Genomic DNA, 220285 nt, shown 5'->3' with positions numbered 1-220285 from the left:
GGACCGGTGGGTCCTTCGAATCCTGTTTCCCGACCGCGACTCGCTCTCTCGGTCCTACGACTTCTGTGAGGACGCCGGCCTCTCTATCGACGTGACGAGTATCTACGAACTGGACGACCGACGACGCGGTCAGTTCGGACTCACCGCAGACCAACTGGAGTCGCTCATCACTGCCTCGGAGCACGGCTACTACGAAGTTCCTCGTGGCGCGACGCTCCAGGAAGTCGCCGCAGAACTCGATATCTCTCATCAGGCACTCTCTGAGCGCCTCCGCCGTGGCCACGGAAGACTCGTCCAGAACGCACTCGTCATCGGAACCGAAGGTCGCGACGTCTTGCGATAGGACGTAGGCTGTCCGCATCCACAAGAGCTATACTATGGTATGTCATACCACAGTCCACACATGTCCGACCACGCTAACGACGAGCAGTGGGACAGTCCGGGTGCCTCGGCCCCCGAAGCAGAGACTGACGGGGTCGAGACAATCGAGACGTACGACACCGACAACGGGGTCGTCTTCTACGACTCGGAGAACCCACTCGCGTGGCTCCAAGCATCTGCGACAGTCCTCCTGAAAGAAGTCGCCTGACGGAGGCGGCCGCCCCCGTCAATCACCGCGCTGGCGCTATCGACGCCAGTGACACCAGTGACGCCATCTCGACGAGAACAGTAGACGGCGAGCGGTCGCTCCGCTAGTCGTGTCGAAGCCGAATTCTTTTGCTCGCCTGCCGCTTTCGGTTAGCCGTGCCTTCCGACCCGTGGCCCGACGAACCCGACGAGTTCGACCCCGAGGCTCGGTGGGGAGACCCCGAACAGGACCCCGAAGCCCGGTGGGGCGACCCGGAGCGAGAACTCGTCGAGAACATCACCATCCCCGAGCCACCCGAACCGGACCTCTCAGACGGTGTCGACAGCGCCATCTCCAAGCCGTTCTGGGCGAGCGTCATCCTCGTCAACTTCGCCGTCTTCGCGTTGAGCCTCGGGCCGATGCTCATCTACTTCCGCGGCCAGTGGTTGGTCGGTCTCGGACTCGTCGCCGTGGGGACGTTCGCACTCGGCCGAACGTATCACCTATACCGGCAGTTCAAGCGTGCCTCGGCCGACTCTCGGCGAGACGACGGAGACGAAACGACGGCCGACGTCGACGGCGAGAACGGAAACGACGAGAGCGGAGACGACGGTGAGGGAGTCGATGGAGACGGTGTCTCCGAACACAACCCCTAACTCTCCGACAGCCCTCCGAACGAGTATGCGCACCGTCCGCGACGACGCCGGTAATCGGTTCGTACTCGTCAAGCAGTCGAGCGAGTCCAGCCGTGTTCGCGACCCGGAGACTGGCGAAGAACGCTACGTCGACAACAGTGAACTCAGCCTCGTCGAGGGCGAATCGCCGCTCGTCACCGCGGCCGCAGGCGTCCCGGCGTCCGTTCGTCGCGTGCTCACCGCCGTCCCGAACGAGCGGGCACTCGGACTGCTGTTCGAACTCGCCGACCGTGGCCCCGTCCCCGTCGTCGACCTCCTCGGTGCGTACGACCTCTGTGAGTCCGACCTTCACGGCCTGCTCACCGAGTTCCGCGCCGCAGGACTGGTCGAAGAGACCACGGTGTTCGGCGAGCGTGGCTACGGCGCGACCGACCTCGCCAGAGACGCCGTCGACGAACTCAGAGCCTGAGTCCGTTCTCAGTCGTTGGTACCCGCGAGCGATTCGACCGCCGCCAGCGACGCAGCGTCCGCTCGACCGACAGTCGACCGATTGGTCGTACTGTTCTTCTCGACGGTCACTAAGTCGTCTGCCGCGCCGACGAGTTCGTCGTCGTGACTGACGATGATTATCTGCCGGACCCCGAGCGCCCGCATCTCCTCGACGAGGTCGACGAGACGCGAGACGTGCCCCGAATCGAGGAACACGGTCGGTTCGTCGAGGATGAGCGGCGGCAGCGGTGCCGTCCCCTCGATACCCTCTGCCAACAAGCGGTAGATGGCACACCGGAGACTGAGGTTGAACAGCGCGCGCTCGCCACCCGATAGCTGTTCGGGGTCGAGCGCCTGCCCGTCCTTCTGGAAGACAGTGAGTTCGTACTCGCCGTCGAGTCGAATCGTCGAGTAGGCGTCGTTGCCGTAGACGAGGTCGAACGTCTCGTTGAGCATCCGTTCGAGGCTCTCGACGTTCCGCTGTCTGAGGTCGGCCCGCAAGTCACCGTACAACCCCTCTAACTCCTCGGTCTCCTCGTGGAGCGATTCGAGGGCGGCGACGCGTGTTGCCACCGACTCGCGCTGCTCGCGGAGGGTCTCTAACTGCTCGATGGCGTTGTTCACGCTACCGATGGCGTTCTGGAGTTCGTCTCGCCGCTCGGCGAGACGGTCGAGTTCGGCTTCGACCTTCTCGAGATAGTCGACTGCGTTCTGTTTCTGCGAGCGCGCCTGTTCGACCTGTTCCTCGTCGACCTCGCCACGTAAGTCGTCTCGCTGGTCGCGTTTCCCCGCGAGATATTCGCGGCGCTCGTCGTTCCGTTCGTCGAGGTCCGTTCGTTTCTCCCGCAGGCGTTCAGCTCGCTCCTCGGCCTCCTCGATTCGCTCGCGGAGGTCGGCGAGACGTTCCAGTTGCGCCTGTTTCGCGTCGATGGCGTCGAGTTCGGTCTCTATCTCTTCGACCGTCTCGCGTGCCTCGGCTGCTTCCTCCGCCTTCCCCTCGGCGACTTCGCGGGTGTTCTCTGCCTGCGTCGCGAGTTCGTCGGCCTCCTCACGGAGCGTCTCGGCCTCTGTGCGCTTCTCGTCGACCGTCTCGGCCTTCTGTTCGACGAGTTGCTCGACGTTCTCGCGGTTCGACCGCAGCGACTCGATCTCTGCCTCCGTCTCGACGAGGTCCTTCGCCCGGTCGATGGCGGCGTCCAGCGACTCGCGGTCGGCCTGCAACTCGTCGAGTTCTGTCTCCAGTTCGGACACGCGGGCGCGGTCCTCGTCGAGCGTGTCGACGTGCGGCGAGTCCTCGACAGGTTGGCCACACTCGGGGCACTTGCCCTCGTCGAGCAGTCGCTCGGCCTCTGTGACGCTGTTTCGGACGGTCTTCAACTCTGTCCGCACGTTCTCGATTTCGTCACGGAGTGATTCGCGCTCCTCACGCAAGTCAGCGAGGTGTGTCGACGCCTCGCCGAGTTCGATGTCCGCCTCCGCCGTGTCGAATGCGGTCTTCAGTTTGGCAATCTCGTCGGCCATCTCGTCGAGCGTCTCCCGCCGACTGTCGAGTTCCTCGGTCGCCGTCTCGACTTCCGTGTCGAGTCGGTCTGCTCGGGCGCGTTTGTCGTCCGCTCGCGACCGGCGGTCGTCGGCCTTCTCACTGAGGTTGCCAGACTGGTTGTCGAGCGCCTGTGCGTGCATTCGGGCCTCGTTGAGTGTCTCCGACTGCTCCGTCTCCTGCTCGTCGAGGGTGTCGAGACGTGACTCGATGGCTGACTCGCTTGCGGTCTCCAGCGTCGTCTCGGCGAGCACGTCTGCGGTCGTCGATTCGAGTTCCGTCTTTTGCGCTTGTGTCTCACGAATCTCGTCGCGGAGGTCGTCTCGCTCGCGCTCGGTCTCGGCGATTTTCGACTCCAACTCCTCGATTTCGTCGGCCAACTCGTCGAGTCGTTCACGCTTCTCCTCGTAGCTTTCGAGCGTCGCCTGCGCCTCGTCTCTGCTCGACTCTGCTCGTTCTCTGTTCTCGCGGTGACGCTCGAGGTCGTCGTCGATGCTCTTCAGTTTGCTCTCCAACTCGTTGAGTCGTCCGTGGAGGTCCTGTTCCTCTCGCTCCTGAATCTGGGTGTCCAGTTCGTCGAGCGCGCCGCGTTTGTTGGCGAGGATGTCGTCGACGCCGAGTCGCGCCTGTCCGGCGCGCTCGCGATACTCCTCTAGCTTTCCTAGCTGGAGGAGGTCGTCTATCATGTCCTGTCGCTGGCGGGGTGTCGCGTTGATGAGTTTGTTCACCTCGCCCTGCCGGACGTACGCGCAGTTGACGAACGCCTCGGCGTCCATCCGCAGGAGTTCGGTGACGAACCGACGGACGTCGCGCGACCCGTCGACGGTCGTGTCGGGGCCTTCGAGCACGCACTTCGCCGTCAGCGTTCGCTCACCCGACCGGCGGAGTCGACGCTCGATGTGGTAGGACTCGCCGTCGTGCGTGAACCACAGCTCGATTTCGGCGTCCTCTTCGCCGTTCGTGATGACGTCGTCGAGCGTCCCGTCGAGTGCTTTCGAGCCGTAGAGTGCGAAGAAACAGGCGTCTAGGAGCGACGACTTCCCGCTGCCGTTCAACCCGTGGATGACTGTGACGCCGTCGTCGAGGCCGAGGTCGGCGTCGGCGTACGGTTTGAAGTTCTCCAGTCGGAGGCGGTCGAATCTCACAGGTAGTCCTCCATGGAGATTTGGCCGTCACTCGGTGGTGTCTCGGCTTCCTCGCGCACTGTCTCTTCGTCGGGGTCGCTATCGTCGCTGTCGTTGGACGTGTCGCTGTCGTCGACAGTGCCGACAGCGTCGGAGTCTGGTTCAGGTTTGGCGTCGGTCCCTTCGGCTTCCTCGGCTTCCGCAGGGTCTCCGGGTTCGTCGTCGGCCCCCGGTGCGCGCGCAAACGCACTCTCGTCTTCGACGAGCGATTCGACGCGGGCTTTCACCTCCTCTCGGACCTTGCTGTCGGGTGTCTTGCTCGCGCGAACCGTCTCGTCGATGTCGAGTGCGGCCTTCGACAGGCCGAGGTCGGAGATACGTTCGCGGACGGCGTCGTCCGGGTCGGCGAAACTCACCGAGAGGTCGGTCTCTGTTCCCTCTATCTCTCGTCGGTCTTTCACGCGAGCGATGAGTGCGCCGCGGTCTGCGGCGAACTCTTCGATGCTCGCGGGCGTCACCGGGTCGCCCTCGCCGGTGATGTCGACGATGGCGACGGCCTCCGAGAGGTCGTGTTGCCGGACCTGCTCGCGCACGCGTTCGATACCTTCTCCCTCGGCGAGGTCGACGTCGACGAAGGCGAAGGGACGCGTCTCGAGCGCTTTTCGGCGGATGTCGACGTCGGGACCGAACTCGACGACGTTGTAGCCGCGTCCGGGTTCTTCGCTCGCGCTCGCGCGCTCGGTGGACCCGCAGTACGTGACCCACGTGCCGTCGACCTGCGCCTCGTCGGCTTTGTGGTTGTCGCCGAGGAGGACGGCGTCGAAGTCGACGTTCGACTCGGTCAGGACGGTTTCCGTATCCCAGTTCGCGTGTGCGAACGGGGTGAAGAGGCCGTGGCTGACGAGCGCCGCGAAGTCGGCGTCGTGCGGCGTGAACTGGTACTCCAACTCGTCTCGACGCGACTCTGGGACGTGGTCGAGACCGTAGAACGCCGTGTTACCGAGGACGTGTGGCTCGGAGCCGAGTCGAACGGCGAGTCCGAGGTTCTCGAAGAGGTCGAGCCACTGCCCACCACGGGTCGACTCGTGGTTGCCGACGACGGCGAGGAAGGGAATCTCGGCGTCGGAGAGTGTCCGGAGCGCAGAGAGCGTCCCGAGGAGGTCCTGCAGGTCGGGGCGTCGGTCGTGAAAGAGGTCGCCCGCGTGAACGACGGCGTCGACGTCGGCCGCGATGGCGTCGTCGACGACCTGTTCGAACGCAGCGAGGAAGTCGTGGCGGCGTTCCGGCGAGTGGTACTGCTGATACCCGATGTGGGTGTCGCCGGTGTGTATCACCCGTGTCATCTGTCACCTCTTTGGCCAGCCCTCATTAAAGGCGTTCCGCGAGCGGAGTGAATGTGGTCGTCGTGCGTGTCGTCCTCGTCGTCCTCGTTACCGTCGGCCGCTCGCCGGTACCGCCGTAGCGTGTCGAGCGCCTGTTGACCGCGACGAGCGAGTCGCTCTTCGCCTCTGTCGTCGGCCGTCCGGACGGCTTCGCAGAGTCGGTCGACACCCACTTTCTCACAGAACTCTGCTGCGTCGCCGACGAACCTCAGCGAGTCCGTCGCATATTCGATATACCGCCGGTGGGTTGCCGCCGCTGGTCTCTGATGTGTCTCGTACGCGAGCGCTCGGAGTGCTCGCTTGACAGTAGTCGGGTCGCCCATCCGTAGAGAGAGGTGGCTGCGGCTTCGCGTATAACGATTCGCGTAATCAGCGTCGCGCGTCGGCGTTAGAGCGACAGTGTGTAGAGGCGCTTGCGCGCGTCGGAGAAGGAGAACCGCGACTCGACGACACCCTCTTCCTCCAGTCGGGTGAGTGCGTATCGAACCGTCCGAGCAGGGAGCAGCGTCTCCTCGCTCAGTTGACTCTGCGTCAGCGTCTCGTTGTAGTCGAGCACTTTGGCGACCAGTTTCGCGCTCGGGGGGAGGTCACGCACCGGGTCCCAGCGGTCCGACACGTCGTCTGCAGCAACTGCCTCTGAACGACTCATTCTTACACTCTCCTGGTGCATACAGCGTAATAATAATTTCTATCGCATTCTATTACTCTCAGGAATCACCTAACGGCCGTGGCCGGCGAAGCAATCCCCGACCCGAAGCCTCTTATTCGGGAGCGCCTTAGTTGACCCGATGAGCGATACTGTGGACGACGTCGATATGCCATACGACGAAGAGTCGGCGTCGCAGCAGGAGAAGATCGAGGGCCTCCAGGAGCGACTGGAGATCTTGGAATCACAGAACGAGGAGATGCGGGACAAACTCCTCGACGCTAATGCGGAGAACAACAAGTACCAACAGAAGCTTGAGCGACTTACGCACGAGAACAAGAAGCTCAAGCAGTCTCCGTTGTTCGTCGCGACTGTCCAAGAGATATCCGACCAGGGGGTCATCATCAAACAGCACGGGAACAACCAAGAGGCACTTACGGAGGTCACAGACGAGATGCGAGAGCAACTCGAACCTGACTCCCGAGTGGCCGTCAACAACTCTCTCTCTATCGTCAAGAAGCTCGACAACGAGACCGACGTCCGCGCTCGCGTGATGCAGGTAGACCACAGCCCGAACGTCACCTACGAGGATATCGGTGGGCTGGAAGAGCAGATGCAGGAGATCCGCGAGACCGTCGAGATGCCGCTCGACCGTCCGGAGATGTTCGCCGAAGTCGGTATCGACCCGCCGTCTGGCGTGCTTCTCTACGGACCACCGGGCACCGGGAAGACGATGCTCGCGAAGGCCGTCGCCAACCAGACCGACGCCACCTTCATCAAGATGGCCGGATCGGAACTGGTCCACAAGTTCATCGGTGAGGGAGCGAAACTCGTTCGTGACCTCTTCGAGGTCGCTCGCGAGAACGAGCCAGCAGTGCTCTTCATCGACGAAATCGACGCCATCGCGTCGAAACGGACGGACTCGAAGACCTCCGGCGACGCCGAGGTCCAGCGGACGATGATGCAACTACTCGCCGAGATGGACGGCTTCGACGAGCGCGGTGAGATTCGTATCATCGCAGCGACGAACCGCTTCGACATGCTCGACCCCGCCATCCTTCGGCCGGGTCGGTTCGACCGTCTCATCGAAGTGCCCAAGCCGAACGAGGAAGGTCGAGAGATCATCTTCCAGATCCACACACGCAACATGAACGTCGACGACGACGTCGACTTCGCGGAACTGGCAGCACTCGCCGACGAAGCCTCCGGTGCGGAGATCAAAGCGATCTGTACGGAAGCCGGGATGTTCGCCATCCGCGACGACCGGACGGAGATCTACATGCAGGACTTCGTCAACGCGTGGGACAAGATTCAAGCCGAGTCCGACGAGGACCCGGACACCTCTCGCGCGTTCGCGTAGTCGGTCTGACTACTCTCGATTCTCTCCGTTCTCACGATTCGCTTAGCGGTCGCGCGGTCTCTCAGAGGAGAGAGAACACGAGAAAGGGGAGGGCGAACAGCGCGACGAACAGGACGAGGAGAACGATGCCGTAGCCGAGACCGGTACCGGCGACGGTGCGCCACGAGTCGTGGTCGATAGTTTCGCGAAGGCTCATACTCGATGGGTTCACCGGAGGCGCGTTAACTGTTTTCACCGTAAGCGGCGACTTCGAACCACTCAACACACCCTCGTTCTAACCTCTCGATATGGGAACTCCGCTCGACTCGCGCGACGAACAGGTCGTCGAAGTGCTCGACAGACTCTACGACGCCTACCCAGACACCACCATCTCGCTGAACTTCTCGACGCGACTCGAACTGCTCGTCGCGGTGATGCTCTCCGCGCAGTGTACCGACGAGCGAGTGAACAAGGTGACCGCGGACCTCTTCGAGAAGTACCACGGTGCCGAGGACTTCGTGAGTGTCCCACGAGAGGAACTCGCCGAAGACATCTCTTCGATTACCTACTACAACAACAAGTCGAAGTGGATTCAATCGGCGTGTCAGACCATCATCGACGAACACGACGGCGAGGTGCCGGATACGATGAAAGAACTGACCGACCTGACGGGCGTCGGCCGGAAGACGGCGAACGTCGTCTTGCAGCACGCCCACGACGTCGTCGAGGGCATCGTCGTCGACACGCACGTCCAGCGCATCTCCCGCCGTCTCGGTATCACCGAGGAGGAGTACCCCGAGAACATCGAACAGGACCTCATGACCGTCGTCCCCGAAGACGACTGGCAGGAGTTCACCCACCTCTTCATCAGCCACGGGCGGGCGACCTGTACCGCCATCAACCCCGAGTGTTCCGACTGCGTCCTCGAAGACCTCTGTCCGTCCTCGAAAGAAGACCACGACGTCGACCTCGCTAGCGGCGAGTCGTGGGAGTGACGCTATCGGTCGTCTCACGAACCAGAGACGAACGGCCAGAATCACTTTTTGCTTGAACGACGAACAGGGAGATATGACCAAAGACGAACACGGCATCGACCTCGAAGAGGATACCGACCTCGACGTTCAGGGCGACGAGGCTGAGGAGACAGAGCAGGCGGAAGAAGAGCGTGAGGAGGCCGTCGAAGAGGCCGAAGCGGAGCGGAAAGAAGAGGAGATAGAGGAAGACTCCGAAGAACGCGAGTGGGAGGCAGAAGAGCAGGAGAACCCGGACAACCACCGCGACGGCGAACCGTTCCAGAGTTAATCGGTAATCGCAGTCGACAGCCAGCGTCTTTTCAGAGGATGTACCCGCCGAGGTAGCGATAGATGCCGAGCAGGTACGCACCGATCCAGAACAGCACGTAGCCGAAGACGCCGATACGGAGACGGCCGCGCCACGCGCCCATGTTCTCGTGGAGGTCGTTCAAGTCGACGTTCTGGTCGGGGTCGTGATAGAGGTTCGCCGCGCGTTTGGCCTGAAAGATACGGACGATGCCCGTGAGCGCGAAGATGAGCATCGCATAGGCTTGAAGCCCGAGAACCGCGTGGAGTGCCGACAGACCACCGAACTGTTCGAACAGTCGCGGACCCATCCACGTCACGACGGGAACCGTGTTGAGCGTGAGGCCGACGACGATGAACTTCAGGTGGTAGACGAGTACGTCCCACGTCACCGTCTCGGCGTCGATCATGACCCACGCCCCGTACAGGTAGAAGGGGAAACTCGCCGTCACCATCAGCGCCGCCACCGTCGCGATGGCCGTGTCGCTTACCATCAGTCGCTCTAAGGTGGGGGCCGGGGTAAAGGGCCCGACTCCGGTCGCATCCAGTCGGAAAGCGTTTACTGTCGTCGCTACCAAGGTGAGCCAATGGCAGACCCGTCATCCGCACCGACCGGGACGGACGACGACGACGAGTCCTCGTCGCCGACCGGTGCGAGCGAAGATGCCGACTTGGCAGATGCTGCTGGAGCAGATGCCGATTTGGCGGCGCTCCGCGAGCAGGTCGAAGCGAAGTACGACTTCGACAACTTCGGCCCCGAAGATATGGCGAAGATGTCTCTCGACGAGTGGGAGGCCGTCTTCGACGCCGACTCGTGGGTCGTCGGCGAGGAGTTACTCGACCGGGTCGAGAAAGATTTGCAGAACCAAATCGCCCGCCGCGACGTCTTCGCCGTCGTCGAGCGACACACCCGCGACGGGGAGAACGTCGTCGTCGCATACTCCGACGAGGGGTACGCCGTCGTCTACCCGGACGGAAGCGTCGAAGGGCAAGGGACCGTCCTCCGCGACGTGAAACCGACGGTGGCGCTCTGTTCGATGGAGGACTACGAGGTCCAAGAGCCACCGGAGAACGCCTCGTTACCGCACCCAGACGAAGTTCCCGAAGGGACGGGCCAGTTGGGGAACAACATGCTGCAGGCCGTCGCAGGGATGCAGATCCTCGGGGGACTCGGATTGATCGGTGCGTGGCTCTTTCAACTCACCACCACTCTCGTCGCACCCGTCGTCGGCGGCGTGTTCCTTCTCGTCGGCGTGTTCCTGTTCGCGACAGTCGCGAACGCCCGCTTGTCGGACCGGTTCCGCGCAGAGGAGTACCGAAACCGGTTGCGCGCAGTTCGGTTGGAAGAAGGTGACAGACCGGATTTTCTCCCGCTCGACGACGAGACAGAACCGACCCCGCGAGACGACCGAGAACCGGACGTAGAAGGGTCCTGAACCGGGTCCCGGACGGCACGTAGTCGGTGGGTTTAAGCGCACTCCATCCTGAGAACGAACCGTATGAATAGGCGGGAATTTCTGAGAGCGGCAGGTGGTTCTGCCGCAGCCGTGGCCGCTACGGCTCAGTCCGCCGCTGCACAGGAAGGCGGAGGAAACGAAAGTAGCGGCGGCGGCGGCGGTGGCGGCACACAGACCGTTGCGGTCGGCCCGGGTAACTCGCTCGTGTTCGAACCGGCGGAGCTGGCAATAGCTCCCGGAACGACGGTCGAGTTCGTCTGGGAGTCCGACGGCCACAACGTCGTTCCGGAGTCGGTTCCGGAAGGAGCCTCGTGGGAGGGGACGGGCCCCGAGTCCGAACTCTTCGACACTGGCTACACCTACACACACACGTTCAGTACGTTGGGTGACTACGAGTACGTCTGTTCGCCTCACGCGACTGCAGGGATGGTCGGCACCATCACGGTGACCGAGAACCCCGGCAGCGGAGGTGGCGGCGAGAAGGAACTGCACGAACTCGGCGTCCCGATTCAGGCTCACTGGGTCGGCGCTTCGACGATTCTCGGAATCATCGTCACCATCGTGTACACCTTCTACATCCTCAAGTACGGCGAATCGGCCAACACCGGCAACACCGGAGGAGGCGAATAGATGAGTTCCACAGGCAGCACCTACGGGGACATTCACCGATACGAACCGGCACGCGAGAGTACGGCGGCGGCCATCGCCATCGTCCTCCTGACGATTATCGAAGTCGTCTTCGTGTTCCTGTTCACGTACGGTCTCGTCACTGGATGGGCGCTGACCGACACCGGGAACATGTTCCTCGGCGCCATCCTCGCGGTGATCTTCATCGACCTGGCGTTCATCCTCGCACTGTACCGCAAGGAGTTCCTCCCCGACGTGATGATCGTGAAGAAACGTCGGCGCAAGTGGGAGGACCTCTACGTCAAGAGTGAGGACGTCGACGGCGTGCAACTCGGTGGCTCCGACGCGTGGGACACCGTCAAGCGCGCGGTCTACCCCTACTACAAGAGGTAATCAATGAGTTTAGAGAAGAAAGACGACTACGACCACAAGGGCTGGATGAAGACGAAGGATCTGACCCCCGTCGAGACGACGTTCCTGACGGTCCTCATCTGGCTCGACAAGCGACTCCGAATCGTCGACTATCTGGAGCTTATGGAGACCCTCTACTACCGGGTCAACCTCCAGATGCCGAAGAGTCACACCGAACAGTACAACCTCGACAACAAGTTCTGGTACTGGTACCCGCTGTACACGCTCGGGTTGTTCTCGACGCTGTCCTACATCGTCGCCGCCGTGAGTGGCGCGTTGCTCGGGTTCTACTACTCCCCCGCACAGGGGAATCCCGAAGAGGCGACCGTCGCGTACAACAGTATCGCGTTCATCATGCAGGACCTCCAGTTCGGATTCATGCTCCGCAGCATCCACCGCTGGTCGGCCCAAGTGATGGTCGCCGCAGTGTTCTTACACATGCTCCGCGTGTACTTCACCGGGTCGTACAAGGAGCCACGTGAACTGAACTGGATTCTCGGCATCATCCTCATCAGCCTGACGATGGTGTTCGGGTACACCGGTTACCTGCTCCCGTGGGACCAACTGGCCTTCTGGGCCGGACAGATCGGTGTCGAGATGTCACTCTCGATTCCGCTCGCCGGCGAGTGGGCCGCACAGCTCCTGTTCGGGGGCTTCACGTTGAGTCAAGCAACACTACAACGGATGTACATCATCCACGTGTTCCTGCTACCCTTCGTGGTGACGACGCTCATCGCGATTCACATCGGTATCGTGTGGGTGCAGGGCATCGCCGAACCCCACTAAGACCATGACCGACGAACAACCAACCGAAGACGAAGAGATTCGCACCGACGGCACCGGACTCGTCGCACCGGACGACGAGACGCCGACGTGGCTCGAGCGCAAGGAACGAAAGACGGGCCTCTCACGGCTCACCTACGAGTACTTCGAACGTGCTCGCCGAGAAGACCAAGACCTCCGAATGGAGTCCGACTACGTCGAGCGTGACGTACTCGGCTTCCCGACGTGGCCGCACGAGACGGTTCGAAACCTCTCTATCGCCGCGTTCTTCGTGGGTATCATCTTCTTCCTGTCGGCGACGATGCCGCCGCACATCGGCGAACCCGCGAACCCGAGTAGTACGCCGGCTATCATCCTCCCCGACTGGTATCTCTACTGGTCGTTCGGCCTGCTGAAGCTGAACCCGCTGAACCCCGAACTCGCCATCCTCGGCGGGTCCAAGCTGATGGCCGACCGGACGTACGGTGTGCTCGCGAACGTCGTCGTCGTCGGCTTCATCGCCATCGTTCCCTTCCTCAACAAGGGGAGCGCACGCCGACCCGTCGAGCAGCCGTTCTGGGCGGCCGTCGGCGCTGGTGGTGTCGTCTTGGCGCTCACGCTCAGTCTGCTGGCAGTCAAGAACCTGATGCCGATGAACGTTGACCTGCTGTTCGACCTGACGTTCCTCTTACCGATCGTCATCGGTATCATCACCTACGCGGTGCTCAAGACGATGCGCGAAGGGTACATGTACGACCTCAACCGCCGCTACTACCGGCTTCGTCCGCCGCGGTAACGGCTCTCTTTCTCTCCCTATGTCTGATACCGACACAGCCGAGCGTACGGCAGACAGCGGTGCGAACAGCCGTGATGACGAGCAGCGCACGGACGGAACCGGCGATAGTGGCGATGGCGACGGTCGTAGCGGCGGCCGCGACATCGTCGTCCCGATGCGACTCTACAAGACGATCACCGTCTTCTCGACGCTCATCGCCGTCGTCTCTGTCGTCGTCGGGTTCGTGCTGCTCGACGCGGCGACGTTGTCGATCAGCTTCCTCCGACGGGCCATCACCGGCGTCCTCGCCGCCGTGGGCATCGGCATCGCCGACGGCGTGTTGACCGCGATACTCGCGTTTCTCGGACTGGCAGTCATCGGATTCGGTGCTGGCGTCTACATCGTCGGCACGCGCTTCCGTGCCCGCGGAATGGGAAAGTCTCAAGAGGACTCCAACGAAGAATCAGATAATGGCTGACGAGTTCATCAAGGGGCTCGGTATCTTCACGGGCGCCGGTCTCGCGTGGATGGTACTGGCCTCGTGGTACCAGACGGAATCCTTCGGGAGCACGAACCAACTCATCGCAGCACCCCCCGAACCGGCGAACCTATTCGACGCCCTCGCCATCGGTATGATCGACGTGTTGCTGTGGTTTGCCCTCCTGGGCGCACTCACCTTCTGGGTGCTCATCCCCGCTGGACGCGAGGCACGGACGGCGTACCGAAACCGCCGCTCGAACTGATTCGACGAACCGACCACTCTTCTCTCCTGTCTCCATCCGCGTGAGCGACGCTGCTACACTCGCACCCACAGCGTCGGTACGTCGAAGTCTGACGTCAGACCGTCGGCTTCGGAGGCGACTCAGAGGAGACGGTCGGCGAATGCAGTCTTCCCGCGTGGAGGACGCCGCGCGCGACGACACTCACTATCCACTTCGCAGGCGACTGTGCGAAGACGTGGAGACTGCTGTCCGTCGTGCCCGCGAGAGATGGGTTGCCAGCCGTCGCTTCTCGTATCGACTGCCGCCGAGTGCTGCTTCGCGAGCGCACGAGACGCCAGCGACTGCGTCGTCTGCGACGACGTGAGCTAGAGCGTGTGTGTCTGTGGGCCGACCAGAGCAGTAACTGCCGACGAGACGGCTTCAGCGTGGGTGGGCCACGCTAACATATGAAAATCGCTGTCCGCCGAACAGTCGTTTCTCGGACGCGGGCGTACCGCTAGGGAGATGCTGCGAGAAAGCGTGCTTCCGGTCGTCAGATGACGAGGTTCCAGTAGTCCTTCACGAGGAAGAAGAGACTCTGGAAGGCGGCGTAGAGCAGGACGATGACAGACGCCGTGATGGCGGCCTTCGGGCGCTCGAAGTCGAGGCCGTTGCGCGCTTCGACCTGTCGCGCTTCGAACTCGAAGAAGTCCGCGACGAACATCCCGAGGACGAGCACCGACATGACCATCCCACCGTGCGGTTCGACGATCATGAACGCGAACGAGGCGAGGAGGAGCAGAATCGACACCACCGAGTGCGGCAGCCACCGAGAGAGGTTGCTGTCGTCGTCGTCGACTTGCTTTCGTTGTTTGCTGTGCGCGAGGATTCGCGTGACCATGTTGACGAGCACCAGCCCCAGGATGGCGTACTTCAGCAGACCCTCGACCTCTGCGAGCGCGTCGATGGGGACGAGGAACTGTAGCGGTTGCATAGTAGAACCTTCGGACGAGGACTCATTAGAGTTTTTCCAATCACTCCCACTATCTCGACCCTATCGACGGCACTCGCCACAGGTCGACGTGGTCGACGACGGACAACCGAACCGATTGGTGGGGGTCGACCGACTGAACGGTCCGGCCGTCGACGACCAGTGCGACCGGTCCGTCGTCGCGTACGACGGTTAGCGTGACGTCCCCGGGGGCGACCCACGTCTCCGACTGCGTCGAGAACGGCGAGATGGGGACGACTGCGAGACCGGTTCCCGGTTCGAGGATGGGACCACCGGCCGCGTGCGCGTAGCCTCGTGTCCCGAGCGGCGTCGACGCGACGACGCCGTCCGCACGGAAGTTACCCGCCCGTTCCGCGCCGAAAGTCACCTCGTACTCGGAGATGCGCGCGGGTTCACTCGTCACGAGCATCACGTCGAGGACACCTCGGGCGACCGTCGTGCCGTCGATGGTAACCGAGAGAACGGGATGCGAGACGGCCGTCCCCTCTCCGTCGAGAATCGTCTCTACGGCGGCTTCGACGACGTCACGAGCGAGCGAGAACGGTCCAAACTCCGTCTCGACCGGGAGAATGGGGACCGCAGGTCCGCCACGAGCAACGTCGACGAACTGCTCTTCGCCGACGGTGACGACGAGTGACGCCGTCTCGACGTCGGTGAGCGTCGCCCCCGCGGCGTCGACCGTCTCGGCGAGTGCGTCGTCGCCGACTACGGCGACGTTCACGGTGACTCCTCCCCTCGGTCGTTCATCACCGGACGTAGCCCGCGTGGGGGTAAAAGACTGCGTGATTCGGCTGTTAGTACGGCCAGTCGCCCGTGACGCGCATCCCTTCTGCGAGGTCCTCGTCTTCGAGCGTCTCGGCCATCGTCTCCGCAGACTTGTGCGTCGTCTCGACGTCGTCGCCAGCGAGTTCGACGACCAGTTCGGTCAGCAGAATCGCCTGTTCGCGGAACGTCCGCTTCTCCAGTTTGTCGAGCGTGTCGGCGGCGGTGTGTGCCCACCCGCGACCCTTCGTGTCTTTCTCGGCCGAGACCATGTAACCAGGCACGCCCCACTGGACGAACGGCCAGTGGTCGCTGTGCGGGACGAGTTTTGGGTTCGTGCTGACCGGATGTCCAAAGCGGTCGGCGACGGTCTGGGCGACCGATTCGAGCGTGTTGAACCCGTGTGTGTCGAACTTCAGCGTTCGCCCGCGGACGGTACAGTCGACGTTGACGACTGCTTTGATGCGGTCTCTGTCGACCTGCTCGGACTCGTGTTCGGAGCCGACGAGGCCGACTTCTTCGGACCCGAAACAGACGAACCGAACTTTCGTCTCCAGTTCGTCTTCGCGTGCGGCGAGCGTTCGGGCGAGTTCGACTGCGGTTGCCGTCCCGGTGCCGTTGTCCGTCGCGCCCTCGCAGATGTCGTGGGCGTCTGCGTGGCCGGTGACGAGCAGTTCGGTCTCCGTGTCGGGACCGAGTTCGGCGTGGACGTTCCCGCTCGTCGCCGCTGGCGTCTCACAGTCGACGTCGAGTTCGACCGACTCGCCCTCGAAACGTCGTTTCAGACGGTCGCCGACCTCCTTGCTCACGCCGACGGCCGGAACGTCGCCGATGGGTGCCTCGGCCGTGCCGACGCTGCCCGTGATGGGTAGCCCACCTGCGGCGTTGTTGGCGAAGACGAATCCCACTGCACCGTTCTCGACGGCGTAGTAGTACTTCTCGCGACGGTGAACGCCGCGGTGGTAGTGGTCCGGGACGCTGGAGGAGACGAGCGCGACCTTTCCCGAGATGTCCGTCTCGTCGAACTCTTCCGGTAGACCGTGACCGACGTCGACGAGTTCCCCTTCGACGCTCTCGGCGGGACTGCGCGGCAGAGCGATACAGTCCTGTGTCGTCTCACCGGCGGTGAGCGTGCTGTCGCCGCGAATCCATCCCTGTACGTCGAACTCGTCGATGTAGGCGTCTCTCGCGCCTGCGGCGTCGAGTGCGTCGCGCGTCGCCTCCAGCGCCTCTTGTTCTCCCTCGGACCCGGCCATCCGGTCGCCGATGTCGACGAGGCGTTCGAGATGGTTCCAGCCGACGTCGCTCGTGAAGGTGTCGCCAATCCAGTCGGTCATGGCGCTGTCTGCGGGTGGTTGTAGGGTAACGATTTCGGTTACTTCACCGACGGAGACTCGACGGTCAGGGTGTGACGTCGTTCGGCGTCTCCGCCTCGTGTGACTCGCTCGACTCGTCTCTCTCGTCTGTTTCGTCCATCTCGTCGCTCGATGGCTCGATACCCTCGAGTCGGTCCAGCAGCGGCATTTCGAGGAACGTGACGAGCGTGTACAGGTCTTTCATCCGGTCTTCGCCACGCTGGTGTGCCTCGTAGCACTGCTGGACGCCCTCCCAACTGAGGAACGGAAGCGACCGGATACGCTCCTCGTTTGCGTCGATAGTCTCGCCGATGAACGGCTGTTGTCGGACGAGTTCGCCGTGGTCGGTCCACGGTCCGTCCGACCAGTGAGACTGTCCGTCTTCCCTACCGAAGTGTCGCCCGACGAAGTCTCGGAGTAGTTCCGTCCCCCACTGGAAGACGAACGGATACCGAATCGGGACGAGACTCCGACCGTGGGGAAGGTCGCCGAGTTCCGGACACAGGAGTGTCGTCGCTCGGTTGATGAGGTTTCCACGAACGAGGTCTTTCGGTGGTATCTGGAGGAAGAGGTCGATGAGACGGTTGTCGAGGAACGGTGTGCCCGACGGGAGCATCTGCGCCGTCGCGTGGTAGAAGAACCCGGAGGTGCTGTTGGAGATGGGGTATCGACTACAGACGGTCGCATCACGAAGCGAGGGGTACTCGACGCCGTGGTCGACGACGGCCCGCCCGCGTTGGGTGACGTTGTCGTAGTAGACGTCTTCGACGGACTTCGGCGACGAGAGATACTCTGGGGCGTCGCTCACACGGTGTGCGACGTACTCGTCGAGCCCTCGAATCGGTCGTTCGACCGGTAGTTCGAACGACCCGAGTCCGCCCAGGTCGATGTTCGGCGTCCGGAAGTGTGTGGCCTTGAACAGCGTGTCGCCGTAGTGGCCCGTGAACAGGTAATCGCACTCCGATCTGAGTTTCTCGGCGAACCCCCCGGCGTGGTGTTGATTGAAGTAGCCGTCGAAGTTCACCAGGCTCGGAGACGATTCGAGCGAGCGGGCCTGATACGTCTCGTCTCGTTCGAGGAATTCGTACTCCGCACCGACGACGTCGGCGGCACGCCGTGCGATGTCTGCCTCGCGGTTCTCCCACTCGTTGAGGTGGTAGGTCCGAACCGGAATGTCGAGTGCGTCGAACGCCGCCAACAGGAGTCGAGAGTCGCTGCCACCGCTGAGGAGGAGTCCGTTCGTCTCCTCGCGGTCCGTTCGGTCTTCGACGACGGTCTTCATCGTCTCGGCGAGTCGCGCTGCGAACTCCGAGCGGGAGGCGTCGACGGGGTCGTAGTGCGGCGTCCAGTAGCGGTCGATACTCGTCGTCCCGTCGTCGACGTCGATGGTCATCGAACTCCCCGGATGGAGCATCTCGACGTCCGACAACGGCGTCTTGAGCCCGAACGGTCGTTTGAGTGCGAAGTACTCGGTGAGATAGTCGACTTCGAAGTCGGTGTCGACGGCGGGATGCAGCGGGAGCGACTGGATGCTCGTCGAGAAGACGACTGCCTCGTCGCCGGTGTAGATGTAGATGGGGCGCGTGGCCAGTCTGTCGGTGAACAGTGTGACAGTCTCCTCGCTCTCGTCGTAGAGTGCTCCCGCGAAGTTCCCGTTCAGGCCGTCGAGGAAGTCGAGTCCGACTTCCCGATACCGCTCGGCGCAGTAGGTCGCCGCGTCGCCCTCGACAGTCCTGTAGCCCGATTCAGGTTCGTCTCCCCACAGGTCACCCCACACTCGGACAGCGACGCCGCCGTCTTCCGTCGCTGTCGTCGGCGTACTCACGGCCTTCGGGTGGCGAACGCTGGCAAATTCGACGCGCTCTCGGGTGACTGGGTCCACTCGCTCGTCGCCGTTGTGTACCAAGTCGTCTGCAAGCTCACGTAGGTGTGATGCGGTGGGTCCGACCGCACCACAGAGTCCGGTCATAGTTACTCACACGGACTCGTGGCTGATAGTAAAACGGGTACTAAGCTTGGTTGCACGCCGAAAACGGTTCTGAAAACGACACTTATGGGCGTCATACACGCCGTCTCGGACCCTTCGACGGTCGACTCACTGGGAGAGACGGTACCAGCTACCACTGCCTCGCGTCGATGGCTGGTCTCGGTCAGTCGTTCGCGAGTCGGCTGTCCGAGTTCGCGCCGAACGCCGAACCCTCTGAGACGTCGACGTCACGCTGCGACGTCCGGTCGCGCTCGACGGCGTCCAGTCGGTCCAATCGGTCGAGAAGCGGCATCTGGAGGAACGTGACGAGCGTGTACAACGACTTCATCCGGTTTTCACCTCGCTCGTGGGCTCGGTAACACGCTTGGACGCCTTCCCAACTGAGGAACGGAAGCGACCGGATGCGCTCCTCGTTTGCGTCGATAGTCTCGCGGACGAACGGATGGTCCCGGACGAGTTCGTTGTGGTCGGTCCACGGACCGTCCGACTGGTGGACGCGGTCGCCTGGTGAACGGAGATGTCGGCCGACGAAGTCGCGGGCGAGTTCGCTCGACCACTGCGCGGCGAACGGATACCGGATGGGGACGAGTCCGCGTCCGTGCGGAATCTCGGCTAACTCGGGAGAGAGCCGTCTCGTCGCGCGGTTGATGAGGTCTCCTCTGAGCAGATGTTTCGCCGGAATCCGGAGAAAGAGGTCGACGAGGCGGTTGTCCAAGAACGGCGTCCCCGACGGAAGCATCTGTGCGGTGGCGTAGTAGAAGAACTGCGAGGTCCCGTTCGTCAGCGGATAGCGACTACAGACGGTCGCCTCGCGCATCGAGGGATACTCGACGCCGTGGTCCACGACAGTCCGACCCCGCTGGACGACGTTGTCGTAGTAGATAGACTCGACGTCCGTCGACGTCGCCAGATACTCGGGTGCCGACGCGACTCGCTCGCTCACGAAGTCGTCGAGACCACGAATCGACCGTTCGACCGGCAACTCGAACGACCCGACCCCGCCGAAGTCGACCGTCGGTATCCGAAGGTGGTTCCCCTTGAACAGCATGTCGCCGTAGTGGCCCGTGAACAGGTACTCGCACTCGGCTCTGAGCGTCTCGGCGAACCCCCCGGCGTGGTGTTGGTTGAAGTAGCCGACGAAGTTCGAGAACCGGGGGGCAGTCTCGAGCGAGCGAGATTGGTAGCTCTCGTCGCGCTTCAGGAGTGTGTGGTCGGTGCCGACGACGTTAGCAGCACGCTCGGCGATTCGCGCCTCGCGGTTCTCCCACTCGTTGAGGTGGTAGGTCCGCACTGGCTGGTCGAGCGCATCGAACGCCGCGAGGACGAGTCGTGAGTCGCTGCCACCGCTGAGCAACAGTCCCTCGGTCGCCTCGTCGTGCGTGCGGTCGGCGACGACGGTCTTCATCGTCTCGGCGAGTTGCTCGGCGAGTTGCTCGCGTGAGCAGTCCCCAGGGTCGTAGTGTGGCGTCCAGTAGCGGTCGGTGCTCGTCGCTCCGGTGCCGACGTCGACGGTCATCACGGTTCCCGGATGGAGTTTCTCGACACCGTCGAGTGGTGTCTTGAGACCGAACGGCCGTTTGAGCGTGAAGTACTCTGCGAGGTAGTCCTCGTCGAACCCGGTGTCGACGGCGGGATGCAGCGGGAGCGACTGGAGACTCGTCGAGAAGACGAGAGCGGACTCGTTCGTCTCGGCAGATTCGTCCTGATAGTAGTGAATCGGCCGTGTCCCCATCCGGTCGGTGAAGAGTGAGAGGTCCCCCTCTTCGGGGTCGTAGAGCGCGCCGGCGAAGTTCCCGTTCAACTCGTCGAGGAAGTCGAGGCCGACGGCACGGTACCGCTCGGCACAGTACGTCGCCGCGTTTTCGTCGACTGTCACGTAACCGTCGCCGGTCTCGTCGCCCCAAATCGACCCCCAGAGTCGGACGACGACGTCGTCGCAGTCGGCTGTCGACTGCTCGCTCCGAGTCGGGTGACGGACGCTCGCGACGGCGACGTCGTCTGTGACGAACGGCGCAACTATCTCGTCTCCGTTGTACGCGATGTCGTCTGCGAGTTCGTCGAGATGTGGTGTCTCTGTCTGCACTGCACCACAGAGTCCGGTCATGTAGCCGTCTACGAGTGAGAGCTACATAGTAATCAGTAGGGTAAGTACTGAAAACGGTGTCACAGGATGGTTCAGCGGCCGCTTAGGCAGACCATATCGAGGGTGTCGATTACCCCAACGTCACGTCCAGATACAGCATCACGACGACGCCAACCATCGTTCCCAACGTCGCAACCCGTTCGTGGCCCCGGGCGTGCGTCTCCGGGACGATTTCGTCACTGATGACGAACAGCATCGCGCCCGCAGCGAACCCCATCGCGTAGGGAAGGATAGGCGTGGCGACGGACACCGCTATCGCGCCGAAGACTGCCAGCGGTATCTCGACCAGTCCGGCCCGGGTGCCGGCGAGCGCGGCGTAGAACAGCCGGTCGAACCCGGCGTTGATAGCGGCGATGGAGACGGCCAACCCCTCGGGGATATTCTGAATCCCGATGGCGAGCATCAACGCGAGGGCGTCACCCAAGTTCCCCGACCCGAACCCGATTCCCACCGCGAGGCCTTCGGGCATGTTGTGGATGGTGATGGCGACGATGAACAGCATCACCGACGCAGTCCGACCGTCCGTCGCGGGCGTGTCTGGACGTGTCCGACCGGTCACGAGAACGTGGACGTGCGGCACCCACCGGTCTGCCCGGTCGAGACGGGGGACGCCGAGAAGGATACCGACGATGACCGGGACGACGCCGCCCGCGTCGATGCCGGGGATGATGAGACTCGTGAAACTCGCTGCGAGCATGACCCCTGCTGCGAACCCGAGCATCGAGTCGAGTGCCCGGTCGGAGGGGTTGCGCCAGACGAGGACGACGAGCGCACCGAGGAGGTTGAAAGACGCGATGATGACTCCGCCAAGCAACCCCTGCATCACGGGGTTCGACCCGGCGATTCGCACAAAGAGGTCCGAGAGGAGACTCATACGTCTACTGGGACAGGTGGCAGGATGTATCTATCTGTCAGGCCCACAGTCCGAAAACACAGACGTCGCCACTCGGAAGCGAGTCCGCTCATCGAGAGACTCACGTCGTGCGCGATGGAACGCACACTGGTCAGGTGCCGCGGATTAGTCGTCGTCTACAAATCCGCGGCTGCTAAGCCGCGCACGACAAGCGTGCGCGTGGCAGATGCCGCCTCAGTCGTCGCTCGACGCGACTTCACCCTTCATCCGCGCGCTCGTGCTCGCGGTTGCGGCCTCCGGGAGCGTATCGCGGACGTCTTCGCGGTCCTCCTCGGCGATGACCTGCGCGTAGGCATCGGGCATCACCTTCACGAAGTTCCCGACCTGTCCCGTCCAGTCGTCGAGCAGGTCGCTCGCACGGTCGCTGTCGGTGTACTCCGCGTGGTTCTGGACGAGACGGTGGAGCATGGCCTCGTCTTTCTCGGACAACTCCTCGTGGAGCGTCACCATGCCGGTGTTCGCCCGCTCGTCGAAGTCGCCGTCGGGGTCGTAGACGTAGGCGACGCCGCCGGACATCCCGGCAGCGAAGTTCTTCCCCGTCTCTCCGAGGACGGCGACGACACCGCCGGTCATGTACTCACAGCCGTGGTCACCGACGCCCTCGACGACGGCCTTCACGCCGGAGTTGCGGACGGCGAAGCGCTCGCCCGCGATGCCGTTGATGTAGGCCTCACCCTGCGTCGCGCCGTAGAGGGCGACGTTGCCGATGAGGATGTTGTCGGCGGCGGCGTAGTTTGCGGTCTCGGGCGTCTTGACGACGACCTTCCCGCCGGAGAGCCCTTTCCCGACGTAGTCGTTCGAGGCGCCGGTGAGTTCCATCGTCACGCCACGTGCGAGGAACGCACCGAACGACTGGCCGGCGATGCCGTCGAACTCGCAGGTGATGGTGTCGTCTGCGAGTCCCTCGCCGCCGTACGCCTTCGAGATGCGGTTCGAGAGCAACGCGCCGACCGCGCGGTCAACGTTCGAGATGTCCTCGCTGATGTGGACCGGTTCACCGTGGTCGAGTGCCGGTTCGGCCGCCTCGATGAGGTCGTGGTCGAGTTGCGTCTCTAAGTCGCTGTGGGCCTGCTCTCGCGTCTTGGTACGCTGGTCGCCCGCTGGCTGTGCGATGACGTCCGAGAGGTCGAGATGCTTCGCCTTCGGGTGGTCCGTCTCGCGCTGGCGCAGATGTTTGGGCCGGCCGATCATCTCCTCGACGGAGGTGTAGCCGAGTTCGGCCATAATCTCGCGGAGTTCCTGCGCCATGAACGTCATGTAGTTGATGACGTGGTCTGGTTGACCGGGGAAGCGGTTGCGGAGGTTCTCGTCCTGCGTGGCGACGCCGACCGGACACGTGTTCTCGTGGCACTGACGGGCCATCACACAGCCTGCCGTGACGAGCGGTGCCGTCCCGAAGACGTACTCCTCGGCACCGAGGAGCGCCGCGACGGCGATGTCGCGGCCGGTCTTCATCCCGCCGTCGGCGGTGACACGGATGCGGTCGCGGAGGTTCGTCGCCCGGAGCATCTGGTTCGCCTCGGCGAGACCGAGTTCCCACGGAAGCCCCGCGTTCTTGATAGACGTCTTCGGCGACGCACCGGTCCCGCCGTCGTACCCCGAGATGTGGACCACGTCGGCGTTGGCCTTGGCGACACCGGCGGCGATGGTGCCGATGCCGGCCTCGGAGACGAGTTTGACGTTGATGTCCGCCTCGGGGTTCGCCGTCTTCAGGTCGTGGATGAGCTGTTTCAGGTCCTCGATGGAGTAGATGTCGTGCAGCGGCGGCGGCGAGATGAGACCGACGCCCGGCGTCGAGTACCGGACGTGCGCGATCATCTCGTTGACCTTCTTGCCGGGCAGGTGGCCACCCTCACCGGGTTTCGACCCCTGTGCCATCTTGATCTGAATCTCCTCGGCGGAGGTGAGGTAGTCGGAGGTGACGCCGAACCGGCCCGAAGCGACCTGCTTGACGGTACACTCTTTCTCCGTCCCGAACCGTTCTGGCGGTTCGCCACCTTCGCCGGAGTTGGACTTCCCGCCAATGCGGTTCATGGCGATGGAGTTGTTCTCGTGTGCTTCCGGCGAGAGACTCCCGAGGCTCATCGCCGCCGTCGAGAACCGTGTGACGATGTCGGAGACGGGTTCGACCTCGTCTATGTCGACGGGGTCACGGTCGCTCTGGAACTCCAAGAGACCGCGAAGCGACTGCAACTCTTCGGTCTGGTCGTTGATGAGGTCGGCGAACTCCTGATACTTCTCGTAGTCTCCGGAGCGAACCGCTTGTTGAAGCGTCCCGACCGTCTTCGGGTTCCACTGGTGGTGAATCCCGTCCGAGCGGTTCTCGTACTCGCCCTGGCGTTCGAGCGTCGGCGTGTCGTCGCTGCCGAAGCCGACCATGTGTCGCGTGCGCAGGTCGTCTTCTATCTGCGGAAGGCCGATACCTTCGGTCCGAATCTCGGTCCCTTCGAAGTACTCGCGAACGAGCCCCGAGTCGAGACCGACTGCTTCGAAGATTTGGGCACCCTGGTAGCTCTCGACCGTCGAGATGCCCATCTTGGCCATCGTCTTCAGCAGACCGTCTTCGAGCGCCTTGATGTAGGCCTCGATGGCCTCTTCCTCGTCGGCACCGTCGGGGCCGGCGACGATGTCCTCGATGGTCTGGTAGGCGAGGTAGGGGTTGACCGCGTCCGCACCGTAGCCGACGAGCGTCGCGACGTGGTGGACCTCGCGGGGGTCGCCGGATTCGAGGACGAGTCCAGCGTGGTTTCGCAGGCCGTTGCGGACCAGACTGTGGTGGACCGCACCCATCGCGAGCAGACTCGGAATCGCCACGCGCTCCGGGCCGACGTCGCGGTCCGAGAGCACGACGACCTCTGCGCCGTCTTCGATGGCGGCGCGAGCGTCTTCACGCAGGTTCTCGATGGCGTCTTCGAGCGTCGTCTCCGAGTCGTAGGTCAGGTCGACGACCGTCGACGTGACGTCGCCGTCCATCGCCTTGATGCTCTCCGTCTGTGCGTCGGTCAAGACGGGCGAGTCGAGGACGAGTTGTCGGGCGTGTTCGGCCGTCTCGTCGAGTAGGTTGCGCTGGTAGCCGAGTCGTGACTCCAGCGACGTGACCAGTTCCTCGCGGATGTAGTCGAGCGGCGGGTTCGTCACCTGCGCGAACAGTTGCTTGAAGTAGGTGAACAGCGGCCGATTGAAGTCCGAGAGGACGGAGAGCGGCGTGTCGTCGCCCATCGACCCGACGGGGTCTTTCCCCTGTTTGGCCATCGGTTCGATGAGGTGGTTGAGTTGGTCGTGGGTGTAGCCGAACGCCGCCTGGTTGGCGCGGAGCGTCTCGACGCGACCACGAGTGGCGTAGTCCTCGGAGTCGGCGATGTCGTCGAGTTGTTGCTGTTCCGTCTGAACCCACTCGCTGTACTTCGTGTCGACGAGGTCGTCGAACACCTCTTCGTCGGGGATGACGCGACCCTCCTCGGGGTCGGCCATGAAGATTTCACCGGGTTGGAGTCGACCGCGCTCTTCGATTTCGCTGGGGTCGGTGTCGAGCGCGCCGACCTCACTCGCCATGATGAGGCGGTTGTCGGTCGTCACGTCGTAGCGACACGGACGGAGTCCGTTACGGTCGAGGACGGCGGCGACGCGGTCACCGTCCGTCGCGGCGACGAGCGCGGGACCGTCCCACGGTTCGACGAGACTGGCGTGGTAGTCGTACCAGTCCTTTCGCTGGGCGTCCATCTGGTCGTCGTTCTCGAACGCTTCGGGAATGAGCATCCGAAGCACGTGGGGGAGTTTGCGTCCCGACTGGAGCAGGAGTTCGACCGCGTTGTCGACGGACGCCGTGTCCGACTGGTCGGCCAGCGTGACGGGTTTGATAGTCTCGATGTCCGCCTGCGTCAGCGGCGACTTATCGGTCGGTTCGAGGTCCGTCTCGCGGGCGCGCATCCAGTTGACGTTGCCGCGGATGGTGTTGATTTCGCCGTTGTGAACGACGTTGCGGTACGGGTGTGCGAGATGCCACGCACCGAGCGTGTTCGTCGAGAACCGTTCGTGGACGAGCGTCAGCGTCGACTTCAGTCGCTCGTCGGTCAGGTCCGGGTAGTACGTCGGAACTTGCTCACCTTTCAACAGGCCCTTGTAGACTAGCGTCTTGCGGTGGAGCGAACAGACGTAGAAGCGCCCGGAGCCTCGGATGTCTGCGTCACTGATAGCGTTCTCGGCGGCGCGGCGGCCGACGTAGAGACTCCGGTCGAACTCGTCGGTGGTTACCGAGTCGTCTCTCGGGGTGACGAAGACTTGGAAGACGTCGGGTTCGGAGTCGAGGGCGGTCTGGCCGAGGTCGGTGTTGTCCGTCGGCACGTCGCGCCAGTGGAACACGTCGAGGTCGTGGTCTGCGAGCGCCGCCTCGAACAGGTCGGTGACGGTCTCGCGCGCTTCGTCGTCCGTCGGCATGAAGATGCTCCCGACGGCGTACCGCTCGGGGAGGTCGACGTCGAGGACGCTCTCGAAGAACTCGTCGGGGCGTTGGATGAGTACTCCTGCGCCGTCGCCGGTGTTCTCTTCGGCACCTGTCGTCCCGCGGTGTTCGAGATTTTTCAGGAGCGAGAGCCCGTCTGCGATGGTTTCGTGGGTCGCGCCGCCGTCTAAGTCGATGACAGCGCCTACCCCACAGTTAGATCGCTCGTCGGTCGGGTTGGCTAACCCGACATGGGTGTCTCTGTGTGGCTTGGTCATAGAGGGATGCTAGAACTTCCCACTTATCAGCGTACCCCTGATAGGATAAGGGTGTACTAATGTCATATTAGGTTGTTTAATGAGTTTGTATGAAAATGAAAGACCATTACGGTCTGGGGTAGAATATACACAATAGCTGACAATACCTGACAGGCGTACCGCGGAGGGAACGCCGGTCTCGAACGGCGCTCCGATTCAGTAGGACTTCGCGAAGAAGGCCGTCTCGGTGGCCTCGTCGTCGCAGATGGCGCACGTACAGCCGTCGGCGACGTCGGGGTGATGTCGTTCCTCGTCGTCCTCGAACGGAACCATCACGATTTCGGCGGAGATGGTCTCCTTGATTTCGGTCTCACACTCCTCTTTCCCGCACCACGGCGCGCGGACGTAGCCGCCGTGCTGGCCGATGGTGCCGAGGATACTCGCTCTGTCTTCGGCGTCGCGGACGTTCTCCGTGAGGTTCTCCTCCGCGCGGGCGTACAACTTCGCGTACACCTCGTCGAAGTGGTCTTCGACGGCGTCGACGACGTCGCTCCGACTCTCGACGGCCTGTTCGCCGTCGGGTCGGTGGACGACGGTGACCTCGTCGTCGTCGACTTCGTGCGGACCGATTTCGAAGCGGACGGGGACGCCCTTCAACTCCCACTCGTTGAACTTGAAGCCGGGGTTGCGTTCGTCGCGGTCGTCGAGTTCGACGCGGACGCCCGCCTCGGCGAGTTCCTCGCGGAGGTCCTCGGCGTAGTCGAGGACCTTCTCCTCCGTGTCCTCTTGATAGATGGGCACGATGACGACCTGTTCGGGCGCGATGGTCGGGGGGACGACGAGGCCCTGGTCGTCGGAGTGCGTCATGATGAGCGCACCGAGTGAACGCCACGAGAGCCCCCACGAAGTCGTGTGCGCCGGCAGTTCCTCTTCGTCCTCGTCGGAGTACGTGAGGTCGAACGCCGCCGCGAACGAGGTGCCGAGGTAGTGGCTGGTGCCCGCCTGGACGGACTTGCCGTCGGGCATGAGCGCCTCGACGGTCGTCGTCGTGTCCGCGCCGGGGAACTTGTCGTGTTCGGGCTTCTTCCCGCGCATGACGGGCATCGCGAGGACGTCCTCGTACAGCGAGCGATACTGGCCGAGGCGCGTCATCGTCTCTTCGTACGCCTCTTCTTCGGTCTCGTGAGCCGTGTGCCCCTCCTGCCAGAGGAACTCTTTCGTCCGGAAGAACGGTTTCGTGTCCGTCGCTTCCCAGCGGACGACCGAACACCACTGATTCACGCGAAGCGGGAGGTCACGGTGGCTTCGGACCCACTGCGCCATGTACGGCGCGATGATGGACTCACTCGTCGGCCGGACGGCGAGACGCTCCTCTAACTCCTGATTACCGCCGTGGGTGACCCACGCGACTTCGGGGTCGAACCCCTCGACGATGTCCTTCTCTCGTTCGAGGTAGCTCTCGGGGATGAAGAGCGGGAAGTAGGCGTTCTGGACGTCCGTCGCCTTGAACTGGCCGTCGAGGTAGTTCTGAATCCCTTCCCAGAGGGCGTAGCCGCGGGGGCGGGTGATGATGAAGCCGCTCATCCCGTCGGGACCGTAGTTCGCGAGGCCGGCCTTCTGGACCACTTCGGCGTACCACTCGCCGGTGTTGTACTCCTTCGACTCGGTTATCCCGAGTGCCTGGTCGTCGCTCATTGCCGGAACCTTTCCCCACGGCGCTCTTAAAGACCCCGAAGGTGTGCGAACGCGTCCGCTGGAGCATCGTCGCGGCCGGACAGTCTCATCGCGTGAGAACTATCCGCTGGGTAGATGCGCTCGGCGTGCCTCTCTTCACTCGGTGGAGAGTAATGACACAGTCGATAGGCGGCGGAACACGGGCTGAACTGTGGGTGAACGCACCCGGCGAGACCGACTACGAACCGTTGGTCACGCACCTCGACCAGCTAGAAGCGACTGGCACCGTCGACGACTACGTCGTCTACCACTGGGGCCACGACCTCGACGTGTCGAGCGACCGTCTCCGGTGCGTCGAGGACCAACTCGCCCGAGAACGTATCTCGGCGTTCAAACAGTGGGCGCTAGAGCACGACTGTACCGTCACCGGTCTCGGCGACCGGGTCACCGCGGGCGTCGGCCGGATGGGCCCGGAGTACACGGCAGAGCATCTCCCACCCGTCTTACTCGCAGAGTACGCTGGTGACGACCTCGAACTGGTGACACCCTGCTCGACGGGACACGAGCACGTCGTCGAACGCCTCCAAGCACTCCGAGAGCGAGAGGAGACCGACGCTGGTGGAGAGACCGCGACTCCGTCGCCTGCCTCGTCTGTAACGACCGACGAGGCGATGATCGACGACGCGGCTACTCCGTCGCTGTGGGGTCGTCTCGTCCGTCGCCTACGCTGAAGGGGTTCGCCCCCTCTCGCCACGACCAGCCCGGCAGTCGGGTCTGAAAGCCCGCTGCGAGGGCCGCATCGAGGTCGTCGGCACCGGCCGCTTCGTCGTCGTCTCCGTGTGTGTGGGTATCCGCGAAGTGGAACGTCGCCTGCGCGAGAAGCGCGAGCGGCTGGCCACCGGCGATGGTTGCCGCGAGTTCGCGACCGAGCACCTCGTCGACGACGAATCCCGGATAGTCGCCCGTGACGTCGAGGTCACGGAGGAGACCGACGTAGCCGGCGACGTTGACGGCGACGTCACCGTCGGCGAAGACGCGGTCGACCTCGTCGCGGAACTGCATCTCCGTCACCGAATCGACGTCCGTGTCGAACAACTCGCCGAGTTGAGTACGCGTCTCGTTGATGAGTGGGACGACGGTCGATGCCCGTTCGCGAAGCCACTGACGCTCTGTTGCGACGGTGTCTGGTGTGACCTGCATACGTCCGAGACGGGGCGACGGTCCTTGCGTTTTGCGAAGGCTTTTATAATAATGGGGTTATACTGCCGATTAAGCGGGTTTTCACTGCCTCTTCCCGCAGTTGAGCACCTACCCAGCCGTATTGGATTCCAGTATGCACTCTCAGACGCCCGGTCACGACGTTGCGACCGTTCGAGGCCCGTCTGTCGGTCCGATTCGTTTTGAGAGCGTAGGATCCCGATCTATCACACCATGAACCGGACGGGAAGTTTCGACATATGAGTTCAGTAGACAAGCAACTCGAACAACTGCAAGCAGAGATCGAGAACGAACTACCGAGCGACATCACGGTGTCCGACGTCAAGTACGAAGGACCCGAACTCGTCGTCTACACGCGCCATCCGAAGGAGTTCGCCCAGAACGGCGACCTCATCCGGAAACTGGCGAGCAAGCTTCGGAAGCGTATCACGGTGCGGCCCGACCCCGACGTTCTCTCTGACCCTCACAAAGCCGAAGAGCGCATCATGGACGTCATCCCCGAAGAGGCCGGTGTCACCGACCTCGACTTCCACGTCGACACCGGCGAAGTCGTCATCGAGGCGGCCAAACCCGGAATGGTCATCGGCCGCCACGGGTCGACGCTCCGCGAGATAACCAAAGAGGTCGGCTGGACGCCCGAAGTCGTCCGCACGCCGCCCATCGAGTCCTCGACGGTCTCGAACGTCCGCAACTTCCTCAAACAGGAACGCGAAGAGCGCCGTGACATCCTCGAACGCGTCGGCAGACAGATTCACCGCGAGGAGATGTCGAAAGACGAGTGGGTCCGCATCACCACCCTCGGGTGCTGCCGCGAGGTCGGGCGGGCGAGTTTCGTTCTCTCGACACCCGAGACGCGCATCCTCATCGACTGCGGTGACAAACCCGGTGCCGAAGACGAAGTCCCCTACCTCCACGTCCCCGAAGCGCTCGGCGCAGGGGCGAACACCATCGACGCCGTCGTGCTGACGCACGCTCACCTCGACCACTCCGCACTGATTCCGCTGCTATTCAAGTACGGCTACGACGGCCCCATCTACTGCACGGAACCGACGCGCGACCTGATGGGCTTGCTCACGCTCGACTACCTCGACGTCGCGGCCAAGGAAGGCCGCACGCCGCCGTACGAGTCGGAGATGGTGCGCGAGGCCATCAAACACTGTATCCCGCTCGAATACGGCGACGTGACCGACATCGCGCCGGACGTGAAGCTCACGTTCCACAACGCCGGACACATCCTCGGCTCCGCCGTCTCACACTTCCACATCGGCGACGGCCTCTACAACGTCGCGTTCTCGGGCGACATCCACTACAAGGACACGCGCCTGTTCAACGGCGCAGTCAACGACTTCCCGCGCGTCGAGACGCTCGTGCTCGAATCGACCTACGGCGGCCGCAACGACTACCAGACCGACCAGGAAGATTCAGAGCAGAGTCTCGTCGACATCATCAACGAGACCCACGAGAAGGGCGGGAAGGTCGTCATTCCGGCGTTCGCCGTCGGTCGGTCACAGGAAATCATGTTGGTCCTCGAAGAGGCGATGCGCTCTGGCAAGATTCCCAGCATGCCGGTCCACCTCGACGGGATGATTTGGGAGGCGACGGCCATCCACACCACCTACCCCGAGTATCTCCGCGACGACCTGCGTGACCGCATCTTCCACGAGGACGAGAACCCCTTCCTCGCCGAGGAGTTCAACCACATCGACGGCGGCGAGGACGAACGCCAACAGGTCACCGACGACGGTCCGGCCATCATCCTCTCTACCTCCGGGATGGTCACTGGCGGGCCCATCATGTCGTGGCTTCGCCATCTCGGCTCCGACCCCGAGTCGACGCTCGTCTTCGTCGGGTACCAGGCACAGGGGACGCTCGGTCGCCGTATCCAGACCGGATGGGACGAGATTCCGGTCTCGGACCCCAACGACCCCGGCCGCTCTAGCACGCTCGCCCTGAAGATGGACGTCGAGACGGTCGACGGCTTCTCCGGGCACGCAGACCGCAGCGGACTGATGAACTTCGTGAAGACGATGAACCCGCGCCCCGAGAAGGTGCTCTGTGTCCACGGTGACGAGCGCTCGGTCCAAGACCTGAGTTCGTCGCTCTACCACGACTTCAACATGCGCACGTTCGCGCCGAAGAACCTCGAAACGTTCCGCTTCAAGTAAGCCGAAAAAACGCCCGCTGCTTCTCAGTCGTCCACTGTTCGACCACTCGACTACCCGCCGTTCGAGCGATTACTCGTCGACGTACGCCAGTTGCAAGTCCGAATCCGACAGTCGCTCCCGAAGCAGTTCTTCTCGGTCACCGAGTAGTCGAAACTCGAACACGTCGTTGGCGCGCGCCACCTGCATGTCGAGCGTCGTCACGTCCGCCGTGACCTCCCGTTCGACGACGTCGGGTTCCCAGTCTTCGCGGACTGCGGCCACGCCGTAGTCGGCGTACGCGACGTGAAGAGACTCCGTCACCAACCCGTCTTCGTCGTAGACGTCGGCGGAGATTCCCTCGTGACTCTCGGTCTCTGCGATTTCGACGGTGTACGTCTCCATCGACATACGCGAGTGTTCGTCTGCCAACCGTTTCAGTCTGCGGGCCGGAAGAGACGAGCAGTGCCGAACGGACGCTCAGCTCACGCCTTCGTCTCCTGTTCGAGAGTCGGGCCAAGAGAACTATGTACGCGACTGCCGAAGACTCCCGGAAGCGCGCAACGCCGACACCGGCATTCTCAACCCCATGAACCGACTTTCGACGCTCGTTGTCGCCGCAACTGTGGTCTTGCTGGCCCTCAGTGCAGGGCCGCTCTTCCTCATCGTCGACGACCCTGCACGAACCACAGCACCAGAGGTGGCATCCGACTCGAGTACCGTGTCGTCGAGCGCCCGGGCGACTCCGGCCGGTTGGGCGAACACGGTTGGCGTCTCGGACGCACACTCGGTCCAGTCAGACGTCCTCGCGGTGAGCCCCCTCTCTACGCTAGCGACAGACGGTGTCGTGGCCCCACCCCGACTCGTCACGACGCCACTCGTGGTGTCGGTTCAGCAAGGCGCAGTCCAGTCTGGAGAGGCGAACCTCCTCGACAACGACCGGCGACGACAGCTCTACGAGGCCATCGAACGCTCACCGGGTACGTACGTCGCACAACTCGTCGAGACGACGGGCATCCCTCGGTCGACGGTGCGCTATCACCTCCGGACGCTCGAAGAGGCAGGGTTCGTCGCGAGTAACGAAGTACGTGGGAAGCAACGGTACGTCACGTCGGTCGTCGACGACGCCGAGGCGACGTTGGCAGCGGCGTACGTGGACGAAGCGACGGCCACCGTCCTCGATGCACTCGACGGGACGGAACCAGCGACGGTGTCAGAACTCGCCGAGACACTCGACCGAACGCCGGGAACCGTGTCTCACCACCTCGACCGCTTGGCGTCGGAGGGACTCGTCGACCGCGAACGCTCCGGGAACGCGGTTCTCAACACGCTCGCCGGTCCGGCACGAGCGGCGACCGAAGAGAGGGCGAGTGGCGGTTCGGAACCGGCCGTCTCAGACGACTGAGATACGTCACCGCTGTTCTCGTGCATCGAGTGCCGAACGCAGCGTCGCTCGTCGCTCTCGACTGTTTTGACGAAGTGGTCAGAACCGATTTTGTACCTCCCACGAACCGTCGAGACGAGGGAGACGACATCCGTGCTAACCCGTGCTGTCAGGTCGCTCCCTCCCCCTCACGGGGTCAACCGCTGACGCAGAGGCTGGACGAACAACGTGTGGACACCCGACGGGAACCCAGACAGATGACAGAACTCACAACTCGACGAACGAGCGCGCGACGACCGTTCGACCGGTGTGTCGTCGACCCGACGCACACAGCGGTCGAAGAAGCGGAACACGTCTTCACCGCCTATCGTGAACAGGTGGACCGGAACCACGGACCGACGTGGTCGAAACATTCGATTCGGGTGAACCCGGACGAGGGAGGCGACGACGAAGTCGTCTTCACCGTCACGGAACGGTCCCACGACCCGAAGACGAACACGGTTCGGACGGGGTTCGAGTACGAGGTCTGTCGACCCGTGTGGGGCTACCGAAAGCCGCTCTCGTGTGACGAACTCGAAAGCATCCTCCGGCGGTGGTACAGGGAGGTCCACGCTCCGACCGACCGGGCAGGAAACGAGGTGAGTTCGCCGGTATGACCGCAGACGGACGGCGGGCGCGCTTCCGCCGAGAACGGGAGAGGGTCTGAGATGCGAACCTGCAAGAACTGTGGCTCGGAGGTGACGCCGGCGTACGTGCGGGTCTTTGCGCCCGAAGGACTCGAACAGCCGCGCGTCTGCCCGCACTGTCCCGACAAGGTACGCGATGGGGCGACGGTCCGCCAGAGTCGCTCACCTCGCGTCTGAGTATCCTGAACCGCGAACCTTCTTGTCGCTCGCTCACGCATCGGCGAGTATGTCGGTCGCACTCATCGCCCACGACGAGAAGAAGGCAGACCTCATCGAGTTCGCGACGGAGCACTCGGCGATTCTCGAACACTACGACCTCATCGCGACCGGAACGACCGGCAAGAAACTGATGGAGGCGACCGGTCTCGACATCGAACGGAAAGCGTCGGGACCGCTCGGCGGAGACATGCAGATTGGCGCGGAAGTCGCCTCCAACGAGTGTGAGGCCGTCATCTTCCTCCGCGACCCGCTGACCGCCCAGCCACACGAACCCGACATCTCCGCACTCCTCCGCATCTGCGACGTCCACGACATCCCGCTGGCGACGAACCTCGCGAGCGCCGACGCCGTACTGGACGGCCTGACGAAAGACGAGAACTGAGTTACGCCGCGTCGGACGGGTCGACGACCGTCTCGTCGAGTTCGTCGACACCGACACGGTCGCACAGGTCGTACAGCGGACAGGCTTCCGGCCCGTCGAGACAGGCTGGCTTTCTCGCCGTACAGTACTCTCTCCCGAACTGAATCATCGCCGTGTGGCCGAAGCCACACTTCTCCGCGGGAACGTCGCGTTCGAGATGTTCGCGCACTTCCTCGTGGTCGGCGTCTGCCGGCGCGAGCCCCATCCGTCGAGCGATACGGTGGACGTGTGTGTCGACGGGGAAGACGCCGCCGCGACCACCGGAGAAGAGCAACACGCAGTCGGCCGTCTTCGGCCCGACACCGTGAATCTCCAAGAGACGGGTACGAACCGTCTGGGGGTCCTCCTCTCTGACGAACTCGTCGAACTCGTCGGCACCGCCGAACTCGTCGACAATCTCCTCGGCCGCGCCGACGATCATCTCGGACTTCTGGTTGTACAACCCCGCAGACTGAATCGTTTCAGCTAACTCGGACTGCTCGGCGTCGGCGAGCGTCGTCGCGAGGTCACCGCCGCCGTAGCGGTTCATCAGACTGTCGTGGGCCGGTTGACTGGCTTTGTCGCTCGTATTCTGGCTGAGAATCGTCCGAACGAGACAGGTGAAGGCGTCTTGGCCACCGTATGCTTTCTGCCAGTACATCTCGCCGAGCGTCTCGACGACGGCCGCCGCGCGTGTCTCGGCGTCGTCGGGGGTGAACGCCGCGTCTGCGCCGCCGCCGTCGATGCCGCCGCTGATGTTCTCGGCGGGTTCTTCGGGCATAGAGGGGTATGCGGATGCAGACTGCAAAAGTGCGCTGGCAGGCGTGTTCGAGTTCTATTCGACAGAGAGCGTCACCGTGAGGGCTGCGCCGTCGGCGAGGGCGTCGACGAGTTCGCGGTCGAATCCCTCGGCGGCGAAGTCGGCGTGAATCATGAACGTCCGGTCGTCGGTGTGGTCGCTCGTGCGGCCGACCATGCTCCGGTCGTTCTCGAAGGTGAGTTCGGGATGGCCGCTCCCGACGACCGTCTCGGTCAGACCGTCGGCGTCGAAGGTGGCGGTGATCTCAGCGCCTTCGTCCCGACAAGCCTCGACGAAGGCGTCGTCGAAGTCTGCGGGAGTGCGGTCGGCGTCGATCGCGAGGATGCAGTCGCCGGCCGGCGTCAACCAGTCGTCGCTCGTCACCTCGAACGTACTCGCGTGCTCTGCGGAGACGTGTTCGTGCCCGCGTGCGTGGACGACTTCTTCCATAGAGAGAACACGGCCAGTCGGCACCAAAGGCGTGCCGTTCTCTCTCGTGTGGACTGGCTCTGGAGTGCTCGATAATTTATATACTACTGTCCACCAGTGTGAACGACCCACACAGCCGTATCGAGCGGCATGGTAGCCATTTTCACCCATCCAGACCACCGATGCATTTATATGTGGGACTGCTGTAGTAGCAGTTACCAGAGCGCCTCCGGCGTTCCGGCGGCATCGCACGCAGAATGATCGGGAATTCTTATAATCGGCCGGTCGCACTCCGACGAGTAGCCGCCGCCACCGGAGCGGTGATGGTATCGAGGTTTGATCAAGCATGGCAGTAGTAAAAGAATTCGACATCGAGGAACTCGATGAGTCGAAGAACGTCGAACTCACAGACGAACAACTCGAATCTGGTTCTAAAGGACAACTTATCAAGCTCGCCGGTCAGCTCCGTGACCGACGAAACGAGCTCAACCAGATGGCCTCCGAACGCGCATCCAAGCGCGACGACCTGAACGCCAAGACGCGCGAGAAGGTCGACGAGGCACAAGAGCACCGCGAACAGCGCGACGAGCTCAACGAGCAGGTCCAAGAGCACAAAGAGAGCCGAAACGAGCTCAACGCGAAAGCCAACGAACTCTTCGACAAAGTCGAGGAGATGAAGGGCGACCTTGAACTCGACGACGGGAAAGGTCTCGAAGAGCTCAAAGAAGAGATCGAGCAACTCGAGTTCCGTCAGCAGACCGAGGTCCTCTCGACCGAAGACGAGCGCGAACTGATCGAGAAGATCGAGAACAAGCGCGAACAGTACCAGCAGAAGAAGGACAAGGTCGACGACAGCGGCGAACTCGAAGAACTCGTCGAAGAGGCCGAAGAGGTCCGTTCCGAGGCGTCCCAGCACCACCAGAAGGTGACGGAACTCGCCGACAAAGCCCAGGAACACCACAACCAGATGATCGAGGCCTACCGCGAGGCCGACGACATCCGTGACAAGGCCGACGAGATGCACGAACTGTTCGTGCAGGCGCAGGAAGCCGCCGACCGCCACCACGAGGACTTCGTCCGCGTCCAGAAGCGCCTCCGCGAACTCGACAAGCAGGAAGAGGCCGAGCGGAAGGACGAGCGCGCCGAGAAGCGCGAAGAGGCCAAGGCCGAGGCCGAAGAGATCTACCAGAAGTTCAAGGAAGGCGAAACCCTCGACACCGAGGACCTGATGAAGCTCCAGAAGACGGGGCTGCTCTAAGTTCGACGTTTTCATCTCTCGCTTTTAGTTTTATACCGTCTGCGCCCCGAGCGGTAGCTATGCAGGTGTCACAGATGCAGCGCGGTGAACGCCCGTGAGTGACTGGACCACGCGTCTCGGGCAGCTAGGTATCGTTCTCTTCGCCGCCGCCGTCGCGACGATTCTCGGCTGGTTTCTCTTCTTCGAGATACCAGACTCGCTCGTCGAGTTGCTTGGCGTCTTGCTCGTCCTCGGAACCGTCGTCTTCGGGGTGCGCTACGGTGGCCGTCTCGCGGAGTATCGCTTCCCGAGCTACAACGTCGCCGAAGTCGCCGTCGAGGGACCGATCACTCGCGACGGTGGCCGCGGACCGCTCCCGACGAGTGGCGGCGGCGACGCCGCAGACGATATCGTCGACCGTATCGAGGCGGCCGACGACGACAGTAACGCGAAGGCGCTCCTCGTCAAACTGAACACGCCGGGCGGTGAAGTCGTCCCGAGCGACGACATCCGACTGGCGGCGGCGGCGTTCGACGGACCGACGATTGCCTACACGACAGACGTCTGTGCCAGCGGTGGCTACTGGATAGCTAGCGGGTGTGACGAACTCTGGGCGCGCGACGCCAGCATCGTCGGCAGTATCGGCGTCATCGGGTCGCGACCGAACGTCTCGGAACTCGCGGACCAACTCGGGGTTTCCTACGAGCGATTCGCCGCGGGGAAGTACAAGGACGCGGGCCAACCGTTGAAGGAGATTTCCGACGACGAACGCGCGTACCTCCAGGGACTCATCGACGACTACTACGAGAACTTCGTCGAGCGGGTCGCCGAAGGCAGAGGGATGGACCCGGCAGAGATCCGTGCGACAGAAGCCCGTGTCTTCCTCGGCGAGGAGGCGCTCGAACTCGGACTCGTCGACCACCTGGGGACACGTGAAGACGTCGAGGCGATGCTCGAAGACCGTCTCGACCAGACGGTGTCGGTGTCGACGTTCGAACCGCAGCGTGGACTCGCCTCCCGTCTCCGCGGTGGGGCACAGACCGTCGCCTTCGCCTTCGGCGCGGGTATCGCGAGTGCCGTGCGGCCGGACGACGGGTTCGACTTCCGGTTCTAAGCGACCGAGATTCGAACCCTGACCGGGAGGGTTTTTACGCGTCCGGTACTCGCCACAGATGTGTCCACGCTGGTCGTCTGTGTCGACCGCTCGAACGACATCAGCCGAAAGGCCGGTCTCGAACTCCCCGTCGCGGGGTGGGAGGCGGTCCACGCACTGGTGACGGACGTCGGACTCGCAGACCCCGAAGATTCGAGCGTCAACTGTCTCTTAGAGTCGCTTCGCGTCGCACGCGACCTGCGTGACGAACAGGAGGAAGCAGTCGTTGCCGTCGTCGGCGGCGTCGGTGACTCACTCGTCGGGACGGACCGTTCGGTCGCGGCCCAACTGGACGACCTCATCGAGAGGTACGACCTCGACTCGGCTATCGTCGTCATCGACAGCGCACAGGACGAGCGTATCGTCCCCATCGTCGAGAGTCGTCTCCCGATCCACTCGGTGGACCGTGTCGTCGTTCGCCAGGCCCACGACATCGAGTCGACGTACTACCTGTTGAAGCAGTTTCTCGGCGACGAGGAACTGCGTTCGACGGTCCTCGTCCCACTGGGTATCGGGCTATTACTACTGCCACTCCTCTTGACCCAGTTCGGCCCACAGGTCGCGCTCGCGGCACTCGCCTCGTTGCTCGGGGCCGTGCTCCTCTACAAGGGGTTGGCCATCGACGACAGACTCGCCACCGCCGTCGAGCGCGCTCGCGACGCGCTCTACTCGGGGCAGGTGTCTATCGTTACCTACGTCGTCGCGGCGGGTCTGGCCCTCGTCGGCGTGTTCCTCGGTGCGCTCGCCGTCCGCGATATCCAGACCGATGCAACGTACATCCGCGTCCTGTTGTTCTCCTATCGGAGCGTTCCGTGGTTAGCACTCGCCGCACTCACCGCGAGTACGGGCCGAGTCCTCGACGAGTTCATCCAATCGGACGGACTCAGCGCACCGTACCTCAACCTCCCGTTCGGAGTCCTCGCCGTCGGCCTCGTCGTCCGCGGGTTCACGGGCTACTTCCTCGAACAGGAGTCGATACTCGGCCACCTGCAACTACCGAACGGTGTCTTCCTCTCGCCGATAGAGCGGCTCGCTATCTTCGTCGTCTCGGGGCTCGTCGTCAGTCTCCTCGGGGTCAGCGTCACTGCTCGAATGCGGGATGAGACACTCGACGACGTCGCCGAGCAGTAACGTACCACGCCGGGTAGCGAGGCTGATACGTCTATGTGCCGCGCTGTTTTTCTCCGCTCACGTCGTATGTTAACACGTGAGTACCGAGGCAGTCTACCGGGAGGTACAGCGATTCCGTCGGCCCACGCTCTGGGTCGTCGTCGTCGCGACGGCACTGGTCTTTCTCGCCTTCGGGGTCAGTGAGGCGACGACACTCGCCGGACAACTACTCTGTCTCCTCACTGCTGTCGGTCTCGTCGCTGGCTTCGCGGCGATGCGGTTGACCACAGAGGTGACAAACGAGGGTGTCGTCGTCAGTTTCCCGCCGTTTCGCGTCACACAGCACATCCCGTTCGAGGAGATTCAACGAGTCGAACGGCACGTCTACCATCCGGCGACGCCGCTCGGCCACTGGGGTATCCACGTCGGGTTAGGCGACCAGCGGTCGTTCAACATCGGGGGAAACGAAGGGGTCGAACTCGTCTACGGCGAGAATCAGCGACTCGTCGTCGGGTCGACGCAGCCCAGCGAACTCGTCGACGTTATCCGCAGAATGCAGCGACAGGAACGGTCGTTCGAGTGAACGATGAGTCGGCGAGCGTAGCAGTTCACGCCCGACCGGCGCGAGGGCGAACGACGTCTGCGAGCGTGACGACGACGCCGAAGAGCCACCCGAGTGGAACGGCCAGGCCGAACCACATGGCGACGTAGGCGACGCCTCGGAGGTCGAACTGGTCGCGGAGGAGAACGTCGAGCCCACCGACCGAGAGGACGGTGTCGAGTAACCAGACGGCGAGCGACTGGCTACCGGGGAAGACCACGCTCGCAACCGAGGGCGAGTAGAGGGCGGCGACGACCGGCGGGAGAAACAGCGCCGTCATCCCCGTCGGATACGCGAGGAGGACTCTCGTCCCCCGGCCACCGACCCGGCCGAAGACGACGGCGAGGGCTGCGGCCAACGTCGCGACGACACTCGCTGCGAGCACCGCGAGAAAGCCACTCTGTGAGAATCGGAGATGTGCGACTGTGGTGAGTCCCCCCCAGACGAGAAGCGAGAGGCCGACGACACCGAGTACACCGAGTCGAGCCCCTGCGCTATCGAGTCGCTGGGCGTGGAAGCGCGCGAGCATCCCGACGAGCAAGAGCGGATAGCCGACGACGACGAGCGGCAGACCGACTGCGGCCCATCCGGTGTATCCGACTCGTTCGACCGTCGTCTCGGGATGCCACTTCCCGAGCACGCGACTCGGGTCGAGCTGTCGCGGGAAGAGCAGTTCCATCCACGTCGCGTGGAGACGCGCGAGGTCGATCCGAATCGCGCCGAAGATACCCGGCTGAGTCGATTCCATCGACCACGTGTGTCTGGTCGGACGACGTAAAGCTATGCTTTTCGAGAATGAAAAGAATCGAAGAATGACGACGACGGCCGCTTACCAGGGCGCGAAGTCGGGGTCGACGCGACGGTCGGTCTTCTCGATACCGTCTATCTTCTCGACGTCCTCGTCGTCGAGTTCGACGCCGAGCGACTCCCAGTTGTCTTCGATGTGGTCGGTGCTCGTCGCCTTCGGGATGGCCGTGACGCCCTTCTCGCGAAGCCACGCGAGACTGACCTGCGCCGCGCTGGCGTCGTGTTTCTCGGCGATCTCCTCGAGTTCGTCGACGTCGAAGACCTCACCGCGTGCGAGCGGTGAGTACGCGACGACTTCGATGTCGAGTTCGTCGGCCTTCGCACGAATCTCCTCTTGCGGGAGCAGCGGGTGGAGTTCGACTTGGTTGGCGAAGATGGGTTCGTCCGACACGTCGACGGCCTCTTCCATGTGCTCTGGCTGGAAGTTGCTGACGCCGATACGGTCGACGAGTCCCTCCTCGACGAGTTCGTTGAACGCGCCGAGCGTCTCCTCGGCGTCGTACGTCCGCGACGGCCAGTGGACGTAGAGGAGGTCGACCTTGTCGACGCCGAGTTTGTCGAGACTCTCTTTCGTCGTCTCGACGACGCCGTCGTGGTCGAGGTGGTCGATCCAGACCTTCGTCGCGAGGAAGATGTCCTCACGGTCGACGTCGGCCTCGGCGATACCCTCGCCGACCTGCTCTTCGTTGCCGTACACCTGCGCGGTGTCGATGTGGCGGTAGCCCATCTCCAGCGCCTCCTTCACGGAGGTCGCACACTGCCCGTCTTCGGTGTTCTCCCACGTTCCGAGACCGAGGACTGGCATTCCGTTCGCGCGTTCGACTTCGCCGGCCGAGAGGTCTTGTTGCGACATACACGACACGAGGGGCGTGACGTGAAAAGGGGTTCCGACCGGGTAGTATCCTGCCGCTTCCAGCGTGTTACCACGAACCATCTTCTCGACACTGATAAACTGTCATTTGCGATAGCAAATGGTCTGATGGTGCGCTCAGGCTGCAGTCCGAACGAGTTCAGAGAACGTCGTCGACGGTTTCGGCGGTAGACTGACTTTCCGTCTCCACCATACAGACGTATGCCAATCGAAGACGCAGACGGACTCCGTCGAATCCTGCAGTACACGCGAGTTGCCGTGGTTGGCGCGTCGACGTCGTACGAGAAAGCAGCCCACATCGTGCCAGCGTATCTCCAGCGCCACGGGTACGACCTGCGACCGGTCAACCCGAACGCGGACGAGATATTCGGCAAGCAGGCGTACGACTCACTCGCCGACGTTTCCGAATCGGTCGACATCGTCGAGATATTCCGGCCGAGCAAGGAAGTCCCGGAAATCGTCGACCAGGCGCTCGCCCGCGACGACGTGAAGGCGGTCTGGATGCAATCCGGTATCCGACACGACGAGGCGGCACGAAGGGCGGAAACGGCCGGTGTCGACGTCGTCCAGGACCGCTGTATGAAGGTCGAACACGGCCAACTGATCCGCAACCCGATGGACTGACTGTGTAGCGATTGCACTCTGAAAAAGAGGGGTCAGCGAGACCATCCGACGACTGGCGTCGGTATCACTCGTCGAGCAGTGTGTCAAAAAGGCGGTGCGGTCGTCGTTCTTCGGCCGCGAGTTCAGAATCGACGGTTACGCCGACTCGACGGCGTCGACGAGTTCGTCGTAGTCGGGTTCGTTCTCCGGCGAGTCGGCGACCCACTCGTAGGTCACCGTTCCCTCGCTATCGAGGACGTAGACGGCACGGTTGGCGACGCCGTACAGTCCGAGGTCCGCGATGTCGATTTCGAGACCGTAGTCCTGAATCGTCTCACGGTTCATGTCGCTGACGAGCGGGAACGACAGGTCGTGTTCGTCGCGGAACGCGTTGAGCGAGAACGGCGAGTCGGCGCTCACTCCGTAGACCGACGCACCGGCGTCTTCGAAGTCGCCGAGATGTTCTTCGAGCGCGACCATCTCGTTCGAACACGGCGGCGTGAACGCGCCGGGGAAGAACGCCAAGACGACCGGTCCGTCACCGGTGTGCTCCGAGAGCGTGAACTCCTCGACGTCTCCGTTTGCGACCTTGTTCGTGAAGTCGGGGGCTTCGTCACCGGTCGATGGCATACCTCCTCCTTGGGGTCGAGTACAGGTAAAGGGGTGTTTCGACCACGGCATCACCGCAGGCGTGAGCCTTTAGTCGGTGCACATCCGCGAGTGATTTCTTCTTCAAATACTCGCTCGTCGACGTCGCCGTGAACGTACCTCGTCTGTACCTGCTCAAATTGTATGTCGACATCCGTACGGTATGCCGAAGAAACGGTCGAATCGTCCAGTGTTTGTCGGTCTATGACGGATATGCAGAACTGCGACACGGACGGGAATCGACCTACCAGAGAGTCAACTTCCGAAAAAGTAGTTCGAACGCCTCGGAATCTGACGTCGAGGCAGTTCGCTCACGGGGAAAGCTCGACAAAAAGTTCGGTTGTACGGGTACGCGTTCGTACTTATGCTGCGGGGCGACCCATGGGCTCTTCTTCACCTCTAAACATCGCACCGACTGCCCCGCCGACGGCACCGGGAAGTCCTGATGCGACGATTAACAACAGGAATCCGACAGCCAGCCCGAAGCCTCCGAGGCCCGCAGCTAGCGTACCGAGTACGATCAACACGAGGCCGACGATGATTCCTCCAATGGTGGTTGCCAAGAGACCGTGTAATGCCCCACCACCCATCCCCTCGTGACTGTAGTATCCTGCGACTCCACCGGCGATTAACCCAGAGAAGCCAGCACCAACCACAGGTAAGGTTGCGTCCGTGAACGGAAGTCCAAGCCCGCTGATAATCCCGACGACAAACGCTGTCACCATGCCGTATGCCACTGCTCTCCAATTGACCATAGTTCTGTGATGCACTCAAATAGAGATAAATATATATGCACTAATACCAATATTCTCATTAAATTGGGCACTTTTATCCATAAATATTTGCATTTTGGCTAATCTTGTTTCCTTACGCGTCTCTCCTCCGCGCGTGGAGTTAAAATCATCTGTCTACCATAACGACGTCTGTTCGTACGTTCTGAAACTGATGGAGATGGGAACTCGTTGAGCGATGGAACAGAGGATGAAGAAACGCCGTGCTAGAGGGTTCACCGGGTGAGTGATGTCGTGAGACTCTATCTCCATCGCAATTCTACTACCGTAACCGACGGTCGGAGTTTGTCACATATCTACAGTCTCACGAACCCTTCGGATCCTCGAGTGAGGTTCATCTCCTCTATCAGTTCCGCATCTATTGTGAGGCCTCGAGTTCTACATCAGTGTGATCTCTGGTCACCTGGGAGCAGACACTGTCCTCACCCAGTACGGCATCGTTGACACCATTCTCGATCTGTTCTACAACACGCTGGGCGGACTGCTGGTTGCAATCTTTGGGTCGTCCCACCTGACAGGTGTCTCAGGGCAACTTGCTGATCGCCTCGGGGCGCAATCTGCGAAGCGGTGACGCGCTCCCAACTCGGCTTCTTCACCGTGGACGGGTTGGAGGCTAACGAGACGAGAACAGGATCCGTAGTGATAGCCCTTACGCGGAGACGAGGATGTCACGTTCAAGTATTCCGGAGACGTAATTTGGGTACTCGATGCTGAGAGACGTTGCTCAGAGATAGGTGACCAGATCAACGACCGACACGAGTGAGTTGCAGACATGGCATTACAACCAACACGACAGAGCTCGAAAGAATACTACTTTATCAGCGACCTCCACATCGGTGGAGACGAGGAACTCCAAAACGTCGAGTTCGAAGAGGAACTTCTCACGTTCCTCCGGGGACTACAAAAGAGTGAGGAAGATATCGAACTCATCGTCAACGGCGACGCGTTCGGACTGTGGGAGTATACCGAACTCGACGGGATAGAGAAGTTCGACGCTCTCGTCGACCGCTATCCGAAACTCTTCGAGCAGTTTCGTGCAACTGGCGAACGGATCCTGATCACGTTTATCCCGGGGAACCACGACTACGAGCTTGCCTGCTATCCAGAATACGTCGATCGATTAGCCGAGTACAACATCACGCTCGAACAAGAGGTGGTCATTACTCGTCCGGTTGGCGACCGCGTCATCTGGATCGAACACGGACAACAGCGAGACCCGAACAACAAGAGTCCCGACTTTGGCAATCCGTACGCAAATCCACCGGGCTACTATGTCAACCGCCATATCACAGGTCGTGCCGGACAGCTATCCGATCGAGGGAAGTTCAACTGGCTCAAGGACATTCAGTCGGTGACTCCGATGACTCAGATACCCGATTGGATGATCTCGAACTACTTCTATCGCGAGATGAGTCCGATTATCCGCTATGCGGCAGTTCCGTTCCTCTTGCTGTTCAACATCAGCGTGCTGTATCTGGGGATATTTCTCGTCGATTCTTTCGGAATCTGGTCGACACCGAACCGGCTCATCGTTTCGGTTCTGAGTCAACTCAGTATCGTCGGCGTTCTGATAGACGTCGTCCTAGCGGTGAACGTCGCTATCTTCATTCTCTTACTCGTTCTCTCTCTCCCGCTTTTCATCCTGGTCAGGGACGTACGGCAGACGCTGACCCGCTTCGGATTACTGAACGACGAAGATCCCAGAGAAGTGTACGACACCTACCTGGAGGGCGCACGGGAGGTGTTCGAACAACATCCCGAAGTCGCGGCGTTCGTCTACGGTCACACCCATCGGGCATCGGTGACCGAACTCAACGACCGCGTCGTAATCAACACGGGAACGTGGCTGAAGCGCCTGTCTCGACAGTCAGTGGTGCTCGGCGTTCTTCCGCGCGTGTTTTACTCTTGGTATCGACTCAATTACGTTCGAATTTCCGAGGAGGATGGAGCAATCGTGGTCGACTACGAAATCGTCGAAAAGCCGAACCCAACTGATTTGTCGCTTTTAGAGCGACTGCTGACCCGAAATCCGAATATCGACAATCCGATTCCACACCGTACCACTGTCGACTCGACGTGGCGCCCACTCGAGGTGGAATCGACCGAGCAACCGATACACCAGTCGACTCGGGAACGAGGCGAACGTCGGTAGCGTTCCGCCTCATCGACGAAGGAACAGTCAAATTCCGTGTTTCGGGAACTGCAGGCGGAGAGTCTCGACTCTTACACAGACTTCGAAGCTATTCGTGACGTCGAGACCAATTCCCTATCGCACTATCGTGTTTATCGAGTACGAGAGTCCTCGCAGAGCGTACCATCCCCACGCGGTCGACTAGTGCTATAAGTTGCCGTGGAACGTGGTTCCCCTATGCCGATTCCAGGATACGACCCCGACGACCTCGAAGAGACGCTCGCAAGACTCCTGGCCGAACACGGTCACAGCGAATTTCTGACCGACGCCGAACACGAGCGTGTGAAAGCCGGAGAGAGCCTCGTCGACGTCCTCGACTCGGAGGATATCGAACGGTTGCTCGACTTACAGCGAGACCAGTCGACTCGACCCGCGAAGTGAACCAGTCTGTCGACTACGGCTCGCCGAACGGTGGTTGCTAGCAATACTCATCACTTCAGAGCTCGTCGTCTCGTCATGAGTTCGAGACAGACTGTCACCGTCGTCACCCTGGTACTGGCGATTCTCCTCGCTGGGTGTACCGGGACCCTCCTCTCCGCAGAGGCGACACCGGCCACGATTCCGACGGCAGCGCACGAATCGCTGTCGTACGTCCACGGGAACACGACGGCCGTCCCGCTCACCTACAGCGTCGGTGTCGCGGGTGTCTCTCGAAACGTCACCGTCACGAGTTGGGTCTCCGGGTACTCGCGAACGACGGCAGACAATCAGACGGCGGCGCTCCTCATCGTGAGCACACCGAACGTGGAAGTCGCCGGTGAGTCCATCAACCCGTTCGGCCGGATGGCCGACGGGGTGCTCGTCGACCGCGTCGTCGACGCCGCTTCTTCGTTCGGCGCGACAGACCGACTGGACAACGTCTCGAACCTCCGCCGACTCGCAGCGAGCGAACGAACCGTGCTCGACACGCCCACGAACGTGACGACGTACGCCGGGAGCATCGACGTCGACGGAACGCAAACTGGCGTCTTAGTACACGTCTTGGCCGTCGAACACGGCGACGACGTCGTCGTCGCCATCGCCGTCCACCCCGAGTCGATGGACGAGACGGAGACGATTCATCGACTGGTAGAGCGCATCGAACACGAAGCTAGCGAGGCGTGAGTTGCCGGCTCAAAACTCGTAGTAGACGCCCCACCGACAGAGGTACTCGAACATCGGCGCGAGGTCCAGTGTCTTCTGTGTCGCCGTGTACTCGACTCGCGGTGGAATCTCGTCGTAAGATTGGCGGGTGATGAACCCGTCAGCGGTCAGTTCTCGAAGCCGGTCGGTAAGCGTCGTCGACGGGACGTCTAGCGTCTCTTGTAACTCTGAGAAACGTCTCGGTCCGGGGTCCGATTCGAACTCGTGGAGTATCGGAATCGTGTGCGCCCGACCGAGTTGGACGAACAGTCTCGCTTTGTCCTGTACGTCGATGGTCGGTGCCGGACCCTCGAACGTCACAGAGAGGAGCGTCTCCGGGTTGCCAGCGTCGTCAGAACCGGAATCGGGACGAGTCATGTTACTCGTTGGGTACACCAACTATTAGGTCGATAGGTCTGGGGTCACTCACACGCACAACCCGTAGCGCCACGCTCTGCGGCGAGTTCGCCATTACGCCGACGCTTCGGCGTTACTCCCTTGCCTCGGTCTCGACCCTATATCTCACTCCCACGAGTACGGGAAGGTGATGGAGTACACACGACTCGGTCGAACCGGGCTGGACGTATCACGACTCTGTCTCGGCTGTCTGAACTTCGGGTCGGGACAGGAGTGGATGATGAACGACCGCGCGGGAAGCATCGACGTAATCGAACGGGCACTCGAACTGGGAATCAACTTCTTCGACACGGCGAACGCGTACTCGAACGGCGAGAGTGAGTCCATCCTCGGTGAAGCCATCGCAGGCCACGACCGAGAAGAGTTGGTCCTCGCGACGAAGGTGTACTTCGACATGGGCGACGGTCCGAACAAGGGTGGTCTCTCCCGGAAGCATATCCTCGACCAAGTCGAAGGGAGTCTCGACCGACTCAACACCGACTACATCGACCTCTACCAGATTCATCGGTGGGACGACGAGACGCCACTGGAAGAGACGCTGTCGGCGCTCGATTATCTGGTCGAGTCGGGGAAAGTTCGCTACCTCGGCGCGAGTACGATGGCCGGTTGGCAGTTCTCGAAAGCACTCTACACCGCCGACATCGAAGGGTACGAGCGATTCGCCTGCCTGCAACCGGAGTACAACCTCGTCGACCGACACGAGGAGGCGAACCTGTTGCCCATCTGCGCCGACGAGGGTGTCGGCGTCGTCCCGTGGTCGCCGCTCGCGGGGGGATTCCTCGCAGGCAAGTACGACCGAGATGGAGACGTCCCGACAGGGTCGCGCGCCGAGACGGACGACTACACGCAGAACCGATTCACCGACGAGAACTGGCGCGTCCTCGACGCCGTTCGAGCAATCGCCGACGAGAAAGCGGCGAGTCCAGCACAGGTCAGTCTCGCGTGGCTACTCCACAAGGACGTCGTCGACGCACCGATCGTCGGCGCGCGCCGTATCGACCACCTCGAAGAGAACGTCGACGCACTGTCGGTCGAACTTACCGAGGACGAAGTAGCCCGGCTAGAGGAACCGCTGTTCCCGCAGTGGCCCGTCGAAGGAAAAGACTGAGGCGCGTTCGGAGACGCTCATTCCGATTGCCGAGACTGCTCGGCTCGATACTCGGCGACGAAATCGAGAAGCGGGACGACGTCGTCGAACCGTTCCCCCCGGGTGAGCGTCTCAGTCTCTGGGTCCCACTCGACGAACCCGTAGTCGTCGAGGAGGGTGAAGTGGCGATGTCTGAGTTCGAGCGCCAAGAGGTCGGGGTCGGAGTCAGCATCGTCGCCATCGCTCTCCTCGCTCGGCGGGTACGACATCGTTTTGTCGACAGCGAGTGAGTTGGGGTCCGCGAGCGACAAGAGGACGTGTCGACGAATCGGATGACTGAGTGCGTCGAACAGTTCGTCGACCGATTCGTCCGTCTCCGTGTCCGGTGCCGTCTTCGAGGGTAGTGGTGGTGCCCAACCGAGCAGCGGCAGCAGTTCGTCGAACCGAGGCCCACGTGTGATGGTGTCGGTCTCACGGTCCCAGTCGACGAACCCTGCAGCGTCGATTTTCAACAGGTGGCTGTACGATTGGCCTTTCTCGAGCAGGTCGGTTCCCTCCTTCCACATCGAGTGTGGCGAGAGACTGGCGTCACTCTGCTGTTCCGAGTCGACGAGTGCGACGAGGACACGACGGCAGTACTCGTGGTCGAGTACGTCTAACAACTCATCTAGCGTACTAGCCGGTTTCGTGCTGTGAGGTTGGTTTGGTGTCATTTTGACAGCAACGCTGGTCGGTTGGATATCTTCGCAAACGATCTCGAGTCGTTTCAGCCGCATTCGGCTGATTACGACACGCCGTGTTGTATTCGAGGGGTGCCGCTGTAAAACACCCCAGGGTTGACCAAGCACCTCTTTCTTTAGTGAGTGGGTTCGACACGTGCGTCACTCTAGTATCACGGTGTTGTCGACGAGCGTCTCGACCGCCCGTCGGATGCGTCTCGAGGCGGCCTGTGAGCTGATTCCCAACTCTTCGCCGACTTCCTCGAGCGTCGCTCTGCTCGGTGTCTGGAAGTACCCGAGCCGACTTGCCACGCGGAGTGCGTCTCGTTGACTCACAGTGAGTCCGTCGGTGTCGTACTCCCCCGTCGCCGGTGAGTACACCCGATGCACCGCCAGTTCGATGCCGTTGTCGGTGCAGAACTGCTGAAACGAGGCGAGCGCGTCGTGCGTGGCTGCCCGCAGCGTGAACCGCCACGTGTCGCTCGTGCCGACACCTGACTCGACGATGACGTCGTTCGTCCGAATCGCTTCTAAGAACCCGTTGGTGCTCATCGAGTCGGCCCACTCGATGTGGTAGAGTCGCTTGTCTGCTCCTTCGTCGACGACGGTCAGCGCAGCGACGCGCTCGTCACGTCGGACTGCCGCTGCGAACTCGTCTTGGTCCGCAGCTTCCACCCAGAAGTACGGAATCAACCCGTTTCCGGTCGGAACGAACGGCGTCAACTCGATACGGAGTTTCTGGTGGTCGTGCAGTATCTCTCCGAGTTCGAACGATTCGCTCGGTATCGTGACTTCCGCGAGGACGATAGTCATCGTCGTCGATTGCTGGGAACCGTCGCTGCCCCACTGGTCCACGATGCAGAGACCGACGGCGACGCCGTGCGCACAGACACGACGCTCGACACCTCGGGTGAGCGGCGAAGCGACGACACCACTGATTTCGGATCAACCTGTCGTTTGATTACCACGTCCAGTCTATAACGGTCCCTACAAATATAACCCAATCAGTTTACATTTACTCGTCTTTCGCAGAATCTTTCGCCGACGAACCGTCAGTATCGGCGATTTCGAGCGCACGAAACGCTTCGTGGACGTGGTCGCTCAGGCGGGACGAACAGAGCAGGCGTGCGGCCCCCGTCGACGTGACGTCGTTCAGCCACCGTGCCAGTCGACGGCGACTTCGGAACCGAGACTGGGTCGCTACCGCCGTCCGCCACGCGCTATCTCGGCACTCGTCGATCGAGAACACGACGAACCACTCGTCCGCTCGGCCCAGCGATTCGTCGAGCGTCTCCAGACCGCCCGCGTCGCGTGCGGCGAGCGACGTCTGCGTCTCGTCGACGATGCGTCTGATGACCTCCGTGATTCGCGCGTGGTCGGCGTACTTCGCTGCCCGATTCGGGCCGACACCGACTCGCTCCAGCGTCAGTGCGAGGTCGTAGTTGATGTGTGCGTTGACGCCCAGTGCGGCGTCTTGGAGGACGAGCGAGTCACCTCGGCGCGCGGCGTCGAACGCGAGACGCCACGCCGCCGGCAACGCCGCTCGGTTCCCCGTCTCGTCGTCGTAGACGGCCTGTCGATAGAAGTTGGCGAACGTGACCAGATACGCACGTACCCAGTCGACGTCGTCGAAGTACTCCTCTTCGATGCGGTCGGCGACTGCACCCGTCATTCGGACGTAGACGGAGAGAAAGACCCCTCGGCGGTCGGCGCGCTCCTCGAAAGCGACCCGAAGCGCGTCGAGTCGCTCGTGTGCATCGGCGACGCTCACGTACGGGTCGGCGACGAGTGCGAGGAGTTCCGGGTCACCGTCCGGTGGTGACGATGTCGGTGCTGGGTGTCGGTGACGAACGCCCGTGAAGGCGACGTGCAGGTGCGTGCGCCGCCGGGTTCTCGTAGACGTTCGTCTCACAGACGAGGTATTCTCGGGAGACAGCATAACCGTTCGCTCGGCGCAGTGAGAACGGTGAGAACAGAAACGATGTGAGAAGACGGGAAACAGCGCGCAGAGAGACGAGTTAGTAGAACTCGCGGACGAGGTCCATCGCGTCGTCGGGTGCGCCGTCCGGAATCTCCGACATGTTCTCCGTGACACCGTGCTGCTGTTCGTAAGAGACCGAATCCTCTTCCTGGTAGATGACGCCCATGTACTCCTTCGAGGAGTCCAGAATCTTGTCCTTGGCGGCGTCGAAGTCCGAGGAGTCGTGGTCCGTATCCTGCAGGTCCACGAGCGAGTCGCGGAAGTAGTCGTAGGTGTCGACGTCGTTGAACGTCACACACGGACTGAAGGTGTTGACGAAGCCGAAGCCGTCGTGCTCGATGGCCTTCTGGATGATCTCTTGGTGACGCAGGGCGTCGGAGGAGAACGACTGCGCGATGAACGTCGCACCGGCGGCGAGTGCGAGTGCCATCGGGTTGACCGGTGGCTGTTTCGGGCCTTCCGGCGTCGTCGACGTCTGGAAGTCCTCGCGCGACGTCGGCGAGGCCTGTCCCTTCGTCAGCCCGTAGATACGGTTGTCCATGACGACGTACGTCATGTCGACGTTGCGGCGAACGGCGTGGACGAAGTGACCGGCACCGATGGAGTAGCCGTCACCGTCGCCACCCGCGACCATCACTTCGAGGTTCGGGTTGGCGAGTTTGACGCCCGTGCCGACCGGGAGCGCACGCCCGTGGACGCCGTGAAGCGCGTAGGAGTGCATGTAGGTCCCAATCTTGCCGGAACAACCGATACCCGCGACGACGAACGTGTTGTCGGGGTCGTTGCCCGTCTCGGCGAGGGCCTTCATCATGCCGTTCATCGTGCCGAAGTCCCCACATCCGGGGCACCACGTCGGCTGCTTGTCCGATTTGAAATCGGTGAATCTGACTTCCGAGCTCATGCTTCGAGTGTCTCCTTGATGTCCTCTGCGAGTTCGTCGGCCTTGAACTGCACGCCGTTGTACTTGTTCACGCGCTTGACGCGACGCAGGGCGTCGTGTTCGAGGACGTCCGCGAACTGTCCGCTCTCGTTACACTCGACGACGACGACGTCGTCGGCGTCGTTGATCTCCTCCGAGAGGTCGGGACGCGGGAAGAGATACGGCACCGAGAGGAGACGGATATCGACACCCTCCTCCTCTAAGAACCCCATCGCCTCCACGATGGTCCCCTCGTTGGACCCCCACGTGATGACGAGTTGGTCGGAGTCGGGGTTCCCGAACTCACGCGGACTCCAGTCTTCGCGTTCCTGTGCAGTCTCGACCTTCTTGTTCCGTTTGTCGACCTGCTGGACGCGCATGTCCGTATCCTCGGTCCGGCGACCGAGTTCGTCGTGTTCGAGGCCCGTACTCATGTGGGCACCGCCCGACGTACCGGGGAAGGCACGGGGGCTGATGCCGTCTTCGGCGAGCGCGTGGGGCTTGAACTGCCCCTTCTCGTTTTGCCACTCGTCGATGGTGTCGTCGTCGACGACGTTGCCGCGTTCGATTTCGACGGCGTCCATGTCGAACGCCTCCGGCGGGAACGTCTGTTCGGTGACGGCCATCGCGAGGTCCGAGAGGATGTAGACCGGCGTCTGGTACTTCTCGGCGAGGTTGAACGCCTCGACGGTCTTCCAGAAACACTCGGAGACCGACGTCGGCGCGACGACGAACCGCGGAATCTCGCCGTGGCCGCCGAACAGTGCCATGTTGAGGTCACCCTGCTCTTGCTTCGTCGGCATCCCCGTCGAGGGACCCGAGCGCATGACGTCACAGATGACGAGCGGCGTCTCCGACGTGGCGATGAGACCGAACGTCTCGGCCATGAGGTCGATACCGGGGCCGGACGTCGCGGTCATCGACCGCGCACCGGCGCGTGCGGCACCGAGTGCGATGTTGATGGCCGAGAGTTCGTCTTCGGCCTGGATGACGTGGCCGCCGTACTGCTCGATACGCCCCGTCAGATACTCCATCACGTTCGTCGCGGGGGTGATGGGGTAGCCGGCGTAGAAGCGGCATCCGGCGGCGATAGCGCCCATCCCGATGGCTTCGTCGCCGTTCAGGAGGACGTAGTCGTTGTCGGTGGTGTCGAGGTCGTAGTCGAACTCGTGGTCGTACTCGTCGGCGACGTAGTTCTGCCCCGCGCGGGCGGCTTCCTTGTTGTTGTCGACGAGTTTCTGTCCTTTGCTCCCGAAGCGCTTCTCGAGGGCGCTGTCGAGGTTCTCTATCGGGAAGTTCGTCACTTCGCAGGCTGCACCGAGTGCGACGACGTTGCGCATGATGGCACCGCCAGCCTCTTCGGCGAGGCTCTTGAGGGGAACGTCCAGCCCAATCATCCCCTCCGGAATCTCGACGTTCTGCATCGAGGTGCGCTCACCGTCGTAGACGATGACGCTGCCCTCGTGCAACTCGTCGAGGTTCTCATCGATGGTCCGCGGTGTGAGCGCGATGAGAACGTCGAGTCGGTCCACGACACTTTGGACCTGGTCGACAGACGTGCGGACTTTGTACGCCGTGTATCCACCGCGGATACGGGAGGCGAAGTCCTTCGACGTGAACACGTGCCGGCCAGCCCTGGAAAGTGCCTGAGCGAAAATCTTCCCTGTGGAGTCGATTCCATCGCCGGCTTCCCCGCCGATGGCCCAGTTGAAGTCCGCAGGCATGTGTGTCGGAGGTTCCCGTTGTCGGATGAAAAGCCTTCTGAAAAGGGCGGTTACTCGCAGGTGGACGAACGGTCGATTTTGCGGGAAGCGTGCGACGCCGTGGCGTGATACGTCGTATCTCGATGAGAAGGCCCTTTGTCCACCGCCGAGAAGCCCCATCCATGGACGCTACTGTCACTGTCACCGCCGCCGAGAGTGTCGGTTCGGACACGATTGCCATCGAGTTCGACGCACCCGACGGATTCGCGGCCGAACCCGGCCAGTTCGTCAAACTTTCGGCGACGCTCGACGGCGAGGGCTACGCCCGCTTCTACACGCTCTCGTCGCCACGCGTCGAAGACACCTTCGAGGTCACCGTGGGCATCGACGACGAAGAGGCCGGCCCCTTCAGCAAATTCCTCGCCGACCTGGGCGAAGGCGACGAGGTGGAGATGTCTGGCCCCTACGGCTCCGACCACTACGAGGGCGAGTCGCGCGTCGTCGTCCTCGCGGGCGGACCGGGTGTCGGCCCCGCCGTCGCCATCGCCGAACGCGCCCTCGACGACGGCAACGAGGCCGCCGTCGTCTACAAGGACGACGACCCGGCCCACGAAGAGCGCCTGAGCGCGCTCGAAGACGACGGTGCCACAGTCGTCGTCACCGACGGCGACCTCACCGACGCCGTCGCCGACGCGGTAACGGGCGCGGAGGGTGAGCAAGTGTTCGTCTACGGCTTCGCCGCGTTCGTCGACGAAGCGGTGGAAGCTATCGAGGACGCCGACGGCGACGTCGACGGCGCGAAGATAGAGAACTTCGGCTGAAGGTTCAGCTGGGTCAGGTCCACGACGCCGTCGAGACGCGGGTCTGCACCCGTACCGGCATCGTGAACGTCGGTTCTCGACCGGCCAGTTTTTCGTCGCCACCCTCGACCTGTATCGGAACGGTCACCGCGCGCGGTGTCTCATCGAGTACCTCTTCTACGCTGTGGGTCGGTGCCGAGACGGCGGTTCCGTTCTGGTCTACCGCGCTGGTGAGTTGGACCTCGACACCGTCTGCAGTCGTTCCCCACACGACGCCACCGGTCTCACCGAGTCGCTCGGTAACTACCCCCCGTGCGACGTCGCGGGCGACGTCGACACACTCGTCTTCTGCCCACGACCGGAGCGTCATCTCTCCCCCGTCGAAACTGACGCCCGAGTGGTGAATCAGGGCTGGGCTTTCTGCAGTGATGGCCGATGCGCGGCCTCGGACGCTGTCGGGTCGTATCGCTGTCTCCGGCCGTGCCGTATCGTTGTAGACGATTTCCGGTCCGGCACGGATTCCCCCGTTGTGGGGATTGTACGTCCCGCCGATGACGTTCACCGGTACCGTGTGTGTCGTCGTCTTCCTGTCGAGTGCGACGGTCACCGTCACCGACGCGGGAGTGATGTCGAGGAACTCGTCGAAGGAGACGGCCGGTTCCGAGACGACGGTTCCGTCGCTGTCGACTGTCGTCGTGTGCGAGAGTTCGACCACCATCCCGGGGAAACTGGACGCCGCTCCGCGCCCGAGTCCGTCCGTGTTCCCACCCAGTCGCTCGGAGACGACGGTCCAGACCGGGTCGAGTCCTGCCTCGGCGCACTGGAGTTGTGACCACCGACCGAACGGCGTCGTATCGTACGCGACGACGTCGTCCCGATTCATCAGCGACGGGAACCGCACGGCGTCCTTTCTGGGGAGATATTCGAGGTCCGGGTCGTCGACGACGACTGTCTCGTCGACCGTGAGCGAGTCTGCCCGGCCCTGTCGTGGGCCACGCTCGTAGGTTCCCCGTGCTCGGTCGTACGTCCGTGCAACGGCGCTGGTGTTTCGAGAGAGACAACCGGAGAGTCCGAGAGCCGTAGAGAGGCCGACAGCAGCGAGGAGGGCGCGACGTCGCGTGAAGGGCATACGTAGGATAACTGAAACGAGTGAGAAAAACGTGTCGTAGACACAAAGCGCCACGTGTGTCACCGTGTCGGGGGCGACTCACCGTCGACGCTCCACGCGGCAAGTGTCCGAACCGAATTATTCGGTTTCAGAGCGCTAAACATCGTTATTTAGCACGTTCTGTTTTTATTGGTGATTGAAAGGACTATACGCGGAGCACCACTGTTCACCGCATGCAACGTTCTACGGTACGAGTGAGTGTCCTCGTGCTCATAGCCCTCACACTCTCGGCACTCACGGTGGGTACCGTCGTCGCCAACGACGGGTCGCTCGTCGTCGGCGACGGTGTCGACATCCCGCCGCAGACGGTGACGTTCGACGGGACGGAGTACCCCGTCTCGACACTGGTTCAGGTGACTCGTGGCGAACCGCTGACCGCCCGTGCGACGGGTCCCGAGAACGTCTCCGGCGTCGACCTCTACGACGTCGATGGCTCACTCGTCTACGACCGTCCCGCCAGCCTGAACGAGTCGGTCCAATTCTCGACGACGTATCTCACACCGGGGGAGTACCTCATCGCGACACACGACGGGTCCGGCCGTTACCAAACGGTCCAACCTGTCGCCGTCACTGGGTACGACGTATCGCTCTCTACGTCACCGATGGAGACGAACGAGGGCCAACGGCAGTTCACCGTGAACGTCACCGAGACGGCACAGACGTCACCAATCGACCGTGTCGAAGTCGTCGTGTTCCGTGGCGACGAGACTGCTCGCGTCTCCACCTCGAAGAGCGCGGAGGGGACGTACACCGGGACGACCAACCTCGAACCGGGTGAGTATCAGCTCTACGCCAGGGCCACTGTGGACGGCCAACTCGTCGGGTTGAGTAACGGGACGACGATGCGTATCACTGCACAGAACGAGACGACACAGGTGAACGGGTCGACGCAGACGACACAGACGCCCGAACCGACGCAGACCACTCAGTCCACTCAGTCCGCTCAGGCGACGCAGACGACGACCACGCCAGCCAACGCGACTGCGGGCGAGAGGTCAGGTGACGGTGTGCAGTCGCAACTGCCCGAATGGATTGGGGGCCGAGTAGTGAACTTGCTGAGTGGACCCCTGTTCGTCGTCGCCGGTGTCGTCGGTGTCCTCGTCCTCTCGACGGTGGCGTATCAGGCCGCCTACTCGTTACGCCGTCGCTGACCGTTCTCTCCCCGTTCGAGCGAGACAGTCAGAGAGGCCGGACGAGAGTGTCGCCCCGATACGGAGCGTGTCGCGTCGAACGAGCGCGATAGTGACGCCACTCCTAAGAGTGGTACCGTCGTTCTGTAGACACAAGTTCTCCTTGTTTTCACTCGATTTTGGCGTGCATCCACCGCCAACTGAAAGGACTTTATCACCGCTGTGGCTGGTCGGTGTATGATGCGTACTACGACACGAGTCGCAGGTATGGTGTTCGTCGTTCTCACACTGACGACGCTCACACTCGGTGTCGCCGTCGCCCACAACGGAACGGTTCTCGTCGGCGACAGCGTCGAGACGGAGAACCGGACCGTGACGCACAACGGCACCGCGTACACGGTTTCAGCAGTGGGCCGAGTGAACAGTGGCGACCCGTTGACGGTGCGTGCGACGAGTCCATCCAACGTCAACTACGTCCACCTCTACGACAGTAATGGGTCGATTATCTTCGACCGCCACACAGAGGTGAACGAGTCGGTCACACTGGAGACGACTGGAATCGCGCCCGGCGAGTATCTCGTCACGACGCACGACCCGAACGGGACGTTCCACGCGGTCCAACCCGTCGTCGTCACGGGCTACGATACGTCGCTCATCACGTCGTCGATGGAGACGAATGAGGACCAACGGCAGTTCACCGTGAACGTCACCGAGACGGCACAGACGCCGCCAATCGAACGCGTCGAAGTCGTCGTCCGCAGCGATGCCAACGAAACAACTCGCGTGCCTACCTCGGTGAGTACGGAGGGGACGTACACCGGAACGGCCGACCTCGAACCGGGCGAGTATCAGGCGTACGCCGAAGTCACTGCTGGTGGTGAAGTCGTCGGACTGAGCAACGCGACGACGGTGACTGTCGCCGCACAGAACGAGACGACACAGGCGAACGAGTCGACCCAATCAACCCAATCGACACAGGCGTCTGAGACGACGCAGACGACCACCGCGCCAAACGCGAGTGCAGGCGCTGCCGTGAGAGACACTGTCGAGTCGCGACTGTCAGAACTGGTGGGTAGCCGAGTCGCGAACCTGATGAGTGGTCCCCTGTTCGTCGTCGTCCTCCTCGTGGGGGTCCTCCTCCTCTCGACAGTGGTGTATCAGACCGCCTACTCGTTGCGTCGGCGCTGACCCGCCTCGGTTCTCCATCTCGACTGACGTTCTTCGCCGGTCTCCCGACCCGAATCCTTAATCAATTGTCCGGCAAAACCACACCTCATGTACGACGAGGACGACCTCGCGGAGATTCGTGAGTCCCGAGACGAGTGGGAGTCGGAGACTCGTGACCCACTGCTCGACCGTCACGGGGAGCGCAAAGACCGGTTCGCGACCGTCTCGAACCTCGAGATAGACGACCTCTACACGCCGAACGACGTCGCCGACATAGACTACGAGGAGGACATCGGGTTCCCGGGCGAGTTCCCGTACACGCGCGGCGTCTACCCGACGATGTACCGCGGCCGGACGTGGACGATGCGGCAGTTCGCCGGGTTCGGAACCGCAGAGGAGACGAACGAACGGTTCCACTTCCTCGTCGACAACGGCCAAACGGGGCTGTCGACGGCGTTCGACATGCCCTCGCTGATGGGCAAGGACTCGGACGACCCACTCTCCGACGGCGAAGTCGGCAAGGAAGGTGTCGCCGTCGACACGCTCCGCGACATGGAGATTCTCTTCGACGGCATCGACATCGGCGAGGTCACCACCTCCTTCACCATCAACCCCTCCGCACCCGTCGTCTACGCGATGTACGTCGCGCTCGCCGACCAGCGCGGCGTCTCCCGCGAGCAAATCGGCGGCACCTTCCAGAACGATATGCTCAAGGAGTTCATCGCGCAGAAAGAGTGGGTCATTCCGCCGGAACCGTCGCTCAAACTCGTCACCGACACCGTCGAGTTCGCCGCCGCCGAGACGCCGCGCATCCGACCCATCTCCGTCTCGGGCTACCACATCCGCGAGGCCGGGTCGACGGCGGTCCAAGAACTCGCGTTCACCCTCGCCGACGGGTTCGCCTACGTCGAAGACGCCGTCGAGCGCGGACTCGACGTCGACGAGTTCGCACCCCAGTTGTCGTTCTTCTTCAACTCTCACAACTCCATCTTCGAGGAAGTCGCGAAGTTCCGTGCCGCCCGACGCATCTACGCCCGCGTGATGGACGAGTGGTACGACGCGGACGACGAGCGCTCGAAGCAACTGAAGTTCCACACGCAGACGGCGGGCCAGTCGCTGACGGCCCAGCAACCGCTCAACAACATCGTCCGAGTGACGATTCAGGCACTTGCCGGCGTCATGGGTGGCACCCAGTCGCTGCACACCAACTCCTTCGACGAGGCGCTCGCGCTGCCCTCCGAGGAGGCAGTCCGCGTCGCACTCCGGACCCAGCAGATAATCGCCGAGGAGTCCGGCGCGGCAGACAGCACCGACCCGCTCGCGGGCAGTTTCATGGTCGAGTCGCTCACCGACGAGGTGGAGGCGGAGACGATGGCCTACCTCGAAGAGATCAAGGAGATGGGCGACGGCTCCGTCCGCGACGGCGTCCTCGCCGGCATCGAAGAGGGCTACTTCCACCGCGAGATTCAGGACGCCTCCTACGAGTACCAAGAGCGCGTCGAAGACGGCGAGGAAGTCGTCGTCGGCGTCAACAAGTACGACATGGACGAGGACACCGAACTGGAACTGCTGCACGTCTCCGACGAGGTCCAAGAGCGACAACTCGCTCGACTCGACGAGGTCAAAGCCGAACGCGACGAGGAGGCCGTCGAAGCGGCCCTCGACGAACTCCGTGAGACGATCGAGAACGAGGAGAACGTCATGCCTGTCCTCGTCGACGCCGTAAAGGCGTACGTCACGATGGGCGAGATTATGGACGTGTTCGAGGCGAAGTACGGCGCGTACCGCGAGAAGATCGGACTCGCCTGAGTTCGCCCCGTTCCCGCACTCCTATCTTTTTTGCCAATTTCGCGACGCGGAGAGACACTCGCTCTTGGTCGAGTCTCCCCGCACCGACTGACATGGTCGGTTTCCCGTGTCGATGCACTTACAGTCCTGGTGAGAGCAGTAAGACCAGTGGAGGGCGTTCTGTGGTACGTATTGACTGGGACACGCGGCGGCAAGAACCGCGTTCGTATCCTCCGTACGCTGGACGAGCGCCCACGGAACGCCAACCAACTCGCAGACGCCCTCGAACTCGACTACACGACGGTTCGGCACCATCTCGACGTCCTCGTCGACAACAACATCCTGAACCGTGAGGGCGACAACTACGGTGCCATCTATCTCCCGTCGGACCAAGCACGCGCCAACTGGGACACCATCGAGAACATCGTCGACAAAGTCGACTGACCTCGGCGACGCCACGTCACTTCTGTACAGACTCTCCGCGTTACCCACCGTCTGATGCCGAAACCGAGCGGTGAACTCGGAGTCGCTGTATCGTGTCTAATTCGACACCGTCGTCTCATGTCACAGGATACCACAGTTCTCGAAACACGGTTGGCAGAACAGGAGGCGTTCGACCCACCCGAGGCGTTCGTGGAGCAAGCGAACGTCAGGGACGAGCGGATTCTCGACGACGCTCCGGAACTCCGAAATCGCCGAAGAGATTCAGGAGAGAGTCCAACCGTGACCGGTCAGTCGTCGTCGAGTCGGTGAATCTCTCGACCCAGTCGCCCGAAGTCGTAGCGCTCGTCGCCGACCAGCGTCGAGAGCCACGCGACTCCACAGGAGACGCTCGCTGCACCGAGAAACGCGACGAAGAACGACGGCGAGAGGAGTGGCACCGACAGCACGCCGCGGGCCGGCGGGAAAAAGAGTAGACCAACTACGAGACCGCTGGCACTCGCGACGAGGACGCCGCCACTCCGTGCCCGCCGCGAGTACAACCCCAAGAGGAGTGGTCCGAACGTAGCGGCGGCGAGTAAGTCTGCGAGGAGAAACAGCGTCAGGACACTGTACCCCTGCGCACCGACGACGATTGCCGCGACGGCGACGAGACCCGTGACGAGTCGAGCGACCGTCGTGAGTCGGTCGGCGGGCATCTCGACGAACCGCGGAACGTCCACCGTGACGACGCTCGCGATGGCGTTGAACAGCGTATCGGCGCTGCTGACGACGAGAACGAGTGCGAGGAGGACGAAGAGGAGCACCGCCCAGTCGGGGAGGACTCGCTCGACGACGAGAAAGAGGGCGACACTGGCGTCCGACGGCGTCGAGACGAACCCGCGTCCGGCGGCGACCGGACCGAACAGACCGACGACGAGGACGAGCGGAACGACGCACGCGGCGGCGACCCGGAACGAACGCTGCACCGTCTCGTCGTCGCGTCCGGCGTAGATTCGCTGCCACCACGCTTGGTTCAGCAGTTCCGCGCCGAGAACCGCGACGGTGACGTAGACACCGAACTCGATACCCGGCAGATAGCCGAGCGAGAGCAACTCGGGACGGGTCGACGTGACCGACGAGACGACTGCCGTCGGCCCGCCGAGTGCGACGAGCGTCGCGACGACACCGACGAACAACAGTGGGAGGACGACGAGCGTCTGTATCCGGTCGGTGACGATACTCGCCCGGAGTCCACCGTAGGCGGTGTACGCCAGGACTATCGTCCCGACGAGCGTCGCCGTCTGCCATCCGGGGACACCGGCGAGACGAGCGAAGACGAGTGCGATGCCGGTGAACTCTGCGGCGAGGAAGACGAACATGTACGCGACGGTGACGAGGAGGACGTACGCGGCGAACACCGTCCCGTAGCGGGCGTACGCGTACTCGGTCAGTGAGTGACCCTCCGGGACGAGTTGGCGGATGCGCGGCCCGAGTGAGGCGTAACAGAAGAGCGGGAGTGCCGACCCGACAGCGTAGCCGACGACGGCCGTGACACCGCCGAACGCGGCCCCTGCCTCCGCCGGACTGAACAGAATCCACGCACCCATACTGGAGGCGACGACTGTCGCGGTGAGCGTCGCCGTCCCCACCGAGTCGCGCGCCGAGACGAACTCTTCGACGGAGTCGACGCCGTCTCGGGCGTACCACACGCCGACCCCGGCGAACCCGAGGAGGACGACGAGTGTGAGTGTGAGTACGACGCCCGAGGCAATCATCCCGGACCACCACTGAGAGACATGTGTGTCTGTGGAGAGTCGTCGACCCAAAATATGCTTCGGTAATAGTAGTTGGTTATTAGCCGTCCGTCCACTCGTCGAGACACAGTTGTCCGCAGAGATAGTGACGCTCTCCGCCCCGTCCCTGTCGTTCGCCGAGTGTCACGAGGAGATGCTTCTCTCGCAGTTCTAACTCCGTCCCACAGTTACTGCAGTCACCACGTCGCTCAACGTCGACGTCCCATCGGTGGTGTGAGGCGACCCGTTCGACAGTCGTGTTCGAGTCGTACCCGCGCGGCGTCCGGCCGACGTACTTCGAGAGTCCCATATCGGTTGATTCGGACGGAGCAGTATGGTATTTTCCTGGGTAGGAGTACAGAGAAATATTGGCTCAACCGAGACGTAACAACAGTACAGAACACTCCCGAGATGACTGCAGTCTGGTGGTTGACGTGTACGTTGCCACCAACCCACAATCTATATCACGAACCTTCATTGTGAACTACGTATGGAGAAACCGCTCCTCGCGACAGATTTTCTGGACAGAGCGCGGCGACACTACGGTGACCAAGAAGCGGTGCTCGCAACGACGGGCGAGCGTTACACCTACGACGAACTCGGGGCGCGAGTGGACGGCTTCTCGGCCGCCCTCCAGAGTCGGGGAATCGAAAAGGGCGACCGTGTGGCCGTGTTGGACCCGAACACGCACTACCACCTCGAAGCGGCCTACGGGTCGATGCAACTCGGCGCGATTCACACGCCGCTGAACTACCGACTCGTGGCGAGCGACTTCAAGTACATCCTGAACGACGCCGGGGTGAAAGCCATCTACGCCGACTACAAGTTCGCCGACCGGATTCAGGAGATTCGCGACGACGTGCCCACGGAACTGTTCATCACGAACGACGTCGACGCCGTCGACGGCGAGTGGGAGTCGTTCGACGAACTCGTGACCGACTCGACGGACTACGAACGCCCGGAGATGGACGAGAGCGACATCATCACCATCAACTACACGTCGGGGACCACGGGCGACCCGAAGGGTGTCTGTCGAAGCCACCGAACCGAGACGCTCCACGCCTACCTCATCAGTATCCACCAAGAGATCAGCGACGACGACGTCTATCTGTGGACGCTTCCGATGTTCCACGTCAACGGGTGGGGCCACATCTACGCCATTACTGGTGCAGGAGCACGACAGATCTGCACGCGGGGTATCGACGCCAAGGACATCTTCGAGCGCATCCAGACGGAGGACGTCTCGTACTTCTGTGCCGCGCCGACGGTGCTCAACATGCTCAAAGAGTACCACCAAAAACACGACCCCGAGACGGTCGGTGCCAACCCCGTTCGCGTCGCCACCGCGGGTGCCGCGCCGCCGGAGGCGACGATACGAACTGTCGAAGACACGTTCGGGTGGTATCTCAAACACGTCTACGGCGCGACGGAGACGGGACCGCTCATCACGACGTCCGACGCACAACGCTTCTTCGACCAGGAGTCCGACGAGCGCTTCGCCATCAAGAAACAGCAGGGAATCGGCTACCTCGGAACCGAAGTCCGCGTCGTTGACGACGACGGCAACGACGTCGCCGAAGACGGCACGACGGTGGGCGAAATTGTCGTCCGCGGCAACCAAGTGATGGACAGTTACTGGGAGAAACCCGAGGAGACCGAAGAGGCGTTCAACGACCGTGTGGAGGGCTACTACCACATGGGTGACCTCGCCACCGTCGACGAACACGGGTTCATCACGATTCAGGACAGAAAGAAAGACATCATCATCTCCGGCGGCGAGAACATCTCCAGTATCGAACTCGAAGACACGCTGTTCGAACACGACGCCGTCGCCGACGTCGCCGTCATCCCTGCACCCTCCGACAAGTGGGGCGAGACGCCGAAGGCGTTCCTCGTTCCGGCCAACGGCGACCCGGACAATCCGGGCGTGACCGAAGAGGAGATACAGGCGTTCTGCCGCGAGCGAATCGCCTCGTACAAAGTTCCCGGCGAGGTGGAGTTCGTCGCCGAATTACCGAAGACGGCGACCGGGAAGATTCAGAAGTACGAACTGCGCGAGCGAGAGTGGGAGGACGAAGAGCGGATGGTCGGCGAGGGATAGGTCAGAACGGTCCACGGACGGCCCGAACGACCGACCCGAGACGACCCCGCAGTCCCGCCTCGGCGTCTTCCTCTCGTTGCTCGTGGTCGTCTCGTTCGTCGGCATCGACTCGTAAGTCGGTTCGGTCGGCGGCGTCCGTCTCTGTCGTCGACACGGACACGGCGGGCGTCCGTGCGTCTTCGGACAACTTCTGTGACCCGGTCGTGGAGTCGGCGATAGCGGACGCTGCGACAGTGGACGCATCGTCGTCGGGAGCAGTCGATGCGGTACGGGAATCTTCCTCAGCTTCGGCCGCTGCTTCGGAATCAGCCGTGACGCCGCGTTGCTCTCCAATCGACTCACGTTCGGTCGAGTCGACACGACTGTCGTCGTCGACTCGTTCGTCGGCGCTCCGGTCCGCATCCGGTCGGTCGTCGTTCTCGCTCGTCTCTCCACCGGGAAACACGAACCCGCCGCGGTGCTTCGCTGTCTCGGCACGAGCGCGGACGGCGTTGGATTCGGCCTGTACCGAACCGGGGTCCACGACGTCACGGGCGGCCAACTCGTGGGCAATCGACTGATACGCGGCTGCGGCCGAACTGTCGGGTGCGTGGACGACGACCGGCCGTCCAGCGTCCTGTGATGCCGGGACAGCCTCGTCTTCTGGAACGTGTCCGAGGAGCGGGACGTCGAGGAAGTCGGCGATACGGTCTACCGGTGGCGAGTTCCCCGTCCCGGAGCGGACGAACACCGCACCAGCGACCCGTCCGCCGACGCGTTCGGTCAACTGTTTCGTCTTCTCGACGTCTCGAACGGAGGCGACGCGCGGAGAGGAGACGAGCACGGTTTCGGCAGCGAGTCCGAGCGGAAGGAGCGTCTCGTGGCTCAATCCGGCACCCGTATCGAGGAGGAGGACGTCGAAGCGAGTTCGGAGAGTCGCGAGAACGTCGCCGAGGCGGTCGACGTCGACGGACGCGAACCCGTCGAGCGTCGTGCCACTCGGAGCAACGGAAAACTCGCCGGGCGCGTCGTACACGGCGTCGTCGATGTCGGCATCACCGGCGAGCACCTCGTGAAGGGTGGTATCCGTCTCGGGATCCATGTCCAGTGTCAGGAAATCCACGACGTTCGCCATCGCGAGGTCGAGTTCGACGACGACGACGGACCGTCCGGTCGCCGCCAGCGCCGCCCCGAGGTTGAGACTCGTCGTCGTCTTGCCGACGCCGCCCTTCGCTCCTGCGACAGCGTAGACGATACCCGTGGCCATAGCGATGTATCCATGTTCAACATCTTAAAAATATGCACTGATATATCGACCCGAAGAACATTCTTCATTTGCAGATATCGGCACAGTTGGCGGTGAGACGTCACGTTCGTCGCCGTAGTCGGCAGGTCTTTCAACTGCACCCTCATTGACGTTCGTGTATGACTGGCGTACGAGTCGCCGGAGTCGGCCTCACTCATTTCGGGAGTCACCCCGACCGGACCGGCCGGGACCTCTTCGCTGAGGCTGCCCTCGCGGCGCGTGAAGACGCGGGCGTCCCCCGCGACCACATCGAGCATCTCAACTACGGGAACTTCATGGGGGCACTGTCAGAGCGACAGGGTCACCAAGGGCCGCTCATGGCCGAAGCGGCGGGACTCGGCTGTCCCGCTACCCGCTACGAACAGGCGTGTGCCTCTGCGGGTGTCGCCGCCCGAGAGGCCGTCAAGAGCATCCGGTCGGGCGAGAACGACGTCGTCCTCGCCGGCGGGATGGAACGCATGACCAACATGGACACCGACGGCGCGACGGAGGCACTCGCCATCGCCGCCGACGAACTCCACGAAGTGCGCTCGGGCGTGACCTTCCCCGGCGCCTACGCGCTGATGGCGAAGGCGTACTTCGAGGCGTTCGGCGGGTCTCGCGAGGACCTCGCTCACATCGCCGTCAAGAACCACCGTCACGCCCTCGACAACGAGTACGCGCAGTTCCAAAAGGAGATTTCCGTCGAGCAGGCGCTCGATGCGCCCCCCGTCGCCTCGCCGCTTCACCTCTACGACGCCTGCCCTATCACGGACGGCGCGAGCGCACTCGTCCTCGTCAGCGACGAGTACGCCGAGGAACACGACGTCGACGCACCCGTCTCCATCACCGGGTCGGGACAAGGTGCCGACAAGATGGCGCTGCAGGACCGCGAACATCTCGCACGGACCCCGGCAGCGACGGAGGCGGCCGAGGAAGCCTACGACGACGCCGGTGTCAGCCCGGACGACGTCGAAGTCGCGGAGGTTCACGACTGCTTCACCATCGCCGAGGTGATGGCGCTCGAATCGCTCGGCTTCTACGACTTCGGCGAGGGAATCGGCGCGGCCCGCCGCGGTGAGACCACTATCGACGGTGACCGACCTATCAACCTCTCCGGCGGACTGAAGGCGAAGGGCCACCCGGTCGGTGCGACCGGCGGCAGCCAACTGGTCGAGATGACGCGCCTCCTGCGCGGCGACCACCCCAACAGCGACGCCGTCTCCGACGCCGAAGTCGGACTCACCCACAACGCGGGTGGCACCGTCGCGAGTGCGGTCGTCCATATTCTGGAGGTGGACCGATGACCGACGCTGGCTACGACGAGTGGCTCGACGCCCTCGACGGCGACGGCTACTACCTCGCTTGTGAGGAGGGCCACGGGTCGCTCCCGCCGCGGCGCGTCTGCCCGCACTGTGGCTCTCCGGACCTCTCGAAGGAGTCGCTGCCCGAGTCCGGGACTGTCGAGACGTTCACCGTCGTCCACGTTCCGGCCCCGAGTTTCGCCGGTGAGGCACCCTACGCGACGGTCATCGCCGACTTCGACGGCGTTCGATTGACCGGTATCCTCGGGAGCGACGCCGTCGACGACGTCGAAATCGGCTCGACGGTCGAGGCGGGGGCCGCCACCAACGAGACGACGGACAGTCGGATGGTCCGCTTCAGCCTGCGCTGAGCGAGGTAGCCGAGTCGGCGGCAAATATTTTTCTCCGATGGAGTCGAACTGTCAACTCGACAATGGCCCTCCACCAGTTCTTCGACCGTGAACCTCGTCTCGTCGCTCTCGACGTGGGCGAGACGCTCGCACTCCTTCTCCTGCCGGCCGTCGTCGCCGGACTCGGCTTAGCGCTCGTCGGCGGGACGACGGGGTTCCTCACCGGTCTGTTCGTCGGTGGTCTCCTCGGCGCGGTCCTCGCGAGAGGCCGGTGGACGCTTCGGGCAGTGCGCACGGAGAACGGTATCGAACGGGCGACTTACTTGCCCTACAGTCTCGACCCGGAAGAACGGACCGAGTTCGAGTACGACGAGACGTACGACAGACTCTTCGTCGTGGTCCTCGCCGCAGTCGGCGCTGGGTCGTTCGTCGCCGTCGCGTCCGGTGTCGTCCCGGAGGAGTGGTCGCTTTGGGTCGTCGTCGTCGGCACGCTGTCGTCGACGGCCGCGCTGATGACGATTGGTCTGCTACACGAGTAGGTGACGGTGAGCGCCGGATTACGACGCGTCGACCGCGAGTTCCTGCCGGAGCGTCTCGACGAACGCCTCCGCGTGTTCGACGTGTGGTAGGAGTTTCGCGTCGTCGAAGACGACGAGGCGGGCGTCTGCTTCGTCGGCCAACTCGCGACCCTCCGAGAGCGGAACGATGTCCGCTTCGCGACCCCAGACGAGTGTGACGGGGATGTCGAGGTTCCCCAGCGTCGCCGCGAGGTCGACGTTGGAGTTGAGGTAGCCGCTGATGAACGAGGCGGGCGCGAACCGGGCGTTCTGCTGGTGGCTCGTTCGCCACTCGTAGTCCATCCACTCGTCGCTGACTGCCGACGTGTCGTAGTAACCGTGGTCCGCGTTGAAGTAGCGGATAGACGGCTTCGACGAGAGACCGTTGAACAGCGCTTCGCCGACGAGCGGCGAGCGGACGAGTTCGCGGAGCGCCTGATTCGGTTCGGGACCGGCCTTCGACGTCGGACAGACGAGCAGAAGTCGTGAGATGTCGCTCTCCGCGGCGACGGCGGTGACGTAGGCGCTCGTCAGCGACGAGGCAACCACCATCGGACTGTCGAACTCGGCGAGGAAGTCGTCGACGAAGTCCTCGTAGAGCGCCGCCGAGTAGCGTAACGGCGGGCGGTCGGAACGACCGAATCCGGGGAGGTCGGGCGCGACGACGTGGTAGTCCTCGGCGAGTTCGCCGAAGACGTCGCGGAACTCGCCGCTGGACCCGGCGGCGTTGATGCCGTGGAGGAAGACGAGGTCTGGGTTCGACTGGTCGCCAGCCTCCGTGTAGGCGACGTCCATTCCGCGCCAGCGGTAAGTGTGTTGGTCGCCGGGGAGAGCGGCGTCGAGTTCGCCGGCGCGCTCCCGGAGTGTTCGATTGACCAGCGCCACGGACCCGAGACCGACAGCAGTGATACCGACTGCTCGGCTGAGTTTCATATCCACACTGTCGCTCGGGCCGAACTTATACTCTGACCCCGACGCAGGCGTAGAAACAGTGTGCCGTGCTGTCGTTAGTCGCGCCGCTCTTCGACACAGTCGGCGAGCGGTTCGATGAGTTCGTCGGCGACGGTGTAGGGGTCCGTCTCGCGGTCGTAGACGGCGGCCGCGTAGGACTCGACGCCGCCGCGGCGGTCGAGTTCGGCTTCCAAGAGTTGGGCGGTGTCCTCACGCAGGAGTTGCCGAATCTCCTCGGCGTAGCGCATCCGCGCTTTCGCGGCCAGTCGGCCAGTCTCTTCGAGGTAGTTGCGGTGTTCGGCGAGCACGTCGACGAGGTTCTCGACGCCCTCGCCGTCTTTGGCGACGGTCTTGACGACCTGCGGGGTCCAACGGTCGTTTTCTTCCTCCTCGTCCTCGACGGCGACCTCCGGTTCCTCGAAGCCGTGGTGGCCCAAATCGAGGTTCGCGGTTGGGTCGTTGCGCATGTGAATCATCTCCTCTAACTCTGCGACGGTGCGGTCCGCACTCGGCATGTCGGCTTTGTTGACGACGAAGACGTCCCCTATCTCCAAGATGCCGGCTTTGAGCATCTGGACGTCGTCGCCGCTGCCAGGTTGGACGAGCACCGTGACGGTGTCGGCGGTGCGGACGATGTCGACTTCGTTCTGCCCCGCGCCGACCGTCTCGATGATTACCTTGTCCTTGCCGAAGGCGTCGAGCGCCTTCACCGCGTCTGCAGTCGCCGTCGACAACCCGCCGAGTTGCCCGCGGGCGCTCATCGACCGGAAGAACACCTCCATGTCGCCGACGTTCGACGCCATCCGGATTCGGTCACCGAGAACCGCCCCGCCGGTGAAAGGTGACGAGGGGTCGACGGCGATGACGCCGACGGTCAACCCGGCGTCGCGGTAGGTTCGAGCGAGTTTGTCGACGAGCGTCGACTTCCCCGCTCCCGGACTCCCGGTGATGCCGATGACGTCGGCGTCGCCGGTGTGTTCGTGGAGTGCCGACACCACGTCGCGGTAGCCCGGCGAGCGGTTCTCTATCTTCGTGATGACCCGCGCGAGCGCTCGGTGCTTGCCGTCGAGGAGTTCCTCGACGAGTTCGCGCTGTGCGGCTCGACTCATCTGATTACGCTCCTCATGCCACGGCTGGAAAGGTGCCGTGTCATCACGTTCGCACTGCTACGGCTGGAAACGTGCCGTATCATCACGTTCGCTCGTGGACGTTCTCTCGCACGAACTCGATGGTCTGTTTCATCGGCGTTCCCGGCCCGAAGATTTCGGCGACCCCGAGTTCTCTGAGTTTCGCTTTGTCGTCGTCGGGGACGATGCCGCCGACGATGATGAGAGTGTCCTCGAAGGCGTCGTACTCTTTGAGGCCCTCGATGACCTTCGGAACGAGCGTGTTGTGCGCTCCCGAGAGGATGGAGATGCCGAGGACGTCGACGTCCTCTTGGACTGCCGCCTGGACGATTTCGTCCGGTGCTCGATGAAGTCCCGAGTAGATGACCTCGAACCCCGCGTCACGGAACGCCCGTGCGATGACGTGTGCGCCGCGGTCGTGACCGTCCAGTCCCACCTTCGCGACGAGACACCGAATCGCTCGCTGCTCTTGGTCTGCGCTCATACTGCAGTGGTTCGCCGTGGGTCGGTTTGACTCTAACGGATATCACGGACGTTCCTGAACGTCCTGTGGCCCGTACACGAGAGAGGCTGTTCACCCTCGTTGCAAGGCCACCTAGTTTCTCATCGGTTACTGTCCGTGTCTACCGTCCCGTTAGCGCGAGGTGATATACTCGATTTACAGACTATCTGCTGTACTACTATGACCCGAAACAGCTCTTCCCCAACAGTCGGTCGGCGTGCGTTCCTCCGCGGTGCGACGGCACTCGGCATCGGACTCGCTACACTCCCGGCACTCTCCTCACCGGTCGCTGCGGCCGGACGCACCAGTTACACCATCATGTCTGGAACGGAGCACGAGACCGACGTATTCGTCGTCGACTCGGGTCGAGACGGTCCGACCATGATGGTCGTGGCCGGACTCCACGGCGACGAACGGGCCGGCTACCTCGCCGCCGACACGATTGCACAGTGGGGTGTCGAGTGCGGGAAACTCGTCGTCATCCCGCGCAGTCACGTCGTCGCCATCGAGGCCGGCAGTCGGACCTACGACGGCATCGACATGAACCGCGTGTTCCCGCCCTTGGGCGGCGACTGCATGCACCCACTCGCGCAGGCGCTCTGGAACGAAGTCGTGAAGCACGACCCCGACTACATGTTCGACCTCCACTCCTCGCGGGGTATCTACCAGTCCGGCGACGGCGGCGTCGGGCAGGCGCTGTTCCCGACGTGGACCGTTCCGGCGCGCTACCGCGGTGAGAAGGCTGCCAGGGCGCTCAACGACTACTACGACCTCTCCGGTGACATCGCGTTCCAGATGGGGAACACGCTCGACGCCGACCGTCACATGCTGATGCACCGCGTCGCCGGGATGCTCGACCGACCGGGGTTCATCTGTGAGACGACCGAGAAAGCCGACTTGGACGACCAAATCAAGTGGCACCTCTTCGCTGTCGAACACGTCATGAACCAGATCGGCCTGCCTCGTGGCGCCCTTGCCGACGGAGACGACGACACTGTCAGCGCCTCGGAACCGTCAGGTACCGACGACCCGGCGTTCACCGCGATGAACGTCGAACTCGACGACGTGTGGCAGCAGTACTCCCTCAGCGGCCACGACGACACACCCGTCGTCATCGCGAAACCGCTCACCATCGTCGGTGACGACCCCTGCCACCCCCGCCTCCGCCGCGTCACCGCGAGCGACTTCGAGTGCCGCATCGAGGAGTGGGCCAACGAGAACGGCCGTCACTACGAGGAACACAGCGGCGTGTTCGCCCTCGAACCCGGTGTGCACACGCTCGCCGACGGAACGAAAGTCGAGGCGGGAACCGTCACCGCCGACACCGACAAGACGGTCGTCCGCTTCGACGAACGGTTCGACTACCGGCCGGTCGTCCTCACACAGGCGCAGACCGTCTCGGACTCGACGCCCGTCGTCACCCGGACCCGTGGTCCGTGGACCGACGGCTTCGAAGTCTACCTCCAGATGGAGGAAGCGAAGACGGGCGAGCACCACGACCCCGAACAGGTCGGCTGGATCGCCATCGAGCGTGGGACGGGCACCATCGGTGACCGACTGTTCGAAGCGGGCGTCGAGAAGGGCGTCCGTAGTTCCTGGCACCGTATCGAGTTCGAGCGCACGTACGACAACCCCGTGTTCGTCGCCGGCGTCCAGTCGCTCAACGACTCACAGCCCTGCGGCCTTCGCTACCGGAACCTCACCTCGTCGAGCGTCGACGTGTTCGTCGAAGAGGAAGACAGCGCGGACACCGATCGGACGCACGGCGAAGAGGACGTCGGCTACCTCGTCATCGAAGGGTAATCAGCCGACTCAGACCGCCTGAACGGGGATTCCTGTCTGCTTGAGCACTCGATTGGTCGTACTCCCGAGGAGATGTCTGTCGGGGTCGAGCATTCCTCTCTTTCCCATGACGATGAGGTCGACGTGGTGTTCGTCGACGTACTCCAGAATCTCTTCTTCGGGAATCCCCGACGCGACAGTCGTCACACAGTCGACGCCGGCCGCCTCCGCGTCGGCGACGACGTCGCCGAGTACCGTTTCGCCGCGCTTTTTGAGACGGTCTTTGGTCTCTCCGATGTCGCCGGGAATCGCGACGAACCCCATCTGCCCGGTGTCGACGACGTAGAGTGCGTGGAGTGTCGCGTCGTGCGCCGCGGCGAGTTCGACCGCGTGGGCGACCGCTCGCTTCGTGCCTTTCGTACCGTCAGTCGGGAGAAGGATGTCAGTGTACATCCCCGAACAGTACGCGCCGTGTCACGATGACCGTTGCTACCCTCTGTCAGAGAGTCAGACGTGTTCTTCGAGGAAGTCGACGATTTCGGTGTACGCCTGCACGCGATTCTCCAACTTCGAGAAGCCGTGGCCCTCGTCGTCGAAGATGAGCTTCCGCACGGGAACACCCTGCTCGCGTGCCTTCTCGACGATTTGTTCTGCCTCGCCGACGGGGACGCGCGGGTCGTTCTCGCCGTGGAGGACGAACAACGGCGCCTGAATCGCGTCGATGTTGTTGATCGGCGAGATGGATTCGAGGAACTCGCGGTCGTCTTCGAGAGAGCCGTACTCGGCCTCGCGGAGTTCGCGACGCCACTCGCCGGTGTTCTCGAGGAACGTGACGAAGTTGGCGATGCCGACGATGTCGATGCCGGCGGCCCAGAGTTCGGGGTACTCGGTGAGCGCGGCGAGTACCATGAACCCGCCGTAGGAGCCACCGAGCGCGACGACGCGGTCCGGGTCTACCGCGGGATGGTCGTGCAACCACTCGACGGCCGCTTCGATATCTTTCACCGAGTCCATGCGGTTCTCCACGTCGTCGAGGTGACCGTAGGCCTTTCCGTAGCCCGCAGAGCCGCGAACGTTCGGTTCGAAGACGGCGTATCCGTGTTGGACGAGGTACTGTTTGACGCCACTGAAGGAGGGACGACGCTGCGACTCGGGCCCGCCGTGGATGTCGACGATGACGGGCGTCTCGCCGTGGCCGGTGTCTGTCTCGGGAAGCGTGAAGAACGCCGGAATCTGCCGTCCGTCGAACGTCGGGTAGTGGACGAGTTCGGGTTCGACGAAGCTCTCGCGGGGGATACCCGCCGTCGCGGCGTACGTCCAGCGCTCGGCTTCACCGGTCTCCATCTCGACGACGTAGACGTTGGTGTTGTCCGCACTGCCCGTCACGGTGAGGGCGAAGCGTTCGGCGTCGGGACCGAAACTGACCCCGCCAGCGATGCCGTGCGGGAGGTCCGGTTGCGGGAACGTCTCGACGGTGTCGGGGTCGGCGAACGTCCCGGTGACGAGTTCGGTGTAGCCGTCGACGTTCTGTGAGTAGACCAATCTGCCAGTGTCGTGGTCGATGGCGACGCCGTCGAGTTCCCACTCGCCGCCCTCTTCGACCATCGTCATCTCGCGCGTGTCGAGGTCCAGACGGGCGAGATAGAGCGTGTCTGCACCGTCGTCGGTGACGAGATACAGATTTTCGCCGTCCGGACCCCACGTGACGCTCTGGTAGCGAATCGAGTCCTCGTGGGGCGTGACGTGAGTCAACTTACCCGACTCGATGTCGAGGACGTACACGTCTTGGTCGAAGTTGGAGTACGCCTCGGTGACGATGAGGCGCGTGTCGTCGGGACTCCAGCCACCGACGTTCAACCAACCGTCGCCTTCGTAGACGAGTTCGGCGTCGTTGCCGACGGCGTCGCGGGCCTGCACGTAGACGTCGAACACCGAGTTGTCTCGGCGGTTGGACGTGAACGCGAAGCGCTCGCCGTCGTGACTCCAGCCACCCCACCAGTGTTTGGCGTCGGCTCGCTGGGTGAGGTTCGTCACCTCGCCCGTGTCGGGGCCGAGGAGGTAGAGTTGGTCGCGTTCGTTACCGCCCTCGTCCATCCCGAAGGCGAGTTCGCGGCGTTCGGGCGACCACGACGCGAAGGTGACCCGTTCGTCGTAGAAGGTGTGCTGGTCGGGCCACTGGCCGGGACCGTCGATGCTCCACACCTGCGAGGTGCCCGTCGTGTCCATGAGAAACGAGAGCGTCTCGCCGTTCGGCGAGAACGACCCACCGTAGGCGCTGCGGATGTTGAGATAGCGTTCGATATCGTACATGTGTCGAGTGTCCACCCGCGAGGACAAACGGTTTTGGGTGACAGTGGTGACGCGGGCGGCCACTCGTGGGCTGTCGCGTCGGTGTCGACACAGCCTCTATCGTTGCCCGTCGTGTCGGAGTACGCGTCAGTCTGGAAAAGAAATGGATTTTTACCGTTCGACACCAAGCGAAGACTATGCGAGTCGCGTTCGTTGCGATGGTCACGGCGTATCACGAGGAGACGCCGGCCACCCGCCGCACGCGACGTATCGCCCGTCACCTCGCCGCAGGTGGCCACGACGTGACTGTCCTCTGTTCGCAGTGGTGGGAGGGGACGATTCCCGAGTTCGAACACGAAGACGTGCTGTACCGTGCAGTCACCGACGACCCGAGCGCGAAGGCGTTCGCGTCGAAACTCCCGTTCGCGCTGAAACGCAGTTCGCCCGACGTCGTCCACGCGGTCAACACACCCCCCTCCGGCGTCGTCGCGGCCAAGACGACGGCGCGCTTGCTTCGCGTCCCCGTCGTCGTCGACTGGTGGAGCGAAGGTGCCGGGTCGCCTGCGAACTACCGGCGTGCCGCGAGGAAGGCAGACGCCGTCGTCACACCCTCCGAGACCGTTCGGACGCAGGTCCGCGAGTACGGGGCCGACGCCGACGACGTTCGGGTGATTCCCGAGAGCGTCGACCTCTCGCTCGTCCGAGACGCGCCCGTCGACGACCGGTTCGACGTCGTCTACGCGCGACATCTCGACGAGGCGGCCAACGTCGAAGGGTTCCTGCTCGCTCTCGCCGAGTTACGCGAGAAAGGGTGGAGTGCCGCCGTCGTCGGCGACGGGCCGGAACGCGAGCGAGCGGAGCGAACCGCTCGTGACCTCCGTATCGACGACCGGGTCGACTTTCTCGGCTCACTCTCGGACGAAGCGCGCGTCTCCGTGCTGAAGGGGGCACACGTCTTCGCACAGACGGCAACCCACGAGGCGTTCCCGACGAACCTCCTGTGGGCGCTCGCCGCTGGCTGTGTCGGTATCGTCGAGTACCAAGCCGGGTCGAGCGCCCACGAACTCGTCGAGGGACGAGAGCGGGGGAGACTGGTGACGAACCCACAGGAACTCGCCGACGAAATCGTCGCCGCCAGAACCGTCGAGCGGTTGCCGTTCGACGAGTCGTTCGCGTCGTTCGACCACGGCGAGATACTCGAGCAGTATCTGGCGTGCTACCGGGATGTCGTTGACGACTACGGATTCTTCTGAGTCGCCGGCCCGCCGGTCGGTGCAAAAACGAGTACGAGGAGTGCCGTCGCTGGAGACGATTGCGCGCGAGAGAGAGAGAGGAGAGACGATTACTGCTGTTGCTCGGTACCGTAGTCGCCGCCGAACTTCATGAAGAAGTAGGCGAGACCGAGCGTCGCAATCATCGAGAACGTCGTCGCGACGCCGAGGGACTTCGCGCTGTCGGGCACCGTCGGCGGGCCGCCGCCACCGCCGCCACCGCTGCTGCCGGCATCCTGACTCACGGAGACGGAGCCAACCATGCCGGCGCTCTGGTGCGGCGCGCAGTAGTACTCGTAGGTACCTTCGGTCTCGAAGGTGTGAGAGTACTCGTGGCCGGTGTTGAAGACTTCGCTGTCGCCGCCGGTCCCTTCCCACGATGCTCCCTCGGGAACCGACTCGGGGACGACGTTGTGATTGTCGGACTCCCAGACCCACGTGATGGTCGACCCGGGCGTGACTTCGACCTCTGCGGGGTCGAAGACGAGTTCGTTGCCGGGACCGACGATGACCGTCTTGGACATCCCACCGCTCGACCCGCCGGAGCCGGACTGGTTGCCGCCGCCGGACTCGTTGCCGCCTCCCGACTGGTTGCCACCTGCGGACTGATTGCCAGCGGTGGTGTTCCCGCCGGCACTCGCGTTGCCGGCCGACTCGTTTCCGGCGGCCGTCGTCGTCGCGTTGCCGCCGCTCGCAGTCGTCGTCTGGTTCCCCGTCGCGGTCCCGTTACCCTCTTGTTGGGCGGCCGCGGTCCCGGCTGCCGCCACTGCGGTCCCCGCTGCCGTCAGGAAGGCACGCCGCGAGAGACCTGCGTTGCCGTCGGTCATTGTCGGCGCTTAGGGGTCGGCCATAGTGAATACTTTGGTTCCGCTCGCGTCGGGAGCGGTCGCGACTTCCGTCGAAGCCGACTGTCCGCTCTCGCCTACTTCAAAGCGTGTAGTCGTGCTCGCCCGTCTCGCTGTCGAGGAACGCCGTCAGAAGGTCGATAGTGGCGACGACGTCCGACTGGTGAACACTCTCGGTCGGGGTGTGGAGATAGCGCGTCGGCACCGAGATAGCTCCAGCAGGTGTCGCACCGGACGTCCGCTGGAGACCGCCCGTGTCCGTCCCACCCGCGGGGAGGATTTCGAGTTGGAACGGAATCGACTCGCGTTCGGCGACGTCGCGCAGGCGACGGTGGACCTTTCGGTTCGTGATGACGCTGGAGTCTTTGAGCTTGATACCCGCGCCGTCACCGAGTTTGGTCACGTACTCCGGCGACTTGAACGGCGGCACGTCGTTGGCGACGGTGGTGTCGAGGGCGATAGCGAGGTCCGGGTCCAGGTCGACGCCGATGGCTTCCGCACCGCGGAGGCCGACCTCCTCTTGAACTGTCGCGACGAAGTGGACCGTCACGCCGGGGTCGTCGAGGCGACGGGCCGCTTCGAGCATCGCGAAGACCGAGACGCGGTTGTCCAGCGCCTTGCCGGTGACGTGGTTACCGAGTTCGACGGTGGTTTGCGCAGTCGTCACGAGGTCGCCGACGGAGACGCGTTCGTCGACCGCTTCACTCGGCAGACCGAGGTCGACGTAGACGTCCTCGACTTTCGGTTCCTTCTCTCTCTGCTCGTCGGTGAGCGTGTGCGGAGGGACAGCGCCAATGACGCCCGGAAGGTCACCTTTCTCTGTCAACACGGTCACGCGCTGAGCCTTCAGGACGCGCGGGTCCCAGCCACCGAGCGCGTCGAGTTGGAGGAAGCCGTCGTCGGTGATGTGTTTGACCATGAAACCAATCTCGTCCATGTGCGCGGCGACGACGACGCTGTAGTCGCTCGACCCCTCGACGGTGCCGACGACGTTACCCATCGCGTCCGAGCGTACCTCGTCGACGACGCCGTCGAACTCACGGCGGACGATGTCGCGGAGTCGCTCTTCGTAACCCGGCACACCACTGGTCTCTGTCAGTTCTCTGAGAAGCTCGAAGTCGAACTCGGCGTCCATGTGTCGTCTTGGCAGAGTCGGCGCAAAAAGCCATCTCGTTCCGCCGGTGAGAACTCCCAACGAGTTTACCGTGGTTCCGGAACGCTTTTGCGCCCGTTGTGTGCATGAGAGGGTATGTCGAACGACGAGACCGAAGCCGAAATCCGCGAACAGCTCCTCGAAGCGTTCAGCGGCGCAGACTACCCCGTCAAGAACCAGATGGCACTCGTTCCCGCCCTCCCGAACGGACCGGGCACCCGCTTCGAAGCCGGCGACGTCAGCTTCACCGCGATGGAGATGGCCGCAAAGCTCGGAGACCACCAAGACTTCCCGTACGACTCCCCGGAGACCCTCGTCGACGACGTGATGGAAGGGCTCCGCGCAGAAGGCGTCCTCTGAGCCGGCAGCACCGTCTTTTCTCACTGTTTCGCGTCCCAGCGGCGCGTCACCGACACCGGTGGCGTGTAACGTGACTCCGTAGCGACGACAACCCATATTAGCTCCCACGCCCTAGCACCGACAGTGCTGCCCGAGTGGCTCTCGATGTTTCCGCCGTGGCTCCTCACTGGACTCGGCGTCGGGATCGCCGCCTCCGTCGTGGTCGCCGGCATCTTCGTCGCTGCGGACCGTCTCTACCCGACGGCACCCATCGACCCCTCTCACACGTTCGACGGGACGACGCGCCGTCGTGCCGAGATTCGCGACTACCTGCGGACCATCGGCGAACCGTTCGCCGAGGACCACCCGGTCCACGGCCACACCGTCGCGTTCTACCTCCCCAGCCGCGGCGTCGCCATCACGTTCGACGCGCAGGCGTACTTCCACATCGAGCGCGCCGGAACCTACGCTGTCCTCTGCGAACACGAGATGCCTGGTGCGCAACTCGGCCGGCGTCTCCCCTTCGAAGTACCCGAACGGAACCTCGACCCCGACGTCGCCGACCCAGTCGCCGCCGCGTTCGACCGACTCGGGCTCTCGTCGACGGCGAGTCGTGACGAGGTCAAGACGGCGTACCGCTCGCAGGTCAAAGAGACACATCCCGACCACGGCGGCGACCAAACGGAGTTCAAACAGCTTCGCGAGGCGTACGCGACGGCGAAGAACCACACCGAAGAGAAGAACTGAGTCAGGCGTCGGCGACTTCGTAGGAGACGTCACCGTCACGGAGTTCGTCGGTGACGCGTCCGACTGCATCCGTCGTCGCGACGACGACGACTTCCTCACCGCGAGCGGCCGCTTCGGTCGCAACTGCGCCCGCGGCGACGGCGACGGCGGGGTCGCGCTCCATCCTGCGGAGTGTCACCACCGCTTCGACGCCTGCGGCGACGACCACGTCCGCGTCGTCGAGTGCGGGCCCGAGTGCACTCTCGTCGACACGGCGACTCCCACCATCTCGCACGGGCGGGACCTGATAGACCGTCACGCGGCCGGGTGTGTAGTCGATGACGCCCTCGAAGCCGGTGACACTGACGTCCGTCCCCGCCTCGGCGTCCGTCGTCGCCACGCCGATTGCCGGGCCGTCGTCGCCCGGCGTCGCGTGGAGCAGGCCCGCTCGAAGCGACAGCGTCACCGTCTCGCCCGTCTCGATGTCGTCGGTGGCGATGGCGGCGTCCTCTTGGACACTCTCTAAGATGTCTTCGGTGACGTGGTCGGCGAACCGCCGAATCGCGTTCGCCTCCTTGAACAGCCAGTCGACACCTTCTTTCGTCACTCGGTAGCGAGAGCGACCCTCCTTCTCGACCAACTCGTCGTCGACGAGGTCACGGATGTACTCGCTGACGGCTTGGCTCGTGACGCCGACGGCGTCGGCGATCTCACCCTGACTCACCGCTGGTTGGCGGTCGGCGATTTCGACGAGGATGCGAAATCGCGTCGCGGTGCGTTTGTCCTCCAGGGCTCCGCTCATATGACCAGAGTACGTCGGATACGGTATAAACCCACGTGGGACGGTAGCGATTTACCGTTCGACGCAAACGGTAAATCGTGCACGACCTGTCGTTTCGCGACCGCGCCGTGTTTCTCGCCGGCCCAGAGACGCTCGTCGTCGCCGACCTCCACGTCGGTCGCGACGAAGTCTCCGGCGTGGAGTTTCCGCTCGGCGAACGTGCGGACCTCCGTGAGCGACTCGACGGGTTACTCGCCCACTACAAACCCGCCGTCGTGGTCGTCGCGGGCGACGTCCTCCACAGTTTCTCACAGATCTCGCCCGCCGTGACCGCGAGTCTGGACGAACTCGCCGACTGCTGTCACGACGCGGGTGCGACGTTCGTCCTCGTTGCCGGCAACCACGACACGATGCTCTCGGAGGTGTGGGACGGCCCTATCCACGAGAGCTACCGACTCACCGACGGGACCGTGGTCTGTCACGGCCACGAAACGGTCGACGAGGACGCCGAACGGTACGTCGTCGGCCACGACCATCCGGCCATCGAAATCGAGGGCCAACGGCGTCCCTGTTTCCTCTTCGGCGAAGGTACCTACCGCGACGCCGACGTGCTGATGCTCCCTGCGTTCAACTGTCTCGCCGCCGGCGTCCCGGTCAACACGATGCAGACGAGCGACTTTCAGTCTCCCTTCGTCACCGACGTCGACGTGTTCTGCCCCGTCGTCTACGACACCGACAGCCACGAGACACTGACGTTTCCGCCGCTTGGCGAGTTTCGGAAGATGTTGTGAGTAGTGAGTAGTGAGAAGAGACGAGACGGCTGTTTCCGATTCGACGCGACTCGACTACTCGACTTCGGCCAGATGTCGCCGACCCTGTCGCGCTTCGTGGAGGTACGCACAGATACCGCCCTGTCCGTCCATGTTCGTCGCCGTCAGCCGTGTGCGGTGGTAGACGCGTTCGAAGTTCTCTGCCGTGAGCGTCTCGCCGTCTGGCGTCCGAAAGAGTGGGTCTGAGCCGTCCGTGACGACACCGAGCGGACGGGCCTTGGCGAGATAGGAGTGTGTGGATTCGAGCGGGACGGTGATACCGACCGTGCCCTCGCGGACGAACACGGTCGTCGCCTCGGGTGTCTCGGGCGCACCGTCTGCGCGGACTGCCGAACCAGCGGCCGCGTCGTCGACGTGGTCGAGGTTCAATCGCTCTGGCGTCAGTCCGACGACCTGTTCGGGAGTCAGTCCCGCATCGAGCAGCGCCGACACCGCGTGATACTGCCGCGACAGGAGCGCCTTCTCGTCGAGGTCACGCCGAACGCTCTCCACGTCCCCGTCGGCGTCGGGGAACGTCGCCTCGAACGACATCCCCTCGTTGACGCCGCGGGTTATCTCCTCTTCGTGCATGTGGTCCGTGAGGACGACGACGGCGCGTTCGACGCCCGAGAGCGTCTCCACCTCCCGGCGGGCGTCGGTCGCCATCATCCACGCGAAGGCCGGTGAACACCACGCCGTGGGCAGACAGAACTCGACGCGGACTTCTGGAAGGTCCACGTCGACCGACTCGATGTACCCCAACGCGACGATAGAGCGGTCGAGTTCCGGGTCGGTGACGCGGTCGAGTCGCTCGCGCACGGCGGTCGGAGTGATGGGACCCGCCATCAGTCTGCAGCACCTTCCTCGGGGCCGATGTCGCCGCCGGTCAAGCCGAACTCCTCGCTGATGGCGTCGTCCTGCAGCGTGTCGGCACGCTTCGGAATGTCGATGTCGTACAACTCGGCGGCGTTCTCGCCCATCACCTTCTTCTTCGTCTCTAAGTCGAACTCGACGCCGTACTCCGCGCGCTGTTCGGGGGTGAGTTCGGCGGTCATCACCGCTTCGATGAGCCACTCCGGTTCCCAGATGGCGTAGTCACTCCCGAAGAGGATGCGGTCCTCGCCCAACCAGAAGAGCAGTTCGCCCAGTATCTCGCCGAACTTCTTCGGTCGGACCTGTGCGAACGGTGCCGCGACGGCGAGACCACCGTAGACGTTCGGCTCTTGGGCCGCAATCCAACAGAAGTCGTCGAGACGTGGCAGGCCGATGTGTTCGACGACGAAGTTCAGGTCGGGGAACGACGTCGCGGCGTCGTCGATGTCGGCGACGTCGAAGGCATCCTTGTTCAGGGGCCGAATCGTCGGCCCCTTGTGAGCGTGGATGTTTTCGATTCCCAAATCGACGCACTTCTGGAGATACTCGAAGGCCTCCTCACTGTCGAGTCGCCACCCCTTCGAGTCGCCGCGCCACTCGGCGGTGTAGACTTTCACGCCGGTGATGTCGTACTCCGCTTTCTGTCGTTCGAGTTCCTCCAACCCTTCCTCGCCCTCACGCGGGTCGAACCGACCGTTGGCAACGAACCGGTCGGGATACTGCTCGGCGAGTTCGGCGTTCGTGTCGACCCGGTTGAACCCCTCCTCGTAGAACTCGTCGAGGTGTGTGGGTTGGGTGACGGCGACGTCGACGTACCCGCTCCCGAAGAGGTCCGACACCATCCGGTCGGTGTCGTACGTGCGGTACTCGTCGATGGTCCACTGCCGGTCCTCTGGCGTGAACCCGGTGTGGTAGTCGTAGAAACACTGGATGAACTGCTCGCCACCCTCGTGCTTGATGTTCTCCTCGCTGGCGTCCCAGTGGTGGACGTGGCCGTCGACGACGAACACGTCCTCTCCCTTGTAGCGGTACATAGCACTATCGTACTAGAGAATATACATAATTATCTTTCGTAAACCATCATTATCTTTCCTGTATCCTAACTACTTAGTTGAGAATTGTTGACTAGTCTCGTGCCATGGACGCTGCGAGACTCCACGAGTACACCGACGACATGACACAGGCACTGTCCATCGACGACGTCGACCGACCCGACATCACGCGGTCGGATGGCGTCGTCGTCGAAGTCGAGGGCGCAGGATGGTGCCAGACAGACAACCACATCGTCGAGGGAATGTGGACCGACTACGTCGAACAGACACTGCCGATGACACTCGGCCACGAGAACGCCGGTACCGTCGTCGACACGGGCGAGGAAGTGACGCTCGTCGAAGAGGGAGACAAGGTCATCTGCCATCCGGTGATGACCTGCGGGAAGTGCCGGCCCTGTCGACTCGGTGAGGACATGTACTGTGAGAACCTCGACTTTCCCGGACTCACGACCGACGGCGGGTTCGCAGAAGAACTGCTCACTGCCGAGCGCTCGGTCATCAAACTCCCCGACGGCGTCGATACGACAGACATCGCCCCGCACGCCGACGCGGGTATCACGGCCTATCACGCGGTGAAGAAGGCGACGAGAGAACTCAACCCGGGTGACCACGCCGTCGTCGTCGGCGTCGGCGGCCTCGGCCATATCGGTCTGCAGTGTCTGGACGCGATGAGCGCGACGACCATCACCGCCCTCGACCTCAAAGAGGAGGCTCGCGACTTGGCCGAGGAACTCGGCGCACACCACACCGTCGACCCGTCTTCGGAGGACGTCGCCGCCGAAATCGACTCCATCACCGACGGCGTCGGCGCGCAACAGGTAATCGACTTCGTCGGCCGCGACGAGACGACGGCGCTCGCGCCCGACATCGTCGCCGCCGGCGGCGACCACCACATCGTCGGCTACGGCGGCCACGTCCACGAACCCTCCCAGTCGCTCGTCGACGGCGAGTTCTCGTACAAGGGAACGCTCGTCGGCAAGTATCCGGAACTGCAGGAACTCGTCGCACTCGTCGACCGCGGCGACGTGGAACTTCGAACGAGTCGCTACGACCTCGACGACATCAACACCGTCGCCGAGCGACTGGAACACGGCGAAATCGAGGGGCGTGCGGTCATCACGCCGTAAATACACCGTAAACACACCGCTCACACCCTTCGACTTCCAGTTTGCTCCGACACGTGGAACTTTGACGCTGGCCGTGAGACTGTGAGCAATGAACATGGACGACGGTCTCGTCCGGGTACTCGACGCCGACGGCCACCGTATCGACGGCCGGGAGGTTCCGTCGCTGTCCGACGACGCACTGGTCGGGATGTACCGCGATATGGTGTGTTCGAGACACTTCGACGAGCGGGCGGTCAGCCTCCAGCGACAGGGTAGAATCGGCACCTACGCACCACTCGCTGGACAAGAGGGGTCGCAGGTCGGGTCGACCTACGCGCTCGCCGAGGACGACTGGATTCTGTACCAGTACCGCGAACACGGTGCTATCGTCGTCCGCGACGCACTGGAGGAGTATCTGCCGTACTGGGTCGGCTACGAGGAAGGAAATGCCGACATCGCCGACGCCCACGTCTTCCCGCTGAACATCACCATCGCCGACCACATTCCGCACGCAGTGGGGATGGCGTGGGCGTCGAAACTGAAAGGCGAGTCGAAGGCGTTCGTCTGTCACTTCGGCGACGGCGCGACCAGCGAGGGAGACTTCCACGAGGGGCTGAACTTCGCGGGCGTCTTCGACACCCCGAGCGTCTTTCTCTGTCACAACAACCAGTGGGCCATCTCCGTTCCCACGGAGCAACAGACCGCGAGTGCGACGTTCGCACAGAAGGCCGAGGCCTACGGCTTCGAGGGTGTCCGCGTCGACGGGATGGACCCGCTGGCGACGTACCAAGTCACGAAAGACGCAGTCGAGAGAGCGCGAAACGACGAGGACGACACGCCCCGCCCGACGCTCGTCGAGGCGGTCCAGTATCGCTACGGCGCGCACACCACCGCCGACGACCCGACGGCCTACCGAGAAGACGAAGAGATAGACGAGTGGCGACGGTGGGACCCGATTCGACGGTTAGAGACGTTCCTGCGAGAGACGGGGCGTCTCGACGACGAACGTGCCGACGCGATAGAGACAGAGGTCCACGACCACGTCGCCGACGCTCTCGCCACCATCGAGGAGTTAGAGGCCGACCCCGACGACATGTTCGAGTACACCTACGCCGAGACGCCACCGCACCTGCGAGAACAGCGTGACGAACTTCGACGACTCCGCGAGAAACACGGCGACGACGCGTTTTTGCGAGAGTGAGTGAGTTAGAACTCGGCTTGCTGTTCGGCCGCTAGTTCGCGTGCCCGTTCGAGAATCAGGTCGTCGTCGACGTGGTCGAGCAGTCGCTTCTGACCCTGCTCCTCGCGCGCTTCGACCTCCTCGTCGGAGAGGCGCGTCTCGAACGCACGGTCGATGTAGCGCTCGCGAAGTTCGGCCAGTCGCTCGTCGCTCACCTCGGCCTCGTCGAACTGGTCGTCGAACCACTCACGCCACCGCTCGCGGTCGCCCCACTCGCCGGAGAACTCCGAGTCCGGGCGAAGCCAGTCGTAGTGTCTGTCGACCGTACTCGGGAGGCCCTCTTCGTGGCGATGGTCTTCGAGCAGACAGCGAGCGACGTACGCGCCCTGTCCGGCGGCGATGATGGCCTGGGCGTTGCGTTCACCGGCCGGTGCGACGACGTAGAGGTCGTCGACCGGCGTCCGACCGTCGTCGTCCGCGTAGTCCGGGTCGAAGTGTTCGTGGACTTCGTCGCCGTGGCTGTGTTCCTCGAACATCTCGTCGCCGCCGAGCGGTCGGAGATACTCGCCGTCGTACCACGACGCTGCGACGACGTATCTCGTGGAGACCGTTCGTCCCTCCTGTGTTTGGACGACGAATCCACCGCTCTCTTCGCCTTCAGCCTCGCGGCGCTCGACCGACTCCACGAGGTCCGGAACGTACTCGCATCCGGCCTCCTCGGCGTGGTCGTGCATCAGGTCGTAGAGCGTCTCGATACCGACGCCCGCCGGAAAGCCCAGATAGTTCTCGACGTACGCGGCCCGTCTGAGCGCCGCCTTCCCACGGTCGAAGACGACGGTGTCGAGTCCGTACCGGGCAGTGAACACACCGGCCGAACAGCCAGATGGCCCGCCACCGACGACCACCACGTCGTAGTCGAGCGTCGAGTCTACCCCGTCGGAGTCCATCTCAGAACTCTCCGGCGACGATGTCGGCGACGCGCTTGCCGTCGTAGAGCGACTCTTCGACGCCGTACAGCTGTTTCGCGGTGCGCTGGGTCAACACGAGGTTCGTGATGGGGCCCTGATACAGACCACCCGCGCGGTAGACGTCACCGTTCTCGACGGCAGTCAGTGCGCTCGCCGTCTCGTGGTTCTTCAGCGACTCGACGACCGTACTCTGGAACTCTTCTCTACTCTTCGACTCGTATCCGCGGAGCATGAGCACCTCGGGGTCGACTTCGAGGACGGTTTCGAGGTCGATGGCCGCGCGACTGCCGTGGAAGTCCTTCACGTCCGAGTTCGCCAGCGCGTCCTTCACGCCGAGGTCGGTCAGATGTTTGAACCCGGTTCCCTCGCCGACGATGTACGGGTAGAACTCCTCGGGTTCGTCGCCGACGCCCCACAGGACGGCGACGGACGGGCGCTCACTCTCGCCAGGGACGACCGACTCGACGTTCGACTGGAACTCCTCGTGCAGGGTCGCAAACGCCTCGTAGCGGTCCGTGCGCTGGAAGACCTGCGCGAGTTTCTCGAAGCCTTCGTAGAGGGTGTAGTAGCGGTAGTCCTCGTGCCACGGGTAGTGCTGGGCGTAGATGCAGTTGCCGAAGAACGGACCCACCTGTTCGGCAATCTCGTCGACGTCGGCTTGTTCCCAGCCTTTGAATCGGTTCAGCAGGAAGTTGGGGTCGATGACGTGGACGTCGGCGTCGAGTTCGTAGAACAGTTCCTTGCTGACGCCGTCCTGATAGAGCGAGACCATGTCGCTCTTGTCGACGGAGACGCCGTCTATCTCGTCGTAGTACTGCGTGTGGTAGCGATTGGTCAGCCAGACGCCCTTCGGCGGTTCCAGACCGAGTGCGATGCCCATGTCGGCCCAACTCCCGTTGTTGGCGACCCACGTCTCGGGGACGCTCTCGAAGGTGACTTCCCCGACCGGTTCCATCGAGACGGAGTACGACCCACTTTCACTCTGGCTCTCGGACGTCTCCGTCTCTGCCTCCGTCGTCGCCGCAGTCGTCGACGCCGCGTCTCCCGTCGTCGTGTTCGACCCGGATTCCGACGCGTTGCCGGTACATCCGGCGAGTAACCCGCCGCCGAGGAGTGCACCGTACTTCAGATATGCTCTGCGACCGACGCTCGATGCGGTGGTGTCGTCGCGCTTCATGGGTTTAGGCTCGCCTAAATGACTAAAGTAGTTCCGATTTTTTGGCGGCCCTAAACCCGTCGTCAGAACAGGTCGATGACGAGGGCTTCGGCGGCGTTCCGACCGCTTCGCATCGCGCCTTGAATCGACGACCACTGCGTGTAGTCGCCCGCGAGGTAGACGCGGCCACCCGCCGCGCGGGTGTCGGGGAGCGTCTCGTGGACGCCCGGCGGTTGGTCGAACTGTGCGAAGGGGATTCGGTGGGTCTCGATGCGTTCGAGTTCGTCGAAACTCTGGTCGGGGTACCACCCCTCCAGCGTCTCCCGCGTTCGCCGTTCGAGTTCCTCCGCGGAGGCGTCGAGAACCTGCTCGCCGAGGAACGTCGCGTTCAACAGGTCGACGTCGCCGGGCGCGTACTCGGGAGCGACGGCGGTCATGTTGACGACGGTGTTCGGTGACTCGTCGCCCGCGTTGAGCAGTAGTCGCTTGCCCGTGTCGGGCGCATCGCCCGCGGGGAGGCGGTAGTGCTGTGTCACACAGCTACGGGCCTCGGTCGGAATCGCTTCGACTTCAGTGAGTTCCGTGGCGCGCTTCGGGTCCGTAGCGACGACGACGGCGTCGGCAGCCACTGTCTCCGAACCCGTCGTGACGGTCACGCCGTCGCCGTCGTCGACGATGGACTCGACCGGTTCACTCAGTCGAATCTCCGCACCGGCCTCGCGGGCGTTCCCGGCCAGTTGCTCGGGAATCGCCTGCATTCCCTCGGCGGGCACGGCAATCGACCCCTCCGAGAGCGCGCGGAAGGTGTACTCGAAGACGTGTTTCGACGTCGACAGCGACCGGTCGAGCGTGATGCCGCCGTAGAAGGGGGCGACGAAGTTCTCGACGTACTGCCGAGAGAACCCCCACTCCTTCAGATAGTCTCGGATGCTCTGGTCCCGACCGGTGAACGTCTCGTCTTCGCGCTGGCCGGTGACGTGCTGACGAAGCGCGAGCGTCCGGAGTTTGTCGGTAGTCGACACCTCGTCGTTCTTCACCGACGAGAGGAGGGCACCGGGGTCTCGAAGCGGGTCCGAGAGGACCGACCGCTTCCCCGGGCGGGCGATGGTCGCGCCGGGTTTGAACGTCCGAAGGTCGAGGGCGTCGAGGTCCAACTCGGCTTTGACCATCGGGTAGGCGGTGAAGAGCACCTGAAACCCACGGTCGAGGCGGTAGCCGCCGCGCCGCTCCGTCCGCACTCGTCCCCCGACTCCGTCCCGGCGTTCGTACACCGTCACGTCGATATCGGCGGCCGCGAGACGTCGAGCGGTGACCAGACCCGCGAGTCCAGCACCGACCACGACGACGGATTCGTCCTGCATGGATGTGACTTCGGACGGACAGTACTAAACTCGGCGGGAAACGGCAGGCGGACAGAGACTCTCGTTCGAGTCGAACGCGCAGAAAACCTATAATCGACGGCTCGCTACACACCGGAGATGGTCCTCACGGCAGTCGAAACGTTTCTTCGAGACTGGCCGTTTCTCACGGCACTCATCGTCCTCGGTGTGAGCGGCGTCCTCGCCGGCCCCTCCGTGCTCGCGGCGACGGTCGGTGCGCGTCGACTCTCTCGGACCGAGCGCGAGACGCTCGCTCACTACGGCGTCCCCGTCGACGGCGTCCGCGTCGTCGCCCGGCCAGAGGGTGTACCGACGGCCTTCGCCGTCGGCGTCGTCCCGGGCCACCGATACGTCTACGTCACCGAGCGACTCGTCGAGGTACTCACGCCCGCCGAACTGGCCGGCGTCGTCGCTCACGAACTCGGCCATCTGCGTCGCTACCACGTCTTTCCTCGACTCGGTCTGCCGACGCTCTTCGTCGTCACGTGGGCCGCGGCGGTCAGCGCCGACGTCGGCGGCGCGTTTCTTGGAGGGTTACTCCTCGTCGCCCCCGTCACGCTCGCTTCCTTCGCCACGTCGCGTTGGAGCGAGTACGACGCCGACGCCTACGTCACCCGTCACGCCGATGGGGTAGCCCTCGCCGACGCACTCGACCGACTCGGACAGGCAGGGTATCTCCGGCGAGACGACGTGGGCCTCCGTCGACTCCTCGCGCGACATCCGACGCTCGGTGAGCGAGTCGGTCGGTTGCGGGGGTCGGCACAGACGGTGAGAACGGAGACCGAGTCCGACACGACGGTGGTCGAATCAGATGACTAGGCAGCTAAGTGGCTAGATGACGCCCGTCCGCGTCGCCACCTCGATGGCGGCCTCTTCGGTGATACCGTCGCCGAGGATGGTGTAGCGGTCACGAATCGTGTGCGCCGTGGTCAGCGCCTCGACGACGAGTTCGTCACTGATTCCCAACTCGTCTGCTGTCGTCGGCGCGTCGATGCTGGCGAGGGCGTCGCGGATATCCGACCACTGACCTTTCGCGCCGCTGTGGAGGTACTCGGTCATGATAGAGCCGACGCCGACCTGATGGCCGTGGATGGCCTGTCCGGGCGCGATGCGGTCGAGTTGGTGCGAGAAGAGATGTTCCGCGCCGCTGGCCGGACGCGACGAACTCGCGATAGACATGGCGACACCCGAGGAGACGAGCGCTTTGGTGACAATCCACGCCGACTCCTCGTGACCTTTCTTGATAGAGTCGGCGCTCTCGACGAGCATCTCGGCCGTGAGTTCCGAAAGCGCGCCCGCGTACTCCGAGTACTCGACGTTCTTCAACCGGTTGGCGAGTCGCCAGTCTTTCACTGCCGTGTAGTTCGAGATGATGTCCGCACAGCCCGCAGTCGTGAGTTCCCACGGAGCCTTCGCGAGAATCTCCGTGTCGGCGACGACGGCCAGCGGCGGGTCAGCAGCAACAGAATGGCGACTGTCACCCTCGGGAATCGACGAGCGCCCGGAGACGATGCCGTCGTGGCTGGCGGCCGTCGGCACCGCGACGAACCCGAGGTTCAGATGGTCGGAGGCCATCTTCGCGATGTCTATCGGTTTCCCGCCGCCGAGAGCGATGAGGTAGCCCGCGTCCTCGCGTTCGGCGGTGTCGATGACGCGCTCGATCGACTCGAAACTCGCCGTCTCGACGACGACCGTCGCCGGGTCGTCGGCCGCGAACTGTGCTGTCACGCGGTCGCCTGCGAGGTCGTTCGGCGTCGGACTGGTGACGACGAGCGGTCGGCCGGAGAGATACAACTCGTCGACCGCCTCGCCCAACTGGTCGAGGACGCCGTGGCCCACGAGGACGTTTCGCGGGAGTTTGATCCACGTCGATTTGTCGAACATATCCGGGAGTCACGCGCGGGCATTGAAACCCTTTCCCGTCGAACCGACGCTACGAATTCTATATGAATATTTATCCAATTTGGGACAGATTTAATATCTACTGCCGTGGCTCTCGAAGTAACTCGTCGAACGGCGAGTGAGTTATCAATGAACGTCAACCGTAGGCAGTTCCTCTCGGCGACAGGCGCAACGCTCTCCGGACTCGGTGTCCTCGGGTCCGCTGGCACCGCGGCGGCGGCCAGTACCCCGTACATCACGACACGGGACCACTTCGACGACGACGGGGACCTCACCAGCGGTCACACGCAGTACGACTACGGGACGAGCGGCGACGTTCCCGGCGTCGATACTGGCTGTGTCGGTGACGTCACCGTCTTCGTCCACGGCTGGGACAAGAAGAGTAGCGAGAGCGACGCCGAACAGGCCGCACTCGACAAGATGGCCGAGGCGGACGCCGAGTTGACGAACGCGGGCTACGCTGGCACCGTTGTCGGCATGACGTGGGACAACGACAAGGGCGGTGGCTGGGACTACGGATGGGGCGTCTCGAAAGACATCGCTCAACAGACTGGCATCAAACTCGCACAGTTCGCCGTCGACTTCAAGTACTACTGCCCGGATTCGACGCTGCGCTTCACCAGCCACTCGCTCGGCGCGCAGGTGCTGTTCAACGCGGTTCGCGTCCTCGACGACAGTTCGTGGTGGGATGACAACGGCCACCAGATTCGGTCAGTCCACCCCTTCGGTGCGGCGACGGACAACGAAGTCCCGACGACGGAGGACCGAGAGACGTACGACGCGCTGTACAACGAAGTCGGCGAGGTACACAACTACTACAACGCCGCCGACGACGTCCTCCAGTTCGTCTACAACACCATCGAGTTCGACCAGGCACTCGGCGAGACGGGTATCGAGAGCGGCAACGTCGCGCCGCCGAACTACGCCGACCACGACGTCGAGAGTCAGGTCGGCGACGACCACTCGAACTATCTGGCGACCATCGCCGACGACATCGTCGGCGACATGCCGTAGCCGTCGCTCCGAGGCTCGGACCCAAAAAATCCGTCTCGGCGGACTCAGAAACTCGGTCGGCCCAGTTTTCGAACCGCCTTGCTGAGTAGCTTGAACGCTCGGACGATGCTTCTGATATCGTCAGCGATGCGGATGACGCGGAACAGTCGGCTGAATATCGAACTCACGGGTGGTACACGATACCACGAGGCAAGAACGTGTCGGCCAGGAGCATCAGAAGAGCGTCGTCACCGCGTCCCACAAGAAGAGCACGCCGAATCCGCCGAGGACCAGCGCACTCACACCCGCGACGACGGGCGCGAACGATTCGACGCGGCGTTCGGCGGTGACGAGCGCCGCCGGAAAGCCAGACGCCCAGAGCAGGATGCCGAGGAAGAAGCCGACGATGAGCGCCGGACTCCCCGTCTCGACGACGAGCAGGCCCGCGAGGTCCGACCCGACGTAGGGCATCTCCGCGAGCACGTCGACGCGCCCCGGTTCGAGCAGGCCGACGCCGATGGTGAGCCAGAACAGGATTTGATAGGGGTTCGTCAGCGCGAGCACGAACGCTCGCCGAAAGCCGGTGCTGTCGTCGTCGACGCCCTCGGAACGGAACGTCCCCTCGACTTCCTGTGCCGCGCCGTAGGCGAAGTAGAGCATGAGCAGGCCCCCGACGCCGACCATGACGGCTTGGAGCGTCGGAAACTGCTCGACGAACGAGACGACACCCAAAAACGCGAGCACGAAGAACGTCGCGTCGGCGGTCAGCGCGCCGAGTCCGGCGCGAAAGCCGGCGTCCCACCCGCGGACGACACTCTCCTCGGCGATGACGGCGTTCATCGGTCCGGGCGGCGCTGCCAGTGCGAGTCCGAAGACGACACCGGCGAGCGCCGACCCGAGTAGTCCGACCATGTACGTTGCAGGGAAGTGCGGAGCCGTGAAAAACGCCTCGAAACGACGGGTTTCAGTTTATAGCAGCGTGAGCACGGCGTCGGAGACGGCACCGACGGCAGTCTCCCACACCGAAAAGCCGGTGAGGATGGAGAGCACCGTGTCGGCGGCGAAGAACGCGAACAGTCCGGCCGCGAACTGGTGGGCACGCCGCACGTCGAACCGGTGGGAGAACCGGTTGAAGAAGTACGCGTTGGCGAGGCTGACCGGGATGATAGCGAGCATCTCGCCGACCCAGATGGCGGGCGTCGCACCGTACTGGACGGCCAGTCCGATGGTGACGAGTTGGGTCTTGTCCCCGAACTCGCCGGCGGCCATCATCACGAAGATGGGTAGAAAGCCGCCAAAGGACGACGAGAGGTCGTACCCGGCGACCGTCGGCAGGTTCACGTTCGGCGCCGCGGCGAACCCCCCGTCCGTCGACGCGGCGACGTCTTCCGGCGTCGCGTGTTCGTCGGGCGCGGACCGCCACAGCAGGACGGCGAAGACGGTGAACAGCACCACGGTGACGGCGTCGAGGACGACGGGCGGAAGCGCCGTCTTGAGCGCCTGTCCGAACCAGATTTCGAGGGCGGTCCACCCGGCGAAGGCGGTTCCGGCGGCGCTCACGACGACGAGCGGACTGTACCGTGTCGACAATCCGGCGATGATGAACTGCACTTTCTCGCCGGGGAGGACGGCGAGTTGCGCGACGAGGGCGACGACGACGATTTCGGTGAACCCGCTCACGCGCCGTTCGCCTCCGCTTGTGCCGGTTCGTCGGCACCTGCGGACCTGACACGGATGGAGTCGGCGACGGACTCGGGGAGACTCTGTTCACGAGCTGTCTCGACGGCGCGGACGGTCACCATTCCGAACGGAGCGACGTCGACGATTTCGAGCGTCGTCCCGGGTGTGACACCTGCCTGTTCGAGATACTCCAGTTCCTCTTCGTCACGGTCGCTGACGCGCGTGACGACGACCCGTTCGCCGACACCGTGGTCACTGAGACGGTTCGTCTCGTCCTCTTCGAGTGGTTCGAGGTCGGGACTCGGAATCGGGTCGCCGTGGGGGTCGACCGTCGGGTTGCCGAGGAGGTCGGCGACGCGACGCTCGAACTCCTCGCTGATGTGGTGTTCGAGTGTGTCGGCCTCGTCGTGGACTTCGCTCCACGAGTAGTCGAGATGCTCGGTCAGGTAGGCTTCGAGCAAGCGATGGTGCCGGAGCACTTCGAGTGCGACCGTCTCACCCTCGCGGGTCAACTCGACGCCCTTGTACTTCTCTCGGTCGACCAGACCGCGCTCTTCGAGTTTCCCGACCATACTGGTCACGGTGGGCGGGGTCTTGTCGAGATACTCGGCGATGTCCGACGTCGACACCGGCGGTCCGTGTTCGACCTGCAGGATGTAAATCGCCTTCAGATAGTCCTCCATCACGTCGCTCAGCATACCTCGGATTAGACGTGTCGAACGCAAATAGTTGGTGGGTCGAAGAGGCGACTAGATGCCCTTGCCCATCAGGTGACTCCGCAGGAGGTCCGAACTCTTGCCGCCCGCTTCGGTGTTCAGGAGGACGACAGTCGCATCCGAGTCGAACTCGTCGGCGAGTTCCCACGCGCCCGCGGCGGCGACGCCCGCGTTCGCTCCCATCTCGATACCCTCGTAGCGGGCCGCAGAGTAGGCGCTCTCCAGTGCATCGTCGTCGGCGACGGTGACTGCCGCACCGTCCGTCGCGTCGAGTGCGCGCAGTGCGAGTTCACCACCAGCGGGGTCGGTTATCTCCAACTCACCGCAGATGGTGTCGGGGCCAGACCACGGTTCCGGCGTCTCCAGTCCGCGCTCCCACGCCGTCGCGATGGGCGCACAGCCCTCGGGTTGAGCGGCGACGAGTCGCGGCACGTCGTCGACGAGTCCTACCGTCTGAAGCTCACGAAAGCCTTTCTCGACGCCGACGAGGAACTCGCCCGTCCCCGTCGGAACGACGACGGCGTCGGGGACGGTCCAGTCGAGTCCGGCGGCGATTTCGTAGGCGAGCGTCTTCACGCCCTCGTGTCGGTAGGGCGTCGTGAACTCCTGTAGGTCGACCCACCCGTCAAGGACGCCGTCGGCTTTCGCTTCGACGGCGTCGGGGAACCGTCCGCCGACGACGCGCATGTCGCCGCCGTGGACGTTCGTCATCGCCTTGTTGTGAAACGTCGAGCGCGACGGAACGAACGAGTGGTGTCGGACGTTCGCCCGTCCGGCGTAGGCCGCGAGCGACTGCGCACCGTTACCCGGCGAGGCGATAGTCACGTCGTCTCTCTCTTGCTGTGCGACGGCCGTCATCGCCACCGAGAACCCGCGGTCAAGGGTCGTCCCGGTCGGATTTCGGCCGTCGTCTTTGATGACGACGCGCTCGACGTCGAGTTCGTCGGTGAACCGGGGGGCTTCGACGAGCGGCGTCGCACCTTCTGCAGTGGTGATTGCCGTCGACGCCGGAAACGGCAGGAGCGCGTCGAACTGCCACAGACCCTCGTGTGGCCGTGGCGAGAGGGTTTCGCGGTCGATGTCGACGGCGTCGTAGTCGTAGACGGCGTCGAGCGGCGCGTCGCAGTCGGGACAACGCCCGAGTTCGGTCGCGTCGAACGTCGCCCCGCAGTCCGTGCATTCGAGTCCGTCGAACGCTTCCGTCGTCTCCATACCCGAGGCTTCGGCGCGAACGACTAATCGCTTCCCGTCTCTCTCGCTCGTCGACCCGCATCTCTCGATTGCCTGTCAACTGAGACTCGAAACCCGACCCGGAATCCGAAACGACATATCCGGCCGTTCCCAACCCTCGGCTATGGCTACAGCCAGCGTCAGCGGTCGGATGAAGGAGCATCCGGCGGCCGCGACGGCGATTCTCTCGGTCGTCGGATACGCGCTCGTCATCGGCACGTTCGCCGGTCTCGTCCCCCAGCGCGTGTTTCCCGACCTCTCGCTCCAGCAGGTGAACCTCCTCTCGCACGCCATCGCCGCGGTCAACACGACGGCGACGATTCTCTTGGTCCTCGGCTGGCGGTGGATTCGACGCGGCGAGGTGAAGAAACACGCTCACGCGATGGCCGGGTCGTTCGGCCTCATCCTCGTCTTCCTCGTGCTCTATCTCACGAAGATTGGCGGCGGTGGGACGAAGGAGATAGTCGGCGCGCCGCAGTTGGTGTACTACGCCTACCTCGCGATGCTCGCTATCCACATCATCCTCTCTATCGTCGCCGTGCCGGTGGTGCTCTACGCACTCATCCTCGGCATCACGCACACGCCGACGGAACTTCGACAGGAGACGCCGCATAAAAAGGTCGGCCGTATCGCGGCGGGGTCGTGGATTCTGTCGCTCTCGCTCGGTGTCGTCACCTACGTCATGCTGAACTGGGTGTACGGCTACGAGTTCGCCGCAGCGTAGTCGTCTAACCGTCGTTCGCGCTCCGTTCTTTCGACTCGGGACGACTCTCCATCGCTCAATAGACTATTGCAAATCGACAGCGGTTTTCAAGTGTTCTCCGGGGGAGAGAACCATCCATTCGGAGCGTACTTCTCGTCGTCGAACAGTCGAGTTCTCGTCGTGTGGAGACGACCGAAAACGTGTAACCGAGCGGACACCCAATTCGTTTGGGGACGACTGTTAATCCGGTTCGTGAGAGAGTAGCATGTATGTCGACGACGGGCTACAGTTGCCAAGAATGCGCGTGGACAGTTAACGAAGACGACGTCGGCGAGATGTCGTCGCAGGCACTCGACCACCACAACGAGACCGGACACCACGTCGAGTACGGCGAGTAGAAGACGGCTCTGTGCAGTACGGTTTTGTGACCATCTGAAGCGACGAGAAGTTATACGAAGTCGGCGCGTCGGTCTGTTCTCTCGATCACTACTCGACCTTACTCGACCACTACGTCGCAGACGCGTCGCTCAGCCGATGTACCGCAGGTCGTCGCCCGTCGGCATCCCCTGCTGTTGGTCCTGCATCTCCTGAATCTTGCCGACGACTTCCTCCATCTCCTCGGCGCGCTCCTCCAGTCCGGCGTAGTCGAGTTCGAAGCCGACCACCTCTTCGAGCACTTCGAGCACCGCACGAGCACTCTTCGGGTCGACGAGGTAGCCGCTGGTCTCGCCCATCAGGCAGGCCGCTTCGAAGCCACGGCGGCCGCCCAGTCCGAGTACCAGACCGCTGACGCCGACGATGCCGCCCGCGGGTTCGTCGTCGCGGAACTCGACACCTGCGCCTTCGAGAATCTCGACGAGCGACTCGTCGGTCACCGCACCGAGGACGGTGTACTCGTCGATGAGTTCGCCGGTGGGGACGCCGCCGAGGGCGAACGCTCGTGTCGCACCGAACTCCTCGGCGACGTCGAGGAAGGTGTCGGTCAGGTGGTAGTGGCCTTCGTTGGACTGGGCCTGATGGTCACCGGTGAGAACGAGTAGGTCCGTGCCCGCTGCATCCACGGCGTGGAACTCCGCACAGGTGAGCGACGCGACACCCTCGTCGTCGATGTTGACCTGTGGGGGGAACTCGTCGGCGTAGACACGACGAACGAGTTCGGTGTCGAACTCTTCGAGCAGATACTCCGCGGCGAGTTTCCCGACGTGGCCGACGCCCGGCAGCCCCTCGATGAAGACCGGGTCGTCGAGTTCCGGGTCCGCCAGTTCGTCGATTTCGATGTCTTCCATGGGCGTCCCGAAGGGACGCGCCGCCTTAATAAGTTTGAAGCGGAGTCTCCGTCGAAGCCGTCGCTCGGGAGCGAATAAGAACACGTGACGCGAACGGGGCGGCGACGGTCACTCGCGTCGGCGCTTCGCCGCACGGCGATACTCGCCGTAGGGGTCTTCGGGGTTGAACGGGGCGGGCGCACTGTTCTCGGCGTCGGCACCACACTCCGGACAGGTGTCCGAGAGCGTGTACACCGGGCGCGGGTGACTCTCTCGCCACGCCGAACAGACCCGGATGTCCGAGTGCATCGGCGAAGTTACTCGTCGTCTTCCGTCCGCTCGCGGTGGTACTCGCCAGTCCCGCCGACGGCCTCGATGGCCTCACGGGCGCGCTTGGCGCTCGCTTCCAGTTCCGATTCGGCGGTCTTGTAGTCGGGCGCGCGCACCTTGATGCGGTACTCCGGTGACCCAACGTAGGCGACGGTGAGTTCGACTTCGTCGGGAATCTCGCCGTTGCCCTCGGCGGCTTTCAGCGCCTCTTTGATGTCGTCGACGCCGTCCGGCGTCGGACAGCGGAGGTCGACGTAGCCGGTGACGTTGACGTAGGGGACGGAGACGTTCTCGCGGGCCGTCTCGACGACGGCCTGCTTCTCGTCTTCTTCGAGGTCGACGTCTTCGAGTGCTTCCATCCCGTGGATGGCCGCTTGCTCGAACCCATCGTAGAGCGAGTCGTACTCGGCGATGAGGGCGTTAGCGACGGCGCCGTACTGCTCGTCGGAGACGTCCTCGCCGAACGCGATGGCCATCCACTTGTCGGCCTTCTGCTCGTTCTTCCAGTCCTGAATCTTGTCCTTGCGCTGGTGTTCGTTGACGTCCTTGATCGAGAGGTCGATCTGTTGGGAGCCCTCGTCGATGTCGAGCACCTTGGCGACGACCGTCTGTCCCTCGCGGACGTGGTCGCGGACGTTCTTGATCCAGCCACTCGCGACTTCGCTGATGTGGACGAGGCCGCGCTTGTTCTCGTACTCTTCGAGGTCGATGAAGACACCGAAGTCGGCGATCTCGTCGACTTTACCGACGACGAGGTCACCTTTGTCAGGCCAGCCACTGTACTTCATACTGGGTCCTCCAAGCGCTTACCGTGCCTCGACGGTCTCGGTAACCTCGCCTTCGAAGGTGGCGTTGCCACCGGTCGGGCGGGCGAGGACGGTGCCGCAGACGGCACAGTTGACGACCGTCGCCGCTTTGCCGAAGACGACCTGTTCGTTCTCACAGTCCTGACACTGAACTTTGTAGAAGTTTCCTGCCATTGGTCTACTCCTGGAACTCCAGTCGGCCTGCGCGCCAGCCCTCACGCATGTGAGCCTTGCCGCAGTCGCTGCAGCGGTACTTCAGGTGGGTCTTCTTCGTCGGCTTGTCGCCACCGGGCACCTTCGAGAACTTACCGGCGTTCCCGATGACCTTCTTCCCGCGCTTCTGCTGACGCGCGTTCCACTTCATCCCCGTCGGGCGGCCCTTACGGACCTTCTCGACTTCGTGTTCGTGGTGTGCCTTACAATGCGGACAGTACGTGTTGAATCGGCGAGGCATCTGCATAGAGTATCTACCTTACGCGAGGTTTGACGTCGGACGTTAAAACGAGTTTGGTTTCCGAGAGGCGGTTTGCGCCACATCCACACCGTCTCGGCGTCAACGTGCGGGACGTAGTCACACGCATCGGGTGTCTCGTAGACGTTGGTCGATGCTCTCTGAGCAACTCGGACACCGTACTCGGGCGAGACTCGCTGTGTCTCCGTCTGGCTACGATACTCCCTCTCAGTTCCGAAGCCGTTAAGCGGAGACTGTGCCAACTGCCGGTCATGAAGCACCTCATCGTGCACGGGGACCCCGGCATCCGGAAGGACGCCATCATCAACTACGACGACACAGAGCAGGTCTGCTTCTCCATCCAGCGCCAAGGCGACTACCACGGACCCGAGGAGGTCCAACTGTGGTGCGTCATCGGAACCGAAGACGAACGCGAAAAGTTCGACAAACGAGAGTACGTTCCACATTGGCTGGACGTCGACACCATCGACGCCGACGCCCTCGACGTCGTGAAAGGGAAAGGCGACATGGCCGTCTGATTCGGCGCACACTTTTTCGCGAGATTACGCCTCACGCTCAGTCCGCGCAGTCCCCACTATCTCTCGCTGCTAGCCGTCGACGCGGTAGACAGTCACCGCCTCCGTCTCGTAGGCCACCTCGACGCCGGGCCTCTCCGAAATCGAGAGTGTGTCGCCGTAGCGGGCGCGCTCGGCCGGACCGACCCAGACGTACTCGACGTCGTACTCCGAGACGACCGACTGGAACTCCTCGGTCGACCCGGTGTACGCCGCGTCGACGACGCGAACACGCTGGTGGTAGGCGTCGTAGCCGCGATAGCCGACTTCGTGGTGCCAGCCGGCGACAGTCGGGACACCGGTTAGACTCGCTGCAGGACTCGAGTCCCAGCTGTACATCCCGGGTGGGTAGGGGTACGAGCCGTTCTGTGCGTCCGGATAGATACTCGTCGCGGGCGCAGAGAGGAGCGTCGTCTCCGCCGTCGCTCGCTCGTCGAGCCAGTCGATGGCTTTCGCCTCCTCGGGATGTTGCTCCGTCGCGAACGCCGTCGCATCCAGCGTCGACCCCGAGTGCTGGTCGAAATGTTGTGAGACCGCGAACGCGCCGTACACCGACGTCGAGGCGACGAGAGCGACGACGAGAACGACACCGAGAACCGAGCGAGCGGCTCGAAGGCGGAGTTTCGGTGCCGCGAGCGAGGGTGATTGGAGGAGCCCCGAGAGGACCGCACCCATCGCCGTTCCCCAGAGCACCCACACCTGCATGTAGGTCTTGAACACCGTGTTCATCCGCCCCGGTCCCGCCTGCTCCTTGACGTAGAGGAGCTCCACGAGGAGGACGAGACCCGCCCCGGCGACGACGAGGACCGTCTCGTAGCCGACGTCGCGGTCCATCCGGAGGGCGAGCCACCCGAAGACGAGCAGCGGCGCGACGGCGAAGAGGACGGCGAACTGCTGAAGGGCGGCGACGACGCCGACGGCGGCCAGCGCGACCACGAGCAGGAGTCGACTGCTGTCGACACCGAGGCGGTCGTAGAGGTACGCCGCGAACGCGACGAGGAACGCGCCGTGGACGAGCAGCAGTGGTCCGAGCGGACTCCGCATCTCTAGCGTCAAGAAGGCCACCTCGCGACTGGCCCCGGCGGCGAGCAGGAACGGGAGACTGAGAAGCACGGCCAACCCGCCCGCGCTGGCGGTGATGACGAGTGCGCTGAGGGTCCGGACGAGTTCCCCTCCGAGCCACGAGTCACCGATGGAGCCACGGAGTCGTCTCGGAATCGACTCCGAGAAGACCGTGAGCGGGTCGGCGGGGGCGAACGTGAGCGTGAGAAAGAGCAGACCGAATATCGACGGGAAACTCCACGTGTCGGTGTAGGTTTGGACGCTCCCGAGCAGCGGCAGGACGAGGAAGACGAGCGCCCAGCGTCGCCGTCGGTTCGTCGCCGGGGTTCGGTAGTAGCTGTAGCAGAGCGCCGCCCCGAGGAGGAGAAAGACCGTCCCCATCATGTGGGCGTGCAGGTCGCCGTTGAGCCACGCGAAGAGCGGGAACTCGTTTATCGTCCCCGGGATGACGCGACTCGCAGACCAGTAGCTGAACGACGACGGTCCGGCGAGGAAGTCGGCGACCGAGTAGCGTGACTGCTCGGCGAGCGCCGTTGCAATCTGTGTCCGAAGCGGGTCCGGGACGGCGAGGAGGACGAGTCGACTCGCCGTGACGAGGTTACTCGCGAAGCCGACGAAGAAGGCGGCGAAGAGGCCAGCAGTACGGCGAGACCCGCCGCGCGCGGCGGCAACCGAACCGGCGAGGTCGAACGCCGCGGTGACGAGCATCGCGTAGAACCCGGCGAGTGAGAGGTTGTACGCGTACGCGGGGGCGACACCGGCGAGTTTCGCGACGAGCGCCGTCGTCAGGTGGCCGCCGTAGTAGTAGCGGACGGGTTCGCCCGCGAACCACATGTCTTCTGGCGGGAGCGTCGGCGACATCATGAGTGACTTGAGGAGACCGAAGTCGAGGAACTTCTCGCCGCCGCCCGCGTGGACCGCCGGGTCGGCGGCACGGACGAGAACGAGGAAGGCGAAGGCGACGAGGAAGACGGCGACGGTGTCGACGGCGGCCGAGCGGTCGAAGTCGAGGTCGGCGGCAGGTTCGACGCGACGCTCGCGGAGTGCGTCTCGGTCGAGTCCGGCGAGTGCAGAGAGCGCCAGTAAGACGAGCAAGCCGACGACGGGGGCGACGACGCCGAACGCGAGGTGGCCGACCCAGTAGCCGACCGTGGTCAGCACGACGAGGGCGACGGGGAGCGCGAAGCCGACACCGCGAGTCGGCAACGGCGCGAACAGTCGCAGGGCGAGCGAAAGCCCTGCACCCGCAAGGAGCGCGTAGAGCAAGAGCCACAGAACGAGCGGGACGAGTTCCATCTACCGAGAGTGACGGACTGGCGGCGGTATACGCTTTTTGGGTTCGAGCACACCGTACGGGGAGACCACCACAGTCGAGAGTCAAACGCTTTTTCAGCGCGTGTGTGGAACCCCGAGATATGACGCAGACCGTCGGGGTCGTCATCCCCGCGTACCGTCCGGACGTCGCCCTCCTCGGCGACTACGTCCGGGCACTGCAGGAGCGGCTTGCCCCCGACGTCGTCCGCATCGAACTCGACGCGGCCACGCCGGCGGTAGTCGAATCGGTGTCCACCCTCCCCGTCGAGGTGAACGCCGTCGCCCATCGCCGCGGGAAGGGAACCGCCATCACGGCGGGGTTCGAGGCGCTCGATACCGACGTGCTAGTCTTCGCCGACGCAGACGGTAGCACCCCTGCGGACTCCATCGCCGACGTCCTCGAACCCGTCCTCTCCGGCCGCGCGGACCTCTCCGTCGGGTCGCGGCGACATCCAGACGCCACCGTCGCCTCTCACCAGACGTTCGCGCGTCGCTATCTCGGTGACGGGTTCGCGTGGATAGCGCGACACCTCCTCGACGCGAAACTCTACGACTACCAGTGCGGCGCGAAGGCGATGACGTGCGAGACGTGGCGGTCGGTCCGGCGGCACCTCTACGAACCGGGGTTCGCGTGGGACATCGAACTCGTCGCCGTCGCCGCCGCACTCGGTGCGCGACTCGCCGAGGTGCCCGTCGTCTGGGAGGACCAACCCGGTTCGACCGTCTCGCCTGCCTACACCACGTATCGACTCGGACGAGGCCTCCTCGTCGCCCGCCACCGAGCGAAACTCCTCGCCGACGACAGCCTCCACGAACTCCTCGAATCGCGCCGGGACGGGCCGCCGTCGCTCGTCGACCGCCTCGCGGCAGAGGCGCTCGATGAGTAGCAGCATCGACGAACTCGTCTCCGGGGTTCGGTTCGGGAAGTTCGCCTCCGTGGGTGCCGTCGGCGCGGTGTTCGACCTCACGGTGAGTACGATACTGACCGTCTTCTTCGGCGTCCTCGCCGAGTACGCCAAACTCGTCGGTGCCGAAGTCGCCATCGTCGTGATGTTCCTCATCAACGACAACTGGACGTTCGCCGAACACGGGACTGCGGGGCGGTTCAACGCACTCAAACGGTTCGTGAAGTCCAACCTCGTCCGCAGCGGCGGCGTCGCTGTCCAGTTCTTCATCGTCCGCGGACTCCGACTTCTCGACTTCTCTCTCGTCGTCGCGGGGTTCGACCTCTGGACGGTGCTTCCCTTCCCCATCGCCATCGGCGCGTCGATGTTCTTCAACTACGTCGCCGAGAGCCTGTTCACGTGGCGTGTCGGCGAGCACTGACCGGGGGTGCGAGTGAGTCGAAAACACACATACGGCGGCGGAATCACAACCCTTAACAGTTAGCCGCGGTTTGCATCAGGTAGCGGGATGGGATAGCCAGGAGATTCCGCCGGGCTCATAACCCGGAGATCGGTAGTTCAAATCTACTTCCCGCTACTTCTCTCGGACTTACACTCAGACGCCGAGTCTCGTCTCGGCGTGATAGCTGTGAGTCCGTGCGAGTTGTATGGAGTAGTTTGAACCAAGGAGCGAAGCGTAGCGGAGCGACTGAGGTTCAACTCTACTTCCCGCTATTTTCAGGAACTCAACGCACAAGCGGCGCGTCTCGTCGCGCACACGGCTTTTTGCCCTCAGCGCACCTGTAGTACGGCATGAGTACCGATAAAGAACGGAGTGCGACACGGCTACCGGTCGAGTGCCCGCTGTGCCACCACTCACTCGCAGCAGAGGTCACGTTGGTCAGCCACCTCCGGCGAGCGCACCCGAAGCGCGAACTCGCGGCGTACATCGAGCGCTCCTACGAAGAGACCCAGTAGCCTCAGAACTCCATGTTCGACTTCGAGGAGAGGTCTGCGGGGTCGGACTCGATGGGGCCGGCGGCGACGAACTCGTAGCCCCCGTCGGCGAGTGAGACGACGCCGTCCTCCACGGAGAGGTCGAGACCGTTCAGGTACGCGCCTTCGCACGGACCGAAGGTACAGCGGCCCGTGTCACACTCGAAGTACGCTCCGTGGTTCGCACAGATGACCTCGCCGTCACGCATCGGCGCACCGGACCCTTTGTCGAGTTTGATGTGCGTGTAGTGTTGGCAGTAGTTGAGCCACCCGACTATCTCGCCGTCGGTTCTGACGAGAATCGCCTCCCGTTCTTCGTCTGTCTCGGTGTCGCGCACGGTAAAGAGGAACGTGCTCTTCTCCGGCACCTCGTCGACCGTCGTAATCTGGCGGGCAGCCTGCATCGACTCTCGCTACTCGGTGACGGGATTTAGGTCTGTAGCTTGCGACCGACCGCTCAGTAGTACGCCTCGACGCGCTCGTCGTAGAGTTTCGAGAGGAGCGCAGTCACCGGGCCACCGTCGACGTCGAGACCGTCGACCGTGTCGACGGGCCGAATCTCCCACGTCGTGTTCGTGAGAAACACCTCGTCTGCGTTCCGCACGTCGTCGAGCGTGTACGTCCCCTCCTCGACCGGAATCTCCTCCGAGCGAGCGAGGTTGAGGACGACGGAGCGGGTGACACCCGGGAGCACCGGACCGTCGAGACTCGGCGTCTTGAGCGCCTGTCCGTCGACGAAAAAGAGGTTACTCGTCGCGCCCTCGGCGAGGTGGCCGTCGGCGTCGAGCACGAGTGCCTCGTCCGCACCTGTCGCCCGGAGTTCGAGTCGCGCCAGAATGCCGTTCAGATAGTTGTGGGTCTTCGCGTTCGCCGGAATCGCGCGGTCCGCGACGCGCTGTGTCCGGACGGTTTGAAGCGTCGCCGGGCCGTCCCAGACGGAGTCGCTTCCGCGGCCACCGCGCGGCAACTCCTTCACGATGACGACGACGGTCGGGTCGATCTCCTCGCTCGGCGTGAGTTTCCCGGGTTGGACGCCGCGAGTCACCGACAGGCGGACGTACGCCTCGTCGATGTCGTTCGCCGCGAGTGTCTCGTCGATTCGGCTGCGGAGGTCCTCGTCGGTCAGGTCGTGGTCGAGTTCGAGCGTCTCGCAGGTCTCTCGCAGGCGCTCGGCGTGGGCCGCCCACTCGAACACCTCGCCGCCGTACGCGCGGAGTGTCTCGAAGGCGGCGTCGCCGTAGAGGAAGCCTCGGTCGCGGACGTTCACCGTCGCCTCGTCGGCGTCGCGGAGTTCGCCGTCGACGTGGTACTGCATCGGTTTGTCTGTCGTGCGCGTCGATAAAAGTCGTGTCCTCAGTAACGGAGAATCCAATCGAAGGCGTGGACGAGAGCTATCGGAAAGCCGAACGCCGCGACGAGCGTCAGCACGTGATAGACGACGAGATAGACGGCCCACTCACCGACGGCGCGAAGCGTCGAGAGCGACACGGTCCGGGTACCGACGAATGCGAGGAGACCGAACACAGCGACAGCGACGACGGCGAAGGCACCGGCGAGACCGGCTACGGTGGGCGATGCGAACCACTGCTCGACACCCTCTATCAGTGGCCAATACGTGTCGACGAACGTGAACAGACAGATTACGAAGACGAACCCGTACGACTCGATACAGAGGGCGTACACGACGAGGAACCACCGGTCGGTGAGTGAGTCGACGGAGCCACCCGTGAGGCGTTCAGTGAGTCCGACGAACACCTGCCGAACCGACGGAAGAACGGCCAGTAGCGGGAGCGATACGATTGTGACGAGCAGTCCACCCACGAACGTGACGAGGAACACAACCAAGGCAATCGCAAGGAGAAACAGAAGCACGAACAACACGAACGTGACCGGTCCGGTTACCTCGAACTGCAGCACGAACGTCATCTACTGCTGATACGCGTCGTGAGGAGATGAATGTCGACCCAGAGTCACGTATGCGCACCCTGTTTAATTGCTTCGTCGAACCGGTCGCACTCGTCGCACCCGTCGAGTTCGATGTGTACTTACTGGTTCGCGTACGTGACGAAGTTCCGAACCATCTCTTTGCCACCTTCCGTGAGAATACTCTCGGGATGAAACTGTACGCCGACGTGCGGTTTCGACCGGTGGCGGACGCCCATCACGACTCGGCGCTCGTCGTCGGTCCACGCCGTCTCGACGAGTTCGGCCGGCAGGTCGTCGCGTTCGACGGCCAGCGAGTGGTATCGACCGACCGCAAATCGCTCGGGAAGCCCACGAAAGAGGCCCTCGCCGTCGTGGACGATGGTCGAGGGTTTGCCGTGGACGACGTCGGGTGCGTGACCGACGGGTGCACCGAGGGCGGCACAGAGTGCCTGATGCCCGAGACAGACGCCGAGCGTCGGGTAGTCGAGTTCTGTGAAGACCGGAATCGACACGCCGGCATCCTCGGGCGTGCCGGGTCCGGGCGAGACGACGATGCCGTCGGGGTCGAGCGCGCGAATCCCGTCAACGTCGACGGCGTCGTTACGCCGGACGATTACCTCGTCGGCGAACTCGCCGACGTACTGGACGAGGTTGTAGGCGAACGAGTCGTAGTTGTCGACGACGAGAATGGTGGTCACCGTTCGACCTCCTCCACGCGGAGGTCACCGCGCTCGCCGAGCGCCTCGTCGATGGCGTTCACGAGCGCTCTCCCCTTCGCCAGCGTCTCGTCGTACTCGCTGTCGGGGTCCGAGTCGTGGACGATACCCGCGCCGACACGGAGATGGTACTCGTCGCGCCAGCGAACGAGCGTCCGGATGACGATGTTCAGCGTCGCCCGTCCGTCGAAGCCGAAGACGGCCATGCTCCCGGTGTAGGGACCACGGCGAGTCGCTTCGAGTTCGTCGATAATCTCCATCGTTCGCGGCTTCGGTGCGCCAGTGATGGTGCCGCCGGGGAACGTCGCCGCGACGGCGTCGGCGAGGGTAGCGTCCGGGCGAAGGCGGCCCTCGACCAACGAGACGAGATGCATCACCTCCGAGTAGCGGTCGACGCGTCGGTAGTCCGTTACCTCCACAGACCCGTACTCCGAGACTTTCCCCAAGTCGTTGCGTTCGAGGTCGACGAGCATCGCGTGTTCCGCACGCTCCTTCTCGTCGCCGAGCAGGTCGGCTTCGAGTCGCTGGTCCTCGTCGGGCGTCTTCCCACGCGGGCGCGTCCCGGCGATGGGTTCGGTCACGAGTCGGTCGCCGTCGCGTTCGAGCAGGAGTTCGGGACTCGCGCTCACGAGGTCGATGCCGCCCGACCACCCCGGACCGGAGAACTCGACGAGACCGGAGTAGGGCGCGGGGTTGACCCGCCGGAGCGCCGCGTAGGCGTCGACCGGATGGACGGCGGCGGGCGCGACGAGTCGCTGCGCGATGTTTGCTTGGAACGTGTCGCCGTCGCGAATGTACTCTTTGACGCGTCGAACCCGGTCGGCGTACACCTCGCGGCCGCAGTCGCTGACGAACTCGGCCTCGCGGGCGTCGACTGGCGGCGGGCCGACCGACGGGTCGCCCGCGATGGCCGCCTCTGCGAGTCCGAGCGCTCGGTCGAGTGCGTCGTCGTAGACAGCGTCGAGGTCGGAGTTCGACGGAATCCGCGGACAGCAGGTGACGTGGAGCGTCGTCTCCTCGTCGCTCTCGCCTCTGGGTTCTCGCCACGCGGCGACACGGTCGTAGACGCCGACTTGGAGGTGCGGAAGTGCTCTGTCGTCGACGGTGTGCGCAGGGAGCGATTCGAGTTCGCGGGCGATGTCGTACGAGAGCCATCCGAACGCGCCGCAGGGGTACGGCACCTCGCAGTCGCCACGGACGAGCGTCTCTCCGGAGAGCAGACCGTCGAGCGCCGCGAGCGACGGCGACGGACGCGCGAAGTCGCCGTGCCCCGGTGTCTCCGGGTCGGCGAGGACGGCGTCGGCGCTCACCTGCAACCGTTCGACCGGGTCGACGGCGAAGTAGCCCCACCCGGAGCGCCCGCCGGTCGTTTCGAGATAGACCCCACCGGGACCGTCTCGTGCTCGTCGGTAGGCCTCGAAAGGGTCACCCACCGACAGGCGAACTTCGATTGGCACGCGGCCGCCGACCGGTGTCTCGGTAGCGAGAGCACGGAAGGTCGGGCGGTCGGTGACGGCGGTGGGTTCTGCCATACCTCTGGAGTCGAGATGGCCACAGGTAACGGTTTCGTGACGGGCGACCGCAGGACAGCGGTGTGATAGAAGGAGGTTTACTGCTCTTGGGCGCGGTCGATCCAGCGACCGACGCGCTTCTCGGAGACCGAGATTTTTCCAGCGAGGTCGGCGGCGTCGGCCGTCGCGAGGTCGTGGACCGTCTCGATACCCGCCTCGTGGAGTCGGTCGGCGTACGCCGGGCCGATTCCTTTCACCGTGTCGACGTCGGGCGAGTCGTCCGGCCCGGCGTCTGCGTCTTCGGACTCGTCGCCATCCGCGTCGGTGTCGTGTTCCGCATCGTCGACGTCGGTAGTGACGTCTTCGGACTCCGGTCCGGCGGCTTCGGCCGGTTCGGCCGCCTCGACGTCTTCGGCGTCTTCGTCGACGAGTGCGTCCGTCGACGACGACGCGTCCGTGTCTTCGGCGATTGGCTCGTCTTCCTCGCTGACTTCGTCAGCCTCGTCGACATCCGCTGTTTCAGCTTCTTCCTCCTCACTCTCCTCGTCGACGTCGACGTCCATCTCGTCGGCTCCCGGCCCGGCGGCTTCGGCCGGTTCAGCGGCTTCTGCACCCTCGGCATCCTCGTCGACGAGTGCGTCCGTCGACGACGACGCGTCGGTGTCTTCGGCGATTGGCTCGTCTTCCTCGTCTACGTCGCCTGTGTCGTCCGCTTCAGCGTCGGGGACTTCGGCTTCTTCGGCTTCTGACACTGCGTCCGAGGTTTCGACGTCCGCCGTCTCGGCGGCACCAGCGTCGGTGTCGGGACCTGCGGCCTCGGCCGTCTCGGCCGCCTCGTCGGCGTCGTCGACCGCTTCTTCTTCGACCATCGACTCGGTCGACGCCGCGGACGTCGTCTCTTCGCCCGCGGGTTCGTCGGCCGAGTCGTCGTCAGACGAGTCGTCGGCTGGTTCGTCCGTTCCCTTGACTGCCGCTTCGTTCTCGGCGTCGACGTCCTCGTGGTCGGCCCGTTTCTCGGTGTCGACGTCGGAGGGTGCTTCTTTCCCCTCGGCGACTGCCTCGCTCTCGGCGTTGGCGTCCGTCCGGTCCGCTCGCGTGTCGCGTTCGACCGTAACGCTCGAATCGCTCGAATCTCGACGCTCTCGCTCTGTGGACGCGCTGTCCATCCCGAGCAGCGATTTCAGCTTGTCGAGTAGTGACATTGAGCGACAGTAAGAGTGCCCGGTATTTAAAGGCCAACGACAGCGTCAGAGCCGGGACCGAAGCGCCGTGTTCATCTTGTCGACTGGCGGGTCTCGACCGGTCCAGTGTTCGAACGCTTCGACCCCCTGATACAGCAGCATCCACGCGCCGTCGACGGTGGTCGCACCGGCTTGGGTGGCGTCTCGCAGGAGACGCGTCTCCAAGGGGCTGTATACGGCGTCCATCACGGCGAGGTTGGCGTGCAGTAGCTCTGCGGGGACCGGCGTCTCGTCGGACTCCATCCCGACGCTCGTCGCGTTGACGAGTACGTCCGCGTCGGGGACGGTCGGTGCCAACGAATCGAGTCCACCCGCAGTCACCGCGTCGTTCGCGACGCTCTCCGTCTCGGCGACGGCGTCCGCGAGCTCTGTCGCCGTCGATTCCGTCCGATTGGCGACGTGGACCGTCGCCCCCGCGTCGGCGAGTGCGAACGCGACGGCTCGCCCCGCGCCACCCGCGCCGACGACGACGGCAGCCGCGCCGTCGAGAGCGACGTCGTGTCGCTCCAGCGCGCGTCGTGCACCGCCTGCGTCCGTGTTGTAGCCCGTCGGAACGTCGCCATCACTGGAGAAGTCGACGGTGTTGACCGCGCCGATACGGGCGGCCAGCGGGTCGGGGTCGACGAGTTCGAGCATCTCCTGTTTGAACGGAATCGTGACGTTCAGTCCGGTGATACCGAGCGCGTCCGCACCGCGGACGGCGTCGGCGAGCGAGTCGGGGTCCGGTTCGAACGTCACGTAGCGGGCATCCATGCCGAGCGCCTCGTAGGCCACCTCGTGCATCGGCGGCGACAGTGAGTGTCCGACGGGGTTACCGACGAGTCCGAAGACCTGCATACCGCGGTGCAGGAGAGGGTGAGTCATAAACAGCGCGTCTCCCGCAAGTGGAACGGTGCCGAGAAGCGTCGTTTATGACTCTACCGGCCGATATCGATGTCCGGAAGCGGAAAAGATACTTGTCTCCCAAGAGTTCGCCTCGATATGACCTCGTTACTTCGCCACCCGCTTTCTGCCCTCGTCGGAGCGGTGATTCTCACCGTGCCGTGGCTCGTCTTCTACGCGACGGGGATGCACCACGCCGAGTCAACCAGCACACTCGCCGTCGTCGGGGTCAGTGGGCTGGCGGTACTCGGCGCGTCGTTCCTGCTCGCGTGGGGGGCAGAGACGGCCGAGAAAGACGTCCCGAGGGCGTTCGCACTGGCGATACTCGCCGTGCTCGCCGTCGCGCCCGAGTACGCAGTCGACGCGCTGTTCGCGTGGCAAGCGGGCGCGCAGGCCGGAACGCCCGCCGGTCAGGAAGCCGCAAACCTCGCCGTCGCCAACATGACCGGTGCAAACCGCATCCTCATCGGACTCGGCTGGTCCGGTATCGCCCTCTTCTCCATCTGGCGCGCACAGAAGACTAACGACACTGCCGTCGAACAGAACGACGGCTTCCTCGCCGACGCGGTCAAACTCGACCGAAGTATCGCCACCGAGATTCTCTTTCTGAGCGCCGCGACGCTCTACGCGTTCCTCGTCCCTCTCGGCAACGGGATAGACATCATCGACATGGTCGTCCTCGTCGGCATCTACGTCACCTACATCGCCATCATCATTCGCGGCGACGTCGAGGAGTCGGAGGCTCACGTCGGCGTCCCCGCACATCTCCAGCAGTACCCGAAAGCCCGTCGTATCGCCACCGTCCTGACCCTCTTTGCGTTCTCCGGATTCCTCATCTTCACCGCCGTCGAACCGTTCGCACACGGTCTGGAAGAGCTAGGGAAGGGAATCGGAATCCCGCCGTTCTTCATGATTCAGTGGATTGCACCGCTGGCGAGTGAGAGTCCCGAACTCATCGTCGTCGCCTACCTCGTCAACAAGGCTCGGTCGACGGCAGCGTTCAACGCGCTCATCTCCTCGAAACTCAACCAGTGGACGCTCCTCATCGGGACGCTCGTCGTCGTCTACAGCATCGCACTCGGTCGATACGGCGTCCTCCCGTTCGACCAGAAGCAGGCGGGAGAAATCTGGATTACGGCGGCACAGAGCTTCTTCGCGCTCGCCGTGCTCATCAACTTCCGTATCAGCGTGCGCGAGGCAATCGCCATCCTCGTCCTGTTCGTCTCGCAAGTCGTCGTCGAGTTCTACTTCATCCGTACAGTCCCCTCGTTCGATACCTACAACATACTCATCGCGTACACCGCCGTCTACATGGTCCTCGGCGTCGCGATGTTCGCCACCCGGCTGAGTGACGTCAAAGAGGTCGCACAACTCACCGCGAACACGATTCAGGAAGCGCGGACCGGTAGTGCAGACGTGAAGAGCGACGACTGAGTTCGACGAAATCGACTCGTTTTAGCGCCTCGACGCACCTACTCTCGGACGTGATTGCCATCGTCGTCAGTCGCGCCGACAGCGCATCGGAACACATCGGCGAGCAACTGTTAGCTTGCGCCGACTGGACCGAACACACGGACGAGAGTCGCCCAGAGAGCGACGGTGGTGGCGTCGTCTACCGCACCGGCGACGACGGAACTGGCGCGCCCGCCTTCGAACTCCGGACGTTCGACCGTATCCACGTCGAACTCGACGGCGTCGACGACGCGTTCGACGACCCCGACCTCCTCTTTTTCGTCTCTCGACACTCCGGCGACACCGGCCCGCTTCTCACTGCCCACTTCACCGGCAACTTCGGCGAGGCGAACTACGGCGGCGAAGCGGGAGCACTCGCGCGGGCCGCCCCCGGCGCACAGAAAGCCCTCGTCTCAGCGTTCGAAGAGTACGCACCCGACCGCTACGACGTCGGTATCGAGTGTACGCACCACGGCCCCAGCGTGATGGACGTCCCCTCGATGTTCGTCGAGTTGGGGAGCAGCGAGTCCGAGTGGGAGGACGAGGCGGGCGCGCGCGCCGTCGCCGAGGCCGTCCTCGCCGTCGAGGGCGTCGCCGCCGACGCGTCTCCGCACCACCTCGTCGGTTTCGGCGGTGGCCACTACGTCCCGCGACCCACTCGCATCGTCGGCGAGACGGCGTGGTCGGTCGGACATATCGCCGCCGACTGGCAGTTAGACGAGTTGGCCGAACTCGGCGACGCCGACGCGAGACGAGACGTCGTCGCGCAGGTGTTCGAGCAGAGCGCGGCCGAGTACGCCGTCGTCGACGGCGACAAACCCGACCTGAAGGCCCTCGTCGACGAACTCGGCTACCGCGTCGTCAGCGAGACGTGGGTCCGCGAAGTCGACGACAGACCGCTGGACCTCGTCGCGGAACTGGAGAGCGAGTTGACGCCCGTCGACGAGGGTCTGCGATTCGGTGTCGACAGTGAGGAACGTGCTGAGTTCTCCGTCGTCGACCTCCCGAGCGAACTGCTCGAAGAAGCGCAGGCGGTCGACGCCGACGCGACGCGCGAGACCGTCGAATCCCACACCGTCGCCTTCGAGACAGACCACAACGGGTCGCGTGCGGCAGGTCGGGCCGCCGTCCACGAAGAGAGCGACTACGACGCACTGGTCGACTCGCTGGTCGAGTTGCTCGCGACGGACACTGAGAAGTACGACAGCGTCGAACGCGACGGCGACGTCGTCGTCGCCCGCGAGAGAGCGTTCGACCCCGGGAAGGCGGCGACACTCGGCGTTCCCGAGGGACCGGCGTTCGGAAAACTCGCGGCGGGCCACGCCGTCGAAGTCAACGGAAGCCGCATCCCACCGGAGTCGGTTCGGACCGAGCAGACACACCGCTTCCCGGTTTGACTCATTTGCCGAGAACGATGCTCTCTTCCCCGCTTTCGGTGGGTTTCTGGATAGCTATCTAGATACCTGTCTGGTATTCTCACCGGGAGTCTTGCTGGAAGAATTGTCGTACATCCGTCTGACGGGAGGGAGAAAGATAATTAGGGAGCCTCGACAAACCCTGTCCATAAATATGGACTCTCTCGTCGAGGATGCAATCAGTGAAGCCGAAGAAACAGCGGATGGGCCAGCCCAGAACGGGGGCGGGTCGTCCGACGGGGACGTCGACGCACAGCCCCGACGAACGGGCAAGATGACCGACGAGGAGTTGCAGGACATTCTGCAAGACCTCCAGACGAACATCACCGTCGTCGGCTGTGGCGGTGCCGGTGGGAACACGGTCAACCGCATGGCCGAAGAGGGCATCCACGGCGCGAAACTCGTCGCCGCGAACACCGACGTTCAGCACCTCGTCAACATCGAGGCCGACACGAAGATTCTGATGGGCCAGCAGAAGACCCAAGGACGCGGTGCCGGGTCGCTCCCACAGGTCGGCGAGGAGGCCGCAATCGAGAGCCAAGAGGAGATTCACGACTCTATCGAGGGCTCGGACATGGTGTTCGTCACCGCCGGTCTCGGCGGCGGGACGGGAACCGGGTCCGCACCGGTCGTCGCCAAGGCCGCCCGCGAGTCGGGCGCACTCACCATCGCCATCGTCACGACGCCGTTCACCGCCGAGGGTGAGGTCCGCCGGACGAACGCCGAGGCCGGTCTGGAACGCCTCCGCGACGTCGCGGACACGGTCATCGTCGTCCCGAACGACCGTCTCCTCGACGCCGTCGGCAAACTCCCCGTCCGACAAGCGTTCAAAGTGAGCGACGAGGTACTGATGCGCTCGGTGAAGGGTATCACCGAACTCATCACGAAACCGGGCTTGGTCAACCTCGACTTCGCCGACGTTCGCACCGTCATGGAGAAAGGCGGTGTCGCGATGATCGGTCTCGGGGAGTCGGACTCCGAGTCGAAGGCTCAAGACTCCGTGAAATCCGCACTTCGTTCGCCGCTGCTCGACGTCGACATCTCCAGTGCGAACTCCGCACTCGTCAACGTCACCGGTGGGTCGGACATGAGCATCGAAGAGGCCGAGGGCGTCGTCGAGGAGATTTACGACCGCATCGACCCCGACGCGCGCATCATCTGGGGGACCTCCATCGACGAGGAACTCGAAGGCGAGATGCGGACGATGATCGTCGTCACGGGCGTCGAGTCGCCGCAGATTTACGGCCGCAACGAGGCCGCCCAGCCGCAGACCGACGGCCGCGGCGAAGACATCGACTTCATCGACTGAGCGCCGTCGAGACGACCGGCGCTGTTCTTTTCGCTTTCTCACTCTCTCACTTTCCCGTCTCTCACCGTCTCGCTTTCTCGCTCGCCTCTCTGCGACGCTAGCGACGTACTTCGTACTCGGCGCTCTTCGCATTCAATAGATAGAAATGGTGGGGCGTACTACGACCCGGTAACTATGGACGTCAAATACGACCTCACGAGCTACGTGCGGGTGTTGAAACTCGCCAGCACGCCGTCGTGGAACGAGTTCTCCCAGATTGCGAAGATCGCCGGAGCGGGTATCTTTCTCGTCGGCCTGCTCGGGTTCATGATCTTCGCGGTCATGAGTTTCATCCCGCCGGGAGGCGTCTGAGCAGATGCCCATCTTCGCCGTCAAGACCACCGCGAGCCAAGAGCGAACCGTCGCCGACATGCTCGCGAGTAAGGAAGAGCCGGAGATTCACGCCGTGCTCGCACCCGACCAACTCACCAGCTACGTGATGGTCGAATCCGACAACACGGCCGTCCTCGAACGCCTGCTCGAAGAGATTCCACACGCCCGCAGTATCGTCCCCGGAACGTCGTCGATGGCGGAAGTCGAACACTTCCTGTCGCCGACGCCCGACGTGGAGGGTATCGCCGAGGGAGACATCGTCGAACTCATCGCCGGTCCATTCAAAGGCGAGAAAGCGCGCGTGCAGCGTATCGACGAAGGCAAAGACCAGGTCACCGTCGAACTGTACGAAGCGACCGTTCCGATTCCGGTTACGGTCCGCGGCGACCAGATTCGCGTCCTCGACAGCGAAGAGCGATAACGCGTCTCTTCTCTGCTCTCGCCGAGACGAGAGCGAAGCGTATCGACGTACCGACGCGCTCTCGAGCGTCTGACAAGCGACAGAATCAGCGACTGCATCACTGAGACGGGCGTAACCCGGACTACTGGTCCAGGTCGGACGGGTCCGTCTCGATTCGCGTCCTCGGTGTCGTCGACGCCATCAGCGCTTCCTTCAGTCCCCACGCCACACAGACGAACCCGAACGTGGGGTAGACCCACGTGAGTTCGCCGGTGACGACGACAGAGACGAGTGCGACGGCCATCGCACCACCGAGGAGTGCACGGGTGATACGCGAACTCGGAAGACGACTCCGTGACGCCTTCCGAGTCGACTGCACGGGTCGGACGTGTGTATCCTCTCGCATACGACGTCCTCGACTGCCCTTCTCGGGGAGGAGACGTAAACGTATCGCCCATGGAGACATTCTACGAAAGTTAGGGTATGAGGAGAGCGGAGCGCGCGGAATCAGATTCAGATGGGTAGTTCGAGTCCCAGACGGTCGACGACGGCCTCCAAGTCGACTGCCGCCTCGATTTCGTCTTTGATCGCTTCACGCTCGCGAACGGCAGAGGAGTCGGCGTCGTAGGCGCGGACGTACTCTGCACGTGTGTGTTCGTCGAAGGCGTGTCGAATGGCGAAGTAGCCCTCGGGGACGACGGTGCCACACACCTTACACTCGTGGCGTTCGTGTTCGTTCGTCTGGTGGACGATGGTGGACTCGACGTCGCGGAACCCGGCGTCACAGTCGCCGATTCCGCACCTCCAGAGGGACATGTGGCGTGGATTACACCGTGAGGACAAAACCGTTTTCCCTCTCACGTCTTCGAGTTCGATAGCAACCACTAATTGTCCACTCCCTCGACACACGTGTGTGACCGAGGCCGACGCGACACGAGTCGACATGCACGTAAAGACGCTCGACGAGCACGTCGTCCGCCGAGCGAAAGCGCGCGGACTCGACGTCCTCGTCTACGCCCCGCACTTCGTGCGACTACCCGACATCCGGGCGACTGCGGCCCGCTACTCCGATGACGAGTTGCTCGTCGTCCCCGCCCGCGAGGTGTTCACCGGTTCGTGGCGCGACAGACGCCACCTCCTCGCAATCGGCCTCACCGACCCCGTCCCCGACTTCATCACGCTCGACGGTGCACTCCGGGAGTTCGACAGACAGGACGCCGCCGTCGTCGTCCCACATCCCGAACTCATGAACGTCAGCATGCGCCACGAGGACGTCGCGATGAACCGCGACGCTATCGACGCCGTCGAAATCTACAACGCCAAGTGCCAGCCGTATCAGAACCGCCGCGGACAGCGTATCGCCAACACGCTCGATATGCCCTGTTTCGGGTCGTCGTACGCACACCTCCGCGGCACGGTTGGCGAAGCGTGGACGCAGTTCGACACCGCCGTCGACGACGAGTCGGACCTCGTCGACGCGTTGCAAGCGAACGTGTCTCGGCGCGTGCTGCACCGTCCCGGCCTCTCGCATCGCCTGCGCAGTCTCGTCGAGTTCTCCCATCTCGGATTCGAGAACTCGTGGGGGAAGTTCGACCGTCTCCTCCTGTCGGGAATGGAACCGACGCATCCCATGCAGGTCGCATACGACGGCCGGTTCGACGACGTGAGCGTCTACTAACGGAATCGTGGACATCGTCGTACGCTTCGGGCGTACAGGTCTCTCACCTGTCGAAATCTGTGTGCCGGATAGCGAGGGAAACTCGGTCACTCACACAGCACCCAGTACGAGAGGGTGTAGCTCAGACCAGAGAACTTACTTCGTAACCCTCTCTCTATGACAGATCGTTCACTACAAAATCATTTATCAATCGTTACTCTGACAAACGATTATGGACCGAAGACGACTCAAGATTCTCATCGGATTCGCGATGGTCAGTTTGGGTCTTATTCAAGCAGGCTCTTTTGCCGTAGGTGGCGAGATGATATTCTCGTTCTTGGGTCTCGTCTATGCTATCATCGGAGTAGCCTATCTTTGGACCGAAGTCTATTCTCCTGCAGAGTAGACGTACCAACCTCTCCGTTGTTTCTCCGCTAGTTCGATGAAACGAAGTAGCTCCGCTTGTTGCATATTCCCTCTGAGTGTTGCACGCCACTACTGACAGCGTCCGGTGATGTTTTTGTGGCCGTACTGAATACAGAGCGCATAGTCAGCACATCGTATTGTCGGTTATCGTGACCTCCCCATCCGAGTCAACTGAAACCGCGAGATGTTCACAGGACTCAAGATTACTCTCCCAGATTACTTCGCCATCCATAGAGAGTAAAACGACGTAGGGTGGGTCATCCAAGATGTCCTCAAACGCTAGTTCATCCGTAAGTTCCATCGAGTGAGAACGGTCGTAGATTGCTGAACCGCTATTCGGGTTGGTGATTTGGATTGTGAGTGTTAGATTACCTGCAGCCCAAATCGCGAATCTTGTAGACGGTTTCGTTGATACTGTTTCCTGCTCACTTTCTGTGAAGGGTTCAGAAGACGATAGACAGCCACCCAACGCGAAGAGGGAAACGCCTGATACATGGCGAAGAAATCTTCTCCGAGATGATAGAGAGGGCATTAAGTAGATGGTTGATTGGTTGATAATATGCTTTCTGCTGAATACACCCTTTGAGTGTGGCACGCTGATTCTGACAGTCTCCGGGGAGGTCTCTGTGGCCGTGCTGAACTCAGGGCGCAAGTCGGTCAAGAGATACGTGATAGGGAGAATCCGCCACGGGAGACTATTTAATCAGTGGACTTGTTGTCTAACCAATGGTAAGTACAGTCAATTGGGTGGTACTGCTCGGGATGCTATGGTTTTGTATGAGTCTCTGGGTGGCTCACGATGCTTCCAAGAATAGCAAACATAGCTCCTTTCTTTGGGGACTAGCAGTGTTTGTGGGCGGTCTCCTTGGTCTCATCCTCTATTTTATTCTCGGCAGAGAGAAAACAGCCGAGTCAAACCTCCCGAAAGCAGAGTCGAAAACCCAGTCAGGACTCATCAAGTGCCCCAATTGTCACGCGTTGGAAGACCCCGGTCGCGACGTATGCCGAGCCTGTGAGAAACCAATGACGGGCACATAGCCCGACAGGTGAAGCACCAACAATATACTGAGTTCGTGTGCTGAACTCACCCTCTAAGTTCAGCACGCCAGTTCTGACAGGATTCGGGGAAGTTTCTGCGGCCGTGCTGAACTCAGCGCGTAAGTCGGTCACGAGAGCCCCTCTGTTCGGAACACGAAGGTGTAGATTAGGTAGGACGGTAGACGCCACGCAGCCTACTGTATGTCCGTCAACTGGAATCGACGATGACCGTATCCAAGCGAGAGAACAAGCCAAGCCGTGAGAATGGCGAACCCGGCCCACTTCGGCGGGTAGAACGAGGCCGACACCGGGTACGACATTATCTCGTCGAACGTCGGGATAATCGCCCGCGTTGCGTAGCCGACTGCCGACGTCGGATTGAGCGCGTCAACGACGATCAACCAAGGAGGAACACCAGATTCTGGGGGAATGTATCCGACGGTAACCGTCTGCAGGATTGCCGTCACCACGTCCCATCCCAACTGGAAGAAGAAGTAGAGTCCCACTGCACCACCCAACGCCCGTTGTTGAGATTTCATCGCCGACGAGAACCCGATACCGATTGCGACGTAGACCGTACCGTAGAAAACCGTTAGCAGGGTGTACAGGATGAATTTGACCGCTGCGAACGACTCGTATGTGAGCAGTGCGATGCCAGCGACGACCGCATAGCCACTGAGGATGGCGATAGACAGAACCGCAGTCCGTCCGACGAACTTTCCGAGGACGACGTCACTCCGCGAGTTGGGCAGACTGAGCGCGAGTCTGAGAGTTCCGCTATCCCGCTCGCGGGCAATGGCGCCGTAGGAGATTGCCAATCCCAGCAGCGGGACGAAGAAGGCCATCGGCTGACCCATACTGTTGAGCAGTGCCAGCGTACTCGTCGGGGCGGTAGTCTCAGAATACATCGGAGGAACGTGCTGAATCACCGCCCAGAACCCGGCGACGAGGACGAACAGCAGCGTGGTAGCGATGAACGACCCCGACCGAATAGAGTCGTTGACGTCTTTTCTGACAATCGCAGCGAGAGGCATTTGTCGGATATTTAACTAGACGGCGTCATAAATGTTGAGAGTCCGCAGTCCCCGCGCGTTGTGCGTCTGCTGTGCGGATACGTGTGCGGATCCTCCGAGTGGACCCAGTCGGTTCCGCGTATCCGGCGTCACAGCCACCGACGAGCGACTTCGTACGCGACGGTAGTGGGAACGGACACCCAGAGAAGTGTGAACAACACCTCACCGACACTCGGGCCGCCGTCGGTAAGGGAGATGTAGAAGACGAGTGTACCGACCGCGAGGACGCTCACGACCGTCGCGACGTACGCGGGGTCGGTCCAGGAGGGGCCTGATTGGGGGGACGACATACCGACGTGTTGTGTCGCTTCTTTGTTAGGCACTTTCGTTCGGTTACAGTCCGAACGCCGTCGCCAACGCCGTGAAGTCGATGTCCAGCGAGACGACGTAGTAGTGGACGAGAGCGAACGCGAGGACTTCGGCGATGGTGATGAGCACCGTCACGAGGTCGGCGTACTTCGACGTCGTCGCGACGCCGATGGGCAGTGCGAACTCCTCGTCCCACGGGTAGAACAGCGCGATACCGCGCTTGCTCCCCACGAGGTCGAGGATGTAGTGGGTCAGCACGCCGACCCAGACGAAGTGGAGGTTGTCGAAGACGAGCGGATAGGCGACGAAGACACCGAGGACGGCGAGGTTGTGGAGGGTCTTTCGGTGCCGACCGAACTCCGTGTCGACGTCGGGAAAGAGCGCGCCGAGGGTGATGGGAATCGAAATCTGTGCGATTTTGACGAACGTCACCGTGTCGCCGGAGGGTTCGAGGACGTAGCCGAGACCGATACTCAGGAGGACGGCGTTGAGTACGTGGCCTTTCTTGTTCATCTACAGAGGGGTTCGGCGCGAGGGTTACAAACGTTTCCACGACGGCGCGGGGGTACTGAACCTCACACGTCGCTTACGCGTTCCGGGCGTCGACGGCCGCGAGTACGTCTTCGAGCGCCTGTCTCGCAATCTTCGCTTTCACCTCGACTCGCGACCCGTCGAACTCGTAGCGTTCGACCTGACTGAAGGACTCGCCGGACCCCCACTCGCCCGCGTAGGCGACGCCGACGTAGACGGTTCCGACCGGTTTCTCGGGTGTTCCACCGGACGGCCCGGCGATACCCGTCGTCGCCACGCCCCACGTCGTGTCGGCGACGTCTCTGACACCCTGTGCCATCTCACGGGCGACCGGTTCGCTGACCGCGCCGTGGTCGTCGAGCGACTCCCGAGAGACGGCGAGTTGCGCGCGCTTGGCGTCGTAGGAGTAGGTGACGAGCGAGCGGTCGAAGTAGTCGGAGGAGCCAGCGACGTCGGTGAGCAGTGACCCGACGAGTCCGCCCGTGCAGGATTCGGCGGTGGCGATGGTGGCGTCGGTGTCACGGAGGGCGTCGCCCAACTGTTCGGAGACGGTTCGGGCGTCGTCGATAGTAGTCATAATTAGGGTTGGGGGTAGGGGGTGATGAAAGTGGGCTCGTGAGTTTTCGAGTGGGTTTCGAGATAGTGGTACTCTCTTTCGTCGGAGTCAGAGACATCGCCTCCCAGAAAGCCCACGCGCCACAGCAGAAAATGAGTCTGTCGAAGAAAACGAGGGGTTTGGAGGCTTACCGCGCCGGAATACTGTCTATCTGTCCGGCCTGCACCCCCCAGAGGTCGGCGTACACGCCGTCGGCTTCGAGCAACTCGTCGTGCGCCCCGCGTTCGGTCACGCGGCCGTCTTCGAGCACGAGAATCTGGTCGGCGTCCTTCACCGTCGAGAGGCGGTGCGCGATGGCGAGCACTGTCCTATCGGCGACCAGTTCGTCCAGACTCTCCTGAATCCGCATCTCGGTTTCGGTGTCGACGTCGCTCGTGGCTTCGTCGAGGATGAGCACGTCTGGGTCCTGCAGGAGGACGCGTGCGATGCCGACGCGCTGTTTCTGCCCGCCCGAGAGTTTGACGCCGCGTTCGCCGACTTCCGTCTCGTAGCCGTCTTTCAGGTCCTCGATGAACTCGTGGGCCTGTGCGGCCTTCCCGGCGGCGACGACGTCCTCGTCGCTGGCGTCGAACGCGCCGTAGCGGATGTTGTCGCCGACGGTGCCCGCAAAGAGGTAGGTGTCCTGTGAGACGTAGCCGACTTGTCGGCGGAGGCTGTCGAGCGTCACGTCACGGACGTCCTGCCCGTCGACTTCGACGCTGCCGTCGTCGACGTCGTACAGTCGGAGCAAGAGTTTGAGAACGGTCGATTTCCCCGCGCCGGTCGGTCCGACGAGCGCGAGCGTGTCGCCGCCCGGAAGGTCGAACGACACGTCTCGGAGGATGGTCTCGTCTGCTTCGTACGCGAAGGTGACGTCGTCGTAAGTGACGCGGCCCTCGCTGACGACGAGTTCCTCGGCGTCGTCACCCTGTGCGAGTGTACTCGGTTCGTCCATCAGCCCGAAGACGCGCTCGGAGGAGGCGACGGCCTGCTGGTACATGTTGATGAGTTCGCCGAACTGCGCGAGCGGCCAGATAAAGCGTTGACTGAGGAAGACGAAGGTGACGAACGCGCCCGCCGAGAGCGTCCCCGTGAGTGGGCCGGGGGCCGTGTTCGTAAACACCCACAGGCCGCCGACGATGTAGGTGACGACGAAGCCGATTCCTGCCGTCAGTCGGAGACCGGGGAAGAACGTGATGCGCGTCTTGATGGCCTTCCAGTTCTTGTCGTAGTACTCCTGTGAGGTGTCGGTGACGCGGCCGAACTCGTACTCCTCGGCGTTCGAGGCTTTGATGACCTCGATGCCGCCGAGGTTGTTCTCCAGTCGTGAGTTCAGTCGACCGACCGTCGAGCGGACCTCGGAGTACATCGGCTGGATTCGCTGGACGAACTTGTGCGTGAAGACGGCGACGACGGGCACCGTCACCAGCGTCACCAAGGCGAGTTGCCAGTTCAGATAGACCAGAAAGCCGACGACGCCGACGACGGTTGTCAGAATCATCGACGCGACGAACAGCCCCCCGTTGAGGAACTGTTCGAGTCGATTGACGTCGTTGTTCAGGATGCTCATCAGTTCGCCGGTTTGCTTGTCGGCGAAGAAGCCCAAGTCGAGTCGTTGCATCGCGCCGTAGGTGTCGACGCGGACCTGGTGCTGGATGGACTGGGCGAACTCGTTGAGTCCCCAGCCCTTTATCCACGTGCTCACTGCACTGCCAGCGAAGGTGACGGCGATGACGCCGGCGGAGAACCAGAACTGCCCGGTGGACGAGTTCGGAATCCAGGCGTTCGGAACGAGCGGGAGCGTGAACGACTGACTCGTCCTCGTCGCCCCGAACAGCGCGTCGATGGCCGACCCGAGGACGACCGGTGGGACGAGCGCGAGGATGTGCGCGAAGATACTCGCGGTCAAGCCGACAGTGAGGGGTTTCCAGTTCTCGCGGCCGTACGTCCCGAAGAGGCGTCTCATCGGGTCGTCGACGCGAGCGCGTTGCGTCTCGAATACGTCGTCTTCGTCTGTGTTCGTGTCGTACTCTGTCATTCGTGGTGGGTACAGGCGGTCGGAAGGCGATTCGTGGCGATTCGGGAGACGGAGAGCGACGCTATCGAACTCGGTCGGTAGCTGTCGCGATGCCGAGAGGTGGCCATCCACGTTGGCCGGTTGCGCCGCTCTCACCGGGCACAGTGCGCGAGAAGCGGGCGAACGAACAGGGTCAGAACAGGAGTGTCGTGGCCATCGAGATACCTCTGTTTTCGACCGTTGGGGGTCAGCAACATAATGGTTACCCACGTTTGACAGGACTTGCCAGTGCGAGAGAGTGACTCTCGTGACGAAAGACACAGGTCACCCGGGCGAAAGCACACGCACATGGAGTACGACGAGCCACTGTTTTTCAAGGTCATGCAGTATGCGGCGAACGCCGACCGCGATGTCGTCGACATGGTGAGCGGAAATCCCGACTGGGAGCCACCCGAGGCGCTCCGCGAGGGACTCCACGACTACGCCGACGCCGACTCCGACCAGTTTCAGTACCCCCCGAGCGAGGGCCTCCGCGACCTTCGCGAAGAGATTGCCGAGCGTCGCAACGTCGACGTCGAGCAGGTAATCGTCACCAACGGCGCGGGCGAGGCGAACTATCTCGCGATGGCCCGCGCACTGGAACGCGACGCGGGTGACGAGGTCATCCTGACCGACCCGGTCTACCCCTATTACCCCGGCAAGACGACCATGCTCGGCGGCGAGATGCGGTTCGTCTCGACAGAACTCGACGGCTCGCTCGACCCCGCGAAGGTCCGTGACGTCGCCAGCGACGACACGGGCTGTATCGTCGTCAACACGCCGAACAATCCGACCGGAGCCGTCTACGACCGCGAGACGATGGAGGAACTCGTCGCCATCGCCGAGGAGTACGACGCCTTGCTCGTCGCCGACGAGGTGTACGACCACTTCGACTTCTCCGGCCGCTTCGAGAGCGCACTGACCATCGACTCTGAACACCGCATCGTCACCACCGCCTACTCGAAGTCGATGGCCATCACGGGCTACCGCGTCGGCTACGCGGTCTTCCCCGAATCCTTGGTCAAAGCCGCGAAGACCCGACACATGCTCGTCAACGTCGCCACCAGTCGCCCGGCCCAGCAGGCCGTCCTCGACGCGTTGCAGAACACGGACGCCGAGTACTACGAGGAGACCAGAGCGATGCTCAGAGCGCGCATCGACGCCTTCACCGACGCACTCGACGAGGCCGGTGCGGAGTACTCGCGACCAGACGGCGCGTTCTACGTGATGGCGCGCTTCGAGGACTTCCCCGGCACGCTCGACAACGTCTACACGCTCATCGACGAGGCGGGCGTCGCGGGGATGCCCGGCGAGGCGTTCGGCGAGTCCCGTGAGGAGTGGTTCCGGTTCGCGCTCGTGACACCGAGAGCGGACGAGGCGGCGGCGCGATTGGCCGACTACTTCTAAAAGTCGAGTTTAAATCGGCCCCTCGGTTCCGATGCCGTAGGTCCAGTTCCACTCCACATCGAGGTCCGAGAGCGGCCTCCTCGTCGTGAACGCACTCGCGATTGCGAACGCCGACGGCCCGTATCCGTCCCACTCCACGTGGGCGACACCGTCGGAACCAGTCGCTGCACGAGTTCCACGGAGCATCGGATTCGTTGCCTGTGACGTTCGTACCTGTTGGTTGCCAGTGGCCCTCGCCGACGGGTAGCGAAGCCTGTACGTGTCGAAGGTGAGCACCCATCCGCCACCGTCGCGGTGTGGGTACGACGCCGACTCGATGTCTCCGTCTTGCACGTCGACACTGGCACCGAGTCTGGTCAATCGCATCGGTGAACGAATCAGGTCGACCGGGTCGGGGTTGTACGTGGTGTCGTCGACGCGCCCGGCGACCCACGTCAGGTGGACGAACTCGTCGCTCGCGAGTCGGTAGGAGACGACGGCGGCGTTCGCTCGGAACATCCCGTCGAAGGCGTCACCGTCCAGCGGTCGGACGAATCCGTCGGTCCACGCGCCGGCGAACTCGGCGGTCAGCGGCACCGAGATACCGAACACGCCGTATGCGCTGTAGATGTCGGCCATCTCGTCGACGAACGAATAGAACGAATCGGCGTCGAGTCGGCTACTCGCCGTCAACGATGGTGTACTGCCGCCACCAACTCGCGTGTAGATGTCGTCTGCTGCGGCGACGCTCAACAGGCCGAACAGACTCGCGCCACCGACACCGACCGCTTTCAGCGCGTTCCGTCGCGTCAGGGAGGGACGTTGGAGGGACACGACAGAGAGACAGCCGGTCGTCGAATATGCGTTTTGTTTGTCACGTGGGGCGCTGCAGTCGTTCGACCGACGGCGTCGACTCGTCGGCGAATCGCCGCGTCGGCAACCGAGAAGTACACAAGTCGTCAGCGTAGACGTCCACCCATGTCAAGCATCGACGTCGAAGCCGTCGATTCGGTCGGCGACGAATCGAATGAGTCCGACGAGTCCGACGAGTCCGTCGACTCTCGCGAACACGCACACGACGAGTCGGCCGACATCGAGGTGCAGGCGACGGAGCGCGACCTACCGGAAGGCGTCGACGCCCCCGAGTACGTCCTCTACGGTGGGAAGGGCGGCGTCGGCAAGACGACGATGGCGGCGGCGACGGCGCTGGCGAGTGCGGCCGGCGGTGTCTCGACGCTCGTCGTCTCGACGGACCCCGCCCACTCGTTGTCGGACACGCTCGACGCCGAGATTCCGCCGCGGCCGACGCAGATTCGGACGGATATGCCGCTCTACGCCGCCGAAATCGACCCCGACGAGGCGATGGGTGAGGGGATGTTCGGCGGTGAGGGCGAGGACGGCGACGCGATGGGGGGCGAGAACCCCCTCGGCGGCATGGGACAGATGGGCGAGATGTTCGACGACGAAGGAGGCATGAACCCGATGATGGGCGGGACGATGCCAGGTGCCGACGAGGCGGCGGCGATGCGGCAGTTGCTCGAATATCTCGACGACCCGCGGTTCGACCGTGTCGTCGTCGACACCGCGCCGACGGGCCACACGCTCCGCCTGCTCCAACTGCCGGAGATGATGGACTCGATGGTCGGCCGGATGATGAAACTCCGCCAGCAGTTCGGCGGGATGATGGACAGCGTGAAGGGGATGTTCGGCGGTGGGCCAGACGGTGCGGGTGGAATGGGCGACTTAGACGAGTTACAGGAGCGCATCGAACATCTCCGGACCGTCCTGCAGGACCCCGAGAAGACGGACTTCCGCGTCGTCATGATTCCCGAGGAGATGAGCGTCGTCGAATCGGAGCGACTCGTCTCACGACTCGCCGAGTTCGACATCCCGGTCCAGACGCTCGTCGTCAACCGCGTGATGGAGAGTCTCGACGACGTGGCCAACGTCGACCCCGAGTGGGTCGTCTCGCCGAATCTGGAGGAGTGTGACTTCTGTCAGCGACGGTGGCAGGTCCAACAGAAAGCGCTCCAGCAGTCGACGGAACTCTTCCGCGGACGCGACGTGAAGCGAGTGCCGTTGCTCGCCGACGAGGTGCAGGGAGAAGAGGCGCTTCGTGTGGTCGCCGCCTGTCTGGACTAGGTAGTAGGTTAGCTCAGCTTGTCCATCAGACCGAGAAGTTTGTCGCGGATGCTGTCGGGGAGGAACCGCGCCAACACGCCGATTTGGGCGAGCGTCCCGACCGGGTAACGCGCGGCGGGTTTCGTCGCGCTCGCGGCGTTGAGGATGTCTTCTGCGACGCGTTCGGGGGCGACGGCACCGGGGCCGCCGCCGCCGAGCGCCTGCGTGTCCGAGAACATCTTGTAGAACGACTCGTAGGCACCGGAGCGTTCGACGCCGTCGATGTCACTCTCTGCGTCGCCTTCGACTTCGTCGTCGACGCGCTCGTAGAACTGCGTGTCGACCGGGCCGGGTTCGACGAGCACCGCGTCGATACCGTAGTCTTTCACTTCGCCGCGGAGCGCGTCGGTCATCGCCTCGACGGCAAACTTCGACCCCGCGTACACGCCCATCCCGGGCACAGAGACCCGGCCGATGACGCTGGAGACGTTGACGATGGTGCCGTCACCTTGGTCGCGCATGTGCGGGAGGACGGCGCGGGTGAGTCGGTGCGGGCCGTAGACGTTGACGTCGAACTGTCGGTGGACCTGTTCGGTCGGCACGTCTTCGATGGGGCCGAGTTGGCCGAAGCCCGCGTTGTTGACGAGACACTGGATGTGGCCGTCTTCCTCGACGATTCGGTCGACGACGCGGTCCACGTCGCCTTGGTCGGTCACGTCGAGGGTCGCGAGTTCACAGCCCTCGTCGCCGAGTGTCTCGATATCTGCGGGGTTACGCGCCGTCGCGTAGACTTTCCAGTCTTCGGCGAGGAAGGCACGGGCCGTCGCGCGGCCGATACCGGACGAGCAGCCAGTAATGAGTACGGTGTCGGGTTTCACATCGGCGAGACGAACGGCGGGCAGTTAATACTCCCTCTTGCAGTCGTCTGCGTAGGCGTCTGCGAGTCGCGTCGGTTCGGGGAGTTTGTAGTCGCCACCGAGTCGCTCCACGAGTTCGACCGTTGTCTCCGCCGAGACGCGGTGGCCGGGGCTGACGTAGAGTGGGTTGATCTGCTTCGAGTTCGGGTACTGCCGTGACTGGTAGGCGTAGCCGACGACGGTGTCCGAGAACGTCGACGCGTCGTCGGTCGGACGTGGCTTTACCCCATCTGCCGCCTCGATGGGCGTTCGCCACCCTTCGGGTCGCTGACCGACCGACTCGCGTGCGCGACCACAGAGGAGGTTCTTGGCGACGCCGATGGCGGGGACGTCGAGGACGACGCCCATGTGCGTCGCCAGTCCGGCCTGTCGGAAGTGGATTCGCCCGCTCCCGTCGAAGAGGACGAGGTCGGGTTCACAGTCGAGTTCGGCGAACGCGTCGACGATGGGGCCACCCTCGCGAAACGAGAGCAGACCGGGGATGTAGGGAATCGAGAGTTCGGTGACCGCGTGGACGCGTTCGACCACCTCGCCGCCGCGGAGGACGACGATGGCACTCACCGCGTAGTCGTCGAGAAAGGCTTGGTCGACGCCGGCCACCAGCGGGCGTTCCTCGTCGGGGACGAGCGACGACTGCGCCGTCGAGACGTTCGCGGGGTCGAACGACAGGTCGTCGGTGAACGCCGCCGCCGACGCGACGTCCCACTGGAGTTCCTCCATCTCCGCGCGGGAGAGCGAGGCGTCGGGAACGAACTCCGGCCGGGCCGGGTTCATCAGAAGCGGCCGCGTCCCGGTCCGCCAGGACCGCCGGGACCGCCACCACCGCCGCCGAAGCGGAGCGACTGGGGCGCGCGCTGGCTTCCCTTTATCTGCGACCCGTAGACGAGGCCGACGACGAGGCCAGCGAGATGGGCGATGTGGGCGACGTTGCCGCCGAGGACGCCACCGCCGAAGCTACCGAACCCGGCGACGACGCTCAGGATGGCGAACCCGAACGTGAGCACCCACAGCGGCATCGGGATGACGAAGTACAGATACACCTTCAGCCCCGGGTTCAGGACGGTCAGCACGCCCATGATAGCCATGATGGCACCGCTGGCCCCGACGACGCCTGTGACGGGGTCTCCGAGGGCGAAACTGGACCCGATTTGGGCGAGTCCGGCGACGATACCGGCACCGAGGAACAGCGCCGCGTACTTCTTCCCCCCGAGTCGCTGTTCGACCACCGGCCCGAAGAAGTACAGCGCGATGGAGTTGAACGCGATGTGCTGGAAGCCGCCGTGGGCGAAGATAGACGTGACCCACGTCCAGACGTACTCGGGGTGCGTCGAACGGAGGACGAAGAGGGCGTTCCAGAGCTCCGTCCGCGAACCGAAGCCGACGAGCGGGAAGACGAGGAATTGAAACAGGAACGTCAGCCACATCAACCCCAAGAAGAGGTAGGTCATGTTCCCCCGGAAGTAGCCGAAGAACCCACCCGTACTCGTCGCTTTGTTGACGACGCTCTTCGCCCGGCCGCCACGTTCGTTCGCGCTGTCGTCGAACCCGCTGTCGAAGACGCCGCTCGGGTCGTTCCACTCCGACAAGCCGGGACAACTGTGATTCTCCGGCAGTCGATGCTCCGAGCAGAACGTCTGCCCGCAACGCCGACACTGGTACGGTAGGTTCTCGTACCTGCCGCACTCGTCGCATTCGGCCATTACCGCAGGGTAGTGGCCACTCGGTAAAAGGGGTTTGCCTCACGTATGCTGGGAACACGCACACGGCAGGCTTCTCGTGGATGTCTCTCGTCGGTAGTCAGCGGCGGCGGGGACGTAGCTGGACCGTTACTCGTCGGCGTCAGCGTCGGTTTCGTCGTCGACGTTCGGCGACGAGTCGAAGTTCGACGGGACGACCGTTACGTGGTTCACACCGAGTCGGGGGCGTTTCGCTGCCATAGCTGTATAATACGTTTTCGGCCCCAAATAATTACCCATGCTCATAATGCATGGACAGCGTCGTGGTGATACGTGAGAGGTATCAGTCCTGTCGCTGTCGGGCGATTGGCGATAGTAAGGAGAGTTCGAGTGTTTTCAGGTTCTCAGCCGAAGTGTTCGGCGTAGAGGTCCTGGGCGTGTTCGATGGCGTCCATCGCGGCCTGTTTGTCCTCCCACCCGAGCGTCTCGACTTCCTTGCCCTTCTCGAGGTTCTTGTACGTCTTGAAGAACTCGTCGATCTCGTCGAGTTGCTGCTGCGGGATGTCGTCGAGGTCCTCGATGTGGTCGTAGCGGGGGTCCTCGGTCGGGACGGCGATGACCTTGTCGTCCTGTTCGCCGTCGTCGTCCATCTTCATGAGGGCGACGGGGCGGGCTTCGATGACACAGCCGGGGAAGGTCTGGTCCTCGACGAGGACGAGCACGTCGAAGGGGTCCTCGTCGTCGTAGAACGACTGCGGGATGAACCCGTAGTCGGAGGGGTAGTGGACGTTGCTGTGGAGCACGCGGTCGAGGACGACGGCGGGAATATCCTTGTCGTACTCGTATTTGTTCCGCTCGCCTTTGAGACACTCGACGACGGCGTAGATGGTCTCCGGCGCGTTGGGGCCGGTTTCCAGGTCTTCCCAGAGGTTCGTCATGCGTTCGTAGTTCTGCCAAACGAGCCAAAGGGTTTTCGGCATGTCTCGGAATCGTCCAATCCAAAACCTTCTTTGGTAGGGAGTTAGACTATTCGCGTGCGAATCTCAACGGCATCTACGGACAATACCTGAATAATACTGCTATGGTACGTCACTGCACCAACAGCGAACAATGAGGGTAATCGGCCGACTAGAAGTAGACCGTTTCGAGCTGTTCGCGTCGGTTCGCCGTAGCGCCTTCCGGCGAAATACGGCCACACGACCCCTATATGCCGGAAACAAATAGAAAGTTGAGAAGCGTTAAATAGCACGGTGACATTTCAATAACTATGTCAGAGGCACAAACAATAGACGACGAAGCTGGCATCGCACGCGACCTTACCGCGTTCCAACAGAATATCCTCGTCATTCTCGCCGAGGAGCCGATGTACGGGCTCGCAATCAAGCGTAACCTCGAGAGCTACTACGGGACCGAAGTCAACCACGGTCGACTCTACCCGAACCTCGACGACCTCGTCGACATGGAGCTCGTCGAAAAGAGCGAACTCGACAAGCGGACGAACCAGTACGAACTCACCGAGAAGGGCCACGACGCCGTTCTCGACCGACTCAACTGGATGCTGTCGAAGTTCGTGACCGACGAGACGCGCGGCGACGAAGTCCGCGACCTCATCGACGCGCGACTGTAGACGGGCACCACAGTCGACTCAGTCGAATTTTTGACTACCGCACGCGTGAACGACCGGGCACGTTCACGTCAACTACTTCGAACAGGAGTTCGAGCGACTGCTCTACGACGTCGCGCTGTCGCTCGCTCGGCCACGCGTTCCGCGGGTAGTACTCTGACAGAAACACGTCTATCTCCGCGGCCGTCGTATCTTCGACTCGACGGACGTAGTGGTTCCCGAGGAAGTCCGCGAACGCGCGGCAGTTCGCGGCGTGAATCTCGCCGTGTTCGTCGGCGACGCGTTCGACGAGGGTGGCGTTGTGTGCCTCGACCGCCTCCCAGTCGTCTTCGTCGCCGGGTGCCGAGAGTGGAACCTCGACCGCTCGCCCCGTGTCGTCGATACGTTCGACGCGAATCGCCCCGTCTTCGACCCACTCGGCGGGATGCAAGACGAGCACGTCGTCCTCGCCGCGAATCCGCGCGGTGAACCCGTACTCCGAGAGGAGTTCCTCGCGGTGTCGGTCGTAAGCGGCCGCCTCGTCGTCGTCGACGGCGTTGCGCGCCAGTCGGGTCAGTCGCTCCGCCTCGTCGACCACGTCGTCCGGCAGTTCCTGTTCGCTGTGTTCGCGCTCTTCACTCATTGTCGAGTGCCTCGTTTGCGAGTGTGTCGGCGCGTTCGTTTATCTCTCGCGGAACGTGTGCGATGGACCACCGGTCGAACCCAGTGAGGAGTTCACGGGCTTCGACACGTTTCTCGCGAAGGCCGGGGTCGTTCGTGTTCCACTCGCCACGGACCTGTTTCACGACCAACTGTGAGTCGCCGCGGAGGTCTATCTCCTTCAGGCCGTACTCGCTCGCCGCCTCCAGTGCCTTGAGGAGCGCGGCGTACTCGGCGCGGTTGTTCGTCGTCTGCCCGATGCGCTCGGAGCCTTCGGCGACGATACCGTCGCTGGTGACGATAGCCCACCCGATAGCGGCGGGACCGGGATTCCCTCTGCTCGCGCCGTCGAAGTAGACGTGACCGCGAGTGCTCGACCCACTGTCGAGCAAGAGGGTGAGGTCGGTCGGACTCCCGCCTTGCACTACGACTTTCCCGTCGTAGGCGACGGCGACGGCGTCACCGCGTTCGGCGCGCCACTCCTCGTGGTCGGTGTTGCCGGCGTGAATCTCCACCCCGGCGGCACGAAGCGTCTCCCGCGCCTCGTCGGTGTCGCACTCGATGGTCGGCATGTGCGAGTCGAGCGACGGGAGACGTAAAGCCGGTTCGTTCCGGCGTGTGTCGACGCGTCCCGACGCGTTTGGACGCGTCTCGGCGTGCGTTTTTCGACCTCGCTCCGAAGCTTCATACCGCCAGAGCGGCTAGTCCTGTCGAATGCGGCTCGACGACTACATCGAGATGGAAGCCGACGAGGCGGCCGACCGGCGACGCCTCGTCGAGGAGAAGTCCTACGCCATCCTCGACGAACTCGAGGAGTTCCAACACCGCTTCGACGAAGTGGTGCAGGACGACGCCATCGTCGGCAGCGTCTCGCCCTCCATCTTCGTCGGTCGGTCGAACTACCCGAACGTCTCGACGGGCATCCTCTCACCCGTCGGCCACGAGGACGACGCCGCCCGCTTCGAGACCAGCGCCGCGTGGTACGACGAGGGCGTCAGCATCGACGACGTGTTCCAGCGACGGACGAGTCTCCTCAACTCGAATCAACCCACCAGCGTCGAGTTGGGTCGAGACACCAACGTCCACGACGCCTGGAACGGCTTCGTCGGCACCCAGCGAGAAGTCGCCATCTCTGACCGACCGGTGAGCGTCGAAATCGGTCTCGACGGGGCGCCAGAACTCGACTTCGACGTCTCGCGGACGGACGTCGCCACGCCGACCGGTCCCCGCGCTCGCGCTCGCTCGGCGACGCTCGGCGAGAATCCGCACGTCCCGAAGGCTGTGAAGAAGACGCTCGAAGACGACGACTGGCAGGCGCAGGGGGCGATGAACTACCTCTATCGACGCGGTTTCGACGTCTACGACATCAACAGCATCCTCTCGGCGGGCGCACTCGGTCAAGCAGAGACCCGGCGACTCGTGCCGACGCGGTGGTCCATCACCGCCGTCGACGACACGGTGGGGCAGTATCTTCGAGGCACGATTAGAGACGCGCCGAGCGTCGACACCGTGCAAGTCTGGCGAAACGAATACCTCGGCAACGCCTTCTGGGTGGTTCTCGCGCCCGGCCGCTGGGAGTTCGAACTCGTCGAGATGAAAGCGCCGGGAAGTATCTGGAACCCGGACGGCGAGAAGTTGTGGCTCTCCAGCGACTGCGAGGGGTTCGAGGGCCGAACGAGCTACGTCGACGAGACGGCGGGCGCGTACTACGCCTCCCGACTCGCGGTGCTCGAACATCTCTCTGACATCGGTCGGCAGGCGAAGGCGCTCGTGCTCCGGCACGTCTCGGACGACTACTGGGGGCCGGTCGGCGTCTGGCAGATTCGCGAAGCGATTCGTCACGCCTTCGACGATGCCCACGGCGAAGCCGAGACGTTCGGCGACGCCGTCCGCGAGGTGACGACGCAACTGCCCGTCTCGCTCTCGGACCTCCGGCGGAAGTCGACGATGGTGTCGGGTCTGCAGGCGAACCTGACCGACTTCATCTGACAGTACACTTTTGTTACAGGTCTGAGTGGTGCAAGTATGGTCCCCCTCCAGATACCCGGCGGTCCGGAACTGCTCATCATCGCGCTCACGTTCGCGTTGTATCTCGCGATTCCCGTACTCGTCGCTCGCGTCGTCTACAGTTACATGGACGGCAAGAACAGCTACGACGAGCGAATTAACGCCCTCGAAGCCGAAGTCGAGGAACTCCGTCGCCGCGTCGACTGAGCGCTACTCGGCGGTGTCGAGGTTCGCGAACGCCTCGTCGACGAGTTCGCCCGTCTGCGCGATGATGTCGGCCATCGCGTCGTCGTCGGGGGCGAGTCCGACGAGTCGCCCGATACGCATGATACTCACGTGGTACACCGTCTGAACGCCCGGCTCTTCCTCCCAGACGACGACGTTGCACGGGAACAGCGCGCCCATCTTGTTGTCCGAGGCGGAGAGCACCTGGTCGGCCATGTTCGGGTTGCACGCACCGAGGACGTAGTACGGGTCGCGTCCCGCGTCTACCTTCTCGTTGAGCATCTCCGAGGGAGAGAACTCGGTGGCGACGCCGAATCCAGCGTCGGTGAACGCCTCTCGAACGTGTTCGATAGCCTCCTCGTGGTTCATGTGCAGTGTTGCACGCTCTTCACCGATGTCTCCACTTTCGAGTGCCGCCGGGTCGATAGGCAGGGCCATAGGTAACCGTTGGTCGGCCGGGGCAGAAAAGCTACCGGGAGTGCGCGACTCGCGAACAACTGTAGTCGAAATCGGTCGCCGCGTCGGACGAGTAGGGTGTTACTTCGTGGAGTTCGTCGACGTGGACGACGTCGAAGTGGACGACGACGATGTCGACTCTGTCGTCTCGACCGGGCCGGACCCGACGACGTCCTCTATCGCAGTCACGAACGTCTGACGCGTGTCGAAGTAGGTCGTATCGACCTTCGTCAGCACGTCCGAGAGGGTCTGCGGACCGCTGGGGGTTCGGACGACGGCGTCGCCCTCTTTCCGTTCGATCAAGCTCTTCTCCTGCGGCCACGTGAGACGCGAGGCGACCTGTGCGAGGGGTGCGCCCTCGACAGCCTCGCCCTCACCGAGTTCGACGACAGGAGCCTCGTCTTCCGCTTCCTCGTCAGCCATGCCCGCCGATTTGCGAGCGCCGACATTAATCCCTTCGGACCGCCGTCGCTGACGCGGTTGATCGGGGTGTCTTGCGCGCGTCTGACGCACTGTTTTGTGGTGTGGTTACATACTCGCGGCCATGACTAGTCTCTCCGAGGCTTACACTAGCGCGGCGGGGCAGAGCACGCCCCGACGGCTCTACCTCGGCGTGGCGCTCTTTCTCGTCGGTGCGCTCCTCGTCATCACGGGTATCGTCGTCACGACGACGAACGTCCTTCGTCCCGAGAACGGCGGGTACGTCACTGCTCGTCTGTACGGCGGCACGCTCGCCGGTATCGGCGTTCCGGCAGTGCTTCTCGGCGTCTTCACCGTCTTACCCGCCGCACGACAGACACGTGCTGCGGCTATCGTCGGTGCGAGTATCTCCCTTCTCGGTGTCGCTCTCTTCTGGCACGCCTACCCCTGTGGGTGGATCGGTGCCGTCTGTCCGGGGACGTCGCAGATGGACCTCACGCTCCCCACGGTCGGTGTCTACTTCCTCGGTACGATTACGGCGTTCTGGTGTCTGTTCGCCGGCGTCGCCAACTTCAAGACGCGGAACAGCCCCGGCGGCACGGTGAAGATGGAGGTCACCCGACAGGGTGAGACACGTGTCATCGAAGTGCCGGCCGAACAAGCCCGCTCGTTCAGCGGCGTCGGCTTCTTCGGCGACACGCCGGACGGCAACGTCGAGACGCAGACGAACGGTGGAGCGACCGTCAGCGACGGCGGTGCAGAGGGCACTGACATCCGCTCGCCGCTGGACGACGCGCCGACGAAGTCGAGCAAGTCGAACGAGACAAACAAGACGAACGGACCGACCGGGTCGGGTGCCGAGGTGTGGACCGACGAACCAGCCTCTCCACGGAGCGCACCGAGTCGTGGTGACGCCTACTGCGGCAGTTGTGCACACTTCCAGTACGTCCGCACCGACGAGGGGATGGCCCCCTACTGCGGCTACCACGGCGAACTCATGGACGACATGACCGCCTGTCAGGAGTGGACGCCGCAGAACCAGCAGTAGTCCGCAGAACTCCGCTCTACAGTTCTTTCAACCGCGCTTCGACGTCCGTCCAGTGACTTCCCTTCCAGAAGTACTGCCCGCACTCTCGACACCGCCAGAGCGGCCTATCGTCGGGGACGTAGTCGGGTCGCGGCGTCGTCGACTCGGTCGTCTCGCTTTCCTCACCACCGACCGAGTCGAGCGGGCCGTTACACCGACCACAGAACGTCGGCGTGTCGTCCAGCGTGAGCGAGAACCCCGCATCACGGAGTTCACAGAGTTGGTCTTCGACATCGCGCTCGGTCAGCAGGACGGCGTCGTCTGCCCGTCCCGCCAACTGCCGGTCGCGGGTGAGGAGCACCCGCCCGCCGGCTTCGGCGAGTTCGAGCAGTCGGTCGTCTCCCTCTACCCTCTCGTCGAGTGCGTACATCGTGTCGTAGCCACACATCCGGAGGTACGTGGCGAGTTTCCCGAGCATCACGTCGAGGAGGAGTCGCGGTCGGTCGTCGGCCGTCTCGACCGTTCCCATCAGTGGAGGAACTCGCGCAGGCCGTCGACGTCGCGAGCGTTCAGGACGTCCGACGTCTCGGCCCACCCGCGCCGGGCCGTGTGGACGCCGTAGCGCACGAAGTCGAGCGTCTCCGGCGTGTGTGCGTCGGTGTCGACGGCGATGGTCGCGCCCGCTTCGACGGCGGCGCGGACGCCAGCGTCGTTCAGGTCGAGGCGGTGGGGGTTGGCGTTGACCTCCAGTGCCGTCTCGTGTTCGACTGCGGCCTCGGCGATACGTTCGTAATCGAGTTCGAGACCGGGGCGCGTGTGGATGAGCCGTCCGGTAGGGTGGCCGAGGATGTCCACCGATGGGTGCTCGATGGCGCGGACGATGCGTTCCGTCGCCTCCGCACGGTCTTGTCCGAGCGCGCTGTGTGGCGAGGCGACGACGACGTCCAGTTCGGCCAAGAGGTCGTCGTCGACGGAGATGTCCCCTTCGGCGTCGATGTTGGCTTCGACGCCGTGGAGTACTTCGATAGATGCGTCTTCAGCGACGGCGGCGACGGCGTCCATCTGCTCGCGTAACTCGTCGTCGTCGAGGCCGACGCCGCCGACCATCCCGGGACCCGTCGCGTGGTCGGAGACGACGTGGTAGTCGTAGCCGCGCTCTGCGGCCCCGGCGACCATCTCCGCGATGGTGTTGTCGCCGTCGGACCAGTCGGTGTGCGTGTGGAGGTCACCGCGGATGTCGTCGACGATGAGGAGGTCGGGCAACTCGCCCGCTTCGGCGGCCTCGATTTCGCCCGTGTCCTCGCGGAGTTCGGGTGGAATCGACGGCAGGTCGAGTGCGGCGTACATCTCTTCTTCCGTCTGGCCGCCGACGCGAGTCCCGGCACGCTGGTCGCTCGTGTCCTCGACGTCCGAGACGTCGAAGATGCCGTACTCGTTCATCTTCAGGTCGCGCGCGATGGCGACGTTCCGCAGGTGGACGTTGTGTTCCTTGCTCCCCGTGAAATACTGGAGAGCGGCCCCGAACTCCTCGGGGACGACGACACGGAGGTCGATTCTAATTCCTGCGGCGCGGACGCTCGCTTTGCTCGTCCCTGCCTCGATAGTCGAGTCGGCGTCGGGCCACTCGGTGAAGGCGTCGACGACGGACTCGCCGGCCTCGCTGGCGACGAGCACGTCCACGTCGCCGATGGTCTCCTTCCACCGTCGAATCGACCCCGCGACGTCGGCACGCTCGACGCTGTCGACGCTCCGGAGGTAGTCGAGCACCGAGTCGGCGAGCGGTCGGGCGTCACCGAGCAGTTCGCGCTCTTGGGACTGTCGCGCGAAGGGGATGTTCTCCAAGATGTTCTCTTCGGTCTTCGCGCCGTACCCTTTCACCTCCTGAATCTCGCCAGCCTCGGCGGCCTCTTCCAACTCGTCGAGCGTCGTGATGCCGAGTGCCTCGTACAGGTCGCCGACCGTCTTCGGGCCGACGCCCTCGACGCTCGTCAACTCCCGCATGTCGACGGGGAGTTCCTCGCGGAGTTCTTCCAACTCCTCGATTTCGCCCGTCTCGAAGTATTCGACGACCTTCCCGGAGATGGCGTCGCCGACGCCCTGAATCTCCTCGACGGCGTCTTGGCCCTCGGCGGCGAGGTCCTCGATAGGTTTGGTGTACTCGCGGATGTTCTCGGCGGCGCGGCGGTACGAGCGCGGTTTGTACTCCACGCGCTTCGCGTCAAGGAGGTCCGCGAACTCTTCGAGCAACGTCGCTATCTCGTCGTTTCGACGCCGACCTTGACTCATCGACGAATCCCTTTCCGGTCACTGTCGCGGCCGAGCGCCTTGTTCAAGAAGGTCATCCAGCGCTTCTTGTCGGCGGCCTCCTGCACCTTCGACTCCTGTTCGAGGTCGACGGGTTGGAGTTGTTCGAGCGCGTTCAGCGCCCGGTCGATTCCGATGATACTCTCGACTAGCTCCTCGCCCTCCTCGTAGCTGACCTCGTTCTCCTCGATCAGTTCGAGGCGTTCGATACGTTCCCGCCGAAGGTTGCGCTTCGCTTGGTCGACGCGTTCGCGTTCGCCAGCGGGAACGGTGTCACGGCGTTTGATCTCGAAGACGAACTCTTGGAGGTCGAGGGTCTCCCCTTGGACCGCTATCTCGTCGGGGATGGTCGACCCGATGGTCGCCCCCTCCCGGTTGACGCGTTCCAAGAGTTGCTTCCGCTGGAACTCTTTCACGGGGCTGGGTTCGGGTGGTTCGCACTTTGCTCCTTCGCCGCTATTCAGAGGTGTACTGAGAGGAGAGATCATATTCGTCGTACAGACTGTTGGCCCGCAAAGCCCTCACGCTCTCGGGGTTCCCGCGGCTCGCTGCGCTCCTCGGTCACTTCGCTCCCTGCGGTGCTTACGTCGCCGGGGGACCGCCGAGACCGTTCGCCCTTTGCAATTCCGCCGAGGACGACACCGCACTGCACAGCACCACGCCTACCCTTCCCCATTTGGAGCGCGCCGACGCGCGCTCAGCGCCCGTGGATTGACCAATCATCGTGGCGCGTGGCTTCGCGCCGCTTGTCGGCGCGAGACACGCACGCGAGGGATGGCGCGAACGAGCGAAGTGAGTGAGCGAATCGGTTGGGGAGGGTGTGGCGTCTCGTCGCGCAAGCAGTCGACGGTCACGTGTCTGTTGGTCTCCCGGCCCCGCTGTGAACGCCGACAGAGTACCCACCTGAGAGAACAAGAGCCGAGAACGTTCGAACTACTCGATTGAAGCGACCCCCTACTTGTACATTCGACCCAACTGACCGACGACCATCGAAGTCAAAACTCCCTCCAGAAGCCACCTACGTCACAGACACCGACAGAAGCGGCATCTATGGAAGGTTCTTTATGGCCTTCGGGGGTAAGCGGTCCTATGGGATTGTTCGACCGACTGCGCGGCAACGACAACCCGCGCGTCGCTTTCATCGGCATCGACGGGGTGCCGTTCAGCCTCCTCGACGAGCACCGCGACGAGTTCCCCAACTTCGCCGCCATCGCCGACGAGGGCAGCGCCGGCGACATCGACAGTATCGTTCCTCCGGAGTCCAGCGCCTGCTGGCCCGCACTCACCACCGGCGTCAACCCCGGCGAGACCGGCGTCTTCGGCTTCCAAGACCGCGAGGTCGGCAGCTACGACACCTACGTCCCGATGGGTCGCGACGTGCAGGCCAAGCGTCTCTGGGACCGCGTCAGCGAGGCCGGGATGAACGCGACGGTGATGAACGTCCCCGTCACGTTCCCGCCGCAGCGCAACGTCCAGCGGATGGTCTCGGGCTTCCTCTCGCCCGGCGTCGACAAGGCTGCCTACCCCGACGAGTTCCGTGACTACCTCCAGGACATGGGCTACAAAATCGACGTCAACGCCAAACTCGGCCACAAAGACGACAAATCGGAGTTCGTCGACGACGCCCACAAGACGCTCGACAAGCGCTTCGAAGCGTTCGAACACTACATCCAGGAGGACGACTGGGACCTCTTCTTCGGCGTCTTCATGACGACCGACCGCGTCAACCACTTCCTCTTCAAAGACTACGAGCGCGACGGCGAGAACAAAGAGGCGTTCATGGAGTTCTACCGGAAGGTCGACGAGTACATCGGGAAGATTCGCGACATGCTCCCCGAAGACGTGACCCTGATGGTCGCCTCCGACCACGGCTTCACCTCGCTGGACTACGAGGTCCACTTCAACACCTGGCTCGAACAGGAAGGGTGGCTCTCCTACCAGAGCGACGACCACAGCGAACTCGGCGACATCGCCGACGAGGCGGACGCCTACTCGCTCATCCCCGGTCGCTTCTACATCAACCTCGAAGGCCGCGAACCGCGCGGTACCGTCCCGCAAGACGAGTACGAGTCGAAGCGCGCCGAGTTGAAGGAGGCCCTCGAGAACCTCGAAGGCCCGGACGGCAACAAGGTCGCCGCCCGCGTCGTCGAGAAGGAGGAAGCGTTCCGCGGCGAACACGACGACATCGCCCCGGACCTCGTCGTTATCCCGAACCACGGCTTCGACCTCAAAGCCGGCTTCAAGGGCCACGAAGAGGTATTCGGTACCGGCCCACGCAACGGAATGCACAGCTTCGACAACGCCTCGCTCTACATCGACGACCCCGGAGCGAGCATCGAGGACGCCGACCTGTTCGACATCGCACCGACCATCCTCGACCTGATGGAAGTCGAGTACCAGCGCTCGGAGTTCGACGGCGGTTGCCTGCTGTCGCGGTAAGCGATTGAGTCAGCGACGAAGCGTTCTCGATTTCGTTCGCCCTACTCTCTCGAAACTCGACTTCGAAGAACCCGACTCGTGAGCCACTGGCTTTCGTTCACCGGTAGCGCCGTCGTTCAGTCGGTGAGCTGAGCCGCCACGAACGGCGCTTCGGGTTTCTCCCTCCCGGACTGGTCGGGAACCTCCCACTCGGAGAAGACGTCGAATCCAGCGTGCCGAAGTTGTCGACGCGTCGTCTCCATGCCAGCTATCTCCCAGGTCATCTCGTCGTCGCTGTCGAGCCAGTCGGTGCTCGTCCGTCGACGTTCCTCCGGTGCTTCGGACAACAGGAGTCGACCTTCGGGACGAAGCACTCGTGCGAACTCGTCGAGCACCGTCTGGTGGTCGTCGAGCGGGACGTGAATAATCGAGTGAGCAGCCACCACGACGTCGAACACGTCATCTCGAAACGGCAGTGCGACGAGGTCACCCTCGACGAGTGCTGCGGAGGGGGCGGCGTCCGCGGCGAGTCGGAGTTGTTCGCGAGAGAAGTCGAGACCGACGGCGGTGAATCTGTCACTCAGACGACCGAGAACAGGTCGACCCTGTCCACAGCCAGCGTCCAACACCCGAGCGGGCACCTCACACGAGCGGAGGAACTCGTCGAGAATGCCGAGTTCGCGGGTGCTCGCCGACCGCATCGACGCGTAGGTCGCTGCGTGTCGCTCGTAGCCGTCGCGAACGACCTGTCTATCACAGTTGTCGGTGTCCGTCATCGAAGGAGACAGTACGAGTCAGAGCAACGAGTCTATCTCGTCGTTGTCGAACGCACTCACCGGGTCAGGACGTTCGTCTTTCGTCTCTTCAGCTTCTTGGGCCTCCTTCGCCCGCTGCATGAACCGCTGGACGCGGTCCGACCGTTCGACGCCGCCGAGGAGGACGAGTGTCGCGATTCGCTCGCTTCCGAGCGGGAAGTCGCCGCCACGAACTTGGAGACTGCCGGTCTCTTCTTCGACCCAACGCCGCGTCCGTTCGACTCCCTTCCGTGGGATGCGCTCTCCGTCGGCGGCGACGACGACGAGTGCCGAGTCGGCCGTCGTCGCGTCGGGGAGACTCGTCCCGGTCAGGAGCGCGCGCCGGGCCGTGCTCATCACGGTGTTGATGTTGTCTTCGGCGTCGGGTGCGGCCTCGGCGCTGGCGTACCCGAGCGCGGAGATACCGCCCGAGCGAAGCGTGTTGATTATCTCACTGGAGTCGACGACGCTTTCGCCGACGCCTTCGACTGCTTCACCCGACGCGAGCAGGAGGCCGACGCGCTTCGCGATGGCCTTGTTGATGGCGTCGTAGCCCTCCTCCATGCTCTCGCCGGAGGCGCGCCACGCGTCGTTGTCGACGAGAAGCACCGAGTCGGCTTCGCGCGCCGCCGTCTTCAGCGAGCGACCCGCGTTGACCTGGTACATCGCCCCTTCGCCTTCGGCGGGAAGCACGCCGAGAACGTAGACGGGGACGTCGTAGATTCGTTTGAGCTCTTTCGCGAGGACGGGCGTACCGCCGGAACCGGTGCCGCCACCGAGTCCTGCGACGAGCACGATAGCCTCGGCTTCGGCGGTGATGCTGCCGTCGAGTGCGCTCATCACCTCGCGGGCGTCCGCTTGCATCACTTCCGCGCCGAGTTCGTTGTCGCCGCCGACGCCGTGGCCGTTGACTCGGTCTTGACCGACGAGGACGGTGTCGAGCGGGAGCGGTTGGAGGTCTGCCTTCGCACTGTTGATGGCTAGCGCGCCGGTGACGGCGTCGAACCCCATCCGAGCGTCGAACTGGACGAGTTCTGTCGTCACCTTCCCGCCAGCCTGTCCGAGACCAATCAGGACTGTCTTCATGATTGACACCATGAATCGGCCCCTCTTGAACGTTCTCCCGAGAAGGTTTTTCTGTGAAAACAGAACGAATGTCGCTATGACCGATACCCTCTCGGAGCGACTCGACGCCGTCGAACGGAGACTGACCGACGGTGCGACGCTCGCCGAGTGCGCCGACGCAACCGATGCGGCCGACGTCGACGAACGACTCTCTGCTCTCGAAGCGCAGGCGTCGGCCATCGACGAGCGTGTCACCGAACTCGAAGCGGCGACACAGGCCGTCCGGGGCTACGTCGGCGGCGTCCGTGCCATCAATCGCGACGTCGAACGCCGCGCGGACGCGGCACTCGCTGGCGTCGAAGCACTCGCGGAGCAGGTGGGTGAGACACCAGACGACGAGACGTTCGAGGTAGTGTGCGCCGACGTGAGAGAACGGAACGTCGTCGGTGTCGACGACGAGAGCGGCGACGACAAGGAGAACGAGAAGGCTGACGAGAACGGCGCGAACAACGCGAACAACGCGAACAGCGCGAACGACGGCACCACCGACTTGCTCGAACGACTGCGCGACGTCGTGTGAGTGCTCGTGATTCGCATCGTACTGACCGTCGCGCTCGCGACGGCACTTCTCGCCGTGTCGCTCCCGGCCGTCGACAGCGCCCGTGGCGACCGGACGGCAGCCAGTCTCGACGCTGACCTCGCAACCGTCCGCGACGCCGCGGTCGGACTCGTCGACGAGGACGACCCGACGCGTGACGACGTGGCCGGTGCTCGCCGTCTCGTTACGGTCGACGTTCCACACCCTTCGTGGACGGCAGCCACCGTCGAGAGGGTCACAGTCAGGGGACAGACCGACTCCTCGGTATCGACGCTCGGCTATCGGCTCGACTCCGGCCGTCGCGGTCGACTCCGACTCGACGTACCGCTTCGGACACCGAACGGGCCGCTCGTCTTCACTACACCCGGAGCGCATCGACTCGCCTTGTCGCTCGCGTGGGGAGACGGCGACGGTAGCGGTGGGGCCGGGCCGACCGTCGTCGTGCGGCGTGAGAACTGAGGAAGCGGGACGAAGTAAGATGCAGCAAAACGAAGCGAGACGAATCAGTAGGACGGGGTCGACGAAGCGAAGCCGTGTGAGAGTTCAAATAGGGGAAACGGACCACCGCGGTCCATGAGCCTCGTAGACCGACTGACCGACGTCGGCACTCGCGGTGACGAACCTACCACTGGCTGTCGGTGCACCGTCTCCTTCGACGAACCGACCGGGACGGGTCTGACCGACCGCGTCGAGTGCGTCGTCGACAGCGACGACTGTCCCGGCGGTGGTGACCTCGCGACGGAACCGACCTGCCGGGCGACGGTGGTCGACGCACTCGCCAGCCGCGACGCCGACGTCGTTCGAACGAGTGCAGACGGCCGCGAACGTATCTACGCCGACGAGGCAGTCGCACTGCTGCTCGCCGCCGGGCGATTCGTCGAGCGTGCCGCGTTTCACGACGAGCGACTGGCGAACCGTGCCCGCCGCGACCCGCTCGGTGCCGCACACGAAGCGACGGGGCGGGCCGACGCGACGGCGAGGATTGTCGCCGAGACCGGGTTGGCGGCGGTCGCCGACCGTGTTCGAGAGAGTGCGTCCGAGAGGAAGACGGAAGACGTGTACGACCACGCGCTCGACCCGTTCGTCGGACCGACCGTCGCACGCTCGCGAGTCCGGCGCTCGCCGCCACCCGGTGCCCGACTCGTCGACCGCTGGTCGCTCGATACGGGGGCGACGGTCCGCATCTACGACGACGGCGGCGACCTGCCGTGGTATCATCTCGAACCGGTGGCGCACACACTCGACGACGAGGCGACGGCCACCCTCGCAACTGCGGCGGAGCATCTTGCCCGCGGCGGTGTCGACGGTGGCACACGCGCGCCGGGCCGCGCAGTCCGGCGGGTCGTAGACGCCGAGAACCCCGATGCGTCGGTCGAACGACTCGCGCACGAACTGACGAAGTACACTCGCGGTCACGGCGTCCTCGACGACTGCTTCGCCGACCCACGTGTCTCCGACGCCTTCGTCTCTGCACCCGTGACGAGCAACCCTGTCCGTCTGAGCGTCGACGGCGAGCGCATGCGGACGAACGTTCGACTCACACCGGGCGGCGCGGCCGCACTCGCCTCGCGTTTCCGTCGAACGAGTGGGCGGCCGTTCTCGCGTGCGAATCCGACTATCGACGCCGTCGTCGAGACCGGTGACGACGGCAGCGTCCGCGTCGCAGGCGTGAGTGCACCCGCCAGCGACGGCCTCGGGTTCGCGTTCCGCCGCCACGACGACGAGGCGTGGACGCTTCCCGGTCTGGTCGCGAACGGCACGCTTCCGGCCGACGCCGCCGCGCTACTCTCGGTCGCCGTCGAACGTGCGACGGCGGGGCTAATCGCGGGGACGAGAGGGGCCGGAAAGACGACGCTCCTCGGTTCGTTGCTCTGGGAGTTGCCTGCGACGACGCGCACGGTCACCATCGAGGACACGCCGGAACTGCCGGTCGACGCACTCCAGACACACGGTCGCGACGTGCAGGCGCTCTACGCCGGCACCGACGAAGGTGCCGCACTCACGCCGACCGAGGCGCTCCGGACGGCGCTCCGACTCGGCGAAGGGGCGCTCGTCGTCGGTGAGGTTCGGGGCGAAGAGGCCGCGACACTGTACGAAGCGATGCGCGTCGGAGCCAGCGGCAGTACGGTTCTCGGCACCATCCACGGCGACGGCGGCGCGGCGGTCCGCGAACGCGTCGTCTCCGACCTCGGCGTCCCCGAATCATCCTTCGCCGCGACGGACCTCGTCGTCACGCTCACCGCGGGGGAGTCCAGACACGTCTCCCGCATCGAGGAGGTCCGGTCGACCGAGCGTGGCGTCCGATTCGAGTCGCTGTTCGAGCGAACCGGAGAGGGACTGAAGGCGACGGGAACGGCCGACCGCGGTAACAGCACGCTCGTGGCCGACCTCACTCGGCCGGGCGAGAGCTACGCCGACCTGCTGAGTCTCCTCGACGAGCGCGAAGACGAGATGACCGCGCTGGCGACGACCGACCGGACGCGGCCGGTCGACGTCGTTTCGGCGTATCGAGAACGGAGAGCGCGCACGAATCGACAGGCGCAGCGAGAGCAGCCACACCACTCCGACCGATGACGCTCGTTCATCCGGCACTCCACGTCGCTCTCGCGTCGCTCGCCCGACTCTATCCGTGGACGGTCGACCCGAGTGTAGAACTCGGCCGAGCGCTCGGCTACTGCAGGAGCGACGCCACCGCCGACACCATCGTTCGGGCGGGCTACGGCGCGGCGCTCGTCGGCGCTGTCGGTGGGTTCGTGCTCGTCGCCGCGCTCTCTGGGTCGGTTGGAGTCGCCCTCTGTGTCGCGCTCGCCGTCGCTCTCGCTACCGCTCACGCCGCGCATCGCCTGCCGGTCGTCGTCGCGAACGCCAGACGGACGCGCGCACTCGGCGCGACGACCGGACTCGTCGGACGGGCCGTGTTGCGGATGCGTCTCGACCCGACGACGGAGCGAGCGGCGCGGTTCGCGGCACGGACTGGCGACGGACCGTTGGCCGAGAGTCTGGGTGAGCACGTCCGACGGGCGACGGGAACGCCAGCGAGCGGCTTCGACGGATTCGTGAGAGAGTGGAACGCCTGGTTTCCCGCACTCGACCGGGCCGTCGCGCTCCTCGTCGCGAGTGCGACGGCGTCCGGCGACGAGCGCGGACGGTCACTGGACCGCGCGCTCTCGGCCGTCCTCGACGGCACTCGCTCGCAACTGTCGACGTTCACGGCGGAGATGCGTGGACCGGCGACGGCGCTCTACGCGTTCGGGGTGTTGCTCCCGCTGGCGCTCGTCGGCGTCCTCCCGGCGGCGCGCGTCGCGGGTGTCCCCGTCTCGTTACCGGTCTTCGTCGCGCTCTACGACGTGTTGCTCCCACTCTCTGTCCTCGTCGCCTGCGGGTGGCTCCTCGCGCGTCGACCGGTCGCCTTCCCGCCGCCGCGCGTCGGTCGCGACCACCCCGACGTTCCTTCGACGCCGTGGCGAGAACTCGCAGCCGGCGTGTTTGCGTCAGGTGTCGGGTGGGTCGTCGGGTCGGCACTCGTCCCGTGGGCAGGTCCGATTGCCGTCGTCGGATTCGGTTCGGGAGCGACGCTGGCCGTTCGCTATCGTCCGGTAAAGGCCGTCCGCGACCGGGTGCGCGAAGTCGAGTCGGGACTTCCAGATGCGCTCTATCTCGTCGGCCGGCGCGTCTCCGGGGGCGTCGCCGTCGAAACTGCACTCGTTCGGGCGAGCGACGAGACGACCGGTGCGACCGGCGAGTTGTTGGCCGACGTCGTCCGAATCCAACGAACGCTCCGCGTCGACGTCCACGCGGCGTTCTTCGGCAGGTACGGCGTTCTCACTGACCTGCCGAGTGACCGCCTCCACGGGACGGCAGGACTCCTCGCACTCGCGGCGACGCAGGGGACGCCCGCCGGGAGCGCCATCGTCGCGATGGCCGACCAACTCGACTCGTTGCGCGACGTCGAAGAGGAGGCCCGTCGCGAACTCGCCACGATTACAGGGACGCTCACCAACACCGCTGCGGTGTTCGCACCGCTCGTCGGCGGCGCGACGGTGACGCTGGCCGACCGGATGGCGCACGCCGGACCCGGAGCGGAGAGTGTGGCACAGCAGACTGCCAGTACTGGCGCCAGCGCCAGCGCTACCACATTCGCCGCGAGCGGCGGTGGTGCGCTCTCATCCTCTGCACTCGGCACGGCAGTCGGCGTCTACGTCCTCCTTCTCGCGGCACTCCTGACGGCGCTCGCAGTCGGTCTCGAACACGGGGCAGACCGTCCGCTGGTCGGCTACCGCGTCGGTCTCGCGCTTCTGACGGCGACGACGACGTATCTCACCGCCGTCGTCGCGGCGGGCTTGCTGGTGTGAGACTCTTCATCCAGTTACCTGGCCCGTGTGAGCCTTTACATACGAGCACGGGACCACCTCGCCCCATGTTCGACGTTCCGCTGGACGCGTGGTACAGTTGGGTCGGTCTCTCGCTCGCGAGTCTCGCACTCTTCGGCGTCGTGGCGTCGGTGCCGACGACGGCACCGCCGGACGCGACGGCCGTCGCGAACACCGTCGACCGTGTCGCCGCGAACGACCACGCGACGACTGCCGAACACCCACTCGGCGCGACGGCGATTCGACTCGGCCCGCACCGCGTCGGCCTCCGCAACGACGCCGGGACGGCCCACGCATCCTACGCGTTCGGACCAGTGACTCCCGTCTCGGACGACTCGGCACTCCAACAGGTTCTCTACGGCCGTCCACCGTCGGACCTGTTCGAATCACGCCGGTCGTTCCAGCAGGCAGTCGTCGCCGACAGAACGGCAGAACCGGCGTGGCAGTCGGTCGACCGAACGCTCGTCGTGCGGCGTGTCTCGTGGGAGGGGTTGGATGTCGTCCTCGTCGACGCGTGACCAGATTCGAGACGGAAAATCGCGGGCACAGACCGACCCACTCGTCGCACTCGTCGCCCTGTTCGCCGTCTCGGTCGGCGTGAGCCTCTACGCGGGCGTCCTCGACGACGTCTCGCGTGCCGTCGGCGTCGACCGCGACGTCGCGACGCCGACACTCGAACGCGTCCACGACGTGGCGACGTCAGCAGGCGTCTTCGACCCGAGCGAGCGACACGCGGCGCTCGCCGCCGGTCCCGACGGTTACGACCTCAACCTCACCGTTCGTACCGACGGAAGCGACCGACGACCCAGCAGGACGTGGCACGCCGGGCCGAGTGTTCCCGACGCACCGCCGAGAGCGACTATCGACAGTGCCGAGCGAGTGGTGAGCGTCCGGGTCGCGCCCGGCGAAATCGTCCCCGGACAGCTCCGGGTGGTGGTCTGGTCGTGACGAGCACCGTCCTCGACGTCGCACTCTGTCTCCTCCTCGTGAGCGCGGCAGCGGCGACGCTCGTGACAGTACCCGACGGAGAGAGCGAACGAACTGCCGACGCCCGCACTGGGGGCCGTGCTAACGCCGTGGCGACGACGCTCACGACGAGTACGACGACGGTGAACTACAGCCTCGAACCCGGAGCGGCACGCGCCGACGACCGTCTCGTCTCCTTCCCGACGACCAGCGGTCCCGAGTTCGAGCGGTCGTCGCACGGGACGTACGCCGGGTTACTCGCGGACGCCGCAGTCGGCGGTCTAAGCGTCGACGGCGAACCACTCACGCACGCCGACGACGGGTTTCGAGACGCGATACGAACCCGAACCGAGAGTGACGTGGCGCACGACGGCGTACAGCTACTGGTTCGGTGGGAACCGTACCGTGGCGCACATCTGCGAGGCTGTGTGACGGCTGGTCCGTCACCGCCATCGGACGCGACGGTCCACGCAGCGACCGTCACGGTTCCGAGCGGACTCGCTGCGACGCGGGACGACGCTCGTGTCGCCGCCACGGAGTCCGGATTTGCCGGTGTCGCGAGCGTCGTCGCCGCGAACGTGGTCGAGGGGCTGTTTCCGGCGGACGACCTCCGGTTCGCGCTCCGCGGTGACTACCCGGTCTCACATCTCGCTCGGTACCGCTATCTGCGCGCAGGAGAGCGATACGGCGTCGCCGTCGTCGACGACGACGGGACGGTCGTTCCGGCGGAAGCGAACGAGCGACTGACGGCTGCCGTCGCCGACGCCGTCGAGCGGGACCTCGAACGGTCGTTCGAGACGCCGAGCGAGGCCGCAGCGTCCGTCCGTGTCGCAGAGGTGCAGGTCGTCGTCAGGACGTGGTCCGTGTGAGACTCGCAGACGACAGACGGGCGCGCGTCCCCTTCGCCCTCATCGGCGTGCTCCTCCTCGTCGGGAGCGCGACGTACGCGACGACGCTCACGGCTGACGGCCCGCACCGCTACGACGACGCCATCGATACCGCGATGGGCCGCACCGAAGCGAGTATCAGCCCTGCTCTCCGCTCGGCCGTGAAGACGGCCGCCCGCGACGCTGCTCGTGACCCGGTGACCGTCGCCGCCGACACGCCCGCGGGACAGGTACTCAACGCGTCGACGCCGTTTCGTGACGCGCTCCGACTCCGCATCTACCTCGCCGCACGAGAGCGACTCGAAGCGACGCACTACCGCAACGCCGACGTCGTCGCCAGCGCATCACTACCTGCGGTCTCGGAGCTCAGAGACCTCTCGGCGGCGAAGCGTCGGGTCATCGTCGAGAGAGCGACGAACGGAACGGCGCTGACCGTGACAGTGCGAAACGTGACGACGACGGCCCGTCGCGATGGGTCCGTCGTCGCCCACGACACCGAGACGGTGACGCTGACCGTCTCGACGCCGGTCTTACTCGTCCACGAGCGAACGAAGCAGTACGAACGGCGGTTGAATCGGGGTCCGCTCGACGGGCCGGGACTCGGTCGACGGCTCACCGCTGGTCTCGCGCCCATCGTGTGGGCGCGGAGCGCCGGACAGTACGCCGGAATGCCCATCGCGAACGTCCTCGGCAACCGCCACGTCGAACTCGCCGCGAACGGCGGGACGCTCGCCACCCAACGCGCCGTCTTCGGTCACGACGACCCGCGCGCCAGACGCGGTCTACAACAGGCCACCGTCGCCGTCGGGGTACAGGACCTCCACGCCGGGACGGAGAGCACGCTCCGCAGTCGTCTGGAGCGAACGTATCCACCTACGCCCGTCAGTCTCACCGGGACGGGCGCACCGCCAGCGCTCGCCGAGGCAGGTCCGTCTCCAAACCGCACGCTCTCCGTCGGCGTCAATCGGACGGCGGACGTCGCCTTCGTCGGTCTCGTCGCCGGTGGTCGGCCGCGCCCGCAGTCCAGCGAGTTCGACCGCGTGCTTCGAGCGTCCTACCGGACCGAAGCGCGACTCGTCACCGACGTCGAACGGACGCTCGCCGAAGACGAACCGAGACGCCGACCGCCCGGCGAGAACTGGTCACTGGTCGACGAGCGCGAACGAGAGCGGAACGACGTCGCCGACGCGGGGACCAGTGAACGCTGGGACGTCGGAGACGAACAGTTCACGTCCTTCGCTCGGAGAGTTATCCGACACAATCGCGTCGTCCGCGTGTGGCGTCGTGGAAACGAAACCCGGCGGCGAGTCCACCACTGGGAGGAACAGTATCACGTCCGTGTCGCCGTCGTCGGCGAGTACGCCCCGCGGGCGTCGGCACCCACCCGCCCCGTCCGTCCCCGGTTCGAGCGAGGCGGGGCACTCGACGGGCCGAACCTCCGCGACGTTCCGTCGACGGCGACCGACCGACTGCTCACGACGAACCGCGACACGGTCGCCGTCCGCGCTGTCGACGGCGACACTGGCGACGCATCGACCGTCGTCTACGGTGCGCGACCGGACCCGTTGTCGACGTGGGTCGCTCGTGACGTGGCCGGTCTCCGGTCGCACGTGCGAAACGTCTCGGTCGACGTCGAGGCACGCGCCGTCGCGACGGGGCAGGTCAACCCACCAGCGCTCCTCGCAGAGCGACTGCGCGAGCGTCGCTCGGCGCTCATCGACGCGCCAACGACATACGACGGCGTCGCCGACAGGGCACGCGTCGCCGCTCGGGCCGCGTATCTCGACCGCGTCGTCACTCGACTGGAGGAGCGAGCGGCCACACAGCGAGAGTCGACGGACGTTCTCGACGAGGCGCTCTCGAAGGCCGACGTCGGGTCGAGCGACCGACTCGCGGCGGCGCTGTCGGCCAGCGACCGTTCGACCGACCCGGCGTACCGAGACGTCGGTGTCGGCGACCGAAGCGACGGCGTCGCACTGGTTCCCGACGGTTCGCCGGGCTATCTGACGCTCTCGGCCGTCTCGAACGACCACGTCGAGGCCGTGCCAGACGGCAGGCGCTACCGCCCGCTGACCGCCCGCAACGTCAACGTCTTCGCCGTCCCGTACGGCGATGCGACCGACGGCGTTCTGTCGTTGTTCCAGTCGAATCCGCAGGTCGACCTTCGGACGGCCGGAAGCACGCTCGTCGCCGCCAACCGAACGCTCGAACAGGCCAGCAACGAGAGTCTCCGAGCACGACGCGACACGCTTCGACGCTCGGTCGGTCGGTCGCTCTCGGTGGTGGAAAAGCGGGTGCGACGACCCGTCACACAGGAGACGTCGCTCACGAAACGAGCGTACCGTGCGGCCGTCGACGCGGCGTTCAGTCGGTGGGACGGCGCAGGTCACAGGGCGCTGGCGGTGACGAACGGGTCGTTCGCCCGAGCGTTGACCGCCGAAGTCCGTGCCCGCGACGACCTGACGGCGCGCGACGTCGACCGACTCGGGGCGAGACTCCGCGTCGCCGTCGGTCGTGCGGCCCAGCGAGAGGCAGCGAGCGTCCCTCGGGAAGAAGTGAACGGCACGTCGAAAGCCGTCCGAGCGTACGCGCACTCGACGGTGAAGTCGTACGTCTCTGCGGGTGCAGAAGGTGTCGCCGAGCGCGGCGGCGAGCGTGCCGCGCGGCGCGTTCTCGACGAGACGGTCGACGGCGTCCCTGCAGGACTCCCCGTTGCGCCGGTTCCCGGCTACTGGTACGCGACGGTGAACGTCTGGTCGGTGAGTGTCAGGGGCGAGTATCTTCGGTTCACGGTCCGAGCGTACAGCGACCACGCCGACGGGAGCGGAACGACACTCCAGTACGTTCGCGACGGGTCGCCGGTGACGCTCGACGTGGACGGCGACGGCGAGGCAGAACGGTTGGGTCGAAGTGAACGCATCTCGTTCGAGACGCAGGCCGTAGCTGTCACCGCCGTCCCTGGTGGGCGGTGGGTCGGTGACGTCGACGGCGACGCCGACGAGCGGTCGACCGGGTGGAAGTCGGGTCCCGGCTGTGTGGCTCGGAAATCGGTCACACCGGACGCCCAGAGAGAGTGTCGTGCGGCCTGAAAGCTAAAAGACGAGATAGACGAGGCGAGAAGAGCGAGGAGAGAACACCTCGATGGCCGTACGCCGTGTGACAACCGTTTTCCCCGCGGGGGCGCGAGTGTGGCACAATGCTCTACGATGCAGCCGACGACCCCGAGACGCTCTCGACAGACGAGTTGCTGGCGACGTACGCGGCCGAACTTCGGACCGTCGTCGACGACGTCGGCGTCGACACCGTCGTCGCGGAGACCGACCTCGACCGAGGGACGGTCGAAGCCGTCGCCGACGAGGACGTATCGACCGTCTCGGACCTGACCGTCGAAGAAGCCGCCGCCATCCTCGCCGTCTCCGAGGAGTATCCCGACGAGCGCGGTATCGTCCTCGAAGTTCGCGACCACCTCCTGATGGGGATGACGACGGCCGTCCTCGACGTCGACACCATCGCCGCGAACATCGACGTCGACCTGACGGGCCAAGAGGTCCAGCAGGCAATCGAGGGCCGGACGCCGATGACGCTCGCGGAGTTCGCCGCCATCCACGGCCTCATCGCCGAGCGGAAGGACCGATAATGCGCGTCGCCGTCCTCGGCTGTGGCTACGTCGGCCTCGAACTCGGCCGCCAACTCGCCGAGAGCGGTCACGACGTCGTCGGTGTTCGCCGGTCCGACGAGGGACTCGCAGCCATCGAGGAAGCAGGCTTCGAAGCCGTCCGCGCCGACGTCACCGACGCCGAGTCGCTCGCGGTGGTGCCGGACGTCGACTGGTTGGTCTTCGCCGCGAGTTCCGGTGGCCGCGGTGCCGACGCCGCTCGCCGGGTGTACGTCGACGGCCTGCGAACCGCACTCGAACACTTCGCGGCCCGCGACGACGCTCCCGAGCGACTCGTCTACACGTCGAGTACGGGCGTCTACGGCGACCACGACGGCGGCTTCGTCGACGAGTCGACGCCGCTCGACCCGACGACCGAAAAGACGCGGGTGCTCGCCGAGGCCGAGCGTGTCGCGCGCGAGGTGGCGGCCGGCCACGGTATCGACGGGACGGTCGCTCGCTTCGCCGGGTTGTACGGCCCCGAACGCTACCGACTCGACCGATATCTGGACGGCCCCGTCACCGAAGGCTATCTGAACATGGTCCACCGCGACGACGCCGCCGGGGCCGTCGCGTACCTCCTCGAAGCGGACCTCGCTCGTGACGAGGTAGTGCTCGTCGCCGACGACGAACCCGCCGACAAGTGGACGTTCGCCGACTGGTTGGCCGAACAGTGTGAGCGTCCGGAACCGCCTAAGCGAACGAAGGAGGAGCGGTTGACCGACGGCAATCTCTCGGAGGCGGCACGTCGGCGAATTCTGACCAGCAAGCGCTGCTCGAACGACTATCTTCACGAACTCGGGTACAGTCTCCGATATCCGACGTATCGTGAAGGGTATCGCGCCGCAATCGAGGCGTATCTTTCGGGAGAATAGCCGGAGACGCAGTTGAGACGTCCCGAACACTCCGCCCCTGTCGTGACACTGTAACGACAGAATATGGGGAACCTTCTTGCCAGTTGGCCCAAACAGGGGGAGTATGCGTATGGCCGTCGACCGCGGACTGCTCGGGCAAGTCGAGTCTACGCTGTTTGCTCACTCCGAGGTAATCGTCGCGCTGGTCGTCGGCATTCTGACGCTCACGTTCAGCCTCTACGCCCTCCACCGTCTTCGCCGGCCGATGGGGGCGCGGTTTCGAGAAGTACTCGCGAGTCGCGACGAACTCGCGGTACTGATGCATCCGAACCCGGACCCCGACGCGATGGCGGCCGCCATCGGCGTCGCCTGTCTCGCCGAACAGGTCGGCACAGACACCACACTCCAGTTCACCGGACAGATTCGCCACCAAGAGAACCGCGCGTTCCGAACCGTCCTCGACCTCGATTTGGACTGTATCGACCACGTCTCCGACCTCGCGGCCGAACACGTCGTCCTCGTCGACCACAACACCCCGAGAGGGTTCGCCGGGGCGAGCGCCGTCCTCCCCTTCGCCGTCGTCGACCACCACCCCGGCGAGGGGGCGGGTGAGGAGTACACCGACGTTCGGACCGACTACGGGTCGTGTTCCAGCATCGTCGCCGAGTACTTCCAAGACATCGGCGCGAAACCGGTCCCGCCGGACCAACACGCCAGCGAAATCGACGCCGAGTACACACTGCCGTCGACGGTGGCGACCGGACTTCTCTACGGCATTCTCGCCGACACCAAGCATCTGACGTCGGGGAGCTCCGCGGCCGACTTCCGGGCGTGTTCGTATCTCTCGACCGGCGTCGACGAGGACCTCCTCGACCGCATCGCCAACCCGCAGGTGAGCGCCGAAGTGCTCGAAATCAAGGCCCGCGCCATCGCTGGTCGGCAGATAAGCGGGTCGTTCGCCGTCAGCGACGTGGGCCAACTGTCGAACGTCGACGCCATCCCGCAAGCCGCAGACGAACTCATCCAACTGGAGGGTGTCACCGCCGTCGTCGTCTGCGGCGAACGCGAGGGAACGGTGTATCTCTCCGGACGCTCGCGCGACGACCGGGTCCACATGGGCCGGGCACTGGAGGCTGCCGTCGACGAGATTCCGAACTCCTCGGCCGGCGGCCACGCCCGGATGGGCGGCGGCCAGATTCAAGAGCGGATCGCCCTCCCGAACGGCGGTGAAGAACAGGCCGAGTCGGTGCCGCGACCGGAACTCATCGACCGACTGTTCCGGTCGATGTCCGGCGACATCTGAAGGGTCTTTCTGCCCCCAGTTCGTACGTCGACCATGGCGACCCACCACGGCACCTGGGGCTACCGCGACCGCTTCGGCGACAGTTTCGGCCGGACCTATTTCCGGCGGTTCGGCCCCGGCGTGGTCTCCAGCGTCGGCGTCGGCACCTACCTCGGTGACCCCAGCACCGAAGTCGACGACCGGTACCACGACGCGCTCGTGACGGCCTTCGAGAGCGGCATCAACCTCGTCGACACGGCTATCAACTACCGATGCCAGCGGAGCGAGCGCGTCGTCGGTCGCGCACTCCGCGACGCCGACGTCGAGCGCTCGGACGTCGTCGTCGCGACGAAAGGTGGCTTCCTGCCGTTCGACGGGTCGCGTCCCGAGAACCCGGGACGATACATCCAAGAGCGGTTCGTCGACACCGGCCTCGTCGACACCGCGGACCTCGCTCACGGCAGTCACGCGATGACGCCCGCCGTGCTCGACGAGTTACTGGACCGCTCGCTCGACAACCTCGACCTCGACACCGTCGACTGCTACTACGTCCACAATCCGGAGACGCAACTCGACACTCGCTCTCGCTCGGCGGTCTACGACCAGTTGGAGACGGCGTTCGAGCTGTTGGAGCGGCGACGAACCGCGGGTGACATCGGGGCGTACGGCGTCGCCTCGTGGAACGCGTTCCGCGTCCCGACCGACCACGAGCAGTATCTCTCGCTCCCCGAAGTCGTCTCACGGGCGCGCACGGCGGCCGAGACAGCCGGCAACGAGGAAGTCGGCCTCAAGGCGATTCAACTGCCGTTCAACGTCGTCATGGCCGACGCGTTCACCACGAAGTCGCATCCGACCGACGACGGTCCGGTGAGCGCACTCGAATACGCCCACGAGGAGGGCCTATCGGTGTTCACCAGCGCGAGCATCGCCCAGGGAAGCCTCGCCCGCGAGTTGCCCGACGATATCGAAGCGGAGCTCTCGGGCGATTCGACAGTCCAGCGAGCCATCAACTTCGCGCGGAGCGCACCGGGTGTGACGAGTGCGCTCGTCGGAGCGAGTCGTCGCGACCACGTCGCCGAGAACGTCGCCGCCGGGACGTTCGACCCGATCGGAGCGGGCGCGTTCGACGCCGTCTTCGAGTGAGACGGAGTAGGTTCGAGTGACGCCGGAAAGGTTCGAGCGACGTCGGGTGACGTCGGGTGACCTCGGATGGCGTCGAGTGACTTCGGGTGACTTCGGGTGATCTCCGGTGACTTCGAGCGACTATCGCAGTTCCTTCCACTCGGTCCCGCAGTCGGGACAGGTCCGGACGGAGAACACTTCGTCCGGGTCGTTTCGCTTCTTGAGCGTCTCGTCACAGTCCGCACAGTTCAGTCGGTCGTAGGTGTCTTTGGTGAGTTCGCCCTTCCGAAGCCCTTTGCGAGTCGATTTCATCCTGCCGGGCCTTTCGGAGCCGACAGCAAAAGCCCTCCGGTGGTGAAAGTCTGTCTCGACAGAGACTGCGGAGGCAACAGTTCTGTCTTCCGGAACGCTTGACACCGACCGCGTGAAACCGTACACCGTGTCTCGTGGCCGGTTGTTCGGAACGCTTTGCTCGCTCGTCCTCTTGATGAATCTCGGCCGGGTGGTGTTCGCACCGCTCCTGACGAAGTTCATGTCGGTCTTCTCGATAGGCGAGGCGACGGCCGGATTGATCGTGACGCTCGTCTGGATCGGGAGCGCAGCACTCCGCGTCCCGACGGGATGGCTCCTCACGCGGGTCGCACGCCACAAGGTCGTCCTCGGGACGGGCGCCGTGCTGACGGCCGCCGCGGCGTTCACCGCGGGTGCGAACTCGGTGCCGATGCTCGCCGTCGGCGCGTTGCTGATGGGGCTGGCCTCGGGAGCGTATCTCGTCGCCGCCAACCCGCTCGTGAGCGAACTCTACCCGGAGCGAGTCGGCCGCGCGGTCGGCATCCACGGCTCGGCCAGTCAGGTCGCGGCCGTCGTCGCCGCGCCGTTCGTCACCGTCGCGCTCTTCTACAACTGGCGTGTCGTGTTCGTCGCCATCGGTATCGCCGCGGCCGTCGTCACCGCGTTTCTCTACGTGACCACCCGTCGAACCGACCTCCCCGACGCGGGGAACGCCGACCGCGACTTGGTCGGGTCGGCCAGACAGCAGTGGCGCGTCATCCTCCTCGGCATCGTCATTCTCGGATTCACCGGGTTCGTCTGGCAAGGACTGTTCAACTTCTACGAACTCTACATGCTCCAGAAGGACCTCGGCCGGACGACGGCGAAGAACCTCCTCACCGTCGTCTTCGCCGCGGGCGTCCCCGCGTTCTTCTTCAGCGGCCGACTCGCCGACCGGTTGCCACATATCCCGTATCTCATCTGTATCGTCGGCACGTTCGTCGCCTGTCTGGTCGCGCTCACCCGTGTGAACGCGGTGCTCCCGGTCGTCGCCATCACGGCCGTCCTCGGCTACGTCATCCACAGCCTGTTTCCGGCACTCGACACCTACCTGCTCGACACGCTCCCAGACGAGAACCGCGCCAGTGCCTACGCCGTCTACAGCGGCGGGATGATGGTCCTGCAGGCGACCGGGTCGTTCGCCGTCGGGTCGCTCGCGCAGGCGGGGTTCACCTACGACACCATCTTTCTCGGTTTCGGCGTCGGCCTCGCCGTCCTCGTGGTTGCACTCGTCGGTCTCCGACAGACCGGGCGACTGCCGACGTGAGGCTTCGACGAATCCGGCGGGCCACGCCCCAACCGTCCAGCTTTTGCGCACGCCGTCCGCAGTGACGGCTGATGGAGTACGTACAGGAGCGAATTACGACGCTCCACGACCTGCGAAATCCCACTCCAGACGCCCCGACGGACCGGGCCGCCGTCGTCGTCCCGATGACGGAACGGGAGTACAACGGACTCGCCGCCGAGCGCGTCCTCTCGGAACTCGAAGCAGTCGACCCGGCCAAAGTGGTCGTTCCCCTCCGGGCCTCGGCGGAGCGAGTCGGGTCCTTCGCCGACTGGTTAGCCTCGTTCGACCTTCCGTTGGACGTGTTGTGGTGTAACGGCCCTCGTGTCTCCGAGTTACTCGCGGACCACGGTATCGACGGGGAGCGAGGGAAGGGACGTGACGTGTGGCTTGCACTCGGGCGCGCTATGTCCGAAGAGTACGTCGTCGTCCACGACGCCGACACGAAGACCTACTCGCGGTCGTACGTCCCGCGGTTGCTCTTTCCGCTGGCGCACGGCCACGAGTTCTCGAAGGGCTACTACGCCCGCGTCGAGGACAACCGACTCTACGGTCGGCTGTTTCGGCTGTTCTACGCGCCGCTCGTTCGGGCGCTCGACGACGCCTACGACGCACCCCTCTTGCGCTATCTCGACGCCTTCCGCTACGCGCTCGCCGGGGAGTTCGCCGCGACGAGCGACGTCGTCAGCCAACTGCGAATCGCCCGGACGTGGGGGCTGGAAGTGAGCACGCTCTGTGACGCCTTCGACGCCGTCGGCTTCGACGGGAGCGCACAGGTCGATTTAGGTGCCTACGAACACGACCACCGCTCGGTCGGTGGTCCGACCGGTCTCTCGGAGATGAGCGGTGCGGTCGGAGCGACACTCCTCAGGGCGCTCGCGGAACACGGTGTCGACGTCGACTACGGGACACTACCCACACAGTACCGCGACACCGCCGAAGGATTCGTCCGGCAGTACGCCGTCGACGCGGCGTTCAACGGCCTCGACTACGACACCGACTCGGAGACGTCGCAGGTCGCCGCCTACGCTGACGCACTGCGTGCCCCGAGTGACGACACGCGGCTTCCCGCGTGGAATGCCGTATCACTTACTCCGTCGGACGTCTACGATGCGGCAACGGACGATTTAGCGGACGTGAGACGACGATGACTGCACCAGCAACAGCAGAGACGTACGACGAACTGGCGGGCGTGGTCGACCTCTTCGGGGCACTGACCCGTGAGGAGCTACACCGGGCACTGGGCGAACTGGCGTACAAACAGGGCAGAGACGCCGACGAGACGGCGCTCTGGGCGGCCGTCGACGGCGCAATCGAGGCGTACTACCTTGTCGAGTACGAGAGCGAGAGCCACGACGAGACGGCGGACGAGACGCTGCTGACGGTGGGGCCGGTCGCCTTCCCGATGCTGCCGCCGAACGCCGAAGACCTCCCACATATCCTCGACATCGAGCGGCGCGACGTCGAGCGAGAGACACTCGGCGAGCAGGTCCACGAACGACTCCTCGGCGACGCCGCGCGAGCGGTGAACAACGACGACGAGGAACGTATCGAACATCTACTGGACGTGAGCTACGACCTCGAAGCGTGGGCACCCGTGACGGTCGATGTGGCGCGGGCGAGATTGGACGAAGCCCTGCAAGATAAGAGCGCCGAGGGAGAGTGATGAGTATGGACCTCTCGGGGGTAACCCGTCACGAACCGACGTCCGTCGAGGGCGCATCGCGCCGTGCGGCCGTCCTCGCCCCCGTCCTCGACCGTGACGGCGAGCCACACCTCCTCTTTACGAAACGCGCAGACCACCTCGGCGAACACGCCGGGCAGATGAGTTTCCCGGGCGGCGGCGAGGAACCGAGCGACGAGAACGACCTGCAGGCGACGGCACTCCGCGAGGCACACGAGGAAATCGGGCTCGCTCCCGCAGATGTGGACGTCGTCGGTCGACTCGACGACATCGAAACGGTCACGAACTACTCGGTGCGTCCGTTCGTCGGGCGCGTGCCGGACGTGGAGTTCACACCCGACGAACGCGAAGTCGCCGAGATCGTCGTGCTCTCGGTCGCCGACCTGACGAACCTGGACAACTACGAGTCCGAACGCCGCGACCACCCCTACTACGGCGACATCCGCCTGCACTTCTTCCACGTCGACGGCTACACCGTCTGGGGCGCGACGGGGCGAATGCTCGTCCAACTGCTGGAACTGGCGACTGAGTGGGAGATGCCGCCGGAGGTCGACCGCGTCGTCGACCCGGACGCAGACTATCCGGTGTAGGTTCGTCCCCGGGTTGGCGACGACGCCTCTGTCGCAACTGACGTCGGTCGTGGTTTCGCGGCCGATGTGCCGTACGCTCTTCTGGCACCGCTCGGTGAGATTGCTACGGTCGTACTGCGTGGCGTGTCCGTCTCTCGAAAACTGGTTGTGAGAGAGTGCAGGCGTATTCCACGTAGTAGATTCTCTCGCCGTGTCGGTGGCTTATCCGAAACGTCGAGGAGGTTCGAGCCAATCCTTATCCGCGTTACGCCCCAACTATCCCCGATGGGTCTATTTAGTGACGTGGGAAGACAGTTCGAGAAGGCGAAACAGACGTACATTGGCGATGGCCAGATGGAGTACATCTGCGCATCCTGTCGAGAGCCGGTAGAGAAAAACTACGAACACTGCCCTCACTGTGGAGAGGAAACAGTCGAGCCAGTCGAATAACGCTGTTCAGCGATGTGGTTGTGGTCGCGTACACATTTGCAAAATCTGCCAGAACAGCTCTCCGAGTAGCGTTCGACTGGACAGCGGAGACGACTCGTCGAAAAGTGAGGGGGTAGCGGTTCTTCTGAAACGGTAGAGACAGAAACTGTCGACGTTAGCGGTCCTGGCTCTGTTCTACCGTGGTGTTGAGGTGACCGTCGTCACTGCTGACGCTGACGTGCTGTTCCATCTCGCTGGAACCCGCACCGGATTGCGTCTCGGAGTCGGCGGCGAAACTCGCGTCGTCGCTCGACCCGGACATGGAGGCCTGGCTCCCGGCACACTGGTTGTCCGTGCACATCATCGATGCAGCGGTGTGAGCGCCGTCGGACGAGGAGCCACTACTCGCGTCGTGGGTGACGGAGGCGCCCTGCATCCCCATACCGCCGATGCCCTCGAAGTTAACCTGAACCTGGGTCGCTCCTGCGTCTTGCTTTTGACTCTGGTCGTCGTTCTTCCCGTCCTGGCTCTGCTCGGCGGACTGGTCGATACGCTGTTCTTGGCTCTGGTCGCCGCCGTCGCCTCGGACGTACTGGTGAGCCTCGGCGTCAGCGTCCTGCTCTTGGCTCTGGTCGTTGTGCGTGCCGTCCTGGCTCTGCTCGGCGGACTGGTCGATATGCTGTTCTTGGCTCTGGTCGTTGTCGTCGCCGTACGCAGCCTGGCTCGCCTCGGCATCGGCGTCCTGGTCCTGCGATTGGTCGTTGTGCGTGCCGCCCTGTCTCTGTGCGGCGTTCTGCTCCACACGCTGGTCCTGCGACTGGTCGTTGTCGTCACCGGAGGCGACCAGTTCGGCGGACTCGCTGGCCTCTTGGTCCTGTGTCTGGTCGTTGTGGTTGCCCTTCTGTCTGGTCCACTGGAACTGATGAGTTCGTTGTTTCTGGTCGGCGTCGTTGTTCCAGCCGAACTGATTCGCCCACGATTCTGCGTTACTTCGTTGCTGTTGGTCGACGTCGTTCTTCTTGTCGTGGTGGTCGTGCGCCGCGGCGACCCCGGCGAGACCACTCAGAGCGACAGTAGCGACGACGAAGACGACGAGCATGTTACGTCCGTATTTACTGAACATTAGTACTTTCAGCCGGGGGTTCCCGACAGTCATCCCTTTCGGCAAATATTGTATTAGTTAGTTGTAACTTCTCGGCGATAAAGTCTATTTTTATACTTTATGTGTATTGTACAGGACACTCGTTTAGAGAAGTATCTTATAACAGAATAGAACTGCAGCCGTCGTCTCAAAAACCGTCACCGTCTCTCGATTAAAGGCCGATTTAGCAAATCGTTCGTTCGACTCTCGTGAACTGATTTGTCGCTCTCCGTCAGTGAGCGTCGAACTTCGACGCGACGCCGACGAAGACGTACAACGGGATAGCCCACAGAAGAACGAATGCGAACACACCGATCGCTAGGGTGACTAGCCCAGACGCACTGGAATCAGTCTGAACGGAAGTCAACACTACGAACCACAGCGTCAACAACTGGACGACGTCGGAGCGAGACAGGGACGTACTGGCGACTGAACTCGGCGCGAAGAGAAGTGTACGTACTCCAACTCGGCGACTCACTCCGTGTCGACGTGATGCACCGCGCTCGGCGACAGCAACCGTCCGCTGGGAAGTTCGACCCATCCAGTCGCCAGTAGCCGAATCGGTCCCTCGTGGAGGACCGTCTGTTCGGCGTCGGCGTAGACGACGGCGTGGTCGTACTCGTGTTCGAACAACTCGGTGAGGTACTGCCAGAGGGAGTCGGGTGCGACGACCATGCGTCAGACGAACTACTCGTTCGTACAAAAAGGCTGGGCCAGACAGTGAACCCTCGCAAAAGACCGTCGCCAACGACAAGCTTATTGCCGAAACCGGGGAACGAGAGGGTACATGGTCGCACAGACGATGGATCGCGTTCCGCGACGACAGTGACCAGCCTCTCTCTATGAGTAGTGATACCCAATGTTGACCAGTGAGCGGACAGTCTCGAAGACGGGCCTCGACGTGGCCGCCCTCAAACCGAAGGAGTGCGACGTCCGACGCGCACTCAACTTGCCGTTCGACACCGTCGCCATCGACTACGAGGGCCGCGAGCATCTCCCCGAGAGCGACGTCCTCGACGAACTCGTCGCCGAGAAGCGCGTCCTCCTGACGACGCCAGTCCGCGCCGACGGGTTCGACCCCCTCGGCGACGACAGCCTGTACGAGACGCTCCCGCCGGAGGTCGGCCGCGTGTTCGTCGCGGGTCACCCCGCGTACCTCACCGACGCCGAGCGCTCGCGGGCTATCGCGCCGCGACTCGGTGCGGCCCGCGAACGCGACGCCGACGCGTGGGTCGGGACGGAGGGCGTCGAACGCGTTGCTCTCGCCGCTGGTGGACCGCAGTACGAACTGCTCTCACGGACCACCGACCGCGACGTGCGGGCGCTCCGCGCCGCCGGGTTCGAAGACACTATCGCGCTCTACGCACCGACGGTCTGCGCCGACGACGACGACGAGATTCTCGACGCCGTCGGTGGCTACGTCTCGCGTCGTGGCCCCGTCCGGCGGGCGCTCCCCGAGGACGCACCGGTCGACAGCAGCGCCACGGGTCGCGCGCGTGAAGTTCTCCTGAAGGCCAGTCGGGACTACGCGCTCGTCGGGTCACCCGAAGACGTCGGCGAGCGTGTTCGTGAACTCAAGGACCTGGGCGTCGACGTGATGGTCGGCTATCCGGCCCGCGGTGTCGACGAGTTTCTGGACTGAGTCGCTCTCTTTTCGACGCTCGGAGCCTGTCGAAACTGGCTCTTGGTAGAAGTGACTGTGGCCGACTTGCGTCGAGTCCCGTAGGATACAGAAACCTCACTAACTGCTGCCAAGAGCGACCGACAAGAGTTAAAGGTGTAGTCAGCAGACGAGACAGGCCCATCTGAGTGGGTAGGAGACTCTATTTGGGGAACTATCTTGTATTTGCCCACCATAGATCGACGCATGTCTGAGGCAACGCTGGACGGTCGTGGTCGTCTCACACTCCCCAAAGAAATCAGAGAACGATACGGAGAACACTATCACATTGTTCAACTTCACGACAGTATCAAGTTGGTTCCAATAGAGGACGACCCGCTCGATGCCCTCCGCTCCGAGTTCTCGGACGTCGAGAAGACGGCAGACGAACTCCGGCAGGAAGCACGTGACGCAGCGCTAGACGAGGCTGGACGCTAAATGTACGCAGAAACGGACTTCCTTCTGGCACTCATCAAAGACGAAGACTGGCTCGGTGACGCCGCAGAGGCAGTCTACCGAGACCATCAGGACGAACTATGGACGTCCCAGTTCACACTCGTCGAACTTCTGGTGGTTGCGTACCGTGAAGGAAGAGATACTGAACGAGTCATCACGAATGCGGCTGCCCTGTTGGAAGTGCGCGGTGACGTGGATACAGTCGTCGCAGCTGCGACCTACGTCGAAGACCACGGGTTCACACCCTTCGATGCGCTCCATCTCGTTGAATCCGATGGTGACACTATCGTCTCGAGTGACGAAACGTACGAATCGTTTGCTCCACGACCTGACCTGAAGACAGTCCGAGACGAGTGACGACGGTCCACTGGACCTGCCGCAGACGTGTTCTTGGCTTCTTGGGGTTGATATTCGCGATAGCTGTCAGAGATCGCGTGCAACACTCAGAGGGTGAATCGCTCAGTTGGTTTCCCATCTACCTACAGGATGAACCATTGACTGAGGGGCAGCTAGTTGTTTCTCGATCTTGAATCACCTCAATCCAACCGTGTTATTTTACTGACTACTCACATCTCATTATATATGGTCTCCCCTTACGAACGCGCTAGCAATTCTACTAAGAGATGGTCACGTCGGAGTATTGTCCAGACGGCCGGTGCCGTGCTTCTTACAGTCCTAACTACTGGGTGCCTTTTTCGAACGGGGCAGAATCACGGCGTCACAGACGTGGTAATCAAGAATTCCACAGACTCACAGAAAGAGGTCACAGTAGTCTTCGTGGATTGTTCAATCAGCAACGACAAGCAACAGACTGTCGAAGTCTCTCCAGGTGCTACTCAGAAACTGAATAACGTCGTTGTGATGAACTCTGGCGTTTGTGAACTGAGCCTTGAGATTCAAGGGCGGGAGAAAGCAACACACAACTGGAAAGTTGCTCGTTCTACCCTGGTGGCAGATATCAAGAAGAACAAAGTCCGTTTCTACACCCAGTAGTTCCATCGTGATGCATTGCCGGTCTGTTCAGATGTTATCAAGTGATGGATGCTACACTTGCGCCCTGAGTTCAGCACGACCACAGAAACCTCACCGAACGCTGTCAGAAGCAGCGTGACACATATAGAGGGATGAGTTCATCGAGTTTGTCGTTGTGTTGACTCGCTATCCACGGAGAGATGACGTACCGGTAGTTGTGACCGACCACTCAGTCGCTGACGTCAGAAAAGCAATTAAACTCAATAGTAACAAAATCGACAGACTCCTCACTGGTATTCACCGCGTCGACTCGGTACCGACCGTGGAATGGTCGACGACCGATAGATTGCTCGTACAGGAGTTGACCTTCGTTCACACCTGCTTTGTTGGCCATTAGTTCTGCATCGTCCGCTGATACAGGAATTGCGTGCACCAAATTTCCCGCCGCATCATACACCTTCAGCACACTGATACTGTATTCTCGAACGTTGTCGACAGACAACGGAACAGCGAGCCTCACGTCGCCTTCTTCAACCGTCCCGCGAGCACCATTGTCGAGAACGTTCCCACGTCCGTGAACAAGGGCGCTTGTGTGACAGTCAACCGTATCGGAACCGCCCGAGGCTGATCCGCTACAACCGGCCATCCCGGCGACGGCCACACTGCTGATGGCAGCCAGCAATCTTCGTCTGGAGGGCATATGACAGACCAATCGTGTTAGAGAAAAAGGCTATTTCGGTTCAAATCCACTGTGGAGTCTTGATTTGCATAGCATATCCTGCGAGACTTTTGCTCTCTATTCAGCCCTCCTCAGAACAATTGTCACCGTGCGCTCATTTTCACAGAACAGCGACCCTCTTTCGCCCGGAAGCTAAGTCACCCCGGAGCGACGCGCCCGTATGAGCAGGACCGTCGCAGTCGTCGGTGCCGGAGCAGTCGGCGTCACTGCCGCTACGGAACTCGCCGTCGCGGGCGCGGACGTGACCGTCTTCGACCGGGGCGAACCAGGAAGCGGGAGTTCGGGACGTGCCGCCGGCATCGTCTACGACGCCTACGCCGAGGATATCGACGCCGAACTCGCCGCCCGGTCGGTCGACCGATTCCGACGACTCTCGGGCACTGGTTCCTTCGAGTTCGTCGACTGTCCCTACGTCTTTCTCGCGCGTGATGGCGACGAACAGGTCGCGGAGTCCATCGTCGACAGCGTCGAGCGGATGCGCCACCACGGCCGAGACGTGGAGGTGCTCGACGGGGGCGAACTGGAGCAGCGACTGGGAGAGCACCTCGTCGTCGACGACGTCGCCGTCGCGGCCGTCGCCCACGACGCCGGATGGACCGACCCGGCGACGTACGTCGAGACGATGGCCGACCGCGCGCGGGCGGCGGGCGTCGAGTTCCGAACGGGCCGCGAAGTCGGCCTCCACCTCGACCCGCCGGGCGTCGTCGTCGGCGCGGCCGTAGAGCGGTTCGGCGCGGTGCTCGTCGCCGCCGGCGCACACACGAAACAGCTATTCGCCGACGCGGGCGTTCCCATCGCTCTCAAACCCTACCGCGTGCAGGCACTGACTTCTCGAACGCCGTACGACGGGCCGATGTGTTTCGACGCCTCCGTCGACGTCTACTTTCGACCGCATCCGACGGGCTTACTGGGTGGCGACGGCACCGAACCCGTCGAGGCCGACCCGGACGACTGGAACCGTGACGGCGACGACTGGTTCGTCGACGGGGTAGAACGAGAACTTCACACTCGGGCCGACCACGCCGTCGACGTGGACCGAGCGTGGGCCGGACTCTGCACGGCGACGCCGGACGGAGATCCGTTGCTCGGTGAGGTGGTCGAAGACGTCTACGTCGCTGCCGGATGGCAGGGCCACGGCTTCATGCGTGCGCCGGCGACGGGCGAGACAATCGCCGCGCAGATTCGTGGAGAAGACGGCGTCGACTCGTTCGACCCGGCACGGTTCGACGGGAACGAGTCGTTCGGCATCGAACAGGGGATGACGAGAAGAGAGTCGTCGGAGTAGCCGTCAGTCGTATCGCGTCTGGTCGTCGTCCGTCTCGTCGGCGTCGAGGTCCACCGGTTCTTCGTTCTCGGCGTCTTCGAGTTCGATCTCTCCTTCGTCTTCCTCGACGTCTTCGGCGTCGTTCTCGTCGGCGAGACTGATACGCTCGGGGTCGTCGGACTCCGCTTCGACGGCGACGTTACGAGCCGCTTCGCTCTTGGGGACGCGGACCTGTAGCGTCCCGTTCTTCGTCAGCGTCGCGGAGGAGTTGCCGGGGTCGACGGCAGCGTCGTCGGGCAGTTCTGCGGACCCGTCGAGTGAGAGCCCACGGCCGGGGAAACGCATCTCGTATCCCTCGTAGAAGTCGCGGAAGCGGTCGATGCGGACCTGTACTTCGCCGTCGAGGAAGCGGACTTGCAAGTCGCTCTGGGTCGCACCGGGGGCGTCGAAGACGACGAGGTAGGCGTCCTCGCTCTCCAAGAGGTCGTACGGGAGCGGCTTGCGCTCCTGTACTTTGCTCATCCCACGTCCGGCCCGGTCGAGGACGGCGTTGACCGCACTCTGGCCGAACTCTCGGAGACCGCTCATAGTTCGATAGCCTCCAGTGTCTCACTCTCCCGGCAGTACGGGCAGGTGAAGTCCGCGACCCCCACGTCGTCCGGCATATCGTAGGTGTAGTGAAGTTCGAACATGTCGAGCTCGCAGTCAGGGCTCGTACACTTGACTTCGAGGGTAGCAGGCATGTGAATCGATAGTGGTCCCACCCTGATAAGTGGCGCGGGGGCGGCCGTTCCCGCCGGTGACCTTATCTGTCGGTATAGCAAGGTGCCCGTATGCGTGCCTTCGAGCCACCGACACGAGTGTACGGCGTCGACTTCAGCGGAGCAGCGGACGCCGGCCATTCTATCTGGGTCTCCGAAGGTGTCGTCGACGACGTCGAAGTGGACGAAGACGAGGGACTCACAGGCCGCGGACTGCGAATCGTCGACTGCCGCCCGGCGACCGAGTGGTTCGACGAGTCTGCCGACCGCGAGGAGATTCTCCCCGCACTCGCCGCGTTTCTCGGCGAACTCGGCGGCGGGGTGGCCGTCGGCCTCGACTTCCCGTTCGGACTGCCGAACCAACTCGTCAACGTCGATACCTGGGAGACGTTCCTCTATCGCTTTCCTGGCTGTTTCTCGTCTCCCGACGACCTTCGGCAGCGATGTACCGAACGGGCCGAACTCCTCGGAGACGGACAGAAGTCGCAGCTGTTTCGTGCGACCGACAAGCCGTTGAGCGCCCTCTCGCCCTACGACCTCCGCCTCCAGTCGCAGACCTTCTACGGTATCCGCGACGTGCTCCGTCCGCTCGTCATCAGCGACAGCGTCCGCGTCCACCCGATGCAACGACCCTCTCCCGAGAAGCCGTCACTGCTCGAAGTCTATCCGGCAGGTGTCCTCGACGAACTCGGCTTACACCACACGAAGTACAAAGACGGGTCCGAGGAAGGCCGAACGCGACGAGAAGAGATTCTGACGGGGTTGGCCGACGCGGGCATCACCATCGACGGCGACGTCCGCCAGCGAGCGATAACCGACGACGACGGTGACGCCCTCGACGCCATCGTCGCCGCCGTCGGGACGTACCGAAACACGCGCGACCCGAGCACGCTGTATACGACCGACGAGTGTCGGGCCATCGAGGGATACATCTACGTTTAACTCGCTCCCGTAACCGCACCGTTTTACCGCTCCATCGCAAAAGCGGGGACATGATTGACCCGGCCGAGTTATCAGTGACGCTCGTCGACGGGTACGTCGACGAACCGGCGCACTTCGGCGTGCCGCCGTACATCTCGACGTACCCCCGGTTCACGGCCGGCGCGCTCGTCGATGCTGGCGTCCCCGAAGCACAGATCACGTACCACACCATCGACGAACTCCGCGAGGACCGACAGAAGTGGGCCGACGTCGCCGACGCGGACCTGATGATCTACATCGGCGGCATGACCGTCCCCGGCAAGTACGTCGGCGGCACCCCCGCCGAACCGGACGAGGTTCGCGAGTTGGCGTGGGTCGCCGAGGGGACGAGTCTGATGGGTGGCCCCATCCGCTTCGGCGTCGGCGACGAGAACGCCGGCGGGATGGATATGGAGCGCAAGGACCTCGACTACGACTTCGTCGCGAAAGGTGACATCGAGGCCGCCGCCTACGACCTCGTCGACTCCGGGTTGGAAGGGTTCGGCAACCGGATGCGCGACAACGACGAACTCGACCGCTGGGCGGCGAGCGGCGCGTTCGTCGTCGAACAGCATCCGAACCACCCCGACTACCTCATCTGCGAGATGGAGACGTCTCGGGGATGTGCCTACCGCTGTTCGTTCTGTACGGAACCGCTCTATGGAAATCCGGCGTTCCGCACCGCCGACTCCGTCGTGAAGGAAGTCGAGAACCTCTACGAGCGCGGCGCGCGACACTTCCGTCTCGGCCGACAGGCCGACATTCTGGCTTTCGGCGGTGACGGCGAGGCACCGAACCCCGACGCCCTGCGGCGGCTCTACGGGGGAATCAGGGAGGTGGCCCCGAACCTCGGGACGCTCCACCTCGACAACATGAACCCCATCACCATCGCGAAGTGGCCCGAGAAATCCAAAGAGGGCATTCGCATCATCGCCGAGCACAACACGCCCGGCGACACGGCGGCGTTCGGCCTCGAATCCGCCGACCCGCTGGTCCAAGAGGAGAACAACCTCAACGTCAGCGCCGAGGAGTGCTTCGAAGCAGTCCGCATCGTGAACGAGGCCGGCGGCTGGCGGCCTGGTGAAGACCCCGCGGACGCGCCCACGTTCGGTGATGCGGCTCCCGATAGGCTCCCGAAACTCCTTCCGGGTATCAACCTCCTCCACGGCCTGAAGGGGGAGCGCGAGGAGACGTTCCAGCACAACAAGGAGTTCCTCCACCGCGTCTACGACGAGGGGCTGATGGTCCGGCGTATCAACATCCGGCAGGTCATGGCGTTCGACGGGACGGAGATGTCCGAGACGGGCGCACAGATTGCGAAGGACCACAAGAAACTGTTCAAGAAGTACAAAAAGGAGGTTCGAGAGGAGATAGACCGACCGATGCTGCGGCGGGTCACGCCGCCGGGGACGGTGCTCGAAGACGTCCACCTAGAGTACCACCAAGACGGGAAGACGTTCGGCCGACAGTTGGGAACGTATCCGCTGCTCGTCGGTATCCCCGGTGAGCGGGAACTCGAACAGACCATCGACGTGTCCATCGTCGACTACGGCTACCGGTCGGTGACGGGCGTCCCGTTCCCGCTCGACCTCAACGCGGCGAGTATGGACGAACTGACGTCGATTCCGGGCGTCGGCAAGCAGACGGCTGGCAACATCATCGTCAACCGCCCCTACGAGTCGGCGACGGACGTCGGCGGCGACGTCGACCTCTCGAAGTTTACGACGACACCGTCCGTCTCGTCGGACTGACGTCAGCGGCCGAACTGAGGCAGGTTTTTCTTCCGGGCCCGTTACCGAGAGGATATGGATATCGCTCGCGTGTCCCTTTCTGTCGACACACGCGCCCCCACCGGGCAGACGTACGCCTACCTGCTCGGACGCAGTGACGCCCTTCTAGTCGACCCTGCCGCCAGGAGCGAGCGGTTAGACACACTCGTCGACGAGCGAGACGTCGCCCACATCGCAGTCACACACACGCATCCCGACCACGTCGGTGCCGTCGCTCACTACGCCGAGGCGACAGGTGCGACCGTCTGGGCACACGAAGACCACGTCGAGCGGTTCGAGCGGGCTACCGGCCGAACGCCCGACCGAGTACTCGGTGAGGGCACTTGGTTCGACATCGACGACGGTGACGGTGAGGGCGATGGCGACGGCGGCATCAGCGTCCTCGACACACCCGGTCACGCACCGGACCACGTCTCGTTCGCCGTCGACGGCGACGTCGTCTGCGGTGACCTCGCCGTCGCAGAGGGGAGCGTCGTCGTCGGCGCCCCGGACGGCGACATGATCGACTACATCTTCGCGCTCCTTCGGTTGCAGGCGCGCGCTCCCGAGCGCCTGCTCCCCGCACACGGCCCGGCGATTCGAGAGCCAACCGAGGTGCTGGCCCGTCTCGTCGAACACCGACTCGCTCGGGAAGAGCGCGTGTTCACCGCCATCGAAGCGGGTGCACACGACGTCGACGCTGTGGTGGATGCCGCCTACGACAAGGACATCTCGGACGTCCGTGACCTCGCCCGAGCGACGGTCGTCGCCCACATCGAGAAGTTGGCCGAAGAGGGTCGCGTGGAGTGGAACGCCGAATCCGAGCGCGTGACGGTGCCAGAGCGGTTCGCGTAGTCGTGCGGGAGCGTGGTAAAGAGCAGTAAAGAGCATGGTGAAGGGACAGAAAACGACGATGGAGAGACAGCGAGACGACGACGTTTTGTGCGACAGCCACCGACAGTGAGCCATGGAGAGTCTCGAAGCCGAACTCACACGAGCGAACGACCTCGACGTGGCCGAACTCGCAGACGCCATCGAGACCATCGGCTTCGAGTGTACGCGCTGTGGGGCTTGCTGTAAAGGATACGACGCCGACGACGGCGAGCGCGAACCGCACACTGCAACGGTGTTTCCCGACGAAGTACGCGAGTTGCAGGACGTTACGGACTACGACCAGCGAAGCGGCGAAGCCGCTTCTGGCTCCAGTTCGGGGACCTCACTGGAATGGAGAGACGTCGCCCGTCCGATGCCCTACGGCCTCGTCGACGGCGACGACGGACCCGAAGGCGAGACGTTCGAGTGGGCGCTGCAGACCGACGCCTGCGGCGACTGCACCTTTTACACCGAAGACGACGACGGGATGGGCGCGTGTCAGGTCCACGACGACCGACCGCTCATCTGTGAGACCTACCCGTTCAGCGTCGCACTCGGCGGAACGAGTCAGCCGATGGGTGAGGCGGTCGACGAGGAGGGCATGGTCCGCGCCCACGAGTGCGAGGGACTGGGCCGCGACATCTCCCGCGAGGAGGCCGAAGAGCTAGCACGGGCACTCAAGACGCGCGCCGTCCGCGAGTTACAGGAGGCAGTCGGCGTCCGCGACAACTACCGTCCGGTCGACACCGACGACGGCGACGTCGTCGTCTACGACTCCGAAGGACCGAAGAACGTCGACGGAACGCCGCGGTGACGCGAGCGTATGTTTCGACGGCGTCAGAGGGGGCCGAGAGACGCCTCACACCCGAGACGTTCGGTCCGGCGGTACCTCTTTAACGATACCGTCCTACTGCACAGTCGAACTGGAGGTCTACACCTTGGAAATCTCAGATAAGCTCCTGTGTCTGTTCAATGCCGAAGTCCGTGAAGAAGACGACAAATACATCGTCGAGGTCCCCCGCCGTGAAATCGAGACCGGTTCTGTCGACACCGACGAAATCTACCGGGTCGCGCTCATCTCCCGCGAGGAGACTGTCGAGACCGAAGGCGGTGAGACGCGGTCGTCGGGCGAGCCACAGCCACCGGTCGAGACGGGTGAACTCCGGTACGTCGAAATCGAAGACATCGGCAAGCAAGGTGACGGCATCGCTCGCGTCGAGCGTGGCTACGTCATCATCGTTCCTGACGCAGAGATCGGCGAGCGAGTGAAGGTCGAAATTACCGAAGTGAAGTCGAACTTCGCAGTCGGCGAAATCATCGAAGACGACTTCTAACTCGGAGTCGCCGCGTCTCTCGCTCTCTGTTCTTCTCGTCTTCGGTCCCTTATCGGACGCGCGCGTTCCAGTAGGACACCGACGAGAGTTTCTCACCGACGGTACTTCCGCGGAGCTTCGTGTCTAACTCTCGAATCCGCCCGGCGACTTCGTTCGGAATCTCCCGGTAGAACCCGTAGGGGAGGACGAAGTCGTGGGCGTCGTCGACGAGTTCGAGTCCCGCCCCGTAGAGCAGGTTCTCGACTTCGACCCGCGAGTAGAGCCGCGACCCCATCGGGAGGAGCCACGTGTAGACACTGCGGGTGCTGTATCGGTTGAACGTGTCGAAGAACACCTGGTCCTTCGAGACGCGACACATCTCGGCGAGGAACTTCGCGGGTGTCTCCGCCAGATGGAAGAATCGCATGGCGAACACCGCATCGAAGTGGTCGTCGGGGAACGGCAAGCGCGCGGCGTCACCGCGCATGAACTCGACGAGTCCCTCGACTCCTGTACTCTTCGCTTTCTGTCGTCCCTGCGCCATCATGGCCGAGGAGATGTCGAGCCCGATAATGTTCGCACCACGCTCTGCGAGCATGACGGTGAATCGACCCGTTCCGCAAGCGATTTCGAGGATGTCTTTCCCCTCGACGGGTCCGAGTGCGTCGAGGACTGCCTCTTTCTCGCGGCGGTCGATGAGACGTCCACCATCAGAGAATCGCTTGGCGTCGTACTCCTGGGCCACGTCGTCGGCCTGGTACCACTCCTTCCCTTTCACGCTACCGTGGACTGCTCACCCGAACTGTAAAGTCGTATTGGATGCGGCCGCCTGTCGGTGGAAAAGCTATGGCACTTGGTGACATAGTTCGTTGTATGCCCCGTTGTCATCGCTGTGAGACCGACCACGACGCTACCGACCTCGTTCGGCACGACAGACGCAGCGTCCTCCTCGTCCACTGTCCGACCTGTGGGTGTCTCCTCGGCCAGTACCGTCGACACGGCGACCGGCCTGCCGTCGACCGACTGAAGGGTGTCTGAGTCGTCCCACCTCACCCGCTCGTGACGACGTTGTCCGTCGAGATACGAACGATGACGCGCGGCCCCGACTCCTGGCCGAGGTTCGGATACTCCGGTTGCCCCATGTACTTCTGGGTGAGTTCGTTGATGTGCTCGACCGCCCCGTCTTCCGACAGCGTCGCCGTGCCGCGGATGGAGACGAACCGATACGGGTCGTCCGGGTCGACGATACTCACACCGACCCTCGGGTTCGCTCGGATGTTCTTCTCTTTCTGCCGCCCGCGTGCGGTGTTGAGGAGTACGTACTCGCCGTCCTCGTGGCTGACCCAGACCGGTGTGACTTGCGGCGTCCCGTCCGGCATCACTGTCGCGAGGTGAGCGAACGACTGCTTCTCCAAGATGTCAACGTGTGATGAAGGAATCACGGGTACTCAGTCGTCCGGAAACGAGTAAAATCAATCGGCAATAGATACCATACCCGATAGATATTATGACCTTAAGGAGTGTCAAGCCTTTTGTTCTATATGTAGCCAACCTTTACCACTGACCACAGTGGACCATGTAGTATGAGCACCAGTACCGCAGAAGCAACCGGCGAAGACCGTCTCTCAGAGACCGAATTCCGTGACCGCCTTCGCGAACTCCCCCCGAGTGCGAAACTCGTCGCCAAAGTTCTCGAGAGCGACGCACCGCTGTCACAAGGACAACTCGCCGACGAGTCGCTCCTTCCCGACCGGACGGTCCGCTACGCGCTGAACCGTCTCGAAGAGTCGGACCTCGTCGGGTCGCGTTACAGCTTCAAGGACGCACGCAAACAGGTCTACTACCTGAACTGCTGACCGGGCGACAACCGGTCGACCGAACGGACCTCACGTCAGCCACCAACTGACGACTCCGGTCGGAGGGACGTGACCAAGCCCTCTCCGACCGCCACCACTTTCTTATCGACGTTCATCTCCGAGACGCGTCACTTTAAGTGTCGGGTCGTACTCGTGAGTGGTATGAATCTCTCGGTCGTCGTCCCGACCCTCAACGGGCGGGACCAACTCGCTGCCAGCCTCGACTCGCTGGCGGCGCACGCGCCGGACGCAGAGGTGATCGTCGTCAACGGTCCCTCTGCCGACGGGACGACTGGGATGGTACGTGAACGCGACGACGTGGACGTGCTCGTCGAAATCTCCGCACGGACGATTAACGTCGCTCGTAACGCCGGTATCGAAGTGGCGAGCGGCGACGCCGTCGCCTTCCTCGGACAGGACCTCGTCGTCGAGGAATCGTGGTTCGGCGCGCTCTGTTCGGGACTCGAGACGGCCCACGTCGCCACCGGCCCGACACACCAGACACTGCAAGGCGGGATGACGACGGACGAACCCGAAGAGCGAGACATCGCCAAACGTCACGTGACCTACTTCAACGGCCGAAACGTGGCGTTCCGTCGGCGAACGCTTCAGGACCTCGACGGGTTCGACGAGTACCTCGAAACCGGTGGCGCACGCGACGCCGCCCACCGACTCGGTGGGCTTGGCGCCGACGTCGAGTGGCTCCCGGAGATGTGCGTCCGTCGCGAATACGAAGCCGACGGCGGCATCGAACGACGCGACTGGGGCTGGAAGTACCGCGCACTCGCCTACCGACTCGTGAAGAACTACGGTCTGCGGCCGACAGTCGTCCGGCGGACGCTCGCCCACGCCGTCGACGACGCCGCATCGGCCGCCCGCGACGTGCTCAGCGGTGACGGGACACCGACTGGATGGCTCGGCAACGGCCGCGACGTCGTCGGCGGTATCTCGACGGGTATCTCCGATGGGATGGTCGCTCGCGCACGCGACCGGTCGAAGTCACGCAATCCGCACGGGTTGTCGACGCGGGCCGACCGAGCGGTCGCCCGGTACGATTGGCGCTAGAGCCGAGACGGCCTACTCGCTGCCTGGAGCAAGTCCCGAGACGACTCGCGAGGCGTTCTTCGCGAAGGCTCGTGCCATCGCGTCCTCCGACACGTCGAGTGTCAACAGTTCCATCACGCCGACGTCGGGGTGTGTCTCCGGTGCGCCGCTGCCGAACAGGACGCGGTCGGGATGTTCGCGAAGTGCTCGTTCTAACACGGTGCGGTACCGGACGAAACTCGTCTCCAGATAGAGGTCGTCGTAGTCGTCGAGGAGGTCGATTGCCGCCCACATGAGTTGGCGGTTGAGCGGGAACCCACCGAAGCAGGTCAATACGACGGCGAAGGAGTAGTCGAGCAGCGTGTCGGCGACGGCGTCCGGGGGAAACGACTCGCCCGCGTAGACGAGGACGGGGAGACCGACGTCGTCGAGGCGTTCGAGCACTGCCTCGTCTGGCAGACCGTCGTGGGCGGGGTCGAGGACGAAGCCGTGAAAGCGGTCGTCGTAGGCGTACTGCTCGACGTCGTCCGGCGAGACGTGGTGGTCCTTCCGCGAGGTGGTGAGATTCTTGAGTCGTGAGGTCGTTCCCCCCGTAACGTCGTGGGTGCCGTTGAGACGGGCGAACGCGAGGAACGGCCGGTCGACACTCAGACGGGCGACGGCGTTGTTCGCCCGGAGGTATCCTTCTTCGCGTGGGCGTGCGCTCGGTGAGACCACCGCCCGGACGACGCCCGCTTGGTGCATCTCGCGTTCGAGGCGTTCGGGGGTTATCTCTCGTCCTCGTGTCGCTACTGCTCCCGAGTCCGAGTCGAGTCGTGCGTTCACGTCGACGACCCGAAAGCCGTGTTCCAACTCCAGCATCGTCCGCAACTCCGTATCGGCCGTTATGTTCCTGTCGATACTGACCTGAGAGACGTGCGAGCAGCTCGCAGAGTAACCCGACGCTGTCTTGCGGTTTTCTCTTTCATAATCGAAATGTATATATAGAACCGCAAACCATGAATCTGCTGAGGTTTACTCATCATGGCAAGTCGCATGCAGCAACCGATGTTCATTCTCTCCGAAGGTAGCCAGCGCACCCGCGGTCAGGCCGCCCAGGACTCCAACATCCGCGCCGGCAAAGCCGTCGCCAACGCGGTACGGACCACACTCGGCCCGCGAGGGATGGACAAGATGCTCGTCGACTCCTCGGGCACCGTCGTCATCACGAACGACGGTGCGACGATTCTCGAGGAGATGGACATCGAGCACCCCGCCGCACAGATGATCGTAGAAGTCGCCCAGACCCAAGAGGAAGAAGTCGGTGACGGAACGACGACAGCCGCCGTCCTGACGGGCGAACTTCTCGCGCAGGCCGAAGACCTCCTCGACGCCGACCTCCACCCGACGGTCATCGTCGAGGGGTACCACGAAGGTGCCCGTCTCGCACAGGAAGCCATCGACGAGATGGTCCTCGACCTCGACCTCGGCGACAACGAGGTGCTCGAACAGGTCGCCGAGTCCTCGATGACCGGGAAAGGAACGGGCGACGTCACCGCCGACGTCCTCGCGAAACTCGTCGTCCAGGCCGTCCGCCACGTCGCCGACGACGCGAAGATCAACCGCGACCACATCCGCGTGCTCACCCGCACGGGTGCCTCCTCGTCGGCGACGGAACTCGTCGAGGGCGTCGTCATCGACAAAGAGCGCGCGAACGAGAACATGCCCAAGTCCGTCGAAGACGCCAACGTGGCCGTCCTCGACATGAAACTCGAAGTGCGCAAAGGCGAGTCGAAAGCGGAGTACAACATCACCTCCGTCGACCAACTCAACGCCGCCATCGAAGCCGAGGACAACGAACTCCGCGGCTACGCGAAGACCCTCTCGGAGGCCGGTGTCGACGTCGTCTTCTGCACGAAGAAGATCGACGACCGCGTCGCAGGCTACCTCGCAGACGCGGGCATCCTCGCGTTCAAGAACGTCAAATCCTCGGATGCGAAGGCCCTCGCCCGCGCGACCGGCGCGAAGCGCCTCGGGTCCCTCTCCGACGCGGACGAGACCGACTTCGGTCACGTGGACAGCGTCCACGTCGAGAAGTTCGGTGACGACGAACTCACCTTCGTCGAGGGTGGCGACGCGGCGAAGTCCGTGACGCTGCTCCTCCGCGGCGGCACCGAACACGTCGTCGACGAACTCGAACGCGCGATGAACGACGCCGTCGACGTGGTCATCGCCGCACTCAACAAAGGCGGCGTCGTCCCGGGTGCTGGCTGCACCGAAATCGCCATCTCGGACCACATCCGCGCCGAAGCCGCTGGTATCGAGGGCCGCAAGCAACTCGCCGTCGAAGCGTTCGCCGACGCCGTCGATTCGCTGCCCCGTACCCTCGCCGAGAACTGCGGGATGGACCCCATCGACGCTCTCGTCGACCTCCGCGCGATGTTCGACAAAGAGGGCCGCGCCGGTATCATCTCGACGGGTCGTGCGGGCGAAATCGCCGACCCCGTCGAGTACGGCATCATCGACCCCGCCGCCGTCAAGCGTGAGGCGGTCGAGTCCGCGACGGAAGCCGCGACGATGATCGTCCGCATCGACGACGTCATCGCTGCCGAGTAGAGTCGACGACAATCGGCCGTCCGGATTTTTTCTTGACTCTTTGTCACTCGTTGGGTCCGGGGAGTGGATGCAAGAGTCCGTACCAGAGTCGATAGAGTACCGCGCCAGCGGTTCGTCCGACACCGAAGTTGTACCGAACCGCTCTCGGGTTCGACGTCCGGCGACGAAGGACTCGCTCCCACACGATAAAACAGAAACTGGCGACGAACTCCCGACGACGGTTCGACCGAATCTGGTGGTAGTCGTTGTCTTTCAGCCAGTACTGTGCAATCTGTCCGATCGCTCCCATCGAGAGTCCGTACAGAGAGAGTGAAATCGAGTCGTCTCGTCCTCCGTGTTCTCGGAGATACTGCCAGATTCGCAGTTGGAACAGGAGGCCGACGAGAGCAACAACGAGTTCTACTACGGCACTGGTTCGGCGGGATACCATGCCGTCAATTACCACGCGCTTGGTATCGATGTTTCCCTCACGTCGGTCGACCGTCCGTCGGAGACACCGAGTGCCAGACCGGCCTGCGGGAATCAGCTATCGGGTTCGTACGGGTTCGGAGCACGCTATCGTTTGGACGCTCACACTCGCGGTAACTCCCACTCGTACCGAAGCGCGAGTAGACGCGTCGAGAGCACGAACCCCGCACAGACGAGTGCGGCGGTGTCGACGACGACGCCCAGTTGCGTCACCAACCAGAAGACGACGCCGCCGAAGAGCGCCGGTGTCGCGTAGAAGTCCTCGCGGAGGACGACAGGGACGCGCGTCAACAGCAGGTCCGCGAGACTCCCGCCGCCGACAGCAGTGAGCGTCGCCAGGATGACGACGCCGTACGGCGACAGTCCTGCCTCAGACCCGACGAGTGCGCCCGTCGCTGCGAACGCCGCCAAGCCGACGGCGTCCGAGAGGAGGACCGCGGGATGGTCGCGCAGGCGGCCAGCGAGTCGCCGTGAGAGCACGACAGCGAGGACGACGCCGACGACGGCGACGCTCATGTCCGCCATGGACTGTAACGACGCAGGTGTCCGACCGACGAGCGTATCGCGCATCGTCCCGCCGCCGAGTGCGGTGAGGACGCCGAGGACGGCGACGCCGAAGAGGTCCAACTCGGCGTCGGCGGCTTTCAGCGACCCGACGACGGCGAACGCGACGAGACCGACGACGTTCATCAGGTCGAAGGCGTCCATCGCTCAGAAGGAGAACTGCACCGAGTCGCCGACAGTGAGGCCGAACGCCTTGTCACCTCGGCCCCGGTTCACGTCGCACTCGACGTAGCCGTGGCTTCCGACGGTGAGCAGTCGTTCGCCGCGAGAGACGTCCGCGAACGCGTCGACGACGGGAACCGTGATGCCGTCGACGACGACTTCCTCACAGTCGGCGAACAGGTCGCCGGGAACGTTGGTGATGGCGTTGCCGAAGTCGTCGACGACGAGCACTTCGCCGGTAACCGTCGTCGCACCGCGTTCGCGTTCGACCGTCGGTTCCGGAAGCGTGAGGTCGACGTAGTCGTCCGCGTCGACCGGTGTGAGGTGGTCGAGTGTCTCCATCGCGTCGACACCCACCTCGTGGACGTCGGCCGCGACGGGTGCAAAGAGGTCCCGACCGTGGAACGTCGTCGAGGCAGGGGTGTCGTAGGTGACGTCGAACACCTCGATTTCGGCGTCTTCTCGTTCGGCAACCCGTCTCGCAGGCGGGAGGAGTAAGCCGTTGTCGGGACCGACGAGTGCGTGGTCGCCGACGCGGACGGCGAGTGCTGCGCGGTCGGTGCCGACGCCGGGGTCGACGACGGCGAGGTGGACTGCAGGGGGGAAGTACGGCAGCGTCTCACGGAGCCAGAAGGCGGCCGTGGGAACGTCCTGTCTGGGGAAGTCGTGCGCGACGTCGACGAGTCGAACGTCGCCGAGTCGCTGGAGCAGGACGCCTTTCATCGCGGCGGGGTACGGCGTTCCGAAGTCGGAGGCGAGAGTGATCGGTGGTGTCATAGATACTCAGTCCAGTGCAGAGTCGATACTGGTGTGTCCGTTGGAGTCGCTGTCACTGACCTTCTGGATGCGCTCGATACCGTCGATTTCGTCGATGACGTCGACCGCGGGGTCGGGGACGAGGCCACGCCAGTCGCCGCCGTCGATCATCCGCTGGCGGAGTTCGGTCCCTTCGAGCACTTCGCGGCGGAACATCGGCGACTGTCGCACTTCGACGCCGGCCTCGTTGAACAGTTGGATGACGAGCGGGTTGTTCGAGTAGGCGACGTCGAACTTCGGTGACATGCTCTGGACGTGGCTGACCCAGACGGAGTTCCGGTCGAGGTCCTCGATGGGAACGACGTAGGTCGTGATGTCGAACTCGGCGACCGACTTGGTGATCATCATGATGCGCTCGCCGGCAGTAAAGGGGTTGCGCGTCGAGTGTGAGTCGCCCGCGCTCCCGATGCCGAGAACGAGTTCGTCGACCTCCGTTGCGATCTCTTTCACCATGTGGTGGTGGCCGTTGTGGTACGGCTGGAAGCGACCGATGTAGAACCCCCGCATGCCTCTCAGTTCCCCCCGGCTATTTATAAAGCCGACGAGTCCGTTATTTCGGGTCAAATCGTGGCGTATCGGGCGTCAGCTGCCGGATACGATGCTGCAACGGCACCGCCCTCGGGGAGAAAGTATATCAATCGCGCACCCTACGGTCTATACAGCGACACAGTTCTATGAGCAACGACATGGACAAAGACGACAGGCACCCGGAGCAGGGGGCACGTGACTCCGACGAGTCCACCCAACAGGACTCGGAGCCGGAGCCGGAGCCAACTCCTGTGTCCGGTGACCAGCCGACGGACGGGAACCGCGAACGGGGGCACCACCCTGACCCCGAGGGCACGGAGTCCTCCTCGATAGACGACCTCGGTAGCAGCGTCGAGGTCAGTGCAGATATCGCCGAAGACGTCGACGACGACGACCTCCTCGGTGGCCTCCTCATCGACTCGACTGACGAGATAGAGGTCCCCGACCGTCTCGTCGACCAGGTCATCGGGCAGGAACACGCCCGTGACGTCGTGATGAAGGCGGCGAAGCAGCGACGACACGTGATGATGATTGGCTCCCCCGGGACGGGGAAGTCGATGCTCGCGAAGGCGATGGCCGAACTCCTCCCGAAAGAGGAGCTCCAGGACGTCCTCGTCTACCACAACCCCGACGACGGGAACCAACCGAAGGTTCGGACGGTCCCCGCCGGAAAAGGTGAACAGATCGTCGAGGCCCACAAAGAGGAAGCACGCAAGCGCAACCAGATGCGCTCGTTCCTCATGTGGATCATCATCGCCGTCGTGCTGGGCTACTCGCTCATCATCGCCGGACAGATTCTCCTCGGTATCCTCGCAGCGGGTATCATCTATCTGGCGTTCCGCTACGGCTCCCGCAGCGGCGACGCGATGATTCCGAACCTCCTCGTGAACAACGCCGACACGAAGACGGCACCGTTCGAGGACTCGACGGGTGCACACGCTGGTGCACTCCTCGGCGACGTCCGGCACGACCCGTTCCAGTCCGGTGGGATGGAGACGCCGAGCCACGACCGCGTCGAACCCGGCGCGATTCACAAGGCGAACAAAGGCGTGCTGTTCATCGACGAGATCAACACGCTCGACATCCGCTCCCAGCAGCACCTCATGACCGCCATCCAGGAGGGCGCGTTCGGTATCACCGGGCAGTCCGAGCGCTCCTCGGGTGCGATGGTCCAGACGGAACCGGTCCCGACGGACTTCGTCATGGTGGCTGCGGGTAACCTCGACGCGATGGAGAACATGCACCCCGCACTCCGCTCCCGTATCAAGGGGTACGGGTACGAGGTGTACATGGACGACACCATCGAGGACACCCCCGAGATGCGGCGCAAGTACGCACGCTTCGTCGCCCAAGAGGTCGCCAAGGACGGCCGCCTCCCGAGCTTCGACCGCGAAGCCATGGAAGAGGTCATCCTCGAAGCCCGCCGCCGTGCGGGTCGGAAGGGCCACCTCACCCTCGAGTTCCGTAACCTCGGTGGACTGGTGCGCGTCGCCGGCGACATCGGCCGCGCAGAGGGCGCAGACACGGTCACGCGGGAACACGTCCTGCAGGCCAAGCGCCGCTCGCGCAGCATCGAACAGCAGATCGCCGACGACTACATCCAGCGCCGCAAGGACTACGAACTCTCCGTCAACGACGGCTTCGTCACGGGCCGCGTCAACGGTCTCGCCGTCATGGGCGAAGACTCCGGTATCGTGATGCCCGTCATGGCCGAAGTGGCTCCCTCGCAGGGGCCGGGGCAGGTCATCGCCACGGGTAAGCTTCAGGAGATTGCCGAGGAGTCGGTGCAGAACGTCTCGGCCATCATCAAGAAGTTCTCCGACGAGGACCTGTCGGAGAAAGACGTACACATCCAGTTCGTGCAGGCCTACGAGGGCGTCGACGGCGACTCCGCCTCCGTCACGGTGGCGACGGCCGTCATCAGCGCACTGGAAGAAGTCGGCGTCGCACAGAACATCGCCATGACCGGTTCCCTATCCGTGCGTGGCGACGTGCTCCCGGTCGGTGGGGTCACCCACAAGATCGAGGCGGCCGCGAAGGCCGGCATGGACACCGTCATCATCCCGGCGGCGAACATGCAGGACGTCATGATCGAAGACGAGTACAAGGAGATGGTCGAAATCATCCCCGTCTCGCACATCAGCGAGGTGCTCGACGTGGCGCTCGAAGGCGAACCCGAGAAGGATTCGCTCATCGCCCGCCTCCGCACCATCACCGGTTCGACCCTGGACAAGGGGAAGGGCACGACCGTCAACAAAGGTCCGAGCAGCCCCAGTCCGCAGTAGATGACTGACTGGGCGGCGTTCGCCGGATTCGCGGGCGTCGTCCTCGGCTTGCTTCTCTTACTCGCACACGCGTCGAAGTCGATTTTTTCCGAAGTTCCAGACGACGTGCTCGTCCAACAGTTCGACCCGGAGCGACCGCTCAAGCGCCGTCCCGGTCGAGACGGGTGGCTCACCGAGACGACGGCAGACGGCGGCGTCGACACGACTGGTACCGTTCCGGCACTTACGACGGCGACCACGGCACTCGAACGCAAGTGGGAGGCCGTCGACGTCGTCTCTGCTGACGGCGAGCGCCGAGACGGCCACTCACACTACGAGATGTCGACGGCGTCGCTGCTCGTCAACGTCGCCCTCTCACAGGGACTGTTCGGCGCGCTGCTCGTCATCGGCGCGTGGTACACCCAGATTCCGCTGTCGGCGCTGGGACTCGGTGGCGACAGCGTCACCCTGCTCATGCTCGCCGTCGGTACCGGACTCGGTGTCGGACTCTACGCCGTCAACGAAGTCGGGGCCGCCTTCGGCGAGCGAATCGGCATCGGCAACTCCGAGGAGCTACGGAAGGCGCTCGCACCCGACTCCGTGGCAGGATGGGCGGTACTCTTATTCCTCGTCCTCCCGGTCATCGCCGGGTTCGAAGAACTGCTCTTTCGGGCGGCGCTCATCGGCGTCCTCAGTACGGGATTCGGCATCTCGCCGTGGCTCCTCGCCGCGCTTTCTTCGGTGGCCTTCGCACTCGGTCACGGCGCGCAGGGGCCCGGCGGCATCCTCGTCACGGGGATGCTCGGATTCGTGCTCGCCGCGACGTTCGTACTCACGGGGAGTCTGTTCGTCGTCGTCGTCGCCCACTACCTCGTCAACGCCTTAGAGTTCGTCGTCCACGAGGGACTCGGCGTCGACTGGGTGTGAGGGTGGCGAACTTATTACGGAAGCGACAGAAGTGCGCGCATGGTCCTCTCTCTCCTCAACGACGGGCGTGACGTCGACGTCTCCGACCTCGTCGCCGTCGTCGGCGTCGCTCTCTGCCTCACCTTCGGCGGGGCGGCGCTCCTCGACCAAGCACTGAACACCGACCTCTGGCCGCCGGGTGCGGAGTACGGAACCGGTTTCCTCGGATATCTCTCGCTGTACTGGCTGTTCGCCCGTCAGCTATCGTCCAGACGTCGACTCGTCTCGAATCTCCTCTTGACATTCTCCGTCACGGCGATGGTCGTCGCCGCCTACACGAACCCCGAAGGCGTGCTGACACCGCTCGCGCTCGTGACCCTGCTCGCGACGTTCGCGTACGGCGGTGGGCACGCCCTCCGGTCGCTGGGGACGTCCGGCGCGGCGAGAGACAGACGGCGAACAGAGAGACAGTGAGCACCTGAGCGTCAGCGACGCACCACCGCTATAGCGCGAATATCTCCCGAGTCGTCAGTAGAGACACGATGAGACCCATGAGACGGCGCACGGTGTTGAAGGGGATTGGTGCAGTGGTCGGAGTCGGTGTCGTCGGCCTCACGGCGAACGAACTGTTCGCACCCGAACGGTCGACGGCAGTCGTGGAAGCCGAGACACCGCTCGGAACGCCGCTGAAACGCGGCGAGTTCGTCGGCAAGGCCAACCATCGCGTGTCCGGAACGGTGACACTCTACGAGGACAGCGAGGGCTACGCACTTCGGTTCGAGGACTACGAACAGACGCAGGGACCGGACGTGTTCGTCTACCTGACGCCCGCCGCCGACCCGGACACGACGAGCGACGTCCGTGCGGGCGTTCGCGTACTCATCGACGGTGGTGCGGACGGCGGCGAGAGTACGAAAGAAGGGACGTTCACGCAACGACTCTCGGCGGAAATCGACCCCACGGGCTACCGGGGCGTGAGCATCTGGTGTGACCGCTTCTCGGTTCCCTTCGGCGCGGCGACGTTGACCGACGTGTGAGTGGCCGCTCTCTGCCGCCCGAGACACCCGAACTGAAGTAGCGGCAGTCCCGAAGAGACGTATGGCCGTCTCCGAAATCTCCGAGGGACAACAGAATCTCCTTCGCGCGTTTCTCATCGGGTACGTGTTGCTCGTCGTCGTCAGTATCGTCACGGGCAACCCACTCGTCTCGCTCGTCGTCGACGCGGTGTTCAGCGTCGCCATCGTCGTCGTCGGCTACCTCGTCCTCACGAACAGCGGCGGACAGACACTCGGTGTGACGACCGGTGCCGCGTTCATCGGGTCCGGCGTCGCCCAGGCAGTCGAACTCGTGACGGGGTGGCCGACGGCGGCGACGACGTCGAACCTGCTCCTACTCGCGGGTCTCGGGTTGTATCTGTACGGTCGGATGAGGGGTCGGTAGAAGACGCTCTTACTGTTCGACCATTCGTAACCGCTCCGCCACGCGCGACGGCGTCGCACCCTGTGCGTCGTCGACGCGGTGGTCGGGGATGAATATCGGCACCGGGTTCGCTCGGAGCGCGCTCCGGACCGTCTGCATCTCCTCGCCATCTTCGTCGTCGTACCCTGCCAAGCGAGCGACGCGAGCGACTGCGACCGTCTCGCCGTAGGGGAGCTTTCGCACGGCGTCGAGCACACGGCGCTTGTCGGTCGGAACGGTCAGCGCGACCGGCACGTCGTCGAAGTGGTCCGACTCGCCCGTGAGGTAGTCGTCGAGTCGGTCGAGAAGCGCGTGGTCACGCTCGGCGTCGGCGGGAACGCTGTCGGGAAAGGAGACGTTGATGACTTGTCCACCAGCGACGCCCAACTGTACTGCACACTCCAAGAGGTCGTACTCGCGTGCGTAGATTCCGGCATCGTCCATGTCGTCGGGGACGGCCGACCGACCCTTGAATGGTCGAGGTCGAGGAGTCGGTGGCGCAAACCTTTTGTACAAATGAGTGCGCTAGTGTACAATGATGAACGCTAACGAGGACGAGATTGCGCCGGCGGTCCGCTCTATTCTCGCCGCCGCGCGAGAGCGCGAGGGGGGAAGCGAGCGACTCGCCGTCGACGCGCGGTCGCTCACCGACGCCTTCGCCGCAGTGGAAGCCGACGGACGCGTCCCGATTATCGCGGAGGTCAAGCCGACGAGTCCGACGACGGAGGGGACGCGCGACGACGACCCGGTCGAACTCGCGCAGGCGATGGTCGAAGGCGGTGCTGCCGCCCTGTCGGTGCTCACCGAACCGGCGCACTTCGGCGGGTCGACGGAGAACCTCCGGCGTATCCGCGAGGCCGTCGACGTCCCCGTATTGCGCAAGGACTTCATCGTCCGCGAGGACCAGTTGGACGTCGTCGAGTCGGACGTCGTCCTCCTCATCGCTCGGTTCGTCGACGACCTCTCGGAACTCCTCGACGCGGCCGAGTCACGCGGATTTCAGGTGCTCGTCGAGGTCCACGACAGCGACGAGTTGGCGGAGGCGCTCGCGGCAGGTGCTTCCATCATCGGTATCAATAACCGTGACCTCGCCAAGTTGGAGGTAGACCTCGCGACGTTCGAGAACGTCGCGACGGACGTCCCCGACGACGTGACACTCATCGCGGAGAGCGGTGTGTCGACTGTCGACGACGTGCGGCGGATGCGCGCGGCCGGTGCCGACGCCCTCCTCGTCGGGACGGCAATCATGGACGGTGAAGTAGTGGAGAACGTTCGGCGCTTCACCACCGCGACACAAGAGTCAGAAACAGAGACATGAGTACGAACACAGACGGAAAATTCGGCGACTACGGCGGACAGTACGTACCCGAGGCGTTGATGCCAGCCATCGAAGAGTTGGAAGACGCCTACGAGCGGTACGTCCTCGAAAACGAGGACGGCTTCATGGACGAGTTTCGGCGACGGCTTCGAGACTTCGGCGGGCGACCGACGCCGCTGCAGCGCGCGGACCGCCTCTCGGAGCGCTACGACCGAGAGGTGTATCTCAAACGCGAGGACCTCGTCCACGGCGGCGCGCACAAACTGAACAACGCACTCGGGCAGGTTTTGCTCGCGAAGTACATGGGGAAAGAGCGCATCGTCGCCGAGACGGGCGCGGGTCAACACGGCACGGCGACGGCAATGGCCGCCGCGCACCTCGATATACCCTGTGAGATATACATGGGCAAACGCGACATCAACCGTCAGCGACCCAACGTCTTCCGAATGCGCATCAACGGCGCGGAGGTCAACCCCGTAACCGTCGGCCGCGGAACCCTGAAAGAAGCCATCTCGGAGACGATGCGCGACTGGGCGACGACGGTGGAGACGACTCACTACGTCATCGGCAGCGTCGTCGGGCCGCATCCGTTCCCGAGCATGGTCCGAGACTTTCAATCGGTCATCTCCAAGGAAGCCCGGAAGCAGTCACGAGAGCAGTTCGGTGGACTTCCCGACTCGGTCCTCGCCTGCGCGGGCGGCGGGTCGAACACGATGGGCGCGTTCGCGAACTTCGTCGACGACGAGGGTGTCGACCTCTACGCCGTCGAAGCGGGCGGCAGCAGTCTCGACGTCGACGAGGAGAAGGGCGTCGCCCCGAACTCCGCGTCGCTCTCGACGGGCGGTGACGGAATCCTCCACGGCGCTCGCACGAAGCTCCTGCAGGACCGCGACGGCCAGATTATGGAGTCACACAGCGTCTCCTCGGGGCTCGACTACGCGGGCGTCGGCCCGGAACTCGCCTACCTCGTCGACGAGAGGCGGGTGATTCCGGTGAACGTCGACGACGACGCGGCGCTGGAGGCGTTCCATCGCCTCTCACAGGAGGAGGGCATCATCCCAGCACTGGAGACGGCCCACGCCTTCGCGTACCTCCACGAGGAGTACGAGAACCTCGGCGAGACAGTCGTGGTCAACGTCTCCGGACGCGGTGACAAAGACCTCGAATCAGTCATCGAAGAGACGAGCAAGCGAAACATTCCGAACGCGCCCGACATGAGCATGTTCCAGGGGGGACTCTGATGAGCCGAGTTCCAGAGGCGTTCGAAGACGGCCCGGCGTTCATCCCGTATCTCGCCGTCGGCGACCCGGATTACGAGTCCTCGCTCGAGTACGTCGAGGCGCTCGAACGCGGCGGCGCGGACCTCATCGAACTCGGGTTGCCCTTCTCGGAACCCATCGCCGAGGGGCCGACCATCCAGTCGGCCGTCGTGCGGTCGCTGGAGGGCGGGATGACGCCGACGCGGTTCTTCGAGTTCGTCGAGGAACTCGATGTCGACGTACCGCTCGTCTGCATGACGTACTACAACCTCATCTACCAGTATGGAGACGAACCCGGCCCCCGACCGTTCGTCGAGAAGGCCGCCGAAGTCGGCATCGACGGCTTCGTCGTCCCCGACCTGCCCGCAGAGGAGGCCGGACCGCTCCGAGAGGCGTGCGACGAGTTCGACCGTGACCTCGTGTTCATCGTCGCGCCGACGACGCGCGGCGAGCGTCTCGAACGTATCATGGACCAGGTCTCGGGCTACGTCTACGTACAGGCGCGTCTCGGCGTCACCGGTGCGCAGGAAGACGTCTCCGACCAGACCGGCCAGAGCCTCGACCGACTCGCACAGTGGGACGTGCCGAAGGCCGTCGGCTTCGGTATCAAGACGGGCGAGCACGCCGCGAACATCGTCGCCGGCGGAGCCGACGGCATCATCGTCGGCAGCGCACTCGTCGACATCGTCGCCGAGGGCCACGAGAACGGCGACAGTGCGGCCGAGGTGGCCGACCGACTCGAAACCAAAGCGCGCGAACTGAAAGACGGTGCACTGCGCGGTGTCGAGCAACGTGTACCGCATCCGGAACGGCAATAAGGACGGGTTGACACAGCTTCACATATCTACATCATGGACGCAGGCCTACAGTCTCGACTCGACCGCATCTCTACAGACGGACGATACCTCATCGTTCCGATGGACCACGGAATCACACTCGGCCCAGTCACGGGCTTGAAAGACATCGAATCGACCATCGACGCCATCACCCGCGGTGGCGCCGACGCAGTTCTCACGCAGAAGGGCGTCGCCCCGCGTGTCCACCCGAACAAGAACGACGCAGGATACATCGTTCACCTCAACGGGTCGACGGCCATCGGTCCCGACGAGAACGACAAGCGACTCACCGGCAGCGTCGAGGAAGCCATCCGCGTCGGTGCCGACGCCGTCTCTTTCCACATCAACGTCGGCAGCAACTACGAACCGACGCAGATAACGCAACTCGGCGAACTCACCGAGAAGGCCCACCGCTACGGGATTCCGGTCCTCGCGATGGCGTACGCTCGTGGTCCGGACGTCGCCAGCGACGACTCGGAGGCGCTCGGCCACGCCGTCCGTCTCGCCGAAGAACTCGGTGCCGACATCGTCAAGACCGGCTACAGCGGCGACGCCGACAGTTTCCGACACGTCGTCGAAGCGACGCGTCTCCCCGTCGTCATCGCCGGCGGCAGCAAGGGGACGAACCGCCGAACCGCCGAGATGGTCCGCGGGACGATGGACGCCGGTGCGGCCGGTGTCTCGATGGGTCGCAGCATCTTCCAGCACGACGACCCCGAAGCCATCGCCAGCACCGTCTCGGCCATCATCCACGACGACCGAAGCGCCGAAGACGCCCTCGAACTGGCCGGACTCGACCCCGACGAGTAGTCGGGAACCTAGTCGGGAACCACTCTCTTCTCGGCAACAACGCCTACGGACGCCCCACCGGTAGCGCGTGACGTGAACCGAACGAACACACAGGGCGTCGTCGGTGCCGGAGTGCTCGGCTTCGGGTTCAGCGGACTCGTCGACGTACTCGTCCTCCACCACGTCCTACAGCTTCATCACCTCGTCTCGAACGTCTACGACCCGTCGACGCTCGCCGGCCTCCGGACGAACATCTTCGCGGACGGACTGTTCTCGGTCGGCATGGTTCTCGTCCTCGGCGTCGGTGCCGGCCTCGTGTGGACCGCAGAACGTCGAGCCTCGTCGCCGCTACCGCTACAGCCGCTGGCGGGAGCGACGATACTGGGAATCGGTCTCTTCGACCTGTTCGACGTCGTCGTCAACCACACGCTCTTCGGCCTCCACCACGCGACGGACGGCCCGGGGTTCTACGACCCCCATTGGGCCGTCGTGAGTCTCCTCATCATCGGAGCGGGCGCGTATCTGTACCGACACGGGTGGTCCGAACAATCTCGACAGCAGGAGCGCGGATAACCGTGCACGGCGGCGTGGTGGTCCCCGCGTTCGAGACGACCCTTCCACACTGGGTCTTGCTGTTTCTCGCCGTCGGAGTGTTGGGCGTGCTCCTCGTCTCCGGTGTCGTCGGCGGGAACTACCTCCTGTCGTACTGGTTCGGCGAGTGACGGTGTCGACGGCCGACTGCCCGGTGTGGCTGTGGCATCCGCCACGTTCAAGCCACCATCAAGAATAGAGTTCGATAATGACACGCAGCGTCTGGTTGAAGGCCGACGACACCGTCGGCGACTGGGAGACGCGAAAGCAACGCATCACAGCAGGACTCGAGTCGGGCGTCGACTGGGTGCTCGTCGACGAGAGCGACGTCGCTCGCGTCCGCGAACTCGGCGACGTGAAGGTTGCGGCGTTCCTGCAGGATACCGAGGCGTACGTCCTCGACGCCGAGGGGTCGGAGACCGAGAACGACGGCGGTGCCGAAGCACACGCCGACGCCTACATCGTCGGCAAAGACGGCGAAGGCGACGGCACCGTCGACCTCCCTTCGGACTTCTCGGGGTCTGCGGACCTGACGACGCTCCGTCGCAGCGACAACCGCGCACAGGGCGCGTACGTCCGCATCTTCGACCAAGACTACGAGTCCTTCGCCGAGGAGGCCGCCCACGACGCCGACTTCACGCTCGTGGTCGGCGAGAACTGGAAGATCATCCCTCTAGAGAACCTCATCGCCCGCATCGGCGACGAGACGGACCTCGTGACCGGCGTGACCTCAGCCGAAGAGGCGAAGACGGCGTTCGAGACGCTCGAACTCGGTGCCGACGGCGTCCTCCTCGACACCGACAGCCCCGACGAGATTCGCAAGACGGTCGAAGTCCGCGACGCCGCCGAACGCGAGTCGCTCGACCTCACGTGGGCCGAAGTGACCGGCGTCGAGCGGACAGGCATGGCCGACCGCGTCTGCGTCGACACGGGGAGTCTGCTCGACCACGACGAAGGGATGCTCGTGGGCAGTATGGGTCGCGGACTCTTCTTCGTCCACGCCGAGACGGCCGAATCACCGTACGTGGCCTCTCGTCCTTTCCGCGTGAACGCCGGCGCCGTCCACGCCTACGTCCGCACGCCCGGCGGCGGCACGAAGTATCTCTCGGAACTCAAGAGCGGCGACGAGGTACAGGTCGTCGACACGAACGGGAAGACGCGCGAGGCCATCGTCGGTCGCGTCAAGATAGAGAAGCGGCCGATGTTCCGCGTGGAGGCCCGTGTCCAGACCGAGAGCGGTGAGGACCGTATCGAGACGCTCTTGCAGAACGCCGAGACCATCAAGGTGCCCACGAGCGAGGGGCGGAAGGCAGTAACCGACCTTCAAGTCGGTGACGAGATGCTCGTCTACTACGAGGACACGGCCCGACACTTCGGCGAGGCAGTCGAAGAGAGCATCATCGAGAAGTAGCCGCTTCTCTCAGGGTTCGCTTTTGTACCGAAACCGATAGGCGAAGTGCGTCTCCTCGAATCTCTCGTTACGTCCGCGACCCCGTCTGTGCCTCGACCGGTGGGTGCTGACGCGCCGTGAGGGGTTCGGTACACCAGTAGCAGAACTGCAGGTCCGGGTCGACTCGCCCACCACAGTTGGGGCACTGAATCACGCTCGGGTCGTCGTACGCGAACGGACCACGGCGTGCGAGGTAGTACGCGTCGAAGACGCTCACCGACAGCAACACGATAATCGGTGCGACGACGGTGAGTGGGAGTGATTCCACGTTGGTAGTGGCCGACGCTGGGTCGGCGAACACCGACACGAGTACCAGCATCGCACCGAGAACGAACGTGAACCACGCGACGGCACGGCGCCACTCTCGTAAGTACAGGTGGCCGACACCGGCGATACCGAACGAAGCGCCGACCGCACCAAGTAGCGCCGCGATGAGTGCACGCCGACCCTCTTCTCCCATATTATCGAGAATGTCTATTTCCACTACCTTTAACACTAGGGTCTGTTCGGCGTCTCCAGTCGCTCGACTAACTCGCTCAGTGTCGCCAAGTCGTACTGTCCTGGTGCCGTCGCCTTCGTCGGGTCGACCGGCGCGTATCCGATACGCGACCCGTAGACCGGCGCGACGGCGCGGGTGTGGCGGCCGGCCTCACCCATCGCCATCGTCGCCACCGTCTTCCCTGCCGCCGTCGCGTCGAACGTCGCCGACAGCAGCGCGAGCGTGTCGGCCCGGTCGCTCGCCGTCACGGCGAGTTTACCGACGTCGCCCTCCTCGGCGGCGGTGTCGAGTAGGTCTCGAAGCGCTGGTTCTGTGGGCGTCGCCTCGAAGTCGTGGACGGACGCGATGACCGACACACCCTGTTCGCGCGCCGTGTCTCGGAGGGCGCGCGCCTCCTCGGCGTCCGTATCGGCCGCCCCGGTGAGCGCCCGAAGTTCGACGTCGACTGCTTCGACTGCCTCGTAGCCGACGGCGGTTTCGAGCGCGTCGAGTCGTCCCTCTTCGGCCGCTTTGCCGCCTTCCCACGCTGCTCGGTTGGTGACGATGAGCGGGAGCGTCCCGTCGTAGTCGTCGAGGGCCGCGAGTGGGTCGTCCGCGAGGTCCATCCGAAATTCGACGGCGTCGGCGTGGTCGCGCGCCGCCTCCGCCTCCGCTTCCGAGAGGTCCGCAGTAGCCGCTGCAAGCACGAAACTGTCGAAGTCCATGCGGAACGCTGTGGGGCGAGGGGCAAAACGTTGTCCGGTCGTTGCAAGCGAGGCCGAAGAGCGAGTCGGTCGGTCTGTCTTGCAGGAGAGCGGATGGGTTTGACTCACTCTGAAGGAACAGAGTAAGCGAACCCACCGCCTCGATTTCGCTTGCGTAGATAGAACGCGAATACGAGAATGCCACCCAAGAAGGGAAGGAGAAAGAATGCGACAAAAAATCCTACCGCCCACATATCTGCTGTCTCCATCCTCCGTGACTTCGCGTCTCGATACATCCACAAAGCGCCAAACAGCGCGAGAGGGATACTAAAGAACCACTGGAGGGCAATCTCGACCATAACAACCGTTCAAACGATAGCCGAATATACGTTGTTCATATACTCATCCTGCTGGCTACATTCGCGCCAGGTATTCAACACGCCCACGGAGATTTCCTCGAATGTACGAAAGTAGCACACCTCAACCAGAGGTGAAGTACACAAGAGCGAGAAAGTATTTATCAATCACATTATATAATTCATTATCCAATGCGTTACGCCTTCCAGATTGTACTGGTGTTACTCTTCATTAGTACGGGTTGTCTCGGGAACGGGAACCCGCCCGCAACACCGTCTCTGACGACCACCTCCCACGAGACACCAGATGCAGATAGCGACGCCGCGACGACTACCGAACACACGTCTTCGTCCGGCCCGGTTACACCAGCGAATCTCGCATCTTCGGGAGCCGTCTGTGACGACGACCTCTGGGTCGGACTGTGGGAGCTCAACAACGAGGACGTCTGGGATGCAGACGTCGTTCGTGTCGGGTACTACACTCCTCCGAACTCTAGCTTCCTGTTGGTCGCCTACGTCGATGGAGACGCCGCGGGAGTCACGCAGATCCAGAATCGATATGTGAGCGGTGAACACGTCGACGGTGACAAAATCACGTTGGACTCACCCCTCTCTGGAAAGCATTGGGTGCAAGTCGTCGCCTTCAGCGACGAGAATACGAACGGTCGATTTGACCAGGGAGTCGATACGCCGTGTTTAGTTGACGGGGAACTCGTCGGCACAGACGTCTATCTGGTAGATTTCAGCAAACTCTAACAGCAGACGGAAGAACGCCGCAACTCACTACGCGTCGGACAACCGAGCAACGTGGACAGTGAGGAACAGCGAAACGCCGAGAACTCGATTCGCGCGGTCTCAGGCGACGCCGAGGCCTTCTTCGGCCTCTAAGAGTTCGTGATACCGGTTGCGGATGGTGACTTCGCTGATGTCCGCGACTTCGCTGACGGCCGCCTGTGTCGTCTTCTCGTTGGTGAGGAGGGCGGCGGCGTAGACGGCGGCGGCCGCGAGGCCGACCGGCGACTTCCCGCTGTGGACGCCCTTCTCCTTGGCGTTCTTCAACAGTTGGCGGGCACGGCGTTCGGTCTCTTCGGAGAGGCCGAGCGACGACGCGAACCGCGGGACGTAGCTCTCCGGGTCGGCGGGGCGGACTTCGAGTTTGAGTTCGCGGACGACGTAGCGATAGGTCCGAGCGACTTCGCTCTTGTCGACGCGAGAGACGTCGGTAATCTCGTCGAGACTCCGTGGCACGCCAGCCATTCGGGCGGCGGCGTAGACACAGGCCGTCGAGACACCCTCGATAGAGCGACCGGGCAGGAGGTTGTCGTTGAGTGCGCGGCGGTAGATGACCGACGCCGTCTCGCGGACGTTCGTCGGCAGGCCGAGCGCACTCGCCATCCGGTCGATTTCGCCGAGTGCCTGCTTCAGGTTGCGCTCTTTGGAGTCGCGAGTCCGGAAGCGCTCGTTCCACTTGCGGAGGCGTTGCATCTTCTGTCGCTGGCGGGACCCGAGCGAGTTGCCGTAGGCGTCTTTGTTGCGCCAGTCGATGTTGGTGGACAGTCCCTTGTCGTGCATCGTGTTCGTCGTCGGCGCACCGACGCGGGACTTCGAGTCTTTCTCGTTGGCGTTGAACGCGCGCCACTCCGGCCCGCGGTCGACCGAATCTTCCGAAACGACGAGTCCACAGTCCGCACAGACCGTCTCACCGTGCCCTTCGTCAGTGATAACGTTACCGTTGCATTCTGGACATCGAAGCGTCTCGCCGTTCGATGCCGTCTGCTCGTTCGTCTGCGTTCTGGTGTGCGTCTTTTCACTCATGGATGGGACGGCGGGCGCTCCCGGGGGCGAGTTGCCTGAAAAAACCCGGTGCGATCCTTACCCGACAGAAGGAGAGCAGATATATAAGAGCTACGGTTGTTAACTAAAAACTAGCTATATTAGCAGTGTATCGGCGGAGTAGTGTGATTTCGAGGAAACAATTAAATACCACAGCTGAGCCGATGGATGTTTGTCGCCCGCTCGACGACACATTGTCATGACAGACGGACCACGCGTGGTTTCGCTCGCTCCGAGCGCGACGGCGACGCTCGGGGCGATGGACGCGGCAGCCCTCGTCGTCGGCGTCACGACTCACTGTGACCTCGACAGGCCGGTCGTCGGTGGATGGCTCAACCCGGACGTCGACCGCCTCGCCGACCTCGACCCCGACGTCGTCTGCACCTGCGACGACCTTCAGCAGGAGATTCGTGACGACCTTCGCGACGAGGGGTTCGACGTGGTTCACACCGAACCGACGACGCTCGACGAGACGTTGGACAGTTTCGAGACACTCGGAGCGGCGGTCGGACGACCGGACGCAGGGGAACGACTCGTCGCGGACGCTCGCCGTCGCCTCGACCGAGTCGCCAGCCACGTCGAGGACCGTGACCGCCCGGTCGTCTACTGCGAGGAGTGGTCCGACCCGCCGATGGCCGCCGGCAACTGGGTTCCCGACGCCGTCGAGGCCGCAGGTGGCAGCTACCCCTTCGTCGATGCCGGTGAGCGTTCGCGAGAAGTCGCAGCGTCGACTGTCGCCGCGGCCGACCCCGACCACGTCGTCCTCCACATCTGCGGACACGGCCAGCGGGTCGACCCGGAGCGTGTCGAGTCGAGAGGGTGGGACCTCGACGCCGACGTGCACGTCCTCGACGATTCGCTTCTCAACCAACCGAGTCCCCGTCTCGTCGACGGCATCGAGACGTTGGCCGAGCGTCTCCACGGGGCGATTCCGACAGCACGATAGTCTTCGGGAGGCCACCGCCCGTATGCACATCGGTGTCGGCAGTGGTAACCCCGTAAAGCGGCGAGCGGTCGAATCGACGTTCCCCGAGGCGACGGTCCGTGCCGTCGCCGTCGACTCCGGCGTGAGCGAACAACCGGTCGGTCACGAGGAGACGGTTCGCGGGGCGGAGAACCGTGCCCACGCCGTCCTCGAATCGGACACGTCAGACCGCTTCGACTACGGCGTCGGTCTGGAAGGCGGTGTCGCCGAGTTCGAAGGAACAGACGGTCTCTTTCTCGTCATGTGGGCGGCCATGACCGACGGCGACGTCGTCAGTCACGGTGCCGGACCGAGTCTCGAACTTCCGGCCAGTATCGCGACTCGGATTCGTACTGGGGAAGAACTCGGTCCGGTGATGGACGACGTACTCGGAACGAACGAAATCGCGAAGAGAGAGGGTGCAGCGGGCGCGCTCTCCGGTGGACGAATCGACCGCGAGACGGCACTCGGTACGGCACTCGCGGGTGCGTCTGGGCCGTTCGTGACGGAGCTCTACGGCGGAGAGTAGCGCGAGAGAAGGGAGCGAAAGAGAGTGAAAGTGGCGTTCAGTCCTGTGCCGTCTCGACCTGATCGGAGATGTCGGTCGACTCCTCGACGGCCGTCGTCAGCGAGACGTTGAGCGACGCCATCGAGACGATTCCACCCGCGGCGGTGACGAGGTTCTTCACAGCGTGGTCGAGGAACGCCGCACCCAGTGCGACCGGTGCGGCGATGGGCGTCAGCGCGACCACGAGGACGGTGAACGCGGCCTCGTACAGCCCGATACCACCCGGCGAGAGCGGGAGCACCTTCGCGAGGTTTCCGACACTGACCGCGAAGAACGACACGGCGACGAGCGAGACGAGCGAGACGCCGCTAGCCCCGACGTCGACGCCGAGTGCGAGCAACACGAGGAACGCCGTCACGACGTCGAGCACCCAGATAGAGAGACTCGAGAGTCCCACGCGGGCGAACGCCTCGCGCGTCCCGGCGGCCCGCTGTAGGTCGCTGACGAAGCGTTCGATGACGCTGGCGACGGAGTCGGCGTACGAGTCGGTACTGACGCGCGCAATCGTCCGCCGGATGAGTTGGGTGTCGGAACGCGCACTCGCGACGATGGCACCTACGGCGACGATAGCAGCGATACCGACGAACGCCGCGACACCAGTCGCGACGCGGGCCGCGCCACGGTCGACGGTTCCGACTGCTCCACTGCCGAAGATGCCTTCGACGAGGTCGGCCGTCCCGCCCGTCAGCGTCAGGCCTACGAGCACGGTCCCTGCGAGGACGACGAGCGAGAGCAGGTCGAACACACGCTCTGCGGCGAGCGACGCGAATCCCGAGGGCCACGGGACGCCACGTCGTGCCTTCACGACGTAGGCACGGACACCGTCACCGAGGCGTGCCGGGAAGACGAGGTTCCCGGTCTGGCTGATGAAGATGGCCCCGGTCAGGAACTTCGGACTACTCGGGTAGCCGAGTTCTGCGAGGATGTCGCGGTAGCGCAATCCACGAATCGGCCACGAGAGCAGGTAGACGAGCGCCGCCGCCCCGACGAGTGTCGGGTCGGCCTCGGCCATCCGTGCGAGCACCTGCTCGAAGTCGATGTAGACCGTCATCAGCGCGAGTGCGACGAGCGTCATCAGTACGCCCGCGGCCATCGACACCTTCCGGTCGATGCGCGGTTCCACGGAGAGTTCCCACCACGTCCGGAGGATTTGACTCCCCATCCCGAAGACGTCGCGAACGAGGTCGACTTTCGTGTCTCCTTTCGGTTCCCAGTCGACGGAGAACTCCGCGACGCGGAGTCCCGAGCGCTGTGCGCGGACGAGCATCTCGGTGTCCCAGAACCAGTGGTTGTCCTTCACGTCGTCGCGAAGGAGCCTGAACGCGTCTCGGCTGAACGCCTTGAATCCACACTGGTGGTCCCGGAGGTCCGACCGGAGGAAGAAGCGGACGAAGAGGTTGAAGAAGCGACTCGGGACGCCGCGCTTCGCCGGTCGGTTCGCGACGTTGTCGGGCATCCACCGCGACCCGGTGGCGACGTCGTACTCGCCGGAGCGAACGTGCTCGACGAGTTCTTCGAGGTGTTTCATGTCGGTCGCGAGGTCCGTGTCGAAGTAGACGAGAACCTCGCCGTCTGCCGCCTCGAAGGCGCGTTCGAGTGCGCCGCCACGTCCGAGTCGTTCGGCGCTGTGGAAGTGGCGGACGCGGTCGTCTGCGGCCGCGAGGCGGTCGGCAATCTCTGGTGTCCGGTCGTCACACCCGTCTTCGGCGACGAGTACTTCGTAGGCGTCGTCCGGTAGGAACGACCCCAGTGTCTCGAGTGTCGTCTGAACCGTGCTCTCGATAGTCTTCTCTTCGTTGTACGCAGGGAGAACGACACTGACCTCGACGTTCCGTGTCGAGGTAACGACAGGACTCGCCTGATGCGAGCTACTCATTGAGTACTAGATGTAGCACTCGGGGCTATGAACTTTCTGACCACATCCTGCCCAACTGAAAGGTAACATTCCACGTCCCCATGGCAATGAGACGCACGAAATGCAGTCGCTCCTCTTTCTGGCACGACAGAGATGCGTCGAGGCGTGCTGTGAGTGTTAGGCGATTGTACCCGCTCGGAGTCTCCCAGCGACGACACCACTACACTGTCCGCCGAAAACCGCATGACTGCGGCGTGTTAACCGGCTGTACCAAATCCCCTAATAGCGGAACCGTCCTTGCAAGAAGTATGAGCGCCACCGTCGCCACCACCACTCTCACCGACAAACAACAGCGCATCCTGCAGTACCTCCGCGAGGAAGGACAGACGAAGACGTACTTCAAATCCCGGCTCATCGCCGACGACTTGGACCTCACCGCCAAAGAAGTCGGAGCGAACATGCGTGCAATCCTGTCCAGCGACCACGACGTCGCCGTCGAGAAGTGGGGTTACTCCTCGGGCACGACGTGGAAGGTCAGCGTCTGAGCACTCCCGTCGGGCCGTCATTGTCGTCTCTTTCTGCGTATCCGCCGATTCCGACGAGAGAGTTCTCTCCGTACGAACCGTCCCCGAAAAGCCAGCGCCACCGGTCACGAACGGTCAGACTACGGAGACGTCAGGGGCAGAGACGGACTGTCAGGGGTCGAACCGAATGAGCGAGTCGGCTTCGGCGGCGAAGGTGGCGGCGTCCTCACCGAAGGAGTCGGCGTACCGAAGCAATAGGGTGATGACCGTCTCTGGGGATTCGACGGCGTAGCCGTTCTCTCTGGAGAGCAGGTTCGCTGCTTCCAGTTGCTTGGCGTAGTTGCTCACGGTAGCCCGTGAAACGTCCAGCGACGCTGCGAGGTCGGTTCCCGTCGCTTCGGGGGTTCTGAGTAGTTCGATGAGCATCCCGCGGGGCGTCCGTCGCCGGAGGTAGCCGAGTGCAGTCTGTTCGAACGGCGAGAAACGGTTGGCCGGGAAGAACCGACGGTAGTCGCCGTCGCGGCGGGACTCGACGACACCGTCGGAGAGCAGTCGCTTGAGGTGGTGTTGGGTCTCACCCGTCCCGAGTTTCAGGTCGTCACGGAGTTTCGAGAAGTGCGCTCCGGGTGTCGCACCGACGTAGCCGACGATGGCGTCGCGAGCGTCGCTTCTGCGCTCGTCGTCGCCGTCGTCGCGGAGGCTCCCGACGAAAGGCGTCGCCGCGCCGAGTGCGGCGAAGCGACGAAGCGTCGCCCGTTTCTCCTCGTCGACTCTATCGGGCATCTGTTACGAGCTACGGGATTGAAGAAATAAAAGGCTTCGCTTGGCCGATGGAACTATTTGTTGAGTTCCATCTCTTCGTCGTCTTCGGCCGTCTGACCGTCTTTCTGCGCCGGCTGTGACGACGGTGACGAGTCGCCCTCGTCGACGACTTCGTCGGCACTCTGCATCGAGTCCTCCTCGTTGGCTTCTTCGATGATTTCGTCGGCGCTCTTCATGTCGACGCCCTCGCCGGACTTGATGGCCTCTGCCTCCTGTTCGAGTTGCTGGACGTCCATCTCGGCGGCGCTGTCGATTTCGCCGAGAATCTTCTCGATGTCGTCCAGACCGATGAGTTCGCGGGTCTCCTCGTCGAAGTCCATCGAACTGAGTCCTTGATTCTCCTGGACGTCGCTGCCGGTCAACTGTTTGCCGTAGCGACCGACCAAGGAGGTCAACTCCTGCGGGAGGATGAACGTCGTCGACTCGCCCTGTCCGATCTTCTCCAACGTCTCCATCCCCTTGTCGATGATGGCGCGTTCGCCCATCGACTCGGCGGATTTCGCGCGGAGGACCGTCGAGATGGCGTCACCCTGCGCTTCGAGAATCTGCGACTGCTTTTTCCCTTGTGCGCGGATGATGTTCGACTGTTTCTCACCCTCTGCCTGCTCGACAGCACTGCGGCGTTCACCTTGTGCTTCGAGAATCATCGCACGGCGGCGACGCTCGGCGGAGGTCTGCTGTTCCATCGCCTGCTGGACGTCGGCGCTCGGGTTGACCTCGCGCACCTCGACCGACTCGACGCGAATCCCCCACTCGTCGGTTGGTTCGTCGAGTTCGCGGCGGATGCGGGCGTTGATCTCTTGACGCTTGTTGAGCGTGTCGTCGAGTTCCATGTCACCGAGGACGGCGCGGAGCGTCGTCTGGGCGAGGTTGGAGACGGCGGTCTTGTAGTCCTCGACTTCGAGGAACGCCTTCTTCGCGTCCATCACCTTGATGTAGACGACGGCGTCGGCGGTGACCGGCGAGTTGTCTTTCGTGATCGCTTCTTGTCGGGGGACGTCCAGCGTCTGCGTCCGCATGTCGAACGGATAGGTTCGAGACACGAACGGCGGGACGAAGTTGATACCCGGTTCGAGCAGTTTGCGGTACTCGCCGAACACCGTCAGCGCACGCTTCTCGTACGCGTTGACGATCTCGACCATCGAGTACACGACGACGATGGCGAGTAGCAAGAGGAGGAGGCCGACGAAGACGGCGGCACCACCTAGGACGTTTATCTGGAGCAATACGGGGTCCATACCCGAAGCTTCGGATGTTGGTTAAATAAGGCTTTGCCCGAATCGGGCGACGGAATGACAGTACGAGGCTGGAGTGAGCGAATCAGGCCCGTTCGGTCTCTTCTTCTCGCTGCCGTTCTTCGCCTCGGGCCTCTCTTCCTCTCCGGAGTTCGCGGTCGATTTCGTCTTCGGTGACGAGGTCCAGCGACTCGACGGTGACGACGTTGCCGCCGCCGGGGTCGACGACCATCACTTCGGTCCCTTCGGGAATCTCGCCGTGCAGCGAGCGTGCCGCGTAGTAGGGGTTGAACCCGCCACTGTCGAGTTTTATCTCGCCGTCGGTCGGTGTGACGCGTTCCGTCACTCGGCCAGTTTTGCCCTTCAAGGAGTCCGAATCCGACGTCTGGCCCGTCCCCTTTCCGCCGTAGATGTCGAACTCGCGGTAGCCGTAGAGCGCGAGTGCGCCGAACAGAAACACCAAGAGTGCGAGGACGATAGGGCCGGCGAGTGGGCCGAGAAGTAGCCCGACGAGTCCGGCGGCGAGGAGTGCGACGCCGAGGACGACGAAGTGCGCACCGGGTGCCAGCGCCTCCGCGAGTGAGAGACCGATACCGGCGACGATCAACAAGAGGGGCAGCAGCGCTGGGTCGAGGAAGTCGAGTTGGAGGGCGACGAGCGGCAGTCCCATACCGAATCCGAGGGAGCGGTCCGGATTAAGCGTTCTCACAGCGACACGAACAGCAGGAGCGTCCCCACGACGCCGATGAGGACGAACAGCGCGTTTTCGAACGACGGGTCACCGGGTTCCAGCGGCGGGAGCGTCCGCTCCTCTGTCGGTTCGTTCGCCGCTTCTTCACCGACCTCGTCGACACTGAACTGCCACTCGGAGTCCTCAGATGAGTCGTCGGAGGGATTCTGCATACACTGACGTAGGAGACGGGGAGTCAAAGGGCTACCGCCGTTCTCTCACTCTTTCATTCTCTCACGCTCACGCTCTCGCTCCCGCTCTTTCGCCTGTTCTACCGCTGTTGTTGGTGCTTGATGATGTCGCCCTCGTAGACGACACCGCGTTCGGCGTAGAGTGTGACCGTCTCGCCGTCGGCGAGTTCGTCGGGCAACGGTGCGCCCGAAATCATCGGGATGTCGAGTTCGCGGGCGACGAGCGCCGGGTAGCCGGTCATCCCGGCACGAGCGTCGACGATGCCCGAAATCTTCTGGACGTCGCCGGTGAACTCGCCTTCGAACGAGGCGGGAACCGCGAGTATCGCACCGTCTGGCACGCCACGGAGTTCGCCGTCGGTGACGCGGTAGAGCGGTCCCGAGATGCGGCCACCGACGACCTTTCGGCCCGTCGCCACCGCTTCGGCGGCGACGTGGACCTTCAGCATGTTCGTCGTGTTCGTCCCCTCCAACTCGGTCATCATCCCCGAGAGGACGACGACCGTGTCGCCGCTCTCGGCGACACCGGCGTCGAGAGCGGCCGAGACACCGTTGTCGATGATGGAGTCGACACCCTGCGTGTACTCGGCGTACTCGGCGTTGATACCCCACGAGAGGGCGAGTTGGCGACGGACGCGGTCGTTCGGCGTCGTCGCGACGACCGGGACGCCCGGGCGGAACTTGGCCGTCTTGCGGGCGGTGTAGCCGGATTCCGACGCCGCGACGACGGCGGCGGCGTCGATGTCGCGAGCGAGATAGCGGGCGGAGCGAGCGAGTGCTTCCGTTCGGGAGTCCTCACCGGCGGTCGGCACGCGCTGTTCTTGGCTCTCTTTGTACTCGCCGCTGGACTCGACTTGGCGGACGATGCGGTCCATCGTCTCGACGACCCGAACCGGGTCGTCGCCGATGGCCGTCTCACCCGAGAGCATCACCGCGTCCGTCCCGTCGAGGACGGCGTTGGCGACGTCCGAGGCCTCTGCGCGGGTCGGTCGACGCGAGTGCGTCATCGAGTCGAGCATCTCCGTCGCCGTGATGACGGGGACGCCGGCGTCGATACAGGTGCGGATGATTCGTTTCTGAATCATCGGCACGTCTTCGAGCGGGCACTCCACACCCAGGTCACCGCGAGCGACCATCACGCCGTACGAGGCGTCGACGATCTCTTCGAGGTTGTCGACCGCACCGGCGCGCTCGATTTTGGCGACGATGGGGATGTCCGCACCGAGTTCTTCGAGTGCGTCGCTGATGGCGTAGACGTCTTTCGCCGAGCGGACGAAACTCGCCGCGACGAAGTCGGCGTTCTTCTCGGCGGCAACCTCCAACTCCGCTTGGTCGCCCTCCGTGATGAGGTCGATGTCGAGGTCGACGCCCGGCAGGTTGACTCCCTTCCGGCCGCCGAGTTCGCCACCCGAGTCGATGTGGGCGACGACGCCGTCGGCGTCGACACCAGTGACGGTCGCTTCGATACGACCGTCGTCGAGCAGGATGGTGTCTCCCGCTTCGGCGGCGGTGATGGAGTACGACAGACCGACCGTTTCGGACGTCGCCTCGTCGCCTTCGACGAATCGGACTTCGGAGCCTGTTTCGAGGACGATAGAGCCCTCGAGCGGTGCCGTACGGACTTCCGGACCCTGCAGGTCGACCATCGCGGCGACCGGTTTCGCAGTCGCTTCGTCGACGGTACGGATACGGTCGATGACCTCCGCACGGTGTTCGGGCGTTCCGTGACTGGCGTTGAGTCGCGCCACCGACATCCCGGCGTCGACGAGCTCGCGAATCGTCGTCCGGTCGTCTGAGGCCGGACCGAGTGTGCAGACGATTTTCGCGTTTCTCATGCCCCTCGATACGGTGGACCTATTGAAAAAGCCCGACGATACTACCGAACTGCGAGTAACATTTGCTGGGGATGGCTCACGAGGGCTATATAGTCCCAAGTCCCGTGTTTCGATAGGCCAGTCGAACTGTTCGGTAGCCAGCAGCTGTGTGACATCTCGGGCAAACGGCAATAAGCCCTAACCAGCGGCCGAGTGAACCGGCGAAGTGCAATGGAGCACATCACCGACGAGCTGGTCGGAAAGCACGTCGAGGGACCGAACGGCGAAGCTATCGGCAAGGTGACCGCCGTCGAGGCAGACAAGGCCATCCTCAAAGGAGAGTCCGGGCTATCCGCGAGCACGGAGTCGGCACTCACCGACGACAACGACCGACTCGCGCTCGAACCTGAACAGATAGAGACTGTCTCCGACGACACCATCTACCTGCACGCCGACGTCTAACAGTCGGCTATTCGACCCCGTGACTACCCTCCACCGGATGCAACAACCGAGATATCGATGAACTACGACGAGTTTGTTCGGACGGTACAGGCGCAGAGTGACCTTCAAACCGAATCGGCCGTGGCCGCCGCCGCGGAGTCGATTCTCTCCGTCTTGAGCGAGCGACTTAGCCACGGACAGGCGGAAGACCTCGCGGCGGGCCTGCCAGACAATCTGGCGGCGGCAGTGACGCAGTCGGACGGTAACGCCGACGAGTTCGACGCCGACGAGTTCATCGAACGAGTTCGTCGTCGCGAAGAAGAACACGCCGAACTCGACGGCAACGACGCACCCACCCACGTCAGGTCCGTCCTCGTCGGTCTCACCGAGTCAACCGACGACGACCGGTGGGACGATACGCTGGCGCAACTTCCGGAAGACTTCCAACGGCTGTACGAGGCGTAGTCGCTCTTCGTCGGAGGAGTGGTCGACTTGGCGGCCCGTGTTCTCCCTCGCTTCTGAAACGATGTCTGGCGAACCGTCGGAGAGACATGTCTATTTAAATCCATAACTATTTGTCATCATGGGGCGTGGTTGTGTATGTCATGCAGGCCGTTGTCCTCGAAGCGTTTCAAGAACCGCTAGAAGTACAGGACGTCGACCGACCGGAGCCAGAGTCGCACGGCATCGTCGCGAAAGTCGATGGCTGTGGCGTCTGCCGAAGTGACTGGCACTGTTGGCAGGGCGACTGGGACTGGTTCGGCTACCGACCGGACCCGCCGCACGTACTCGGTCACGAACCATGTGGAACGGTCGTCGAGGTGGGGTCCGAAGTCGAGTCGGTCGCCGAGGGAGACCACATCGCCATCCCGTTCAACTTCGCGTGTGGGAAGTGTGACCTCTGTCGGAACGGCCACGAGAACATCTGCGAGAACCACGTCGGACTCGGCTTCATGAACGAGGCTCCCGGTGCCTTCGCCGAGGAAGTGCACGTCCCGAACGCCGACATCAACGCGGTTCCGCTCCCGGACGACATCTCGACAGACACTGCGGCCGGTATCGGCTGTCGGTTCATGACGTCGTACCACGGGATGGCCCATCAGGGCGACGTCGGCGGCGGCGACGACGTCGTCGTCCACGGCTGTGGCGGAATCGGTCTCTCGGCGGTCCACATCGCCGACGCACTCGGTGGCAACGTCGTCGCCGTCGACCTGATGGACGAGAAACTGGAGAAAGCCCAAGAACTGGGCGCAGTCGAGACGGTCAACGCCCGAGACGTCGACGACCCCGCCAAGGAAGTCCGCGACATCACCGACGGTGGCGCAGACATCTCCGTCGACGCACTCGGAATCAAGACGACCTGTCAAAACGCGGTCCGGAGTCTCGGGAAGGGTGGCCGACACGTCCAAATCGGACTCACGACGTCCGACGAACAGGGGATGATTCCGCTTCCGACCGACGAGTTCGTCGCCAAGGAGATAGAGTTCGTCGGCTCACTCGGTCTCCAACCCTCTCGCTACTCGGAGATGTTGGACATGATTCAGACGGGGAAGATAGACCCGACGCTCCTCGTCGACAAGACGATAGATATCCACCAAGTGCCGGACGAACTGGCCGCGATGACAGACTTCGAGACGATGGGAATCCCCGTCTGTACGGAGTTCGCCGACTGAGCGTCGTCGCCGACGCGGTCTCACGTCGAGACCGGCGAGCGGTGTCGGAGCGCGTTACTGAATCTTCGTTCCGGGTTCCGCGTCGCCGTGGGTGGTCAGGATGTCGGCTTGGTCGCCCGCGGCCAAGAGCATCCCGTTGGACTCCACGCCGAACAGTTCCGCTTTTTCGAGGTTCGCGACGACGACGATACGTTCGCCGACGAGCGCGTCCAGGTCGTGCAGTTGTTTGATGCCGGCGACGATTTGGCGCTCCTCGAAGCCGATGTCGACGGTGAGTTTGGCGAGTTTGTCCGCACCCTCGATGCCCTCGGCGGCGAGAATCTCGCCGACACGGAGGTCGAGCGCTTGGAAGTCGTCGAAGCCGATGCGTTCCTCGGTGAGTGGTTCGAGTTCTGCGGTCACGTCTCCGTCACTCGACTCCGCGGAGTCATCGGTTTCGGTTTCTTCGCCGTCTGCGCTGTCTGCGCCGTCTTCGCTGTCTGCCGTCGCCTCGGCGGTACGCGCTTCGAGTTTCTCGTTGAGTTCCTCGACACGCTCGTCTTCGATCTTCTCGAACAGTTCCGTCGGTTCGTCGAAGGAAGCGGCGGGGTCGTCGAGTGCGGCGTCGATGCCGACGTCGCGGACGTGGCCGTCCTCGTTCAACCCGCGCCAGAGCCGCTGGCACTTCTCGGGGGCGATTGGCTCGAAGAGGACGGCGATTGCCTTCGCAATCTGGACACAGTCGCGGATGACCTGCGCGGCCTCCTCGGGGTTCTCGTCGGTGAGCTTCCACGGTTCGTTGCGCTGGATGAACTCGTTGCCGAACTTCGCCAGTCGGACGGCGGCAGTACCGGCCTTGCGGACGTTGTAGTCGTTGACGGCTTCGCCGAACTCCGACTGGGCCTCCTCGATACGCTCGCGAACCTCGTCGCTGAGGGGAGCGTCGGGCGTCCCCTCGTAGTTTCGGTACGCGAAGAGCAGCGACCGGTAGAGGTAGTTGCCGACGGTGCCGACGAGTTCGGAGTTGACTCGGTCACGGAACTTCTCCCACGAGAAGTCGACGTCCTGCTGGAAGCCACCGTTGGTGGCGATGTAGTAGCGAAGCAGGTCGGGGTGGAACCCTTCGTCGAGATACTCGTCGGCCCAGACGGCGCGGTTACGACTCGTGGAGAAGCCTTTGCCGCCGAGGGTGACGAACCCGCTCGCCATGACGGCGCGCGGTTCGTTGTAGTCCGCCCCTTTGAGCATCGCCGGCCAGAACACCGTGTGGTGTTGGATGATGTCGCGGCCGATGATGTGGACGATTTCTCCAGACTCTTTCCACGTCTGTTCCCAGTCGTAGGTCTCTGCGCCGACGCGTTCGGTGTACTGCTTCGTCGAAGAGATGTACTCGATGGGGGCGTCGACCCAGACGTAGAGCACCAGGTCATCAGTGTCGGAGGGCGACAGACTGCCGTCCGACTCTTCTGAGGCGTCGTCGTCCGGGTAGTCGATACCCCAGTCCATATCGCGGGTGATACACCAGTCCTGCAGTTCGCCCTCGATCCACTCTCGAGGCTGGTTCCGGGCGTTCGAGGTTCCTTCCAGTCGGTCGATGAACTCCTGGAGGTACTCCTGGAACTCGGAGACGCGGAAGAACTTGTGCGTCCGCTCGCGGTACTCGGCGGTGTTGCCGGTGAGCGTCGACACCGGGTCCTCTATCTCGCCGGGTTCGAGGTGGCGCTGACAGCCCTCGTCACACTCGTCGCCGCGGGCGTGTGCGCCGCAGTACGGGCATTTCCCTTCGACGTAGCGGTCGGGGAGCCACTGGTCGGCCTCCGGGTCGTAGCCGACCATGACCTCGTCCTCGTAGACGTGACCGTTCTCGTCCAGCGTGCGGACGATGTCTTGGGTCAACTGGGTGTTCGTCTCGTCGTGTGTGTGACCGTAGTTGTCGAACTCGACGTTGAACTTCGGGAACGTCGCCTCGTACTTCTCGTGCCAGTCGAGGGCGAACTCCTCGGGGGTGACGCCTTCCTTCGCGGCGTTGACCGCGACTGGTGTGCCGTGCATGTCGGACCCGGAGACGAACGCCGTCTGTTGGCCTAGCTTGCGAAGCGAGCGGGCGAACACGTCGCCGCCGACGTAGGTTCGGAGGTGGCCGACGTGCAGGTCGCCGTTTGCGTAGGGCAACCCACAGGTGACCACCGCCGGGTTCTCGGTGGGGAAATCTTCGTGACTCATGTCTTGTCTCTTGTCTCTCGGAAACGGGCCTAAAGCCCGCTGGTTTCTGTCGATTGTCGGTCGGTGCTCGTCGAAACGGACCGTCGTAGTCGTGTCGTACTCGCGGGGTTCACCGACGACGGTGGCCGAGTCGTGTTACCGACCGACCGCCGCACGAAGGGTCCACCCGTCGCTAGAAGAGTCGCATGCGCATCGGCATCGTGGTGGTCGGGTGGACCGAGTTCACAACGGAACAGAGACACCAGCGACTGATAAATCTCGCGACGCAGGCGCAGGCGGTGAGCGGAGAGTCAGAGGACGGAGAGGACGGCCTCTGCACCCGCCAACCAGAGGATGAGACGCCCGGCACTGCCGACGAACGTCGCCACCGCGAACTTCACGTAGTCCTCTTCGAGCACGGAGAACGCGTAGATAGAGAGCGTGTCGGGGAACCCCGGTACGCAGAGCGCGAGCGCGAGACCGGCGTAGCCCCACTTCTGGGCAATCGTCACCGTCTGGCGTTCGGACCACTCGATGATGTCGAATCGCGAGTTGCGGAGACGTTTGATTATCCATCCCGAATCTTTCGCTTCCTGGCCGATGTGGAACGCGAAGACGCTACCCGCGGCTTTCCCGAAGGCGCTGACGAAGATGATGACCGACATCCGCGGCCAGTAGCCGAGTCCGAGGTCCAAGGGCGCGGCGAGGACGACTTCGCTCACGCCGGGGAGCGCGAAGGCGATGAGAAACGAGTAGACCCAGATGATGACGAGGCCGAGCCATCCCGTGGCGTGCTCGACGAGGCGTTCGAGCCACGCGAAGTCGACACCGCCGACGAGAACGGTATCGAGGAGGGATAGACCGGATAGCACAATCCACACTCACCAGTGTGTGTTTGTAAGTCTTGAGGTTGTGAGACTCTCTAGATTCGTGACAAGAGAGTCGACACGGCGGTCACACCAACGTGTCGATGTCGGCGACGAACGCACGGAGCGTCTCGCGGGTCACGTGGGGCATACAGACGATACGGAGTTCGCCCGAAGCGGTCCGCGAGATACGCCAGTCGGCCGCTCGAAGCGCGTCGAAGAGGTCGTCCGGAATACGGGCGGCGACGAGCGGTAGTTCGGGGTCGACCACGTCGAATCCGCGCGAGTCGAGCGCCGCGGCCAACCACTCGGCGTCGGCCATCGACGACTCGAAATTTTGCCGATAGCCGTCGGGCCAGAGTTCGTCGAGGACCGCCGCCGCACTCGCGACACCCGCCCCGCTTCGCGTGCCCGTCAGCGTCGCCTGCGACGTGGATTCGAGGTAGGGCGTGTCGACGGCGAGAGCGTCCAGTGTCGTCCGGTCACGGGCGAGTAGTCCACCGGCGGGGACGACGGCCTGTCCAACCTTGTGGGGGTCGATGGTCATCGTGTCCACGTCGGCGTGGGTGAAGTTCCACTGGTGGGTAGTGAAGGGGAGGTAGAACCCACCCCACGCGGCGTCGACGTGGAGTTGCGCACCGTGGTCGTGGGCGATTGCGGCGAGTTCGGGAATCGGGTCGACGCGACCGTACTCGGTCGTACCGGCGACACCAACGACCAGAATCGTGTCGTCGTCGACGGCGGCCTCGACGGCCCCGAGGTCGGCACGGAACTCCTCGTCGACCGGGACGGTTCGTAACTCGACGTCGAGGACGTCTGCGGCCTTCTGAAAGCTGAAGTGGACGCTCTCTGGGGCGACGACCACGGGAGAGTCCGTCTTCGAGGGTCGGCCACCCGACTCACGTGCGAGGTTGCGCGCGGCCCGAACCGCCTGGATGTTCGCCTCCGTCCCGCCGCTGGCGATGTAGCCGTGCGGGTCTGGGAGTCCGGCGATGTCGCCGAGAGCGTCGACGGCGCGCGCTTCGAGGGCGGCGACCTCCTGATACGTCGCGGGGTCGCCGGGGTTCGTCGCGAAAAAGCGCGTGGCGGCCTCCCGGGCGACGGGGTGTGGCTCCGTACACATCGACGAGAGGACGCGGTCGAACTCCTGTGGTTCCGGGGCGACACGCTGCATGTCCGCCACGTTGCTCCCGGCCGGGTTTATCGGTTCCGCTCTGTCTCGGTGTCTCTCTGGAGCTCTCGGTCGGTCTCAGAACCCACCGAGCGAGACGTACGAGATGACGAACAGCGTCGTGTTGTACGCGCCGTGGATGAGGATGGGCACGAGGAGGTTCTCGGTTCGCTCGTAGGCGACGCCCAGCACCGCCCCGACGACGAAGATGACGGCGACCATCACGATGGCACCGACGCCGACGGCGACGAGGTTCAGGAGGTGAATCGAGGCGAAGAGGAGACTCGCCACGCCGATGGCTGCGGGCGCGCCGAGCGAGCGGCGGAGGCGGCCCTGCACGACACCGCGGAAGAGGAACTCTTCGACGGGGGCGACGAGGACGAGCGAGAGTCCGGCGAGGAGCAAGAGGAGCGTCGGGTTCGCGAGGACGGGCGCTTCGACGACGCTCTCGACCGGTTCGATACCGAGGAACTCCGAGAGCGCGAGCAGACCGATAGCCGCGACGACGGTGGCGACGACGCCCCCGACGACCCACGTTAGGTCACGACGAGTGGGTGCCGCGAACGAAACCGACCAGTCGCGTCGCCAGAGGTAGAGGAGGCCGACGACGGCAAAGGAGAGTTGCGTGGCGAACAGTGAAGCGACGAGCACGACACCGGAGGTGGCTTCGAACCCGCCGAAGATGAGCGGGAGGACGACGGCGACGCCGACGACCACACTGAGGAGGACGGCGGCGACGACGAGGCCGGTCGCGACCAGTACAGCGCGGACGCTCGGGCCGAAGCGGCGCGTCGAGCCGACCGGTTGAGTAGAGACTGTTTGTGACATGAGTATTCTCACCGTTAGAGACGCACCGAGAGGACATCAATCAGTATCTGAGAGACTGTCGCTCACTCTGCTGCGTCGAAAAGACCGTGGCGTCGAAAAGACTGCCGCGCCGGAGCGTCTTCGCCTCGCTATCGAACCGAGTCGAGGATGAGTTTCTGCTCGACGCGTTTGACCTCGTGTTGGACGTCGCGGACGGCGTCGATGTTCGCCGAGATGGAGGTGACACCCTCGTCGACGAGGAACTGGACCATCTTCGACTTCGACCCGGCCTGTCCGCAGATACTCGTCTTGACGCCGAGTTCGCGGCACGTCTCGATAGTCGAACCGATGAGTTCCAAGACGGCAGGATGGAGTTCGTCGAATCGGTCGGCGACGTTCTCGTTGTTGCGGTCGACGGCGAGCGTGTACTGGGTGAGGTCGTTCGTCCCGAAGGAGGCAAAGTCGATGCCCGCCTCGGCGAGACTGCGGATGCCGAGTGCGCTCGCTGGCGTCTCGACCATCACGCCCCAATCGTGTTTGTCGGGGTTGATGCCCGTCTCACGCATCAGGTTCTTCACCTGGTACACCTCCTCGGCGTCGTTGATGAGCGGGAACATCATCTCGACGTTGTCGTACCCCATCTCGTACAGGCGTCGGAACGCCCGCAGTTCGTGTTTGAACACGTCGGGTTTGTCGAGACTCCGCCGGATACCGCGGTAGCCGAGCATCGGGTTGTGCTCGTTCGGTTCGTCCTCGCCGCCGGGGAGTTGGCGGAACTCGTCGGTCGGCGCGTCCAACGTACGGACACGGACCGGCCGCGGGTAGAACTCCTCGGCGACGGTGCGAACGCCCTCGACGATTTCGTCGACGTAGGCGCGTTCGCCGTGCTCTTTGATGTACTTCTCGGGAGTCATCCCGAGCGAGAGTACCATATGCTCGATGCGGAGGAGTCCGACGCCGTCGGCACCGGTAGCGGCGGCACGTTCGGCCGCCTCCGGGATGGAGACGTTGACTTTGACCTCCGTCGCGGTCATCGGTTTGACGGGCGTCTTCGGGCGAACGTCTTCGACGGGTTCGCGCTCTTCGACGTCCTTCGTCTCTCGACCCTCGCGGATGGTTCCCTTGTCGCCGTCGATGGTGATGACTTGGTCGTCTGTGAGTTCGCGGGTCGCACTGCCACAGCCGACGACAGCGGGGACGCCGAGTTCACGGGAGACGATGGCGGCGTGGGAGGTCATCCCGCCTTCGTCGGTGACGATACCCGCGGCGCGCTTCATCGCGGGCACCATGTCTGGCATCGTCATCTCGGTGACGATGATGTCGCCCTCGACGACTTTGTCCAGTTGGTCGAGTTTCGTGACGATGCGAACACTGCCGGAGACGATGCCGGGACTGGCGCCCAAGCCGCGAAGCAGGACGTCGCCGGAGCTTTGGGTCGCTTCGGCCCCGCCGTTGGCGATAGCCTCACCCGAGGACTCCTCGGCACCCGAGTCACTGATGGTCGTGATGGGTCGCGACTGAAGCATGTATATCTCGCCGTCGACGATGGCCCACTCGACGTCCTGTGGCGTCTCGTAGTGGTCCTCGACTTCCTCGCCGAGAGCGACCAGTGCGGCAATCTCCTCGTCGGAGAGGACGCGCTGTTCGCGTTTCTCTTCGGGAACCTCGACTTCGACGGTCTCGCCCGTCGCTTCGTCTTTGACGTGCATCACCTTCTTGTCCGCGATGGTGACGTCGGCGACGTCTCCCGTCTTGCGGTCGACGACATAGTTGTCGGGCGAGACGGCGCCGGAGACGACGGCTTCACCGAGTCCCCACGCCGCCTCGATGATGACGCGCGGTTCGCCCGTCGAGGGGTGGGAGGTGAACATCACACCCGACTTCTCGGCGTCGACCATCTGTTGGACGACGACGGCGATGTCGACTTCGTGGTGCGGGAATCCTTTCTGGTTACGGTAGTAGATGGCGCGTTGCGAGAAGAGGGACGCCCAACACTCCTTGACGCGTTCGAGGAGGTCCTTCTCGCGGACGTTGAGGAACGTCTCCTGTTGCCCCGCGAAGGAGGCGTCCGGGAGGTCCTCGGCCGTCGCCGACGAACGGACGGCGACGAACGCCTGCTCGCCGTCGGTTCCGACCGTCCGGTACGCTTCGAGGATTTCGGCACGTACCTCCTCGGGCATCGGCGTCCCCATGATGAGTTCGTGCGCACGTTCCTGCGCTCCGGCGAGCGCCTTGGAGTCCTCGGAGTCGATATCCATCGCAGCGAACAGGTCCTCGTCGATTCCGGACTTCTCGATGAAGTCGCGGTAGGTACCCGCCGTTACGACGAAACCCGGTGGTACGGGGAGGCCCGCGGAGGTGAGTTCCCCCAGCGACGCTCCTTTCCCACCGACTGTCTCGAGGTCCGCAGCCCTGACGTCGTCCAGCCAAAGTAGAGCCATTTCGCGTTCGAAACGTCACCGCTCCTGCTAAAGAACTTTCCGACCCGAACAACTCCGAAAATTACTGACTCGAAGCCGAGTTAGCCTTTTTGTAACTCGCTAGCACGTGCGAAATCAGGCTTCGATGATGTCGTCGTCTTCGTCTTCGGGGACGAGCATCGTTCCGTCGAACGACGGCGTCGCTCGCCCACCGACCTGTACCGTGTCACCGATGCGCACTCGGACGAGACCCGGTCGGTCGACGAAGTGTCCTTGCTCGAAACGCATCTCGTCGGGGAGTGCTCGCGAGTCGCTACGCTCCTCGCTCGCTTCATCCGAGACGCGTTGCGTCTCGCTATCCTCGAAAGCGTCGACTTCGCGTAGATACGCGCCGCACGCGCCACTCGCCGTCCCCGTAACGGGGTCCTCGGGGATGCCCGCGCCGGGCGCGAACATCCGACCGTGGAGCGTCGAGTCGGCGTCGAGGGCGTCGAACGTGAATGCGTAGAGTCCCGTCACGTCGTACTCCTCGGTGAGCGACTCGACGGCGTCCATGTCTGGGTCGGCGTTGCCGAGATGTTCGAGGAAGTTGATGGGGACGATAAGGAACCTGAGTCCCGTCGAGGCGACGGCCATCGGCAGGTCCGCGCCGACGTCGCGGAGCGTCGCCACGTCCACGCCGAGTGCGTCGGCGACGCGTTCCTCGTCCGGTGTGACCTCCTCGACGGTGGGGTCTGCTTGCGTCATCCAGACGACGCCGTCTTCGCCGACGTCGACGTCGAGCGTCCCGACGTTCGTCTCCATCGCGTGCGTGCCAGCGTCGAGGACGCCGTCGGCGTAGAGATGTGCGTGGAGCGCGACGGTGGCGTGTCCACAGAGGTCGACCTCTTGGGTCGGCGTGAAGTACCGAACCCGGTAGTCACCGTCGTCGTCGGGTTCGTGGACGAACACCGTCTCGCTCACGGCGAGTTCGCGGGCGATGGCCTGCATCTGCGTCTCCGAGAGACCGTCTGCGTCCGGGACGACACCGGCGGCGTTTCCGGTCAGTGGCTCAGCGGTAAAGGCGTCGACGAGCAGTGCGCGTCGGGTGTCCGTGTCCATAGCGGCGTCGTCGGTACGGGGATTGATAAATCCGGGAGACTGCGCGAGAAGGGAGACTACTCCGTGGAGTGGTCGGTGCGGGACACCGTGGTCATCGCGGTGTGAGGCCGACGCCTTCGGCCAAGAGTTCGTGCGACCGAAGCGCGTCCTCGTGGTCGGAGACGACGTGCTGGACCATCACCTCGTCGACGCCGACGCGGTCCGTGAGTTGCTCGAATAGCCCAGCCAAGGTCTCCGGACTCCCCGAGATGGCACGCGGCCACTCGTCGTCGTCGAGCGTGGCGGGCGTCGGGTCCGGGACGCCGCCGAGTTCGTCGATGGCCTCCTCGACGGACGGCGTCGTGCCGACGACGCCGCGTCGCATCCGTTTGTACGAGGCTTCGGCGACGGCACGGAGTCGCGCCGCTTCCTCGTCGGTCTCGGCGCAGACGGCGTTGAGGGCGACGATTCCCTCGGGTTCGTCGATGCCGCCGGCGGACTCCGCGGGCGTGAACGCCTCACGGTAGTCTTCGAAGGCGTACTCCGTGAACTGCGGGCGGATGAAGGCGGCAAAGCAGTACCGGAGGCCGAGTTCACCAGCGAGCGCCGCGCTCGACGGACTCGACCCGAGTGTCCACGGAGTGGGCGGGGTCGCACCCGAAGACGGAATCGAGAGGTCGGCGTAGGCGTGTCCGTCGGGGAACTCGTCGTAGAGGTGGCTGACGACGGCCTCTATTTTCTCGGCGTGGTCCTCGTCGGGGTTCTCGACGTGTCGTTCTGTTCCGAGTGCTTGGTCCGCCGCTGGCGACCCGTTCGCTCGTCCGAGACCTGCGTCGATACGTCCAGGAGCGAGTCCGTCGAGTGCGCCGAACACCTCGGCGACCTTGTACGGACTGTAGTGGTTGAGCAGGACTGCCCCGGAACCGAGTCGAATCTCGTCGGTCTCGGCGGCAAGGTGACCCAGGAGTACTTCGGGCGTCGTTCCCGCGAGCGTGTTCGCCATCCCGTGGTGTTCTGCTACCCAGAAGCGCGTGTAACCGAGTCGCTCGGCCTGTTGGGCGGCGTCGACGGTGTTCGCGTAGGCGTCGGTCGCGGTACCGTCGTCGGGAACCGGAGAGAGGTCGACGATAGAGAGGTCCATATCCGGCCTCGGAGATTACGAGAGATAACGCTTGGGCTCGCGGTCAGGGCGTGGGGCTACCAAAACGACTCGCGAACGTCGCCCACTCGGCGTCGGCGGCGGTGTCGACGCCGAGCGGAGACATTCGGTTCGTCCATCACAATCGCACGTCTTTTAGCTCGGCGCAAGTGAGTTCCAGTACATCTTCTGGATACAATGAGTGATCGAATTCACAGCATAGATACACTGCGGGCAGTCGCTATCTTCTTCATCGTCGTCGCACACGTCCAGCCGTTTCGTGGCTTCGAAACGTACGGAAACTACGTCTACTTCGCGTTAGATACACTCGGTCAGTTCGACGTTCCCTTCTTCTTCGCGACGTCGGGATACTTTCTGGCGGAGACGCTAAACGTCGACAACGTCACGTCGAAGGTCCGCAACACCGCTCGAAAACTCGGCTCGCTCTATCTGTTCGGGAGGCTCGTCTCCGTAGCGACAGTCGCGGCTCTCGCGCTCTTCGTCGGCGACTCGGTGACGAATGCAGTCGTCGCCGACGGCCTCAGTAACCTGTCTCTGTTGGACGTGGTGTACTACGGAACCGCACTCACCGTTCCGCTGTGGTTCCTGACGGCGCTGTTCTTCGCTATCGCGTTCGTCGCGTGCTTCGTCAAGTTCGAGAAGACTCGCTATCTGTTACCCGTCGCCGCACTCGTCCACCTCGTCGGCATCCTCGGAACGAACTATCAGATGGTTCTGGACGTTCCGTTCCGTACGCGAGACGCGCTCTTCTTCGGGTTCTTCTACGTCGCTCTCGGCTACCAACTGAACGCAATCGACTGGACGCCGGACGAGCGTCGGCGGCGTCTCTACGCTGCAGCAGTCGGCGTCTTCGCGGGCATCCAACTCGTCGAGCAGTACGCAATCAGCTACCTCATCCGCGACCACACGCTCGGGCAAGAGATTCACTTGACGGCGTACACCTTCTCGACGGTGTTCTTCGTCCTCGCTGTCTTCGCATACGCGCTCTCGAATCCGGAGTGGGGAAAGAACACGATTCTTCCGAAGGTGGGTCGTCACGCCCTCGGCATCTATCTCCTTCACGTACCGGTCTTCCGTCTCGTCCACGCGACGAGGCGTATTTGGGGACCGATGGTTGGAATCGACCTCACGTCGACGCTGCTGTGGCAGTTGCTAATCACGCCGCTCGTGTGTGTCCTCTCGCTGGCGGCCTATCTCCTCATGGCGAAACTGGAAATCATCGAACTCGAAGGTAGTCACATTCCGTGGCTCCACCGTCTCCGGTCGTGAGGTGTGTTAGATCTCGACACAGTTGGAGAAGCCTAAAGAGCGAGCACTCGGGCGTTACCGTATGGAACTCGTCGAAGCGACTGCCGAAGATATCGACGCACTCGTTCAGCGGTGGTACTCGCTCGCGAGAACGATGGAAGCGTACGACGAACTGAACGAACTCGTCTACACGGACGCGGATGAAGTCTCCGGCGACGGGTTCCGCGCGCACCTCGACGACGACAAAATCACCGACTATCTCGTCGTCGACGAGAACGACACCATCGGCTTCGTCACCCTCCGTGAGGGCCATCATCCGTCCCGGACGTATGCACACTATCTCCGTCTCGTGAACCTCGCTCTCGACGAGGAACATCGGAACCGAGGTCACGGTACAGACGTCGTCGAACGCGTGAAAGAACTGGCCCGCAGTCGAGGGTGCGACCACCTCAAAGTCTCCTGTGAGTGGCAGAACGAGGACGCGCGGCGCTTCTACCGCGACACGGGTTTCCGACCGAAGCAAGTCGACTTTGCACAACCGCTAGAGTGAGGCCAGATACGCGTCCGGTACAGAGAGACGATTGCTACTGTCGATGCCATCGCCCACAGCAGTATTATCGGGTCGGTGTGAAACGTCGTCTATGGCCGAGAACACATCAGAAGTCGAGACGACACCCGAGTGGGACCCGGACTACTACGCCGAGCGAGTCGGCCGCTTTGTCGATATGAACACCGACTTCGAGAAGGAGACAGTCGCACGGGCCGACATCGCACAGTTCGTCAAAGACGAACTCGACACCGACTATCTCAACGAGACAATCAACGTGGCGCTCGCGCAGGACCTGATCGTGGAGCGAGACGAGAACCGATACGCGCCTGCCGAGTAACACCGTCGGCGCGGAGCAGGTCTTTCCGGTACGCACGTGCGCTCGCTGGCTTCTGTTCACTCGTTACCAGTACGACACGTCGGTTCCAGCGAGACTGCCTGTAAACCCTTATGTGCCGAGCCACTCCACTCACAGGACGGCATGAGTGACCTCCCGGACGAGTTCAAATGCACTATCACCAACTGGGACTACATCTACGATCTCTGTCGGGGTGTCAGCAACCAGGTCAAACGTGACGACTTCGAACCGGACGTCGTCGTCGCGTTGGCACGCGGCGGTTGGTTCGCCGGACGGTGCATCTGTGACTTCCTCGGTATGGACGACCTGACGAGCCTGAAGATGGAACACTACGTCGGGACGGCACAGAAGTCGAACGAACCCGAAGTCCGTTACCCGATGCCCGAAGGGTCGGTCAAGGGCAAAGACGTCCTCATCATCGACGACATCGCCGACACCGGCGGGTCCATCAAACGCGCCGACGAGTACGTCAACGAGCGCGACGCGGGCGAGGTTCGAACCGCGACGCTCCAACTGCTCCAGACGAGCGAGTTCGAACCGGACTACATCGGCGAGCGCCTCGAAGAGTGGGCGTGGGTCGTCTACCCGTGGAACTTCATCGAGGACATGATCGACCTCATCACCGGTGTGATGGAGAAAGCCGACGAGGAGACGTTCGAGCGCGACGACATCCGCCACTACCTCAGCGAGTTCCACGACGTCGACCGCATCGAGATGGAGATTGCTCAACCCGGTCGACTGATGGAAGTCATGACCGAGATGGAACGACGCGGTCACGTCGAGTCGACCAGCGTCGGCGCGTGGCGACTCGCCGAAAGTGAAGACGTCGGAGTCTGAGCGACCTGTGAGTGAGACGCTCCCCGCCGTAGCCGGCGAACGAGCAGTGCCACCGGTGGCTCTGTGAGCCTTCTCTCTATCTTTGCGACGGCGATTCTGCCGATCGTCACCATCGCAGGCGTCGGGTTCGTACTCGGTCGAGTCAAAGCGGTCGACCCCGACCCGCTGAACACCGTCGTCGTCTACGTCCTCGCACCCGCGTTGGTCTTTCACAGTCTCGCGACCACCGAGTTCGGGAGCGGGACGCTCGTTCGCGTCGTCGGCGGCGTCGCCGTCTACACCGTCGCGATGATTCTCATCTCCGAACTCGTGGGACGACTGTTCGGTGCCTCTGACCCGTTGCTCTCGGCGCTCGTTCTCGTGAGCGCCTTTCCCAACTCGGGCAACTACGGCGTCCCCGTCTTGGAGTTCGCGTTCGGTGCGACCGGACGGAGCACGGCCGTCCTCTACCTCACGGCACAGAACGTCCTCATCTACACCGTCGGTGTCTACATCGCCTCTCGAAGTGGCAATTCGAGTAGCCTCGCTGGTGTCAAACGAGCAGCCAAGATTCCACTCATCTACGCGGTCATCGCGGCACTCGCGGTTCGGTGGCTCGGTCTCGTCCCACCGGATGGGTCGGCCGCGCTGTCGACGCTGAAACTCGTCGGTGACTCTTCGATTCCGGTGATGCTCCTCATCCTCGGTCTGCAGCTATCACAGACTAACTACGGGGCGGCCCTCCGACGCGCGGGGACAGCCAACGTGTTGAAGATGGGCGTCGGACCCGTCGTCGGTGTCGGCGTCGCGTTGGCGATGGGGTTCGAAGACCCGACCGTCGCGAAGGCGTTCGCACTGGAGTGTGCGATGCCCGCCGCAGTCACACCGCTCATCCTCGTCGCCGAGTTCGCCGGCGGCGAAGAGGTCGGCGGCATCGAAGTCGCCGAGTACGTCAGTACCGTCGTCCTGACGACGACACTGGTGAGCGTTCCGCTCTTGACGGTGTTCATCGCACTGCTCGACGCTGGCGTCGTGTTCTGATTCGACTACTCCGATACCGAGACGGAGTCGTCGAACCACTCCGTTCCTTCTTCTCGCCCGTCGAGACCCGAGCAGTCGTGTCGCTCGGGAAACCGGTGGACTGCACAGTACTGCCGCCCACAGTACGCGCACGGACGCGGACCGAGAAGTTCGGTGTCGCATCGCTCACAGAGAACCATACCAAGTGGATTGTTCACACCCAACACACATAAGGTTCGGTGAGGTAGTCGACGGAAGTCGAAGCGGCCGACCATGCGTCGAGACAGACGGCTCTGTGCGATTCAGTCGTCGGACGGCTGGTGGGTGGACACGCTCTCGTCGACGATGGACTCCTTCCACGTCCCGCGTGAGAGCCACGCGACGGCCGCGATACAGCCGACGACGTCGCCGATAGCGACGGCGACCCAGATGCCGGTCGGTCCCCAGCCCTCGACGAAGACGAAGTAGTACGTCGCCGGCAGTCGCCCGAGCCACAGCGTGACCATCGAGAAGACCAGCGCCGTCCGGGTGTTGCCCGCGCCGCGGAACGTCCCCAGTGCGACCTGGAGGACGCCCATGAAGGCGAACATCACGGCGACGGTACGGAGGTAGTCGCTCGCGTGGGCGATGGTGGCCGCGGCCTGTGCCGTCTTCGTACTGATGAACACGCCGACGATTGGCTCGGGAAAGAGCCACGCGACGACGGCGACGCCGACCATCACGACGGCGACGAGTTTCATCGCCAGATACGACGCTCGCTGGGCACGTTCGGGTTTGCCCGCACCGAGGTTCTGGCCGACGACGGTGTCGATAGCTTGGCTCATCCCCATCGCCGGCAGGAACGCCAGCGAGATGAGGCGGTTGCCGAGGCCGTACGCCGCGACGACGGCGGGCGGGAACGTCGCGACCATCCCCGTCAGTAGAATCATCGCCATCGAACTGGTCGACTGCTCCAAGGCGCTCGGGACACCGAGACGGACGATGTCGCGAACGTCGTCGAGTCGCGGGACGAGGTCGGGGAGTTCGATGGTCGGGCCGGCGCTCGTCCCGAAGAGGACGTAGAGGCCGATGAGCGTGGCGACGACGCGCGAGAACACCGTCGCGATGGCCGCCCCTTCGATACCCAGCGCCGGGAACACCCACCAGCCGAAGATGAGGAACGGGTCGAGGACGACGTTGACGACGACGCTCACGAGCATCACGACGAGCGGCGTTCGGGTGTTGCCGTATCCGCGCATCAGCGACGTGAACATGAAGAAGCCGAACAGGGCGGGCATCCCGAGGAAGAACAACCGCATGTAGTCGGAGGCGAGCGGGATAATCTGAGCAGCCGTCGCCTCGTCGGCGGGGAGGAGACCGAGCATCGCGTCCGTCAGCAGAAAGCCGGCGATGGCGATACCGACGGCGACGATGGTGACGAACGAGAGTGTCTGGCCCGCGATGTGGCCTGCCTTCCCTTCGCTGTCGGCACCCATGTACTGGGCGACGAGGATGGTTCCCGCCGTCGTGAACCCACCACCGACGGAGATGAGCAGGAAGATGAGCGGGAACGCGAGGCTCAACGCGCCGACGGCGTCGGCCGAGAGGGCACCGAGCCAGAAGGTGTCGGCGACGTTGTACGCGACTTGGAGAAGTTGGATGGCGACCATCGGCCACGCGAGATTCAGCATCGGGCGAACGAGGTCCCCTTCCGTGAGCTCCGAGTGAGTGGAAGAGGAAGTCACTACAGAACGAAACACTGTCCGGGTACTTCAACGCTCCCGACGTGTGATATCAACTCACACGAGAGGAGTGAGAGAAGCGGGCAATTTAGGTGACTGCTCACCGCATCTGCTCGCATGACCATCGGCTTCATCGGCGGCAGCGGTATCTACGAGGCACTCCCGCTGGAGAACACGCGCGAAGAAGAAGTGGACACTCCCTACGGCGAACCGAGCGCGCCGGTCACCATCGGCGAGTTCGGTGATACGGGACGGGAAGTCGCGTTCCTCCCTCGCCACGGCCCCAAACACGGTCGCTCGCCGACGAACCTGCCGTACCGCGCGAACATCTACGCGTTCAAGAAACTGGGCGTCACGCATATCCTCGCCAGCAACGCCGTCGGCAGTCTGAAAGAGGACCTACCGCCGGGAACGCTCGTCGTCCCGGACCAGATTTTCGACCGGACCAAACACCGGAAGTCGACGTTCTTCGGCGACGGTATCGTCGTCCACCAGCCGATTACCGAGCCGTACGCACCGGAACTCGTCGAGCATCTCTCGGAGGCGGCCGAGGAGGCGACGAACGCAGACGTTCAAGAAGGCGGCACCTACGTTTGCATCGAAGGACCGCAGTACTCCACGCGTGCCGAGAGCGAGTTCTACCGCGGACAGGGGTGGGACGTCGTCGGCATGACCTCCATTCCGGAGGCCAAACTCGCTCGCGAGGCCGAAATCGCCTACGCGACGGTGACTGGCGTGACGGACTACGACGTCTGGAAACAGGACCACGAAGTCACGCTCGCGGAAGTGCTCGAGAACGCCGAGAAGAACCAGGAAGCCATCAAGCGCACCGTGGAAGAAGCGATTCGGACGCTCCCGGAGGACCACGAGTGCGCCGCACACTCGGCGCTCGAAGGGACCATCAACACGCCCGCAGACGCCATCCCCGAGGAGACTCGCGAGCGCGTCGACCTGCTCGTCGGCGACTACCTCGACGACTGACGGCGACGGGTCACGGGCGATACAGAGATTCGCTACTCGCCTTTCGAGACAACTCTCAGCGACAGAACACTCCACTCGAACCGTCTGTCACGCGCTCCGAAGTTCTATGTAGTCGGACGAATAATCACTGTTCGATGGAGGGAGACGTAGAGCGACTCGAAAGCCATCTGCAGTCGCTCAAGCGACGCGGTGCGAACGTCCTCGTACTCACAGACCCCTCAGAAGCGGCGACATCGACTGTCTGTCTCCAACTGCTCGGTTGTGAGTCGATGGTCCGTCGTCGCCTCCTCGTTCGGAC

General features: G+C 63.6%; 240 protein-coding genes and 1 tRNA gene (2 of these 241 only partly in view). 124 read left to right on the top strand and 117 right to left on the bottom strand.

Features of this window, described 5'->3' with window-relative positions; all coding sequences use genetic code 11:
* From BM083_RS10555 to BM083_RS10540, 4 genes are all read left to right on the top strand, one after another.
* Positions 1-343, top strand: partial view of a helix-turn-helix domain-containing protein gene (locus BM083_RS10555; protein ID WP_009366191.1) — the 3' portion only. It extends 332 nt beyond the left edge of the window; 343 of the gene's 675 nt are visible here — the last part of the coding sequence; the start codon falls outside the window, past its left edge; it ends in the stop codon at positions 341-343.
* Positions 344-403: 60 nt separating this feature from the next.
* A complete protein-coding gene (locus BM083_RS10550) occupies positions 404-589 on the top strand; it encodes a DUF7331 family protein (RefSeq protein ID WP_009366192.1) in 186 nt (61 codons plus the stop codon).
* Between the two features lie 155 nt (positions 590-744).
* Positions 745-1224: a DUF7322 domain-containing protein gene (locus BM083_RS10545; protein WP_245756878.1), complete on the top strand. Its 480-nt coding sequence runs from the start codon at positions 745-747 to the stop codon at positions 1222-1224.
* Positions 1225-1249: 25 nt separating this feature from the next.
* Positions 1250-1672: a DUF7346 family protein gene (locus BM083_RS10540; protein WP_089869236.1), complete on the top strand. Its 423-nt coding sequence runs from the start codon at positions 1250-1252 to the stop codon at positions 1670-1672.
* Positions 1673-1680: 8 nt separating this feature from the next.
* Here the strand turns inward: BM083_RS10540 and rad50 are convergent, their stop codons facing one another.
* The 4 genes from rad50 to BM083_RS10520 form a co-directional block, all read right to left on the bottom strand.
* Complete coding sequence (gene rad50 / locus BM083_RS10535; RefSeq protein ID WP_089869234.1) at positions 1681-4377, bottom strand: DNA double-strand break repair ATPase Rad50; 2697 nt, start codon at positions 4375-4377, stop codon at positions 1681-1683.
* Complete coding sequence (gene mre11 / locus BM083_RS10530) at positions 4374-5699, bottom strand: DNA double-strand break repair protein Mre11 (RefSeq protein ID WP_089869232.1); 1326 nt, start codon at positions 5697-5699, stop codon at positions 4374-4376. Before mre11 ends, rad50 begins: the two co-directional genes overlap by 4 nt.
* Complete coding sequence (locus BM083_RS10525) at positions 5696-6061, bottom strand: DUF7966 family protein (protein ID WP_089869230.1); 366 nt, start codon at positions 6059-6061, stop codon at positions 5696-5698. The genes mre11 and BM083_RS10525 overlap by 4 nt, the downstream gene beginning before the upstream one ends.
* A gap of 65 nt (positions 6062-6126) precedes the next feature.
* Positions 6127-6387, bottom strand: a complete 261-nt coding sequence (locus tag BM083_RS10520; RefSeq protein ID WP_009366199.1) for a MarR family transcriptional regulator — start codon at positions 6385-6387, stop codon at positions 6127-6129.
* Positions 6388-6526: 139 nt separating this feature from the next.
* Here BM083_RS10520 and pan1 point away from each other — a divergent pair, with 139 nt between their 5' ends.
* Positions 6527-7744, top strand: coding sequence for a proteasome-activating nucleotidase Pan1 (gene pan1, locus BM083_RS10515; protein ID WP_049893556.1), 1218 nt, complete (start codon positions 6527-6529; stop codon positions 7742-7744).
* A 61-nt stretch (positions 7745-7805) separates the two neighbouring features.
* Here pan1 and BM083_RS23965 read toward each other — a convergent pair whose 3' ends face one another.
* Positions 7806-7940, bottom strand: coding sequence for a hypothetical protein (locus BM083_RS23965; protein ID WP_281244176.1), 135 nt, complete (start codon positions 7938-7940; stop codon positions 7806-7808).
* Positions 7941-8031: 91 nt separating this feature from the next.
* On the opposite strand from BM083_RS23965, the gene nth reads away from it, so the two are divergent.
* Together nth and BM083_RS10505 are read left to right on the top strand one after the other, a co-directional pair.
* Complete coding sequence (gene nth / locus BM083_RS10510; RefSeq protein WP_089869228.1) at positions 8032-8718, top strand: endonuclease III; 687 nt, start codon at positions 8032-8034, stop codon at positions 8716-8718.
* Between the two features lie 73 nt (positions 8719-8791).
* Positions 8792-9025: a hypothetical protein gene (locus BM083_RS10505; protein ID WP_089869226.1), complete on the top strand. Its 234-nt coding sequence runs from the start codon at positions 8792-8794 to the stop codon at positions 9023-9025.
* A gap of 31 nt (positions 9026-9056) precedes the next feature.
* Here BM083_RS10505 and BM083_RS10500 read toward each other — a convergent pair whose 3' ends face one another.
* Positions 9057-9536, bottom strand: a complete 480-nt coding sequence (locus BM083_RS10500) for a DUF7321 family protein (protein ID WP_089869223.1) — start codon at positions 9534-9536, stop codon at positions 9057-9059.
* A 93-nt stretch (positions 9537-9629) separates the two neighbouring features.
* Here BM083_RS10500 and BM083_RS10495 point away from each other — a divergent pair, with 93 nt between their 5' ends.
* From BM083_RS10495 to BM083_RS10465, 7 genes are all read left to right on the top strand, one after another.
* Positions 9630-10478, top strand: coding sequence for a DUF7319 domain-containing protein (locus tag BM083_RS10495; protein WP_089869221.1), 849 nt, complete (start codon positions 9630-9632; stop codon positions 10476-10478).
* Positions 10479-10541: 63 nt separating this feature from the next.
* Positions 10542-11129, top strand: coding sequence for a plastocyanin/azurin family copper-binding protein (locus BM083_RS10490; RefSeq protein WP_089869219.1), 588 nt, complete (start codon positions 10542-10544; stop codon positions 11127-11129).
* On the top strand, positions 11130-11519 hold the full coding sequence (locus tag BM083_RS10485; RefSeq protein ID WP_009366207.1) for a DUF7318 family protein: 390 nt from the start codon (positions 11130-11132) through the stop codon (positions 11517-11519).
* A gap of 3 nt (positions 11520-11522) precedes the next feature.
* A complete protein-coding gene (locus BM083_RS10480) occupies positions 11523-12323 on the top strand; it encodes a cytochrome b (RefSeq protein ID WP_009366208.1) in 801 nt (266 codons plus the stop codon).
* A 4-nt stretch (positions 12324-12327) separates the two neighbouring features.
* Positions 12328-13095, top strand: coding sequence for a cytochrome b family protein (locus tag BM083_RS10475; RefSeq protein ID WP_089869217.1), 768 nt, complete (start codon positions 12328-12330; stop codon positions 13093-13095).
* A 19-nt stretch (positions 13096-13114) separates the two neighbouring features.
* Positions 13115-13552: a DUF7315 family membrane protein gene (locus BM083_RS10470; protein ID WP_089869214.1), complete on the top strand. Its 438-nt coding sequence runs from the start codon at positions 13115-13117 to the stop codon at positions 13550-13552.
* The gene (locus BM083_RS10465) at positions 13545-13817 is read left to right on the top strand and encodes a DUF7314 family protein (RefSeq protein ID WP_009366211.1); all 273 of its coding nucleotides are present in this window, start codon (positions 13545-13547) and stop codon (positions 13815-13817) included. The genes BM083_RS10470 and BM083_RS10465 overlap by 8 nt, the downstream gene beginning before the upstream one ends.
* A 511-nt stretch (positions 13818-14328) precedes the next feature.
* Here BM083_RS10465 and BM083_RS10460 read toward each other — a convergent pair.
* From BM083_RS10460 to proS, 8 genes are all read right to left on the bottom strand, one after another.
* The gene (locus BM083_RS10460; protein WP_009366213.1) at positions 14329-14769 is read right to left on the bottom strand and encodes a DUF7313 family protein; all 441 of its coding nucleotides are present in this window, start codon (positions 14767-14769) and stop codon (positions 14329-14331) included.
* Positions 14770-14818: 49 nt separating this feature from the next.
* Positions 14819-15508 (bottom strand): NAD(+)/NADH kinase, encoded by a 690-nt coding sequence (locus BM083_RS10455; RefSeq protein WP_089869212.1) that lies wholly within the window; start codon positions 15506-15508, stop codon positions 14819-14821.
* A 73-nt stretch (positions 15509-15581) separates the two neighbouring features.
* Entirely contained in the window at positions 15582-16886 is a 1305-nt protein-coding gene (locus tag BM083_RS10450; RefSeq protein WP_089869210.1) for a M28 family peptidase, read from the bottom strand.
* A 64-nt stretch (positions 16887-16950) separates the two neighbouring features.
* Positions 16951-18873 (bottom strand): asparagine synthase-related protein, encoded by a 1923-nt coding sequence (locus BM083_RS10445; protein ID WP_089869208.1) that lies wholly within the window; start codon positions 18871-18873, stop codon positions 16951-16953.
* Between the two features lie 181 nt (positions 18874-19054).
* On the bottom strand, positions 19055-20995 hold the full coding sequence (locus BM083_RS10440; protein ID WP_089869206.1) for an asparagine synthase-related protein: 1941 nt from the start codon (positions 20993-20995) through the stop codon (positions 19055-19057).
* A 109-nt stretch (positions 20996-21104) separates the two neighbouring features.
* Positions 21105-21908: a ZIP family metal transporter gene (locus BM083_RS10435; protein WP_089869204.1), complete on the bottom strand. Its 804-nt coding sequence runs from the start codon at positions 21906-21908 to the stop codon at positions 21105-21107.
* A 213-nt stretch (positions 21909-22121) separates the two neighbouring features.
* Complete coding sequence (gene gltB, locus BM083_RS10430; protein ID WP_089869201.1) at positions 22122-26663, bottom strand: glutamate synthase large subunit; 4542 nt, start codon at positions 26661-26663, stop codon at positions 22122-22124.
* Positions 26664-26858: 195 nt separating this feature from the next.
* Positions 26859-28337, bottom strand: coding sequence for a proline--tRNA ligase (gene proS / locus BM083_RS10425; protein ID WP_089869199.1), 1479 nt, complete (start codon positions 28335-28337; stop codon positions 26859-26861).
* A gap of 152 nt (positions 28338-28489) precedes the next feature.
* Here proS and BM083_RS10420 point away from each other — a divergent pair, with 152 nt between their 5' ends.
* Positions 28490-29047, top strand: a complete 558-nt coding sequence (locus BM083_RS10420; protein WP_089869197.1) for an HTH domain-containing protein — start codon at positions 28490-28492, stop codon at positions 29045-29047.
* Here BM083_RS10420 and BM083_RS10415 read toward each other — a convergent pair.
* Positions 29004-29516, bottom strand: coding sequence for a DUF7984 family protein (locus BM083_RS10415; protein ID WP_089869195.1), 513 nt, complete (start codon positions 29514-29516; stop codon positions 29004-29006). The two genes, BM083_RS10420 and BM083_RS10415, sit on opposite strands and share 44 nt — an antisense overlap.
* A gap of 257 nt (positions 29517-29773) precedes the next feature.
* Here BM083_RS10415 and BM083_RS10410 point away from each other — a divergent pair, with 257 nt between their 5' ends.
* Complete coding sequence (locus tag BM083_RS10410; RefSeq protein ID WP_089869194.1) at positions 29774-31699, top strand: beta-CASP ribonuclease aCPSF1; 1926 nt, start codon at positions 29774-29776, stop codon at positions 31697-31699.
* A 69-nt stretch (positions 31700-31768) separates the two neighbouring features.
* On the opposite strand, the gene BM083_RS10405 is transcribed toward BM083_RS10410, so the two are convergent.
* Positions 31769-32086, bottom strand: coding sequence for a hypothetical protein (locus BM083_RS10405; protein WP_089869191.1), 318 nt, complete (start codon positions 32084-32086; stop codon positions 31769-31771).
* Positions 32087-32264: 178 nt separating this feature from the next.
* Here BM083_RS10405 and BM083_RS10400 point away from each other — a divergent pair, with 178 nt between their 5' ends.
* The 4 genes from BM083_RS10400 to mgsA all read left to right on the top strand — a co-directional run bounded on the left by BM083_RS10400 (position 32265) and on the right by mgsA (position 34346).
* Complete coding sequence (locus tag BM083_RS10400) at positions 32265-33080, top strand: winged helix-turn-helix transcriptional regulator (protein ID WP_089869189.1); 816 nt, start codon at positions 32265-32267, stop codon at positions 33078-33080.
* Between the two features lie 236 nt (positions 33081-33316).
* The gene (locus BM083_RS10395; protein WP_089869187.1) at positions 33317-33715 is read left to right on the top strand and encodes a hypothetical protein; all 399 of its coding nucleotides are present in this window, start codon (positions 33317-33319) and stop codon (positions 33713-33715) included.
* A 51-nt stretch (positions 33716-33766) separates the two neighbouring features.
* The gene (locus BM083_RS23285; RefSeq protein ID WP_177197602.1) at positions 33767-33922 is read left to right on the top strand and encodes a DUF7563 family protein; all 156 of its coding nucleotides are present in this window, start codon (positions 33767-33769) and stop codon (positions 33920-33922) included.
* A gap of 49 nt (positions 33923-33971) precedes the next feature.
* Entirely contained in the window at positions 33972-34346 is a 375-nt protein-coding gene (gene mgsA, locus BM083_RS10390; protein ID WP_089869184.1) for a methylglyoxal synthase, read from the top strand.
* A 1-nt stretch (position 34347) separates the two neighbouring features.
* Here the strand turns inward: mgsA and BM083_RS10385 are convergent, their stop codons facing one another.
* Both BM083_RS10385 and BM083_RS10380 read right to left on the bottom strand, forming a co-directional pair.
* The gene (locus tag BM083_RS10385; RefSeq protein WP_009366227.1) at positions 34348-35145 is read right to left on the bottom strand and encodes an endonuclease III domain-containing protein; all 798 of its coding nucleotides are present in this window, start codon (positions 35143-35145) and stop codon (positions 34348-34350) included.
* Positions 35146-35199: 54 nt separating this feature from the next.
* Positions 35200-35613: a DUF371 domain-containing protein gene (locus tag BM083_RS10380; RefSeq protein WP_089869182.1), complete on the bottom strand. Its 414-nt coding sequence runs from the start codon at positions 35611-35613 to the stop codon at positions 35200-35202.
* A 325-nt stretch (positions 35614-35938) separates the two neighbouring features.
* Between BM083_RS10380 and BM083_RS10375 the strand changes: the two genes are divergently transcribed.
* From BM083_RS10375 to BM083_RS10360, 4 genes are all read left to right on the top strand, one after another.
* Positions 35939-36850, top strand: a complete 912-nt coding sequence (locus tag BM083_RS10375; protein ID WP_009366229.1) for a coiled-coil protein — start codon at positions 35939-35941, stop codon at positions 36848-36850.
* 94 nt (positions 36851-36944) lie between these two features.
* The gene (gene sppA / locus BM083_RS10370; RefSeq protein WP_089869180.1) at positions 36945-37943 is read left to right on the top strand and encodes a signal peptide peptidase SppA; all 999 of its coding nucleotides are present in this window, start codon (positions 36945-36947) and stop codon (positions 37941-37943) included.
* 60 nt (positions 37944-38003) lie between these two features.
* The gene (locus BM083_RS10365; RefSeq protein ID WP_089869178.1) at positions 38004-39113 is read left to right on the top strand and encodes a DUF373 family protein; all 1110 of its coding nucleotides are present in this window, start codon (positions 38004-38006) and stop codon (positions 39111-39113) included.
* A 76-nt stretch (positions 39114-39189) separates the two neighbouring features.
* Complete coding sequence (locus BM083_RS10360) at positions 39190-39675, top strand: hypothetical protein (RefSeq protein WP_089869176.1); 486 nt, start codon at positions 39190-39192, stop codon at positions 39673-39675.
* Positions 39676-39700: 25 nt separating this feature from the next.
* Here BM083_RS10360 and BM083_RS10355 read toward each other — a convergent pair whose 3' ends face one another.
* Complete coding sequence (locus BM083_RS10355; RefSeq protein WP_089869173.1) at positions 39701-40441, bottom strand: hypothetical protein; 741 nt, start codon at positions 40439-40441, stop codon at positions 39701-39703.
* An 81-nt stretch (positions 40442-40522) separates the two neighbouring features.
* Positions 40523-41353, bottom strand: coding sequence for an aldo/keto reductase (locus tag BM083_RS10350; RefSeq protein WP_089869170.1), 831 nt, complete (start codon positions 41351-41353; stop codon positions 40523-40525).
* Between the two features lie 219 nt (positions 41354-41572).
* Between BM083_RS10350 and BM083_RS10345 the strand changes: the two genes are divergently transcribed.
* Positions 41573-41995, top strand: a complete 423-nt coding sequence (locus BM083_RS10345; protein WP_089869168.1) for a CoA-binding protein — start codon at positions 41573-41575, stop codon at positions 41993-41995.
* A 135-nt stretch (positions 41996-42130) separates the two neighbouring features.
* On the opposite strand, the gene BM083_RS10340 is transcribed toward BM083_RS10345, so the two are convergent.
* Together BM083_RS10340 and BM083_RS10335 are read right to left on the bottom strand one after the other, a co-directional pair.
* Complete coding sequence (locus tag BM083_RS10340) at positions 42131-42604, bottom strand: redoxin domain-containing protein (protein WP_089869166.1); 474 nt, start codon at positions 42602-42604, stop codon at positions 42131-42133.
* A gap of 380 nt (positions 42605-42984) precedes the next feature.
* The gene (locus BM083_RS10335) at positions 42985-43377 is read right to left on the bottom strand and encodes a DUF5518 domain-containing protein (RefSeq protein ID WP_089869165.1); all 393 of its coding nucleotides are present in this window, start codon (positions 43375-43377) and stop codon (positions 42985-42987) included.
* A gap of 808 nt (positions 43378-44185) precedes the next feature.
* Here BM083_RS10335 and BM083_RS10325 point away from each other — a divergent pair.
* From BM083_RS10325 to BM083_RS10315, 3 genes are all read left to right on the top strand, one after another.
* Positions 44186-45565 (top strand): metallophosphoesterase, encoded by a 1380-nt coding sequence (locus BM083_RS10325; RefSeq protein ID WP_089869161.1) that lies wholly within the window; start codon positions 44186-44188, stop codon positions 45563-45565.
* Positions 45566-45781: 216 nt separating this feature from the next.
* Entirely contained in the window at positions 45782-45985 is a 204-nt protein-coding gene (locus tag BM083_RS10320; RefSeq protein ID WP_089869159.1) for a DUF8027 family protein, read from the top strand.
* 75 nt (positions 45986-46060) lie between these two features.
* Positions 46061-46708 (top strand): DUF6517 family protein, encoded by a 648-nt coding sequence (locus BM083_RS10315; protein ID WP_089869157.1) that lies wholly within the window; start codon positions 46061-46063, stop codon positions 46706-46708.
* Between the two features lie 9 nt (positions 46709-46717).
* On the opposite strand, the gene BM083_RS10310 is transcribed toward BM083_RS10315, so the two are convergent.
* Positions 46718-47104, bottom strand: a complete 387-nt coding sequence (locus BM083_RS10310) for a winged helix-turn-helix transcriptional regulator (RefSeq protein WP_089869155.1) — start codon at positions 47102-47104, stop codon at positions 46718-46720.
* Between the two features lie 169 nt (positions 47105-47273).
* Between BM083_RS10310 and BM083_RS10305 the strand changes: the two genes are divergently transcribed.
* Positions 47274-48251 (top strand): aldo/keto reductase, encoded by a 978-nt coding sequence (locus BM083_RS10305; protein ID WP_089869153.1) that lies wholly within the window; start codon positions 47274-47276, stop codon positions 48249-48251.
* A 17-nt stretch (positions 48252-48268) separates the two neighbouring features.
* Here the strand turns inward: BM083_RS10305 and BM083_RS10300 are convergent, their stop codons facing one another.
* The 5 genes from BM083_RS10300 to BM083_RS10280 all read right to left on the bottom strand — a co-directional run bounded on the left by BM083_RS10300 (position 48269) and on the right by BM083_RS10280 (position 53573).
* The gene (locus BM083_RS10300; RefSeq protein WP_143085712.1) at positions 48269-48943 is read right to left on the bottom strand and encodes a hypothetical protein; all 675 of its coding nucleotides are present in this window, start codon (positions 48941-48943) and stop codon (positions 48269-48271) included.
* A gap of 168 nt (positions 48944-49111) precedes the next feature.
* Positions 49112-49804: a helix-turn-helix domain-containing protein gene (locus BM083_RS10295; protein WP_089869148.1), complete on the bottom strand. Its 693-nt coding sequence runs from the start codon at positions 49802-49804 to the stop codon at positions 49112-49114.
* A 160-nt stretch (positions 49805-49964) separates the two neighbouring features.
* A complete protein-coding gene (locus tag BM083_RS10290) occupies positions 49965-50861 on the bottom strand; it encodes a DUF5995 family protein (RefSeq protein WP_089870059.1) in 897 nt (298 codons plus the stop codon).
* A 106-nt stretch (positions 50862-50967) separates the two neighbouring features.
* Positions 50968-51831, bottom strand: coding sequence for a 2-oxoacid:ferredoxin oxidoreductase subunit beta (locus tag BM083_RS10285; protein ID WP_049893563.1), 864 nt, complete (start codon positions 51829-51831; stop codon positions 50968-50970).
* Positions 51828-53573, bottom strand: a complete 1746-nt coding sequence (locus BM083_RS10280; protein WP_089869145.1) for a 2-oxoacid:acceptor oxidoreductase subunit alpha — start codon at positions 53571-53573, stop codon at positions 51828-51830. The genes BM083_RS10285 and BM083_RS10280 overlap by 4 nt, the downstream gene beginning before the upstream one ends.
* A 161-nt stretch (positions 53574-53734) precedes the next feature.
* Here BM083_RS10280 and BM083_RS10275 point away from each other — a divergent pair, with 161 nt between their 5' ends.
* On the top strand, positions 53735-54373 hold the full coding sequence (locus tag BM083_RS10275; protein ID WP_089869143.1) for an FAD-dependent oxidoreductase: 639 nt from the start codon (positions 53735-53737) through the stop codon (positions 54371-54373).
* A 13-nt stretch (positions 54374-54386) separates the two neighbouring features.
* Here the strand turns inward: BM083_RS10275 and BM083_RS10270 are convergent, their stop codons facing one another.
* On the bottom strand, positions 54387-55481 hold the full coding sequence (locus BM083_RS10270; protein ID WP_089869140.1) for a hypothetical protein: 1095 nt from the start codon (positions 55479-55481) through the stop codon (positions 54387-54389).
* A gap of 212 nt (positions 55482-55693) precedes the next feature.
* On the opposite strand from BM083_RS10270, the gene BM083_RS10265 reads away from it, so the two are divergent.
* From BM083_RS10265 to BM083_RS10245, 5 genes are all read left to right on the top strand, one after another.
* The gene (locus BM083_RS10265) at positions 55694-56671 is read left to right on the top strand and encodes a hypothetical protein (RefSeq protein ID WP_089869137.1); all 978 of its coding nucleotides are present in this window, start codon (positions 55694-55696) and stop codon (positions 56669-56671) included.
* Between the two features lie 216 nt (positions 56672-56887).
* Positions 56888-57838 (top strand): hypothetical protein, encoded by a 951-nt coding sequence (locus tag BM083_RS10260; protein WP_245756877.1) that lies wholly within the window; start codon positions 56888-56890, stop codon positions 57836-57838.
* Positions 57839-57925: 87 nt separating this feature from the next.
* Entirely contained in the window at positions 57926-59626 is a 1701-nt protein-coding gene (locus BM083_RS10255; protein WP_089869133.1) for an acyl-CoA mutase large subunit family protein, read from the top strand.
* Between the two features lie 147 nt (positions 59627-59773).
* Positions 59774-60049 (top strand): winged helix-turn-helix domain-containing protein, encoded by a 276-nt coding sequence (locus BM083_RS10250; protein WP_009366256.1) that lies wholly within the window; start codon positions 59774-59776, stop codon positions 60047-60049.
* Between the two features lie 117 nt (positions 60050-60166).
* Positions 60167-60358: a hypothetical protein gene (locus BM083_RS10245; RefSeq protein WP_143085711.1), complete on the top strand. Its 192-nt coding sequence runs from the start codon at positions 60167-60169 to the stop codon at positions 60356-60358.
* Here the strand turns inward: BM083_RS10245 and BM083_RS10240 are convergent.
* Positions 60337-61803 (bottom strand): sodium:solute symporter family transporter, encoded by a 1467-nt coding sequence (locus BM083_RS10240; RefSeq protein ID WP_089869129.1) that lies wholly within the window; start codon positions 61801-61803, stop codon positions 60337-60339. The genes BM083_RS10245 and BM083_RS10240 overlap by 22 nt on opposite strands.
* 79 nt (positions 61804-61882) lie before the next feature.
* Entirely contained in the window at positions 61883-62131 is a 249-nt protein-coding gene (locus BM083_RS10235; RefSeq protein ID WP_089869127.1) for a DUF7576 family protein, read from the bottom strand.
* Positions 62132-62311: 180 nt separating this feature from the next.
* Between BM083_RS10235 and BM083_RS10230 the strand changes: the two genes are divergently transcribed.
* Positions 62312-63922, top strand: coding sequence for a long-chain-fatty-acid--CoA ligase (locus BM083_RS10230; RefSeq protein WP_089869125.1), 1611 nt, complete (start codon positions 62312-62314; stop codon positions 63920-63922).
* 1 nt (position 63923) lies between these two features.
* Here BM083_RS10230 and BM083_RS10225 read toward each other — a convergent pair whose 3' ends face one another.
* Positions 63924-65168, bottom strand: coding sequence for a P-loop NTPase (locus tag BM083_RS10225; RefSeq protein WP_089869123.1), 1245 nt, complete (start codon positions 65166-65168; stop codon positions 63924-63926).
* Between the two features lie 158 nt (positions 65169-65326).
* Between BM083_RS10225 and BM083_RS10220 the strand changes: the two genes are divergently transcribed.
* From BM083_RS10220 to BM083_RS10210, 3 genes are all read left to right on the top strand, one after another.
* Positions 65327-66493, top strand: coding sequence for a thiolase domain-containing protein (locus BM083_RS10220; RefSeq protein ID WP_089869121.1), 1167 nt, complete (start codon positions 65327-65329; stop codon positions 66491-66493).
* Positions 66490-66861, top strand: a complete 372-nt coding sequence (locus tag BM083_RS10215) for a Zn-ribbon domain-containing OB-fold protein (RefSeq protein WP_089869119.1) — start codon at positions 66490-66492, stop codon at positions 66859-66861. Before BM083_RS10220 ends, BM083_RS10215 begins: the two co-directional genes overlap by 4 nt.
* A gap of 62 nt (positions 66862-66923) precedes the next feature.
* Positions 66924-67379 (top strand): hypothetical protein, encoded by a 456-nt coding sequence (locus tag BM083_RS10210; RefSeq protein WP_089869117.1) that lies wholly within the window; start codon positions 66924-66926, stop codon positions 67377-67379.
* Positions 67380-67397: 18 nt separating this feature from the next.
* On the opposite strand, the gene BM083_RS10205 is transcribed toward BM083_RS10210, so the two are convergent.
* The 3 genes from BM083_RS10205 to BM083_RS10195 all read right to left on the bottom strand — a co-directional run bounded on the left by BM083_RS10205 (position 67398) and on the right by BM083_RS10195 (position 69959).
* On the bottom strand, positions 67398-68330 hold the full coding sequence (locus BM083_RS10205) for an alpha/beta fold hydrolase (protein WP_089869115.1): 933 nt from the start codon (positions 68328-68330) through the stop codon (positions 67398-67400).
* 74 nt (positions 68331-68404) lie between these two features.
* On the bottom strand, positions 68405-69457 hold the full coding sequence (meaB, locus tag BM083_RS10200) for a methylmalonyl Co-A mutase-associated GTPase MeaB (protein ID WP_089869113.1): 1053 nt from the start codon (positions 69455-69457) through the stop codon (positions 68405-68407).
* Positions 69458-69539: 82 nt separating this feature from the next.
* Positions 69540-69959, bottom strand: coding sequence for a cobalamin B12-binding domain-containing protein (locus tag BM083_RS10195; RefSeq protein ID WP_089869111.1), 420 nt, complete (start codon positions 69957-69959; stop codon positions 69540-69542).
* Between the two features lie 198 nt (positions 69960-70157).
* On the opposite strand from BM083_RS10195, the gene BM083_RS10190 reads away from it, so the two are divergent.
* On the top strand, positions 70158-71780 hold the full coding sequence (locus BM083_RS10190) for a succinylglutamate desuccinylase/aspartoacylase family protein (protein WP_089869108.1): 1623 nt from the start codon (positions 70158-70160) through the stop codon (positions 71778-71780).
* 9 nt (positions 71781-71789) lie between these two features.
* Here the strand turns inward: BM083_RS10190 and BM083_RS10185 are convergent, their stop codons facing one another.
* Together BM083_RS10185 and BM083_RS10180 are read right to left on the bottom strand one after the other, a co-directional pair.
* Complete coding sequence (locus BM083_RS10185; RefSeq protein ID WP_009366268.1) at positions 71790-72212, bottom strand: universal stress protein; 423 nt, start codon at positions 72210-72212, stop codon at positions 71790-71792.
* Between the two features lie 54 nt (positions 72213-72266).
* The gene (locus BM083_RS10180) at positions 72267-74069 is read right to left on the bottom strand and encodes a S9 family peptidase (RefSeq protein WP_089869106.1); all 1803 of its coding nucleotides are present in this window, start codon (positions 74067-74069) and stop codon (positions 72267-72269) included.
* Positions 74070-74245: 176 nt separating this feature from the next.
* On the opposite strand from BM083_RS10180, the gene BM083_RS10175 reads away from it, so the two are divergent.
* Positions 74246-75301 (top strand): glycosyltransferase, encoded by a 1056-nt coding sequence (locus BM083_RS10175; protein WP_009366270.1) that lies wholly within the window; start codon positions 74246-74248, stop codon positions 75299-75301.
* Positions 75302-75390: 89 nt separating this feature from the next.
* Here the strand turns inward: BM083_RS10175 and BM083_RS10170 are convergent, their stop codons facing one another.
* Positions 75391-76146, bottom strand: a complete 756-nt coding sequence (locus tag BM083_RS10170) for a plastocyanin/azurin family copper-binding protein (protein ID WP_089869103.1) — start codon at positions 76144-76146, stop codon at positions 75391-75393.
* 100 nt (positions 76147-76246) lie between these two features.
* On the bottom strand, positions 76247-77299 hold the full coding sequence (locus BM083_RS10165; protein WP_089869101.1) for a M42 family metallopeptidase: 1053 nt from the start codon (positions 77297-77299) through the stop codon (positions 76247-76249).
* Positions 77300-77413: 114 nt separating this feature from the next.
* Here BM083_RS10165 and BM083_RS10160 point away from each other — a divergent pair, with 114 nt between their 5' ends.
* Together BM083_RS10160 and BM083_RS10155 are read left to right on the top strand one after the other, a co-directional pair.
* The gene (locus tag BM083_RS10160; protein ID WP_009366273.1) at positions 77414-77677 is read left to right on the top strand and encodes an MTH865 family protein; all 264 of its coding nucleotides are present in this window, start codon (positions 77414-77416) and stop codon (positions 77675-77677) included.
* Positions 77678-77800: 123 nt separating this feature from the next.
* A complete protein-coding gene (locus BM083_RS10155; protein WP_089869100.1) occupies positions 77801-78403 on the top strand; it encodes a J domain-containing protein in 603 nt (200 codons plus the stop codon).
* 1 nt (position 78404) lies between these two features.
* On the opposite strand, the gene BM083_RS10150 is transcribed toward BM083_RS10155, so the two are convergent.
* The gene (locus BM083_RS10150) at positions 78405-79184 is read right to left on the bottom strand and encodes a DUF7839 domain-containing protein (RefSeq protein WP_089869097.1); all 780 of its coding nucleotides are present in this window, start codon (positions 79182-79184) and stop codon (positions 78405-78407) included.
* Between the two features lie 77 nt (positions 79185-79261).
* Here BM083_RS10150 and BM083_RS10145 point away from each other — a divergent pair, with 77 nt between their 5' ends.
* Complete coding sequence (locus BM083_RS10145) at positions 79262-79954, top strand: metallophosphoesterase (RefSeq protein ID WP_089869095.1); 693 nt, start codon at positions 79262-79264, stop codon at positions 79952-79954.
* Between the two features lie 54 nt (positions 79955-80008).
* Here the strand turns inward: BM083_RS10145 and BM083_RS10140 are convergent, their stop codons facing one another.
* Together BM083_RS10140 and BM083_RS10135 are read right to left on the bottom strand one after the other, a co-directional pair.
* Positions 80009-80818: an iron-sulfur cluster assembly protein gene (locus tag BM083_RS10140; RefSeq protein WP_089869092.1), complete on the bottom strand. Its 810-nt coding sequence runs from the start codon at positions 80816-80818 to the stop codon at positions 80009-80011.
* On the bottom strand, positions 80818-81879 hold the full coding sequence (locus tag BM083_RS10135; RefSeq protein WP_089869090.1) for an amidohydrolase family protein: 1062 nt from the start codon (positions 81877-81879) through the stop codon (positions 80818-80820). Before BM083_RS10135 ends, BM083_RS10140 begins: the two co-directional genes overlap by 1 nt.
* A 104-nt stretch (positions 81880-81983) precedes the next feature.
* Here BM083_RS10135 and BM083_RS10130 point away from each other — a divergent pair, with 104 nt between their 5' ends.
* Together BM083_RS10130 and pdhA are read left to right on the top strand one after the other, a co-directional pair.
* A complete protein-coding gene (locus BM083_RS10130; RefSeq protein WP_089869088.1) occupies positions 81984-83024 on the top strand; it encodes an NAD(P)-dependent alcohol dehydrogenase in 1041 nt (346 codons plus the stop codon).
* A gap of 88 nt (positions 83025-83112) precedes the next feature.
* Positions 83113-84204, top strand: coding sequence for a pyruvate dehydrogenase (acetyl-transferring) E1 component subunit alpha (gene pdhA, locus BM083_RS10125; RefSeq protein ID WP_089869086.1), 1092 nt, complete (start codon positions 83113-83115; stop codon positions 84202-84204).
* A gap of 5 nt (positions 84205-84209) precedes the next feature.
* Here the strand turns inward: pdhA and BM083_RS10120 are convergent, their stop codons facing one another.
* From BM083_RS10120 to BM083_RS10110, 3 genes are all read right to left on the bottom strand, one after another.
* On the bottom strand, positions 84210-85130 hold the full coding sequence (locus tag BM083_RS10120) for an FAD-dependent monooxygenase (protein WP_089869084.1): 921 nt from the start codon (positions 85128-85130) through the stop codon (positions 84210-84212).
* Position 85131: 1 nt separating this feature from the next.
* Positions 85132-86328, bottom strand: a complete 1197-nt coding sequence (locus BM083_RS10115) for an ABC transporter substrate-binding protein (protein WP_089869081.1) — start codon at positions 86326-86328, stop codon at positions 85132-85134.
* A gap of 62 nt (positions 86329-86390) precedes the next feature.
* Positions 86391-87668 carry an NAD(P)/FAD-dependent oxidoreductase gene (locus tag BM083_RS10110; protein WP_089869080.1) on the bottom strand — a complete coding sequence of 426 codons (1278 nt, stop codon included), beginning with the start codon at positions 87666-87668 and terminating at the stop codon, positions 86391-86393.
* Positions 87669-87785: 117 nt separating this feature from the next.
* On the opposite strand from BM083_RS10110, the gene BM083_RS10105 reads away from it, so the two are divergent.
* Positions 87786-88505, top strand: a complete 720-nt coding sequence (locus BM083_RS10105) for a M48 family metallopeptidase (protein WP_089869078.1) — start codon at positions 87786-87788, stop codon at positions 88503-88505.
* A gap of 12 nt (positions 88506-88517) precedes the next feature.
* On the opposite strand, the gene BM083_RS10100 is transcribed toward BM083_RS10105, so the two are convergent.
* Positions 88518-89570, bottom strand: coding sequence for an NAD(P)-dependent glycerol-1-phosphate dehydrogenase (locus BM083_RS10100; RefSeq protein ID WP_089869076.1), 1053 nt, complete (start codon positions 89568-89570; stop codon positions 88518-88520).
* 147 nt (positions 89571-89717) lie between these two features.
* On the opposite strand from BM083_RS10100, the gene BM083_RS10095 reads away from it, so the two are divergent.
* Entirely contained in the window at positions 89718-90602 is an 885-nt protein-coding gene (locus tag BM083_RS10095) for an alpha/beta hydrolase (RefSeq protein WP_089869074.1), read from the top strand.
* A 44-nt stretch (positions 90603-90646) separates the two neighbouring features.
* On the opposite strand, the gene BM083_RS23960 is transcribed toward BM083_RS10095, so the two are convergent.
* Genes BM083_RS23960 through BM083_RS10075 form a run of 5 tightly spaced genes read right to left on the bottom strand, consistent with a single transcriptional unit; the run spans position 90647 to position 94189 of the window.
* Positions 90647-90769 carry a hypothetical protein gene (locus tag BM083_RS23960; protein ID WP_281244175.1) on the bottom strand — a complete coding sequence of 41 codons (123 nt, stop codon included), beginning with the start codon at positions 90767-90769 and terminating at the stop codon, positions 90647-90649.
* 46 nt (positions 90770-90815) lie between these two features.
* On the bottom strand, positions 90816-91493 hold the full coding sequence (locus BM083_RS10090; protein ID WP_089869072.1) for a LysE family translocator: 678 nt from the start codon (positions 91491-91493) through the stop codon (positions 90816-90818).
* A gap of 57 nt (positions 91494-91550) precedes the next feature.
* Positions 91551-92261, bottom strand: a complete 711-nt coding sequence (locus BM083_RS10085; RefSeq protein WP_089869071.1) for a TMEM165/GDT1 family protein — start codon at positions 92259-92261, stop codon at positions 91551-91553.
* Positions 92258-92959: a metal-dependent transcriptional regulator gene (locus BM083_RS10080; RefSeq protein WP_009366290.1), complete on the bottom strand. Its 702-nt coding sequence runs from the start codon at positions 92957-92959 to the stop codon at positions 92258-92260. The genes BM083_RS10085 and BM083_RS10080 overlap by 4 nt, the downstream gene beginning before the upstream one ends.
* A gap of 51 nt (positions 92960-93010) precedes the next feature.
* Positions 93011-94189 (bottom strand): threonine synthase, encoded by a 1179-nt coding sequence (locus tag BM083_RS10075; RefSeq protein ID WP_089869069.1) that lies wholly within the window; start codon positions 94187-94189, stop codon positions 93011-93013.
* A gap of 142 nt (positions 94190-94331) precedes the next feature.
* Here BM083_RS10075 and BM083_RS10070 point away from each other — a divergent pair, with 142 nt between their 5' ends.
* Together BM083_RS10070 and BM083_RS23955 are read left to right on the top strand one after the other, a co-directional pair.
* Positions 94332-94931 (top strand): DUF420 domain-containing protein, encoded by a 600-nt coding sequence (locus tag BM083_RS10070; RefSeq protein ID WP_089869068.1) that lies wholly within the window; start codon positions 94332-94334, stop codon positions 94929-94931.
* 248 nt (positions 94932-95179) lie between these two features.
* Entirely contained in the window at positions 95180-95308 is a 129-nt protein-coding gene (locus tag BM083_RS23955) for a hypothetical protein (protein WP_009366294.1), read from the top strand.
* Between the two features lie 129 nt (positions 95309-95437).
* Here BM083_RS23955 and BM083_RS10065 read toward each other — a convergent pair whose 3' ends face one another.
* The 5 genes from BM083_RS10065 to BM083_RS10045 all read right to left on the bottom strand — a co-directional run bounded on the left by BM083_RS10065 (position 95438) and on the right by BM083_RS10045 (position 97771).
* A complete protein-coding gene (locus tag BM083_RS10065) occupies positions 95438-96196 on the bottom strand; it encodes a proteasome assembly chaperone family protein (RefSeq protein ID WP_089869066.1) in 759 nt (252 codons plus the stop codon).
* Between the two features lie 108 nt (positions 96197-96304).
* The gene (locus BM083_RS10060; protein WP_089869064.1) at positions 96305-96484 is read right to left on the bottom strand and encodes an RNA-protein complex protein Nop10; all 180 of its coding nucleotides are present in this window, start codon (positions 96482-96484) and stop codon (positions 96305-96307) included.
* 8 nt (positions 96485-96492) lie between these two features.
* On the bottom strand, positions 96493-97293 hold the full coding sequence (locus BM083_RS10055; protein WP_089869062.1) for a translation initiation factor IF-2 subunit alpha: 801 nt from the start codon (positions 97291-97293) through the stop codon (positions 96493-96495).
* An 18-nt stretch (positions 97294-97311) separates the two neighbouring features.
* Entirely contained in the window at positions 97312-97485 is a 174-nt protein-coding gene (locus tag BM083_RS10050; RefSeq protein WP_009366298.1) for a 30S ribosomal protein S27e, read from the bottom strand.
* Between the two features lie 4 nt (positions 97486-97489).
* A complete protein-coding gene (locus BM083_RS10045; RefSeq protein ID WP_009366299.1) occupies positions 97490-97771 on the bottom strand; it encodes a 50S ribosomal protein L44e in 282 nt (93 codons plus the stop codon).
* A 263-nt stretch (positions 97772-98034) separates the two neighbouring features.
* On the opposite strand from BM083_RS10045, the gene BM083_RS10040 reads away from it, so the two are divergent.
* Positions 98035-98301, top strand: coding sequence for an HAH_0734 family protein (locus BM083_RS10040; RefSeq protein WP_089869060.1), 267 nt, complete (start codon positions 98035-98037; stop codon positions 98299-98301).
* Between the two features lie 69 nt (positions 98302-98370).
* On the opposite strand, the gene BM083_RS10035 is transcribed toward BM083_RS10040, so the two are convergent.
* Positions 98371-100695, bottom strand: coding sequence for a DUF2298 domain-containing protein (locus BM083_RS10035; protein ID WP_089869058.1), 2325 nt, complete (start codon positions 100693-100695; stop codon positions 98371-98373).
* Positions 100696-100814: 119 nt separating this feature from the next.
* Between BM083_RS10035 and BM083_RS10030 the strand changes: the two genes are divergently transcribed.
* The 4 genes from BM083_RS10030 to BM083_RS23280 all read left to right on the top strand — a co-directional run bounded on the left by BM083_RS10030 (position 100815) and on the right by BM083_RS23280 (position 102575).
* On the top strand, positions 100815-101600 hold the full coding sequence (locus tag BM083_RS10030; RefSeq protein ID WP_089869056.1) for a glycosyltransferase: 786 nt from the start codon (positions 100815-100817) through the stop codon (positions 101598-101600).
* Positions 101593-102039 carry a GtrA family protein gene (locus BM083_RS10025; protein WP_089869054.1) on the top strand — a complete coding sequence of 149 codons (447 nt, stop codon included), beginning with the start codon at positions 101593-101595 and terminating at the stop codon, positions 102037-102039. The genes BM083_RS10030 and BM083_RS10025 overlap by 8 nt, the downstream gene beginning before the upstream one ends.
* A gap of 81 nt (positions 102040-102120) precedes the next feature.
* A tRNA-Met gene (locus tag BM083_RS10020) sits at positions 102121-102195 on the top strand.
* A 215-nt stretch (positions 102196-102410) separates the two neighbouring features.
* The gene (locus BM083_RS23280) at positions 102411-102575 is read left to right on the top strand and encodes a hypothetical protein (RefSeq protein WP_177197601.1); all 165 of its coding nucleotides are present in this window, start codon (positions 102411-102413) and stop codon (positions 102573-102575) included.
* 2 nt (positions 102576-102577) lie between these two features.
* Here the strand turns inward: BM083_RS23280 and BM083_RS10015 are convergent, their stop codons facing one another.
* The 7 genes from BM083_RS10015 to BM083_RS09985 form a co-directional block, all read right to left on the bottom strand.
* Positions 102578-102997: a Rieske (2Fe-2S) protein gene (locus tag BM083_RS10015; protein WP_089869052.1), complete on the bottom strand. Its 420-nt coding sequence runs from the start codon at positions 102995-102997 to the stop codon at positions 102578-102580.
* A gap of 53 nt (positions 102998-103050) precedes the next feature.
* Positions 103051-103908, bottom strand: coding sequence for an aminotransferase class IV (locus BM083_RS10010; RefSeq protein WP_089869050.1), 858 nt, complete (start codon positions 103906-103908; stop codon positions 103051-103053).
* Between the two features lie 38 nt (positions 103909-103946).
* Positions 103947-104519, bottom strand: a complete 573-nt coding sequence (locus BM083_RS10005) for a hypothetical protein (protein WP_089869048.1) — start codon at positions 104517-104519, stop codon at positions 103947-103949.
* Between the two features lie 119 nt (positions 104520-104638).
* Positions 104639-105217 (bottom strand): anthranilate synthase component II, encoded by a 579-nt coding sequence (locus tag BM083_RS10000; RefSeq protein ID WP_089869046.1) that lies wholly within the window; start codon positions 105215-105217, stop codon positions 104639-104641.
* Positions 105214-106767, bottom strand: a complete 1554-nt coding sequence (gene pabB / locus BM083_RS09995) for an aminodeoxychorismate synthase, component I (protein ID WP_089869044.1) — start codon at positions 106765-106767, stop codon at positions 105214-105216. Before pabB ends, BM083_RS10000 begins: the two co-directional genes overlap by 4 nt.
* 77 nt (positions 106768-106844) lie before the next feature.
* Positions 106845-107948 carry a helix-hairpin-helix domain-containing protein gene (locus tag BM083_RS09990; RefSeq protein ID WP_089869041.1) on the bottom strand — a complete coding sequence of 368 codons (1104 nt, stop codon included), beginning with the start codon at positions 107946-107948 and terminating at the stop codon, positions 106845-106847.
* Positions 107949-107993: 45 nt separating this feature from the next.
* The gene (locus BM083_RS09985) at positions 107994-108824 is read right to left on the bottom strand and encodes a shikimate dehydrogenase (RefSeq protein ID WP_089869039.1); all 831 of its coding nucleotides are present in this window, start codon (positions 108822-108824) and stop codon (positions 107994-107996) included.
* 144 nt (positions 108825-108968) lie between these two features.
* On the opposite strand from BM083_RS09985, the gene BM083_RS09980 reads away from it, so the two are divergent.
* The 5 genes from BM083_RS09980 to BM083_RS09960 all read left to right on the top strand — a co-directional run bounded on the left by BM083_RS09980 (position 108969) and on the right by BM083_RS09960 (position 113838).
* The gene (locus tag BM083_RS09980) at positions 108969-110303 is read left to right on the top strand and encodes a sodium:calcium antiporter (RefSeq protein ID WP_089869037.1); all 1335 of its coding nucleotides are present in this window, start codon (positions 108969-108971) and stop codon (positions 110301-110303) included.
* A gap of 50 nt (positions 110304-110353) precedes the next feature.
* Complete coding sequence (locus BM083_RS09975) at positions 110354-111718, top strand: D-aminoacyl-tRNA deacylase (protein WP_089869035.1); 1365 nt, start codon at positions 110354-110356, stop codon at positions 111716-111718.
* A 172-nt stretch (positions 111719-111890) separates the two neighbouring features.
* Complete coding sequence (gene ftsZ, locus BM083_RS09970) at positions 111891-113045, top strand: cell division protein FtsZ (protein ID WP_089869033.1); 1155 nt, start codon at positions 111891-111893, stop codon at positions 113043-113045.
* 174 nt (positions 113046-113219) lie between these two features.
* Positions 113220-113396 carry a protein translocase SEC61 complex subunit gamma gene (locus BM083_RS09965; RefSeq protein ID WP_009366314.1) on the top strand — a complete coding sequence of 59 codons (177 nt, stop codon included), beginning with the start codon at positions 113220-113222 and terminating at the stop codon, positions 113394-113396.
* A 4-nt stretch (positions 113397-113400) separates the two neighbouring features.
* Entirely contained in the window at positions 113401-113838 is a 438-nt protein-coding gene (locus BM083_RS09960; RefSeq protein WP_009366315.1) for a transcription elongation factor Spt5, read from the top strand.
* A gap of 121 nt (positions 113839-113959) precedes the next feature.
* Here the strand turns inward: BM083_RS09960 and BM083_RS09955 are convergent, their stop codons facing one another.
* Positions 113960-114223 carry a hypothetical protein gene (locus BM083_RS09955; protein ID WP_089869031.1) on the bottom strand — a complete coding sequence of 88 codons (264 nt, stop codon included), beginning with the start codon at positions 114221-114223 and terminating at the stop codon, positions 113960-113962.
* A gap of 107 nt (positions 114224-114330) precedes the next feature.
* Positions 114331-114633 (bottom strand): DUF7565 family protein, encoded by a 303-nt coding sequence (locus BM083_RS09950; protein ID WP_089869029.1) that lies wholly within the window; start codon positions 114631-114633, stop codon positions 114331-114333.
* Between the two features lie 127 nt (positions 114634-114760).
* Here BM083_RS09950 and BM083_RS09945 point away from each other — a divergent pair, with 127 nt between their 5' ends.
* Complete coding sequence (locus BM083_RS09945; protein WP_089870058.1) at positions 114761-115495, top strand: PHP-associated domain-containing protein; 735 nt, start codon at positions 114761-114763, stop codon at positions 115493-115495.
* Positions 115496-116626: 1131 nt separating this feature from the next.
* A complete protein-coding gene (locus BM083_RS09940) occupies positions 116627-116938 on the top strand; it encodes a PLDc N-terminal domain-containing protein (protein WP_089869027.1) in 312 nt (103 codons plus the stop codon).
* Positions 116939-117132: 194 nt separating this feature from the next.
* Here BM083_RS09940 and BM083_RS09935 read toward each other — a convergent pair whose 3' ends face one another.
* The 5 genes from BM083_RS09935 to BM083_RS09915 all read right to left on the bottom strand — a co-directional run bounded on the left by BM083_RS09935 (position 117133) and on the right by BM083_RS09915 (position 121484).
* The gene (locus BM083_RS09935) at positions 117133-117972 is read right to left on the bottom strand and encodes an ABC transporter permease (protein WP_089869026.1); all 840 of its coding nucleotides are present in this window, start codon (positions 117970-117972) and stop codon (positions 117133-117135) included.
* Between the two features lie 128 nt (positions 117973-118100).
* Complete coding sequence (locus tag BM083_RS09930; RefSeq protein WP_089870057.1) at positions 118101-118301, bottom strand: hypothetical protein; 201 nt, start codon at positions 118299-118301, stop codon at positions 118101-118103.
* A gap of 43 nt (positions 118302-118344) precedes the next feature.
* Positions 118345-118833, bottom strand: a complete 489-nt coding sequence (locus BM083_RS09925; protein ID WP_009366325.1) for a metal-dependent hydrolase — start codon at positions 118831-118833, stop codon at positions 118345-118347.
* 73 nt (positions 118834-118906) lie between these two features.
* Complete coding sequence (locus BM083_RS09920; RefSeq protein WP_089869024.1) at positions 118907-119428, bottom strand: CinA family protein; 522 nt, start codon at positions 119426-119428, stop codon at positions 118907-118909.
* Between the two features lie 166 nt (positions 119429-119594).
* Positions 119595-121484 carry an ABC transporter ATP-binding protein gene (locus BM083_RS09915; protein ID WP_089869022.1) on the bottom strand — a complete coding sequence of 630 codons (1890 nt, stop codon included), beginning with the start codon at positions 121482-121484 and terminating at the stop codon, positions 119595-119597.
* A 327-nt stretch (positions 121485-121811) separates the two neighbouring features.
* On the opposite strand from BM083_RS09915, the gene BM083_RS09910 reads away from it, so the two are divergent.
* Positions 121812-122909 carry a pyridoxal phosphate-dependent aminotransferase gene (locus tag BM083_RS09910; RefSeq protein ID WP_089869020.1) on the top strand — a complete coding sequence of 366 codons (1098 nt, stop codon included), beginning with the start codon at positions 121812-121814 and terminating at the stop codon, positions 122907-122909.
* A gap of 9 nt (positions 122910-122918) precedes the next feature.
* Here the strand turns inward: BM083_RS09910 and BM083_RS09905 are convergent, their stop codons facing one another.
* Complete coding sequence (locus BM083_RS09905) at positions 122919-123722, bottom strand: hypothetical protein (protein WP_089869017.1); 804 nt, start codon at positions 123720-123722, stop codon at positions 122919-122921.
* Positions 123723-123866: 144 nt separating this feature from the next.
* Here BM083_RS09905 and BM083_RS09900 point away from each other — a divergent pair, with 144 nt between their 5' ends.
* On the top strand, positions 123867-125030 hold the full coding sequence (locus BM083_RS09900) for an ArsA family ATPase (protein ID WP_089869015.1): 1164 nt from the start codon (positions 123867-123869) through the stop codon (positions 125028-125030).
* A gap of 8 nt (positions 125031-125038) precedes the next feature.
* Here the strand turns inward: BM083_RS09900 and BM083_RS09895 are convergent, their stop codons facing one another.
* The 4 genes from BM083_RS09895 to BM083_RS09880 form a co-directional block, all read right to left on the bottom strand.
* Positions 125039-125887, bottom strand: coding sequence for an SDR family oxidoreductase (locus BM083_RS09895; protein ID WP_009366331.1), 849 nt, complete (start codon positions 125885-125887; stop codon positions 125039-125041).
* 24 nt (positions 125888-125911) lie between these two features.
* Positions 125912-126700, bottom strand: coding sequence for an endonuclease V (locus BM083_RS09890; protein WP_089869012.1), 789 nt, complete (start codon positions 126698-126700; stop codon positions 125912-125914).
* Positions 126700-127626: a rhomboid family intramembrane serine protease gene (locus tag BM083_RS09885; RefSeq protein ID WP_089869010.1), complete on the bottom strand. Its 927-nt coding sequence runs from the start codon at positions 127624-127626 to the stop codon at positions 126700-126702. The genes BM083_RS09890 and BM083_RS09885 overlap by 1 nt, the downstream gene beginning before the upstream one ends.
* Positions 127627-128006: 380 nt before the next feature.
* Positions 128007-128540 (bottom strand): inorganic diphosphatase, encoded by a 534-nt coding sequence (locus BM083_RS09880; RefSeq protein WP_089869007.1) that lies wholly within the window; start codon positions 128538-128540, stop codon positions 128007-128009.
* Positions 128541-128869: 329 nt separating this feature from the next.
* Between BM083_RS09880 and BM083_RS09875 the strand changes: the two genes are divergently transcribed.
* On the top strand, positions 128870-129229 hold the full coding sequence (locus BM083_RS09875) for a PadR family transcriptional regulator (protein ID WP_089869005.1): 360 nt from the start codon (positions 128870-128872) through the stop codon (positions 129227-129229).
* A 34-nt stretch (positions 129230-129263) separates the two neighbouring features.
* Here the strand turns inward: BM083_RS09875 and BM083_RS09870 are convergent, their stop codons facing one another.
* On the bottom strand, positions 129264-129848 hold the full coding sequence (locus BM083_RS09870) for a DUF7108 family protein (RefSeq protein ID WP_089869003.1): 585 nt from the start codon (positions 129846-129848) through the stop codon (positions 129264-129266).
* A complete protein-coding gene (rnhA, locus tag BM083_RS09865) occupies positions 129841-130437 on the bottom strand; it encodes a ribonuclease HI (RefSeq protein ID WP_009366338.1) in 597 nt (198 codons plus the stop codon). The genes BM083_RS09870 and rnhA overlap by 8 nt, the downstream gene beginning before the upstream one ends.
* Positions 130438-130579: 142 nt before the next feature.
* On the opposite strand from rnhA, the gene nreA reads away from it, so the two are divergent.
* The gene (nreA, locus tag BM083_RS09860; protein ID WP_089869001.1) at positions 130580-131854 is read left to right on the top strand and encodes a DNA repair protein NreA; all 1275 of its coding nucleotides are present in this window, start codon (positions 130580-130582) and stop codon (positions 131852-131854) included.
* Positions 131855-131890: 36 nt separating this feature from the next.
* Positions 131891-132079 (top strand): hypothetical protein, encoded by a 189-nt coding sequence (locus BM083_RS09855; RefSeq protein ID WP_089868999.1) that lies wholly within the window; start codon positions 131891-131893, stop codon positions 132077-132079.
* 3 nt (positions 132080-132082) lie between these two features.
* On the opposite strand, the gene BM083_RS09850 is transcribed toward BM083_RS09855, so the two are convergent.
* Entirely contained in the window at positions 132083-132535 is a 453-nt protein-coding gene (locus BM083_RS09850) for a DUF302 domain-containing protein (RefSeq protein WP_089868997.1), read from the bottom strand.
* A 99-nt stretch (positions 132536-132634) separates the two neighbouring features.
* Complete coding sequence (locus tag BM083_RS09845) at positions 132635-132976, bottom strand: DUF5789 family protein (protein WP_089868995.1); 342 nt, start codon at positions 132974-132976, stop codon at positions 132635-132637.
* A 121-nt stretch (positions 132977-133097) separates the two neighbouring features.
* Here BM083_RS09845 and BM083_RS09840 point away from each other — a divergent pair, with 121 nt between their 5' ends.
* Positions 133098-134021: a cell division protein CdpA domain-containing protein gene (locus tag BM083_RS09840; RefSeq protein ID WP_089868992.1), complete on the top strand. Its 924-nt coding sequence runs from the start codon at positions 133098-133100 to the stop codon at positions 134019-134021.
* A gap of 16 nt (positions 134022-134037) precedes the next feature.
* On the opposite strand, the gene BM083_RS09835 is transcribed toward BM083_RS09840, so the two are convergent.
* Genes BM083_RS09835 through BM083_RS09825 form a run of 3 tightly spaced genes read right to left on the bottom strand, consistent with a single transcriptional unit; the run spans position 134038 to position 136720 of the window.
* Positions 134038-134529, bottom strand: coding sequence for a Mut7-C RNAse domain-containing protein (locus BM083_RS09835; RefSeq protein WP_089868990.1), 492 nt, complete (start codon positions 134527-134529; stop codon positions 134038-134040).
* Complete coding sequence (gene polX, locus BM083_RS09830; RefSeq protein ID WP_089868988.1) at positions 134529-136286, bottom strand: DNA polymerase/3'-5' exonuclease PolX; 1758 nt, start codon at positions 136284-136286, stop codon at positions 134529-134531. The genes BM083_RS09835 and polX overlap by 1 nt, the downstream gene beginning before the upstream one ends.
* A complete protein-coding gene (locus BM083_RS09825) occupies positions 136283-136720 on the bottom strand; it encodes a DUF5788 family protein (RefSeq protein WP_089870056.1) in 438 nt (145 codons plus the stop codon). The genes polX and BM083_RS09825 overlap by 4 nt, the downstream gene beginning before the upstream one ends.
* Before the next feature lie 673 nt (positions 136721-137393).
* Between BM083_RS09825 and BM083_RS09820 the strand changes: the two genes are divergently transcribed.
* Positions 137394-138743 carry an alkaline phosphatase family protein gene (locus BM083_RS09820; protein WP_009366348.1) on the top strand — a complete coding sequence of 450 codons (1350 nt, stop codon included), beginning with the start codon at positions 137394-137396 and terminating at the stop codon, positions 138741-138743.
* Positions 138744-138859: 116 nt separating this feature from the next.
* Here BM083_RS09820 and BM083_RS09815 read toward each other — a convergent pair whose 3' ends face one another.
* Together BM083_RS09815 and BM083_RS09810 are read right to left on the bottom strand one after the other, a co-directional pair.
* Positions 138860-139498, bottom strand: coding sequence for a class I SAM-dependent methyltransferase (locus BM083_RS09815; protein WP_089868986.1), 639 nt, complete (start codon positions 139496-139498; stop codon positions 138860-138862).
* An 18-nt stretch (positions 139499-139516) separates the two neighbouring features.
* Positions 139517-140602: a tubulin/FtsZ family protein gene (locus BM083_RS09810; protein ID WP_089868984.1), complete on the bottom strand. Its 1086-nt coding sequence runs from the start codon at positions 140600-140602 to the stop codon at positions 139517-139519.
* Positions 140603-140678: 76 nt separating this feature from the next.
* Here BM083_RS09810 and BM083_RS09805 point away from each other — a divergent pair, with 76 nt between their 5' ends.
* The 12 genes from BM083_RS09805 to BM083_RS09750 all read left to right on the top strand — a co-directional run bounded on the left by BM083_RS09805 (position 140679) and on the right by BM083_RS09750 (position 154336).
* Positions 140679-141161, top strand: a complete 483-nt coding sequence (locus BM083_RS09805; RefSeq protein ID WP_089868982.1) for a DUF7310 family coiled-coil domain-containing protein — start codon at positions 140679-140681, stop codon at positions 141159-141161.
* A gap of 6 nt (positions 141162-141167) precedes the next feature.
* Entirely contained in the window at positions 141168-141638 is a 471-nt protein-coding gene (locus BM083_RS09800; RefSeq protein WP_143085710.1) for a DUF7311 family protein, read from the top strand.
* A gap of 114 nt (positions 141639-141752) precedes the next feature.
* Entirely contained in the window at positions 141753-143753 is a 2001-nt protein-coding gene (locus tag BM083_RS09795) for an ATPase, T2SS/T4P/T4SS family (protein ID WP_089868978.1), read from the top strand.
* Entirely contained in the window at positions 143750-145531 is a 1782-nt protein-coding gene (locus BM083_RS09790; protein WP_089868976.1) for a type II secretion system protein, read from the top strand. The genes BM083_RS09795 and BM083_RS09790 overlap by 4 nt, the downstream gene beginning before the upstream one ends.
* Positions 145532-145596: 65 nt before the next feature.
* The gene (locus tag BM083_RS09785) at positions 145597-146067 is read left to right on the top strand and encodes a DUF7283 family protein (protein ID WP_089868973.1); all 471 of its coding nucleotides are present in this window, start codon (positions 145597-145599) and stop codon (positions 146065-146067) included.
* Positions 146045-146497 (top strand): DUF7285 family protein, encoded by a 453-nt coding sequence (locus BM083_RS09780; RefSeq protein ID WP_089868971.1) that lies wholly within the window; start codon positions 146045-146047, stop codon positions 146495-146497. The genes BM083_RS09785 and BM083_RS09780 overlap by 23 nt, the downstream gene beginning before the upstream one ends.
* Positions 146494-147384, top strand: coding sequence for a DUF7284 family protein (locus BM083_RS09775; RefSeq protein WP_089868969.1), 891 nt, complete (start codon positions 146494-146496; stop codon positions 147382-147384). Before BM083_RS09780 ends, BM083_RS09775 begins: the two co-directional genes overlap by 4 nt.
* Complete coding sequence (locus BM083_RS09770) at positions 147381-150491, top strand: DUF7286 family protein (RefSeq protein WP_143085709.1); 3111 nt, start codon at positions 147381-147383, stop codon at positions 150489-150491. Before BM083_RS09775 ends, BM083_RS09770 begins: the two co-directional genes overlap by 4 nt.
* A 107-nt stretch (positions 150492-150598) precedes the next feature.
* Positions 150599-151039, top strand: a complete 441-nt coding sequence (locus BM083_RS09765) for a DUF5791 family protein (protein WP_089868964.1) — start codon at positions 150599-150601, stop codon at positions 151037-151039.
* Positions 151039-151932, top strand: coding sequence for an SDR family oxidoreductase (locus tag BM083_RS09760; RefSeq protein ID WP_089868962.1), 894 nt, complete (start codon positions 151039-151041; stop codon positions 151930-151932). The genes BM083_RS09765 and BM083_RS09760 overlap by 1 nt, the downstream gene beginning before the upstream one ends.
* A 109-nt stretch (positions 151933-152041) precedes the next feature.
* On the top strand, positions 152042-153214 hold the full coding sequence (locus tag BM083_RS09755) for a DHH family phosphoesterase (RefSeq protein WP_089870055.1): 1173 nt from the start codon (positions 152042-152044) through the stop codon (positions 153212-153214).
* Positions 153215-153247: 33 nt separating this feature from the next.
* Positions 153248-154336: an aldo/keto reductase gene (locus tag BM083_RS09750; protein ID WP_089868960.1), complete on the top strand. Its 1089-nt coding sequence runs from the start codon at positions 153248-153250 to the stop codon at positions 154334-154336.
* A 120-nt stretch (positions 154337-154456) separates the two neighbouring features.
* On the opposite strand, the gene BM083_RS23275 is transcribed toward BM083_RS09750, so the two are convergent.
* Positions 154457-154627, bottom strand: coding sequence for an HVO_0758 family zinc finger protein (locus BM083_RS23275; RefSeq protein ID WP_009366363.1), 171 nt, complete (start codon positions 154625-154627; stop codon positions 154457-154459).
* 112 nt (positions 154628-154739) lie between these two features.
* On the opposite strand from BM083_RS23275, the gene BM083_RS09745 reads away from it, so the two are divergent.
* The 4 genes from BM083_RS09745 to BM083_RS09730 all read left to right on the top strand — a co-directional run bounded on the left by BM083_RS09745 (position 154740) and on the right by BM083_RS09730 (position 158204).
* On the top strand, positions 154740-155912 hold the full coding sequence (locus BM083_RS09745; protein WP_281244174.1) for an MFS transporter: 1173 nt from the start codon (positions 154740-154742) through the stop codon (positions 155910-155912).
* A 71-nt stretch (positions 155913-155983) separates the two neighbouring features.
* A complete protein-coding gene (locus tag BM083_RS09740) occupies positions 155984-157081 on the top strand; it encodes a glycosyltransferase family protein (RefSeq protein ID WP_089868958.1) in 1098 nt (365 codons plus the stop codon).
* Positions 157078-157596: a DUF7109 family protein gene (locus BM083_RS09735; protein ID WP_089868956.1), complete on the top strand. Its 519-nt coding sequence runs from the start codon at positions 157078-157080 to the stop codon at positions 157594-157596. Before BM083_RS09740 ends, BM083_RS09735 begins: the two co-directional genes overlap by 4 nt.
* 5 nt (positions 157597-157601) lie before the next feature.
* Positions 157602-158204, top strand: a complete 603-nt coding sequence (locus BM083_RS09730) for an NUDIX hydrolase (RefSeq protein ID WP_089868954.1) — start codon at positions 157602-157604, stop codon at positions 158202-158204.
* Between the two features lie 583 nt (positions 158205-158787).
* Here BM083_RS09730 and BM083_RS09725 read toward each other — a convergent pair.
* Both BM083_RS09725 and BM083_RS09715 read right to left on the bottom strand, forming a co-directional pair.
* Positions 158788-159711 (bottom strand): hypothetical protein, encoded by a 924-nt coding sequence (locus BM083_RS09725; protein ID WP_218148958.1) that lies wholly within the window; start codon positions 159709-159711, stop codon positions 158788-158790.
* A 516-nt stretch (positions 159712-160227) separates the two neighbouring features.
* Positions 160228-160428 (bottom strand): hypothetical protein, encoded by a 201-nt coding sequence (locus BM083_RS09715; RefSeq protein WP_089868949.1) that lies wholly within the window; start codon positions 160426-160428, stop codon positions 160228-160230.
* A gap of 184 nt (positions 160429-160612) precedes the next feature.
* On the opposite strand from BM083_RS09715, the gene BM083_RS09710 reads away from it, so the two are divergent.
* From BM083_RS09710 to BM083_RS09700, 3 genes are all read left to right on the top strand, one after another.
* Entirely contained in the window at positions 160613-161395 is a 783-nt protein-coding gene (locus BM083_RS09710; RefSeq protein ID WP_089868947.1) for a DUF7388 family protein, read from the top strand.
* A 225-nt stretch (positions 161396-161620) separates the two neighbouring features.
* Positions 161621-161851 carry an AbrB/MazE/SpoVT family DNA-binding domain-containing protein gene (locus BM083_RS09705; RefSeq protein ID WP_089868946.1) on the top strand — a complete coding sequence of 77 codons (231 nt, stop codon included), beginning with the start codon at positions 161621-161623 and terminating at the stop codon, positions 161849-161851.
* Positions 161852-162226, top strand: a complete 375-nt coding sequence (locus tag BM083_RS09700) for a type II toxin-antitoxin system VapC family toxin (RefSeq protein ID WP_089868944.1) — start codon at positions 161852-161854, stop codon at positions 162224-162226. It abuts the gene before it with no gap.
* An 844-nt stretch (positions 162227-163070) separates the two neighbouring features.
* On the opposite strand, the gene BM083_RS09690 is transcribed toward BM083_RS09700, so the two are convergent.
* Positions 163071-163541, bottom strand: coding sequence for a hypothetical protein (locus tag BM083_RS09690; RefSeq protein ID WP_089868938.1), 471 nt, complete (start codon positions 163539-163541; stop codon positions 163071-163073).
* A gap of 199 nt (positions 163542-163740) precedes the next feature.
* Here BM083_RS09690 and BM083_RS09685 point away from each other — a divergent pair, with 199 nt between their 5' ends.
* A complete protein-coding gene (locus BM083_RS09685) occupies positions 163741-164865 on the top strand; it encodes an NAD(P)/FAD-dependent oxidoreductase (RefSeq protein WP_089868936.1) in 1125 nt (374 codons plus the stop codon).
* A gap of 3 nt (positions 164866-164868) precedes the next feature.
* On the opposite strand, the gene BM083_RS09680 is transcribed toward BM083_RS09685, so the two are convergent.
* Together BM083_RS09680 and BM083_RS23270 are read right to left on the bottom strand one after the other, a co-directional pair.
* On the bottom strand, positions 164869-165432 hold the full coding sequence (locus BM083_RS09680) for an Hsp20/alpha crystallin family protein (protein ID WP_089868934.1): 564 nt from the start codon (positions 165430-165432) through the stop codon (positions 164869-164871).
* The gene (locus BM083_RS23270; protein ID WP_009366379.1) at positions 165429-165587 is read right to left on the bottom strand and encodes a DUF7559 family protein; all 159 of its coding nucleotides are present in this window, start codon (positions 165585-165587) and stop codon (positions 165429-165431) included. Before BM083_RS23270 ends, BM083_RS09680 begins: the two co-directional genes overlap by 4 nt.
* A 90-nt stretch (positions 165588-165677) precedes the next feature.
* Here BM083_RS23270 and BM083_RS09675 point away from each other — a divergent pair, with 90 nt between their 5' ends.
* From BM083_RS09675 to BM083_RS09655, 5 genes are all read left to right on the top strand, one after another.
* Positions 165678-166547: a DUF429 domain-containing protein gene (locus BM083_RS09675; RefSeq protein ID WP_089868932.1), complete on the top strand. Its 870-nt coding sequence runs from the start codon at positions 165678-165680 to the stop codon at positions 166545-166547.
* 50 nt (positions 166548-166597) lie between these two features.
* On the top strand, positions 166598-168316 hold the full coding sequence (locus BM083_RS09670; RefSeq protein WP_089868929.1) for a radical SAM protein: 1719 nt from the start codon (positions 166598-166600) through the stop codon (positions 168314-168316).
* A gap of 54 nt (positions 168317-168370) precedes the next feature.
* Positions 168371-169189: an MBL fold metallo-hydrolase gene (locus BM083_RS09665; RefSeq protein ID WP_089868926.1), complete on the top strand. Its 819-nt coding sequence runs from the start codon at positions 168371-168373 to the stop codon at positions 169187-169189.
* Positions 169190-169301: 112 nt separating this feature from the next.
* Positions 169302-170021, top strand: a complete 720-nt coding sequence (locus tag BM083_RS09660; protein ID WP_089868923.1) for a YkgJ family cysteine cluster protein — start codon at positions 169302-169304, stop codon at positions 170019-170021.
* Positions 170022-170145: 124 nt separating this feature from the next.
* Positions 170146-170541 (top strand): TRAM domain-containing protein, encoded by a 396-nt coding sequence (locus BM083_RS09655; protein WP_009366384.1) that lies wholly within the window; start codon positions 170146-170148, stop codon positions 170539-170541.
* Positions 170542-170590: 49 nt separating this feature from the next.
* Here BM083_RS09655 and BM083_RS09650 read toward each other — a convergent pair whose 3' ends face one another.
* Positions 170591-171298 (bottom strand): class I SAM-dependent methyltransferase, encoded by a 708-nt coding sequence (locus tag BM083_RS09650; RefSeq protein ID WP_089868921.1) that lies wholly within the window; start codon positions 171296-171298, stop codon positions 170591-170593.
* 95 nt (positions 171299-171393) lie between these two features.
* Here BM083_RS09650 and BM083_RS23265 point away from each other — a divergent pair, with 95 nt between their 5' ends.
* Positions 171394-171558, top strand: a complete 165-nt coding sequence (locus tag BM083_RS23265) for a hypothetical protein (RefSeq protein WP_177197600.1) — start codon at positions 171394-171396, stop codon at positions 171556-171558.
* Between the two features lie 11 nt (positions 171559-171569).
* Here the strand turns inward: BM083_RS23265 and BM083_RS09645 are convergent, their stop codons facing one another.
* Positions 171570-171962 carry a PPOX class F420-dependent oxidoreductase gene (locus tag BM083_RS09645; RefSeq protein WP_089868919.1) on the bottom strand — a complete coding sequence of 131 codons (393 nt, stop codon included), beginning with the start codon at positions 171960-171962 and terminating at the stop codon, positions 171570-171572.
* Between the two features lie 141 nt (positions 171963-172103).
* Between BM083_RS09645 and BM083_RS09640 the strand changes: the two genes are divergently transcribed.
* Positions 172104-172376 (top strand): winged helix-turn-helix domain-containing protein, encoded by a 273-nt coding sequence (locus tag BM083_RS09640; protein ID WP_089868917.1) that lies wholly within the window; start codon positions 172104-172106, stop codon positions 172374-172376.
* A 162-nt stretch (positions 172377-172538) separates the two neighbouring features.
* Positions 172539-173441 carry a glycosyltransferase family 2 protein gene (locus tag BM083_RS09635; RefSeq protein WP_089868915.1) on the top strand — a complete coding sequence of 301 codons (903 nt, stop codon included), beginning with the start codon at positions 172539-172541 and terminating at the stop codon, positions 173439-173441.
* 12 nt (positions 173442-173453) lie between these two features.
* On the opposite strand, the gene BM083_RS09630 is transcribed toward BM083_RS09635, so the two are convergent.
* Positions 173454-174281, bottom strand: a complete 828-nt coding sequence (locus BM083_RS09630; RefSeq protein WP_009366390.1) for an amidohydrolase family protein — start codon at positions 174279-174281, stop codon at positions 173454-173456.
* A gap of 174 nt (positions 174282-174455) precedes the next feature.
* On the opposite strand from BM083_RS09630, the gene thsA reads away from it, so the two are divergent.
* Positions 174456-176015 (top strand): thermosome subunit alpha, encoded by a 1560-nt coding sequence (gene thsA, locus BM083_RS09625; protein ID WP_009366391.1) that lies wholly within the window; start codon positions 174456-174458, stop codon positions 176013-176015.
* A gap of 43 nt (positions 176016-176058) precedes the next feature.
* Here the strand turns inward: thsA and BM083_RS09620 are convergent, their stop codons facing one another.
* From BM083_RS09620 to BM083_RS09605, 4 genes are all read right to left on the bottom strand, one after another.
* Positions 176059-176445, bottom strand: a complete 387-nt coding sequence (locus BM083_RS09620) for a DUF8097 family protein (RefSeq protein WP_089868913.1) — start codon at positions 176443-176445, stop codon at positions 176059-176061.
* A gap of 140 nt (positions 176446-176585) precedes the next feature.
* Complete coding sequence (locus tag BM083_RS09615; RefSeq protein ID WP_009366393.1) at positions 176586-177191, bottom strand: trimeric intracellular cation channel family protein; 606 nt, start codon at positions 177189-177191, stop codon at positions 176586-176588.
* Positions 177192-177194: 3 nt separating this feature from the next.
* Positions 177195-177986, bottom strand: a complete 792-nt coding sequence (locus tag BM083_RS09610) for an SAM hydrolase/SAM-dependent halogenase family protein (protein WP_089868911.1) — start codon at positions 177984-177986, stop codon at positions 177195-177197.
* Between the two features lie 6 nt (positions 177987-177992).
* Entirely contained in the window at positions 177993-178532 is a 540-nt protein-coding gene (locus BM083_RS09605) for a nicotinamide-nucleotide adenylyltransferase (RefSeq protein ID WP_089868909.1), read from the bottom strand.
* Positions 178533-178699: 167 nt separating this feature from the next.
* On the opposite strand from BM083_RS09605, the gene lonB reads away from it, so the two are divergent.
* The 5 genes from lonB to BM083_RS09580 all read left to right on the top strand — a co-directional run bounded on the left by lonB (position 178700) and on the right by BM083_RS09580 (position 183163).
* On the top strand, positions 178700-180838 hold the full coding sequence (lonB, locus tag BM083_RS09600; RefSeq protein WP_089868907.1) for an ATP-dependent protease LonB: 2139 nt from the start codon (positions 178700-178702) through the stop codon (positions 180836-180838).
* On the top strand, positions 180839-181744 hold the full coding sequence (locus BM083_RS09595; protein WP_089868905.1) for a CPBP family intramembrane glutamic endopeptidase: 906 nt from the start codon (positions 180839-180841) through the stop codon (positions 181742-181744).
* Positions 181745-181783: 39 nt separating this feature from the next.
* Positions 181784-182197 carry a hypothetical protein gene (locus tag BM083_RS09590; protein ID WP_089868902.1) on the top strand — a complete coding sequence of 138 codons (414 nt, stop codon included), beginning with the start codon at positions 181784-181786 and terminating at the stop codon, positions 182195-182197.
* 68 nt (positions 182198-182265) lie between these two features.
* Positions 182266-182760: a DM13 domain-containing protein gene (locus BM083_RS09585; RefSeq protein ID WP_245756876.1), complete on the top strand. Its 495-nt coding sequence runs from the start codon at positions 182266-182268 to the stop codon at positions 182758-182760.
* A 61-nt stretch (positions 182761-182821) separates the two neighbouring features.
* Positions 182822-183163: a hypothetical protein gene (locus tag BM083_RS09580; protein ID WP_089868900.1), complete on the top strand. Its 342-nt coding sequence runs from the start codon at positions 182822-182824 to the stop codon at positions 183161-183163.
* Positions 183164-183172: 9 nt separating this feature from the next.
* Here BM083_RS09580 and BM083_RS09575 read toward each other — a convergent pair whose 3' ends face one another.
* Entirely contained in the window at positions 183173-183625 is a 453-nt protein-coding gene (locus BM083_RS09575) for a methylated-DNA--[protein]-cysteine S-methyltransferase (RefSeq protein ID WP_009366401.1), read from the bottom strand.
* A 94-nt stretch (positions 183626-183719) separates the two neighbouring features.
* Between BM083_RS09575 and trpC the strand changes: the two genes are divergently transcribed.
* The 7 genes from trpC (at position 183720) to BM083_RS09545 (ending at position 189385) form a co-directional block, all read left to right on the top strand.
* Complete coding sequence (trpC, locus tag BM083_RS09570) at positions 183720-184499, top strand: indole-3-glycerol phosphate synthase (protein WP_089870051.1); 780 nt, start codon at positions 183720-183722, stop codon at positions 184497-184499.
* On the top strand, positions 184496-185740 hold the full coding sequence (gene trpB / locus BM083_RS09565) for a tryptophan synthase subunit beta (protein WP_089868898.1): 1245 nt from the start codon (positions 184496-184498) through the stop codon (positions 185738-185740). Before trpC ends, trpB begins: the two co-directional genes overlap by 4 nt.
* Complete coding sequence (gene trpA, locus BM083_RS09560; protein WP_089868895.1) at positions 185740-186576, top strand: tryptophan synthase subunit alpha; 837 nt, start codon at positions 185740-185742, stop codon at positions 186574-186576. Before trpB ends, trpA begins: the two co-directional genes overlap by 1 nt.
* A 33-nt stretch (positions 186577-186609) precedes the next feature.
* The gene (locus tag BM083_RS09555; RefSeq protein ID WP_009366405.1) at positions 186610-187404 is read left to right on the top strand and encodes a 2-amino-3,7-dideoxy-D-threo-hept-6-ulosonate synthase; all 795 of its coding nucleotides are present in this window, start codon (positions 186610-186612) and stop codon (positions 187402-187404) included.
* A 72-nt stretch (positions 187405-187476) separates the two neighbouring features.
* Positions 187477-187956, top strand: coding sequence for a DUF2243 domain-containing protein (locus BM083_RS09550; RefSeq protein ID WP_009366406.1), 480 nt, complete (start codon positions 187477-187479; stop codon positions 187954-187956).
* A gap of 2 nt (positions 187957-187958) precedes the next feature.
* A complete protein-coding gene (locus BM083_RS23260) occupies positions 187959-188105 on the top strand; it encodes a hypothetical protein (RefSeq protein ID WP_177197599.1) in 147 nt (48 codons plus the stop codon).
* 77 nt (positions 188106-188182) lie between these two features.
* Positions 188183-189385 carry a 3-dehydroquinate synthase II gene (locus BM083_RS09545; RefSeq protein ID WP_089868892.1) on the top strand — a complete coding sequence of 401 codons (1203 nt, stop codon included), beginning with the start codon at positions 188183-188185 and terminating at the stop codon, positions 189383-189385.
* Between the two features lie 67 nt (positions 189386-189452).
* Here the strand turns inward: BM083_RS09545 and BM083_RS09540 are convergent, their stop codons facing one another.
* Both BM083_RS09540 and BM083_RS09535 read right to left on the bottom strand, forming a co-directional pair.
* Positions 189453-189884 (bottom strand): zinc ribbon domain-containing protein, encoded by a 432-nt coding sequence (locus BM083_RS09540; RefSeq protein WP_089868890.1) that lies wholly within the window; start codon positions 189882-189884, stop codon positions 189453-189455.
* A 35-nt stretch (positions 189885-189919) separates the two neighbouring features.
* The gene (locus tag BM083_RS09535) at positions 189920-190627 is read right to left on the bottom strand and encodes a type I 3-dehydroquinate dehydratase (RefSeq protein ID WP_089868888.1); all 708 of its coding nucleotides are present in this window, start codon (positions 190625-190627) and stop codon (positions 189920-189922) included.
* A 527-nt stretch (positions 190628-191154) separates the two neighbouring features.
* Between BM083_RS09535 and BM083_RS09525 the strand changes: the two genes are divergently transcribed.
* Positions 191155-191718: a hypothetical protein gene (locus BM083_RS09525; protein WP_089868884.1), complete on the top strand. Its 564-nt coding sequence runs from the start codon at positions 191155-191157 to the stop codon at positions 191716-191718.
* A 99-nt stretch (positions 191719-191817) separates the two neighbouring features.
* On the opposite strand, the gene BM083_RS09520 is transcribed toward BM083_RS09525, so the two are convergent.
* Entirely contained in the window at positions 191818-192777 is a 960-nt protein-coding gene (locus BM083_RS09520) for a transcription initiation factor IIB (RefSeq protein WP_089868883.1), read from the bottom strand.
* Between the two features lie 217 nt (positions 192778-192994).
* Here BM083_RS09520 and BM083_RS09515 point away from each other — a divergent pair, with 217 nt between their 5' ends.
* Together BM083_RS09515 and yjjX are read left to right on the top strand one after the other, a co-directional pair.
* Positions 192995-193741 carry a cobalamin-binding protein gene (locus BM083_RS09515; protein ID WP_089868881.1) on the top strand — a complete coding sequence of 249 codons (747 nt, stop codon included), beginning with the start codon at positions 192995-192997 and terminating at the stop codon, positions 193739-193741.
* Between the two features lie 22 nt (positions 193742-193763).
* Entirely contained in the window at positions 193764-194288 is a 525-nt protein-coding gene (yjjX, locus tag BM083_RS09510) for an inosine/xanthosine triphosphatase (RefSeq protein ID WP_009366413.1), read from the top strand.
* 37 nt (positions 194289-194325) lie between these two features.
* Here the strand turns inward: yjjX and BM083_RS09505 are convergent, their stop codons facing one another.
* Positions 194326-196203 carry a flippase-like domain-containing protein gene (locus tag BM083_RS09505; RefSeq protein WP_089868879.1) on the bottom strand — a complete coding sequence of 626 codons (1878 nt, stop codon included), beginning with the start codon at positions 196201-196203 and terminating at the stop codon, positions 194326-194328.
* 287 nt (positions 196204-196490) lie between these two features.
* Here BM083_RS09505 and BM083_RS09500 point away from each other — a divergent pair, with 287 nt between their 5' ends.
* Positions 196491-196727: a DUF7123 family protein gene (locus tag BM083_RS09500; protein ID WP_009366415.1), complete on the top strand. Its 237-nt coding sequence runs from the start codon at positions 196491-196493 to the stop codon at positions 196725-196727.
* Positions 196728-196877: 150 nt separating this feature from the next.
* Here the strand turns inward: BM083_RS09500 and BM083_RS09495 are convergent, their stop codons facing one another.
* The 5 genes from BM083_RS09495 to pyk all read right to left on the bottom strand — a co-directional run bounded on the left by BM083_RS09495 (position 196878) and on the right by pyk (position 201519).
* Entirely contained in the window at positions 196878-197489 is a 612-nt protein-coding gene (locus BM083_RS09495; protein ID WP_089868877.1) for a winged helix-turn-helix transcriptional regulator, read from the bottom strand.
* Between the two features lie 53 nt (positions 197490-197542).
* Positions 197543-198766, bottom strand: a complete 1224-nt coding sequence (locus tag BM083_RS09490) for an SPFH domain-containing protein (protein ID WP_089868875.1) — start codon at positions 198764-198766, stop codon at positions 197543-197545.
* An 82-nt stretch (positions 198767-198848) separates the two neighbouring features.
* Positions 198849-199433, bottom strand: a complete 585-nt coding sequence (locus BM083_RS09485; protein WP_089868873.1) for an NfeD family protein — start codon at positions 199431-199433, stop codon at positions 198849-198851.
* Positions 199434-199468: 35 nt separating this feature from the next.
* Entirely contained in the window at positions 199469-199666 is a 198-nt protein-coding gene (locus tag BM083_RS09480) for a DUF7312 domain-containing protein (protein WP_089868871.1), read from the bottom strand.
* A gap of 98 nt (positions 199667-199764) precedes the next feature.
* Positions 199765-201519, bottom strand: coding sequence for a pyruvate kinase (pyk, locus tag BM083_RS09475; protein WP_089868869.1), 1755 nt, complete (start codon positions 201517-201519; stop codon positions 199765-199767).
* A 210-nt stretch (positions 201520-201729) separates the two neighbouring features.
* Between pyk and BM083_RS09470 the strand changes: the two genes are divergently transcribed.
* From BM083_RS09470 to BM083_RS09460, 3 genes are all read left to right on the top strand, one after another.
* Positions 201730-201960 (top strand): hypothetical protein, encoded by a 231-nt coding sequence (locus BM083_RS09470; RefSeq protein ID WP_009366421.1) that lies wholly within the window; start codon positions 201730-201732, stop codon positions 201958-201960.
* Between the two features lie 57 nt (positions 201961-202017).
* Positions 202018-202404 (top strand): DUF2267 domain-containing protein, encoded by a 387-nt coding sequence (locus tag BM083_RS09465; RefSeq protein ID WP_089868867.1) that lies wholly within the window; start codon positions 202018-202020, stop codon positions 202402-202404.
* Between the two features lie 140 nt (positions 202405-202544).
* On the top strand, positions 202545-203612 hold the full coding sequence (locus BM083_RS09460; RefSeq protein ID WP_089868864.1) for a zinc-dependent alcohol dehydrogenase family protein: 1068 nt from the start codon (positions 202545-202547) through the stop codon (positions 203610-203612).
* Positions 203613-203666: 54 nt separating this feature from the next.
* Here the strand turns inward: BM083_RS09460 and metG are convergent, their stop codons facing one another.
* The 7 genes from metG to BM083_RS09425 all read right to left on the bottom strand — a co-directional run bounded on the left by metG (position 203667) and on the right by BM083_RS09425 (position 213278).
* A complete protein-coding gene (gene metG, locus BM083_RS09455; RefSeq protein WP_089868862.1) occupies positions 203667-205814 on the bottom strand; it encodes a methionine--tRNA ligase in 2148 nt (715 codons plus the stop codon).
* Between the two features lie 290 nt (positions 205815-206104).
* Positions 206105-206668: a YqaA family protein gene (locus BM083_RS09450; RefSeq protein WP_089870050.1), complete on the bottom strand. Its 564-nt coding sequence runs from the start codon at positions 206666-206668 to the stop codon at positions 206105-206107.
* A gap of 79 nt (positions 206669-206747) precedes the next feature.
* Positions 206748-207833, bottom strand: a complete 1086-nt coding sequence (gene mfnA / locus BM083_RS09445; protein ID WP_089868860.1) for a tyrosine decarboxylase MfnA — start codon at positions 207831-207833, stop codon at positions 206748-206750.
* A gap of 75 nt (positions 207834-207908) precedes the next feature.
* Positions 207909-208658 carry a CPBP family intramembrane glutamic endopeptidase gene (locus BM083_RS09440; protein ID WP_089868858.1) on the bottom strand — a complete coding sequence of 250 codons (750 nt, stop codon included), beginning with the start codon at positions 208656-208658 and terminating at the stop codon, positions 207909-207911.
* Positions 208659-208786: 128 nt separating this feature from the next.
* The gene (gene ppsA, locus BM083_RS09435; protein WP_089868856.1) at positions 208787-211078 is read right to left on the bottom strand and encodes a phosphoenolpyruvate synthase; all 2292 of its coding nucleotides are present in this window, start codon (positions 211076-211078) and stop codon (positions 208787-208789) included.
* A 114-nt stretch (positions 211079-211192) separates the two neighbouring features.
* Positions 211193-212158: a PhzF family phenazine biosynthesis protein gene (locus BM083_RS09430; RefSeq protein WP_089868853.1), complete on the bottom strand. Its 966-nt coding sequence runs from the start codon at positions 212156-212158 to the stop codon at positions 211193-211195.
* Between the two features lie 91 nt (positions 212159-212249).
* A complete protein-coding gene (locus tag BM083_RS09425; RefSeq protein ID WP_089868850.1) occupies positions 212250-213278 on the bottom strand; it encodes an LLM class flavin-dependent oxidoreductase in 1029 nt (342 codons plus the stop codon).
* Between the two features lie 195 nt (positions 213279-213473).
* On the opposite strand from BM083_RS09425, the gene BM083_RS09420 reads away from it, so the two are divergent.
* The 5 genes from BM083_RS09420 (at position 213474) to BM083_RS09400 (ending at position 217306) form a co-directional block, all read left to right on the top strand.
* The gene (locus BM083_RS09420; protein WP_089868847.1) at positions 213474-214565 is read left to right on the top strand and encodes an acyltransferase; all 1092 of its coding nucleotides are present in this window, start codon (positions 213474-213476) and stop codon (positions 214563-214565) included.
* A 61-nt stretch (positions 214566-214626) separates the two neighbouring features.
* Positions 214627-215094: a GNAT family N-acetyltransferase gene (locus BM083_RS09415; RefSeq protein WP_089868845.1), complete on the top strand. Its 468-nt coding sequence runs from the start codon at positions 214627-214629 to the stop codon at positions 215092-215094.
* Positions 215095-215185: 91 nt separating this feature from the next.
* Positions 215186-215431 carry a hypothetical protein gene (locus tag BM083_RS09410; protein WP_089868843.1) on the top strand — a complete coding sequence of 82 codons (246 nt, stop codon included), beginning with the start codon at positions 215186-215188 and terminating at the stop codon, positions 215429-215431.
* A gap of 141 nt (positions 215432-215572) precedes the next feature.
* A complete protein-coding gene (locus BM083_RS09405) occupies positions 215573-216286 on the top strand; it encodes a phosphoribosyltransferase (protein WP_009366435.1) in 714 nt (237 codons plus the stop codon).
* A 63-nt stretch (positions 216287-216349) separates the two neighbouring features.
* A complete protein-coding gene (locus tag BM083_RS09400; RefSeq protein ID WP_089868841.1) occupies positions 216350-217306 on the top strand; it encodes an AEC family transporter in 957 nt (318 codons plus the stop codon).
* Between the two features lie 5 nt (positions 217307-217311).
* On the opposite strand, the gene BM083_RS24125 is transcribed toward BM083_RS09400, so the two are convergent.
* Positions 217312-217485, bottom strand: a complete 174-nt coding sequence (locus BM083_RS24125; RefSeq protein WP_177197597.1) for an AN1-type zinc finger domain-containing protein — start codon at positions 217483-217485, stop codon at positions 217312-217314.
* A 102-nt stretch (positions 217486-217587) separates the two neighbouring features.
* The gene (locus BM083_RS09390) at positions 217588-218955 is read right to left on the bottom strand and encodes an MATE family efflux transporter (protein WP_089868837.1); all 1368 of its coding nucleotides are present in this window, start codon (positions 218953-218955) and stop codon (positions 217588-217590) included.
* Positions 218956-219123: 168 nt separating this feature from the next.
* Here BM083_RS09390 and mtnP point away from each other — a divergent pair, with 168 nt between their 5' ends.
* Together mtnP and BM083_RS09380 are read left to right on the top strand one after the other, a co-directional pair.
* Positions 219124-219987 carry an S-methyl-5'-thioadenosine phosphorylase gene (gene mtnP / locus BM083_RS09385; RefSeq protein WP_089868835.1) on the top strand — a complete coding sequence of 288 codons (864 nt, stop codon included), beginning with the start codon at positions 219124-219126 and terminating at the stop codon, positions 219985-219987.
* 134 nt (positions 219988-220121) lie between these two features.
* Positions 220122-220285, top strand: the 5' end (the start) of a protein-coding gene (locus BM083_RS09380; RefSeq protein WP_089868833.1) for a DUF7504 family protein. Its footprint extends 580 nt past the window's final position; 164 of the gene's 744 nt are visible here — the first part of the coding sequence; its start codon is at positions 220122-220124; its stop codon lies beyond the right edge, outside the window.

Origin of the sequence: Halogranum rubrum (assembly GCF_900114455.1) — an archaeon.
GTDB lineage: Archaea > Halobacteriota > Halobacteria > Halobacteriales > Haloferacaceae > Halogranum > Halogranum rubrum.
The sequence above is the reverse complement of the archived record's forward strand: the minus strand, read 5'-3'. Positions and strand labels throughout refer to the sequence as shown.

Excerpts from the sequence above, each read along its gene's own strand:
- BM083_RS10550 (WP_009366192.1), top strand. The coding sequence starts at position 404 with ATGTCCGACCACGCTAACGACGAGCAGTGGGACAGTCCGGGTGCCTCG.
- BM083_RS10540 (WP_089869236.1), top strand. The coding sequence starts at position 1,250 with ATGCGCACCGTCCGCGACGACGCCGGTAATCGGTTCGTACTCGTCAAG.
- mre11 (WP_089869232.1), bottom strand. The coding sequence starts at position 5,699 with ATGACACGGGTGATACACACCGGCGACACCCACATCGGGTATCAGCAG.
- BM083_RS10525 (WP_089869230.1), bottom strand. The coding sequence starts at position 6,061 with ATGGGCGACCCGACTACTGTCAAGCGAGCACTCCGAGCGCTCGCGTAC.
- BM083_RS10520 (WP_009366199.1), bottom strand. The coding sequence starts at position 6,387 with ATGAGTCGTTCAGAGGCAGTTGCTGCAGACGACGTGTCGGACCGCTGG.
- pan1 (WP_049893556.1), top strand. The coding sequence starts at position 6,527 with ATGAGCGATACTGTGGACGACGTCGATATGCCATACGACGAAGAGTCG.
- BM083_RS23965 (WP_281244176.1), bottom strand. The coding sequence starts at position 7,940 with ATGAGCCTTCGCGAAACTATCGACCACGACTCGTGGCGCACCGTCGCC.
- nth (WP_089869228.1), top strand. The coding sequence starts at position 8,032 with ATGGGAACTCCGCTCGACTCGCGCGACGAACAGGTCGTCGAAGTGCTC.
- BM083_RS10505 (WP_089869226.1), top strand. The coding sequence starts at position 8,792 with ATGACCAAAGACGAACACGGCATCGACCTCGAAGAGGATACCGACCTC.
- BM083_RS10500 (WP_089869223.1), bottom strand. The coding sequence starts at position 9,536 with ATGGTAAGCGACACGGCCATCGCGACGGTGGCGGCGCTGATGGTGACG.
- BM083_RS10495 (WP_089869221.1), top strand. The coding sequence starts at position 9,630 with ATGGCAGACCCGTCATCCGCACCGACCGGGACGGACGACGACGACGAG.
- BM083_RS10490 (WP_089869219.1), top strand. The coding sequence starts at position 10,542 with ATGAATAGGCGGGAATTTCTGAGAGCGGCAGGTGGTTCTGCCGCAGCC.
- BM083_RS10485 (WP_009366207.1), top strand. The coding sequence starts at position 11,130 with ATGAGTTCCACAGGCAGCACCTACGGGGACATTCACCGATACGAACCG.
- BM083_RS10480 (WP_009366208.1), top strand. The coding sequence starts at position 11,523 with ATGAGTTTAGAGAAGAAAGACGACTACGACCACAAGGGCTGGATGAAG.
- BM083_RS10475 (WP_089869217.1), top strand. The coding sequence starts at position 12,328 with ATGACCGACGAACAACCAACCGAAGACGAAGAGATTCGCACCGACGGC.
- BM083_RS10470 (WP_089869214.1), top strand. The coding sequence starts at position 13,115 with ATGTCTGATACCGACACAGCCGAGCGTACGGCAGACAGCGGTGCGAAC.
- BM083_RS10465 (WP_009366211.1), top strand. The coding sequence starts at position 13,545 with ATGGCTGACGAGTTCATCAAGGGGCTCGGTATCTTCACGGGCGCCGGT.
- BM083_RS10460 (WP_009366213.1), bottom strand. The coding sequence starts at position 14,769 with ATGCAACCGCTACAGTTCCTCGTCCCCATCGACGCGCTCGCAGAGGTC.
- BM083_RS10450 (WP_089869210.1), bottom strand. The coding sequence starts at position 16,886 with ATGACCGACTGGATTGGCGACACCTTCACGAGCGACGTCGGCTGGAAC.
- BM083_RS10445 (WP_089869208.1), bottom strand. The coding sequence starts at position 18,873 with ATGACCGGACTCTGTGGTGCGGTCGGACCCACCGCATCACACCTACGT.
- BM083_RS10440 (WP_089869206.1), bottom strand. The coding sequence starts at position 20,995 with ATGACCGGACTCTGTGGTGCAGTGCAGACAGAGACACCACATCTCGAC.
- BM083_RS10435 (WP_089869204.1), bottom strand. The coding sequence starts at position 21,908 with ATGAGTCTCCTCTCGGACCTCTTTGTGCGAATCGCCGGGTCGAACCCC.
- gltB (WP_089869201.1), bottom strand. The coding sequence starts at position 26,663 with ATGACCAAGCCACACAGAGACACCCATGTCGGGTTAGCCAACCCGACC.
- proS (WP_089869199.1), bottom strand. The coding sequence starts at position 28,337 with ATGAGCGACGACCAGGCACTCGGGATAACCGAGTCGAAGGAGTACAAC.
- BM083_RS10420 (WP_089869197.1), top strand. The coding sequence starts at position 28,490 with ATGACACAGTCGATAGGCGGCGGAACACGGGCTGAACTGTGGGTGAAC.
- BM083_RS10415 (WP_089869195.1), bottom strand. The coding sequence starts at position 29,516 with ATGCAGGTCACACCAGACACCGTCGCAACAGAGCGTCAGTGGCTTCGC.
- BM083_RS10410 (WP_089869194.1), top strand. The coding sequence starts at position 29,774 with ATGAGTTCAGTAGACAAGCAACTCGAACAACTGCAAGCAGAGATCGAG.
- BM083_RS10405 (WP_089869191.1), bottom strand. The coding sequence starts at position 32,086 with ATGTCGATGGAGACGTACACCGTCGAAATCGCAGAGACCGAGAGTCAC.
- BM083_RS10400 (WP_089869189.1), top strand. The coding sequence starts at position 32,265 with ATGAACCGACTTTCGACGCTCGTTGTCGCCGCAACTGTGGTCTTGCTG.
- BM083_RS10395 (WP_089869187.1), top strand. The coding sequence starts at position 33,317 with ATGACAGAACTCACAACTCGACGAACGAGCGCGCGACGACCGTTCGAC.
- BM083_RS23285 (WP_177197602.1), top strand. The coding sequence starts at position 33,767 with ATGCGAACCTGCAAGAACTGTGGCTCGGAGGTGACGCCGGCGTACGTG.
- mgsA (WP_089869184.1), top strand. The coding sequence starts at position 33,972 with ATGTCGGTCGCACTCATCGCCCACGACGAGAAGAAGGCAGACCTCATC.
- BM083_RS10385 (WP_009366227.1), bottom strand. The coding sequence starts at position 35,145 with ATGCCCGAAGAACCCGCCGAGAACATCAGCGGCGGCATCGACGGCGGC.
- BM083_RS10380 (WP_089869182.1), bottom strand. The coding sequence starts at position 35,613 with ATGGAAGAAGTCGTCCACGCACGCGGGCACGAACACGTCTCCGCAGAG.
- BM083_RS10375 (WP_009366229.1), top strand. The coding sequence starts at position 35,939 with ATGGCAGTAGTAAAAGAATTCGACATCGAGGAACTCGATGAGTCGAAG.
- BM083_RS10355 (WP_089869173.1), bottom strand. The coding sequence starts at position 40,441 with ATGGAATCGACTCAGCCGGGTATCTTCGGCGCGATTCGGATCGACCTC.
- BM083_RS10350 (WP_089869170.1), bottom strand. The coding sequence starts at position 41,353 with ATGTCGCAACAAGACCTCTCGGCCGGCGAAGTCGAACGCGCGAACGGA.
- BM083_RS10345 (WP_089869168.1), top strand. The coding sequence starts at position 41,573 with ATGCCAATCGAAGACGCAGACGGACTCCGTCGAATCCTGCAGTACACG.
- BM083_RS10340 (WP_089869166.1), bottom strand. The coding sequence starts at position 42,604 with ATGCCATCGACCGGTGACGAAGCCCCCGACTTCACGAACAAGGTCGCA.
- BM083_RS10335 (WP_089869165.1), bottom strand. The coding sequence starts at position 43,377 with ATGGTCAATTGGAGAGCAGTGGCATACGGCATGGTGACAGCGTTTGTC.
- BM083_RS10325 (WP_089869161.1), top strand. The coding sequence starts at position 44,186 with ATGGCATTACAACCAACACGACAGAGCTCGAAAGAATACTACTTTATC.
- BM083_RS10320 (WP_089869159.1), top strand. The coding sequence starts at position 45,782 with ATGCCGATTCCAGGATACGACCCCGACGACCTCGAAGAGACGCTCGCA.
- BM083_RS10315 (WP_089869157.1), top strand. The coding sequence starts at position 46,061 with ATGAGTTCGAGACAGACTGTCACCGTCGTCACCCTGGTACTGGCGATT.
- BM083_RS10310 (WP_089869155.1), bottom strand. The coding sequence starts at position 47,104 with ATGACTCGTCCCGATTCCGGTTCTGACGACGCTGGCAACCCGGAGACG.
- BM083_RS10305 (WP_089869153.1), top strand. The coding sequence starts at position 47,274 with ATGGAGTACACACGACTCGGTCGAACCGGGCTGGACGTATCACGACTC.
- BM083_RS10300 (WP_143085712.1), bottom strand. The coding sequence starts at position 48,943 with ATGACACCAAACCAACCTCACAGCACGAAACCGGCTAGTACGCTAGAT.
- BM083_RS10285 (WP_049893563.1), bottom strand. The coding sequence starts at position 51,831 with ATGAGCTCGGAAGTCAGATTCACCGATTTCAAATCGGACAAGCAGCCG.
- BM083_RS10280 (WP_089869145.1), bottom strand. The coding sequence starts at position 53,573 with ATGCCTGCGGACTTCAACTGGGCCATCGGCGGGGAAGCCGGCGATGGA.
- BM083_RS10275 (WP_089869143.1), top strand. The coding sequence starts at position 53,735 with ATGGACGCTACTGTCACTGTCACCGCCGCCGAGAGTGTCGGTTCGGAC.
- BM083_RS10270 (WP_089869140.1), bottom strand. The coding sequence starts at position 55,481 with ATGCCCTTCACGCGACGTCGCGCCCTCCTCGCTGCTGTCGGCCTCTCT.
- BM083_RS10265 (WP_089869137.1), top strand. The coding sequence starts at position 55,694 with ATGCAACGTTCTACGGTACGAGTGAGTGTCCTCGTGCTCATAGCCCTC.
- BM083_RS10260 (WP_245756877.1), top strand. The coding sequence starts at position 56,888 with ATGATGCGTACTACGACACGAGTCGCAGGTATGGTGTTCGTCGTTCTC.
- BM083_RS10255 (WP_089869133.1), top strand. The coding sequence starts at position 57,926 with ATGTACGACGAGGACGACCTCGCGGAGATTCGTGAGTCCCGAGACGAG.
- BM083_RS10245 (WP_143085711.1), top strand. The coding sequence starts at position 60,167 with ATGTCACAGGATACCACAGTTCTCGAAACACGGTTGGCAGAACAGGAG.
- BM083_RS10240 (WP_089869129.1), bottom strand. The coding sequence starts at position 61,803 with ATGATTGCCTCGGGCGTCGTACTCACACTCACACTCGTCGTCCTCCTC.
- BM083_RS10235 (WP_089869127.1), bottom strand. The coding sequence starts at position 62,131 with ATGGGACTCTCGAAGTACGTCGGCCGGACGCCGCGCGGGTACGACTCG.
- BM083_RS10230 (WP_089869125.1), top strand. The coding sequence starts at position 62,312 with ATGGAGAAACCGCTCCTCGCGACAGATTTTCTGGACAGAGCGCGGCGA.
- BM083_RS10225 (WP_089869123.1), bottom strand. The coding sequence starts at position 65,168 with ATGGCCACGGGTATCGTCTACGCTGTCGCAGGAGCGAAGGGCGGCGTC.
- BM083_RS10220 (WP_089869121.1), top strand. The coding sequence starts at position 65,327 with ATGACTGGCGTACGAGTCGCCGGAGTCGGCCTCACTCATTTCGGGAGT.
- BM083_RS10215 (WP_089869119.1), top strand. The coding sequence starts at position 66,490 with ATGACCGACGCTGGCTACGACGAGTGGCTCGACGCCCTCGACGGCGAC.
- BM083_RS10210 (WP_089869117.1), top strand. The coding sequence starts at position 66,924 with ATGGCCCTCCACCAGTTCTTCGACCGTGAACCTCGTCTCGTCGCTCTC.
- BM083_RS10205 (WP_089869115.1), bottom strand. The coding sequence starts at position 68,330 with ATGAAACTCAGCCGAGCAGTCGGTATCACTGCTGTCGGTCTCGGGTCC.
- meaB (WP_089869113.1), bottom strand. The coding sequence starts at position 69,457 with ATGAGTCGAGCCGCACAGCGCGAACTCGTCGAGGAACTCCTCGACGGC.
- BM083_RS10195 (WP_089869111.1), bottom strand. The coding sequence starts at position 69,959 with ATGAGCGCAGACCAAGAGCAGCGAGCGATTCGGTGTCTCGTCGCGAAG.
- BM083_RS10190 (WP_089869108.1), top strand. The coding sequence starts at position 70,158 with ATGACCCGAAACAGCTCTTCCCCAACAGTCGGTCGGCGTGCGTTCCTC.
- BM083_RS10185 (WP_009366268.1), bottom strand. The coding sequence starts at position 72,212 with ATGTACACTGACATCCTTCTCCCGACTGACGGTACGAAAGGCACGAAG.
- BM083_RS10180 (WP_089869106.1), bottom strand. The coding sequence starts at position 74,069 with ATGTACGATATCGAACGCTATCTCAACATCCGCAGCGCCTACGGTGGG.
- BM083_RS10175 (WP_009366270.1), top strand. The coding sequence starts at position 74,246 with ATGCGAGTCGCGTTCGTTGCGATGGTCACGGCGTATCACGAGGAGACG.
- BM083_RS10170 (WP_089869103.1), bottom strand. The coding sequence starts at position 76,146 with ATGACCGACGGCAACGCAGGTCTCTCGCGGCGTGCCTTCCTGACGGCA.
- BM083_RS10165 (WP_089869101.1), bottom strand. The coding sequence starts at position 77,299 with ATGGACGCCGAGTTCGACTTCGAGCTTCTCAGAGAACTGACAGAGACC.
- BM083_RS10160 (WP_009366273.1), top strand. The coding sequence starts at position 77,414 with ATGTCGAACGACGAGACCGAAGCCGAAATCCGCGAACAGCTCCTCGAA.
- BM083_RS10150 (WP_089869097.1), bottom strand. The coding sequence starts at position 79,184 with ATGAGCGGAGCCCTGGAGGACAAACGCACCGCGACGCGATTTCGCATC.
- BM083_RS10140 (WP_089869092.1), bottom strand. The coding sequence starts at position 80,818 with ATGGCGGGTCCCATCACTCCGACCGCCGTGCGCGAGCGACTCGACCGC.
- BM083_RS10135 (WP_089869090.1), bottom strand. The coding sequence starts at position 81,879 with ATGTACCGCTACAAGGGAGAGGACGTGTTCGTCGTCGACGGCCACGTC.
- BM083_RS10130 (WP_089869088.1), top strand. The coding sequence starts at position 81,984 with ATGGACGCTGCGAGACTCCACGAGTACACCGACGACATGACACAGGCA.
- pdhA (WP_089869086.1), top strand. The coding sequence starts at position 83,113 with ATGAACATGGACGACGGTCTCGTCCGGGTACTCGACGCCGACGGCCAC.
- BM083_RS10120 (WP_089869084.1), bottom strand. The coding sequence starts at position 85,130 with ATGGACTCCGACGGGGTAGACTCGACGCTCGACTACGACGTGGTGGTC.
- BM083_RS10115 (WP_089869081.1), bottom strand. The coding sequence starts at position 86,328 with ATGAAGCGCGACGACACCACCGCATCGAGCGTCGGTCGCAGAGCATAT.
- BM083_RS10110 (WP_089869080.1), bottom strand. The coding sequence starts at position 87,668 with ATGCAGGACGAATCCGTCGTCGTGGTCGGTGCTGGACTCGCGGGTCTG.
- BM083_RS10105 (WP_089869078.1), top strand. The coding sequence starts at position 87,786 with ATGGTCCTCACGGCAGTCGAAACGTTTCTTCGAGACTGGCCGTTTCTC.
- BM083_RS10100 (WP_089869076.1), bottom strand. The coding sequence starts at position 89,570 with ATGTTCGACAAATCGACGTGGATCAAACTCCCGCGAAACGTCCTCGTG.
- BM083_RS10095 (WP_089869074.1), top strand. The coding sequence starts at position 89,718 with ATGAACGTCAACCGTAGGCAGTTCCTCTCGGCGACAGGCGCAACGCTC.
- BM083_RS10090 (WP_089869072.1), bottom strand. The coding sequence starts at position 91,493 with ATGGTCGGACTACTCGGGTCGGCGCTCGCCGGTGTCGTCTTCGGACTC.
- BM083_RS10080 (WP_009366290.1), bottom strand. The coding sequence starts at position 92,959 with ATGCTGAGCGACGTGATGGAGGACTATCTGAAGGCGATTTACATCCTG.
- BM083_RS10075 (WP_089869069.1), bottom strand. The coding sequence starts at position 94,189 with ATGGAGACGACGGAAGCGTTCGACGGACTCGAATGCACGGACTGCGGG.
- BM083_RS10070 (WP_089869068.1), top strand. The coding sequence starts at position 94,332 with ATGGCTACAGCCAGCGTCAGCGGTCGGATGAAGGAGCATCCGGCGGCC.
- BM083_RS23955 (WP_009366294.1), top strand. The coding sequence starts at position 95,180 with ATGTCGACGACGGGCTACAGTTGCCAAGAATGCGCGTGGACAGTTAAC.
- BM083_RS10065 (WP_089869066.1), bottom strand. The coding sequence starts at position 96,196 with ATGGAAGACATCGAAATCGACGAACTGGCGGACCCGGAACTCGACGAC.
- BM083_RS10060 (WP_089869064.1), bottom strand. The coding sequence starts at position 96,484 with ATGCACTCGGACATCCGGGTCTGTTCGGCGTGGCGAGAGAGTCACCCG.
- BM083_RS10055 (WP_089869062.1), bottom strand. The coding sequence starts at position 97,293 with ATGAAGTACAGTGGCTGGCCTGACAAAGGTGACCTCGTCGTCGGTAAA.
- BM083_RS10050 (WP_009366298.1), bottom strand. The coding sequence starts at position 97,485 with ATGGCAGGAAACTTCTACAAAGTTCAGTGTCAGGACTGTGAGAACGAA.
- BM083_RS10045 (WP_009366299.1), bottom strand. The coding sequence starts at position 97,771 with ATGCAGATGCCTCGCCGATTCAACACGTACTGTCCGCATTGTAAGGCA.
- BM083_RS10040 (WP_089869060.1), top strand. The coding sequence starts at position 98,035 with ATGAAGCACCTCATCGTGCACGGGGACCCCGGCATCCGGAAGGACGCC.
- BM083_RS10035 (WP_089869058.1), bottom strand. The coding sequence starts at position 100,695 with ATGGAACTCGTCCCGCTCGTTCTGTGGCTCTTGCTCTACGCGCTCCTT.
- BM083_RS10030 (WP_089869056.1), top strand. The coding sequence starts at position 100,815 with ATGACGCAGACCGTCGGGGTCGTCATCCCCGCGTACCGTCCGGACGTC.
- BM083_RS10025 (WP_089869054.1), top strand. The coding sequence starts at position 101,593 with ATGAGTAGCAGCATCGACGAACTCGTCTCCGGGGTTCGGTTCGGGAAG.
- BM083_RS23280 (WP_177197601.1), top strand. The coding sequence starts at position 102,411 with ATGAGTACCGATAAAGAACGGAGTGCGACACGGCTACCGGTCGAGTGC.
- BM083_RS10015 (WP_089869052.1), bottom strand. The coding sequence starts at position 102,997 with ATGCAGGCTGCCCGCCAGATTACGACGGTCGACGAGGTGCCGGAGAAG.
- BM083_RS10010 (WP_089869050.1), bottom strand. The coding sequence starts at position 103,908 with ATGCAGTACCACGTCGACGGCGAACTCCGCGACGCCGACGAGGCGACG.
- BM083_RS10005 (WP_089869048.1), bottom strand. The coding sequence starts at position 104,519 with ATGACGTTCGTGCTGCAGTTCGAGGTAACCGGACCGGTCACGTTCGTG.
- pabB (WP_089869044.1), bottom strand. The coding sequence starts at position 106,767 with ATGGCAGAACCCACCGCCGTCACCGACCGCCCGACCTTCCGTGCTCTC.
- BM083_RS09990 (WP_089869041.1), bottom strand. The coding sequence starts at position 107,948 with ATGTCACTACTCGACAAGCTGAAATCGCTGCTCGGGATGGACAGCGCG.
- BM083_RS09985 (WP_089869039.1), bottom strand. The coding sequence starts at position 108,824 with ATGCAGGTCTTCGGACTCGTCGGTAACCCCGTCGGACACTCACTGTCG.
- BM083_RS09980 (WP_089869037.1), top strand. The coding sequence starts at position 108,969 with ATGACCTCGTTACTTCGCCACCCGCTTTCTGCCCTCGTCGGAGCGGTG.
- ftsZ (WP_089869033.1), top strand. The coding sequence starts at position 111,891 with ATGGACTCTCTCGTCGAGGATGCAATCAGTGAAGCCGAAGAAACAGCG.
- BM083_RS09965 (WP_009366314.1), top strand. The coding sequence starts at position 113,220 with ATGGACGTCAAATACGACCTCACGAGCTACGTGCGGGTGTTGAAACTC.
- BM083_RS09960 (WP_009366315.1), top strand. The coding sequence starts at position 113,401 with ATGCCCATCTTCGCCGTCAAGACCACCGCGAGCCAAGAGCGAACCGTC.
- BM083_RS09955 (WP_089869031.1), bottom strand. The coding sequence starts at position 114,223 with ATGCGAGAGGATACACACGTCCGACCCGTGCAGTCGACTCGGAAGGCG.
- BM083_RS09950 (WP_089869029.1), bottom strand. The coding sequence starts at position 114,633 with ATGTCCCTCTGGAGGTGCGGAATCGGCGACTGTGACGCCGGGTTCCGC.
- BM083_RS09945 (WP_089870058.1), top strand. The coding sequence starts at position 114,761 with ATGCACGTAAAGACGCTCGACGAGCACGTCGTCCGCCGAGCGAAAGCG.
- BM083_RS09940 (WP_089869027.1), top strand. The coding sequence starts at position 116,627 with ATGGTAAGTACAGTCAATTGGGTGGTACTGCTCGGGATGCTATGGTTT.
- BM083_RS09935 (WP_089869026.1), bottom strand. The coding sequence starts at position 117,972 with ATGCCTCTCGCTGCGATTGTCAGAAAAGACGTCAACGACTCTATTCGG.
- BM083_RS09930 (WP_089870057.1), bottom strand. The coding sequence starts at position 118,301 with ATGTCGTCCCCCCAATCAGGCCCCTCCTGGACCGACCCCGCGTACGTC.
- BM083_RS09925 (WP_009366325.1), bottom strand. The coding sequence starts at position 118,833 with ATGAACAAGAAAGGCCACGTACTCAACGCCGTCCTCCTGAGTATCGGT.
- BM083_RS09920 (WP_089869024.1), bottom strand. The coding sequence starts at position 119,428 with ATGACTACTATCGACGACGCCCGAACCGTCTCCGAACAGTTGGGCGAC.
- BM083_RS09915 (WP_089869022.1), bottom strand. The coding sequence starts at position 121,484 with ATGACAGAGTACGACACGAACACAGACGAAGACGACGTATTCGAGACG.
- BM083_RS09910 (WP_089869020.1), top strand. The coding sequence starts at position 121,812 with ATGGAGTACGACGAGCCACTGTTTTTCAAGGTCATGCAGTATGCGGCG.
- BM083_RS09900 (WP_089869015.1), top strand. The coding sequence starts at position 123,867 with ATGTCAAGCATCGACGTCGAAGCCGTCGATTCGGTCGGCGACGAATCG.
- BM083_RS09890 (WP_089869012.1), bottom strand. The coding sequence starts at position 126,700 with ATGAACCCGGCCCGGCCGGAGTTCGTTCCCGACGCCTCGCTCTCCCGC.
- BM083_RS09885 (WP_089869010.1), bottom strand. The coding sequence starts at position 127,626 with ATGGCCGAATGCGACGAGTGCGGCAGGTACGAGAACCTACCGTACCAG.
- BM083_RS09880 (WP_089869007.1), bottom strand. The coding sequence starts at position 128,540 with ATGACGAACCTCTGGGAAGACCTGGAAACCGGCCCCAACGCGCCGGAG.
- BM083_RS09875 (WP_089869005.1), top strand. The coding sequence starts at position 128,870 with ATGTCAGAGGCACAAACAATAGACGACGAAGCTGGCATCGCACGCGAC.
- BM083_RS09870 (WP_089869003.1), bottom strand. The coding sequence starts at position 129,848 with ATGAGTGAAGAGCGCGAACACAGCGAACAGGAACTGCCGGACGACGTG.
- rnhA (WP_009366338.1), bottom strand. The coding sequence starts at position 130,437 with ATGCCGACCATCGAGTGCGACACCGACGAGGCGCGGGAGACGCTTCGT.
- nreA (WP_089869001.1), top strand. The coding sequence starts at position 130,580 with ATGCGGCTCGACGACTACATCGAGATGGAAGCCGACGAGGCGGCCGAC.
- BM083_RS09855 (WP_089868999.1), top strand. The coding sequence starts at position 131,891 with ATGGTCCCCCTCCAGATACCCGGCGGTCCGGAACTGCTCATCATCGCG.
- BM083_RS09850 (WP_089868997.1), bottom strand. The coding sequence starts at position 132,535 with ATGGCCCTGCCTATCGACCCGGCGGCACTCGAAAGTGGAGACATCGGT.
- BM083_RS09845 (WP_089868995.1), bottom strand. The coding sequence starts at position 132,976 with ATGGCTGACGAGGAAGCGGAAGACGAGGCTCCTGTCGTCGAACTCGGT.
- BM083_RS09840 (WP_089868992.1), top strand. The coding sequence starts at position 133,098 with ATGACTAGTCTCTCCGAGGCTTACACTAGCGCGGCGGGGCAGAGCACG.
- BM083_RS09835 (WP_089868990.1), bottom strand. The coding sequence starts at position 134,529 with ATGGGAACGGTCGAGACGGCCGACGACCGACCGCGACTCCTCCTCGAC.
- polX (WP_089868988.1), bottom strand. The coding sequence starts at position 136,286 with ATGAGTCAAGGTCGGCGTCGAAACGACGAGATAGCGACGTTGCTCGAA.
- BM083_RS09820 (WP_009366348.1), top strand. The coding sequence starts at position 137,394 with ATGGGATTGTTCGACCGACTGCGCGGCAACGACAACCCGCGCGTCGCT.
- BM083_RS09815 (WP_089868986.1), bottom strand. The coding sequence starts at position 139,498 with ATGACGGACACCGACAACTGTGATAGACAGGTCGTTCGCGACGGCTAC.
- BM083_RS09810 (WP_089868984.1), bottom strand. The coding sequence starts at position 140,602 with ATGAAGACAGTCCTGATTGGTCTCGGACAGGCTGGCGGGAAGGTGACG.
- BM083_RS09805 (WP_089868982.1), top strand. The coding sequence starts at position 140,679 with ATGACCGATACCCTCTCGGAGCGACTCGACGCCGTCGAACGGAGACTG.
- BM083_RS09795 (WP_089868978.1), top strand. The coding sequence starts at position 141,753 with ATGAGCCTCGTAGACCGACTGACCGACGTCGGCACTCGCGGTGACGAA.
- BM083_RS09790 (WP_089868976.1), top strand. The coding sequence starts at position 143,750 with ATGACGCTCGTTCATCCGGCACTCCACGTCGCTCTCGCGTCGCTCGCC.
- BM083_RS09785 (WP_089868973.1), top strand. The coding sequence starts at position 145,597 with ATGTTCGACGTTCCGCTGGACGCGTGGTACAGTTGGGTCGGTCTCTCG.
- BM083_RS09780 (WP_089868971.1), top strand. The coding sequence starts at position 146,045 with ATGTCGTCCTCGTCGACGCGTGACCAGATTCGAGACGGAAAATCGCGG.
- BM083_RS09765 (WP_089868964.1), top strand. The coding sequence starts at position 150,599 with ATGCTCTACGATGCAGCCGACGACCCCGAGACGCTCTCGACAGACGAG.
- BM083_RS09760 (WP_089868962.1), top strand. The coding sequence starts at position 151,039 with ATGCGCGTCGCCGTCCTCGGCTGTGGCTACGTCGGCCTCGAACTCGGC.
- BM083_RS09755 (WP_089870055.1), top strand. The coding sequence starts at position 152,042 with ATGGCCGTCGACCGCGGACTGCTCGGGCAAGTCGAGTCTACGCTGTTT.
- BM083_RS09750 (WP_089868960.1), top strand. The coding sequence starts at position 153,248 with ATGGCGACCCACCACGGCACCTGGGGCTACCGCGACCGCTTCGGCGAC.
- BM083_RS23275 (WP_009366363.1), bottom strand. The coding sequence starts at position 154,627 with ATGAAATCGACTCGCAAAGGGCTTCGGAAGGGCGAACTCACCAAAGAC.
- BM083_RS09740 (WP_089868958.1), top strand. The coding sequence starts at position 155,984 with ATGGAGTACGTACAGGAGCGAATTACGACGCTCCACGACCTGCGAAAT.
- BM083_RS09735 (WP_089868956.1), top strand. The coding sequence starts at position 157,078 with ATGACTGCACCAGCAACAGCAGAGACGTACGACGAACTGGCGGGCGTG.
- BM083_RS09730 (WP_089868954.1), top strand. The coding sequence starts at position 157,602 with ATGGACCTCTCGGGGGTAACCCGTCACGAACCGACGTCCGTCGAGGGC.
- BM083_RS09725 (WP_218148958.1), bottom strand. The coding sequence starts at position 159,711 with ATGCTCGTCGTCTTCGTCGTCGCTACTGTCGCTCTGAGTGGTCTCGCC.
- BM083_RS09715 (WP_089868949.1), bottom strand. The coding sequence starts at position 160,428 with ATGGTCGTCGCACCCGACTCCCTCTGGCAGTACCTCACCGAGTTGTTC.
- BM083_RS09710 (WP_089868947.1), top strand. The coding sequence starts at position 160,613 with ATGTTGACCAGTGAGCGGACAGTCTCGAAGACGGGCCTCGACGTGGCC.
- BM083_RS09705 (WP_089868946.1), top strand. The coding sequence starts at position 161,621 with ATGTCTGAGGCAACGCTGGACGGTCGTGGTCGTCTCACACTCCCCAAA.
- BM083_RS09700 (WP_089868944.1), top strand. The coding sequence starts at position 161,852 with ATGTACGCAGAAACGGACTTCCTTCTGGCACTCATCAAAGACGAAGAC.
- BM083_RS09690 (WP_089868938.1), bottom strand. The coding sequence starts at position 163,541 with ATGCCCTCCAGACGAAGATTGCTGGCTGCCATCAGCAGTGTGGCCGTC.
- BM083_RS09685 (WP_089868936.1), top strand. The coding sequence starts at position 163,741 with ATGAGCAGGACCGTCGCAGTCGTCGGTGCCGGAGCAGTCGGCGTCACT.
- BM083_RS09680 (WP_089868934.1), bottom strand. The coding sequence starts at position 165,432 with ATGAGCGGTCTCCGAGAGTTCGGCCAGAGTGCGGTCAACGCCGTCCTC.
- BM083_RS23270 (WP_009366379.1), bottom strand. The coding sequence starts at position 165,587 with ATGCCTGCTACCCTCGAAGTCAAGTGTACGAGCCCTGACTGCGAGCTC.
- BM083_RS09675 (WP_089868932.1), top strand. The coding sequence starts at position 165,678 with ATGCGTGCCTTCGAGCCACCGACACGAGTGTACGGCGTCGACTTCAGC.
- BM083_RS09670 (WP_089868929.1), top strand. The coding sequence starts at position 166,598 with ATGATTGACCCGGCCGAGTTATCAGTGACGCTCGTCGACGGGTACGTC.
- BM083_RS09665 (WP_089868926.1), top strand. The coding sequence starts at position 168,371 with ATGGATATCGCTCGCGTGTCCCTTTCTGTCGACACACGCGCCCCCACC.
- BM083_RS09660 (WP_089868923.1), top strand. The coding sequence starts at position 169,302 with ATGGAGAGTCTCGAAGCCGAACTCACACGAGCGAACGACCTCGACGTG.
- BM083_RS23265 (WP_177197600.1), top strand. The coding sequence starts at position 171,394 with ATGCCCCGTTGTCATCGCTGTGAGACCGACCACGACGCTACCGACCTC.
- BM083_RS09640 (WP_089868917.1), top strand. The coding sequence starts at position 172,104 with ATGAGCACCAGTACCGCAGAAGCAACCGGCGAAGACCGTCTCTCAGAG.
- BM083_RS09635 (WP_089868915.1), top strand. The coding sequence starts at position 172,539 with ATGAATCTCTCGGTCGTCGTCCCGACCCTCAACGGGCGGGACCAACTC.
- BM083_RS09630 (WP_009366390.1), bottom strand. The coding sequence starts at position 174,281 with ATGCTGGAGTTGGAACACGGCTTTCGGGTCGTCGACGTGAACGCACGA.
- thsA (WP_009366391.1), top strand. The coding sequence starts at position 174,456 with ATGCAGCAACCGATGTTCATTCTCTCCGAAGGTAGCCAGCGCACCCGC.
- BM083_RS09620 (WP_089868913.1), bottom strand. The coding sequence starts at position 176,445 with ATGGTATCCCGCCGAACCAGTGCCGTAGTAGAACTCGTTGTTGCTCTC.
- BM083_RS09615 (WP_009366393.1), bottom strand. The coding sequence starts at position 177,191 with ATGGACGCCTTCGACCTGATGAACGTCGTCGGTCTCGTCGCGTTCGCC.
- BM083_RS09610 (WP_089868911.1), bottom strand. The coding sequence starts at position 177,986 with ATGACACCACCGATCACTCTCGCCTCCGACTTCGGAACGCCGTACCCC.
- BM083_RS09605 (WP_089868909.1), bottom strand. The coding sequence starts at position 178,532 with ATGCGGGGGTTCTACATCGGTCGCTTCCAGCCGTACCACAACGGCCAC.
- lonB (WP_089868907.1), top strand. The coding sequence starts at position 178,700 with ATGAGCAACGACATGGACAAAGACGACAGGCACCCGGAGCAGGGGGCA.
- BM083_RS09595 (WP_089868905.1), top strand. The coding sequence starts at position 180,839 with ATGACTGACTGGGCGGCGTTCGCCGGATTCGCGGGCGTCGTCCTCGGC.
- BM083_RS09590 (WP_089868902.1), top strand. The coding sequence starts at position 181,784 with ATGGTCCTCTCTCTCCTCAACGACGGGCGTGACGTCGACGTCTCCGAC.
- BM083_RS09585 (WP_245756876.1), top strand. The coding sequence starts at position 182,266 with ATGAGACCCATGAGACGGCGCACGGTGTTGAAGGGGATTGGTGCAGTG.
- BM083_RS09580 (WP_089868900.1), top strand. The coding sequence starts at position 182,822 with ATGGCCGTCTCCGAAATCTCCGAGGGACAACAGAATCTCCTTCGCGCG.
- BM083_RS09575 (WP_009366401.1), bottom strand. The coding sequence starts at position 183,625 with ATGGACGATGCCGGAATCTACGCACGCGAGTACGACCTCTTGGAGTGT.
- trpC (WP_089870051.1), top strand. The coding sequence starts at position 183,720 with ATGAACGCTAACGAGGACGAGATTGCGCCGGCGGTCCGCTCTATTCTC.
- trpB (WP_089868898.1), top strand. The coding sequence starts at position 184,496 with ATGAGTACGAACACAGACGGAAAATTCGGCGACTACGGCGGACAGTAC.
- trpA (WP_089868895.1), top strand. The coding sequence starts at position 185,740 with ATGAGCCGAGTTCCAGAGGCGTTCGAAGACGGCCCGGCGTTCATCCCG.
- BM083_RS09555 (WP_009366405.1), top strand. The coding sequence starts at position 186,610 with ATGGACGCAGGCCTACAGTCTCGACTCGACCGCATCTCTACAGACGGA.
- BM083_RS09545 (WP_089868892.1), top strand. The coding sequence starts at position 188,183 with ATGACACGCAGCGTCTGGTTGAAGGCCGACGACACCGTCGGCGACTGG.
- BM083_RS09540 (WP_089868890.1), bottom strand. The coding sequence starts at position 189,884 with ATGGGAGAAGAGGGTCGGCGTGCACTCATCGCGGCGCTACTTGGTGCG.
- BM083_RS09535 (WP_089868888.1), bottom strand. The coding sequence starts at position 190,627 with ATGGACTTCGACAGTTTCGTGCTTGCAGCGGCTACTGCGGACCTCTCG.
- BM083_RS09525 (WP_089868884.1), top strand. The coding sequence starts at position 191,155 with ATGCGTTACGCCTTCCAGATTGTACTGGTGTTACTCTTCATTAGTACG.
- BM083_RS09520 (WP_089868883.1), bottom strand. The coding sequence starts at position 192,777 with ATGAGTGAAAAGACGCACACCAGAACGCAGACGAACGAGCAGACGGCA.
- BM083_RS09515 (WP_089868881.1), top strand. The coding sequence starts at position 192,995 with ATGACAGACGGACCACGCGTGGTTTCGCTCGCTCCGAGCGCGACGGCG.
- yjjX (WP_009366413.1), top strand. The coding sequence starts at position 193,764 with ATGCACATCGGTGTCGGCAGTGGTAACCCCGTAAAGCGGCGAGCGGTC.
- BM083_RS09505 (WP_089868879.1), bottom strand. The coding sequence starts at position 196,203 with ATGAGTAGCTCGCATCAGGCGAGTCCTGTCGTTACCTCGACACGGAAC.
- BM083_RS09500 (WP_009366415.1), top strand. The coding sequence starts at position 196,491 with ATGAGCGCCACCGTCGCCACCACCACTCTCACCGACAAACAACAGCGC.
- BM083_RS09495 (WP_089868877.1), bottom strand. The coding sequence starts at position 197,489 with ATGCCCGATAGAGTCGACGAGGAGAAACGGGCGACGCTTCGTCGCTTC.
- BM083_RS09490 (WP_089868875.1), bottom strand. The coding sequence starts at position 198,766 with ATGGACCCCGTATTGCTCCAGATAAACGTCCTAGGTGGTGCCGCCGTC.
- BM083_RS09485 (WP_089868873.1), bottom strand. The coding sequence starts at position 199,433 with ATGGGACTGCCGCTCGTCGCCCTCCAACTCGACTTCCTCGACCCAGCG.
- BM083_RS09480 (WP_089868871.1), bottom strand. The coding sequence starts at position 199,666 with ATGCAGAATCCCTCCGACGACTCATCTGAGGACTCCGAGTGGCAGTTC.
- pyk (WP_089868869.1), bottom strand. The coding sequence starts at position 201,519 with ATGAGAAACGCGAAAATCGTCTGCACACTCGGTCCGGCCTCAGACGAC.
- BM083_RS09470 (WP_009366421.1), top strand. The coding sequence starts at position 201,730 with ATGGAGCACATCACCGACGAGCTGGTCGGAAAGCACGTCGAGGGACCG.
- BM083_RS09465 (WP_089868867.1), top strand. The coding sequence starts at position 202,018 with ATGAACTACGACGAGTTTGTTCGGACGGTACAGGCGCAGAGTGACCTT.
- BM083_RS09460 (WP_089868864.1), top strand. The coding sequence starts at position 202,545 with ATGCAGGCCGTTGTCCTCGAAGCGTTTCAAGAACCGCTAGAAGTACAG.
- metG (WP_089868862.1), bottom strand. The coding sequence starts at position 205,814 with ATGAGTCACGAAGATTTCCCCACCGAGAACCCGGCGGTGGTCACCTGT.
- mfnA (WP_089868860.1), bottom strand. The coding sequence starts at position 207,833 with ATGCAGCGTGTCGCCCCGGAACCACAGGAGTTCGACCGCGTCCTCTCG.
- BM083_RS09440 (WP_089868858.1), bottom strand. The coding sequence starts at position 208,658 with ATGTCACAAACAGTCTCTACTCAACCGGTCGGCTCGACGCGCCGCTTC.
- ppsA (WP_089868856.1), bottom strand. The coding sequence starts at position 211,078 with ATGGCTCTACTTTGGCTGGACGACGTCAGGGCTGCGGACCTCGAGACA.
- BM083_RS09430 (WP_089868853.1), bottom strand. The coding sequence starts at position 212,158 with ATGGACACGGACACCCGACGCGCACTGCTCGTCGACGCCTTTACCGCT.
- BM083_RS09425 (WP_089868850.1), bottom strand. The coding sequence starts at position 213,278 with ATGGACCTCTCTATCGTCGACCTCTCTCCGGTTCCCGACGACGGTACC.
- BM083_RS09420 (WP_089868847.1), top strand. The coding sequence starts at position 213,474 with ATGAGTGATCGAATTCACAGCATAGATACACTGCGGGCAGTCGCTATC.
- BM083_RS09415 (WP_089868845.1), top strand. The coding sequence starts at position 214,627 with ATGGAACTCGTCGAAGCGACTGCCGAAGATATCGACGCACTCGTTCAG.
- BM083_RS09410 (WP_089868843.1), top strand. The coding sequence starts at position 215,186 with ATGGCCGAGAACACATCAGAAGTCGAGACGACACCCGAGTGGGACCCG.
- BM083_RS09405 (WP_009366435.1), top strand. The coding sequence starts at position 215,573 with ATGAGTGACCTCCCGGACGAGTTCAAATGCACTATCACCAACTGGGAC.
- BM083_RS24125 (WP_177197597.1), bottom strand. The coding sequence starts at position 217,485 with ATGGTTCTCTGTGAGCGATGCGACACCGAACTTCTCGGTCCGCGTCCG.
- BM083_RS09390 (WP_089868837.1), bottom strand. The coding sequence starts at position 218,955 with ATGCTGAATCTCGCGTGGCCGATGGTCGCCATCCAACTTCTCCAAGTC.
- mtnP (WP_089868835.1), top strand. The coding sequence starts at position 219,124 with ATGACCATCGGCTTCATCGGCGGCAGCGGTATCTACGAGGCACTCCCG.